The organism is Streptomyces sp. NPDC033221 (assembly GCF_055577005.1).
In genome coordinates this window covers 1-230,686 of the sequence record NZ_JBVIQN010000012.1, presented here as the reverse complement: position 1 = coordinate 230,686, position 230,686 = coordinate 1, and the positions used below count along the sequence as shown (strand labels likewise).

Below are 230,686 nucleotides of genomic sequence, written 5' to 3'. Positions count from 1 at the left end.
CGGTGTCAGGACCGGCCGGGCCTTCGTCGCCAAGGTGCGGGCCACGCCCGCCGCGGTGGGCGCGCTGAAGAACTGCCGCAGGTTCAAGGACGCGTCGAACTCCTCGCGGATCCGCCCGATCAGCCGCATCGCCAGACCCGACTCGCCGCCCAGCTCGAAGAAGTCGTCGTCGGCGCCGACCTGTTCCAGTTTGAGCACGTCGGCGAAGAGGCCGCAGAGGATCTCCTCGGTCTCGTTCTGCGGTGCCCGCTGAGAGACCCGCTCGGCGAAGTCGGGGGCGGGCAGGGCCTTGTGGTCGACCTTGCCGTTGGCGGTGACGGGCAGGGAGCCCAGCACGATGACCGCGGCGGGGACCATGTAGCCGGGCAGGATCTTGGCGGCGTGCTCGCGGACCTCGTCGGTGTCGACCTCCTGGCCGTCGGGGACGACATAGCCGACCAGCAGCCGTTCGCCGGGCCGGTCCTCGCGGGCCGCGACCACGGCCTGGCCGACTCCCGGGTGCGCGGCCAGGGCCGCCTCGACCTCGCCGAGCTCCACCCGGAAGCCGCGGATCTTGACCTGGTCGTCGGCCCGGCCGGCGAACAGCAGCTCGCCCTCCTCCGTCCAGCGCACCAGGTCGCCGGTGCGGTACATCCTCCCCCGGCCTTCGGCCGGGGAGACCCCCATGCCGGGGGCGAACGGGCAGGCCACGAAGCGTTCCGCGGTCAGTCCGGCGCGGCCGAGATAGCCGCGGGCCAGTCCGGTGCCCGCCACGTACAGTTCGCCCACCGTGCCGGCGGGCACCGGCTGGAGGAACGCGTCCAGGACGTAGACCTGCCGGTTGCCCAGCGGGCGGCCGATCGGCAGCACCGCGGCCGGTTCCGCGCCGGGCCGGGTCAGGTGCCAGGTCGCGCACAAGGTGGTCTCGGTCGGCCCGTACAGGTGGCGTACGGCGGTGTCCGGGGCCGCCGCGCGCACCCGGGCGACGGCCGCGGCGGGCACCACGTCACCGCCGGTCAGCACCTCGCGCAGGCCGTGCAGGCACTCCGGCGACTCCTCCGCCACGACGCGGAACGTGCCGGCCGTCAGATGCACCGCGCTCACCCCGGCGCCCACCGCGGCCCGGATGTCCTGCGCGTCCACCGCGCCCGGCGCGGCGACGACCACCCGGCCGCCGGAGGCCAGCGGCACCCAGGTCTCGAACAGCGAGGCGTCGAAGGCGTGCGGCGCGTGCATGAGCACCGCGTCGCGCGGGCCCGTCGACCAGCCGAGGTCGCCGACCAGCCCGGCCACGCTGCCGTGCGGTACCGCCACGCCCTTGGGGACACCGGCCGAGCCCGAGGTGTACATGACGTACGCGAGGTCCTCCGCTCCCACGCGTACCGGCACCGGGGCGTCGGCCGGGCACACCGCGACGGCGTCCCGGACCCGGTCGTCGTCCAGCACGACCAGTTCCGCCGCGGCGTCGACCGGCACCGCGTCGCGGGTGGCCAGCGTGCACACGACCGCCGACGGGCCGGAGTCCGCCAGCAGGAACGCGACCCGCTCCGCCGGGTATCCGGGGTCCACCGGCACGTAGGCCGCGCCGGTCTTCCACACCGCGAGGAGGGTGACGAGCAGGTCGGCGGAGCGTTCCATCAGCACCGCGACCCGGTCGCCGCGCGCCACGCCGCGGCCCGCGAGGTAGGCCGCGAGCCGGTCCGACTCCCGGTCCAGCTCCGCGTACGAGAGCGAGCGCCGCGTGTCGCTCACCGCGACCGCGCCCGGCACCTGGGCCGCCTGCCCGGCGATCAGCTCCGGCACCGAGGTGCCGGGCGCCTTGGCGGCGGTGGCATTCCAGCCGGCCAGCACCAGGTCGCGCTCCTGCTCCTCCAGAACACCGATCCGGCCCACCGGCACGGTGGGGTCGGCGGCCAGCTGCCCGAGCACCCGGACCACCCGCTGCCCGATCAGCCGGGTCGCCTCCGCGCCGAACAGGTCGGGGCGGGAAGACAGCCGCAGGCTGATGCGGTCGCCGGGGAACACGCCGAGGGTGATCGGGTAGTGCGCCGCGTTGCGGGAGAGACCGGCCGGCTCCAGCGTCAGGGCCTGCGGGTCGTCCGGCCCGGCGGGCGGGCGCGGGAAGCTCTCGTAGACCACGAGGGTGTCGAAGGACGCGCCGGGGCCGGCCAACTGCTGCACCTCGGACAGGCCCAGGTGCTGGTGCGGGAGGAGCGCCGACTGGCGTTCCTGGAGGGTGGTGAGCAGGTCGATGGCGGGCTGTTCACCGTCCAGGCGTACCCGTACCGGCAGGGTGTTGATGAACAGGCCGACCATGGACTCGACGTGCGGCAGGTCGTGCGGGCGGCCGGCGACGGTGGCGCCGAAGACCACGTCGGTCCGGCCGGCCAGCCGTGCCAGGACCAGTGCCCAGGCGCCCTGGAACAGGGTGTTGAGGGTCAGCCCGTGGCGGCGGGCCAGTTCGGTCAGGTCCCTGGATGGCCCTTCGGGTATGTCGATCAGGACGTCCTCGGGCACCACACTGGCCCGGGTCCGGTCCGCCGGGACCACCAGCGTCGGCTCGTCGGCACCGGACAGTTCGGAGCGCCACGCCTCGCGGGCGGCGTCCTTGTCCTGCCGGTTCAGCCAGGCGAGGTAGTCGCGGTAGGAGGCGGTGGGCGGGAGTGCGGTGCCGTCGCCGCCCGCCGCGTACGCCGCGGAGAGTTCCGCGAGGACGATCGGCATCGACCAGCCGTCCATGAGGATGTGGTGGCTGGTGACGACCATCCGGTGCCGGTCCGCTCCGAGGCGGATCAGCAGGACGCGCAGCAGGGGCGCCGTGGCCAGGTCGAAGCGGCGGGCGCGCTCGGCTTCGGCGAGCCGGTCGGCCTCGGCGTCGGCGTCCTGCGGCGCGCGGTCGGACAGGTCGGCCTCCTGCCAGGGCAGTTCCACCTCACGGGCGATGACCTGCACCATGCGGGCGCCGCTGACCCGGCGGAAGCAGGCGCGCAGTGCCGCGTGCCGGGCGACCAGGGTCTCCCACGCCGTGCGCAGCCGGCCCGTGTCCAAGGGGCCGTTGACGGCGTGTGCGGACTGCACCGTGTAGACGTCCGGCCCCTCCTCGTCAAAGGTGGCGTGGAAGAGCAGCCCCTCCTGCAGTGGTGACAGCGGCCACACGTCCTCGACCATGGATCGGGTCATCGCTTTCTCCTCACAACGCTTTGTCGTGTTCGGCTAGCGCTTGTCGTCGGTGAACCCGGCTTCCAGCTCGTCGATCTGCTGCTGGGCAAGATCGAGGAGGCCGAAGTCGGAGGGGCTGTGGCCGCCCGCCGCCGGGTCGGTGGTGTGCGCGGCCAGGCCGGACAGCAGGTCCAGCCATGCCCGGCCGATGCGTTCGGCCGCCGCGTCCGCGGGCCCGTCGAGCACGAGGGTCAGTTCCGGCTCGTCCGGTGTGCCCCGGAGGACCGTGCTCGCCTCCAGGCCGTACGGGACGGGCGGTACCAGCCGGGCCGTGCCGCCGGCGGGTCCGGCCGACTGCCAGGGCGTGTCCGCGGGCCCGGTGCGGGTCCGGTCCCGGTGGGTGAAGGAGAGGCGGGATTCCGGCGGGGCGTCCGGGACCGCGCCGGCCCCGGGACCGGCGCGCAGGTGTTCCTTGACGGCCTTCAACAACGTACCGGCCGCCGGTCCGCCTGCCCAAGCCCCGTCCAAATCGGTGCCGGACAGGTCCAGCCGCACGGTGCGGGTGACGGTGAACCTGCCGACGGTACGGGCCAGTTCACTGTCGTCCGCGTCCGCGTCGGGCCGCCTGCCGTCCGTCTCGACGTCCACCAGGACGGGCTCTCCCGTTCCTTGGCGTGCCATCGCGCCCGCCAGGGCCGCGAGCAGCACCTCGTGGGCCTCGCAGTGGTAGAGGGGCAGGGTCCGGTGCAGCAGGGTGGCCGCGGTGTCGTGCGGTACGGTCCACGACCGGTGGTGTGCGGTGGCGGGCGCTTCCGGACGCTGCCCGTCGGCGGTCCGGCTCTCCTCGGCGGGCGGCTCGTTGGCCCTGGTCTCCTCGGCTGTCCGCGCGTCCAGGTCCGCGGCCCAGCGCCGGAAGGACGTACCGACGGGTGCGAGTTCCGGTACGGCGTCGGCGGCCACGGCGGCGCAGGCCGCCGCGAGGTCGGTGACCAGGATGCGCCAGGACGGTTCGTCCACGACGAGGTGGTGCGCCGCGAGGGCCAGCCGGCCGGTACGCCCGGCTCCGGCGTCGAGCCATACGGCCCGGAACGCGGGGCCCGTCGCCGGGTCCAGCTGTTCCGCCGCCTCGCGGCCCGCCCGGTCCGCCACGGCGTCCAGGTCGCCGTCGGGGATGCGGGTGCCGTCGATACGGGTGACGGCCGATGCGGCGTCCACCGTGCCGCGTTCACCGGCCACCAGCACCGGCTGCCCGTCCTCGCCCGGCTCCACGCGGGCCCGCAGCATGTCGTGCGTGTCCAGTACGGCGGCCAGCCCGGCGGTCAGTGTGCGCGTCTCCAGGCCGGCCGGCACGGTCACGGCGGTCCACTCGGCGAGCCCCGGGGCGAAGGCGTGCCCGCCGAGCGCCCGCATGGCGGGGGTCGGCGCGATCTCGCCCGTGCCCACGTTCCCGGCCGCCCGTGCACGGTCCGCGGTCTGTGCCGATTCCACGGCCTCGGCGAGGCGTTCGGGGGTCGGCTGCTCGAAGACCTGGCGGGGCGTCAGGGTGAGTCCGGCGCGGCGGGCCCGGGAGGCCAGCTGCATCGACATGACGGAGTCACCGCCCACGTGGAAGAAGTTGTCGTCGATGCCCACCCGTTCGAGGCCGAGCACCTCGGCGAACAGGGTGCACAGGGTCTCCTCCACCGGCGTGCGCGGGGCGCGACCGGAGACCTGCCCGGCGAAGTCCGGGGCGGGCAGGGCCCGGCGGTCGATCTTGCCGTTCGGGGTGAGCGGCAGCCGGTCCAGCGGCACCAGGGCCGCGGGCACCATGTACTCGGGCAGCCGCTCGGCGACGTGTTCGCGCAGGGCGGCCAGCAGCGCCCCGGTGTCGCGGCCCGCGGCCGGCGCGTTGGTCCACGCCGTCAGCGGGGCCTCCGGGTCGGCGGCGCCCCCGGCCGGTACGTACGTGTCCACCGGCGCGTGGCCGTCGGCGAGTCCGGAGCGGATGAACGCGAGGTCCAGCGTCTCCGGCGTACCGGCGGACCAGGTGGCGCCCACCCAGTAGCCCAGGCTCTCCCCCAGCTCGTGGAACGCCTCGACGTCGGGGGTCCCGGCGTCGGGCAGGCGCGTGTGCCCGGCGCCGCCCGCCGTCAGCCGCGCCGGGTCCCCGCCGTCCTGGACGACCCGGGCGAGCGCCGCCTCGTACGCGACCCGGGTGTTGGGCACGCCGGTGACGCGCAGCCGGTCCGGCCGTTCGCCGTCCAGGTGGCGCCGCAGCGCGGCGAGACCGCCGTTGCCGTCCGCCCAGTCCCGCTCGGGTGCGCCGTCGAGGGAGAGCACGGCGGCTCCCCGCTTGTGCAGCGTCACGTCGTAGCGGTACCGGGTCAGCTCGTTGTGGTGGTGTCCGCGTTTGAGCCGGATGTCCACTCCGGCGGTGTCCGGCAGCCGGTCCCGGAGCGCGGTGAAGAACTCCGGGTCGACCAGGAGTTCCTTCTCCAGTACGACGCTGCGCTCCACGGCCCGCCGCAGCGTGGCCGGGTCGCCGTCGTCCCCGGCGCGTCCCGCCTGCACGGCGGTGGCCAGGGCCCGCAGGAGCCGGACGTTGCGTACGTCGCCGACGAACAGCGCGCCGCCCGGTGCCAGCAGCCGTACGGCCAGCTCCACGACCTCCTGGAGGTATCCGGCGTTGGGGAAGTACTGCGCGACCGAGTTGAGCACGATGGTGTCGAAGTACCCGGCGGGCAGGCCGTCGGCCTCGTGTGCGGCCTGGGTGCGCAGTTCGACCCGTCCGGCCAGCCCGGGGTCGCGGCTGACGTGCCGCCGCAGTTCCTCGATCGCGGACGCGGAGAAGTCGGTGCCCCAGTACGTCTCGCAGTCGGGGGCGAGCCGGGAGAGGAGCAGGCCGGTGCCGACGCCCAGCTCCAGCACCCGGCGGGGGTTCAGGGCCCGGATGCGGGCGACGGTCTGGGCCCGCCATTCGCGCATCTGCTCCAGCGGGATGGGCTGTCCGTCGTAACTGCTGTTCCAGCCCGCGAAGTTCTCGCCCAGGACGTCGGACTCGGGGTGGGCGTGCAGGGTGTCGTACAGGTCCTGCCACTCGCCGACCTGCTCCTGTTCGAGCCGCTCGTCGCGGTCGCCGGTGGCCGTGTCGGCGACCACGTAACCGACCAGGCGGCGTTCGCCGGGCCGGTCTTCGCGGGCCACCACGACGGCCTGGGCCACGGCCGGGTGGGTGGCCAGCGCGGCCTCGATCTCGCCCGGCTCGACGCGGTGGCCGCGGACCTTGACCTGGGCGTCGGCTCGGCCGACGAAGACCAGTTCGCCGTCCGGCGTCCAGCGTGCCACGTCTCCGGTGCGGTACATCCTCCCCCGGCCTTCGGCCGGGGGGACCCCCATGCCGGGCGCGAACGGGCAGGCCACGAAGCGTTCCGCGGTCAGGCCGGGCCGGTCGAGGTAGCCGCGGGCGAGGTTGACGCCGGTGACGTACAGCTCGCCTGCGACGTCCGGCGGGACGGGCTGGAGGAAGGCGTCGAGCACGTATGTACGGGAGTTGGCGATCGGCCGGCCGATCGGTACCGGTCCGGTGTCCGGTGCCAGCGGCGCGCTCATCGTGGCGCACACCGTCGTCTCGGTCGGCCCGTACGCGTTGACCATCCGCCGGGCCCCGGCCCAGCGGGCGGGCAGGCCCGGCGGGCACGCCTCGCCCGCCACGGTCAGCGTCTCCAGCGCCGCGGGCAGTTCCTCGGCCACCGCCAGCACGCTCGGAGGGACCGTCGCATGGGTGATGTCCCAGCGGCGCAGCGCCGCGCCGAGCGGCGCGCGGGGCGGCAGTTCCTCCGGTCCGGGGACGACGGACGCCGCGCCGGACAGCAGCGCCATGCACAGTTCGGAGACGGCGGCGTCGAAGCTCAGCGACGCCATCTGCAGGACGCGGGAGTCCGGGGTGACCGCGAACCGTTCGATCTGGGCGTGGGCCAGGTTGCCCACACCCGCGTGCGGGACGACGACGCCCTTGGGCCGCCCGGTGGAGCCGGACGTGTAGGTGACGTAGGCGGCGTGGGCCGGGCGCAGTGGCGCGGTCCGCTCGTCGTCGGTCAGGGGGCCGCCCGGCAGTGCGGCGATGCCGGCCGCGACCGCCGCGTCGTCCAGGACGACAACGTGTCCGGTGTACCCGTCCGGTACGACGCCGCGGGTCTGTGTGGTGCACAGCGCCACCGGCGGTCCGGCGTCGGCGAGTACGTATGCCACGCGCTCCGCCGGGTGTGCCGGGTCCACCGGTACGAAGGCGCCGCCCGCGATCGAGACGGCCAGTACGGCGGTCACCATGGCCGCCGACCGCTGCACGGCCACCGCGACCCGCTGTTCCGGCCCGACGCCGAGCCCGGTCAGGTAGCGGGCCAGGCGGCCTGACTCCTCGGCCAGTTCGCCGTAGGTCAGTGTGCGGTCGTCCGTGACCAGTGCCGTCGCGTCCGGGGACTGCGCGGCCCGGCGGGCGAACAGCTCCGGCAGGGTGGCGGCCGGGGCGGGCACCGCGGTCCGGTTCCACCGGGTCTCGACCAGTTCGCGTTCGTCCTCGCCCAGCAGCCGGACGCGGCCCACGGGCGTCGTCGGGTCCGCGACGACCTGTTCCAGGGCCCGGACCAGCGCGGCCTGCATCCGTTCGGCGCGGGCGCGGGAGAAGACGTCCGGCCGGTAGATGAAGTCGCCCTGTACGCGCTCCCCGGGCGCCACGATCCAGGTGAGGGGGTAGTGGCCGCGGTCCTCGGGGATCCCGGCCGGGCGTACGGCGAGGGAATCCGGGTCGGCGGGCGTCTCGGGCGGCTGCGGGTAGTTCTCGTAGACCACGAGCGTGTCGAAGGTCGCGCCGGGACCGGCGAGGTGCTGGATCTCCGGCAGTCCGACGTGCTGGTGGGCCAGCAGCGCGGTCCGGCGCCGCTGGAGGTCGGTGAGCAGGTCGACGACCGGCTGCGCGCCGTCCAGGTGCACTCGTACCGGCAGGGTGTTGATGAACAGGCCGATCATCGACTCGACGCCCGGCAGCTCCGGCGGCCGGCCGGCGACGGTGGTCCCGAAGACCACGTCGCCGCGGCCGGTCAGCCGGGCCAGCAGCAGTGCCCACATGCCCTGCATGACGGTGTTCGCGGTCAGCCCGAGGCCGCGGGTCAGCTCGGTCAGCCCCCGGGTGAGGTCGTCGGTCAGCTCGAAGCGGATGCGTTCGGGCACCGCGGGCGCCCGGACCAGTTCGGCGGGCACCACGCTGGTCGGCTCGTCCACCCCGGCCAGTTCGGCCCGCCAGGCGGCCCGTGCGGCCTCCTTGTCCTGGCGGTCCAGCCAGGTCAGGTACTCGCGGTAGGAGGTGGCCGGCGGCAGCGTGCGGTCGTGGCCGCCCGCCGCGTACACGGCCGCCATCTCGTTGATGAGCACCGGCAGGGACCAGCCGTCCTTGACGATGTGATGGCTGGTCAGCACCAGCATGTGCCGGCGTTCGGCGAGCCGGACCAGCAGCAGCCGCAGCAGCGGCGCCACGGTCAGGTCCAGCCGGTGCTCGCGGTCACCGTCGGCGAGCGCCTGGAGGGCGTCCGGCACGGCGTCGGCGGGCAGGTCCGACAGGTCCGCCTCGCGCCACGGCAGCGGTACGTCCCGGGCGATGACCTGCACGGTCTCGCCCGACGCGCGCGGGTGGAAGCTGGCCCGCAGGGACGGGTGGCGGATCAGCAGCGTCTCCCACGTGGCCCGCAGCCGGGCGATGTCGAGCGGGCCGGCCAGCTCCATCATCCGCTGGCCCTCGTAGATGTCGGGACCCTCCTCGTCGAAGGCCGCGTGGAACAGCAGCCCTGCCTGGAGGGGCGACAGCGGCCAGATGTCCGCCAGGGCCGGTACGGCGGCCTCCAGCTCCTCCACGGTGTCCTGCGTCAGCTCCAGGAGGGAGAAGTCGGAGGGCGTGTGCCCGCCCGCGCCGGGGTTCTCGGTGTGCGCGGCCAGGCCGCGAAGCGCCGCGAGCCAGTCCTGCCCGAGCCGCCGCACGGCGTCCTCGTCCAGAAGCCCGCCGGGCCAGCTGAGGGTCAGGGTCAGTGCGGGCCCGTCGGGGCCGTCCTGGACCACCGCGCCCGCTTCCAGGGCGTGCCGGGCGGGCATGTCCTCGTCCACGGAACCGCCGAGCGCCGCCTCGCCGGCCAGTTGCCAGGGCTCCACCGTCTCCGGTGCGGCACCGGCGGCGAACCGGCCGAGGTAATTGAACGCGATCTGCGGGGACGCGAGCGCGGCCAGCTCCGGGCCGGTCGCCGGGTTGAGGTGGCGCAGCAGCTCGTACCCGAGCCCGTCGCCCGGTACGGCGCGTGCCTGTTCCTTGACGGTCTTGAGCAGCGCGCCGGCCGCGGGCCCGCCCGCCAGGGCCTGGTCCAGGTCGAGGCCGGCCGGCCGCAGCCGCAGTGGGTGTGTGCTGGTGAACCAGCCGACCGTACGGGACAGGTCCGCGCCGGCGACCGGCTCGCGCCCGTGCCCTTCGATGTCCACCAGCACTCCGCCGCCGGTGTCCTGGCCCCGCTCGTCCTGCCGCCGGGTCACGGCGGCTGCCAGCGCGGCCAGCAGCACGTCGTGGACGCCGCAGTGGAAGGCGGCCGGGGTCCGAGCCGCGAGGACGGCGGCCGCGGTGGCGGGCACGGTCCAGGTGAGGCGGCGGACGGTTGCCGCGGTGTCCCGCACCGGGTCGAGGGCGCGTTCGCCCACCAGCGGGTCCGGGCCGCCCAGGACGGCGGTCCAGTGCTCCAGTTCGGCGGTGCGGGCGGGGTCCGTCGCCTGTTCGGCGAGCAGGGCCGACCACTGCCTGAAGGTCGTACCGACCGGGTCCAGGTCCGGCCGCCGCTCCGCCGCGACGGCTTCGCAGGCGGCTTGCAGGTCCGGTACGAGGATGCGCCAGGAGACGCCGTCGACGACCAGGTGGTGGACGGCGAGCACCAGACGGCCGGTCCGCGCGGGACCGGCGTCCAGCCACACCGCCTGCACCAGCACGCCGTCGGCGGGCGCCAGACGCCGCACCGCCTCCCGCGCGGCCCGGTCCGCCAGCCCGTCCAGGCCGTCGTCCGGTACGTGCGCGGCGTCGACGCGGCTGACCAGCGCGGCGGCGTCCAGCGCACCGCGGGCGGCCACGTGCAGCGCCGGTTCGGGCCCGTCCGTCACACGGGCCCGCAGCATGTCGTGCGTGTCCAGTACGGCGGCCAGCCCGGCAGTCAGCACGTCCTGGCCGAGCCCGGCGGGTGCGCCGAGGACCGCCCACTGCGCGAACTCGCCGCGCGTCGCGGCCGGTACGCCGAGGGCCCGTACGACCGGGGCCCAGGCGACCTCACCCGATCCGGCGCCGGCCGGTTCCGGCGCGGCCGCGGTGTCGTCCCCGGCCGTTTCAGCCACCTCGGCCAGCCGCTCCGGGGTCTTCTCCTCGAAGACCTGCCACGGCGTGACGACCACCCCGGCGCGCCGGGCCCGGGACACCAGTTGCAGCGACATGATCGAGTCGCCGCCCAGCTCGAAGAAGCTGTCCGCCACGCCGACCCGGTCCAGGCCCAGCACCTCGGCGAACAGTGCGCACAGAATCTCCTCGGTCCCGCTGCGCGGCGCCCGCTCCGAGGCGCGCGCGGCGAAGTCGGGCGCTGGCAGCGCGGCCCGGTCGACCTTGCCGTTCGCGGTCACCGGGAGCGCTCCGAGCACCACCACGGCGGCCGGGACGAGGTAGTCGGGCAGCAGTCCGGCGACGTGGTCGCGTACCGCCTCGGCGTCCGCGGCCGTCCCGTCCGGCACGACGTACCCGATCAGGCGCCGTTCGCCGGGGCGGTCCTCGCGGGCCACCACCACGGCCTGGGCGACCGCCGGGTGCCCGGCCAGCGCGGCTTCCACCTCGCCCGGCTCCACCCGGTAGCCGCGTACCTTGACCTGCGTGTCGGCGCGCCCGGCGAAGACCAGTTCGCCGTCGTGGGTCCAGTGCGCCAGGTCGCCCGTACGGTACATCCTCCCCCAGCCTTCGGCCGGGGGGACCCCCATGCCGGACGCGAAGGGCGAGGCGACGAACCGTTCGGCCGTCGCACCGGCGCGGTCGAGGTAGCCCCGCGCCAGGCCCGCGCCCGCCAGGTACAACTCGCCGTCCACTCCCGGCGGTACGGGCTGGAGGAACGCGTCCAGTACATACGCCTGCCGGCCGTCCAGCGGGCGCCCGATCGGCAGCACGTCGTCCGTCACGGGCTCGCCCGGCCGCAGGTGCCTCCAGGTGGCGCACAGGGTGGTCTCGGTCGGCCCGTACAGGTGGCGGATCACCACGTCGGGGCACGCTTCCCGTACGCGGGCGACGGACGCCGCCGGGACCACGTCACCGCCGGTCAGCACCTCGCGCAGGCCCGCGAAGCAGTCCGGCGACTCCTCCGCGACCACGCGGAACAGGCCGGCCGTGAGGTGCACGGATGTCACCCCCGCGGCCACCGCCTCGCGTACCCGCCGGGCGTCGACCGTGCCGGGGGCGGCCACCACCACACGGCCGCCCGCGGCCAGCGGCACCCAGATCTCGTACAGGGAGGCGTCGAAGACGTGCGGCGCGTGCATCAGCACCGCGTCGTCCGCGCCGAGCGACCAGCCGCGCTCCCCCACCAGCGCCGCCACACTGCCGTGCGGCACACCCACGCCCTTCGGCACGCCGGTGGACCCGGAGGTGTACATCACGTACGCCAAGTCGTCAGCGTGCAGCGAGAGTTGCGCTCCGCCCCTGGCTTCCGCCACCGCCGCCCGCACCCCCGGGTCGTCCAGCACGACCACCCGCCCGGCCGCATCCGCCGGGACCGCCGCCCGGGTGTCCTCGGTGCACAGCACGACCACCGGTCCCGAGTCCGCCAGCAGGAACGCGACCCGCTCCGCCGGATACCCGGCGTCCACCGGCACGTACGCCGCCCCGGCCTTCCACACCGCCAGCAGCACGGCCACCAGGTCGGCGGAGCGCTCCAGCACCACCGCGACGCGGTCACCGCGCCCCACGCCCAGACCGCTCAGGTACGCGGCGAGACGGTCCGACTCGGTGTCCAACTCGCCATATTGAACAGTTCGCCGCCCGTCCGCCACGGCCACCGCGGAGCGGGCCCGCGCCACCTGACCGGCGAACAGCTCCGGCACCGAGGCCGCGGACGGCTCCCCGGCCGCCGCCGGGTTCCACTCCGTCACGGCACGGCCGTACTCCGGTGCGCCCAGTACGCCGATCCGGCCGACGGGCGCCTGCGGGTCCGCCACGATCTGTTCCAGTACGCGGACGACGCGCTCCCCCAGCTGCCGGGCCTCGCGCCGGTCGAACAGGTCCGGGCGGTACGTCACGTAGATCCGCAGCCGGTCGCCGGGGACGACGCCCACGGCCAGCGGGTAGTGGGTGCCGGCCACCAGGTTCGCCTGGGAGATCGTCACCTCGCCGCCCGCCCGCATGGAGCCGGACAGGGTGGCGGTGGTCCGCGGATAGTTCTCGAACATCAGCATGGTGTCGAAGACCGCGCCGGGCCCGGCCAGGCCCTGCACCTCCGGCAGGCCGAGGTGCTGGTGGGCCAGGAGCGCGGACTGGCGCTCCTGGAGGCCGGTGAGCATCCGCAGGACCGGCTCCGCGCCGTCGAGCCGGACCCGTACCGGCTGGGTGTTGATGAACAGGCCGACCATCGACTCGACGTCGGGCAGCTCCGGCGGCCGGCCGGAGACGGTGCCGCCGAAGACGACATCGGTCCGCCCGGCGAGGCGCGCCAGCACCATCGCCCAGGCGCCCTGCACCACGGTGTTGACGGTCAGGCCGTGCCGCCGGGCCAGCCCGGTCAGGGCCCGGGTGCCGTCCTCGGACATCTCGGCGGCGCCGGTCTCGGGCTCTGCCGGGGCCCGGCCCTGGCCGGAGCGGGCCACCAGGGTGGATTCCTCGGCGCCGGCGAGTTCCGTCTGCCAGGCGGTCCGCGCGGCATCCTTGTCCTGTCCGGCCAGCCACGCCAGGTAGTCGCGGTACGAGGCGGTCCGCCGCAGGCCCGTGCCGTCGCCGTCCGCCGCGTAGGCCGTGCCGAGCTCGTCGAGGACGATCGGCATGGACCAGCCGTCCAGCAGGATGTGGTGGCTGGTCACGACCAGGAAGTGCCGGTCCTCTGCCAGGCGTACGAGCAGCAGCCGCAGCAGCGGGGCCGACGCGAGGTCGAAGCGCCGGGCCCGTTCGTTCCCGGCGAGGCGTTCCAGCGCGGTCTGCCGTTCGGCTTCCGGGAGGGACGACACGTCCGCCTCGCCCCAGGGCAGTTCGACGTGCCCGGCGACGACCTGCACGGTGTCGCCGGACTCCCGCTGGTGGAAGCCGGCCCGCAGCGCGTCGTGCCGGGCCAGCAGCGTCTGCCAGGACGCGCGCAGACGGGCGGCGTCCAGGGGTCCGGTCAGTTCCAGCAGCCGCTGGGTCTCGTAGACGTCCGGGCCTTCCTCGTCGAAGGCGGCGTGGAACAGCAGCCCTTCCTGGAGGGGTGACAGCGGCCAGATGTCCGTCAGGGACGGTACGGCGGCCTCCAGTGCCGTCACGCTCTCCTGGGTGATGTCCAGGAGCGGGAAGTCGCCGGGGGTGTGGCCGCCCGCGCCGGGGCCGTCGGCGTGGGCGGCCAGTCCGCCGAGGAGGCCCAGCCAGGCCTGGCCGAGTCCGGCGACCGCGGTCTCGTCGAGGAGGGCGGCGGGCCAGCTCAGCGCGAGGTCCAGGGCCGGCCCGTCCGGGGTGTCGCGGACGACGGCGCTCGCCTCCAGAGCGTGCTGGACGGGCAGGTCCGGTGCGGCCGTACCGCCGATCGCGGTGGCTCCGGCCGTCTGCCAGGGGCCGACCGGGCCGCCGTCCGCGACCGCCGCGAACCGGCCGAGGTAGTTGAAGCCGATCCGGGGGTCCGGGAGGGCGGCCAGCGTGCGGCCGGTGTCCGGGTTGAGGTGGCGCAGGAGCTCGTACCCGAGCCCGTCACCGGGGACGGCACGCGCCTGCTCCTTGACGGTCTTGAGCAGTGCCCCGGCGGCGGGCCCGCCGGCGAGCGCCTGCGGCAGGTCGATGCCGGAGAGGTCCAGGCGGACCGGGTGGACGCTGGTGAACCAGCCCACCGTGCGGGACAGGTCGGTGCCGTCGAGCGGTTCCCGGCCGTGTCCTTCGACGTCCACCAGGAGCCCGGAGCCCGCGCCTGTACCGGGCCGCCAGTGGGCGACCGCGCCCGCCAACGAGGCCAGCAGCACGTCGTGCGCTCCGCAGTGGAAGGCCGCCGGGGCGCGGTTCAGCAGCGCGGCCGCCGCCTCGCCGGTCACGGTCCAGGAGCGGCGGTGCAGGGTGGCCGCGGTGTCCGTGTCCGGGTCGGGCGTACGGATGCCGAGCAGAGGGTCCGCGGTGTCGAGCAGGGCGGTCCAGTCGGCGAGTTCGGCGGTGCGGGCCGCTTCGGACGCCTGGGCGGTGAGCAGATCGGCCCAGCGGCGGAAGGAGGTGCCGACGGGATCGAGTTCCGGGGCGTCCCCGGCGAGCGCGGCCTCGCAGGCGGCGCGCAGGTCGGGGGCGAGGATGCGCCACGACACGCCGTCCACGACCAGGTGGTGCGCGATCAGGGCCAGCCGCCCGGTCCGGTCCGGTCCGGCGTCCACCCACACCGCCTGGACCATGACACCGGCGGCCGGGTCCAGCCGGGTGGCGGCCTCACGTGCCGCGTCCTCGGCGATGCCGTCCAGGGCGTCGTCCGGCACGTCGGTGGCGTCGGTACGGGTGACCAGCGCGGCGGCGTCCACCGCGCCGCGGCCGGGCACGTGCAGCGTGGGGCGCTCGCCCGCATGGGCGCGAGCGCGCAGCATGGCGTGGGTGTCCAGGACGGCGGCCAGGCCCGCGGTCAGCGCGTCCGTCCCCAGTCCGGCCGGCGCGCCCATGATGATCCACTGGGCGAAGCCGGGGCGGGCGGCGCGCTCGCCCAGTGCCCGCATGACGGGTGTCCAGGGCAGATCACCCTCGCCCGCGTCGGAGGCGGGGCCGGCGGCGCCGGTACGGGCCGCCACCGCCGCCAGCCGCCCGGCCGTCTTGAGGTCGAATACCTGACGTGGCGTCAGCACCAGTCCGGCGCGGCGGGCCCGCGACACCAGCTGCATCGAGCCGATCGAGTCGCCGCCCAGCGCGAAGAAGCCGTCGTCGGCCCCCACCCGGTCCAGGCCGAGCACTTCGGCGAACAGACCGCACAGGATCTCCTCGGCCGCGGTGCCCGGGGCCCGCCCGGACACCCGGCCCGCGAAGTCGGGGGCGGGCAGCGCCACCCGGTCCACCTTGCCGTTGACCGTCACCGGCAGGGACGGCAGCACCAGCACGGCCGCCGGGACCATGTAGTCCGGCAGCACCTTGGCGACGTGCTCACGGATCTGGTCCGCGTCCGCCTCCTGCCCGTCGGGCACCACGTAACCCACCAGGCGCCGTTCGCCGGGGCCGTCCGCGCGGGCCACGACCACGGCCTGGCCGACGGCCGGGTGCGCGGCCAGCGCCGCCTCCACCTCGCCCAGTTCGACCCGGAAGCCGCGCACCTTGACCTGCGCGTCCGCCCGGCCGACGAAGACCAGCTCGCCCTCGGGCGTCCAGCGCACCAGGTCGCCGGTCCGGTACATCCTCCCCCAGCCTTCGGCCGGGGGGACCCCCATGCCGGCGGCGAACGGGCATGCCACGAAGCGTTCGGCGCTGAGGCCCGCACGCTGCCAGTAGCCCTGTGCCAGCCCGGTCCCGGCGACGTACAGCTCGCCGACGACGTCCGGCGGCACGGGCTGCAGGAACGCGTCCAGGACATACACCTGACGGTTGTCCAGCGGGCGGCCCACCGGCAGTTCCCCGCCCGCGTCGTCGCCGGGCCGCAGGACGTGCCAGGTGGCGCACAGGGTGACCTCGGTGGGCCCGTACAGATGCCGTACGGTCACCTCGGGGCACGCCGCGCGCACCCGCGCCACCGACGCGGCCGGGACCACGTCGCCGCCGGTCAGCACCTCGCGCAGCCCGGCGAAGCACTCCGGGGCGTCCTCCGCGACCACCCGGAACAGCCCGGCCGTGACATGGACCGCCGTCACCCCGCCCGCCACGGCCTCGCGGATGCGCTGCGCGTCCACCGCACCCGGCCGTGCCACCTCGACGCGGCCGCCGGCCACCAGCGGCGCCCAGATCTCGAACAGTGACACGTCGAAGGCGTGCGGGGCGTGCATCAGCACCGCGTCGTCCGGGCCGAGCGACCAGCCGCGCCCGCCCGTCAGCGCCGCGACGCTCCCGTGCGGTACGGCCACGCCCTTCGGCACGCCGGTGGAACCGGAGGTGTACATCACGTACGCCATGTCGTCTGCTGCGAGCGGCAGTTGGGAAGCCGGGTCGTTGCATTCCGCGACCTCCGGCGTGTCCAGCACCACCAGCCGGCCGTCCACGTCCACCGGGACCGCCGAGCGCGTCGCCTCCGTGCACACCACGGCCGCCGGCTGCGCGTCGGCCAGCATGAACGCGATGCGCTCCGCCGGGTACCCCGCGTCCACCGGCACGTACGCCGCCCCGGCCTTCCACACCCCCAGCAGCGCCACCACCAGATCGGCGGACCGCTCCAGCACGACGGCGACGCGGTCACCGCGCCGCACGCCCGCACGCGTCAGGTACGCGGCCACCCGCCCGGACTCCGCGTCCAGTTCGCCGTACGCCAGTGCCCGCCGCTCATCCCTGACGGCCACGGCGTCCGGCGCCGACGCCACCCGCCGCGCGAACAGTTCCGGCACCGACGGGCCCGCCGCCTCCGCCGCCGTCGCGTTCCAGCCGTCGACGACCAGCCGCCGTTCGTCCGCCCCCAGGACGCCGACCCGGCCCACCGGCGCCGACGGGTCCGCCACGATCTGCTCCAGCACCCGCACCAGCCGCGCGAACACGGCCTCGGCGGTGCGGTGATCGAACAGGTCCGGGCGGAAATCGAGTTTGCAGAGCATCCGCTCGCCGGGCACGACGACCAGCGTGAAGGGGTAGTGGGAAGTCTCCCGCCCTTCCAGGAAACGCAGGGTGAAGGCGTCGGGGCCGGTCGCCCCGGCGGGCGCCGCCGGGTAGTTCTCGAAGACCACCAGCGTGTCGAAGACCGCGCCGGGACCGGCCAGCTTCTGTATCTCCCCCAGCCCCAGGTGCTGGTGGGACATGAGGGCCGTCTGCCGCTCCTGGATGCCGGCGAAGAGCCGGTGGAGCGGCTGCCCGCCGTCGAGCTGGACACGGACCGGCAGGGTGTTGATGAACAGGCCCACCATCGACTCGACACCGGGCAGCGCGTCGGGGCGGCCGGCCACCGTGGCGCCGAACACCACGTCGTCCCGCCCGGCGAGCCGCGCCAGGAGCAGCGCCCAGGCGCCCTGCACCACGGTGTTGACCGTCAGCTTGTGGGCGCGGGCCAGCTCCACCAGACCGCGCGTCAGGTCCGCGGGGATCTCGCTGATCAGGCTCTCGGGCACCACCGGCAGCCGGGCCGGGTCGGCCGGCGCCACCAGCGTCGGCTCGTCGTTGCCGGCCAGCTCCGCCCGCCACGCCTGCCGGGCGGCGTCCTTGTCCTGCCGGTTCAGCCAGGCCAGGTAGTCCCGGTAGCGGGCCGCCCTGGGCAGCCCGCGTGCGTCGCCGCCCGCCGCGTACACCGTGGTCAGCTCGTTGAGCAGGACCGGCATCGACCAGCCGTCCATCAGGACGTGGTGGGAGGTGATGACCAGCCGGTGCCGTTCGGCGCCCAGGCGGATCAGCAGCAGGCGCAGCAGCGGCGGCACTGCCGGGTCGAACCGCTCGGCCCGCTCCCGCGCGGCCAGCCGCTCCGCCTCGGCGGCGGCGTCCGCCGCTTCGAGGCCCGATACGTCGGCCTCCCGCCACGGCAGTTCGACCTCGCGAGCCACGACCTGCACCGCGTCGCCCGACCTGCGCCGCCGGAAGCCCGCCCGCAGCACCGGGTGCCGGGCGACCAGCGCCTCCCACGAGGCGCGCAGCCGGTCCGCGTCCAGCGGGCCGTCCAGTGCCAGTGTCCGCTGGCCCTGGTAGACGTCCGGGCCCTCCTCGTCGAAGGCGGCGTGGAACAGCAGCCCTTCCTGCAACGGCGAGAGCGGCCACACGTCCTCGACAAGAGATCGGGTCATCGCTTACTCCTCAAAACGACATGCGTTCATCGGGCTACGAGGTGCGGCCGGCCGCGCGCGGACTACGGCGTGCCGTCCGCGAAACCGGCTTCGAACTCCTCGACCTCGTCCTGGCCGAGGTCCAGCAGGGGGAAGTCGGAGGCGGTGTGCCCGCCCGCCGCCGGGTCGTCGGTGTGGGCCGCCAGGCCGTCCAGCAGGTCCAGCCAGCGCCGGCCCAGCCGCTCGGCGGCCGCGTCCGGCCACAGTCCGGCGGGCCGGCCGAGCGTGAGGGTCAGTTCCGGCCCGTCCGGGGTGTCCTGGACGTACGCCCCTGCTTCCAGGGCGTGCGGGGCGGGTGTGCGCGGGTCGGCCGAACTGCCGACCACGGAGGTGCCGGCCGGCTGCCAGGCGTCCCCCGGCGCTCCGGCGCGGCCGGCGCCCGCGAACCTGCCCAGGTAATTGAACCCGATGTGGGCGTCCGGCAGGGTGTCCAACTCCGGTGCGGTGTGCGGGTTCAGGTGGCGCAGCAGGGCGTGGCCGAGGCCGTCGCCGGGCACCGCCCGCGCCTGTTCCTTGACCCGTTTGAGCAGTTCACCGGCTGCCGGGCCGCCCCGCTGCGCGTCGTCCAGGTCGATGCCCGACGCGTCCAGGCGTACCGGGTGGACGCTGGTGAACCAGCCCACCGTCCGGGACAGGTCGGCCCCGTCGACCGGTTCCCGCCCGTGTCCTTCGATGTCGACGACGAGGGCGCCGGCCGGCTGTTCGCCGGCGACCGCGCCCGCCAGCGTCGCGAGCAGCACTTCGTGGACGCCGCAGTGGAACACTCCGGGTGCCGTACCGACGAGCGTGGCCGCCGTCGCTCGCGGCAGCGTCCAGGTGCGCCACGCCATTGCGGCCAGAGTGTCTTCAGCCGGGTCGAGTGCCCGCTCTCCCAGCGGCGGCGCAGCACCCTCGAACAGAGCTGCCCAGTCCGGCAGTTCGGCGACTCGGCGCTCTTCGGTGGCCTGTACCGCGAGGGCGCCTGCCCACTGGCGGAAGGAGGTGCCGACGGGGTCGGGTTCCGGCGCGCACCCGTCCGCCACCGCTTCGCAGGCGGCCCGCAGGTCCGGGAGCAGGATGCGCCAGGACACGCCGTCCACCACCAAGTGGTGCACCACCAGCGCCAGCCGGCCGGGCTCCGCGGGCCCGGCGTCCAGCCAGACGGCCTGCACCAGCACGCCCGCCGCGGTGCCCAGCCGCTCGACCGCCTGCCGGGCCGCGTGCTCGGCCCGGTCGTCCAGGGCGTCGGCCGGTGCGTCCGTCGCGTCGATACGGGTGAGCAGCGCGGCGGCGTCGACCGTGCCGCGTCCCGCTACCACCAGATGCGGTCCGCCCTCCGCGTGCGTCACGCGGGCCCGCAGCATGTCGTGGGTGTCCAGTACGGCGGCCAGCCCGCCGGTGAGCACGTCCGGCCGCAGGCCCGCGGGCGTGGTGACGATCATCCACTGTGCGAAGGCGCCGCTCAGCGCGTACTCTCCGAGCGCCACCATGCCCGGTGTCCAGGCCACCTCGCCCACGCCCGCGTCCGGTGCCGCGCGTACCTCGTCGGCGAGCCGGGCCACGGCGGCCAGCGCGCCCGGCGTCTCCTGCTCGAACACGTCCTGGGCGCTGAACAGCACCCCTTCGCGGCGGGCCCGGGTGGCGAGCTGCATCGACATGATCGAGTCGCCGCCCAGCTGGAAGAAACTGTCCTCCGCGCCGACCCGTTCCAGGCCCAGCAGCTCGGCGTAGAGCGCGCAGAGGATGTCCTCCGCCGCCGTGCGCGGTGCGCGTCCGGCCGCCTTCCCGGCGAAGCCGGGGGCGGGCAGGGCCTTGCGGTCCAGCTTGCCGTTGACCGTGACCGGCAGGGCGTCCAGCACGAGGACGGCGGCGGGCACCATGTAGTCCGGCAGCGTGCGGGCGACATGCTCGCGCAGGGCCTGGCCGTCCGGTGCGGGAGCGTCCGCGTATTCCCGCGCGGCCACGACGTAGCCGACCAGCCGGCGTTCGCCCGGCCGGTCCTCACGGGCGACGACGGCGGCCTGCGCCACTCCCGGCGCGGCGGCGAGCGCGGCTTCGACCTCGCCCGGTTCGATGCGGTAGCCGCGTATCTTGACCTGCGTGTCGGCGCGCCCGGCGAAGACCAGTTCGCCGTCGTGGGTCCAGTGCGCCAGGTCACCCGTACGGTACATCCTCCCCCAGCCTTCGGCCGGGGGGACCCCCATGCCGGGCGGGAACGGGCAGGCCACGAAGCGTTCGGCCGTCGCACCGGCGCGGTCGAGGTAGCCGCGCGCCAGGCCCGCGCCCGCCAGGTACAACTCGCCGTCCACACCCGGCGGTACGGACTGGAGGAACGCGTCCAACACGTATACCTGCCGGTTGGTCAGCGGGCGCCCGATCGGCAGCACATCGGGAGCGGGGCCGCCCGGCCGGAGCCGGTGCCAGGTGGCGCTCAGCGTGGCCTCGGTCGGCCCGTACAGATGCCGTACGGCCACCTCGGGGCACGCTTCCCGTACACGGGCGACGGACGCCGCCGGGACCACGTCACCGCCGGTCAGCACCTCGCGCAGGCCCGCGAAGCACTCCGGGTCCTCCTGCACGGCCACCCGGAAGGAACCGGCCGTCAGGTGCACCGCCGTGACGCCCGCCGCCACCGCCTCCCGTACCGCCTGCGCATCCACCGCACCGGCCGCCGCCACGACCACCCTGGCACCGGAGACCAGCGGCACCCAGATCTCGAACAGGGAGGCGTCGAAGACGTGCGGCGCGTGCATCAGCACCGCGTCACCCGGACCGAGCGACCAGCCGCGCTCCCCCACCAGCGCCGCCACACTGCCGTGCGGCACACCCACGCCCTTCGGCACGCCGGTGGACCCGGAGGTGTACATCACGTACGCCAAGTCGTGAGCGCTTAGCGGGGGTTGCGCTCCGGTTCTGGCTTCCGCGACGGCCGCCCGCACCTTCGGGTCGTCCAGCGCGACCACCTGGCAGGCCGCATCCGCCGGGATCGCCGCCCGGGTGTCCTCGGCGCACAGCACGACCGCCGGTCCCGAGTCCGCGAGCATGAACGCGATCCGGTCCGCCGGGTATCCGGCGTCCACCGGTACGTACGCCGCCCCGGCCTTCCACACCGCCAGCAGTGCGGCGATCAGATCGGCCGACCGGCGCAGCACCACCGCGACCCGGTCACCCCGCCCGACGCCCAGACCGCTCAGGTACGCGGCGAGGCGGCCGGACCCGGTGTCCAACTCGCCGAATTGAACACTTTGACGCCCGTCCGTCACGGCCACGGCGTCCGGCGTGGCCGCCGCCCGTGCCGCGAACAGCTCCGGTACCGAGGCGCCCGCCGCCTCGGCAGCCGTGGCATTCCAGCCCTCGACGATCCGGCGCCGCTCCTCCGCGTCCAGGACGCCGACCCGCCCCACCGGTATCGACGGGTCGGCCACCACCTGCTCCAGCACCCGTACCAGGCGCCCGGTCAGCTCACGGGCCAGTTCGGCGGTCACCAGGTCGGGCCGGTAGGAGACCTCCACCTCCAGGCGGTCGCCGGGGAGGATGCCGAGGGTCAGCGGGTAGTGGGTGGCCTGGCGCAGGCCCAGCGTGGTGAAGGAGAGCGTGCCGGGCGCGGCCGATTCGACGGCCGGGCGCGGGTAGTTCTCGTACACCACCAGCGTGTCGAAGGTGGCTCCGGGCCCGGCGTGCTTCTGGATCTCGGCCAGGCCCAGGTGCTGGTGCGGCAGCAGCGCGGACTGCCGGGCCTGTACGTCCCTGAGCAGCTCCGCCACAGGCTGCCCCGCGTCGAGGCGCACGCGTACCGGCACCGTGTTGATGAAGAGGCCGACCATCGACTCGACGCCGGGGAGTTCCGGCGGGCGGCCGGCCACGGTCGTGCCGTAGACCACGTCGTCGCGTCCGGCCAGCCGGGCGAGGAGCAGCGCCCAGGCGCCCTGGACCACGGTGTTGACGGTCAGGCCGTGGCCGCGGGCCAGACCGGTGAGAGCGCGGGTGAGGTACGCGGGCAGGTCGGCCTTGGTCTGGTCGGGCAGCTCGGGGGTGCGGGCCGGGTCGCCGGGAGCGATGAGCGTCGGCTCGCCGTCCCCGGCCAGTTCGGCGCGCCAGGCGGCCCGCGCGGCGTCCTTGTCCTGCCGGCCCAGCCAGGCCAGGTAGTCGCGGTAGGAAGCGGTGCGGCGCAGCACCGTGGCATCGCCGCCCGCCGCGTAGACCGTGGTCGCCTCGTCGAAGAGAATGGGCATCGACCAGCCGTCGAGCAGGATGTGATGGGCCGTCAGCACCATGCAGTGCCGGTCGTCGCCGAGGCGGACGAGCAGCACCCGCAGCAGCGGTGCCCCCCCGAGGTCGAAGCGCTCCGCGCACTCACCGGCGGCCAGCCGGCCGACCTCGGTGAGCGCTTCGGCCTCCGGCAGGCCGGACAGGTCGGCTTCGCGCCAGGGCAGTGCGGCCTCCCGGGAGACGAGCTGGACCGCCTCGCCCGACTTGCGGCGGTGGAAACTGGCGCGCAGCGCCGCGTGCCGCGCCACCAGCGCCTGCCAGGACGCGCGCCAGCGGGCCGCGTCCAGCGGTCCTTCGATCGTCAGGGTGCGCTGGATGACGTAGACGTCGGGTCCCTCGTCGCCGAAGCCGGCGTGGAAGAGCATGCCTTCCTGCAGCGGTGACAGCGGCCACACCTCGGCGAGTGCGGAGCCCTTGCCCGATGCCGGTCCGGTGGCGGGTGGTGAGGTCTTCACAGCGACAGTCCCCCTTCGAGCCGTGCCGCGATCGCTTCGAACTCCTCGACCTCGTCCTGGCCGAGGTCCAGGAGCGGGAAGTCGGAGGGCGTGTGGCCGCCCGCCTCGGGAGCGGCCGTGTGGGCGGCCAGGCCGCCGAGCAGGTCCTGCCAGAGCTGCCCCAGGCGGGTGACGGCCGCGTCGTCGAGGACGCCGGCCGGTCCGCCGACCGTGATCGTCAGTTCGGGCCCTTCGGAGGTGTCGCGGATGACCGCGCCGGCCTCCAGGGCGTGCGGTGCGGGCATGTCCGGGTCGTCGGAGCCGCCCAGTGCGGTGCTGCCCGCCGCCTCCCACGGCCCGGCGGTGCCCTCGGGGGCGCCCGCGGGGAACCGGCCGAGGTAGTTGAAGCCGATCTGCGGGGCCGGGAGGGCGGCCAGTACGGGGGCGGTCTCCGGGTTGAGGTGGCGCAGCAGTCCGTGGCCGAGGCCGTCGCCGGGCACCGCCCGGATCTGTTCCTTGACCGCCTTGAGCAGCGCTCCTGCCGCGGGTCCGCCCGCCATGACCTGGTGCAGGTCCACGCCGGACAGGTCGAGCCGTACGGGGTGCACGCTGGTGAACCAGCCCACCGTGCGGGACAGGTCGGCCCCGGCCACCGGCTCCCGCCCGTGTCCCTCGACGTCGACGAGGACCCCGGCTGCCGCGTCCGCTTCCGGCCGCGCGCAGGCGACCGCGCCGGCCAGCGCCGCGAGCAGCACTTCGTGCACGCCGCAGTGGAAGACCGCGGGTGTCCGGCTCGCCAGGACCGCGGCCTGCTCCCGGGGGAGGTGCCATGTGCGGTGGCGTACGGTCGCCTGGGTGTCCGTGCCGGGGTCGAGGACGCGGGTGCCGAGCACCGGGTCGGGTCCGTCGAGTACGGCGGCCCAGTGCGGCAGTTCGGCGACGCGCCATGACTGTGTGGCCTGGCCGGCCAGCAGTCCGGCCCACTGCCGGAAGGTCGTACCGACGGGGTCGGTCTCCGGTGTGCGTCCGGCCGCCGCCGCTTCGCAGGCGGCCCGCAGGTCCGGCAGCAGGATGCGCCAGGACACGCCGTCGACCGCGAGGTGGTGCACGGCCAGGGCCAGCCGGCCGGTCCGGTGCGGTCCCGCGTCCAGCCAGACCGCCTGGATCAGGACGCCGGCGGCCGGGTCGAGCCGGGCCACCGCGTCTTGGGCGGCGCGTTCCGCGAGGCCGTCGAGGCCGGTGTCCGGTATCCGGTCCGCGGCCACCCTGGTGACCAGGGCGTCGGCGTCCACCGAGCCCCGGCCGCCGACGGCCAGCACCGGTCCGCCGGGCCGCGCCACCACCCGCGCGCGGAGCATGGCGTGGGTGTCCAGGACGGCGGCCAGTCCGGCGGCCAGCACGTTGCGGCCCAGTCCGGCCGGGGCGCCCACGGTCATCCACTGCGCGAACCGGCCGCCGGTGATCCGTTCGCCGAGCAGCCGCATCACCGGCGTCCACGGCACCTCGCCGGTCCCCGCCCCGGCGGTGTCCGCGCGGGGGCCGGCCGTCACCGGTTCCGCCACCTCGGCCAGCCGTTCCGGGGTCTGTTCGTCGAAGACCTGGCGGGAGGTCAGCAGCAGCCCGGCCCGGCGGGCCCGCGACACCAGCTGGAGCGAGGTGATGGAGTCGCCGCCCAGCTCGAAGAAGCTGTCCTCGGCGCCGGCCCGCTCCAGGTCCAGCAGTTCGGCGAAGAGCGCGCACAGCACCGTCTCGGCAGGCGTACGCGGCTCCCGCCCGGAGACCTGCCCGGCGAAGTCGGGCGCGGGCAGTGCCGCACGGTCCAGCTTCCCGTTCGGTGTCCTCGGCAGCTCGCCGAGTGCCAGCACGGCCGCGGGGACCATGTAGTCCGGCAGCGTCCCGGCGACGTGGGTGCGGACCGACCGCTCGTCCAGCCCCGGCCCCGCGGGGACGACGTAGCCGACCAGGCGGCGTTCGCCGGGGCGGTCCTCGCGGACCATCGCGACCGCGTCCGCGACCGCGGGGTGTGCGGCCAGCGCGGTCTCGACCTCGCCGAGTTCGACGCGGAAGCCGCGCACCTTGACCTGGGCGTCGGCCCGCCCGGCGAAGACCAGTTCGCCGTCGCCGGTCCACCGGACCAGGTCCCCGGTGCGGTACATCCTCCCTCCCGGCGCGTACGGGCAGGCCACGAAGCGCGCCGCGCTCAGCCCCGCGCGCCCCAGGTAGCCGCGTGCCAGGTTCACCCCGGCCACGTACAGCTCGCCGAGGACGCCCGGCGGCACCGGCTGGAGGAAGGCGTCCAGGACGTACGCCTGCGAGTTGGTGATCGGGCGGCCGATCGCGGGAGCGCTGTCGCCGGTCAGCGGCGCGGTGACGGTGGAGGTGACCGTCGCCTCGGTGACGCCGTACTCGTTGTACAGCTCCCGTCCGGCGGACCAGCGGCGGCGTACCTCGTCGGTCATCGGCTCGCCGCCGGTGACCAGCACCCGCAGCCGGGACAGGCCGTCGGACGGCAGCTGGGGCAGGAACGCGGCGGGCAGCACCACATGGGTGGCCTTCTCCTCGCGCAGCAGCTCGGCCAGGTCGTCGCCGAAGGACTGCTGTCCGGCCGGTGCCAGGACGAGCCGTCCGCCCGCGCACAGCACCGGCCAGATGTCCCCCATGGACACGTCGAAGCTGGGCGAGACGCGCTGCACGACGCGGCTGTCCGCGCCGATACGGTAGCGCTCGACGCGGTCGGCGACGAGGTTGCCCAGCCCCCGGTGCGGGACCAGGACGCCCTTGGGTACGCCGGTCGAGCCGGAGGTGTAGATCACGTACGCCGCGTGGTCCGCGTGCAGCGGCGCGGTCCGCTCGGCGCCGGACAGCGAGCCGCCCGTGTGGCGCGCCACCGCCCCGGCCACCGCGGGGTCGTCCAGGACGACGACCGTGCCGGTGTCCGCAGCGGCCCGCACCGCGGGCCGGGTGCGGGTCGTGCACAGCACGACCGCCGGTTCCGCGTCCCGCAGCACGAACGCGATCCGCTCGGCTGGGTATTCGGGGTCCACCGGTACGTACACCCCGCCCGCCATCGCCACCGCCAGCACCGCCACGACCATCGCCACGGACCGCTCGACGACGACCGCCACCCGGCACTCCGGCCCCACTCCGCGGCCGGTCAGGTAGCGGGCGAGCTGGCCCGCCTCGTACTCCAGCCCGGCGTAGGTCAGCTCCCTCTTGCCGTCCAGTACCGCGACGGCACCCGGTGTCCGTCCGGCCTGGGCGCGGAACAGCTCGGGCATGGTCGCGGCGGCCACCGGCGCGTCCGTACGGTTCCAGTCGGCCACCACCAGCGCGTGTTCGTCCGGGTCCAGGACGCCGACCCGTCCCACCGGCACCGAGCAGTCCGCCATGAGCTGCTCGAAGACCCGCACCAGCCGCCCGACCAGCTTCTCGGCAATGTCCGCCGGGACCTGGCCGCGGCGGTGCGCCACGTGCACGCGCAGCCGTTCGCCCGGGATGACGCCCAGGGTCAGCGGGTAGTGCGTGGCCTCGCGGGTGCCCAGTACGGCGAAGCCGAGCGCGTCCGGGGAGCCGGGCGCGGCGATCGCGCGGGGGTAGTTCTCGTGCACGACGAGGGTGTCGAAGACCGCGCCGGGGCCGGCCAGACGCTGGATCTCCGGCAACCCCAGGTGCTGGTGGGGCAGCAACGCCGACTGGCGCTCCTGGAGGTCGCGCAGCAGCCCGAGCACCGGCTGCGCCGCGTCGAGGCGTACCCGTACCGGCACGGTGTTGATGAGCAGGCCGACCATGGACTCCATGCCGGGCAGCTCCGGCGGCCGGCCCGCGACGGTGGCGCCGAACACCACGTCCGTACGGCCCGCCAGCCGGGCCAGCACCAGGGCCCAGGCCCCCTGCATGACCGTGTTCACCGTCAGGCCATGGCGGCGCGCCAGTGCGGCGAGGTCGCGGGTGGTCTCCTCGGGCAGGTCGGTGATGACGTGGCCGGCGTCCACCGGGCCCCGGTCGGCCGCGCCCGGGGCGACGAGCGTGGGTTCCTCGGTGCCGGTGAACTCGGCGGCCCAGGCGGTCCGGGCGGCGTCCTTGTCCTGGCGGGCGCGCCAGGCGAGGTAGTCGCCGTAGTACGCGGCCGGGGCCAGCGCCGAGCCGTCGCCGCCCGCCGCGTACACCTCGGCCAGTTCGGACAGCAGGACCGGCATGGACCAGCCGTCCATCAGGATGTGGTGGCTGATGACGATGAGCCGGTGCCGGCCCGCGCCGAGGCGGATCAGCAGCAGCCGCAGCAGTGGCGCGGTGGCCGTGTCGAAGCGGCGTTCCTGCTCGCGGGTGGCCAGTTCCTCGATGCCGGAGAGCGCGTCGGCCTCGGAGAGGCCGGACAGGTCGATCTCCCGCCAGGGCAGCCGCACGTCGCGGGCCACGACCTGGACGGCCTCGCCCGACGCGCGCCGGTGGAAGCTCGCGCGGAGCGCGGCGTGCCGGGCGAGCAGCGTCTCCCACGAGGTGCGCAGCCGGGCGGCGTCCAGCGGGCCGGTCAGCTCCAGCATCCACTGGGTCTCGTAGACGTCCGGGCCTTCCTCCTCGAAGGAGGACTGGAACAGCAGCCCTTCCTGGAGGGTCGACAGCGGCCAGATGTCCACCGGCCGTGGCACGGCGGCCTCCAGCTCCGCGACGCCGTCCTGGGTGAGGGCGAGCAGCGGGAAGTCGGAGGGGGTGTGGCCGCCCGCTCCCGGGCGGGCGGCGTGGGCGGCCAGGCCACCCAGCATCTCCACCCAGCGGCGGCCGAGCCGCTGTGCCGCGGCGTCGGTCCGCCCGTGCGCGTCCCGGTGCCGCCAGGTGAGCGTGAGCGTCAGTGCGGGTCCGTCGGCGGTCGCGCTGATCGCCGCCCCGGCCTCCAGGGCGTACGGGGACGGCTCGCCGCGGCCGGCGGTGGCCGCTCCGGCCGAGAGGTACGGGCCGCCCTGCTCCGGGCGTCCCGAGCAGCTGAACGCGATCCGGGGCGCCGGAAGGGCGGCGAGTGCGGAACCCGTCTCGGGGTTGAGGTGCCGCAGCAGGCCGTGGCCGAAGCCGTCCCCGGGGACGGACCGCACCTGCTCCTTCACCGACTTGAGCAGCGTCCCGGCGGCCGGGCCGCCCGCGAGGACCTCGCGCAGGGCGGTTCCGGGCAGGTCCAGCCGTACGGGGTGCACGCAGGTGAACCGGCCGACCGTACGGGACAGGTCGAGTCCGGCCGGGCCTCCGTGGCGGCCGTCCGTCTCGATGTCCAGCAGGACGCCGGTCCGGCCGTCCTCGCGCCCGTACGCGATCGCTGCGGCCAGCGCGGTCAGCAGCACGTCGGAGGCGGTGCAGTGGAACGCGGCGGGCGCCCGGTCCACCAGCGCCGCGGCTTGCTGCGGCGGCACCGTCCAGACCATGCGGCGTGCTGTCCCGGCGGGGTCCGGGTCCGTACGTGCTTCCGCGTCCGCCGCGGCGCTCTCGGGTTCGAAGCCGTCCGGGAGGACGCCAGGGCCGGTGCCGTCGTCCAGTACGGCGCGCCAGCCGTCCAGTTCCGCGGTCCGGTGCTCGTGTGTTGCCTGTGCGGTCAGCAGGTCCGCCCAGTGCCTGAAAGAGGTGCCCATCGGGCCGGGTTCCGGTGTCCGGCCGGCGGCCGCGGTCGCGCACGCGGTCACGAAGTCCGGGACCAGGATGTGCCAGGACGCGGCGTCCGCCACCGCGTGGTGGACCGCGAGCACCAGGCGGCCGGGCTGCGCGGCGCCCGCATCCAGCCACACCGCCTGGAGGTTCGTCCCGGCCGTCGGATCGAGCCGCGCCACCGCTTCGCGGGCCGCGCGCTCGGCGGCCCGGTCGAGGTCCGCGGCGGTGACGGTCTCCCTGGTGGCCAGTGCCGCCGCGTCCACCGTGCCGCGGCCGGGCACCACCAGGCGCGGTCCGGTGTCCCCGGAGGCCGTCCGTGCGCGCAGCACGGCATGGGTGTCCAGCATGGCGGCGACGGCGGCCCGCAGCGCGTCCGTACGCATGCCGTCCGGAGCGGCCAGCACCACCCAGCGCGCGAAGTTCCCGCCCTGCCCGGGGGGCAGCGGCGTCCACGGCACCTCGCCGGCCTCGGTGTCCGTACCCGGTCGTTCGCCCGTCGGGGAGGGCGCCACCCGTGCCAGCCGCTCCGGCGTCCGCTCGTCGAAGACCTGCGATGTGGTCAGCACCAGCCCGGCGCGGCGCGCCCGTGAGGCGAGCTGCACCGCCATGATCGAGTCGCCGCCCAGCTCGAAGAAACTGTCCTCGGGCCCCACCCGTTCCAGGCCCAGCACCTGCGCGAACAGCGCGCACAGCGTCTCCTCGGCGGCACCGCGCGGCTCCCGTACGGACGCGCGTCCGGTGAAGTCGGGGGCGGGCAGCGCCTTGTGGTCGACCTTGCCGTTCACGGTCAGCGGCAGCCCGTCCAGCGGGACGAACGCCGACGGCACCATGTACTCCGGCAGCCGCCCGCCGACGAACTCGCGCAGCGCGGCGAGCAGCGCGCCGGTGTCCCGGCCCGCCGCGGTACTGCCGCCGGACTCCCCGGTGAGCAGGGATTCCGGAGCGCTGCCCGCGCCCGCGGCCACCCGTTCGCCGCCCGGCTCGGCGCGGAACGGCTGTTCGTCGCGCGGCGGCCGGCCGTCCCGGGGTCCGCCGTCGGACGGCGGCTCGTCGCGGCCGCGCTCCGGCGGCTGCGCCACGACGTAGGCGACCAGGCGGCGTTCACCCGGCCGGTCCTCGCGGGCCACCACCACCGCCTCGCCGACCGCCGGGTGGGCCGCCAGCGCCGCCTCGATCTCCCCCGGCTCGATACGGAAGCCGCGCACCTTGACCTGGGCGTCCGCCCGCCCGACGAAGACCAGTTCGCCGTCGTCGGTCCAGCGGACCATGTCGCCGGTGCGGTACATCCGCTCGCCGGGGACGAAGGGGCTGGCGGTGAACCGCTCCGCGGTCAGCCCGGGGCGGGAAAGATAGCCGCGCGCCAGGCCGGTGCCGGCGATGCACAGTTCGCCCGTCACGCCCGGCGGTACGGGCTGGAGGAACGCGTCCAGTACGTACACCTGGCGGTTGTCCAGCGGCCGGCCGACCGGCAGCACGGACGGCACCGGGTCGCCGGGCCGCAGCCGGTGCCAGGTGGCGCACAGGGCGGCCTCGGTCGGCCCGTACAGATGCCGTACGGCCACCTCGGGGCAGGCTTCCCGCACCCGTGCCACGGCCGCGGGCGGCACCACGTCACCGCCGGTCAGCACCTCGCGCAGCCCGGCGAAGCACTCCGGCGACTCCTCGGCCACCACCCGGAACGACCCCGCGGTCAGATGTACCGCCGTGACCCCCGCCGCCACGGCCGCACGAATCCGCGGCCCGTCCACCACGCCCTGCCCGTCCACCACCACCCGTGCTCCGGACACCAGCGGCACCCACACCTCGAACAGCGAGGCGTCGAAGGCGTGCGGCGCGTGCATCAGCACCGCGTCGTCCGCGCCGACGGACCAGTCCCGCTGCCCGACGAGCCCGGCGACGCTGCCGTGCGGCATCGACACGCCCTTCGGCACGCCGGTCGAGCCGGAGGTGTACATCACGTACGCCAGGTCCTCGGGCCCCACCCGGGCCGGCGCCGGACCCGGTGCCGGGCTCGCGGCCACGGCCGCCCGTACCCGCGGATCGTCCAGCACGACGAGCGCGCCGGGAGCGCCCAGTGGCACCGCGGCCCTGGTGTTCCCGGTGCACAGCACGGCCGCCGGCGCCGAGTCGGCCAGCATGACCGCCACCCGCTCCGCCGGGTACGCCGCGTCCACGGGTACGTACGCCGCGCCCGCCTTCCAGACTCCGAGCAGCGCCACCAGCAGTCCGGCGGAGCGCTCCATCAGCACGGCGACACGGCTGCCGCGCGTCACTCCCTGACTCGTCAGATACGCGGCCAGGCGGCCCGCCTGGGCCTCCAGCTCCGCGTAGGTCAGGGACTGTCCGTCGTCCGACACGGCGACGGAGCCGGGCCGTCGCGCGGCCTGCCGGGCGACCAGTTCCGGCACCGAGGTGCCCGGCCGTTCGGCCTCGGTGGCGTTCCACCCCTCCACGACCAGGCCGTGCTCCGGCGCACCCAGCACGCCGAACCGGCCGACGGGCGCTTCCGGTTCGGCCGCCGCCTGCTCCAGGAGCCGGACGAAGGCCCGGTGGCCCGCCCCGGCCCACTCCTGGTCGTACAGTGCAGGGTCGGCTTCGAGGACGACACTCGTCCCGGCGTCGTCCGGCAGGTCGCGCACCACCACGGAGAACGCCTCGACGGGCCCGCCCGGCAGGTCGTGGAGGGTGCCCCGGGCCTCGCCGAACCGCAGGTCCATGCCGCTCGCCGGGACGGCGACCGAGGGCCCGAAGTTACGGCGTCCGCCTGGTCGGCCCAATTCGGCGTGCAGCCGCTCGCCGCGGTACCGCCGGTGTTCCAGCAGCCCGTCGATCTCGCGCTGCGCCGCGCGGGCCAGCCCGGACAGGGTGTCGCCCGGCGAGGCGGGCAGCCGCAGCGGCAGCACGTTGGCTGTCGCGCAGGGCGTCCGCCGGGCCGCGGGACCCGTACGGCCGTCGACCGGGAAGCTCAGCAGCGCCTCGTCCGCGCCCGTCGTGCGGCACACGAAGGTGGCGACCGCGGCGACGACGAGCGCGCCCCGGCTCACGCCCGTACGGTCCGCGGCCGTGCGCAGCGCCTCCCGGCCCGCGTCCGACAGGCGGCCGGCCGCGTGGGGGCGGGCGTCGCGGTCGGCCGACCGGTGGCCCGGCACGGTGGCCGGGTCCGGGCGGTCCGCGAAGTGCTCGTGCCAGTACCGGCGGTCGGCCTCGTGGTGCGGCGACTCCCGGTAGGCGGCTTCCTGTTCCCACAGCTCCCGCAGCGGGGCGTGTCCGGGGTGGCGGTACGGCTCACCGCGCAGGATCGCGCTGTGCAGAGCGGCGACGCGGCGGGCCAGCAGGGTGCTGCCGGAGTGGTCGACCAGCAGCTGGTGGTGGCGCTGGTACCAGACGTGCCGGTCGGGGGCCAGCTTGAAGAGGAGGTGCGCGCAGAGGTCCCCTCCGGTGGGGTCGGCCGGGTGCCGGCCGTCCGCGCGCATCAACGCCCGTGCCGCTTCCCAGGGTTCGGCCTCCGTGCTGAGGTCGACGCACCGCAGGACGGTCTCCTCACCGGCCGCCCCGACCGTCTGCACCGGGACGCCGCCGTCCTGGGTGAACCGCAGCCGGAGGGCCTCCGTCTCGGCGACGGCCTGCCGCAGCGCCCGCCGGAAGACATCCGTGTCGAGCCGGCCCGTGACCTCGGCGTACTGCCTGATGTCGTACTGCCGGGGCGGGTTCTCCGCGCGCTGGGCCAGCCACGTCCCCTCCTGGCAATCGGTCAGGGGCGCAGTGAACTGTGCCTGGCCTTCCATGTCTCCCCCTTTGACGGACAACCCGAATGCTCGCTTCTGCCTGCCGCGCCACCGCGGCGGTCGTCCGCCGCGGTGGCGCGTCTTGCCCCGTTCGCGCGGCCGCCTGACGGCCGTGCCGGTTCAGCGACCGCCCGGGCCCTGACCGGTGGTGTGCCACACGCCCCCGCCCGGAGCACCCCCGTCGTCGGGCCCCGACCCGTCGAAGAAGACCATGCCGCCGGGCGTCATCTGCGGCGCCGCGGCCTCCTGCGGGTGCCGCTCCTCCTCGGGTGCGTCCGGTCCGGGCCCGCTGCCGTTGGCGGCCTGCCGGGCGAACTGCGTGTGGTACAGCTCCGCGTAGAGCCCACCGGCCGCGAGGAGTTCCTCGTGCGTGCCCCGCTCGCGGATGCCGCCCTCGTCGAAGACGAGGATCTGGTCGGCCTCGCGGATGGTGGACAGCCGGTGTGCGATGACGACGGACGTACGGCCGCGCAGCGCCGTCCGCAGGGCCCGCTGGACGGCCGCCTCGGACTCCGAGTCCAGGTGCGCGGTCGCCTCGTCGAGGACGACGATGGAGGGCGCCTTCAGCAGCAGCCGGGCCAGCGCCAGACGCTGCTTCTCACCGCCCGAGAGCCGGTAGCCGCGGTCGCCCGCCACCGTGTCGAGCCCGCTGGGCAGGGAGCTGATCGTGTCCCAGATCTGCGCGGCCCGGCACGCCTCGATCAGCTCCTCCTCGGTGGCGTCGGGGCGGGCGTACGTCAGGTTGTTGCGGATGGTGTCGTGGAAGAGGTGGGCGTCCTGGGACACCACGCCGACGGTCCGGCGCAGCGAGTCCAGGGTGACGTCGCGGAGGTCCTGCCCGGCGATGCGGACACTGCCGGCCGACGGGTCGTACAGCCGCGACACCAGGTGCGTGGCGGTCGTCTTGCCCACACCGGACGGGCCCACCAGGGCGGTGAGCTTGCCGGACGGCGCCGTGAAGCTGATGTCGCGCAGCACCTCGGGCGACTCCTGGGACCGTTCGCCGGCCGGCAGCGCGTTGGACTCCAGGGACGCGAGGGAGACCTCGCTGGCCTTCGGGTAGCGGAAGGACACCCCGTCGAAGGTGATCTCGGGGGCCGCGCCGTCGTCCGGGGCGGGCAGTTCGGTGGCGTCCGGGCGCTCGGTGATCAGCGGCTTCAGGTCGAGCAGTTCGAAGATCCGGTCGAAGCTGACCATCGCGGTGTGCGCCTCGCCCTGGATGCTGGACAGCTGGGTGATCGGCCCGTACAGGCGGGCCAGCAGGGCGGCCAGCGCCACCAGCGTGCCGACCTGGAAGCTCCCGTTGATCACCATGGCGCCGCCGAGGCCGTAGACGAGGGCCGTGATGACGGCGGCGAGCAGCGTCATGATGATGACCGTCAGCCGGCTCAGCACCATCCAGGTGACGCCGACCCGGCGCACCTTCTCCGCGCGCTCGGCGAACAGCCCCGCCTCCTCGCGCGGACGGCCGAAGAGCTTGGAGAGCATCGCGCCCGCCACGTTGAAGCGCTCGCCGATGGTCGCGCCCATCTCGGCGTTCATCTGCATCTGTTCCCGGGAGTAGCGCGTCAGCCGCCGTCCGACCAGCGCGCCGGGAATCATGAACGCCGGCAGGATCACCAGGGCGATCAGGCTGACCAGCCACGACAGGTAGAACATGCTGCCGAGCACCAGGACCAGCGTGAACACGCTGGACAGCGAGCCCAGAAGGGTGCCCAGCGCGTGCTGCGCGCCCACCACGTCCGTGTTGAGCCGGCTGACCAGGGACCCGGTCTGGGTCCGGGTGAAGAAGGCCAGCGGCTGGCGCTGTACGTGGGTGAACGCCTGCACCCGCAGGTCGTAGCTGACGCCCTGGCTGATCCGGCCCGAGTAGTGACTGGCCGCGAGCTGCAGCCCCGCGTCGAGGACGGCGAGCCCCGCGACGATCAGCGAGATGACCGTCAGCACCGTGGTGTTCTTCTGCAGGATGCCGACGTCGATGATCTCCTTGAGGAGCAGCGGCGTGGAGACGATGATCAGCGAGTCCACCACGGTCAGCAGCAGCAACAGGGCCGACTGGCGGGAATGCGGTTTCGCATACGCGAGAATCCGGCGGAGCGTTCCCGGCCGGAGCCGCTGCGAAGCCGTGGAATTTCCCGGGTCGTCGTACGTCGCCAGCATGATGCCCGAGCCTTGTCCGGCAAACATATCAGCGGAAACCTCCTGGGTCGGGATTCCTGGCCATGCGTCGGCCGCATGGGAAAGGCGGCACCCCGAGGGCGCCCGTCGACGTCATATTCGGCGAACTTTCACGAAGACCGGCCGACCGCGACGCGGTGACCGGAAGTTGCCCTGATGCGATGCGCCGTTTCGACGATACCCATATCAACTCGCGCCAGCCAGGCCGCTGGGCCCGGGGCGGCATCAGGGATTTCTCGCCCGTGCCGGAAAAGGTGAAGGTGAATCACCGGCCCATGCTGCGCCGGTTCACCGGAAAACAATGCACGGCGTCAGGTGCCGGGCGGCCCGGCGGGCGGCGCTTTCGCGTGCGCCCGCCGGTACCGACCGTATCGCGCATTTCCATCGGGTGTGACCGGCCCGGACTCCGTCCAACCGGTCGTTTTCCTCACTTGGACACGGTCCGGCCGCCTGTCAGACGGCCTCGGCGACGTTCCGCTCCGCCCGCTGGGCGAAGTCCGCCCACATGTCCGCACATTCACGGGCCAGTTGGGCGATGATGCCGCTGCAGTGCGGAGGAATGTTTGCCATGATGTCGTCCCACTCCTCCGGACTGATCGTGTGAATGCTCAGCAGCCGCAGCAGGGTGCGCCCGGTCTCGCTGAACCGCAGGGCCGGGTCCACCTTGAGGCGGCGTACGACCCCCGTCCGGTCCTGTACGGGCATCCGGACGGGCGCCGGGGCGTCACCGCCGTCACCCGCGCCGGCCGGCCCGGCGGCCACCTGTTCCTGCTGCGCCCGCGCCGGCCGGCCCCGCCCCTTCAGGAGCGGCTCCTCGCCCCGGCGCAGCCGGTTGCGCACGTCGCGCGCCGTCTCGGGCGAGATCCCGGACGCCCGCGCGATCTGCCGCAGCGACAGGCCGGGGTTCTCGGCGATGAGGTTGCCGGCGAGCCGGCGGCCCTCGGCGCCGTTGAGCGGCCGGAAGCGGCCGTCCTGACCGATCCTGCCGCGGCCCGCCGCCGCGGCGCCGGACACCCGCCGGCGGATCTCCGCGACGGTGCCCGGTGCGATACCGGTGACCGAGGCGATCATCCGGTCCGACCACAACGGGTGGGAGCGGATGATGCGTTCGGCCGCGTTCTTGCGGTCCGCCATGGACAGCGGAAGGCCGTGCGTGATGTTCGACTCGACGGCGAGGACGAAGGCGTCCGCCTCGTCCCCGTCGAAGAACCGCACCGCGATCTTGTCGTCGCCGCGCCGTTCGGCGGCTCGCAGGCGGTGTACTCCGTCGATGACCCGCATCGTCGCGCGGTGCGCGATGATGGGCGGCAACGGCGCCTGTGCCACCGTCAGCATTTCCACATGTTCCGAATCTTCCCCGGATATACGCGGAGAACCGGCCACCGAGAGTGAATCGATCTCCACTTCGACGACCGTCTGCATATCCAGGTGCGCCTGCCCAGGTTCCACTCCAGGCTCCTCGCGTTGTGATTCCCCCGTGCGCAAGCTCGCGCTGACGCACCCTAACGACGTACGGCAGGCCCGTGCATCGGCGATGCCCGTAGGAGTCGGACATCGCCAGGCCGTTCAGGCGTGGCACCCACCCCCGCTTCTCGACCCGCTACAACTCCTGGCGGGGGAGGAAGGTTCCCGCACCGCAGAAATCGTCCGACGCGAAGCGGAACAGATATGCAAACAAACCATCTTCCCCCATTCAGATACATACTCTAACAGTGCCTTTATCTACGGGGCACCCCTACCTGACGCACCTGAACCCGCAATGTCGCATTCCGCATGACACCGGAATCGGGCCGCTCGCGGACGGTGTCCGCCACCGGAACATTCGCATACGCCATTTCCGATCATTCGGTCCGCCGCGGCCCCGGCGGGCGCCCGCCGCGCCCGTCCTCCACCCGCGCCCAGCCGCCGGCCTCCCGGCCTTCCCCGCCCACGGCCGGGGCCACATGGACCCACCCGTGACGGCGCATCAGTTTGCGTACGCCCTGAATCGTGTACGTGACGTGGAAACGCCGCGCGATCACGGTCTGGATGCGCTCCAGGGTCCAGCGCCGCCCCGGCCAGCCGTAGGCCGCCGGCCCCCTGGCCAGTTCCGCCTCCAGCTGGCGGAACTGGGCCGGGCTCAGCCGCGGCCTGGACGCCGGCCCCTTCGAGCCCAGCGCCCGCTCCCCCGCCCCCTGCCAGGATCTGCGCCACCGCTGCACCGACCGCACACTGACCCGCAGGTCCCTGGCGATCACCATGTTGGTCTCGCCCCGCGCGAACCGCTCGACCGCCTTCAGCCGCAGCCGTTCGCGGAACTCCCGCCGCTCGGCGGTCAGTCCGCCGCCCTGTGCGTATCGCATCTCTCCGGCATACCGCAGGACGGGCGATACGTCAGCCTCCGGCGACATCACGGGTTCAGCACCGGTACCCCTATCGCGGCGGGCGCCGTGCACCGGGGAACACCGGTTCCCGGACGCCTCACACGTCCGGCCGTACGCGCGACAATTGGCCTGTACCAAGCGGCCGGACGGTGGGTCGTGTGCGCTTCGTCCGGCCGCCCGTCGGGGTACCCCTACCGGCGGTGCGCACCCCCGCCGACGGGGGCCGGGCACCTCAGGACGCGGCCGCGGCGGCGGCTTGCGGCAACGGCTGCGTGAGCGTCCGGCCCATCAGCGGCGACAGGATCGCGGCCGTATCGGCGATCTCCCGCATGTCGGCCTCCAGCAGCGCCTGGTCACCGTCGCACCGCGCCGTCTCCGGCGCCGGATGCACGTCGATCATGACGCCGTCCGCACCGACCGCCAGCGCCGCCCGCATCAGCGGCAGGACCAGCTCCCGGCGGCCGCCGGAGTGCGACGGGTCCACGATCACCGGCAGGTGCGACAGCCGCTGGACCACCGGCACCGCACTGATGTCCAGCGTGTTGCGGGTCGCGGTCTCGAACGTACGGATACCGCGCTCGCACAGCACGATGTCCAGGTTGCCGCGCTGCGCGATGTACTCGGCGGCCATCAGCCACTCGTCGATGGTCGCGCCGAACCCGCGCTTGAGCAGCACGGGCTTGCCCGCCGAACCCACCGCCTGGAGCAGTGCGAAGTTCTGCATGTTGCGGGTGCCGATCTGGAGCATGTCCGCGTAGGAGGCGACGAGTTCGACGCTGCCGGGGTCAATGATCTCGGTGACCACCGGCAGCCCCGTCTCGGCCCGCACCTCGGCGAGGATGCGCAGCCCCTCTTCGCCCAGCCCCTGGTAGGCGTACGGCGAGGTGCGCGGCTTGAACGCGCCGCCGCGCAGCATCGACGCCCCGGCCGCCTGGGCCATCCGCGCCGCGGCGAGCGTCTGCTCGGCGGACTCCACCGCGCACGGGCCCGCGATGACGGACAGGGTGTCGGGCCCGATCGGCACGCCGCCGACCCGCACGACCGACCGCGCGGGGTGGTGCTCCCGGCTGACCAGCTTGTGCGGCACGGAGATCCGTACGACGTCGAGAACCCCCTTGCGGCTGCGCAGGTTGAGCGCCTCGAACTCGTCCACGTCCCCGACGAGACCGACGATCGTCCGGGTCACCCCCCTGCTGACGAAGGCATCACCACCCGCCGAGCGCACCAGGCCGACGACGGCGTCGACATCCTCCTGCGTGGCCCCTGGGGCCATCACCACCACCATGAGGGGTTCCTCCCGTTGATGACCGGCACCGGCCGGCCGGATGTGATTGACGAGCAACCGGCGCACGTCCGCACCGCCGTGCGCCGGACCGGCTGCCGGGGTTCGGGAAGGCCGCCCGGCCGCACTCCGCGGCACCCTTTACGCGGCCCCCGCGCGGTCCCGGAACCTCCCGGGACCGACCCTGGTACGCGCACATCCGCCAACCCCGGCCGAGCCGCCCTTCAGGAGCAACTAACGTTCATTCCAACGGAGTTCACGAGATGTGGTATCGGCGTCAATCATTCCACACGCGCTCGCCGGACTGTCCAACCGCGCAACATCCACCACGGCACCGCACGCCCGCTCACCGCCCGGCCTCGGGCCCGCCTACCCGGCACGCAGACAGTCCCGCGGCGAGCCGTCACCGCACCCCTCCAGTCCGGCCCCCTCCAGGGGGTCCTGCTCCAGCCGCGTCGCCAGATCGGTACGGCGCTGCACGCCCAGCTTCCGGTACGCCCTGGTCAGATGCTGCTCCACGGTGCTGATCGTGATGAACAGCGACCCCGCGATCTGCCGGTTGGTGTATCCACGGGCGGCAAGCGTCGCGACCCGCAGCTCCGCACCGCTCAGCTCGGCCGGCGAACGGCCCGTACCGCCCGCACCGGACCGCTCGGGCGGGCAGGCGCTCGCCGCGCCGACCGGCGAGGCCTTGAGGACGGGCGCCTTGATGCCGCACTCCCGCATCAGCTGCTGCGCCTTGCGCGCCGCGGCCCGCGCCCGGCCGTCGTCGTTCCCGTCCCAGTGGCTGTACGACAGTTCCGCCATCGCGTACGCCAGCTCCAGCCGGTGCCCGCTGCGCTGCAGGATGTCCATCGCCTCACCGAGGAGCCGCGGCCGGTCCGCGCGCTCGGCCAGCGTCGCCAGCACCCGCAGCGCGACGCCCCGCGTCCACAGCGGGCGGGGCCCGGTACGGGTCAGCTCCTCCTCCAGCAGCGCACGGGCGCGGCGGTCGTCCCCCAGCGAGACGTGCACTTGCGCGGCGTCGGTCCGCCACGGCACCAGGGCGGACAGATCGAGGCGCCACCTCGCCATCAGGTCCCCGCAGCGGTGGAAGTCCTCCAGCGCGACGTACGGCCGGCCGGCGGCGAGGTGGTAATGGCCGCGCGCCCAGAGATACAGCAGCCCGCCGGGCGTCCGGAACGCCGCGTCGGGCACGGGGACGTCGAGGTGCGCCGCCGCCTCGCCCAGCCGCCCCATGGCGGCCTTCGTGTACAGCAGCGCGGCGACCGGGGCGGCGACGGCCGCCCCCCACCCTTCGGGCGGGACCACGGTGAGCGCGGTGTGCGCCGACTCCTCCGCCGCGACCAGCTCACCGAGCCTGATCTCGATGAACGCCTTGGCCGAGGCGAACAGCGCCTGCCACATCGGCGTCCGGTGCTCGCGCGCCTCCGCGAGGAGGATGTCGCACCAGCGGGCGGCCTCCCGCAGCCCGTCGGCGACGATGAGCGCGACCAGCGCCGCCAGGCCCGCCGCCGGGGTGCGGTCCTCCGGGCGGGTCTCCTGGAGGATCCGTTCCGCGCGGCCGGTCACGTCCCCGGCCGCCCCCTGGTCCAGTACGGAAGCCATCAGGGCGAGCGCGCGCTGCTGGGTGTCCTGCTCGGGCGTCAGACCGGGCGCCCGCAGCCCGGTGGCCACACTCCGGTACGGGCCTGCGGCCGCCTCGGCGCGGTACGTCCCGGCCACCCCCGGATACCCGTAAGCGAACCAGAGCCGCGCCGGCTCCAGCACCAGACCGCCAAGCCCCCTTGCCTCCCCCTCAACGACACGGAGAACATCCAACGCATCATCCGCCCTGCCGAACCACAGCAACTGGCCGACCAGCGCTTTCATGTCACGAGCCGAGAGCATCCCGGTCAGCGCGGCGTCGGTGAGCGCCGGGAGATGCTGTACGACGGCGGACGGATCGACCCGCCACCCCGCCCGCACCAGCGCCGTCCTGACCTTGAGCATCTGCTGCTCGTCCGCGCAGCTGCCCCTGGCCACGCGCAGGCAGTCCAGCGCGGGCCCCACCTCGTCACGCGCCAGCGCCGCCTCGGCCGCCTCCAGCAGTACGGGCAGCGCCCACGGGGCGTCCACGGTCCCGGCGGCGACCAGGTGGCGGGCCAGTACGGCCGCCGGAGCGCCGTGCTCGAACAGCACCTGGGCCACGCGAGCCTCCAGGCGCGCGCTGTGCGGCGCCGCCCGGCGCAGCACCGCCGCCCGGCCCGCCTCGTGGCGGAACCGGCCGGAGGCGAGCAGCCCCATGTCGTGCAGGGCCCGCAGACCACGTTGACCGACCGGACGGGACACTCCGAGCAGCTCGGCGACGTCCACCCGCGCGGCCCGCTCCCCGAGCACCGCCAACAGCCACGCCGTACGGCGTGTAAGAACCTCACTGCGGCCCAGACACAGCGCCACGGCACGTTCGTACGCCTCCCCCGGCACCAGCTCGGCACTCCCGGCCCGGTCCGCGTCCGCGTCCGCGTAATCGTCCAGCAGCGCCCGCATCAGTAGCGGACTGCCGCCGCTCAGCTGCTGGAATTCCGCCACGGGCGGGGCGGATCGCCGCCCTTTTCGCCCGGCGGCCATCATGGCGACGACACCGTCCCGCGGCAATGGCCCGACATGCAGGAACCGGCACGCCGGACGCCGCAGCAATTCCCGCCGCGCCGGACCGTCCTCCCACTCCGTACCACTGCTTTCCCCGAGAACCACCAGAATCCGGCTGACATCCAGCCGCCGCACCATATACAACACGCATTCCAGCGAATAGGCATCGGCCTGGTGGACATCATCGATACACACCACGACCGGCCGTTTCCTGGCCTGGGCGAACAGAATGCCGCACACCCGCGGAAAGACGTTCACCGCCACTTCCGCCGGAATCGCCCCCTCGGCCGCCCGCACCGGCGCCCCTTCAACCGCCCGCACCGGCGCGCCGCCACCACCGGCCGGCGGCGGCAGCCACACCACCGGTTCCGCCCCCGCACCGGCCAGCTCCGCGGTACGCAACAGCTGCCCGGCCACCCGCAGCGGCACGCCCTTCTCCCCGGCGGCCGCGGTGGCCTGCAGCCACAGCGCGCCCGTGGGCGCGGCCCGCTCCCGAAAGGCGCGCAGCAGCGCCGTCTTCCCGGCGCCCACCGCGCCGCTGACCACGACCACTCCCCCGCGCCCGGCGGCGCAGGCGTCCAGCAGACCCTCCAGGACGGAGAGCTCCGCGTCCCGCTCCACCAACTTCATGAGCCGGTTCACCCCCGTATCCGGACTCCCGTTGTTCAGTTGGACAGATACCCAGTCGCGACCGACCCTTCGGCTCCAACAGTCACAGGAAATCCACACACACAGGCCGGTTATCCCCGACCTCCGGAACAGCCGCCACCCGTGTCCGCACCCCGGCGCCGACCGCCCCGCCGAACATGTTCCTTATTACCTCAACATTACCCCGGCCCGGCTCCCCGACCAGGCCACTCCGGGAGGCATTTCAGGAGTCCACCATTCCCTTCCGGCCCACCCCACGCGACCTTTCCCAAAACCCTTACTACGAGTAACGAAAAGCCCCGAAAAGCAACCCCCAGCCCCACCCCACAACAATCCACCAAGCCCCGTGCACCCCACTACCCCGCCCACCCCCCTGGCCCCGACGGCACCAGTCCGCGCACCCGTCACCCGGGCCCCGGAGTCGGCCAACGACAAAACCCCACGGTCCGCGGGGGACCGTGGGGTGGTGTTGTGTGTCCGAGGGGGGACTTGAACCCCCACGCCCGATAAAGGGCACTAGCACCTCAAGCTAGCGCGTCTGCCATTCCGCCACCCGGACCAGGTGTCGTGTTCGCGGGGCGTTCCCCGCGGCGACATGGACAACAATACCAAGGTTTCGGAGTGGGTTTCACCTGCGTATCCACCCGAGGCCATAAGCGCAGGTTATGAGGCGTGCCGGGCGCCCCGAACGAGTGACCCGAACCGGTCGGCGTTCACCACCCGCAGACGCCCTTCGGGGCGGCCGATGCCCCGTTGGTAGCCTCCGGTACCTGTCCGCGGTGGTCGCGGGCGGATGTCCGAGGAGGTGCGGGCTCGTGTGGGACGGATCGCCCAGTCGGCAGGCTGACGCCTCGGAGAGCCCCTTCCTCATGTCTGGTCGAAGACGTCTTCGACCGGAATCAGGGCAGGCAGGTCTGGGCCACGGGCCGGATCGAGCGCGGCCGGGTACGTATGGGGGACGAGGTGGAGCTCGTCGGCTCCGGCGGCGGTGCGACCGCCGTCGTCGTGGACATCGACGCCGCCCACCAGCACCTCGACGAGGCCGGTTCGGGCATGAACGTGGCTCTGCTGCTGCCCGGAGCGGCGGCGGAAACCCTGGAGCGGGGGCAGGTGCTCGCGGCCCCGGGCTCGATCGGCGCCCGTACCGGCTTCACGGCGGACGTCACGCTGCTGTCGGAAGCGGCGGGCGGCGCGGAGACACACGCTGGCCGGCGCCTGCAATTCCACCTCCGCAGTGCCGCCGTGTCGGGCGTGGTGACACCGGGGACGGGCCTCGGCAGCGCCGCCCACGGCACCGACGTACTGCGCCCGCTCCACCTGGGCACGCTGACCGCCGTACTCGAACAGCCCGTAGCCCTGGAGGTGGGCCAGCCCTTCTCCTTCCGCCACCACGGTCGTGCCGCCGGCACCGGCACGGTGACTCGGCTCCTGCACTGACCCGCACCGAGCCGCTGAACCGCCTCCCGGGTCTCGTTCACCCCTCGCGTGAACGGGGCCCCGCGGGTCGAGGTCGGCCGGGGCACCGACCAGTTCCTCGAACGGCATCCGGTAGGCCGTGGCCGGCGGCAGCAGCAGTTCGAGGCCCGGTTTACGGCGTCCGGACTCCAGCCGGCACAGAGCGCTGACCGGGATACCGGTGGCCTCCGACAAGGCGGTCAGGATGACTCCGCTGCGGCGTCGCAGCTCACGCAGCGAGGCCCGGCCGCGGCCAGCGCGGCGTCGAGCTCGTCACTCTCCCCTTCACCGCGCCCTCGTTTTGCGGTTTCCGCAAAGAACTTTGCCGGATTGCCGAGGGAGGGAGCACGTTGGGGACCGGAGGTGGTCACGATGACCCGAAACATCCGGCCCGACAGCGGCGGCCGGTACGACGTGGTGATCGTCGGTGGCGGTCCGGCAGGCTTGAGCGCGGCGCTCATGCTGGGACGCGCCCGACGGTCGGTACTGGTGATCGACGCGGGTGAGCCGCGCAACGCGCCCGCCGCGCACATGCACGGCTTCCTCTCCCGTGACGGCGCGCCGCCCGGTGACCTGCTGGAGGCGGGCCGGCGGGAGGTGGCCGCCTACGGGGTCGAGACGCAGGCCGGACGGGTGCTGTCAGCGGCACGGGACGGCGACGGGTTCACGGTCAGCACCGACTCCGGCCGCACCGTACGGGCGCGGCGGCTCCTGGTGACCACCGGGTTCACCGACGAACTGCCCGACGTCCCCGGCCTGGCCCCACGCTGGGGCCGCGACGTACTGCACTGCCCGTACTGCCACGGCTGGGAGGTCCGCGACCAGCCGATCGGTGTCCTGTCCACCGGTCCGATGGGCGTGCACCAGGCCTTGCTGTTCCGCCAGTGGACCGACCGGCTCACCCTGCTGCTGCACACCGGCCCCCGCCCCACCGACGAGGAGTCCGAGCAACTGGCCGCACGCGACATCGCAGTCGTACCCGGCGAGGTGACCGGCCTGGAGGTCTCCGAGGACCGCCTCACCGGTGCCCGCCTGCGCACCGGCGAGGTGATCCCGCTACGGGCACTGACCGTGGCCCCGCGCGCCGTGCCGCGCGCCGCGTTCCTGGACTCCCTCGGGCTGACCCCCACCCCGCACCCGAGCGGCCTCGGCTCGTACATCGCCGCCGAACCGAGCGGTCTGACGCCCGTGCCGGGCGTATGGGCCGCGGGCAACGCCGCCGACCTCACCGCGAATGTCCTCGCGGCGGCCGCCGCCGGCTCGGCCGCGGCGGGATCGATCAACGCCGACCTCGTCGCGGACGACACCCGCCGCGCGGTACGAGCCCGCAGGGACCCCTTCTCGGCCGAGTCCGAAGCCCGCGTCTGTGAACTGGTCACCGGCGACCGGCGCCACGGCCTGTGACCAAACATCCCGACCGCCCCAACGGCTGATCTCAGGAGAACTCATGGACGCCCAGTTCTGGAACGACAGATACCTCACCCGCGACCAGCTCTTCAGCGGCGCGCCCAACGGAGTGCTCGTCACCGAGGTCACCGGTCTGGCACCGGGCCAGGCACTCGACGTGGGGTGCGGTGAGGGCGGCGACGCACTGTGGCTCGCCCGGCAAGGCTGGCAGGTCACCGGGGTCGACATCTCCGACGTCGCCCTGCGGCGCGCCGCCGAAGCCGCCGCGGACGTCAGCGCCCGCGTCGCGTGGGCCCGGGCCGACCTGACCATCACGCCGCCCCCGGCCGGCGCGTTCGACCTGGTGTCCGTCCAGTACTTCCCGCTCCCGCACCAGCCGGACCACACCGCGCTGCGCGGCCTGCTGGCCGCCGTCGCCCCCGGCGGCACCCTGCTCTTCGTCGGCCACGATCTCGCCGATCTGCCCCCGCGGCAGGAGTCCGGCTTCGACCCCTACGCCTATTACCAGCCCGCCGACATCGCCCGGCTCCTCACCCCCGACTGGACCGTACAGATCAACGAAACCCGCCCCCGGACCGTTCCCGCACCGCCCGGAACGCCCCACACCCACGACACCGTCCTACGAGCCCAACGCTCGCGCTGACCCGGCACCCCAGAATCAGGGCTTCCCCCTAACACCCCTCTTCGAATTTCACCGCTTCCAGCGTCACCGGCTGTCCGTCCAACTTCGTACCCGCCGCCGGTTCCTGGCGGCATACCTTCCAGTTGGATTCCACGAGAACCATCCGGCCGCGCCCCGAAGCGTCTTTCACCGTAAGGCTGGTATTGGCGGCGAGAGCGCGCCGGGCGACCTTGACCGACTTGTCACGGAAATCAGGCATGGCAGACGCGGCCGCGGCGGACTCATCCGCCGCGGTCCCTGCCCCGGCATCGGTTTCGGGGCAGGACTCCGCCAGTTTCACCGCACCGAAGTCCACCGTCTTACGGGTATCGGCCTGGCCAGGGCCGGGAGTCTGCGTGCAGACCTTCCAATTCCGGTCGAACGCCTGGGCACGCCCACGCCCGAGGGCATCGTGACTGCGCAACACCCGGAATCCGGCCGCCTGCGCGGAGTCCTGCGCGCTCTGCAGCCCCTTCCCCACCAGGTCGGGCAGTACGGCTTTACGCTCCGGGGCGGGACCCGGCGTGGTCTCCGCCGCGACACTCGGCTCCGCCGCGGCCTTGGTGTGCGAGGCCCCGCTCCCGTCGGCGCTCCCGGAGGGCTGACAGGCGGCAAGCCCGAGACAGAGCGCCGCGAGGGCGGCGGCGGTGACGGTGGTGCGATGCATGGGTCCCCCAGTACGGGAAGGACGCCGGTACCGTTGCCGGTACGGTTATGGCGCCGTAACAGGCCGTGACGGAGGTGAGACCGCTGATCGCCGGCGAGGGTTGTACGGGAGTGCCGGGGGAATTCTTGTTCGTGCCGGAGCCCTCCTGGCGGGATTCCGCGCTCACACCGGACAGCGAGCCGTCCGCCTTACCGTCCTCGGTGGTCACCACGTAGTGGGGCGTGGTTCGCGAAGCGGCTTTGCGCCTCGAAGGGGTCAGCTGATGGGCACGTCGCGCCGGCCCGGGACGTCGTCGTCCGCGCCCAGCCCCTGATCCGCGATGGCCTTGTGGTGGCGAACGACCTCGCCGATGATGAAATTCAGGAATTTCTCGGCGAAAGCCGGATCCAACTTGGCGTCCTCGGCCAATGTGCGCAGACGGGCGATCTGGGTGGCCTCGCGGGCCGGGTCGGCGGGCGGGAGATTGTGGCGGGCCTTGAGTTCGCCGACCTGCTGGGTGCACTTGAAGCGCTCGGCGAGCAGATGCACCAGTGCGGCGTCCAGGTTGTCGATGCTTCCGCGCAGGTAGATCAGGCGCTCGCGCGCCTCCTCGTCGGCGACGGAGGTCGCGTCGCCCGCCTGTGATGCGGTCCCCTCGCTCATGTGCGTCTCGCCCATCTGGTCGTACCGGTCTGCCCCGGTCGGGTCATGCTGATCCTGTGCACACTACCCGGCCACGGGCGAACGGCTTAACCGCGCGGTGCGCGCAGGCCCCGTAGATGGCGGGCGGAGCGGCGGGCCGTCGAGAGGGAGCCGGCCGGGTTGGCGGCCGGGTCCACCGCGTCGTCCCGCTCGACGATCCAGTGGGCGGAGCGGCAGCCACGGCGGCGTTCCAACGCCGAGATGAAGCGGCGGTAATCGATGTCGCCGTCGCCGACGTCCACCATGCGGTAGCCATCCTGGGTGGCGGTGTCGTGCTCGCCGTCCTTGACGTGGAAGAGGGGGTAGCGGGCGGGTGCCCGCAGCACGTAGCCGAGGGGTTCGAAGGGGGCGGGGGTGCCGTCCGGGCGGCGGGAGAAACGATACTGCGCCACCTGGGCCCAGAAGATGTCCATCTCGAAAAAGACCAGCTGGGGGTCGGTCTCCGCGAGCAGGACGTCGTAAAGCCGGACGCGCGGGTCGTCGGTGGCGAAAGCGAATTCCTCGGCGTGGTTGTGGTGGTAGAAACGCATTCCGCGGTCCCGGGCGGCAGCACCGTACGCGTTGAATTCGGCGGCGGCCCGTTTCCAGGCGTCGACGGTGTCGCCGTACCGGTCGGGGCTCGACGGCGTGCCGATGTACGGGAGGCCCAGGGCCTCGGCGTCGTCGAGAACCTTGGTCAGGGCGGTGGCGAACGTGTACACGGTGGGGTCGGCCGACGCGTATCCGACATGACTGCCGATGCCGCGCAGACCGTTCTCCCTGAGGAGCCGCCTGAGCCGGGACAGGGTGATCGCGCCGGCGGAGCCCTGGGTGTAACCGGCGAACTCGACCTCGTCGTAGCCATGACAGGCGAGCTCCTCGAAGACACGGGCGAAGCCGAGGGACGAGGTCTGGTCGCGGAGTGTGTAGAGCTGAATGCCGAGGCGGCCGCGCGGGAGTACGGGGCCGTGGGGGTGCCGGGCGGGGTTCGCCGGTGCGGTGGGACGGGTGGTGTCCTGCTGGGCGGCGAGCGCCTGGCCGGTTCCGGAGCCGAGGAGGGCGGCTGCGGAGGCGCCGGCGGCCACGCCGAGGAAACCGCGACGGTGGAGGGCCTGTCTGAGGGCGGTTCGCTGGGGGGCGTCGTGGTGGGATGGGCGAGAGGGCATGGTGGGTGGGCTCCTTTGTTCTGGGGATTTTGTTCTAGAGGCTCTGTTCTGGGGATTGTTCTGGAAGCTCTGTTCTGGGTGGTTGGTGTGTCGGCAGCTTGGTGCTGAGTGGTTGTGGGGTGCGTTGTCAGTGGGTGCGGGCAAGATGAAGAAGCAGGGACTTCACGTCGGTGGCGGCGAAGGGGGTGGGCAGGGGTGCGTCGGGTGCGGAGCAGATGAGGACCGGGCCGTCGGCCGGATCGGCTCCGGGCGCGGGGAGCAGGCCATGGCTGCCGCGTACGGGCTCGGGGGCGAGCGGGACGACCGCCATGCGGTAGCGCAGGCCGGCCTTCTTGCGGGCCAGGGCGGTCGCCGCGCGCAGCCGTACGTACGGGTCGCGAGGATCCATGAAGAGTTCGGCCGGGTCGTAGCCGGGTTTGCGGTGGATGTCGACGAGGCGCGCGAAGTCGGGGGCGCGGGCATCGTCGAGCCAGTAGTAGTACGTGAACCAGGCGTCGGGCTCGGCGAGGGCGACGAGTTCGCCGGAGCGGGGGTGGTCGAGGCCGTGCGCCTTCTTGCCCTCGTCGTCGAGCAGCCGGTCCAGGCCGCGCAGGCCGGTCAGGGCCGCGCGGGTCGCGTCGAGGTCTTCGGGACGGCGTACGTATATGTGCGCGATCTGGTGGTCGGCGACGGCGAAGGCACGGGAAGCGGTGGGGTCCAGGTATTCCATCCCGTCCTGCGTGTGCACTTCCAGCAGGCCGGCGCGGCGCAGGGCGCGGTTGACGTCCACGGGGCGGCGGGCGGGCCGGATGCCGTATTCGGACAGGGCGACGACCGTGACGCCCGCGCTGCGGGCGTCGGCCAGGAGGGGGCCGATGACGGTGTCCAGTGCGGCGGCGGCCGCGGCGGCGCGGGGGTCGTCGGGGCCGTACCGCTGCAGGTCGTAGTCAAGGTGCGGGAGGTAGCAGAGGGTGAGGTCGGGACGGCGGGTGCGGAGCAGGTGACGGGTCGCGTCGGCGATCCACTGTGAGGAGGGGAGGGAGGCGGTGGGCCCCCAGTAGGTGAAGAGGGGGAAGGTGCCGAAGCAGCCGGTGAGTTCGTCGTGGAGGGACGGTGGCCGGGTGTAACAGTCGGGTTCCTTGCGGCCGTCGGCGTAATAGACGGGACGTGGGGTGACGGTCCAGTCGGTGCCGGCGCCCATGGCGTACCACCAGCAGACGTTGGCGACGGTGTAACCCGGGTGTTCGCGGCGGGCGGTGTCCCAGATCTTGTCGCCTTCGACGAGGGCGTTGTGCTGGCGCCACAGGTGCACTTCGCCGACGTCGCGGAAGTACCAGCCGTTGCCGACGACACCGTGCTGGGCGGGTGTCGTACCGGTGAGGAAGGTGGACTGGACCGTGCAGGTGACGGCGGGCAGGACCGTCTGCAAAGCGGTGTACGCACCGGCTTCGGCGAGCGCGTTGAGGTGCGGCATGTGGGCGAGGAGGCGGGGGGTGAGGCCGACGACGTCCAGGACGAGCAGGCGGTTCGGTGCTGCGCTCGTTTGGGATTCGCTCATGGGAGCACCGCTCGTGTCAGTTCTGCTCGTGGGAGTTTCGCTCATGGGAGTTCCTTGAGTCCGAGGTCGGCGAGCAGGTCGCGGGCGAGGGCGAGTTCGGCCGCGATGCCGTCGGCGAGGCGGCTCCGGCTGCGGGGCCGCAGACCCGGTGGGAGGTCCTGCCAGGTGTAGGTCTCCACTTCGAGGTGGTGGGTGCGCGGGACGGGCCCGCCCACGAGAAGGGCCAGCGCGTCCCGGAGGACGGGGAGGGTGGAGGTGAGCGGCGGCTCGGGCGGGGCGTGCAGCGGTACGTGGAAGTGGGCGCGCCACGGTGCTGTGGCCGGCAGGCCTCCGTCGGCCTCTCCAGCCAGGGCTTCGTCAAGATCGTCTGTGGCACGCAGCCGTCCGTCAGCGGTACGGGTGCGGGTCTGGTGGAGGAACCGCGGTTCGGCGAAGGCGCCCAGAGCGGTGCGAACGTCCGGCCGGTCGGGGTGTTCGGCGTGCAGCGCGGCGGACAGCTGGGCCTTGACGACGGGAACGCCTGCCCGGCTAAGGGCTTCGAGGGCCGTGTGTGGGTCCTCGAAGGAGGTGGCGAGGTGGCAGGTGTCGACGCAGGCACCGATCCGGTGGGCCGGGGGCGAGGCGGGCCCGGACGGCTCGCCGCGCCCGTGTCCCAGAGCATCGATGGCGTCGGCGGTGGTTTCGATGAGGCAGCCGGGTTCGGGTTCCAGGCCGACGCGCAGGGACCGGCCGGTGAGTTCTTCGAGGGCGTCGAGCCGGCCGGCGAGGGTGTGCAGGGCGGCGAGGGCGGCGGCCCGCCGGGGGGCGGCATCGCTTACCGCGTCGAAGTCGGTGCGCCAGGCGAGCGGCAGGGTGGAGATGGTGCCTTCGGTCACGTCGTCGGGTAGGAGGGCGGCCAGCAGCCGTGCGAGGTCGGCGGTGTGGTCGAGGCGCGCGGGCTCCGTCCAGTCGGGCCGGTAGACGCGGTACTTGACCCGGCTGTCGCCGAAGCCCCGGTACGGAAAGCCGTTGAGAGTGACGACTTCGAGGCCCCGGACGTCGAGTTCGCGGCGCAGTCCGCGTAGCGCGACGGGGTCGCGGGCCAGCACGCGGGCGGCGTCACGGGCCAGCCACAGGCCGATGCCGAGGCGGTCCCGGCCGAGCCGCCTGCGTACCGGCTCGCAGTGGTCGCGGAGTTGGGCGAGCACCCCGTCCAGGGTCTCGGCGGGGTGGACGTTGGTGCAGTACGCGAGGTGGACGGTCGAGCCGTCGGGGTGCCGGAAGCGCATGTCCCGTCGCCCTCCTCATTCTCCGCCGCGGAGGATGGAGTTGCCCTCGTGCAAAGTGCCCGGGGCTTGCGGGCTGAGGTCCAGCCGACCGCTGAGGCCGTAGAACGTGACGGGGTTGCGCCACAGGACCCGGTCCACGTCGTCTTCGGTGAATCCGGCGGCCAGCATCGCCTCGCCGACGCTCCGCGTCTTCAGCGGATCGCTGCGGCCCCAGTCGGCCGCGGAGTTGACCAGCACGCGGTCGGTGCCGTGCAGACGCAGGACGCGCACCATGCGGTCGGGGTCCATCTTGGTGTCCGGGTAGATGGAAAAGCCCAGCCAGCAGCCACTGTCAGTGGCCTCCCCTACCGTTGTCTCATTGAGATGGTCCAGGACGACGTGATCGGGGGGCAGGTCGGATTCACGAAGGACGTCGAGGGTGCGCCTGAGGCCCGCCGCCTTGTCGCGGTGGGGGGTGTGGACGAGGGCCGGCAGGCCGTGGTCCACGGCGAGCTGGAGCTGGGCGGCGAGGGCGATGTCCTCGGCGGGAGTCATCGAGTCGTAGCCGATCTCGCCGACGGCGACGACCGGATCTTTTACGAGGTAGCGGGGCAGGGCTTCGAGGACGGGGGTACAGCGGGGGTCGTTCGCCTCCTTGGGATTGAGGGCGAGCGTGCAGTGGTGGGCGATGCCGTACTGAGCGGCACGGAAGGGTTCCCAGCCCAGGAGGGAGTCGAAATAGTCGAAGAAACTGGCCGGTGAGGTGCGGGGCTGACCCAGCCAGAAGGAAGGCTCGACCACGGCGCGGACGCCCGCGGCGTACATGGCTTCGTAGTCATCCGTGGTACGGGAGGTCATGTGGATGTGCGGGTCGAAGATGCGCATCAGGTCTCCTCACGTGCCGGGACACGGTGCCGGGGGCGGTGCCGGGGGGCGGTGCCGGCAGCCCGGCTCGCGGTCCGGCGTCCGGGCTCGGCACCGGCGGGGATCAGGTACCGGCCGGGTCGGACACCTCGGGTACCGGGAAGCGGTCGGTGTCGATGGGTGACAGGAAGGGGGATGCGAATGGAGCGGTGGATACGGACTGTGCGGTGAGGTCCAGGACGCGCTGAACGTCGGCGGGTACGGGGCGGTACGCAGCGGTGCGCTCACGGGCGTATTCGGCGAGCATGTGGGCCAGCTCCGTATCACCGCGGGCGCGTTCGGCCAGACCGGCCACGGCGGTCACCGGGACACCGGTGAACAGGCACTTCAGTACGGCGTGCCGCCAAGCGTGCGCGTCGAGGTGACGGGCGGCGTACGGGCCCACGGCGGCGGCCACCAGCCGGGTGTCGTTGGTGCGCAGCGCGTCCTCGACGAGGGGCCGGGCGTCCGGGCCGAGGTCCAGGTGGGGCAGCGCCATGAGCACGGCGCGGCGCTCGGCGGCGGTGCCGTGCTCGTAGAGCCGGGTGACGGTCCGGATGTCGGCGCGGGCCGCGTGCAGGAGCAGGATGCGGGCGGCCTCGGCCGCTTCCTGGTCCCGCGCGTACGGCGGCTCACGGCGGGTGCAGTGCCGGCCCGCCGAGGCGAAGCGCATCTCCCATACGGGCAGGGCGTATGCGGTGTAGGAGAGGGCGCCGTCCCCGTCCGCCGTGCCCCGGGGGCCTGTGGCCGCGGCCGCGGCTTGTGCTTCGGCGTGCGCCTCGTCCAGTGCCTCGTCGAGCCAGGCACGCGCGGCGCCACCGAGCCGGTCGCGCAGGGCCGTGTGGAGCTGGGCCATCCAGTTCTCCGGCGTCAGCATCGCGGCCCTCCGGCGTGCGGGGCGGATGGGAGTGACGAGGGCGACGGGGCGTGAGCGCGTACCGGCTCGGTGGCCCGGGCAGGCTCGGTGGCCCGGGCGGGCTCGGTGGCCCGGGCGGGCTCGGTGGCCCGGGCGGGCTCGGTGATCAAGGCCGACGCGGTGATCCGGGCCGGTTCGGTGGTGCGCAGGAAGGAGAGGGAGGCGCGGGCCAGGTCCGGGCCTGCGTGGGAGTGGCGGGGCAGTTCGACGCTGACCAGGCCCTGGTAGCCGAGGTCCCGGAGGGCTGCCAGGACCGGCGGGAAGTCGATCTCTCCTGCTCCGAACGGGAGGTGTTCGTGCACGCCCCGTCGCATGTCCTCGATCTGGACGTGTCGCAGCCAGGGCGCGGCGGCTCGGACGCATGCGGCCGGCGGGTCGGGTTCCAGGCACTGGCAGTGGCCGATGTCCAGGGTCAGGCCGAGGACGTCAGCGGGCGGGGCGTCGAGTGTGGTGCGCAGATGGTGAAAACCGGTGAGGTCGGAGACGAGGTGGCCCGGTTCGGGTTCGATGGCCAGGGGGATGCGGGCGGTGGCGGCCGCGTCGAGTACGGGGGTGAGCGCGTCGGCGAGGCGTTGCCAGACGGCGGGCTCCGGCGTGCCGGGAGGGCGGGGTCCGCTGAAGCAGTGCACTGCCGTGGCGCCGAGGTCCGCGCCGACGCGCACTGCGATGCGGAGCAGGTCGGCGCGGGCCGTGCGGGCGTCCGGGTCGGGGTCGAGGAGAGTGGGGTGGTGCTTGCGCCGGGGGTCGAGGACGTATCGGGCACCGGTTTCAATGGCGATGGACAGGCTCAGCTCGTCGAGTCGGTGCGCGAGTTGGTTCGTCCGCGCTGCGAGGCCCGGAGCGATGGGGTCCAGGTGCATGTGGTCGAGGGTGAGAGCGACGCCGTCGTATCCGAGGTCGGCGAGGAGGGCCAGCGCGTCGGTCAGCCGGAGGTCGGTCAGGCCGTTGGTGCCGTAGGCGAGACGGAGCGGGTGCGTCGTGATCATGTCGGGCTGACCTTCCGGGACAGCCGCCGGGCGGCGGGCACCAGAGCCAGCAGCGCGGCGCCTGTTCCGGGCGCGCCGGCGCGTGCGATGAGGGCTGCCTGGAGCGGGATCATCGCGCGGATACCGTTGCCGACGGCGCGCTGGAGGAGGTAGGGCGAGGGGTTGAGGACCGCGTGGAAGAAGGGGCGCGCGACGGCCCCGGCGTAGAGGGCAGCGGCGGCCTTGGGGACGGCTTCCGCGAGTCGGGCCGAGGTCGGGGGCGGGGCTGTGGTCGGGGGTGGGGCCGGGGTTCTGTTCGGGGCCGTGGCTGCGGCTGCGGCTGCGGCTGCGGCTGCGGCTGCGGCTTTGGTGGCAGCCCTGGCCGACAGGAGCCGCAGGTGGCGTTTCCCCCCACTCCCGCCACTCCCATCGCTCCCGCAGTTGCCACCGTTGCTACCGTTGCCGCCGATTCGCCGGGCTCCGCCGGCCACCCCGCTCACCACGGCCATGACGCCCCATGCGGCCAGTGGCAAAACCGGGGAGCTGCCCTGGGCTTCACGGCGCGAGACGGTCGTGACCGCAAGGGTGTGGGTGCCGACCAGCGCCGCCGACGGCAACGCCTTCGCCAGCGCCCGGCCCACCGCCTGCCCCTGCCCCTGCTCCTGCCTCCACGTCTGTCCCGGCCTCCGCGCCGGGGTCACCGACGCGGCCCCCTGCAGTACGTCGAAGGCGCGGGCGCAAGCCATGGCAAGCGGGCCCGCCGGGGTGTTCTTGAGGTGGATGTCGTAGGCCCAGACGGTGGCGGCCAGTACGGTGGCGGTGATCAGGGGCGGGCGCCCGGCGGCTCCCGCCAGGGCGAGGCCCGCCGCCGTCAGCCCAGCGGCCGCGCCGAGGGCGGCGGCCGGGGCGATGCGGCCGGACGGGATGGGGCGGTCGGGGCGTTCGACGGCGTCGATGTGGCGGTCGGCCCAGTCGTTGAGTGCCATGCCCGCCTCGTAGAGGCAGAGGGACGAGCCGGTGGCGAGAACCGTGCGGCGGCCGGGCCGGAGCCCGGCCGCCGCAGCCCCCGCCAGCAGATCCCCCGGGACGCTGAGCAGCGCCGATAGCCGCAGAAGTTGCAGCCAGGGAGAGGAGAGAAGGGAGGAGATAGGGAGGGAGGAGATAGGGAGGGAGGGGGTAGGGAGGGAGGGGGTAGGGAGGGAGGAGGGCGCCGGGGGGTGCGGGCCGGACGAGGTATCGGCAAGGGCGGCGGCTGCGGTCGGTTCGAGGGTCATCGGCGGGTCCGGAGGTCGTGGGCGAACGTCAGGAGTTCGGTGTACTGGTCGGCCAGTGCGGCGGGTCCGCCGTCCGGGTCCTTGAAGTAGAAGCCGAGGGGCAGGGGCCCGGAGAGGCCGACCGCGTGCGCGGCGGCCACCAGACGGGCGAGGTCGAGGACGAGGGGTGCGGCGAGCGCCGAGTCGCAGCCCTGCCAGACGGTCTGGAGGGTCATACGGTTTCCGAGGAAGCCTTCGAAGGCGACGTGGTCCCAGGCGGTCTTCCAGTCGCCGAGGGCCGGGACGTTGTCGATGTGCACCTCGCCGGGCGGGGCCACGCCGAGGTTGTCCGCGAGGACGCGGGCCTTCCCCGCGTTCTTGGCGGCTGCGGCTCCCGGGTCGGTCAGGGTGGCGCCGTCGCCGCCGCCCAGCAGGTTGGTGCCGGACCAAGCGCGTACCGGGAGGGCGCGTTGGGCGAACATGGGGGCGAGTACGGAGCGCAGCAGTGTCTGGCCGGTCTTGCCGTCGCGTCCCGCGTACGGAAGCCCGCTGCACACGGCCATCTGCTGGAGCAGCGGGTGGTGCATACCGGTGGACGGTGTGAAGTTGACGTAAGGGCAGCCCGCGCGCAGTGCCGCGTGGGCGTAGAGGGAGCTGGGCGGGAGGCGGTCTTCTCCGCCTTCGCTCCGGGGCGCCGGTTCCGTGGAGGCGATGTTGACGACGACCGCGCGGTCCAGGCCGTGGGTCCGTGTGAACGCACGTAGGTCGGCGGTGAAGGCGGTGACCAGCTCACGGTCGTCGCGGGTGTCGCCGGGGAGCGGGCCGCCGGGCCGTACCGCCTCGTCCGCCGCTTCCAGTTCGGCGCGTACGGCGTGCGGCAGGCCGTACGGGAGTACGCCGCCCGCCGCGAGTTCCTCGGCCCGCTTGGGCAGTGGGTACGACGCGGTGTCGTGGCCGCCGAAGACGAGGGAGGCCAGTGGCGGCAGCGGGACCCCGTGGAACGGCGCGGTCTCGGTGACCATGCCGGTCGGCGGCTGCAGCCCGGCGGCGACGGCGGCGCAGCCGGCGATCACGGTCGTCCCGACCGACCCCCGCGCCCCGACCAGCCACACCCCCGTACGCCCGCCACCACCACGGCCCCCAATCCCAATCCCAATCCCAGCCCCAGCCCGAGTCCCAGCCCCGAACTCACCCTCCACCCCCGATATCCCCGGCACCCCCGGCACTCCCGTCATCCCCGGCACCCCCGTCATCCCCGACCACCCTTCCCCGCCGCCTCGAACTCCTTCACCCGGATGTTGCGGAAGGAGACCCGGTCCTCGTCACCGTGGTTCTGGATGCCGATGCGGCCCTGGCGCAGGCTGCGCGCCGGGTCCGTGTTCGTGAAGTCGTTGATCTTGCGTCCGTTGAGGTGGATGCGCAGCCGTTCGCCTTCGACGCGCAGTTCGTAGGTGTTCCACTCCCCCGGCGGGTTGAGCGCGGCGTCGCGCGCCGTGACGTCCGCGGCCTGGAATCCATACACGGATCCGGTGGTGCGGTCGGGGGCGTCGGTGGCGTCGATCTGGATCTCGTAGCCGTTGTTCACGGCCGACCACGGGTCGTCGGAGGGCGGGAAGCCGATGAAGACACCGGAGTTGTCGTCGCCGTCGGCGCCGGGCATCCGCCAGTCGATCTTGAGGGAGTACGAGCCGAACTCCCGGGCCGCGTACCAGAGCATGCCCATGCCACCGGCCGAGGTCAGAGTGGCGCCCTCCAGGGTGAAGGAGCCGGGGCCCGCCTGCTTCCAGCCGGCCGTCGAGGTGCCGTCGAACAGGGCCCGGTAGCCGGTCTCCGGGCGGCAGTCGGCCTGTGTGGCGCCGGTGGCCCAGCGAATGCCGCCCAGCAGGTGTGTACGGAAGGCGGGGTCCGCGAAGGACTGCTCGGTGTGTCCGCCGCCGGTGTAGAAGGCCCGGCCGCCGCGGTACTCCTGGCACCAGGCGATGGGGTGGTCGCCGCGCATCGTGCCGCCGCCGTACGTGGATTCGTCGAGGGCGGCCAGGACGTGGGCGCGGGTGCGCGGGTTGGTGCGGTAGTTGTACCACTCGTCGGTGCGGTCCCAGGCCGCCGCGAGGTGGGCGGTGGCCGGGTGGGCGCGGTCCTCGACGCCTACGGTGGCGGGCTGTACGGCGGGGTGGGACCGGAAGTACGCGCCGGCCAGGCCCCCGTAGAAGGGCCAGTCGTACTCGGTGTCGGCGGCGGCGTGTACGCCGACGTATCCGCCGCCGCGCGCGATGTAGCGTTCGAAGGCGCGTTGCTGGGCGGGCCGGAGCACGTCGCCGGTGGTGGAGAGGAAGACGACGGCGGCGTAGCGGGCGAGGCGCTTGTCGTCGAAGGCGGCGGCGTCCTCGGTGGCGTCCACGGTGAAGCCGTGCCGTCTGCCGAGGTCCTTGACGGCGGCGATGCCGTCGGGGATCGAGGCGTGCCGGAATCCGGCCGCCTTGGAGAAGACCAGGACGCGGTCCTTCAGTGGGCGTTCGGGGCTGCCGGGCAGGGCCATGGTGGCCAGCAGGGTGGCGGCGGCCGCGGTGGTGGCCAGCCGGGCACAGGGGTACATGTCGGTTCTCCTTCCGCCGGCCACGGGGCGGGCGGCCGGCGCTTGGGCGTCCGGTCGTCCCGGGCGCCGTCCGCCCGCCCCGGTGGCCACCTGGGGTCAGCCGGTGGTGAAGGTGAAGTCGTCCACGTCGTAGAGGGCGCCCGTGCCGCTGCCCTTGAAGACGAGGTAGAGGGTGGTGGTACCGGCCGGCGGTTTGCCGTTGAGGGGGGCCGAGACGTCCGTGAAGGTTTCCCAGCCGCCGGTCACCGGTACCTTGACGCTGCCGAGCAGCCGTCCGTCCGCCCGGCCCGTGCGGATCTCCAGCGTGCCGCCGGTGCCGGCGGAGGAGACCCGGGCGGTGAACTTCTGGGCGTTCTTGACGAGATACGGCTTGAATGCGATCCAGTCGCCGTGGTGGATGTCGCCCACGGTCCGGCCGCCGTGCGCCGGTGTGTGGGTGACGATCCGTACGCCCCGGGAGGTGCCGAAGTGCTCGGCCTGGCGGTGCCGGGGCTGGGTGACGGCCTGGTCGTGGGTGGTCAGCGGCGGCTGGCCGTTGGCGCCCTGGTCGGTGTACTCGGCGTCGAAGACCCCGAAGATGTTGGCGTTGGGGTCGTGCTCGTTGTCCGCCGACGTCTGGAGGGTGCCGGAGCAGCCGGTGGCGGAGGTGACGGGGTGGCCGTGGCTGTCGTGCCCGAGGATGTGGGTGATCTTGACCTTGGCGCAGTCGATGGTGCGGTCCTCGGGGTCGGTGACCTTGACCGTGAACGGGACCTTGTCGCCGAAGGTGAACAGCTGTCCGTCCCCGGGGAGTTGCAGGGTGACCTTGGGTGCGGTGTTGCCGACGGTCAGGTACACGCTGGCCGAGCCGGTCCGGCCGCCCGGGTCCTTGGCGGTGACGGTCGCGGTGTAGGTGCCGTTCTTGCGGTACGTGTGGGTGGGGTTCTGCTGGGTGGAGGTCGTGCCGTCACCGAAGTTCCACGTGTACGTCAGCGTGTCGCCGTCCGCGTCGGTGGCCGAGGCGGTGAACCTGGTGCGCAGCGGCGCCTGTCCGGAGGTGCGGTCGGCCTTGGCCTCGGCGACCGGTGAGTGGCCGCCGGTGGCGTTCTCGATGCGGTAGAGGGCGGAGTTCTCGTCGCCGTTGAAGTAACCGGTCCCGTAGTCCAGGACGTACAGCGCGCCGTCCGGTCCGAAGGCCATGTCCATGACCTGGGTGCCCTTCCAGGGGAAGGCGTTGATGGTCCGGCCCGTGCCGTCGCCGGTCTGTTCGATGCGTTTGATCCAGCGGCGCCCGAATTCGCCGGCGAAGAAGTTCCCGTCGTACGTCTGCGGGAACTTGACCTGCGAGGTGGAGGCGGCGTCGTAGCGGTAGACGGGCCCGGCCATCGGGGACTCGGAGCCGGTGCCGAACTCGGGTACCGATCCGCCGTCGTACGGGATCCACGCGGGCTGGGCGGCCGGCAGGTCGGTCAGGCCGGTGTTGCGCGGGGAGGTGTTCCTGGGTGCGGCACAGTCGAAGGCGGCGCCCGGGGTTTCGGTGGCGAAGTCGTAATCGACGTAGGCGTCGTTGTTGCCGGTGCAGTACGGCCAGCCGTGGTTGCCGGGTTTGGTGACGCGGGTGAACTCGACCTGCCCGGCGGGGCCCCGCTGTGGGTCGGCGGCGCCCGCGTCCGGGCCGTAGTCACCGACGTAGACGGTGCCGGTGGGCTTGTCGATGCTCATCCGAAAGGGGTTGCGGAAGCCCATCGCGTAGATCTCGGGCCGGGCCTTCGCGGTGCCCGCCGGGAAGAGGTTGCCGTCAGGAACGGTGTACGTACCGTCGGCGTTGACCTTGATGCGCAGGATCTTGCCGCGCAGGTCGTTGGTGTTGCCCGCGCTGCGCTGGGCGTCGTAGGCGGGATTGCGGATCGCGCGTTCGTCGACGGGGGTGTAGCCGTCGGAGGCGAACGGGTTGGAGTCGTCGCCGGTGGAGAGGTAGAGGTTGCCCTGGGCGTCGAAGTCGATGTCGCCGCCGACGTGGCAGCAGATGCCGCGGGAGGCGGGCACGTCCAGGATCTTCTTCTCGCTCGCCGTGTCCAGGGTGCCGTCGGCCTTGAGGACGAAGCGGGAGAGGCGGTTGACGCCGTCGAACTTCGCGAACTCCGCGGCGGTGCCCTCGTCGGGGGCGTCGCCTGGCGGGGTGCCGAGCGGCGGCGCGTAGTAGAGGTAGACGAAGCGGTTGGCGGCGAAGCCGGGTTCGACGCCGACGCCTTGGAGGCCCTCCTCGTCGTGGCTGTAGACGGGCAGCTTGCCGGCGACCTTCGTGGTGCCGCCCGCGTCGGTCAGGCGAACCGTTCCGTCACGCGAGGTGTGCAGCACGGACCGGTCCGGCAGCACGGCGAGCGTCATCGGCTCGCCCATCTCGGGCTCCCCCTTGGCGAGGGTGACCTGCTGGAAGTCCTCGGCGGCGGCCGGCCCGGCTTGCGCGGCGCCGGCGGCCGGTACGGCGGTAGCGGTCGGTACGGCGATCGCGGCCGGGACTCCGGCCAGGGACAGGGACGTGGCGGCCAGCAGCGCGCTCGCGAACAGGGCGAGTGCCGGACGCAGGCCGCTCCGGCGTGATCTTCGGTGCACGGTTGCCTCCCTTGCGGGTGGGTGGGCGAAGGGGAGTCGCGCGGCCCGGCGGCCGGGTGCTCGTCCTCAGACGCCGGACGGGCCCGTACCGAAGACCGCGTCGAACACGGCGGCGGGCGGCTCGAAGTCGTACGACTTGAGGTGGGCCAGCGCTTCGGGCGCGCCCTGGAGGCGGTCCATGCCCGGGTCCTCCCACTCGACCGACACCGGGCCCTCGTAGCCGATGGAGCGCAGCATCCGGAAGACGTCCTCCCAGGGCACCTCGCCGTGCCCGGCCGAGACGAAGTCCCAGCCGCGGCGAGGGTCGCCCCAGGGCAGGTGGGAGCCGAGGCGGCCGTTGCGGCCGTCCAGCCGGCGCCGCGCCTCCTTGCAGTCCACGTGGTAGATCCGGTCGCGGAAGTCGTACAGGAAGCCGACCGGGTCGAGGTCCTGCCAGACGAAATGGCTGGGGTCGAAGTTGAGACCGAAGGCGGGCCGGTCGCCGACCGCTTCCAGGGCGCGGCGGGTGGTCCAGTAGTCGTACGCGATCTCGCCGGGGTGCACCTCGTGGGCGAACCGCACGCCCTCCGCGTCGAAAACGTCCAGGACCGGCCCCCAGCGTTCGGCGAAATCCGCGTAGCCGACTTCGATCATCGACGGCGGTACGGGCGGGAACATCGCGACCAGATGCCAGATGGCGGAGCCGGTGAAGCCGACGACGGTCCGTACGCCGAAGGCCGCCGCGGCGCGCGCGGTGTCCGCCATCTCGGCGGCGGCCCGGCGCCGTACGCCTTCCGGCTCGCCGTCGCCCCAGACGCGTCCGGGCAGGATGGCACGGTGCCGCTCGTCGATGATCGCGTCGCAGACGGCCTGGCCCACCAGGTGGTTGGAGACGGCCCAGCACTTCAGGCCGTACTTGTCGAGCAGCTGACCACGGGTGGCGAGGTAGCCGGGCTCGGCGAGGGCCCGGTCCACCTCGAAGTGGTCGCCCCAGCAGGCGAGTTCGAGACCGTCGTATCCGAAGTCGCGGGCGAGCCGGCAGACCTCCTCCAGGGGCAGGTCCGCCCACTGTCCGGTGAAGAGCGTGAACGGTCTGGCCATACGGGCCTCCTCGGGCGGGCGGGGCGGAGGTGTGGCGGTGGGCGGCAGGGCGATGGGGCATTGGCATTGGGGGGAGAAGGGACACGATCGGGGGCCGAGCCGCGGCTGACAAGAGGGGCCGGGGCGTCAGGTGGGGAACTCGGCCACGGCCGGGGGCACCGGCGTGTACGCGCAGTTCTTCGCCGCGCTGTCCTCGACCGCCGCCAGCACCCGCTGCACCTGCAGCCCGTCGGCGAAGGACGGTTCGGGCTCGGTGCCGGCGGCGATGGCGTGGACGAGGTCGCTGGCCTGGTGGACGAAGGTGTGCTCGTAACCGAGGCCGTGGCCGGGCGGCCACCAGGCCTCCAGGTACGGATGGCCGGGTTCGGTGACCAGGATGCGGCGGAAGCCGGCCGCGACGGCCGGTTCGGTGTGGTCGTGGAAGGACAGTTCGTTGAGCCGTTCCAGGTCGAAGGCGAGCGAGCCGCGTTCCCCGTTCAGTTCGATGCACAGCGCGTTCTTGCGGCCCGCGGCGACGCGACTGGCCTCGAAGGAGGCGAGCGCGCCGGAGCCGAAGCGGCCGGTGAACAGCGCCGCGTCGTCGACGGTGACGGCGCCCCGGCCGCCCGTGGGCAGCGGCCGTTCCCGTACGAAGGTGCCGGTGACCGCGGAGACACCCGCGAGCCGCTCCCCCGCCAGGTGCTGGGCGAGGTCGACGATGTGCGCGCCGAGGTCGCCGAGCGCGCCTGAGCCCGCTTGCTCCCGGCGCAGCCGCCAGCTCAGCGGAGCTTCGGGGTCGACCAGCCAGTCCTGGAGGTAGCTGGCGCGTACGTGCCGGAGGGTGCCGAGCCGGCCGTCGCGGATCATCCGGCGGGCGAGTGCGACGGCCGGGGTGCGGCGGTAGTTGAAGCCGACCATGGCGAGAAGGCCGTGGGCACGGGCGGCCTCGGCCGCCGCCAGCATCGCCTCCGCCTCGGCCACGGAGTTGGCCAGGGGTTTCTCGCACAGTACGTGTTTGCCGGCGGCCAGCGCGGCGACGGCGATCTCGGCGTGGCTGTCGCCCGGCGTGCAGATGTCGACGAGCTGCACGTCGTCGCGCTCCAGCAACCGCCGCCAGTCGGTCTCGGCGGCGGCCCAGCCGTGCCGGGCGGCGGCCGCGGCGACGGCGTCGCGGCCCCGGCCGCACACCGCGTTCATCGCGGGGCGCAGCGGCAGGTCGAAGACGCGGCCCGCGGTGCGCCAGCCCTGGGAGTGGGCGGCGCCCATGAAGGCGTAGCCGACCATGCCGATGCCCAGTTCCGCTCGCGGGCCGCCGGGCGGTGGGGACTGCCGGTGCGGCGGGGTCACCTCCGCAACCGGTCGTGCGGCGGCCGGTGCCGGTTCCCGCACGCGGTCGGCGCGGTCATCGTGCTCGGCGTGCTTGGCGCGGTCATCGTGCTCGGCGTGCTCGGCATGGTCATCGTGCTCGGCGTGGTCATCGCGGTCCTCCATGCATCACCTCGTCGGTCGGCCGTGGTCGGCGGTCTTCCGGGGAACTTTCCGGTGGTGGCGGTCAGTTGAAGCCGGTGGGGAGGTAATCGTCGACGTTGTCCCGGGTGACGACGGCGGAGTAGAGGGTCACCGAAGCGGGGATCTCCAGCTCGGCGGTGCCGGAGATACCGCGGCCCTGGGCGAGGGCGCGGGCCAGGTCGATGGCGGAGGCGGACATGGTCGGCGGGTAGAGCACCGTCGCCCGCAGGACGGAGTCGCCGGCCTTGATGGTCTCCATGACGCGGCGGGAGCCGGCACCGCCGACCATCAGGAAGCCGTCGCGCCCGGCCTGCTCGATGGCGCGTTCGGCGCCCACGCCCTGGTCGTCGTCGTGGTTCCACAGGGCGTCGAAGGAGGGGTGGGCCTGGAGCAGCCCCGCCATCTTCGCCTGCCCCGACTCCACGGTGAACTCGGCGGCCTGCCGCCCCACTTTGCGGATGTGGGGGTAGTTCTTCAGGGCGTCGTCGAAGCCCTTGGTACGTTCCCGGGTCAGTTCGAGGGTGTCGATGCCGGCCAGTTCGACGACCGTCGCGTTCGGCTTGTCCTTGAGCTGTTCGCCGATGTAGCGGCCGGCGTTCAGGCCCATCCCGTAATTGTCGCCGCCGATCCAGCAGCGGTACGCCTGCGGGGAGGCGAAGACCCGGTCGAGGTTGACGACGGGGATGCCGGCCCGCATGGCCTTCAGGCCGACCTGGGTGAGGGCCTTGCCGTCGGCCGGGAGGATCACCAGGACGTCGACCTTCTTGTTGATGAGGGTCTCGATCTGCCCGATCTGCTGGGCGGTGTCGTTGGAGCCCTCGGTGATGTCGAGGGTGACGTCCTTGTAGCGTCTCGCGCGGCTCTTGGCGTTCTGGTTGATGGCGTTGAGCCAGCCGTGGTCGGCCTGCGGTCCGGCGAAGCCGATGGTGACCTTCTTGCCGGGCTTGTCGTCAGCGCCGCGCGCCTGCTGCTGCATGGCGCCGCCGGACGCGTCGCCGCGCTGGTTGCTCGTACAGGCGCTGAGCAGGGCGCCGGCCGAGACGGCCGCCGCGCCGAAGAGCATGCCCCGGCGGCTGCCGCCCCGGGCGGCCGATGTGCCCGCCTCCGTGCCGTACGGGCCCGGTGTGCTGTCAATCATGACGTGTGCCCCTTCTGGACCAGTACGGCGATGACGATGATGGCGCCCTTGGCGATCTGCTGGACGGCGGTCTCCAGGTTGTTCAGGGCGAACAGGTTGGTGATCGTGGTGAAGACGAGGACGCCGAGCACCGAGCCGGTGACGGTGCCCCGGCCGCCGCTGAGCAGGGTGCCGCCGATGATCGCGGCGGCGATGGCGTCGAGTTCGTAGAGGTTGCCGTTGGTGTTCTGGCCCGAACCGGTCAGCACGATCAGCAGGAAAGCGGCGATGCCGCAGCACAGCCCGGACAGCAGGTAGAGCAGCAGCCGCTGCCGCCGTACGTCGATGCCCGCCAGCCGCGCCGCCTCCGGGTTGCCGCCGACGGCCACGGTCCGCCGCCCGAAGGTCGTACGGTTCAGCAGCAGCCAGCCGGTGACGGTGACGGCCGCGAAGACCAGCACGATCGGCGGGACGCCGAGGACGTACGCGTCGCGCCGGCCCAGGTCCAGTACGGACGGGACGGACGCGATCTGCGTACCGCCCTGGCTGATCTGGAGGGCCAGGCCGCGGGCCGCGGCGAGCATGGCGAGCGTGGCGATGAACGGGACCATGCCGCCGAAGGAGACCAGCAGCCCGTTGACCAGCCCGCAGCCGAGGCCGACGAGCAGCGCGCAGAGCAGGATGCCGCCGAGGCCGTACTCCTGCGTGGCCACCGTCGTCGCCCAGACGGTCGCGAGGGCGACCATCGCGCCGACGGACAGGTCGATCCCGCCCCCGATGATCACGAAGGTGACGCCGACGGTCACCACGCCGATCACCGACGCCTGGGTGAGCACCAGTTGCAGGTTCTGCACGCTGAGGAACTGTTCGGGCCGGGTGAGGGCGCCGACGGACACGAGCGCGGCGAGCACCCCGAGCAGGGAGAGGTTGCGTACGTCGACACGGGCGCGCAGCAGCCGGTCGCGGACGCCGACGGTACAGGGCGGGGGCGGGCCGGGCGCTTCCGGTGCGGTGGCCGGCGCCGGGGTACGCGCGGCGGCGGCCGGCACCGGGCGGTGGGGCACTTTCTCTCCGGAGGTGTTCACGGTCGGTCTCCTCGCGATGTGTCGGCGCTTGCGTCCCGTCCGGCGTGCCCGCCCCGCTTGGCTCTCTCCCCATCTGCCGCTCCCGTCCCGCCCGGCGTTCCCGTCCCGCGCGGCGCTCGTGGCAACCCGGGTGCCTCCGGCGGCGCTGCCCGCCATCACCAGGTCGAGCACCCGGTGTTCGTCCAGCGCCGCCGCGCGGTCCTCCTGGACGACCCGGCCCTCGCGCAGCACGAGCACGCGGTCGGCCAGGCCCAGGACTTCGGGGATCTCGCTGGACACCAGCAGCACGGCCACGCCGTCGTCGGCGAGCCGCCGGACCAGCGCGTACAGCTCGGCACGGGCGCCGGCGTCCACCCCGCGGGTCGGCTCGTCGAGCAGCAGCACCCGGCAGCCGCGCAGCAGCCAGCGGGCCAGTACGGCCTTCTGCTGATTGCCGCCCGACAGGGTCCGTACCGGCCGGTCCGGGTCGTCGGGCCGCAGCGAAAGGTCCCGGGCCGCGGCGCGGGTGGCGGAACGTTCCGCCGCACGGTCCAGCCAGCCGGCGCGGGCGAAGCGCGGCAGCGAGGCGACCGAGACGTTGCGGTTGACGGACTCCAGGAGCAGCAGGGCCTGGGACTTGCGCTCCTCCGGGGCGAGACCGAGCCCCGCGCGTACGGCGGCGGTGACGCTGCCGGGACGCAGCGGGCGCCCGTCGACGAGGACGCGGCCCGCGGTGGGACGGCGGGCGCCGAAGACGGTCTCCAGGATCTCCGAGCGCCCCGACCCGACGAGCCCGGCGAGCCCGAGGATCTCCCCCGGGTACAGGTCGAGGTCCAGGGGCGCGAACTCGCCGCGGCGGGCGAGCCCCCGGACGGTGAGGACGGGGTCAGGGGCAGGGACGGGGGCGGAGGCCGGGACCGCGGCCGGGTTCGCGGCCGCGGCCGCGGCGCCGCCCCGCCGTACGGGAAAGGTGTGTTCGACGGTGCGGCCCGTCATCAGGGTGACGATGTCGCGGGTGGGCGTCGTCCGCGCGTCCAGCCCACGCGCCGCCGCACGGCCGTCCTTCAGGACGGTGACCCGGGCGCCGACCTGGCGGATCTCCTCCAGCCGGTGCGAGATGTAGACGACCGCGACACCCGCGCCGGTCAGGTCGGCGACGATACGGAAGAGGTTGCCGACCTCGTCCGGGTCGAGGGCGGCGGACGGTTCGTCCATGACGATCAGCCGTACGTCGTGGGAGAGGGCGCGCGCCATGGAGGCGATCTGCTGCCCGGCGGCGGAGAGCGCGCCGGCCGGCGTGCCCGGGTCGATCTCGGGGTGGCCGAGGCGGCCGAGGATTTCGGCGGTCGCGGTCCGCGCCTCCCGGGAGCGGACGAATCCGGCGGTGGCCCGCTCGTGTCCGAGGAAGACGTTCTCGGCCACCGACAGATGTTCCACCAGGTCGAGTTCCTGGTAGATGGTGGCGATGCCGAGCCGCATGGCGGCGGCCGGTGACTTCAGCCCGACCGGCACACCCTGCCAGCGGATCTGCCCCGCGTCGGGCTGGTGGACACCGGCCAGCACCTTGATCAGGGTGGACTTCCCGGCGCCGTTCCGGCCGAGGAGGCAGTGCGTCTCGCCGGCCGTCACGTCGAGGTCGACGCCGTCCAGTGCCCGTACGCCGGGGAAGGACTTACTGATGCCGTGCATGGTGAGCAGGGGGACGCCGGGCCCCGCGGGGCCGGAGGGGACATCTGGGCCGGCCGGGACCGGCGGGCCGGGGTGACGCTCTGGTGCCATGGCGTGCGGCCTCCTCGACGGGCGTCGGCGGGCGGGCGGCGTGGCGTACGGCGATGCGGGGCACTGGCGCACGAAGGCGCCGCGGCACGGGGTTCGGAAGCGCGGAGGTACGGAGGCGCTCGGTACGGACGTACGGGCTGCACTACGACGAGCTGCGGTACGGCGAGCTGCGCCGAGGACGTACGGCGCACTCGGTCCGCCCCCCGCGGTGTGCGGGAGCGGGCACGTGCAGTGGTGCGGCGGACCGTGGGTCAGGCGGGCGAGAACAGGTGATCGCTGATGAGGCGGGCGGCGCCGGTGACGCCGGCCACCTGGCCCAGCTCCCCCAGCACGATGGGCAGGTTGTTCGTCGCCAGCGGCAGCGACTGGCGGTAGACCTGGGTGCGGATCGCGGCGAGGAGGGTGTGGCCGAGGCCGGTCACACCGCCCCCGATCACCACCAGTCCCGGGTTGAAGAAGCTGACGAGACCGGCGATGACCTGGCCGGTGCGGGTGCCGCCGGACCGGATCAGCTCCAGCGCGACGGGGTCGCCGGAGGCGGCAGCGGCGGCCACCTCGGGCGCGCCGAGCGAGCCGGCCGTGGCCAGTCGTGCCGCCAGTTCCGGTGAGGTGCCCGCGCGTGCGGCGGCCTCCGCGTCGCGGGCGAGGGAGGCGCCGCCGAAGTACGCCTCCAGGCAGCCGTGGTTGCCGCAGGCGCAGGGGCGGCCGTCCGGTTCGACCTGGATGTGACCGATGTCGCCGGCGCTGCCCGTCGTACCGCGGTAGACCTCGCCGCCCACCACGATGCCGCAGCCGATGCCCGTACCGATCTTGACGAAGAGAAAGTCCCGGACGGTGCGGGCGACGCCCGCGTGCTGCTCCCCGACCGCCATCAGGTTGACGTCGTTGTCGACCATGACGGGGCAGCCCAGTTCCTTGCTGAGCGCCTCCCGTACCGGAAAGCCGTCCCAGCCGGGCATGATCGGCGGCGCCACCGGCACCCCCTCGGGGAAGCGGACCGGCCCCGGCACGCCGATGCCGGCGCCGTCGAATCCCTCGGCCACCCCGCTCGCCTTGAGCTTGCCCGCGAGCGCGAGGGCCTGTTCGAAGACGGCGACCGGCCCTTCGCGGACGTCCATGGGCTGGGTCAGGTGTCCCAGGACCTCCAGCTCGGCGTTGGTGACGGCGACGTCCACCGAGGTGGCGCCGATGTCGATGCCGAGGAAGCGCAGTGCGGGCGCGAGCCGGACGTTGTGCGAGCGGCGGCCGCCGCGGGAGGCCGCGAGGCCGTCGGCGACGACCAGCCCGGTCTCCAGCAGCCGGTCCACCTCCACGGCCAGCTTCGAGCGCGACAGGTCGACCTGGTCGCCCAGCTGGGCACGGGAGTTGGGGCCGTGGTCGCGGAGCAGGCGGAGGAGCCGCGCCTGGTGCGCGTTGGCCGGCCTCGCCGTCATGCGCCTCACGCCACCCCTCCAGCCGTCGTCGGCCGTACGCGGTCCGGCACCGAGCGATGCCGGAGCTTTCGAGGGGAACGTAGCAGCGCTTGTCCGGGTGGGGAAGAAGTACGGACAGGATCCGTACGGCTTTCCCCCGTCCGAGGACAAAGCCGTGCCGCAGCCCATGCCCGAGCCCGTGCCGGGAACCTGTGTCGGCCCCCGTACCGGAGTCTGTGGAGAATGGGCCGGTGAACTACCGCTACCACGTGCTCGGCACCGCTCAGGCGCGCCGCCCCGACGGCATCGAGGTGCCCCTGAAGGGGGCGCGGCTGCGTGCGCTGCTGGTGGCGCTCGCAGCGGGCGGCGGGCGGGCGGTGCCGGCGGCCCGGCTGATCGACCAGGTGTGGGGCGAGGACGAGGAGCCGCCGGCGGACTCCTCGGCGGCGCTCCAGGCCCTGGTCGGCCGCCTGCGCCGGACCCTCGGCGGACCGGCGGTCACCTCGTCCCCGGTTGGCTACGGACTGGCGGCCGTACCGGACGACATCGACCTCTTCCGCTTCGAACGGCTGGCGGCGGAGGGGACGGCCGCCCTGCGCGCAGGCGACCTCCTGAAGGCGACCGATCTGCTGGACGAGGCTCTGGCGCTGTGGCAAGGCCCCGCGCTGGCGGATCTGCCGGGCCGGGACGGCGACCCGCTCACCGTACGGGCCGAGCGGCGGCACGGCGAGGCCCGCCGCGCCCGGCTGGCGGCCGAGGTGGCGGTGGGCCGGGCGGCGGACGCGGTGGCCGAGCTGGCGTCGCTGGCCGCGGCGGAGCCCCTGGACGAGCCCCTGCAGGCGCTGCACATCCGGGCACTGTGGGCGGCGGGGCGGCAGGCCGAGGCGTTGCAGGCGTACGAGGAGGTACGCGCCGGGCTCGCCGATCGGCTGGGCACGGACCCGGGTGCCGAACTGCGCGGCCTGCACGCGGGGTTGCTGGCCGGAGCCGCGGCGCCAAAGCCGTTCACGGCACCGGGACCCCCTTCGGCACCGGAACCGTCCGCGACACCGGGGCCACTTCCGGCACCCGAACCGCCCACGACGCCGCCCCTCCCCCCTCCCCCGCCACCGGGAGCCCTCCGCGCCCGCCTCACCTCCTTCGTGGGCCGCGACGACGAACTGGCGTCCCTCACTCGCGAGTTGTCCGCACACCGGCTGGTGACGCTGCTGGGCGCGGGCGGCGTCGGAAAGACCCGTCTGGCCCTGGAGGCCGCGGACGCCTCCGGCGCGCACACCGGGCGATGGCCCGACGGCGTACGGGTCGCCGAGCTGGCCTCCGTACGGGACCCGGAGAGCGTGCCCGAAGCCGTGCTGACCGCACTCGGCGGGCGCCCGACGCAGGTGCGGGGCCCCGGGGCCGACGAACTGCGCGCGCCCGGCGGCCCTCCGTCGGCGCTCGCCCGGCTCGTGACGCACTGCGGGCAGCGGCGGCTGCTGATCGTGCTGGACAACTGCGAGCACGTGATCGGCGCGGCGGCCGGGCTGGCGCACGCCGTAATGGCCGGCTGTCCGGGCGTGACGGTGCTGGCCACCAGCCGCGAGCCGCTCCATGTTCCCGGCGAGACCGTCCACCCCGTCGAGCCGCTGCCGCCGCGGGCCGCGCTCCGGCTGCTGGCCGAGCGGGGCGCCGCCGCGCGCCCTGGGTTCCGTACGGAGGAGGATCCGGCCGCGTGCGCGGAGATCTGCCGCAGGCTCGACGGGCTGCCGCTCGCCATCGAGCTGGCGGCTGCCCGGTTGCGGGCGCTGACACCGCGGCAGCTCGCGGAGCGGCTGGACGACCGGTTCCGGCTGCTGACCGGCGGGAGCCGGACGTCCCTGCCCCGGCAGCAGACGCTGCGCGCGGTGGTGGACTGGTCGTGGAACCTGCTCACGGCGGACGAGCGAGCGGTGCTGCGCCGACTGTCCGTCTTCTCCGGGGGCTGTGAGGCGGCGGAGGCGGAGGAGGTGTGTGCCGTCCCCGCCCCGGCCGACGGCCCCCACCAGTCCGCCGATGTCCTGCCCGTCCTCACCTCTCTTGTCGACAAGTCACTGGTCGCCGCCGCGCCGGAGAGCCCGCGCGGGATGCGCTACCGGCTGCTCGAAACGGTAGCCGAGTACGCCGGGGAGCGGCTGGCGGAGTCCGGGGAACGGGCGGCCGTGGAGCTGCGGCACCTGACGGCGTACCGGGAACTGGCCCGTACCGGCGAGCCCGGGCTGCGCGGGCCGGGGCAGGCCCATTTGCTGGAGCGTCTGGAAACCGAGCACGACAACGTGCGGGCCGCGCTGCGCACGGCGGTCGACCGGGCGGAGGAACAGGAAGCGCTGTGCCTGGCGCTGTCCATGAGCTGGTTCTGGCAGCTGCGCAACCACCAGGCGGACGCCAGGCACTGGGCCGCCGCCGTCGCGGAACTCGGCCCCGACCCGTTCGCCGACCCCGTACGGCCGGCCGAGCCGCTGGCGGACCGGTGTACGGCGGTTCCGCCGCCGTGGTCCGGGGAGCGGCTGCGGGAGGCCCGGCGCGGGGTGCGGCTGCTGGTGCTGGCGAGCGGCGGCGACCAGGACGGGTCGTCAGGCCTGGTGCGTCCGGAAGCGGTCGTGGCCGCGTACCGTCCGGGGCTGCCGCAGACCGCACGGCAGCCGGGCGTCATGTGGTTCTTCGCCCGGCTGATGACCGGCGGGTTCGCGGGGCTCGACGAGGCCGTCGACGCGGTCGTACGGAACTGCCGGGACGTGGGCGATGGCTGGGACCTGGGCCTGGCGCTGCTGCTGCGCACCAAACTGCTCGGCGCCCGGCCCGCCGGGCTGGACCGGTCGGCGCGCGACGCGGAGGAAGCGCTGGCGCTGTTCGAGACGGCCGGGGACTTGTGGGGTATTGCCGAGTCCCTGTCCGCGCGCGGCGATACGTACGAGCGTCGCGGGCAGTACGCACTGGCGGACGCGGACTTCAAGCGCGCCATGGAGTCGTCCGCCCGGATCGGGGCGCATGCGCAGGTACCGGAGTTCAATGCGAGGCTGGCAGCCGTACGGCTGGAAGGTACGTACGGGACGGACGAGGGCGGCGGCGAATCCGCAGCGGCCGGCTCTTCCCTCTCTCTTCGGGTACGGGAGGCCGAGCAGCTGCTGCTGGAAGCGGTGGCCGAATCCCGGTCGTCCTCCGGCGAGACCCTGAGCACAGCACGGCTGCTGCTGGCCCGGCACTACGGACGGACCGGGCGGACCGGCCCCGCACGGGAGCAGCTGTACGAGGCCCAGCAGGCGTTCACCAGCGGTACGCCGGCTCTCTTCCCCGGCGTGGTGACGGGCCTCCACGGCTGGCTGGACTGTCTGGACGGCGACTTCGCAGGCGCCCTGGAGCACATCCGGCGGGCCGTACGGCAGCTCCACGGCCTCGCTCCGCTGGTGGCCCCGCACCTGATCACCCACCAGTTCCTCGCGGCGTCCTGGGCCATGGCCCATCTGGAGGCAGCGGAGAACGGGGCACGCCTGCTGGGCGCATACGACCGGCACGCGCCCGCGTCCGAAGGCTTCGGCCTCCAGCCGCTGCCACCCACCGCCGAGGACCGGGTACGGCAGCAGGCCGAGGCGGCGCTGCGGGCGGTGCTGACGGCCGACGCGTATGAGAGCGCGCACGCCGAAGGCGGCGGCCTCTCCCTGCAGGAGACCGCCGCCCTGATCTGACGCCCCGCCCCGAATCGACCGGCGTCCCTCATCCGACCGGCGCCCCTCATCCGGTCGGCGCCCCTCATCCGATCGCCGCGCCCGTTTCACCGGGCGTCGGCCAGCCGTTCCCTCGCCTCCGCCAGGTCCTCCTCCGTGGGCGCGTCGTCCTGCGTCAGCGCGCGCCGCCAGTACCCGGTGAAGTCGATGTCCCGCTTGTCCAGGCCGCGGTCCTCCACGAGGTGCCTGCGCAGCGCGCGGACCGCGCCCGCCTCCCCGGCGAGCCAGGCGAACACCGAACCCGCCGGGAACCGGGCCGCCCGTACCGCCTCGACCAGCAGCTCACCGGGCCCGGCCGGACCCGTACCCCGGTGCGTACCCCGGTGCAGCCAGTGCACGGTCAGGTCCCCGCGGGTGTCGAAGGTCTGCTCGTCCGCCGCATCCGCGACCTCGATGTACGCCACCGCGCGGGCCCCCTCGGGCAGCCACTCGGCGAGGGTGCCGATGGCCGGCAGCGCGGTCTCGTCCCCGGCCAGCAGCGTCCACTCGGCCGTGCCGAGGGGAATCGGCCGGGCGAAGTACGCCGAGGGGCCGAACATACCGAGGGTGTCCCCTGGCGCGGCGGTGCGCGCCCAGCGGGTCGCCGGACCGCTCACCGATTCGCCTGCCGTGTCCGTACCGTGCAGGACGAAGTCGATGTCGATCGTGTCGTCCTCGGGGTGGTGCGCGCGGATGGTGTAGCTGCGCATCCACGGCCGCTCGTCCTCGGGGATCGCCTGGAACGCCTGGTACCACCGCATCATGTCACCGTCGGCGGGCGGCTCCGGCAGCCGCGGGGCACCCTGCCCGCGCCGGGGGAAGTAGAGCTTCACCTGCTGGTCCGGCGCGTCGAGACGGAAGCCGGCGAGGCCGGGACCGCCGAAGGCGACCCGGACCAGGTGCGGCGAGAGCCGCCGTACCGCGGTGACCTGGAGGTATCGGACGGGCAGGGGGACGGCGCTCGGAGTCTGCTGCTGCATCGTTTCTCCTTGGGGCGGGCCACCGACCGGCTCCGGACGACGGTGGCGCGGGGGACGCACAGCGCGGGCCGGGCCGGGCCGGGGCCGTGAGCCGTGAGCCGTGGCGCGCTGGGCGGAACAGTGACCCGACCGTCGCAGCCGCTGCCTACACGCCGCCTACAGCTCACCTGCACGGGTACGGACGGGCAGCCGGCTCCCGCGTGCCACGCCTGCCACGTGCGTGGCCCAGCTATCCGGGTGATTCGCCCGCACGGCCGTCACTACGGACCCTCCACCGTCAATACGTCTGCTGACAGGAAGAGCCCGTGCCGGCCACGTCCAGTGCCACCGGCGCGGGCCGTCCCGCACGAGAACGGATCGCCACACCATGCCCCTGCCCACCGACCGCCGCCGCCTGCTCCCCATCGCCTCGGCGAGCGCGTTGACCCTCGCCGCCACCCTCGGCGCCGGAGCCGCCCTCGTCGCCTCCCCCGCCACCGCCTCCGGGCCCACGCACGCCACCGCACCGCAGGACCCCCGGGAAGCGATGATGCGGGTGGGGACCGGCACCGCCGACTTCTGTCTCACCCCCGACGCCACCCGCGCGCTCACCAAGGCCGGGATCCGCCTCACCGCGGTCGCTCCGGCGAAGCTCACCGGCCCGGCCCGGCGCCGGTGCGTGTCCGCGCCGATCTCGGGCGGCGAGTTCAACACCCGCTTCACCGCCGGGCACCTCGCCTTCGGGGGCGGCTTCGACTTCGTACGCAAGGACAAGCGCCACCTGAAGATCGACTCCTTGCGGGGCGATATCGCCACCTCGCGCGTCACCGCGAACGTGGGCGGCTCCAAGGCCCGCCGGACCGACTTCCTGGCGTTCCGCATGGACCCGAAGGGGGTCAAGATGGGCAGCGGGCAGGTACGGGCCCAGTTGGCCTTCACCCTCACCGAGCGCGGCGCCGGCGCCTTCCGCGGGGCCTTCCAGCACTCGCCGCTCACCGCGGGCCAGCGGGTGTTCGACGGGGACGGTACGGCCCGGCTCGGCACGCAGCCGACCGGCAGCGCGTCACCCGGTACCGGCACCACACAAAAGCAGACACCGGGCACCGCCCAGAAGCAGGCACCGGGCACCGCCCAGAAGCAGACGCCCGGCACCGCCCGGAAGCAGACCCCCGGCACCGCGAAGAAGCAGACCGCCGAGGCGCCGCGGAAGCAGACGTCCACCGCCCCGGCCGATCCGGTCAACTCGGCCAACCCGTCCCACCCGTCCGCCCCGTCCAGGCAGACACCCGGCACCGAGGCCCGTCCGGCACACGACGTGATGGCCGACCCGGTGAACGCGGTGGCCGCCGACTGAGCACGGGGCCCGGGGGGGGGGGGGGGGGGGGGGGGGAGGGGGGGGGGGGGGGGTGGTGGGGGGGGGGGGGGGGGTGGGTGGGGGGGGCCCCCCCCCCCCCCCCCCCCCCCCCCGCCCAGCCCCCATGACCGGCCACACCGGTCGCACCGGTCACTCGTACAACCACCACGACCGGCCACCCGCCACCGCCCCGGTCGTCGCCAACTCCTGCGAGACCACGACCGCTTGCACAGCGTCGAACCACCGCGGCTCCGCACCGGGCCGCCGAGAGAAGCGGGTTGCCGATGCGCGGAGGAACGGTCGCCGTCGTGGGCGGAAGCATCGCCGGATGCGCCGCCGCACTCGCCGCACACCGGGGCGGCGCGGCAGAGATCACGGTGTACGAACGGGCCGCCGGCCGCCTGGCGGACCGCGGAGCCGGGCTGGGCGTGCACAACGCCCGCTACGCGGAACTGGCGTCGGCGGGCTACATGGACGCCGACATGCCCTGGATCCAGCTCACCCGCCGCCGCTGGTACACCCGCGACGGCTCCCTGCCACTCGGCCGGCCGGTGGGGGAACTGCCCTTCCCCTTCCGTACGTACAACTGGGGGCCGCTCTGGCGCGAGCTGCGCGACCGGATGCCCGCGACCACCGAGTTCCGCGGGGGCAGCCCGGTCCGTACGGTCGAGACCTCGGCCGGCGGCGCGGCGGTGTGCCTCGAAGACGGCACCACTCACCACGCCGACCTGGTCATCGGCACGGACGGTTACCGTTCCGTGGTCCGCGCCGCTGCCTTCCCCGACGTACGGCCCGAGTACGCCGGGTACCTCGCCTGGCGCGGCGCGTTCCCCGCCGAACGGCTGGCCGCGCTCGGCCCGGACCCGGACGGCGCGTGGCCGGTCGAGGACTGCGTCTTCGCCGTCTTCCCCGGCGGTCACGCCGTCATCTACCGCATCCCGGACGGCACCGGCGGCCACCGCGCCAACTGGGTGCTGTACACCGCCCCTCCACCGGGGCCGGCCCTCGGGCTGGACTCGCCCACCAGCCTGCCGCCCGGCACCCTCGACGCGGCGCTGCACGCCTGCTTCGCACAGGTCACCGGCGAACTCCTGCCGCCCTACTGGGGCGGCCTGCTCCAGCTGACGCGGCCCGAGGAACGGTTCATCCAGCCGCTGTACGACTTCACGGCACCCCACTACGCCACCGGCCGCCTGCTGCTGGCCGGGGACGCGGCCACCGTCGCCCGCCCGCACACCGGCAGCGGCGCAGTGAAGGCCCTCCAGGACGCCACGGCCCTGGAGGCGGCGTGCGCCGCCGCGAGTACCTGCTCCGAGGTTCCCGCCGCGTACGACGCCGCACGCGGCGATGCCGGCGCGGCGATGATGGAACTGGGCCGCCGTCTGGGCGATGCCCTCGTGCTGCGGAGTCCGGACTGGCGGATGGTGGACCAGTCACAGCTGGACGCCCTGTGGGCCGGTGCGGGCGCCGCCGCCTTCGGCGGGCGCGAGCTGCCGGGAACACGCGGGTCCGCTTCCCCCGTCCCGTAGACGGACCCGTAGACGGTCCCGCAAACGAACCGGTAGAGGGTTCCGTAGGCAGGCGCCCCCTCCCCCAAGACGGGCGCCGCGCGAGCAGCCGGACGCGTACCGGACAATGGGACCGCCGAGACCGGCCCGCCGCCACGGGCCGGCGCACCAGGACGGACGGGACTGATCAGACATGGGACGGGTCACCGAGCGACGCCGCGTCATCCGCATCCGCGACGGAGCCGTGAGCACGCGCCCGGACACCCTCGTCGGCGAGGAGCCGCTGGAGATCCGCCTCGGCGGCAAGCCGCTCGCCATCACGATGCGCACACCGGGTGACGACTTCGCGCTGGCCGCCGGGTTCCTCGTCAGCGAGGGGGTGCTGGGGAGCGCCGGGGAGCTGGCGAACATCGTGTACTGCGCGGGCGCCACCGAGGACGGCTCGAACACGTACAACGTGGTGGACGTACAGCTCGCGCCCGGCGTCCCGGTCCCGGACATCTCGCTGGAGCGCAACGTCTACACGACGTCGTCCTGTGGTCTGTGCGGCAAGGCGAGCCTGGACGCGGTGCGCACCTCGGCCCGCTGGCCACTGGATCCGCCCGCCGACGCCGAGGGCCGCATCACGCCCGCGGCCCTGGCCGCCCTCCCCGGCCGGCTGCGCGCCGCGCAGCGCGTGTTCGACCGGACCGGCGGGCTGCACGCCGCCGCGCTCTTCGGCTCCGGCGGTGAACTCCTCGACGTACGCGAGGACGTGGGCCGCCACAACGCCGTCGACAAGGTCGTCGGCCGTGCCCTCCAGGACGGCCGGCTGCCGCTGCGCGACACCATCCTGATGGTCTCGGGCCGGGCGTCGTTCGAGCTGGTCCAGAAGGCGGTCATGGCGGGCATCCCGGCCCTCGCCGCCGTCTCCGCGCCGTCCTCCCTCGCCGTCGACCTGGCCGTCGAGAGCGGTCTGACGCTGGTGGGGTTCCTGCGCGGCACATCGATGAACGTGTACGCGGGCGAGGAGCGGCTCGCGCTGGGCGCGGCGGCGGACCGGGGCTGAGGGCGGGCCGGGGAGGGCCGTCAGCCCGCCCCCGGCTCCACGATCCGCGCGAGCAGCGCCGTCAGCTGTTCCCGTTCGGCGGGGGTGAGGCCCGCGGTCAGCTCGTCGTTGGCCCGGTCGCCCAGTTCCTCCGTACGCCGGAGCCGGCGCTCCCCCGCCGCGGAGATCTCGATGGCGTTCTTGCGCCGGTCCCGCGGGTCGGGGGTACGGGTCACCAGGCCGTCGGCCTGCAGGTCGTTGACGACCGCGACCATGTCCTTGGGGTCGATGCCCACGCTGCGGCCCAGTTCGGCCTGGGAGACGGGGCCCAGTTCGCCGACGGCCGAGAGCACGGCGTGGTGCATCATCCGCATCCCTTCCTCGGCCAGCGCTTCCGCGACGAGGCGGTGGCCGCGCGCTGCCGCCCGGCCGAGCAGCCAGCTGGGGAGGGCGCGGATGCGGGAGGGGGCGTAGGGGGTCTCTGCCATGGGACCAGCCTATCCGAAACTCATTGGGCACCCCAATGATTACTGCTACCGTTGGGCCACCCAACGGTTCCCGGGCTGCCCCGGGGCCGTCCCTGCGTGGCGTCCGCTGCGCCCACTTCCCGGAGGTGCCCGTGCGGCGAGTCCGTTTCCATTCCTACGGCGGCCCCGAAGTCCTGCGCGTCGAGGAGGCCGAGGTCCCCGAGCCGGGCCCCGGCGAGCTGCTCGTCCGCACGGAGGCCATCGGCGTGAGCCTGCCGTCCGTGCGCCGGACGCGCGGCGACGGCCACGGCGGTGGCGTACCGCTGCCCGCCGTACTCGGCGGCGAGGTGGCCGGCGAGGTCGTCGGCCTGGGCCCGGACGTCACCGGATTCGCGGTCGGCGACCGCGTCACCTCGCTCTCCTTCACCGGCTCGTACGCCGAGGCGGCCACCGTGCCCGCCGCACTGGCCGCCCGCATACCGGACACCGCGTCCAGCGTGGACGCCGTCGCGCTGGTCCGCGGCGGGCAGGTCGCGCTCGCCGCGCTGGCCACCGCCGCCCCGACCGGCGGGGAGTCCGTGCTGATCACGGGCGCGGCCAGCGCCACCGGGCACCTGGCGGTGCAGCTGGCCAAGCTGCGGGGCGTGCCGCGGGTGGTGGCGGCCGTCGGCTCCGCCGCGAAAGCGGACTTCCTGTACGGGCTCGGCGCGGACGAGGTGGTGACGTACGAGGACGAGTCCTGGGGCGAGCCCGTCGACATCGTCCTCGACGGGGTCGGCGGTGACCTGCTGCCGCGCGCGGTGGCGGCCCTCGCGCCGGGCGGGCGGCTGGTGTTCTTCAACTCGGGCGGCGGTACGGTCCCGGCCTACGACCTCCTCGCGGGCTCGAAGACGATCACCGGGCTCACCATGGCGCGGTTCGCCGCCACCCGCCCGGAGCAGTACGAGCGGCACGGCGCCGAACTGTGGGACCACTTCTCCGCCGGCCGCCTGCGGACCGCCGTATACGCGCGCGTTCCGCTGGTGGAGGCCGCACGCGCGCACGAGATCATCGAGGCCCGCGCCAACCTCGGCAAGGTCGTACTGATTCCCTGACCGGTGGCCGACCGGCTTCGCGGGGCGCGGCCCGTACGGATGTGCCCGGCGTGCGCCGGACGAGGGAAATCCGGCCGGGTACGAAGAAGCGCCGCGCGTGGCTTGTGGCGGTGCCGGGGGCCCAGTAACTTCCTGCGCACCGGAGCGTGGACATGGGACGTCCTACGTAGGACGTGGGACGTTGCATGTCCTGCTTCCTCCTCCGACGCCTCGCCGATGCCTCGAAGGGCAGGTCGGATCATGACGTCACCATTCCGCGCACACGACACCCACCGCGGCAGACCCGCCACCGGGACCGGCGGTCCCGCCCACGGCGGCCACCGGTCGCGGGGCCGCACCCTGGCCGCACTCGCCACGGCGGCCGCCGTCCTGGTCCCGGTGGCCACCGCCCAGGCCCGCCCTGCGGCGCCCGCCGGCTCTCCTGCCCCCAACGGCTTCGAACAGCAAGTGCTGTTCAAGGCGTCCCAGGAGCACGGTTACGCGTGCTTCCGCATCCCGGCCGTCGTACGGTCCGCCAACGGCACCCTGCTCGCCTTCGCCGAGGGCCGGGTCGCCAACTGCGGCGACGCCGGCGACATAGACCTCGTACTCAAACGCTCCACCGACGGCGGCCGCACCTGGGGCCCCCTCCAGGTCGTCAACGAGGGCGGCGGGGACACCCACGGCAACCCCGCCCCCGTCGTCGACCGCGAGACCGGCCGCATCCTGCTCGCGGAGACCTACAACAAGGGCCGTCCCGACGCCGGGAACTGCGATGTGCCCTGTGACCGCACCCCGCACCTCCAGTACAGCGACGACGACGGCGCCACCTGGTCGGCGCCGCGCGACCTGACCGCCGAACTGCGGCCCGCCGGATGGAACTCCTGGTACGCGACCGGTCCCGTGCACGGAGTCCAGCTCGCCCGCGGCCGGCACGCCGGGCGCCTGGTGTTCACCGTCAACGCCGAGAGTTACGCGGGCGGCCGGATAACCGCCAACCACGCCGCGCTGATGCTCAGCGACGACGGCGGTGACAGCTGGCGGGTCGGCGCCGTGGACAGTTATCCGACCGCCGCCGACGGCACGTTCCGCCAGAAGCCGTCCGAGATGAGCCTGCTGGAACGCTCCGACGGCTCGGTGTACGTCAACGGGCGCGAGCAGGACGGTACCGACCTCGGCCACCGCACGGCGGCCGTCAGCCACGACGGCGGGGAGTCCTTCGCCCGGCCCTTCCGCACCCTGCCCGACCTGTACGCGCCGATGGTGCAGGGCTCGGTGCTGCGGCCGCCCCGGCGGGACCCCGGCCACCCCGTCCGTACGCTGTTCGCCGCGCCCGCCGACCCCGACCGCCGCCGCACCATGACCATCCGCTCCTCCTACGACGAGGGCCGTACCTGGGAAGGCGTGGACCGGGGCGCCCGGGTCACCACCGACTGGTCCGGCTATTCGGACCTGGTGTCCGTCGCGCCCGGTCTGACCGGTCTGCTGTACGAGGGCGGCGCGGCCGACGCCCGCGACGAAATCCGCTTCGCGCGCTTCACCGACGGCTGGCTCGGCCCGCGCCGCGGTCCCGACCCGACGACGCCCGACCACGGGCGGCACGCCCGGCCCGCCCTCGTCCTGGGCGGCGCCGGGACGGTTCCGGGCCGCTTCGGCGACGGGCTCTCCTTCGACGGCCGGGACGACGCCGTACGGCTGCCCTTCCGCCGTTCACTGCCTCTCGGCAGCGGCGACTTCACGTGCAGCCTCTGGTTCCGCTACCGCGCGGCCTCCGGCGAACAGCCCTTCCTGTGGATGGGCGGGGTGGGCAGCCGCAGTCCGCAGGTGGCACTGCGCGGCGACCCCGCCCGCAACCGGGTCAGCGCCTCCATCACCACACTCGACGGCGCCCGGCCGGCCGCCACCGCCGAGGTCGCCGCCACCGCCGCGTACAACGACGGCGCGTGGCACCACCTGGCGCTGCGGCGTACCGGAGGCCGGCTGACGCTCACCGTCGACGGCGTCGAGACCCGCACGGTCCCCGACGTGCCCGGCTCCGTCAGCCGGAACTCGGTCTTCGGTGTCCACGCGGGCCAGAAACCGGACAGCCGCTCCCAGTTGTCCGGCAGCCTGGACGAGGTACGGGTCTACGGGCGCGCGCTGAGCGACGGTGAACTGACGCGCGTACGCCGGGACAACGCGCGCGTACCCGGCCCCGTCGTGCTGCGCCTGCCGCTGAACCGTGTGGACGACGGGGAGGACTGACGGCCTGACCGACCGATATCGCACCGCACGACGCCACACCGGTCCGCGCCGCGCGCCCCGGCTCCCGGCTCCCGGCTCCCGGCTCCCGGAGCCGAACCTTCAGACGACCGGATCGGTGTGCCGCAACCTGCGCGGGAACTGCTCCACCAGCGTGCCCCACCGTCCCAGGGGAAAGAACACCGTCACCCACGACCCGTCGGCGAAGCCGATCTCGTGCGTACCGTGCCGGTCCCACGCCGCCACCGCCGCGTTCACGGGGTTGAGCCGTCCCAGCGTCTGTTCGACGCGCCACACCCCGGCGACCAGCCGGTCACCGGCGCTCGGCCGCTTCCCGAAAGCGTTCGCCCGGTATGCCGCCGGCGGCGGCACCCGTTCGCCCGGCTCGACGGTATGGCCGTCCACCAGCGTCTCGCCGGGCGGCAGCAGGGCCGCCGCCCGTGCCTTGGCGGCACGGATGAGCGCGTGCCGGTCGGGCGGCAGCAGCCACTCCTTGATGCCGGTCCAGGCCGCGCGTAGTGCGTCGATCTTCCTCAGCCCCCTTTTCGGACCAAGGTAATGCCCTCGCCGTCCCGCGACGGTCCGCCCGCCGCCCGCACACCGGCCCCGGTCTGCGCGTCATCTTCCGGCTCGTCGGGGGCCTGCGCCGCGTACCGCTTCGCGAGGACCGCGCAGACCATCAGCTGCATCTGGTGGAACAGCATCAGCGGCAGTACGGCCAGCCCGGCCTGGGCGCCGAACAGGACGCTGGCCATGGGCAGTCCGGCGGCCAGGCTCTTCTTCGAGCCCGCGAAGGTGATGGCGACACGGTCGCCGCGGGCGAACCCGGCCTTCCTGGAGCCGTACGAGGTGATCGTCAGCATCAGCGCCAGCAGGACGGCCTCGACGGCCAGCAGGCTCAGCAGGCGCCACGGGGAGACCTGGTGCCAGATGCCCTCGACCATGCCCGTGCTGAAGGCGGTGTAGACGACGAGGAGTATCGAGCCGCGGTCGACGAGTCCGAGGATCTTCTTGTGGCGGGTGAGGAAACCGACGATCCAGCGGCGCAGCAGCTGACCGGCGAGGAACGGCACCAGCAGCTGGACGACGATCGAGACCAGGGAGTGGGCCGAGAAGCCGCCGCCGTCGCCGCCCAGAAGGAGCGCCGCCAGCAGCGGCGTCACGACGATGCCGACGAGGCTGGAGAAGGAGCCCGCGCAGATCGCCGCCGCGACGTTGCCGCGCGCTATCGAGGTGAAGGCGATCGAGGACTGGACGGTGGAGGGCACCAGGCACAGGAAGAGCAGGCCGGTGTAGAGGGGCTGCGTCAGGATGTACGGGACGAGACCGCGGGCCGCCAGACCCAGCACCGGGAAGATCACGAACGTGCAGGCCAGCACCGTCAGATGCAGCCGCCACTGGCGCATCCCGTCGACCGCCTCGCGGGTGGAGAGCCGGGCGCCGTAGAGGAAGAAGAGCAGGGCGACGGCGCCGGTGGACGCGTTGTCGGCGACTCCGCCGGCCGTGCCACGGGCGGGGAGCAGCGCCGCGAGGGCGACGGTGCCGACGAGGGCCAGGATGAACCCGTCCACGGGGAGCCAGGAGGGGATCTTGAGCTGGGGGCGGCGCATGTTCTCTCTTCGGGTTCGGTGCGGGTGGGGGGCGGGTGGCCGGTGCCTGATCCAGCCTGCCTGGCGTCGCAGCCATCGGGAACCCCGCTTACCGCACTGACTGCCATCACGGTTCGTGATAGGAGGCTAGGCTGGGACGATGTTCGATCCCGTGCAGTTGCGCACGTTCCTCGCGGTGGCGCAGACGCTGAGCTTCACGCAGGCCGCGCACCGGCTCGGCCTGCGGCAGTCCACCGTGAGCCAGCATGTGCGCAAGCTGGAGGAAGCGGCCGGGCGGCGGCTCTTCGCCAGGGACACCCATGCCGTGGACCTCACCGAGGACGGCGAGGCGATGCTCGGCTTCGCCCGGACGATCCTGGAGGCCAACGAGCGGGCCGCGGGCTTCTTCACCGGCACCCGGCTGCGCGGCCGGCTGCGGTTCGGGGCCTCCGAGGACTTCGTCCTGACCCGGATGCCGGAGGTGCTGGAGGAGTTCCGGCGCGACCACCCCGAGGTGGACCTGGAGCTGACCGTCGAGCTGTCCGGGACCCTGCACGAACTGCTGGCGGCCGGCCGCCTCGACCTGGTCCTGGCCAAGCGCCGTCCCGGACCGGCGCGCGGCCGGGCCGAGGCGCCCACCGGCCGGCTCGTCTGGCGGGACCGGCTGGTGTGGGTCGGCACCGACCGGCTGCGGCTGGATGCGCGGCGGCCGGTCCCGCTGGTGGTGTTCCCGCCGCCCGCGGTGACCCGGGCCCGTGCCCTGGAGGCGCTGGAGCGGCAGGGCCGCGACTGGCGCATCGCCTGTACGAGCGGCAGCCTGAACGGTCTGATCGCGGCCACCCGCGCGGGCCTCGGGGTGATGGCGCACAGTCTCGGCATGATCCCGCCCGGCCTGGTCCGGATGCCGTCCCGCGCCGGGCTGCCGGACCTCGGCGGGGTGGACTTCGTGCTGCTGTACGGGGAGCGGGACAGCGCGGCCAGGGGCCCGGCGGACGCACTGGCCGACGCGATACTGGCGGGTGGCGACCGGCTGCAGCTGCCGTAGGCGCGGTCGGCGCCGGAGCCGGGCGCCACAGGCTCTAAGGGGTCGGAGCGTCTCCCGCGCCCCGTCACCGCCCGTCCAACGACGCGGACACCGCGTCCCACAGGGCCTGCCGGGCCCGCAGCGCCTCGATCACGGTCTCCGCGCTCTGCGCCCACTTCTCCCGGTCGTCACCGCAGATCTCGACGAGCATCCGCAGGGCCATCGGCGTGTGCGCGTCGCCGTCGAGTTCGATGTGCCGCACCAGGTAGTCCTTGAACGCCGCCAGCCGCTCCTGGGCGCCCGCGATGCCGGTGACCTGCTGGAACATGCCGGGGATCAGGTCCTCGCGGCCGAAGGCGAACGCGGCGGCGCGGCAGTGCAGCGGCGCGTGGGCGATGACGTCCCAGGTGGCGGCGGTGAAGGCGGCCGCGCCCGCGGGCGCGTTCGCGTACTGCAGCGCCTTGGCGACCGTGTTGCCGTCCCGCAGCAGGGCCACGAAGGACTCGACGGGCCCGGTGTCGGCGCCCGTGTGGCGCATGGCGTCCACGTACAGCTCGAAGTGGCTCGTGTACCCGTCCCCGCAGGTGTCGCTCTCCTCGGCGAGGGTGATCTCGTTGATCAGCCGGCGGCTGACGGACGGGCCGCGCGGCACCCACGGCAGGCCGGTGCACGTGAGGTCGCGCTGCAGGCTCTTGAGCAGCGACATGAAGTCCCACACGGCGAAGACGTGGTGCTCCTGGAAGGCCGCGACCCTGCCGAGGCTGGTCAGTTCGCCGTAGACGCGGTGGCTCAGGACGTGGTCGCGGGCCGGGCCGATACGGCGTTGCAGGGCGCGCAGGCCGGGGTGGTGGCTGTTGCCGGTCATCGTCAGCTCCATGGGTGGTCGGGCCGTCGGCGGTCAGGTGGCGGCCGGTGCGGCGGCGCGCAGGGTGAACAGCAGCGGGCACTCCCCCTCGATCCGGGCGGGCAGCCAGTACCTGCCGTCGGTACGCCGCTCCAGGTAGGGCAGCATCGGGAACCAGGCGGAGGGGAACTCGTGGAGGAACTCCGGCCGCAGCCCCGCCCGGATCACGCTGGTCACGATCTCGCCGAGCGAGTGCGCCCAGGTGTACCCGGCGACCGCGGTGTCCGTACCGGGCTCGGCGTACGCGCCTTCGAGGTCATGGGTGACGGGCTCGTCGCGGTGGAAGTACGGATAGCGAAGCCGGGGCCCGTCCGCCAGAAAGCCCTTGACGTCGTAGTGGTCGCTGCGCACATGGACGTCGGTCCAGGCGTCCCAGAGGGCACGGTTGCTCTCCGTCCAGCGGGCTTGGTCGGTGGCGGCCGCCTCGTACCGGGACGGCTGCCGGGACTGCCGGGTGGACTGCCCCGATGGCTGTGTCATCGCTCCTTCTCCCCCTCGTACTGTTCCGCTCGGGTCCGTACCGCCGGTACGTACGGCGGCCGGGCGGCGCGGGCGGTGCCACGCCGGGTGCCGGCCGCTCCGACGCCTGGGATACGGAGCCGAGGGCGGACCCGTTCACCCCCGCTTACGACCGGATGTGCCGCGGATGTGCGGTCGTGTCCTTCCGGCCGGTCCGCCGGTCCTTCCCCGGCCGGCCGCGTTCGGAGAGATTTGGTGCAGATCCGGTCCCGGCGCCGTGATCGTCGGCGCCGGGCCGCCCCCGCCGATGTCCGGGCTTCTCCGGAGTAGCCCGTTTTCGCCGTATGACCAGCGGCTATGCCGGCGGTCCGGCGGGCAGGACGCCCCTCCCGCGGGCCGCGCTGTTGGGGTACGGTCTCGGCCCTGTGAGAAGCACGTCGAGGAGCTGGGTCATTGCGCGAGTTCACCGTCCCACCTTTGGCGACGGCGCCCCGCGTCGGCGGGTTGGCGGACGCCGTGTTCGACCATGCCGGGTCGGCCCCCGACCGGGCCGCGCTGGCGCGTAAGGACGCCACCGGCCAGTGGCGGGACGTGACCTCGGCCCGGTTCCGCGACGAGGTACTGGCCCTGGCCAAAGGGCTGCTCGCGCAGGGCGTCCGCTTCGGCGACCGGGTCGGGATCATGTCCCGTACCCGCTACGAGTGGACGCTGTTCGACTTCGCCCTGTGGTCCGTGGGCGCCCAGTCCGTACCGCTGTACCCCACCTCCTCCGCCGAGCAGGTCTTCTGGATGCTGCACGACGCGGGCGTGACGGCCTGCATGGTCGAGCACGAGGACCACGCGATGACCGTCGGCTCGGTCATCGACCGGCTGCCGCAGCTGCGCCGCCTGTGGCAGCTGGACGCCGACCCGGTCGCCGAACTGGCCGCGGCGGGCGCGCACCTGGAGGACGACGTGGTGCACCGCCACCGGATGGCGGTCACCCCGGACGCGACCGCGACGGTCATCTACACCTCCGGCACCACCGGCCGCCCCAAGGGCTGCGTGATCAGTCACGCCAACTTCATGGCGGAGGCCGACAACGTCGTCCAGCGCTACGAGACGGTCTTCCACTCCAAGCCCGGCGACGAGGCGTCCACCCTGCTGTTCCTGCCGCTCGCCCATGTCTTCGGCCGGATGGTGCAGGTCGCGGCCGTACGCGGGCGGGTCAAGCTCGGCCACCAGCCCGAGCTGTCCGCCGCCGCCCTGCTGCCGGACCTCCAGTCGTTCCGGCCCAGCTTCATCCTCGCCGTGCCGTACATCTTCGAGAAGGTCTTCGCGGCGGCCCGGCGCAAGGCCGAGGCGGAGGGCAGGCTCGGCCCGTTCGAGAAGGCCGTCGACGTGGCGGTCCGCTACGCCGAGGCGCTGGAGCACAAGGCGTTCGGCACCGCGTCCGGGCCCGGCGCCCCGCTGCGCATGCAGCACCAGCTCTTCGACAAGCTGGTCTACGGCAAGGTGCGGGAGGCGATGGGCGGCCGGGTGCGGCACGCCATGTCGGGCGGTTCGGCGATGGAGCGCCGGCTCGGGCTGTTCTTCGCCGGTGCCGGGGTGACCATCTACGAGGGGTACGGCCTGACGGAGTCCACCGCCGCCGCCACCGCCAACCCGCCCGAGCGCACCCGCTTCGGCACGGTCGGCTCCCCCGTCCCCGGCACCACCGTGCACATCGCCGAGGACGGTGAGATCTGGCTGCACGGCGGCCAGGTCTTCCAGGGCTACCTGAACAACGCCCGGGCCACCGACGCCGTCCTGCGCGACGGCTGGCTGGCCACCGGCGACCTCGGCGCGCTCGACGAGGACGGCTATCTGACGATCACCGGCCGGAAGAAGGAAATCCTCGTCACCTCGGGCGGCAAGACCCTGTCGCCGGTCGTCCTGGAGGAGCGGGTGCGGGCCCATCCCCTGGTCGCCCAGTGCATCGTCGTCGGCAACGACCGCCCGTACGTGGCAGCTCTGGTGACGCTGGACCCGGAGGCGGTCGCGCACTGGCTCGCCATGCGCGGCAAGCCGGAGCTGCCGCCGACCGATCTCGTGCACGACCCCGACCTGGAGACCGAGATCCGGCGGGCCGTCGTCGCCGCCAACACGCTGGTCTCCCAGGCCGAGTCGATCCGCACGTTCCGGATACTGGCCCACCAGTTCAGCGAGGAGCACGGCCTGCTGACGCCGTCGCTCAAACTGAAGCGCAAGGCGATCGAGGCGGCCTACGCCACGGAGGTGGACGCGCTGTACCGGTCGTGAGGTGCGCCGGCGGCCGCCGGCCCCTCCCCCGTGCGGCGGAGGCGGTTCATCCCCCGGCCCGAGGTGCCGTCCGCGAGCCGCCGGAAGGCTGAGGTCCATGAACTCCGACCAGCTCACGGGCCGCCAGGTCCTCCTGGGGCGCGTGGCCCTCGCGGCCTGCGCCCCGTACCTCCTCCTCAAACTGCTGTGGGTCCTGGGTTACGGGATCGGCATCGTGGACCTGGGCAGGGCCGGCCGGGGCACCTGGATCGCGGCCAACGCCGTCACCTTCCTCATGGACGCCGTCGCCGCCGTCATCGCGTACACGCTCACCCGCCCGTCCGGCCTGCGCGCCCCCGCCTGGCTGCTCGCGCTGCCGCTGTGGATGGCGTCCGGGCTGCTCACGCCCCTGATGATCACCGTGCCCACCGGCTCCGCCATCGCCGTCCTCACCGGCGCGGCCAACCCCATGGCGTCCGGCGACTTCCTCCAGCCCTGGGTCTACGTCCTCGTCTACGGCGCCTTCATCGTCGAGGGCATCACCCTGCTGGGCGCCTTCTGGGGCTACGCGCACCGGCGCTGGGGCACGCTGCTGCGCCGGCGGCTGGCAGCCGTACCCGCTCCGGCCCCCGGTGTCCGGGCGGCGCGGCGGCTGCTCGGCGTGCCCGCGGCGGTGCTCCTCGCCGTACTCGGTGTCGTCGACGTGCTGTGGGGCCTCGGTGTCCCGGCGGGCGCCGGAGCGGCGGCCCTGCCCGCGCGGAGCGTCGTCACGGCCGCCTCCGGCGTCGTCCAGGGCCTGCTGGCGCTGGCCGGCGCGGCCGGGCTGGCCGCTCTCCTCTTCCCCGACCGGGCGCCGTGGCGGCGGCTGCGTACGCGGGTGCCGCTCGCGCTGGCCTGGCTGGGCTCCGCGACGGTGTTCGCGTGGGGCGGAACGATGTGGCTCACGTGGACCGCGGCCGATGCCCTGACCGGCAGCGGGGGCCCAGCCCGCGGCCTGCCCGGCCTGGCGGGCGCCCTGGAGCTGGCCGTGGGGCTGGTCGTGCTCTGCCTGGGCGCCCTCACCCTCGCCGCCGAGACGGCCCGCCCGGCCACCGGGCCCGCACCCGCGCCCGCACCGACGCTCGCCGGAATCCGCTGAAGGTGCGCGGGAATGCTCCGTACCGGATGATCGTTGACGTTGGAGAACATGTACGCCGACCTGAAGGATCGATTCGCTCGTGAGCAAGGTCCCCCACATCACCCTCAACAACGGCGTCACCATGCCGCAGCTCGGCTACGGCGTCTGGCAGGTGCCGGACGACGAGGCCGCCTCGGCCATCGGGACCGCCCTGGACGCCGGGTACCGCAGCATCGACACCGCTGCGATCTACGGCAACGAAGAGGGCACGGGGAAGGCGCTCGCCGCCTCCGGCATCGCTCGTGACGAGCTCTTCGTGACGACGAAGCTGTGGAACGACGAGCAGGGCTACGACTCGACCCTGCGCGCCTTCGACACGTCCCTCGCCAAGCTGGGCCTGGAGTACGTGGACCTGTACCTGATCCACTGGCCGATGCCCGCCAAGGACACGTACGTCGACACGTACCGGGCCTTCGAGAAGATCTACGCAGAGGGCCGCGCCAAGGCCATCGGCGTCTCCAACTTCCAGCCCGCCCACCTGGAGCGGCTGCTGGGCGAGACGTCGGTCGTCCCGGCGGTCAACCAGATCGAGCTGCACCCGCAGCTCCAGCAGTCCGAGGCCCGCGCCTTCCACACCCGGCACCACATCGCGACCGAGGCCTGGTCGCCGCTGGGCCAGGGCAAGGACCTCCTGAAGGACGCCACGATCGCCGGGCTCGCCGAGAAGTACGAGCGCACCCCCGCGCAGATCGTGCTCCGCTGGCACCTCCAGCTCGGCAACGTCGTCATCCCGAAGTCCGTGACCCCGTCCCGGATCAAGGAGAACATCGACGTCTTCGGCTTCGAGCTGGACGACGCCGACATGGCGGCGATCGCGGCCCTGGACTCCGGCACACGCCTGGGTCCGGACCCGGACACCATGAACGGCTGAGGTACGCGCCCGGACCCCGGTCCGGGCGCAGCACCTTCCGGCGCCGCCGCCCCGCCCGGGACGGCGGCGCCGCCGTCTTCCCACCCCGCCGATCTCCTCCTCTTCCTCTCTCCCCTCCCAGCTCACGCCCGGTTTCCCGGTTTCCCGCCGCCCGCGGGGGACGGGAAACCCCTTGGCCCGCCGCACCGCACAGGACGAGTGTCATGGGTGCCGGGTCCGGACAGTCGACGGCCCCGGTGCACCGAGAGAACCGCAACGGAGGAGACCCAGATGATCCGCAAGCCTCGCGCCGCCGCCGCTCTCGCGGCCACCGCGGCCGTGTTCGCCCTCGCCGGCGGCACCGCGGCCACCGCCGCCACCGGCTCGGCCCCCGCCCGGCACACCGCCTCGCCCGCGGTCCAGGCCGTCGTCTGCACCGTCAACGACAACGGCGTCAACTACCGCGGGGGCCCCGGCACCGGCTACCCGGTCCTCGGCCAGGTGAACAGGGGCCAGAAGATGAACGCGCGGGGCACCGAGGGCTCCTGGGTGATGGGCGACCTCTGGGGCGGCCGTACCGGCGTCTGGATCCACCGCGCCTACCTGAACTGCTGAGACTCAGCGCGCCGACCCGGCCACGCCCGCGCCACGGGCCGGCGAGCTGATCACACGGCGGGGTGGTGGAGGGTCTTCCCGGCCCGGGAGGGCCACCACCCCGCCCGGCACCGGCCGACCGCCGCACGGCCACGGCACCACCGACCGCACGCGAGCACGCCAACGGGGGCGCGCAGCGGTACGGGGACGTGGCCTTACGGGGGCGGCGGTCGGCCGGTGCCGCGTCGTCCCGGGCCGTCAGGCGGGCTCAGGCCGCCCGTGCCGTGTGGAAGGACTGGGCGGAGAGCCAGAAGAGGTCCGGGCGGTGGGCGACGCCGGCCGGGTCGTCCGGGTCGATGAGGCGGGCGAGGGTGGCACGGTCCTCCTCGTCCAGGCTCTCGCCGATCACCTCGGCGAACCGGGAGAGCTGCCGGACGACCTGGGCGCGCGGGACCGGGCCCAGCGGGGCGGGCAGGTCCAGCAGGAAGCTGCGGCTGCGCGGGGACCGCAGGCCCGCGGCGGTCAGGATGGCGGGCCAGTCCTCGACGAGGTCCCGGGCGCCGGGCAGCGCGGCTCGCATCTGGACGAACCAGTCGTCGTGCACCGCGTCGAGGCGGGTCTGGAAGCCTGGGCGGCCGATACCGAAGTCGCGGGGCAGCATCCGGGGCGCCAGGCCGCCTTCGGACACGACGAGCAGCCCGTTCGGCCGCAGCAGGCGGGCCAGGGCGGCCACCGCCGCCGCCTGGTCGCCGACGTGGTGCAGGGCCTTGCTGGACCAGATGAGGTCGGCCTCCCCGATGCCGTCGACGCCGTCGGGCAGTTCGGCGACCCGGGTGCGGAACCGGTCGCCGAGGCCGAGGCGGCCGGCGCGGTCCCGGGCGCGTTCGAGGAGCGCCTCGGTGGGGTCCACCGCCACGATCTCGGCCTGGGGGAAGGCGTGGGCGAGCAGGCAGCTGGTGACGCCGGGGCCGCTGCCGACGTCGAGCACCCGGCGGACCCCGTCGGCGCCGGGGCCGGACGGTTCCGTCAGCAGGTCCCGCAGCCAGGCCGTGGCCTGTTCGAGGAGCGGTGTCTGGAACTCGGCCTCGCCTTCGAGGTGGGCGGCGAGCGCGTCCCAGTCCATGTGCGCGCTCTCGTGGTGGTGGCTGTGGCCGCGACCGTGGTCGTGCTCGTGGTCGCGTACCGGGGCGGGCGTGCCGTGGTGGTGGTCGGTCATGTCGCGAGCGTCCGGCAGCGGGCGCCATAAGGCAAACATCCTTGCCGGTCCGGCAAAGCACCCCGCCTCCCGGTCCGCCGGGCGGCCCACCGTAAGGTTCTGGTCCGTGGGAACTCCAGGATGGATGCCGCCGACCGACACGGAACGGCGGTTGTGTGAGGCCGGCGCACGAGGCGACGGGGAAGGCCAGGTCGCCGCGGTGGCCGGCGAGGACCTGTATTTGGTGGTGCCCCAGCAGGGCCAGGACCCGCTGCCGGTCTACGAGGACCCGGCCGGCGGCGGTACGTGCATCCCCGTGATGACCCGCGGCATGCTGCCGCCGTGGCACCCCCAGCAGCTCTTCGACCGGGTCTCCGTCGATGAGCTGGCGCAGGACTGGCCCAACGACAAGTGGAAGCTGGCGGTCAACCCGGGTACGCCGTGTGCCGCGTACCTGCCGGCCTCCGCCGCGCACCGCGGCATCTGGACGCGCCTCCGTGCCCAGTACGGGGTGCGGCCGGGCGGGCTGCTCACCACGCACCTCGGCGGTCCGCTGCACGGTCCGCTCGCCCAGGGACTCGCCTGCGGCGCGCCGATCGCCGTGCACCACAGCGTGCCGTGGAACGAGCTGGGCACCGCCTTCCTCGATTACGCGGCCGACGCCCAGCTGCTGCGCGACCAGTGGTCGGTCACCGACCCGGCGTCCTGGCGGCAGCGTCTCGACCAGTTGCTCGACGCCGGATTCGTACCGGCCGAGACGGAGGCCGCGCTACGCGCCCGGAGCGAGCGGAGCGACGGCTCGGGCGAGGCCTCGGGCAAGGGCTCGGGCGAGGTGCCGGAGCTGGTGGAGAAGTACGAGGAACGTTTCCGTACGGACGGACTGCTGCCCGCGGACGGGCAGGTGAAGTCGCTCGTCGCCCTGGACCACGCGCACGCCGTCGGCCTCGTCCGCTGGGGTCTGGGGGCCCGCTACTGCGCGCCGCCGGAAGCCGAGCAAGCCGTACTGCGCGCCGGTGAGCTGGCGCGCGCGGCGTACGGCTCGTGGCAGGAGTTCTCGGCGGGGTATGCCCTGGGCCGGGTACTGGCCTTCGACAACGGCTGGTTCGGCACGGCGTACCAGGAGGCGGTGCACATCCACCGTGCGCTCAGCCAGGACCCGGCCTCGCCCTGGGCGAATCTGCCCTTCTCCTGAGGGTCTGCGGTCGTCTGCGGTGGTCTTCAGGTGATGTCCGTGACGGTCACCGTCACGGTGACGGCGGGCGCGGCTTCGCCGGCCGTCCGCAGCGCTTCCTGCACCTCCGCCGTGACGCGGGCCCGGACCGCGCGGGCCACGTCCAGCGCCCGGTGGCCGCGCCGTACCGCCAGGTGGACGCGGATCCGCCACTGCCCGGGGCCGGGTCCGCGGTCGGCCCGTACGCCGGCCACGCGGCCGTTCCGCCCGGCCGGGGTTCCGGTGCCGGCCGCGGTGCTCCGGAGCAGTTCGCCGAGGCCGGGCCGGAGGAAGGCGACGCCGGGCGTGTCCTTGGCGGCCGCGGCCGCGGCCCGCAGGACCGCGGTGCGCGGCTGCGAGTCGCCGCTCATGAGCTGGCTCATGCCCTGCTCCCCTCTCCGGCACCCGCGCCGCCGGAGCCATCGCCACCGGAGCCGGGGCCGTTGGAGCCGCCGGGACCGCCCGTGTCCCCCTCGACGAGGTCGACGACGGTGACGTCGATCTCTTCGACCTCCAGGCCGACGCCGTCCCGCGCCGCCGCGCGGACCCGTTCGCGTACCCGGTCCGCCAGGGCGGGCAGCGGCCACGCGTAGCCGGCCGCCAGTTCCAGTGCCACCTTCATGGGGCCCTGCGGCGCGAGCAGGGTGACCCGGCAGCTGCCCGCCTGCACGTCCGGCAGGGTCTCGGCTGCGGCGCGGAAGGACTTGGCCGCCGCGGCCTCGGTGATCCACGCGTCGTCCTCGGGGTCGCCGAGCGGTAGGGTCCTGCCCGGGCGGAGTTCGGTTCTGACCAGGTCCATCACCCGGGCCGTGAAGCGTTCGGTGCTCCGGTCGTCCTCCTCGCTGGCGGCGGCCTCGGCGGCCTGCCGGGCTTCGCGTACGTACGTGTCGAGTACGCCGAGGCCCGTCAGCGCCTCCTGGCAGTACGGGCACTGCGCGGCGTGCGGGTCGGCCGGGGGCCCGGCGTGCGGTCCGGTGTCCCCGTCCGGGCGGCCGGCGGCGTCCGGGCCCGCGGGGGCCGGTTCGTGCTCCTCCCACACGGACGACAGCGCGCGACCGCAGGGCAGGATCGGGTCGTCGTGCTCACCTAGCGCCATGCGCCCATCGCCTCCGTCAGATAGCGGCGTGCTCGGAAGACCCTGCCACGGACCGCCTGGTGGCTGATGCCCACCGCCGCGGCGATCTCCTCGTACGGCAGGGCGTGCAGCTCGCGCAGCACCCAGCAGGCGCGCTGTTCCGGGGTGAGTCCGTCCATCGCCCGCGTCAGCGCCTCGACGGCGGCGGTCGACTCGGCCGCCCGGACCGGTGACGACGCGTGCTCGGGCGCGCTCGGTTCGGGTACCGAGCCGAGGTCCTGGGTGGGTCTGCGGGCCCGCAGCAGGTTGAGGCAGCGGTTGGTGACGATGCGGTACATCCAGGTCGCGAACGCGGCGTCGCCGCGGAACTCCGGGATGCGGCGCCAGGCGCTCACGAAGGCGTCCTGTACGGCGTCCTCCGCGTCGGTGCGGCTGCCGAGCAGCCGGGTCGCGAGGCGCAGGAGCTGACCGCTGTGGCGGCGTACGAGCACTTCGAAAGCCCCCTCGTCCCCTTCCCCGGCACGTACGGCCAGCAGGGCGTCGCTGGGCTCGGGCACTCACCGGCTCCTTCCTTTCCTGTCCCATCTTTACCGGTCACATCGGAATTGTCGGCTTTTGCGTTGGACACGCGGGGGCGCGCGGTGTCACGCGGCCACCGGTTCCGGCCGCAGAAAGACGCCTACCACGGCGCACCTCCGAAAGGAGCGCTCCGCGCACGCTTGTACGCTGCGCAAACGGGCAGACGGAACGCGCGCCCGGCGCGCACGGCACGAGGAGAGGACGGTCACACATGGGCGGGGACGGTACGGACCACGGGCTGCGGCCACCGCTGCTCACGGCCGGCGCAGGCAGGCCGCGCGCCCGCGGCACCGCGCTGCCCGGCTGGCCCCGGATCCGGGCCGCGGCCCGCCGTACCCCGGTGTCGATCTGGAACGACGATGTGTCCGACTGGGCGGCCAGCCTGACGTACTACTCGGTGCTGGCCCTGCTGCCCTCGGTGATCGTCACCATCTCGCTGGTCGGCCTGGCCAACCCGGCGTCCACCGAGGAGCTGATCAACCACATCAGCGCCCTCGCCCCGGCCGGGTCGGGCGGGGCCGTCCGCCGGGCCCTGGTCACCATGGCGCAGCAGCGGACCGCGGTGTGGATGCTGGTCGGGGGCGCGCTGGTCAGCGCCCTGTGGTCGTCGTGCAGTTACCTGGCGGTGTTCCGGCGGGCGCTGCACGCCATGTACCGCGTCAAGGACGACCGGCCGCCGTGGCGCAAGGCGCCGCGCATCCTGGCGACGGCGCTGCTGCTGTTGGCGCTGCTGATCAGCAGCGCGGTCGTCCTGCTGGTCAGCGGGCCGATAGCGAGTGCGGCCGGGCGGGGCCTAGGGCTCGGCGAGGCGGGCGCGGCGACGTGGAACCTGTTGCAGTGGCCGCTGCTGTTGCTGCTGGCCGTCGTCCTGGTGATGGTGCTCTTCCGCACGGGACCGTCGCGGACCCGCGGCCGGCGCGCGGTGCCCGGCGGGGTGGTCGCGGTGCTGCTGTGGCTGGTGTCGTCGGCGGGCTTCACGTTCTACGCCTCGTACGTGGGCACGTTCAACCGGCTCTACGGGTCGCTCGCCGGGCCCGTCGTCTTCCTGATATGGCTGTGGTTCTCCCACCTGTCGCTGCTGAGCGGCGCCCAGTTCAACGCCGAACTGGCCCGGATGGAGAACGCGGACGCGCCTGCCTCCGAGGACGAGGGCACGGACGCTGACACGGACACGGACACGGGCTCCGGCAAGTCCGGCGGCGGCACCCCGGGGGCGAAGAGCTGAGCGTTCCCGCCCGGCTCCCGCTCAGCGCCCCCCGTGGCCGGTGGCGATCTCCTCGATCCGCTGTCCCAGGGCGAAGTCGAGGGCGGTGACCGCGTTGCCGGCGCTGTGGGTGTGCACGGCGACGGCGAGCGTGTTGTAGCCGAGGGTCAGCTCCGCGTGGTGGTTCAGCTCCTCCTGGATCTGGGCGACGTGGATCACCATCGCGGCGGCCGGCAGATGTTTGCCGAAGGTGTAGGTGCGGGTCAGCCTGCCGTCCGTCACCGACCAGCCGGGCAACTCCGCGAGACGGTCCTCGATCTCCTTGTCCGTCAGCGGGTCCACCTGAGCGTTCATCTCGCTCCGCCTCTCCTTCACAGCGCATGGCCGCACGTACCGCCCGTACCGCCGGGCCGTCCGCGCCCTGTTGATTGCAGCAGTTCCAGCGTGGCACGCCGAGGACGCTTTCCCGCCAATGTGCGGACGGGCACGCCATCGGCTTCCGGGGAACGCGGGCCGCTTCTATGCTCCAGCGGCTGACGAGGCGTCCGTTACGTGGCGTAGTGGGGAGTAACCGTGGGCAACCTGAACCGTATGGAGCAGGAGCGTGCAGACGGTGGCGGGAGCCCGCGGCGGGCCTTCCTGGGCCGGGCCGCCGCGGTGGGCGGCGCGCTCACCCTCGGGGCCGGCGGTACGGCGGCCGCCGCGCCCGCGCCGGCCGTCGCCCGGCGCCGTGCCGCGGGCCGGACCGTGGCGGTCCTGGGCGGCGGTGTGGCCGGGCTGACCGCCGCACACGAGCTGGCCGAACGCGGCTTCCAGGTCACCGTGTACGAGCGCAAGCCCGGCGGGCTGGGCGGCAAGGCCCGCAGCATGGACGTGCCGGGCAGCGCGCGCGGAGGGCGCAGGCCGCTGCCCGGCGAGCACGGCTTCCGCTTCATCCCGGGCATTTACCACAATCTCCCGGACACCCTGCGCCGCATCCCGTTCCCCGGCAACGCCAACGGCTGTCACGACAACCTGGTGGCCTCCACCGAGGTGATGTTCGCCCGTACCGGCGGCCGGGAGGACATCCGGATCCCGTTCTCCTCCGTCGGCACTCCCCCGCCGGTCCTGACGCCCGACGCGTTCCTGCGCATGGTGACGGGGCTGCTGGACACCGCGACCCGCCTGCCCGTCCACGAGATCGCGTACTTCGCCAACCGGCTGCTGGTCTTCCTCACCAGCTGCGACCGGCGCCGCCTGGACGTCTGGGAGCACACTCCGTGGTGGCGCTTCCTGCGCGCCGCCTCGATGTCCCCCGACTACCAGCGCCTGCTGGCCATCGGCCTGACCCGCAACATCGTCGCCACCAAGGCGGAGATCGCCTCCACCCGGACCGTCGCGACGTGCGCGGAGGCGTTCGTCTTCAACCTGCTGGGGCGGGGCGCGGACGGGCAGCCCGACCGGGTGCTGAACCTGCCCACCAACGAGGCGTGGATCAACCCGTGGGTGGCGCATCTGCGGTCGCTGGGGGTGCAGTTCAAGGTCGGGTGGGCCGTACAGGAACTGCGGCTCGCGGGCGGCCGGATCGCGGAGGCGGTCATCACCGACCCGCAGGGCATCCGGCAGTCGGTCGTCGCCGACCACTTCGTGCAGGCGATGCCGGTCGAGCACGCCCGTACCACCTGGAACGCCGCCGTACGCGCCGCCGACCCGCAGCTGGCGCGCTGCGACAAGCTGGCGACGGACTGGATGACGGGCATCCAGTTCTATCTGACCGAGCCGACGCCCGTCATCCACGGGCACGTCAACCACATCGACTCACCGTGGTCACTGACCGCGGTCGGCCAGGCGCAGTACTGGAAGGACCGCGACTTCCCGGCCGATTACGGGGACGGGACGGCCGCCGACTGCCTGTCGGTGGACATCTCGGAGTGGGACCGGCCGGGCATCCTGTACGGGAAGACGGCCAAGCAGTGCACGCGCGAGGAGGTCGCGCGGGAGGTGTGGTCACAGCTGAAGGCCGGTCTCAACGACACCGGCAAGGCCGTGCTGCGTGACGCGACGCTGCACTCCTGGTTCCTGGACCCGGCCGTGTCCGGGCTCGGCACACCGCATCCCGTCAACGACGAACAGCTGCTGATCCACCCCACCGGCTCCTGGCTGAACCGCCCCACGTCCCGTACGGCGATCCCGAATCTCTTCCTCGCCGGGGACTATGTGGCCGTCGACATCGACCTGGCGACGATGGAGGGCGCCAACGCGTCCGCGCGGCAGGCCGTGAACGCGCTGCTGGACGCGTCCGGTTCCGCCGCCGAGCGGTGCACGGTCACTCCGCTGTACCGCGCTCCGGAGTTCGCAGCGTTCAGAAGGCACGACGAGACGCGGCACCGGCTCGGGCTGCGCAACGCTTTCGACCTGGGCTGAGAGCGGAGAAAGCCGCAAATTCCGCCGCCCGGTTCGCGCCGCTTCAGCGTGGCCCGGGGACCGTGCGGGCCGCCCTGGCCAGCAGCAGTTCCCTCTCCCGCGCGTTGCGGGCCAGGGCCGCCGCCCGTTCGAACTCCCCGCGCGCCTCGGCCGCCCGCCCCAGACGCTCCAGCAGGTCGCCCCGGACGCTCGGCAGCAGGTGGTAGCCCTTCAGGGCGGGGTCGGCGGCCAGCGCGTCCACCAGTTTCAGCGCGGCGGCGGGGCCTTCGGCCATCGACACGGCGACCGCCCGGTTCAACTCGACCACCGGGGACGGGGTCTGTGCGAGGAGCCGGTCGTAGAGGGTGGCGATGGCGGCCCAGTCCGTGTCCTCGTACCGGGTGGCCACCGCGTGGTGCGCGGCGATCGCGGCCTGCAGCGAGTAGGGGCCGTGCCCGGCGCGGTGCAAGGCATCGACGCCGCGGCGGACGAGCATACGGTTCCACTTCGCGCGGTTCTGGTCGGCGAGCAGCACCGGCTCGCCGCCGGGTCCCGTACGGGCGGGGATGCGCGACGCCTGGAACTCCAGCAGCGCCGCCAGCCCGTGCACTTCGGGTTCGCCCGGCATCAGGTTTTCGAGGACGCGGGCGAGGCGGAGCGCGTCCTCGCACAGGGCCGGGCGCACCAGGTCGTCGCCGGCCGTCGCGGCGTACCCCTCGTTGAAGACGAGGTAGATGACCTCCAGGACGGAGGAGAGGCGGGCCGACCGTTCGGTGCCGTACGGGACTTCGAAGGGCACCCGGGCTTCGGCGAGCGCGCGCTTGGCGCGCACTATGCGCTGCGCCACCGTGGGCTCCGCGACGAGGAAGGCCCGGGCGATTTCCGGTGTGGTCAGCCCGCCCAGCAGCCGCAGGGTGAGCGCGATACGGGCCGGTGCCGCCAGCACGGGATGACAGGCGGTGAAGATCAGCCGCAGCAGGTCGTCGTCGATGTCCTCGGCATCCGCCGGTTCGGGCGGCGGTACGTCCTCCAGTGCCCGCCCGACCTCGGCCAGTTTGCGCGCGTACGTCTCCTTGCGGCGGACGAGGTCGATGGCGCGGTGCTTGGCGGTGGCCATGAGCCAGGCGCCCGGCCTGTCCGGGACGCCCGACTCCGGCCACTGTTCCAGCGCGGCGACCAGGGCGTCCTGCGCGAGTTCCTCGGCGATGCCCACGTCCCGCACGATGCGGGTGACACCGGCGATGATCCGCGCGGACTCGATCCTGAACACCGTCTCGACCGCGTCGGTCGTGCTTGCTGCCGTCACGGCCACATCAGATCAGCCGTGCGCGGGGGCGACAAGCACGGCCGGGGTCAGCAGCCCTCGGCGATCTCCCGGACCTCGGCGGTGACGGTCCAGTAGTCCTCGTGGGTGCGCAGGAACCGCTTGGTCCACTCCAGGGCCTCCGCCTTGTCCTTGGCCTGGATGATGGAGTAGCCGCCGACGACCTCCTTCGTCTCGGTGAACGGGCCGTCGGTCGAACTGAGCTGCCCGCCGGACCAGGTGACCCGGGTGCCCTCGGAGGTGGGGGTGAGCCCGGCGGTGTCCAGCATGATCCCGGCCTTGGTGATCTCCTCCAGCAGCGCGCCCATCCGCTCCTGGAGTTCCGGGCTCGGGCCCTCCGCCGGGGCGTTCTTCTCGTCGATGCGGATCAGCGTCAGGAAGCGCGGCACGGTGACTCCTCGGTCGTACGGACGGGGTCTCTCCCCGCCTCTCACCCTTGCGTCGAACGGGAGACCGCCGGATCGACACGACCATCGAATTTTCTTCGGAGAATGCGTCCGGCGCTGCCACGCCCTGCCCCCGGGGGCTCGCGCCCACCCCGTACCGCCACAACCCGTACAGGCGTACGGAATCGGTTACGGTTCGGCCATGACGACTGCTGCGGTCTCCTCGAAGACGGCGTCCGACACGACGGGGGTGGGCGCGCTGCTGCGCGAGTGGCGGGTACGGCGCCGCGTCAGCCAGCTCGACCTGGCCCTGCGCGCCGACTCCTCCGCCCGGCACATCAGCTTCATCGAGACCGGCCGCGCCCGGCCCAGCCAGGAGATGGTGCTGCGGCTGGCCGAGCACCTCGACGTACCCGTACGGGAACGCAACGCACTGCTCATCGCGGCGGGTTTCGCGCCCGAATTCCCGGAGACCCCCTTGGACGACCCGTCGATGGACGCGCTGCGCACCGGTTTGGAGCGGCTGCTGACGGGCTACGAGCCGTTCCCGGCCCTGGTCGTCGACGCCACGTACCACGTCGTCGCCGCGAACCGGGGCATCCAGGCGCTGATGGCGGGCATCGGCGGCAAGCTGCTGGAGCCGCCGCTCAACGCCATGCGCATCACCCTGCACCCGGACGGGCTCGCCCCGCGCATCCGCAACTTCCTGGAGTGGCGGGAGCACCTGCTGACGCAGATGCAGCGGCAGTTGGCGGTCATGCGGTCCGCACCGCTTCGTGCGGTCTACGAAGAAGTCAGCAACTACCCGCTGCCCGAAGGCGGGCGGGAGACGGCCGCAGACGGCGGCCATGCACCGTACGCCCTGCCGATGGTCATCGAACACGACGGGCGGGTGCTGTCCTTCATCTCCACCATCGCCACCTTCAACACCCCGACGGACGTGACCGTCTCCGAACTCGCCCTGGAGACCTTCCTCCCGGCGGACCCGGAGACGGCCGGACATCTGCGGACCTGGCTGCCGTAAAGCCCGCTCCCCCGCGGCGGGCGGCTCCGGCACCAGCACCGGCTCCGGCTTGGCTTCGGCTCACATGGCGGGTACGCGGTCCAGGAAGCCGGAGACGGAGCGGATCCGGCCGTCCGCCGCGAGGGTGGCGACGTCGAAACCGGCGACCGGGGCCGAACCGTCCGGCGCCACCAGCTCCCAGCCGAACCGGACGAGGTCGTGGTGCCCGTCCGGGGTGCCCAGCCGCCGGAACACGAACCCGGGGAACTGCGCGTGCACCCCGGCGATCACGGCGGCGAGCAGGTCGTGCCCCACGGTGTCGGCGAGCGGGTCGGTGTACGTGGCGTCCTCGGTGAACGCCGCGGCAACCGCCCCGGTGACACCGTCACCGTCCTGACCGGCCGAGTTCCACGCCGCCAAGTACCGCTCGACCGCGTCCTCGTACCGCTCCGCACCGGCCTGCCGGGTGGTTTCCGTCTGCGTCATGGCCGAACTCCTCATATCTCGTCACGTGTACGGTTCCGCGGTGCGCCACGGCCCCTTGTGGGCCGGTTCTCGGGCCGGAGTGCGCCGGCCCGAGAACCGGTGACTCCACGATGCCGTGACGCGGCGAACGGGTCGATTACGTGCCAGGTAATGGGCCGGGCCTGCCGGTGTGTTGCCGTGGCCAGGCGTCCGTCAGACGGCGTGGCGGTCCGGTTCGCCTCCCCGGCCGAGCGGGGCGGCCAGCGTCCGCTTGACGGCGGTGCCCGGATCGGCGGCGAGACGGTCCGCGCGCCAGGCCACGAAGTGGTGGGGGCGGACGAGTACGGCTCCGTCGGGGGCGAGTCCGGGGAAGACGCCGTCGGGGACGCGGTGCTCGGTCAGGGGGATGCCGAGGGCGGCGGCCGCTTCCGTGGCGGCGGGCAGCCAGGGCGCGCCTTGCGGCCCGGCGAGCAGTGCCCAGTCGGTGCCGGTGAGGTCGAGGGTGGAGATCCGGTCGCCTTCGGGGGCGTTCTCCGAGGGGGTGTTCCCGATGGGGAGGTCCCCAGCGGAGGCGTCCCCGACGGAGGTGTCCAGGAAGCGGTGCGGCAGACGGTGGCCTGGGGGGACATGGCCGGGGAGGAGGTCGGGGGTGACGGCGCCGTCGCCGTCCGGGGCGTCCGGCGCGGGCGCACCATCCGGCGGGAGATGGCGCCCGACGGATACGCGTAGCGCATCATCGCCCGGATGTAGTCACGCACGGCCGGCTCGTACAGCTCGTTCGGGTCGGCGCCGCCGAGGGAGCGGTAGCCCTCGTGCATGGTGCGGGACAGCGCGAGGGAGGCCCGTACCGCGGCGCGGCGCTCCGGCTCGTAGGTGTCCAGCAGCTGCTCGGCGGCCTGTCCGCGCAGGACGACGGCGAGTTTCCAGGCGAGGTTGTGGCCGTCCTGGACACCGGTGTTCATGCCGAGCACGCCGGCCGAGCTCTGTACGTGCGCGGAGTCCCCGGCGAGGAAGACCCGGTCGCACCGGAAGGCCGACGCCGCGCCCACGGCCGCTTCCCGGGCGTTCACCGCGATCAGGTCGGCGGAGAGGGCGGGGTCGCCGATGGCGGACCGCAGCAGGGCCAGGGCGCGGTCCGCCGGGAGCGGCGCGATGCCGTCCTTGTCATCCGGCCGGCCCGGGTAGTCCATGAGGTGGGAGACCCACTGGTCACGGCCGTTCGCGGAGGAGACCGTCGCGTAGACGTCCGCGTTCCGCACGAAGCACAGGGAGGAGCGCAGACCGGCCGCCTCGGTCGGGAGGGCGGCCCGGTAGAAGGCGGTGTGCAGCCGGGCGACCACCTCGCGGTCGGGCACGGTGATGCCCAGGAGGCGCCGTACGGTGCTGTGCGCGCCGTCGGCGCCGATCACGTAGTCCGCGGCGATCCCGTGCTCCGCGCCGGTCGCGGCGTCGGCGAGCCGTACCCGTACGCCGTCCGCGTCCTGTTCGATTCCGGTCAGGGCGATGCCGGGCCGCACGTCACCGCCGCACCGCAGCAGCTCGCCGTACGCCAGCCGCTGTATCTGGAGGTGGTTGAGCATCAGCCTGCTGTCGACCGGGCTGCAGTGCCGCAGCCATTGTACGTACGGCTCGGGAGGCGCCACGTGCTGCCGTTCGTCGCCCAGCGCGGCGTCCTTGAACACGGCCTGGAACGGCTCGGACCCGTACCAGCCCGTCCGTTCGACGACGTCCTCAAGGCCCGCCGCGCGGAGCAGTTCGAGCGTGCGGATGCTGCTCATCGCCCGCGGCGGGCCCGTGAACGGGTCCCGCTTGTCCGCCACGAGGGCGGGCACGCCCCGCTGGGCCAGGAACATCGCGGTGGTCAGGCCGACCGGCCCGCCGCCGGCCACGAGCACCGGGACGGTCGCGGTAAGCGGCCGGTCCGCCGCCGCCCGCTCCCCCGCTTTCTTCTCGCCGCCCGGTCCCGCCCCTGCTCCCGCCGCCGCATTCCGTACACGCATCGCTCACCGTCCTTCGTCCCCCCGGCCCGGTCCGTCGCCGGGCCCGATCCGCTCAGCCTGGACGCTCAAGCCGACTTGAGCGCAAGGTGGGGGCCGTGCCCCACGACGGTGACGACGAGCTGCGTTCGATCAGCGAGGTGGCCCGCTGCTTCGGCCTGCCGGTGTCCACGCTGCGCTACTACGACGAGGTGGGACTGCTGCCGCCCGCCGGACGCCGCGCGAACGTCCGGCACTACGGCAGTCCGGAACTGCGCCGGCTCGCGCTGATCCGGCATCTGCACCAGGGCGGCATGATGAGCCTCGCGGACACCGCCGCCGCGCTCGGCGAACGCGGACCGGACGGCCGGCGGCGGCCACCGGGGCGCGCCGTGCTGCGCGACGCCATCCGGCTCGTCGAGGAACGCGTGGCGGACCTCCAGGCCGCGCAGCACCGCCTCGCCCACCTGCTGACGTGCCCGACCGAGGATCCGGTACGGGAATGCTCGCAGCTGCGCGAGGAACTGGACGCGTGCGTGGCGGAGGCACTGGACCGCTGATCCGCACGTCTCGCCGGCCCGCTCATTATTGACCGGTCGGTCTCGAAAGCCTAGGGTTCTTCCCATGGCACGGACCAAGGCATTCGATCCGGATGCCGCACTCCAGTCGGCCCTTGAGCTGTTCTGGCGGCGCGGCTACGAGGCAACGTCGATGGCCGACCTCGTCGACCACCTCGGCATCGCCCGGGCCAGCCTCTACGCGACCTTCGGCAGCAAGCACGACCTGTACCTCAAGGCCCTGGAGCGGTACAGCCGGCTCTCGGATCCGGGGCTCATCGAAGAGCTGTCGCAACCGGGGCCCGCGCTGCCCGCCGTGCGGGCACTGGTGACCCGGTTCGCGGAGGAGGCTGCCTGCGACGACCTGGGGCGTGGCTGCTTCGTGACGAACACGGCCGCGGAGCTGGCGGCGCACGACCGGCACGCCGCCCGGCAGGTCGAGGCGAGCTGGACCGTACTGGAAACCGCGCTGACCTCGGCGCTGACCCGGGCGCGGGCCCAGGACGAACTACCTGCCGACCGGGACCCGCGGGCGCTGGCCCGGATGCTGCTCGTGCTGATGCAGGGGCTGCGCCTGATGGGCAAGTCCGGTCAGGAACCGGGGCGACTCCGGGACGCGGCGGAACAGGCGCTGGCACTGCTGGACTGAGGGCGCGACAGCCAGGGGGGGGCGGGGTCGGGATTCCGCTTGTCCGCCGACGCACGTCCCGGCTCACGCCCTTATTCGAGACCGATCATTCTTGAAAAGACTGCACTGACACGCCTGGAGGGCTCACCACCATGAACACCACCGCACGTTTCACCGGGAAGACCGTGCTCGTCACCGGCGGCGGCACCGGTATCGGCCGGGCCGTCGCCCTCGCGTTCGCGGGTGAGGGCGCGAGCGTCGTGGTCGCCGGGCGCTCGGAAGGGCCGCTGAAGGAGACGGTCGCGCTCGTGGCGGCCGCGGGCGGTCAGGCGGCGGCCGTCACCGCCGACGTGACCCGTGGCGCGGACGTGGCCGCGCTGGTCGCGGAGACCGTACGCCGGTACGGCGGGCTGGACGTGGCCGTCAACAACGTCGGGGTGTTCGTGCCTCCGGCGCCGACCGCCGACATCCCCGAGGAGGACTGGCGGCGCGCCCTGGACACCAACCTCACCGGTACGTTCCTGTCGATGAAGCACGAGATCGGCCATATGCGGGCCCACGGCGGCGGCGCCATCGTCAACATCGCGTCCAACCTGGGTGCTTCCCTGCGCCGCCCCGGGGTCAGCGCGTACGTCGCGGCCAAGGCCGCGGTGAGTGCCCTGACCCGTAACGCCGCGCTCGACCACATCGAGGACGGCATCCGTATCAACGCGGTCTCGCCCGGCAAGGTCGACACTCCCATGTCGACGCTGCCGGGCGAGACCGCGGATCAGAAGGCCGAGCGGATGCGGCGCGAGGTACCCGCGGGCCGCTCGGCCGCCACCGCCGAGATCGCGGCGGCGGTCCTCCACCTGGCGTCCGACGCGGCGGCGTTCACCGTGGGCGCCGAACTGGTGGTGGACGGCGGGGTCACCGCCTGAGCTGTCCCGCCTAGGGCGCTTCTGACGGATCTCCGCGGCATCGCGACGCCCGGCACGCACCCTCGCCGCACGGCGCAAAGGGACAGGTGGCTCCGCCACATGACCCTTCACACCGCACGCCGAGCGCACGCACCGAACGCCGCTCCGTCCCCCACGGAGATCCATCAGAAACGCCCTAGGCCGCGGGCCGTGCGCCGGACGTGTCGCCGCCGGTGACGTCCGCCGCGGCCTCCGCATCGGCTGTCCGGCCGGCCGCTGCCTCCTCTTCCGCGCGTCGGCGGCGGCCGGTGCGGCGGGCCGCCATGCAGGCGTAGACGAGGATGCCGGCGAACAGGAACAGCACGCCCTGGTAGATCGCCGCGTATCCGGCGCCGGCCACCAGCCAGAAGGTGAAGCCGAAGGCGACCAGCGCGAGCGTCAGGTCCCGGGCGAAGCGGGCCGGGCGGACCTTGTCGCGCTCGCCGGTCAGCAGGAAGTAGATCTGGGCGCCGGCGGCGAGCAGGTAGGGCACCGTCGCCGAGAACGTCGTGATCAGTACGAGGATCTCGAAGACGCCGCCCGTGCCGATCAGGTAGTTGATCACGGTCAGGGCGGTGGCCAGCACCGAGGCGGCCAGTACGCCGAAGGTCGGCACACCGCGCTGCTTCTTCAGGAAGGCGGCGGGGAACAGTCCGTCCTTGGCGGCGGCGTACGGCGACTGGGCGCTCATCAGCGTCCAGCCGTTCAGCGCGCCGACGATGGAGACGACCGCCGCGATCGCGATGACCGTGCCGCCCCACTGGCCGCCGAACATCGCGTTGACCGCGTCGGAGAACGGTGCCTTGGAGTCCACCAGCTTGTCGTGCGCGACCGTACCGAAGACCGCGACCGTACCGAGGAGATAGACGACGGCGGCGCCGATCGTGCCGAGGACGGTGGCGCGGCCCACGTTGCGCTCGGGGTCACGCACCTCGCCGGCGCTCATCGCCGCGGACTCCACGCCCACGTAGCTGTAGAGCAGGATGGCCGCGGCGGCCGACATGCCGCCGATCGCGCTGCCGCCGCCCTCGTTGAAGGGGCCCAGCTTGTCCGGGTCGAAGAAGAACAGCCCGACGACCGCGATGAACAGCAGCGGGACGAACTTCAGGACCGTGGAGACCAGCTGCACCGCGCCGACGTAGCGGGTGCCGGCGAAGTTGGAGAGCGCCGGGAGCCAGAGCGCGACCAGCGCCACCAGCAGGTCCATGCCCTTGGAGTCGTGGCCGGGGAAGAGTACGTGGACGTATCCGACGGCGGCGACCGCGAGGGCCGCGTTGCTCACCCAGGTCATGGTCCAGTAGGACCAGGCCGACAGGAAGCCGGCGAAGTCGCCGAACGCCTCACGGGCGTAGACATAGGGGCCGCCGGTGTCCGGGTGGCGTTCGGCCAGCCGTCCGAAGACCAGGGCCAGCGCGATGGCGCCGACGGTCAGGACGCCGAAGGCCACCAGGCTCACGGTGCCGAAGGGCGCCACCGAGGCCGGCAGCAGGAAGATGCCGCCGCCGATGATGTTGCCCATCACTAGGCAGGTTGCGGTTCCCAGACCGAAGCGGCGGGTGTGCCGGTCGTGCATGGCTGTGGTGAGCCTCTCGTCGTGCTGTGCGGGCCCGGAGGTGCCGGGCGACTGCTCATGGTCTTCGACCTGCAACGTTGCACAAAATCAGCGGGTTTTGTCCCGCACGGCACCGTCGGCCGGTGAAAATACTTCGGGCGCGGGCCCTCCTGGCCGCAGTTCGTCCACCGGCCCCCCCAGGGGTATCTGCGGGCCGTCCACCTCGCGCAGCCAGCGCCGCAGGATGTCGTGGACCTGCTCCGCACCGGCCGGTTCCGCGCCGTCGGCGGTGGGCGGGGACAGTTCGGCGGGCCACAGCAGGAAGGGTCTGCTCTGCTCGCCGCCCAGCCCGCCGTGCGAGCCGATCTGCTCCTCGAAGGCGTGCACCGCGCCGGTGGCCGGGTCGCAGGAGGAGTTGACCATGATGTCCGCGGTGTGCGGGAAGCCGTCCGTGCGCCGTACGGCGTCCGCCGCGGCCGGGCCGAAGCCGGCCAGGGGGTCGGAGCCGACGACGCGGCCGGTGTCGAGGTGGTGCTCGGCGCCGCCGGGGCCGAGCACCACGGCCCCGTCCGCGGCGGAGCGGACGAGCAGGAAGCCGATGCCGGGATGGTTGGCGAGGGTGGCGAGCAGCGCCGGGTGGCGGCGTTCGATCTCCTCGCGGGTGACCCGCCCTGCCAGGTCGGGGAAGGACACCAGGCCCAGATTTCCCGAGGCCAGGACGACGGGGTCGGACGGGCCGCAGCCATCCGCGCCCTCCGGGCGGTGCAGTGCGGCGCGGGCCGCCTCGCGCGCCTCGGCCCCGCTCGCGGTCCGCCCGGCGCGCCGGGACACCGGCAGTCCGCAGCCGGCCCGCACCAGGTCCTCCAGGCCGAGCCCGTAACGCTCCAGGAAGGTCGCGCCGGGGCTCTGGCCGTGGTCGGAGAGCAGCACGACGCGGTAGCGGCGGGGGGCGTACTGCGCGGCGTCGGCGATCAGCCCGACGGCGCGGTCCAGGCAGCGCAGCACCTGGTGGGTGTCGCGGTGCCGGGGGCCGGAGTGGTGCGCCACCTCGTCGTACGCGACCAGGTCGGCGTAGACGGCCGTGCGGCCGGCGAGCAGGTCGCCGATCACGGCGGCGACCACCACGTCCCGCTCGACGACGGTCGCGAAGGCCCGGATGAACGGGTAGAGGCCGCCGCGCTTGACGCGCGGGGTCTCCCGGCGACACCGGGACCGCAGGGACTGGCCGATCTCGCGGAAGACCTCGGCGACGAAGGAGACGGCCGTGCGGGTCGCGTTGGCCGGGTCGGAGAAGTACGCGAAATAGCCGGCGCGGGAGCGGTTGTGCCGGCCGCGGCGGGCGGCCACCGACATCACCAGGGCGAGCTGGTCGGCGCCGCCGCTGAACAGATTGCCGCGGCTCGCGCCGTCGAAGCTGAGCAGCCCGGCGTCGCCGGTGCGGGCCACGGCGCGCCGCTGGAGCTCTACCGCGCCGCTCGGCCGGTTGCTGACGATCAGCCGGCCGGTCTCCTTTTCGTACCACCGGAAGGCGGGCAGGTCGTGGTTGCTGCCGTGCAGGATGCCGAGCTGGCTGGCGCCGGTCTGGCTGGACCAGTCCGTACGCCACGGGGTCAGCCGGTGGGTGCTGCCGAGCCGGTCCGCGGCCGTCGGCATCAGGGGCCGCTCGCCACTCGTCGCCTCCCGCAGCAGGTCGTGGCCGAGGCCGTCGAGCTGGAGGAAGACCGTGCCGGGGGCTATGGGGCCCGGGTCGCCGGGGGCGCCGCGGCGGCGGCCGTGCCGTCGGCCGGCCAGCCGCACCAGGCGGCGGCGGTACGCCTCGTCGTCCCGCACCGCGAGGAAGGTGGAGGTGGCGGACGAGGTCGCGGACATCACGGCGGCGACGATCACGGCCGTCTCGGGCGCGGCCTGGCCGCGCCCTTCGGGGATCAGCCCCAGGGCGACCAGCAGCAGTGAGCCGTTCAGGAAGAAGACCAGCAGTCCGAGGACGAGGGCGGGCACCAGCAGCAGGGCCCGTACGAGCAGGGGCCAGACCAGGGCGCTGAGCAGGCCGAAGGCTCCGGCGCCGAGCGCGGCGGTGAGGAACGTACGGGTGAGGCTGTCACCGTTCGCGGACTGGAGGCGGAAGTCGGGCAGCAGGGCGGCGAGCACGAGCAGTGTCAGCGAGGACACCACCCAGACCGCCGACACCCGCAGCAGGGCGCCGCCCGCCGTCCGCCACCGGTGCCGCCGCATCGCGCTTCACCTCGCTCCCGCCGCTCGTCACGCTCGGACACCGCGCCGGGCATCACGCGTACAGCGTGTCACAGGCCACTGACAGCGCGGCCGGGCTGCGAGCCCGGGCGGGCGACGAGTCCTGCCGGGCGACGGCGCCGGGAGGGCCCCGGCCCAGGCGGTAGCGTCACGCCCTCCCGGCGAACGGAACCTGCACGTCCGGCACACCCGCCCGCGGAGCCGCCGCGGCCCCCACCTCCGTCCCGTTCGCCCCTTCCGCTCCTTCCGCCCCCGGACGGCTCCACAGCCCCGCCTCCGCCAGACGCGGCAGCACCCCCTCCCCGAACCAGTACGCCTCCTCGACGTGCGGATGCCCGGACAGCACGAATTCCTCGATGCCGAGCCGGTGGTATTCGGCGATCCGCTCCGCCACCTCGGCATGGCTGCCCACCAGGGCGGTGCCCGCACCCCCGCGTACCAGCCCGATGCCTGCCCAGAGGTTGGGCGCGACCTCCAGCCCGTCCGTACTGCCGCCGTGCAGCGCCAGCATCCGCCGCTGCCCTTCGGACTCGCTGCGGGCCAGCCCCTCCTGTACGGCACGGATCGCCTCCGGCGAAAAGCCCTCCAGCAGGCGGCGCGCCTCGGCCCACGCCTGGTCGGAGGTGTCCCGGGTGATCACGTGCAGCCGGATACCGAAGCGCACCGTGCGTCCGGCGTCGGCGGCCAGCTTCCGTATCCACTCGATCTTCCCGGCCACCTGCTCGGGCGGTTCGCCCCAGGTCAGGTACACGTCGCTGAACCGGGCGGCCACTTCCCCCGCCGCTGCCGAGGACCCGCCGAAGTAGACGGGCGGTACGGGGTCGGGGACGCGGGCCAGCCGCGCCTGCTCGACCCGCAGATGCGTACCGGCGAAGTCGACGGTCTTCCCCTGCCACAGGTCCCGCACGATGCCGAGGAACTCGCCGGTGCGGGCGTAGCGCGCTTCCTTGTCGAGGAAGTCGCCGTACGCGCGCTGTTCGTGGCTCTCGCCGCCGGTGACGACGTTGAGCAGCAGCCGGCCCGGCGCGTGCCGCTGGAAGGTGGCCGCCATCTGGGCGGCCAGGGTGGGCGAGACGACGCCGGGCCGGAAGGCCACCAGGAACTTCAGGCGCTCGGTCTCCCGGGCGAGCATCGCCGTGGTGAGCCAGGCGTCCTCGCACCAGGCCCCGGTGGGGGTGAGGGCGGCCTCGAAGCCGAGCTGTTCGGCGGCGCGGGCGATCTGGGTGAGGTAGCCGAGGGTAGCGGGGCGCTGGCCCCCCGCCGCACCGGCGGGCAGGCCGTGTCCGCCGCCGACGACATGCCGGCTGTCGCCGTAGGTCGGCAGGAACCAGTGGAAGGTGAGGCTCACGAGATCTCCGGAGGGAAGAGGGGAGGGAGAGGGGGAGGGGTCAGAGGAGGCCGTGCCGGGGCGGCCGGGTCCCGTTGAGTACGTACCGGCCGAGGTGCTGCACCTTCCAGCGCGCCGGGTCGTGCAGCGTGTGGGTGCGCGCGTCACGCCAGTGCCGGTGCAGGTTGAGCCCGTCCAGCGCGGCCCGGGTGCCGGCCACTTCGAAGAGCGCGCTGCCGGTCTCCACAGCCGTCTCCCCCGCGTACGCCTTCGCCGCGGCGACCGCGACGGACGCTTCGGCGGCGGTGTCGTCGGTGAGCCCCGCGGTGGCGGTGTCCACGGCGTGGGCGGCGGCCTCCAGGAGGGCGTGCGCGGCGCGGACCCGGAGTTCGAGTTCGCCGAAGCGCTGGACGAGCAGCGGGTCCTCGGCGGCCGTGCCGAAGCCGCTCTCGAACCACGGCCGGCTCTTCGTCCGGACGAATCCGGCCGCTTCGGTGAGCGCTCCCCTGGCGATCCCGGTGTCGATGGCGGCGTGCAGCAACTGGGCTACGGCACCGTGCAGTTGCGGGCCTTCGAAGGTGAGGTGGTGCGGTACGACACGGTCGGCCGGCACGGAGACGGCGTCCAGGCGCACCGTGCCGCTGGCGGTGGTGCGCTGCCCCATGCCGTCCCAGTCGTCGTCGACCGTGACGCCGGGTGCGACCCGCGGTACGTACGCGACGTGCAGCTTGTCCTCGGGACCGCGGGCCAGTACCGGGATCCAGTGGGCGAACAGGGCGCCGGTGGAGTAGTGCTTGGTTCCGGTCAGCACGTAACCGTCGTTGCCGTCCGGCTCCAGGCGGGTGCGGATGTCCTGGACGTGCCGGGTGCCCGCCTCCGACTGCGCGTTGCCGAAGCGGCGCCCGGCCAGCACCTCGCGGAAGAAGAAGTCCTGCTGGCGGGAACTCCCCTGGGCACGCAGCACGTTCACGTACACGAAGTGACTCTGCGGGATCTGGGCGAGGCTGGGGTCGGCGGCGGCCAGCAGCCGGAAGACCTCGGCCAGCGTCCCGGCCGTGACGTCGGCGCCACCGTGTGCGCGCGGCACGGTGATGCCGAGGAGACCGCTCGCCGAGAGCCGGTCGAGTTCCTCGCGCGGCAGCCGTCGCCGCGCGTCCCGTTCCGCCGCGCCGGGGCGGAAGGCGTCGGCCAGGGCGGCCGCCACGGCGAGCGCTTCGGCGTCGTCGGCGATGACGTGCGCCGCGTCGGCCGGTGGCGCGGCGGGGTCGGCGGGTGCGGTGGGGGCGGTGGTGGTCACGGGCTTCCTCCCGGTGGTGGTTCAGCTCGCGGCGGCGAGCAGCGGGGCGCGGTCGAGGGCGCCGGAGAACTGGTCGAGGACCTGGTGGAGGGCTTCGGCAGTGCCCGCCTCGATGCCGAGCGTGCCGTCCTCCCGTACGTCGAGGTGGCGGTCCAGGACGAACCAGCCCTGCACGATGTGCGCGGCGCCCATGGAGGAGAGCACCGGACGCAGCGCGTAGTCGATGGCCAGCACGTGGGCGGTGCTGCCGCCGGTGGCCAGCGGCAGCACGGTCTTGCCCGCCAGCGCGTACTGGGGCAGCAGGTCGAGCAGCGACTTGAGGAGCCCCGAATAGGCGGCCTTGTAGACGGGCGTGCCGATGACCACGCCGTCGGCCTGCGCGAACAGTCGGGCGGCCCGGACGATGTCGGGGTGCTGGAAGTCGGCGCCGAGCAGGGCTTCGGCGGACAGCGTACGGACGTCCAGCTCGATGACGCGGTGGCCTTCGGCGGAGAGCCTGGCGTCCAGGTGGCGCAGCAGGCGGGCGGTGCGGGAGGTGGCGGAGGGGCTTCCGGAGACGGAGAGGATGGTGGACATGGCGGGTCACCTCGGATGGGACGGTCGGCGGTACCGGATGGGAGGGACGGTCAGGAGTACCAAGTGGGCGTGGCCGTCTGCCGATGGGAACGTAACGGCCGGCTTCGCGGCCGTCAGGCCAGGGCTGCGGCGGAGTGCCCGGCCGCGTCGGGCAGTTGGGATTCCAGCTCGCGTACGAGCGGCAGCACGCGCTTGCCGAAGTACTCGACCTCCTCCTGGTAGTGCAGGAAGCCGAGCAGGAAGAGGTCCACGCCGAGGCGCTTGTACGCGACGACGCGTTCGGCGATCTGCTCCGGGGTGCCGATCAGGCCCGTACGGAAGCCGTCGTTGTACTGGACGAGGTCCTCGAACGACGAGTCCTGCCACATGCCCTTGCCGTCGGCGGCGGACCTTCCCGCCTGTTTCACGGCCTCCCCGAAGCCGCGTACGGCCTCGGTGTCCGCCTTGGCGACGATCTCCCGCAGCACCTCCCGGGCCTCCGCCTCGGTGTCGCGGGCGATGAGGAAGCCGTTCAGCCCGAAGCGGGGCGCGGACCGCCCGGCCGCCGCGGCCGAGGCCCGCACGTCGGTGAGCTGTTCGGTGACACCGGCGAAGTCCTTGCCGTTGCTGAAGTACCAGTCGGAGACCCGGCCGGCCATGGCGCGGGCGGCGGTGGAGTTGCCGCCCTGGAAGATCTCCGGGTGCGGGCGCTCCGGGGTGTTCAGCGGCTTGGGCTTGAGCGAGAAGTCGCGGATGCGGTAGAAGTCGCCCGCCAGCCGGGCGTGGTCCTCGGTCCAGATGCTCCGCAGCGCGGTGATGAACTCCTCGGCCCGCCGGTAGCGTTCGTCGTGCTCCAGCCAGGGCTCGCCGAGCGCGGTGAACTCGCCCTTGAACCAGCCGCTGACGACGTTGACCGCGAACCGCCCGCCGGAGAGCTGGTCCGCGGTGGCGCCGAGCTTGGCCAGCACGCCGGGGTGCCAGAGGCCGGGGTGGACGGCGGCGATGACCTTCAGGCGCTCGGTGGCGAGCAGCAGGGCGAGGCTGAAGGAGGTGGACTCGTGCTGGTTCTCGGCGCCGTAACTGGCCATGTAGCGGACCTGGGTGAGCGCGTAGTCGAAGCCGTTGCGCTCGGCCAGCACGGCGAGTTCGCGGTTGTAGTCGTAGCCCCAGTCGGTGCGCTGTTCGACGGTGCTGGTGACCAGGCCGCCGCTGACGTTGGGCACCCAGTAGGCGAAGCGGAGCGGCTCGGAGGGGGGCGGTACGGACATGGGGGACTCCCGGCGGGTCTGGAAGAGCGTGCTGGGGCGGTGTGCGGTCACGGGTACGCGTACGCAACCGCCCCGGAAGAACGGAAGGGAGAGAAGGGAAAGGGAGGAGGAAGAAGGGGGAAGAAGGGGGGATACGACATCGGTCCGCGCGTGTTTCTTCTGGCCCCGGCGCCCCGCAAAGGCGGGCTCACACGGCGGCACTCAACCGGCCATTTCCACAAATGCCGGAAGGAGAAAAGCGGCGTACCTGAGCAGTGCCCGGAGTGCGGATCAACCGGCCCGACGAGCAACTGCCGAAGAATGCCGGTCCGGTGGCGCTGCTACCGGCCGGAGCGCCGACACAGGGCGCTGGAGACGCGTACGAGGTCCACATGACGCCGTTGAGTGAGCCGCCCGGGGTTTTTCATCAACACGTCACCTCCTCGCAACAATTCGGCGGTACGGCCACTTCCGGCCGTGCTTTCCCGCCTCGTCAGGGAGTTTACCCAGGTGGCCGCCGCAGGTCGACAAGGCATCCGCGAGGTGGTGATAGGGTCCCCCTTCCACCACCCCAGAAACCGGTGAATTCGCCGGTCCCCGGAATCGGTCGGAGGCAGGTCGCCGTGCGCATGGAGCAGTTGGAATACCTCGCGGCGGTCACCCGGCTCGGCTCGCTGCGCCGGGCGGCGGAGGAACTGCACCTGTCGCAGCCCGCGCTGAGCGAGACCGTCCGCAATCTGGAACGGGAGCTGGGGGTGGAGCTGCTGGACCGCAAGCGGTCCGGCGCGAAGATCAGCGACGAGGGGCGGGAGCTGCTGCCGCACATCGCCGGGGTGCTGGACGCGGTGGACCGGCTGCGCCGGGCGGCCGACGACCAGCACCACGTCAGCCGGATGGTGCGGCTGGGCACGGTCAACGCCGCGACGGTCCCGCTGCTGGTGCCGGCCGTCCGCGAGTTCCGCGCCGCGCATCCGCTGACGCAGGTGGAGGTGGTCGCGGCCCAGCAGGACGGCATCCAGCAGGGCCTGGCGGAGGGCGGGTTCGACCTGGGGCTGGTCAACTATCTCCGGGGCGACGATCTGCCGCCCGACCTGCACACCACCGAGCTGCTGCGGGGCCGTCCGGTCGTCTGTGTGCGCCCGGACAGCCCGCTGGCGGCACTGACGGCGGTCACCGTCGCCGAGCTGCTGGCCGAGCCGCTGATCGTGATGCGGTCCGGGTACGTCATGCACCGCTACGTACACCGGCTGCTCCGGGGCCGTACGCCGTCCTTCTCGTACTCGACCGACGGCGCCGAGATGGGCAAACTGATGGTGGCGGAGGGGCTCGGCGCCACCGTGCTGCCCGATTACAGCGTGCTCGGCGATCCGCTGGAGCGCAGCGGCGCGATCACCTGCCGTCCGCTGGCGGACGACGCCACCGAGGTCCGGATGGTGATCCAGCGCCGCCGCGCGGGCTCGGTGCCCCGGGCGGCGCGCGACCTGTATGCCATGTTCGTCCGGCGCGCCGCGGAGCACACCGGAAGCCGGACCGCCCGCGGCCCCGGCCCCAGCCCCGGTCCCGGCCCGTCCTGACCTGTCCCGAGGCGCGATGAGGCAGGATCGGAGGGTGGGGCGTACGGCGGAAGGACACCGTGCCGCCTTCGCGTGGCGCGTCGTTTCCGGTCGGGAGGTCATCGTGGCGGTGGAGGTCACCTGGTGGGGACATGCCACCGTTACGGTCGCCGACTCCGGCGTACGGATACTGACGGACCCCCTGTTCACCCGGCGGCTGGCCCACCTGCGGCGCCGCCGGGGCGAGCTCCCGCCGCCCGCCGCGGCCCGTGCCGACGCGGTGCTCGTCTCCCATCTGCACGCCGACCACCTGCACCCCGCCTCGCTGTCCCGCCTCGCTCCGGGCACCCGCGTCGTCGTGCCGTGCGGCGCCGTCGCCGCGGTGCCGGGACTGCGTCGGGTGTCGGCGGCGCGCGGGCTGCCGGTCACCGAGCTGCGGCCCGGCGAGTCGGTCACGGTCCGCGCCGCGCACCCGGACGGAGACGGGGACGGGCCCGGTGAGCTGACCGTCCGCGCGGTGCACGCGGCCCACGACGGGCGCCGGCTGCCGTACGGCCCGCACCGGGTCCCGGCGCTCGGCTATGTGGTGCACGGCGCGGCGGTGACGTACTTCGCGGGTGACACCGGGCTCTTCGACACCATGGCCGAGGAGGTCGGCGCCTGTGACGTGGCGCTGCTGCCGGTGGGCGGCTGGGGGCCGTTCCTCGGGCACGGGCATCTGGACGCGCGGCGCGCGGCCGAGGCAGCGGCCCGGCTGGCGCCAGTCAGCGCGGTGCCGGTGCACTACGGCACGTACTGGCCGATCGGACTGGACGCGGTGCGCCCGCACGAGTTTCACTCCCCCGGTGACGAGTTCGCGCGGCAGACCGGGCGGCTGGCGCCCCAGGTGGCGGTGCACCGGCTCGCGCACGGCGAGTCCGTACGGCTGGCGGCCGTGCGGTGATCGGCGGGCTGGCGGGCGGCGCGCCCGCCGAGGCGACCCAGCAGGTGGTGGGCTACCCGTCGCTGTTCCTGCTGGTGGTCCTGGGGTCGTTGGTGCCGGTGGTGCCGACGGGCGCGGTGGTCAGCTCCGTCGCTGTGGTGGCCTTCCACCAAGGGTCGCCGTGGGCCCTGCTGATCGTCTTCGGACTGGCCGCCCTCGCCGCCTTCCTCGGGGACCTGGGGCTGTACTGGCTCGGGCAGCGCGGCGTACGGTCCCGCAACGGATCGCGCTGGCTGGAACAGCTGCGGGACCGCGCCGCACCGGAGCGGCTGGCGCAGGCGCAGACGAAGCTCCGCGAGCACGGGGTGCTGGTACTGGTGCTGTCGCGGCTGGTGCCGGCCGGGCGGATCCCGGTGATGCTGGCATGCCTGCTGTCCCGGATGCCGCTGCGGCGCTTCGCCCACGGCGATCTGCCGGCCTGTCTGGCCTGGGCGGTGACGTACCAGCTCATCGGCCTGCTGGGCGGTTCGCTGTTCAGCGAGCCGTGGCAGGGTGTGGCGGCGGCGGTCGGTCTGACGCTGGCGGTCAGCGGGGCGCCCACGGTGTGGCGGCGGCTGCGCCACGGCAAGGCCGTCTGAACGCCCCTACGCGTCACCGGACCTCCCCCGACGCTTCCCCCGACCCCACCTCCGACGGTTCTTTCGCCCCCTCCCCCGGACCGCCCTCCAGAACCCGCGACGCGCCCACCGCCAGGTCCCAGAGGTCGGCGCGCGGACGCCCGGCGGCCTCCCAGGCGGCGCGTACGCGGTGCAGCGGCTCCAGGGGCGCTTCGGCGGACAGCAGGAACGTCGACCAGTGCATCGGGGCCATCGCGCGGGCGCCCAGGTCCTGGCAGGCGCGGACCGCTTCCTCGGGGTCGGTGTGCACCGGGCGCAGCATCCAGCGCGGGTCGTACGCGCCGATCGGCAGCAGCGCCAGGTCGATGCCGGGGTACCGGCCGCCGATCTCCTCGAACCAGTGGCCGTACCCGGTGTCGCCGGCGAAGTACACCCGCCGCCCGTCCGGCGCCGTCAGCACCCAGCCGCCCCACAGGGAGCGGCAGGTGTCGGTCAGGGTGCGCTTGCTCCAGTGGTGGGCCGGGACGAAGTCGAAGCGGACCGGACCGGTGGGTCCCGGCAGTTCCACGGCCTCCCACCAGTCCAGGTCGGTGACGTGGGTGAAGCGGCGCCGGCGGGCCCAGCGGGCGAGGCCGGCGGGCACCAGGAGCGGGGTGTCGGACGGCAGCCGCTTGAGGGTGGGGGCGTCGAGGTGGTCGTAGTGGTTGTGGCTGATGACGACGGCGTCGACCGGCGGCAGGTCCTGCCAGCGGACGCCGACCGGTGTGACGCGGGGCGGGGTGCCGAGGATCTTGCGGGACCACACGGGGTCGGTCAGTACGGTCAGCCCGCCGATGCGCAGCACCCAGCTCGCGTGGCCCGCCCAGGTCACGGCGAGGTCGTGGGGGCCGGGCCGCGGCATCGGGCCCGGCTCGAAGGGCAGCTCGGGGATGTCGAGGAGGGCCTGTGCGGACGGCCGCAGCTGGCCTTCGCGGGCGATGCGGGCCAGGGCGCGTACGCCGGGCAGCGGCGCGGTGAGCCGGTTGGTGAAGTCGCGGGGCCAGCTGCGGATCTCGCGCAGCGGACGGACCGGCGGGGGTGCGGAGGCAGCCGGGTGCGGGCCGGTGGCCGGTGGCAGCGGCTCGGTGAGGGAACGTTCGGTCTGTTCGGTCATCGAGGGGCTCCATTCGGTGGGCGTGACCGGCCGTGGCGCCGGGCGGGACGGCCACCGGGGTACGGGCGGAGGCCGGGGACGAAGGCCGGAAGGGACGGAAGCCGGGACGGGAGGGAGAGGGAGGGACGGACAGGCGCGGACGGCGGCGGAGCCGGGCGGCTACGGGGAACCGGTGTCCGTGAGCGCGGCGAGGGTCGCGGACAGGGCGCTCAATGCCTCGGTCACGTGGGGCGGTCGCAGAGGGTCGGGAGCGTCGAGGACCTGCTGCCGGTGCCCGGCGTCGGGACCGAGCAGCACTTCGGTGCTCAGGCGTACGCGCAGCGCGCGCGGATCGTCGCCGAACCGGTGCCCGCCGCGCGCCGCCCAATGCGCGAGTGCGCCTTCCAGGTGGGCCGGTCCGGTGATGCCCCGGGCGGCCAGTTCCGGGCGCAGCGGGTCGAAGTCGGCGTAGAGGTGGCTGCCCGCGTGCGGCGGGCGGCAGACGGCGCCCGCGGTGGTGAGGGTGTGGTGCAGCGCTCTGGCGAGCGTGCCGTGCACCCGGGCAGCGGCGGCGGTACGGGCGCGTACGGGCTCCGGTTCGGTGAGCGCGTGGGTGACGGCGGCGGCGACCGGCCCGGCCACCGGGGTGCGCAGCGCCGCCAGCCGCTCCAGCGTCGCGGCGCGCAACGCGGCGCCGCGCGCGGTGTCCGGGAACCGGGCCAGGGCGACGGGCCAGGAGGCCGGCACCAGGGTGGCCCGCAGGTCGGCCAGGACGACGACATCGTCCGGCAGCATCTCGGCCGGGCTCAGCACCACCGTGTCGTGCGGATCGTGCAGCAGGTCGCGGCCGGTCTCGTCGCTGACGACCCACAGTCCGCCGGCGGCGGCCGCCTCGCACACCTCGTGCACCAGCTCGGGCGGCGGGCAGGTGCCGCTGGGGTCGTCGGCGACGGAGACCACCAGGGCCCGCGGCCCCTCGCCGGTCCGCCGGGCCCGGCGGACGGCCTCCAGCAGCGCGAACGCGTCCGGTACGCCACCGGACTCGGCCGGTACGGGAACGCGGTGCACCTCCCGGCCGAGCAGCCCGGCCCCCGGCGCGTACCACTGGGCGCAGGGGCGCGGCAGCAGGACGTCGCCGCCGGCCGCGGCGAGCAGCGCCAGGAGCATGGCGGGCGCGCCCGGCGCGGCGAGCACCCGTTCCGGTGCGGTCGCCAGGCCGCGGCGCGCCCAGTAGTCGCAGGCGGCGGCGCGCAGCGGGCGGGAGCCGCCGGGCGGCTCGGGTTCCGTGCGGCCCGCGGCGGCGGAGAGGTGCGCGGCGAGCTCGGGGAGGACCGGCAGGCCCGCCGGGGGATCCGGCTCCGGGACCGGATCCGGATCCAGGGCCGTCCGCTGCATCCGTACCTCCACACTCCGCGGCAGGTCGATCGTGGGCCCATCACATGAGTGCGGGCCCCGACCACCTTTGCAGATCGCGGGGGCCGGGAGGCGGGGCGACACGTCACCGGTCGGCCGAGTGCCGGTGTCCGGGCGCGGCGGGGGCCGGGCGCGGGGCCCGGGGAGACAGCGGTTCCGGCCCGCCCTACGGCGTGCCGCCGGCGTCGGGCGCGCCGGGGTCCGCGGGGTCCGGCGGCCTGCCCTGGGCGGCCGTGCGGGGGGCGCGCCGGACCTTGTGGTCCAGGCAGCGCAGCTCCGCCTCCAGTCCGTGCCCGCGGGTACGGACCAGGGCGCCGGCAAGGTCGGACAGTTTGCGGTTGGTGCGCTGGGACAGCCGGCGCAGCGTGTCGAAGGCGGTGTCCGCGTCGCACCCCAGCACGTACATCAGGATGCCGCATGCCTGGTCGACCACCGGCCGGGTGCGCAGGGCGGTGTCGAGCTGGTCCACCTCGACGAGCACCTCGCGGTAGCGGCGTTCGCGTGCCAGCCCGGTCGCGGCCAGCTCGCCCAGCACGTCCGTCGCCGTGCAGCCCTTCTCGACCTTCAGGCCCGGCCGGAAGCCGTAGACGGTGATGGTGAGGGTGATGCCGTCGCGGCGGTACGGGAGGGTGGCGCTGGAGCGTACCCCGGCCTCCAGGGCCTTGGCGCGGTACTCGGGCCAGCGGCTCTCGTGCAGCAGGTCGTCGGCGCCGGTGGCCCGGCCGGTGTCCAGGGCCGCGGGAATGGGGCCCTCACCGGACTCCCATTGCACGCTGACCAGGGCGGAGAGGTCGGGGTGGGTGACCGCGGTCGGTGCTTCGGCGGTGGCCTCGCCGGTGCTCACCGTCGCGGCGGCGCCGCAGCTGTCCGGGGTGCACCAGGCGGCCTGTTCGGCAAGGTGGGCGAGGCTGCGGGCGGGTGACCCCTCGGCGAGGTCGGCCGCGCCGGACTCGAAGAGGGTGCGGGTCGACGTGGTTGCGTCCACTGTGTGGTCAGTCCTTTCGGGCCCGTAGACGGGAAGTCATGGACCCCGCACTGAGTCGGCTGCCCGGTGCGGGCGGGCAAAAACGCCTGTTTCACGTCGAGTTCGGGCTGTTGCGCCCGGCCTCCGGTCGGCTTGCCGCCACCGGGGTACGGTCCGGTGGCGCAACGGTTAGCGTGAGGGCATGGCCGAGGTCGAGCGCGTTGCCGCGGAACTCGCGGATTTCCGCAGACGAGTCGATGAGCTGCGCGCCGCCCGCGCACTGCCCGGCACCGAGCGGCTGTCCGTCCTGGACGCCGCTCTCTTCGAACTCCAGCACGTCGTCGACGTGCTCCTGCCCCGCCTGGAACGGGGGCTGCCCGCGGAGCGGGACAACGGCGCCCGGCGCGCCACCGACGAACAGCAGCTGCTGCGGGCGCTGTTCCAGCGGATGCCGTTCGCGGTGGTGCTGCTGGATCCGGAAGCGGTGATACGACGGCTGAACTTCGCCGGTACCTGGCTGTTCGGGATGCGCGCCGGATACGCGGCGGGCCGCCCGCTGACCGCCTCGCTCGCCCCCGAGGAGCGGGCCGCCTTCCGCTCCCAGGTGGCCGCGGTGTCCCGCAACGAGGGCGACCGCAGCCTGGTGGTCCGGCTGCTGCCGCCGCCGGACGGGGCCCGGCGCGCGGGCGAGTCGCTGCGGGCCACGATGACGGCGCTGCGGCCCCAGGGCGAGCCGGGCACGTCCGTGCTCACGGTCTTCCTCACCGGCCCGGAGACGATGGCGGCGGACCGGCCCGGCGCCACGGAGCGTACGGACGACCCGGGCCGTGCGGGCACGCCGCGGCCCGGCCTGTCCGAGGTGACCCGCAACGCCGAACTGATGGACCTCCTCGACGACATGACCATGGCGCTCCTGGAGTCGCCGCGGGAGCCCACCGCCGTACTGGACCGGGCCTGCCGGGTGCTGCGCGGACGCTTCGCCGACTGGGTGACGGCCGATCTGGTGACCCGCGGCGGGGGCCCGCTGGTCCGGGTGGCGGTCCACGGGGCCGGGCGGACCGGGCCGGGGGCGCCGTACGCCGGGGACGAGGCGTACGGCGCCGGGACGGAAGGCCCGGCGGACCCGCCCCCCGCCGGCGACCCGTGCCCCCCGGACACCCTGGAGGCCACCCTGGCCGCCCAGTTCCCCGGGGACTGCCCGGTCGTGGTCGAGGCGGCCCGCGCGGGCAATGCCAGCCTCCAGGTGCGTCCGGAGGATCTCGGCGCGTTCGGCCACGACGCCGCGGGAGCGCCGATCCTGGCGCGCGCCGAGGTGACCTCGCTGCTGTGCGTGCCGCTGCGGGCGAAGTCCGGGCCCGTGCGGGGTGTTCTGACGCTGTTGCGCACCGGCGGGCGGCGGGCCTTCAGCATGGCGGAGGCGGGCACCGTCGACCGGGTGGCCCGCCACCTGGGGCGCGCGCTGCACCCTTGAGAACCTGTCTCAGGCCGCTTCGCGTTCGCCCACCTGGTCGCACAGGCGGGTGCAGGTGCGGTTGATGAGCCGGGAGACGTGCATCTGGGAGATGCCGAGCCGGTCGGCGATCCGGCTCTGCGTCATGTCGCAGAAGAACCGCAGGTAGAGGATCTGCCGTTCGCGTTCGGGGAGCATCTGGAGCTTGGGCCTGACCGCCTCGCGGTCGACGACGAGGTCGAAGCCGGGCTCCGGGCCGCCGAGCGTGTCGACGAGGGCGTACCCGTCGTCGGCGCCGGGCAGTTCGGCATCCAGGGAGAGCGTCGAATAGCTCTCCAGGGCCTCCATGCCGAGCAGCACCTCTTCCAGCGTCATGCCGGTGTGGTGGGCGATGTCCCGGGCGGCGGGGCGGTGGTCGTCCGGCGCGTGGGTGAGTTCCAGCGTGGCCGTACGGACGCGGTTGCGCAGTTCCTGGACGCGCCGGGGCACGTGCAGGCCCCACATGTGGTCGCGGAAGTGCCGTTTGACCTCGCCCACGATGGTCGGCACGGCGAAGCTCTCGAAGGCGCAGCCGCGGTCCGGGTCGTACCGGTCGACGGCCTTGACCAGGCCGAGCGAGGCGACCTGGGTCAGGTCCTCGGTGGTCTCGCCGCGGTTGCGGAACTGCCGTGCCAGGCGTTCGGCCATCGGCAGCCAGGCGCAGACGATGCTCTGGCGCAGCGCGTCCCGCTCCGGCCCGTCGGGCAGCGCCATCAGCTTGCGGAAGTCCGCGCCGGTGTCCGGCGCGTCGTCGTGCGGGTGCCTCTTCTGGGTGCGGCGGGCGCCCAGCGGGCGTTCGGCGTACCGGCCGCGCTGGGTGCTCTGGGTGCTGTGGGTGCTGTGGGTGCTGTGGAGATGAGGTGTGCGTACAGAGGGCATGGTCTCGGCTCCCTGATCGGTGGACTGGGGTCCTTCCGCGGGAGCGCAGCCGGAGTGCACGCTCGCAGAGCGGTTCGCTCCCACGGGCGTGCCTCCGGTCCGAAGCACACCGATCGCGTGCCCGGAGCCGGTACCGGTAAACGCCCCGCGGACCGAATCGGCCGCCGCGGACATGGCGGGCACGGCGGGCACGGCACGGGAGGTTTCCGGCCCGCGGGTCAGGTAACCCGTCCGGGACGGTTCGCTGACCACCAGTCATGAACCGGTCGGGACCGCCGGGCCGGCTGCCACGGCGCCTCCGCGCTTCGCCCCCGGACACAGACGCGGCCGCACGGCTCACCCGCACGGCGGACAACCCCTTGCAGGCGGCGGGAGAAGCGCGGCATGAGCAACAGACCCGGGTCCGTACCGAGACCGAAGAGGAGCCCTCCACCACCATGAGAGTCGAGCGGCTGGACGTCACCGCCTACACCGTCCCCACCGACGCGCCCGAAGCCGACGGCACACTCGCCTGGGACACCACCACCATCATCGTCGTCGAGGCCCGCTCCGGCACGACCACCGGTCTGGGCTGGACCTACGCCGCCGCCGACACCGGGTCGGTCGTCCGCGACCTGCTCACCCGTCCGGTCCTCGGCCGCTCCGTACTGGACGTCCAGGGCGCCTACGAGGCGATGAGCCGGGCGGTGCGCAACGCCGGCCGCCCGGGGCTGGTCGCCTGCGCGCTGTCCGCGGTGGACATCGCCCTGTGGGACCTCAAGGCGCGGCTGCTGGAACTGCCGCTGCTGCATCTGATCGGCGCCGTACGCAGCACGGTGCCGGTCTACGGTTCGGGCGGCTTCACCACGTACCACGACACCCATCTGGCGACGCAGTTGAACGGGTGGGTGCACGGCCAGGGCATCGACCGCGTCAAAATCAAGATCGGTGAGGAGTGGGGCCGCGCCGTCGAGCGCGATCTGTCCCGCGTACGCAACGCCCGTACGGCCATCGGGCCGCGCGCCGAACTGTACGTGGACGCCAACGGCGCCTACACCCGCAAGCAGGCCGTACGGGTCGGCCAGGCGCTCGCCGACCAGGGCGTGGGCTGGTTCGAGGAACCGGTCTCCTCCGACGACCTGGACGGCCTGCGGGTCGTCCGCGACCTGGTGGTCTGCGATGTGACGGCCGGTGAGTACGGTTACGACCTGCCGTACTTCGCCCGGCTGGCCCCGGTCGTGGACTGCCTCCAGATCGACGCCACCCGGTGCGGCGGCCTGACGGTCTGGCTGCGCGCCGCGGCCCTCGCCGAGGCACACGGCCTGGAGGTCTCCGCCCACTGCGCGCCGCATGTCCACGCCCATCCGGCTGCGTGCGTACCGAACCTGCGGCACATCGAATGGTTCCACGACCATGTGCGCATCGAGTCGATGTTCTTCGACGGCGGCCTCGACCCGTCCGGCGGCACGGTGCGCCCCGGCGCGAAACAGCTCCCGGGCCACGGCCTCCAGTTCCGCCACGAGGAGGCGACGCCTTACCGGGTGCTGTGAAACGCGGACACCGGTTCCCGCCGCGCCGGCCGGGACACCGGCCGGATGAACACGACGCAGGCCCCGGCGGCGCGCCCACAGAAAATCCACAGAAATACCCACAGAAAAAAAGGGGCCCGGACGCAGGACCCCACATCCCGCGCCCGGGCGCTCCTCCCCACTGCCCCGATCTCTGCCGTTCCGGGGCCTTCTCCGCGGCCGCTCGGCCGGTCACCGGGTACCAGGAGAGCGCGCGGTCAAACATGCCGATCTCCCCGGCCGGCGTCGCGGGCATGCCGCGACGCCGTGTCCGGGGTGTTCAGCCGGTGCGGGCGCGGGCTCCGGAGCGGGTACGGCCGGAGGCGACCCAGCGGCGCGGATGGCGGCGCAGATACTCGCCCTCCAGCTCCGCCATGCGCGCGTTGTGTGTGGCGAGCGCGTCGGTGGAGCCGTGCAGGAGGGTGTCGTGGCGGGTGCGGTGGATGGTTTCCAGCTCGCGCAACAGCTGCTGTTCGTCCAGCCGGGCAGGCGGGACTCCCAGTGTGGCGGAGCCCGGTGCGGCGGACTCCGCCTGGACGGGCTGCGGGGAGTCCGTGGGCGTGTCGTGGGACGGCATCGGGGTTTCTCCCTCCGTGTCGGGTGCGTCCCTTCGGGTACCCGCTGGCACAACCACCCGGACACGTCCGGCGGCAGGCCCGGAGCGAGCCCCGGAGGCAGGCATGGAACTCGGATTCCTCACCCCACTCACTACCAGGCCGGGCCCCGGCTCCGCGGGCCGTTCCGGTACCTCGGACCACCCGGTCCGCCCGGTCGCCTCCTTCGATCGTACGAGGCCCGCTCCCGCTCGGCGCGGCGACCGGCGCCGCCGCGGCATGCCCGGTGCCGCCGGCGCGCCCCTGGACGACGCCCCGGGGTGACGGCCCCCGGAACGCCCCGTGCCCCGGTCCGCCCGGCCGCCCCCGCCGGGCCCCCGCCGCCGCAGGCCCGACCGAGAGAAGGCGAACAGCAATGGCTCAGTTCGTAAGGGACGTCATGACCCCGGACGTCGCGGCGGTCCTGCCGGACGCCTCGCTCGTCGAGGCGGCGCAGCTGATGCGCGCGCAGGACATCGGGGATGTCCTGGTGGCGCAGGACGGCGTACTGCTGGGGGTGGTGACCGACCGCGACATCACGCTGCGCGCGGTGGCCGACGGGGTCGACCCGCTCGCCGTGTCCTGCCGCTCGGTGTGCACCCCCGAACCGGTCTGTGTCGGCCCCGACGACCACATCAGCGAGGCGGTGACGCTGATGCGCACCAACGCGGTGCGGCGGCTGCCGGTGGTCGAGAACGGCACGCCGGTGGGAGTGATCAGCATCGGTGACCTGGCCCGCGCGCAGGACCCGGACTCGGCGCTCGCGCACATCAGCCGGGCCGCGCCGGACAGCTGGCCGGACGGCGGGAACGCGGGCCCGGCCCCGACCTGAGGCCCGGCCCTGCCCCTGGCCGACGGCCGCCGTCCGCCGGCCCGGCCCACCGACGCGACCGACGGGAGCGGCTGCGGATGAAACGGACGACGCGGGGAACCGTGGGGCTGCTGTATGTGCCCTCTTCTTCGGGGTACAGGTGGGCCATGCGAAAGCTGCTGAGCACCTGGGACCGCGAAATCTTCGACAGCGTCGCGTCACGGCACTGGCCGGGCGCGCAGCGCGTGCTGCCACGGCTGACGCGCACCGCCGACCACGGGCTGCTGTGGATGGGGATCGCGGCGGGCGCGGCCGCCCTCGGCGGGCGGCCGATGCGGCGGGCCGCGCTGCGCGGGGTGGCCTCGCTGGCGGCAGCGTCGGCGACGGTCAACACCCTGGGCAAACGCTCGGTCCGGCGCAACCGGCCGATACTGGACGCGGTGCCGGTCATACGGCAGCTCAACCGGCAGCCCTTCACCACCTCCTTCCCCTCCGGCCACGCGGCCTCGGCGGCGGCCTTCGCCACGGGCGTCGCCTTCGAGAACAAGTGGTGGGGCCTGGCGCTGGCGCCGGTCGCCGCCTCGGTCGCGTTCTCCCGCGTCTACACGGGCGTCCACTACCCGGGCGACGTCCTGGCGGGGGCCGCGCTCGGTGTGGGCGCGGCGCTCGCGGTGCGTGGGCTCGCGCCGACCCGGGCGCAGCTGGCGCCCCCGGCCCGCCCGGCGGCCGACGCGCCCTCGCTGCCGGCCGGGCGCGGGCTGTTCGTGGTGGCCAACCACGCGTCCGGGCAGCGCACCGGCCCGCGCCCCGACCGGGTGCAGGAGGTGCGCGGCGTCCTGCCGGAGGCCGAGGTGGTGCTGTGCGGCGATCCGGAGTCCCCGCCGATGGACAAGGCGCTGGAGGAGGCCGCCGAGCAGGCCAAGCAGGCGGGCGGCGCGCTGGGCGTACTGGGCGGCGACGGCACGGTCTGCGCCGCGGCGGCGGTCGCCGTACGGCACGGCCTGCCGCTGGCGGTGCTGCCCGGCGGCACCCGCAACCACTTCGCGTACGACCTCGGCATCGAGACGCTCGGGGACGCCGCCCGGGCGGTGGAGAGCGGCGAGGCGGTGGCGGTGGACCTGGCCGGGTTCCGTACCGCGCCGGGGCAGGACCCCACGTACTTCCTCAACACCTTCTCCATCGGCGCCTACCCGGAACTGGTGCGCGTGCGGGAGGAGTGGGCGGGCCGGATCGGCGCCTGGCCCGCCGGGATTCTGGCCGCCTGGAAGGTGCTGCGCACGGCCGACCCGGTGACGGTGGAGGTCAACGGCAAGCGGCGGGAGGTGTGGCTGCTGTTCGCGGGCAACTGCGCGTACCGCGGGCTGGGGCTGGCGCCGGTGCGCCGGCACGACCTGGCGGACGGCGTGCTGGACGTCCGCGTGGTGCACGGTGGCCGGCTGGCCCGTACGCGGCTGCTGACCGCGGCCCTGACGGGCGCGCTGCGGCACTCCCCCGTGCTGAGCGAATCCCGGATGCGTTCGGTGCGCCTGGGCGGCCTGGCGGAGGACAGTGTGCTCGCGTACGACGGTGAAGTGACGCCCGCGCCGGGCGAGTTGCAGATCTGCAAGGAGAACGAGGCGCTGACGGTCTACCGCCTGCTGCCCGAATAATGAGACGGCATTCTCATGATGCGGTCACCCGGCGTACGGTGGGCACGCCTGCCGACCGGAGCACGAGGGAGCCGTCCGCCATGCCGCACGAGTCCGCCGTCCACGCCCAGGGCCGCCACGGATCCGCCGCCCACCGCGAGTCCGCCGTGTACACCCACGGGCACCACGAGTCCGTCCTGCGCTCGCACACCTGGCGCACCGCCGCCAACTCGGCGGCGTACCTGCTGGATGCACTCAAGCCGCACATGGAGATCCTGGACATCGGCTGCGGCCCCGGCACCATCACGGCCGACCTGGCCGCACTGGTGCCGGACGGGCGGGTGACCGGGCTGGAACACGCGCCGGACATACTGGACCAGGCACGGGCCACCGCGCAGGCGCGCGGCCTGCGCAACGTCCGCTTCGTGACCGGCGACGTCCACGCACTGGACTTCCCGGACGACTCCTTCTGCGTCACCCACGCGCACCAGGTCCTCCAGCACGTGGGCGACCCGGTGCAGGCCCTGCGCGAGATGCGGCGCGTCACCAAGCCGGGCGGCATCGTGGCCGTACGGGACGCGGACTACGCGGCCATGACCTGGTACCCGGCGGTCGAGGGCATGGACGACTGGCTGGACCTCTACCGCAGGGTCGCCCGCGCCAACGGCGGCGAGCCGGACGCGGGGCGGCGCTTGCGCGCCTGGGCCCGGGACGCCGGCTTCGCCGACACCGCGATCACCTCCACCGCCACCGCGTGGTGCTACGCGACACCGGAGGAACGTTCCTGGTGGAGCGGCCTGTGGGCGGACCGGACGGTGGCCTCCGCGTACGCCCGGCTGGCGGTGGACGGCCGCCACGCCACCGAGGCCGAACTGGACCGTATCGCCGGTGCGTGGCGGGAGTGGGGAGCGCGAAAGGACGCCTGGTTCGGCGTCCTGCACGGCGAAATACTCTGCCGGGTCTGAGCGCGGGCGTCCCCCGGCCGGGCGCGGGACACACCGGCGCCGACCCCCGACCGCCACAGCCAGCACGAACTATCCCACCCCACCCGGTATGAAGAATCCGTGACAAGAACGCACACACCGGCCGCCCTGGCGCTGCTGGCACTCCTGGCGGCGGGCTGCGGTCCCCAGCAGCCCGCCGCGGGACGCCACGGCGCCACCTCGGGGCAGCCCGCGAGGGCCGCCGCGTCCGGCGGCTTCACCCTCCTGGCCACCGGTGACGTGCTCCCGCACACCGAGATCATCGAGCAGGCCCGCAAGGACGCACACGGCCGCGGCCACGACTTCGGCCCCATGCTCGCCCCTGTCCGGCCCCTGGTGTCCGGCGCCGACCTGGCGATCTGCCACATGGAGACGGTGTACGGCGAGGACGGCAGCCCGTTCACCGGCTACCCCGCGTTCACCTCACCGCCCCAAGTGGCCGCCGCCCTCAAAGCCACCGGTTACGACTCCTGCTCCACCGCCTCCAACCACACCCTGGACGACGGCGCCGCCGGAGTCCGCCGCACCCTCGGCGCCCTGGACGCGGCGGGCGTACGGCACGCCGGCTCGGCCCGCACCGCCGACGAGGCCACCCGCCCCGCCCTCCTCAAAGCGGGCACGGCACAGGTCGCGCAGCTCGCCTACACGTACGGCACCAACGGCATCCCAGTCCCCCAAGGACAGCCCTGGTCGGTCAACCTCATCGACCGGGACAGAATCCTCACCGACGCACGGGCCGCCCGCCGCGCGGGCGCCGACGTGATCGTGGTCAGCCTCCACTGGGGAACCGAATGGCAGCAGGAACCCGACGAGCAGCAGCGCACCCTCGCCCGGGCCCTCACCGCCGCCCGCACCGGCGGCCGCCCCGACATCGACCTGATCCTCGGCACCCACGCCCACGTACCGCAGGCGTACGAGAAGGTCAACGGCACCTGGGTCGTCTACGGCATGGGCGACCAGCTCGCCGGCTACATGTACAACCCGCAGGGCGCGGTCGACTCCCGCGGCAACCAGAGCTCGATGGCCCGCTTCACCTTCACACCGCCGGACGCGGCGGGCCGGCGGTGGACCGTCAGCAAGGCGGAGTTCACCCCGCAACTCACCGACGTGAACGACGCGTTCCGCGTCCTCCCGCTGTCCGCCGACGCCGCACGCGGCTCCGCACACGCGCGGGCCCGCGACGCCGTGCGCGAGGTGGTCCTCTCCCGCGGCGCCGCGGAGGACGGCCTGACGATGACCGGTTGAGGGGTTGAGGGGCCGGCCTGCCGAGCGGCCCGCGCAACCGTAACCGAGCCCCTCCCCTTCCTGCTCCCGTACGGAATCCCCCAACTGATCGCGTACGGCCCGGCACCCCAACTACGCTCGTCCCATGGACATTCTGGGGACCTCACTGCGAGTGTGCGTGACCGACCTCGACGCCGCGATCGGTGTCTACGAACGACTGACCGGCGCCGAGGCGATGCGCTTCGAGCACGGCGGCGTCTCGGTCGCGGCCGTCGGCTGCTTCTTCCTGATGAGCGGCCCGGAGGCACAGCTGTCGGTCCTCAGAAAGATCACCGCCACGCTCGCCGTCAAGGACGTGGACGACGCGGTGGCCGACCTGACGGCGGTCGGCGCGCAGATCATCGCGGGCCCGCTGCCGACCCCGATCGGCCGCAACCTCGTCGCCCGCCACCCGGACGGCTCGGTCTTCGAGTACGTCGACCGGAAGGCGGCCTGATGACCGGCGGTACGGCCCCGGCGGCCGACTTACGCCCGCAGCACCAGGCGGTCATGGACACCGTGACCGCCATCGTGCGGCAGGCCGGACCCGGGCAGCTCGCACGGCCCACCCCGTGCGCCGCGTGGGACCTCGGGCAGTTGATCGCCCACATGACGGGCCAGAACCACGGTTTCGCCGCCGTCGCGCGGTGCCCGGCGGCGCGGCGCGGGAGGAGGCGGGCGCCGCCTTCGGCCCCGTACGGGACGCACCCGGCACGGCTCCCGCCCTGGACCGGGTCGTGTCCCTGCTCGGCCGCTCCCCCGACTGGCCGGACAGCGCCTGACGGCCGACCGTCACCGCCCACGCATCACGACCGTCACGGCCGTCACCGCCCGCCCGTCAGGAGACCTCCAGCACGATCTTCCCGCGCGTACGGCCCTCCTGGCTGCGGCGGAACGCCTCGGCCGCCTGCGACAGCGGCAGCACCGTATCGACGTGCACGGTGAGCTTCCCGGCGTCGGCGAGGTCGCCGAGCGCGGCCAGCCCGGCACGGTCCGGACGCACCCACACCAGATGCCCGCCCTTCTCCTTCACGTCGTTGTCCGCGACGGAGGCGACCCGGGAGGAATCCCGCAGCAGTTCCTGCGAGACGTCGATGACGCCGTTGCCGACGAAGTCCAGGGCCGCGTCCACCCCGTCGGGAGCCAGCTCGCGCACCCGGCCGGCCAGACCGTCGCCGTACGTCACGGGCTCGGCGCCCAGGGAGCGCAGGAAGTTGTGGTTGCGCTCGCTGGCCGTACCGATGACGCGGGCACCGCGGGCCACCGCGATCTGCACCCCGAGCGACCCGACGCCACCCGCCGCGGCGTGCACCAGAACCGTCTCGCCCTTGGTCACGCCGAGCCGGTCCAGGACCTGCAGGGCGGTGAGCCCGGCGAGCGGCAGCCCGGCGGCCTGCTGCCAGCTCAGCGCGGCGGGCTTGCGTGCCAGGGTCCGCACGGGGGCGGCCACCAGCTCGGCGAAGGTGCCGTGCTGCACCTCGTCCTTGCGCACGTACCCGACGACCTCGTCCCCGACCGCGTACTCGGTCGCGTCCACCCCGGTCGCCTCGACCACTCCGGCCACGTCCCAGCCGGGAATCATCGGGAAGTGCACATGCAGGATCGGGTCCAGATACCCGGCCAGCACCTTCCAGTCGACAGGATTGACCCCGACGGCCTTCACCCGCACCAGCACCGAATCCGGTGCCACCTTGGGGTCGGGCTGGTCGGCGTAGGTGAGCTGGTCGGGGTCGCCGTAGCGGTGGGCGATGATTGCCTTCATGATCGATGCAACGTGGCGCACCCGTGGATCATTCCGCCCACACCACCGGACAACACCCGATCAGGGCACCTGACGCTGCCACCCGGGCGTATCCCGGGCCGGAACCGCAGTGCGCCGAAAGCCCCTCATACCTCCCGCATCCGGAACTCATAACGCTCCGGCAGGGGATGTTCCGCACGGGCCTTCGTGCGGACCTCTGCTGTTACGGGGCCCGAGCCCGCGATGAGGGCCTCCGCGACGGCGTACCAGGTGTCGCTGAGGATTTCGTCGCCTTCCCGCAGGTCGGGCACCTCGAAGCCGCGGTCGAAGACGGCGCGGGCCGCGGCGGCGTCGCCCTGGGCGAGGGCCACCTGGGCGGTCAGCAGGGCGAGGCGGCCGTCCGTACGGGTGTCCTCGGGGAGCCGGGCCAGGGCGGCCGCGGCCTCTTCGGGGCGGTCGGCGGCGAGCAGGGCGGGGACCGCGGCGCGTACCAGGGCCGGAAGGAGGGGGGCGACGTCCTCGGTGGTGTCCGTGGAGGCGTCCGTGGGCGCGTCGTCGGGGACGCAAGCCAGCGCTTCCGCGTAGCGCTGTGCCGCGCGTGCCGTCTCGCCTGCGGATTCCTCGGCGACGGCGAGGCAGTAGAGGGGCCGGCAGTCCGTGCCGTGGGCCAGGGCCCGTTCCCAGCTGCGAACGGCCTGGGCGCGGTCGCCCGCATGCCATTGGGCGATGCCCAGGTGGTAGTCGGTGCCCGGTCCGGGCGGTGCCGACTCCAGCAGGTCGCGCCAGGGTGCGGCGACCAGGGGCGCGGCGGGCACGCTTCCGTCGCGCGGGAAGTCGCCGGTGTGCAGCAGCGTCAGCCATGGGCGCTGGTCGGGGCCGATGGTGGACTCGGCGAAGGGGGTGCCGGGCAGGTCGTGGCCGGCGCGGGCCCGTTCCAGGGCGCCCCAGCCGGAGCCGGTGGCCAGTGTCTCCTTCGGTTCGGCGTCGGCGTACGGACGCCAGGCGGCGAAGGCCGCGTCGGCTCTTTCGCGCGGCAGTGCCGCTTCGAGCCGGTCGCCGGCCTCGCGGCGGGCCGCGGCCCAGTCCGTGCCGTGCACCGCTGCGGGGTCGGCGGCGAGCGGCCCGTACGCCTCCAGCCAGGCGAACTCCGCGCCGCCTTCGAGGCGTACGTGTTCCAGCTGTGTACGTGCCAGCCCCGCCTGGATCTCGGCGTAGCCGCCGGTGCCGGGCTCGGTGAGCCACTCCTGCCAGCGGCGCCCGGCGCGTCCCGCGCCCCACAGGAACAGTTTTCGGCCGCGGAGGGTGTCGGTGGAGGTGTGCACCAGGCCGTGGCCGGTGGCGTCGAGGGAGGCGATCCAGCGGCGCTCGCCGTCCGGGATCTCGTAGAAGTGGTCGGCGGGGTGCTCGCTGCGCAGGGGGTAGGTGCGGTCGGCGCCGTCGGACACGGGGACGGGGATGCGGCGCAGCCGGTGTTCGTACCCGAAGTGCCAGGCCTGGTCCGCCGGGGCGAGGACGCGGGTGTGCTCGTCCTCGGGTACGGCGATGTTGGACCACCAGTAGGCGGGGGCCGCGTGCAGGTGCGGGTTGCGGATGCGGACGCCGACGAGGAGGAAGTCGGAGCCTTCCGGGAGCCAGAGGTCCACCTGGTAGGGGAGGTCGCGCAGCCGTTCCCACTCCCACAGGCGCAGCATCTCGCCGCCGTCGGGCGCCGGTACGGTCGCGGCGTGCACCGGGGCGCAGGACAGGGTGGTGTGTCCGGTGGCGCCGGTGTTCCATTCGATGCCGCCGGAGAGCCAGGCGCCGTTGAGGGCGAAGTTCGCGGGCTGCAGTACGGGGTTGCGGTAGAGCAGTTCGCGGCCGGTGGGCTTGTGGTGGAGGGAGTGCACGCGGCCGCCGAGGCCGGGCAGGACGGTGGCGCGCAGCCGGTCGTTCTCGATGACGAGCGCGTCGAGGGTGGTGTCGGCGCGGGTACGGCCGTAACCGTCGCGGATGCCGACGGGCAGCAGTGAGCCGAGTGGGGCGTAGCGGAGCTGGCGGGCCATGTCGGGCGGCAGGTCCGGGTCCGCGGGCGGTTCGGCGCGGTGGACGTCGGCCGGTGCGCGGACGGCGGGCAGCGGGTTGACCGGGCCGACGGGCGCCGCGGGGAGGGTCAGGGTCGTGCGTCGTACGCCAGTGGCCACGGCTGCCTCGCAGGGGTGTACCGGGCCACCTTCGGTGCGGTGGCCGCCTGTTGACCATGGAACCCTGTCCGCGCCCGCCTGAAAAGGGCCTGTTGAGGCCATGTGTGGGGGCGGTCGCGGGCAGATTGCGATCAGACGGTGGCCTTGTGCGGCCAGGATCAGCCAAGGGCGGTCAAGGTTGCGCCAGGGCGATTTCCAGCAGATCGGCGAGCAGCGCCGCGCCGTGCCCCTCGGGGTCGAGGTCCGGGTCGTAGATGGTGAGGTCGAGCCCCACGCAGCGCGGGGAGGCCGCCAACGGAGCCAGCAGCTCGCGCAGTTCCCCGGTGTACAGACCACCGGGGTCGGGGCTGTCGACGGCCGGCATCACGGACGGATCGAGCACGTCCGCGTCCAGGTGGATCCAGAAGCCGTCCGGCGCCGTGTTCTGGAGGTCGCGCAGGACTTTGCGGGCGACGGCGTCCGGGCCCTGCTGCCGGATCTCGCCTGCCGAGCGGTGGGCGATGCCCAGGGAGGTGAGTTCGGCACGGTCCTCGTCGGCGTCGCGGACGCCGAGGATGTGCAGGTCGGCGTCGTGTACGTACGGTCCGAGGCCGTCGATGCCGGTGAGGTCGGCCTGGCCGCGGCCGGTGATCTGGGCGGTACCCTCGCCGGCCGCGGCGCCTACGGGGCCGTTGCGGTCGGTGTTGCCGGGGTGCCGGAAGTCACCGTGCCCGTCGAGGTAGACGACGCCGTACCGGCCGGTGCGCCGCAGGCCCAGTGTGGCGCCGAGCAGGATGGAACAGTCGCCGCCCAGCAGGACCGGGAACTCGCCCGCGCGTACGTGCTTCTCGACGCGGGCGGCGAGCCGGCGGGTGTAGCCCGCGATGGCGGCGGCGTTGAAGTCGCCGTCGCCTTCCTGCCAGCCGCTCAGGTCGTAGCGGGGTGGCGTCACGACGCCGCCTTCCAGGGCGCCGAGCCGCCGCAGCAGGCCCTGTTCGCGCAGGGCGCCCGCCAGTTTGCAGCAGCCGGGGACGGCGCCCGGCGCGGGCGGGCGCAGCCCGAGGTTGGAGGGGGCGTCGATGAGCACGATGCGGCGCATCCGGCCATCCCACCGCACCGGGTGGCGATCTTCAACAGGATTTCGGGGGCGGCGGGCGCGTGATGCGGGACGGGGGTGGCATCACGTACCGTTGCAAGCGCATCGGTACGGCGAAGGCCGGCGTACCGGCGACGGAAACGAGGGACACCGCGATGGCGACGGACCACACCTACCGGGTGATCGTGCGGGGCCGGTGGGACGGACTGACCGACGAGGCCAGGGCCCGGCTGCTGGCCGAGGCGGACGACCACGGCCTGGCGCAGCTCCGGTTCACCCCCGAGGGCTCGCTCGCGTACGACGCCGCGCTGCGGTCGTTCACCTACCGGTACGTGATCGTCTCGGACGCGGCGGACGGCGAGGAACTGGCGGCCGCCCTCGCCGAGGAGAAGGCGGAGGCGGCGCTGGCGGCCGCCGGGTACGGCCACCGGGAGCTGCGCTCGTCCGCCACCGACATGGACACCATGAAGGTCAACCGCAAGGGCCGCTGACGGCGGGCGGCCGGGCCGCTCACCCCGCCGGCGGCTCGGTGCACCGCAGCTGGTTGCCGAAGGGGTCGGTGAGGGTCAGCGTCAGCCCGATCTCGCCGTCTTCCTCCAGTCCGGGCTTGAGGAACGGATACTTCTTGGCGGCCAGTTCGGCGTGCAGCGCCCGTACGCCGTTCAGCTCGGCGTACACCACCGTGCCCGGCGTCCCGTCCCCGTGGTGCTCGGAGAGGTGCAGGACGAGGCCGCCGCGGGACACCTGCGTGTAGAGCGGCAGGCCGGGCGCGAAGCGGTGCTCCCAGTCGACGGCGCAGCCCAGGTACCCCAGGTAGAAATCGTGTGCCTTGGCCACGTCGAAGACGCGCAGCACCGGAACGGGGTGCCGGAAGGTGATCTCGGACATCAGGCCCTTTCGAACATGTCACTGGTGATGGCCCAGCGTTCGTGGTCCCGCCAGGCGCCGTCGATGAAGAGGAAGTCGGGCGAGTAGCCCTCCAGCCGGCAGCCCGCGCGCTTGACCAGGGCGATCGAGCGTTCGTTGGCCGGCTGGATGTTGATCTCCAGGCGGTGCAGGCCCAGCTCGTCGAAGGCGTACCCCATGGCGAGCCGCAGCCCCTCGCTCATCAGCCCCCGCCCGGCGGCGTGCGCGAAGGCGCCGTAGCCCACCGCGCCGCAGCGGAACGCGGCGTGCACGATGTTGTTGACGGTCAGGAAGCCGGCGATCCGGCCGGTCTCCAGCTCGCAGATCAGCAATCCCTCGCGCGACGGCTCCTGGAGCTCAGCGAAGTAGCCGTCGTAGGCCGCGTCGGTGGTCGGCGGGGAGAGCCACGGCCGCTGCTGCCGTACGCTCTCCCGCGCCCGCGCCGTGAACTCCGCCCGGTCTTCCGCCGTGAAGTGCCGGAGCCCGACCCGGGGGCCGGTGGCGAGATAATGATCGTCAGCCATCGTCCGATCGTATGAAGCGGCGGGCCGGGGCGCCAGGCATTTCGACCGTACGAGCGGTTCGCCGACCGGTGAACGGGCGGAAACAGCGCGGCACACCGCCCGTCGAGGCCGGTCAGGCGGTCACGGCCGTCGCACGGACCGCGCAGGCCGCCGCGTACCCCGCCGGCACCGCCACGTCCGCCATCCGCCACCCCGGCACCGCGACCGGCACCGGCTCGGCGCCGACCAGTGTCGTGGTCATCAGGTCGCCCGCCAGACCGCTGCCGGTGCCCTTCAGGTACGCCTCCTTGCGGGTCCAGCAGCGGGCGAAGGCGGTCGGCCGGTCCTCCTCCGGGAGGGCGTCCAGCGTCGCGCGCTCCCGCGGGTGCAGCATGCCCGACACCTCGGCCACGGTCCGGGGCGAGGCCGGCTTCTCGATGTCCACGCCGACGGGCGTACGGGCGAAGCCGATCAGCGCCATGTCACCGGTGTGGGAGAGCGAGAAGTGCAGCGGCACCCCGGCCCCGGCCAGCGCGGGCCGGCCGTGCGGCTCGTCGCAGCACGGGCAGGCTTCGCGTACGAAGCGGAGTCCGGCCGGATCGCGGTCCAGGTACGCGCCGAGCAGGCGGCGCAGCGCGCCGTGCGAGGTGGCGTAGGTGTCGCGGTCGCCGGGCCGGACGAACGCGGCGGTCCGCTTGCGCTCGGCCGCGTCCAGCACCGCCGTGTCGTGCAGTCCGGCCTCGGGCACGGTGCGGACCAGCCACAGCGACACCTCCCGGGGGCCGTCCGCCGGCAGCGGGCCGGGCAGCGCGGACGCGTCGTACACCTCGGGTATCAGGGCGGGCCGCGCGGCGCCGCTCTGCTCGCTCGGGGCCCAGGTATCGCCCGTGGTCATCGGTCGCACTCCCTCGTCGTCTTCCTGCGCGTCCGCCCGGGGTCACCCGGACCGTCCGTTCCTCGGCGGCGCGTGCGGGCGGTCCGGCGCGGTGCGGATGCCGGGAGCCGTTACGGCCGTGTCCGGTGACCGTACCCGGCTCGCGGGGCGCGCGCCGCCAACTCGCGCTCCCCCGCGCTCGGTGCGGCCAGCGCCAGGCGCCGGTGCGTACGGCGGAGCATCGCCCGGGCAAGCACGGGGTGAACACGCCGGACGACCGCGAAGTAGAGCCGTCCGCCGGTGTGGTGGATGCGTACGACCGTGCTGAGCGTCACCCGGCCGCCGTGGCCCGCGGTCCGCCCGTCCGGTCCCACGGCCGGGCTCTCGACCAGGATCGACGCGCGGAAGTCCAGGTGCCGGGCGTCCTGGCCGAGGAGGATCTCCCCGCCGTCCGCGGACTCGGTACGGCCCAGTTCGGGGAACGCGCCGCGCAGCATGCCCTTCCAGGCCGCCGGGTCGCGCGGCATGCCGGGCGGCAGCGGCAGCTGCCAGGCGTCCTGGAAGTCCGTACGCGGGAAGGCGGTACGGGCCAGCCGGGCACCGGACGGGAGGCCGACGGCGGTGGGGCGCTCCCACAGGAGCCGGTGCAGCAGCCGTACCCACCGCGAACGGCGGGCCGGGGCGCGGACCGTGCCGGTGGCGGCGCGTTCGACGTTGTCGAGGAGTTCCTCGATGACGGTGATGTGCATCCACCGGATCGCGAGCGGCCAGGTCACCCGTTGTGCGCCGGTGAGCCGGTCCTTCAGGACGTGGGTGACCCGGCAGCTTCCGGCGTCGAGCGGGGTGATCTCGATGGCGTGGTGGCCGCCCCCGGGGAAGTCGAAGCGGATGTGGCGGCCCGGCTCGTAGGCGGTGACGCGGTAGCGGACGAAGCTGTGGCCGCCGGTCGCGCCGATGCCCAGTGGGCGGTCGAAGCGCATGGCGGGCCAGACGGGAACCGGGAACAGCGGATCGTCGTCGCCGGCCAGCCGGTCGAGCAGGGCTCCGACCGTCCCGGCCGGCGCTCGGACGGTGCGTGCGTGGACGTCGTGGACCGTGCGCATGGGACACCTCCATACGGTGGCGTATGTTTGACCGTACGGTAGCGTATGGTCATGGCGCAACGGCGAACGGACGACCTCCGGGGCACCTCCTCGGACAACCCCCCGAACCTCCCCTCGGACTCCCCCTCCGAGAGCCCGCCAGGCGCTCCCTCGGACGACAGCCCCCCGGCCCGCGCGGGCCGCGACCGGAAGCGCGGCGCCACCCGTCGCCGCCTGACCGCCGGGGACTGGGCCGACGCCGCCCTCGCGGCCATCGGCGAAGGCGGCCTGGCCGCGGTGGCCGTGGAGCCGATCGCCGCCCGTCTCGGCACCACGAAGGGCAGCTTCTACTGGCACTTCGCCAACCGGGACGCACTGGTCGACGCCGCGCTGGAGCGCTGGGAGCAGCTGCACACCGAAGCCGTCATCACGACGGTGGAGGCGGAACCCGACCCGGAGCGGCGGCTGCGCGGCCTGTTCGCGCTCGCGAGCGCCGCGTCGGCCGCCGACCCGCTGGAGGTCTCCCTGCTGGCGACGGCGGCGGAGCCGCGCGTCGCCGCCGTCCTGCGCCGGGTGACGGACCGTCGGGTCGGCTATGTCGCCGCACTCTTCGCCGAGCTGGGCTTCCCGGCGGCCGAGGCGCGCCGGCGGGGCCTGCTCGCGTACACGGCGTATCTCGGCCACACGCAGCTGGGGCACGCCGTCCCGGAGAGCCTGCCGGGCGGGGCGGACCGCGACCGGTACCTGGACTCGGTGATCGACACACTGCTCTGCCGGGAGTGACGGGCCCGCGGGCCCATGCAGCTCGCCCTCAGGCTGTCCACCCCCGTGCAGCACACCGCGCGGCGGCCGGAATTGGCCGGTCCGCGCATGGACGTATTACGTGCATAGGGCATGGAGTGGAACGTGATCCGGACCGGGCCGCCCGCACTCCCTCCATCCGACTCCCCTCCGCCCTTATCTCCTCCCGACCCGCCGTCCGCCAGCCTTGCCGCAGGAGCCCATCGACCCCACCGCCCACGCAGCCTTCCTCCAGGAGGTCCCATGACCGAGGCTCTGCCCTTCCCGCAGGACCGCACCTGTCCCTACGACCCGCCCATCGGCTACCAGCCCTTACGCGACACCCGCCCGCTGTCCCGCGTAACGCTCTACAACGGCCGCACCTCCTGGGTGGTGACCGGCCACGCCGAGGCCCGGGCGCTGCTCACCGACCCGCGGCTGTCCGCCGACCGGCAGAACCCGGCGTTCCCCTCCCCCGCCCCGCGCTTCGAGACGCTGCGCCATGTGCGGATCCCGCTGCTGGGGGTCGACGACCCCGAACACAACACCCAGCGCCGGATGCTGATACCGAGCTTCGGCCTCAAGCGCATCGCCGCGCTGCGCCCCCGTATCCAGGAGACCGTGGACCGGCTGCTGGACGCCATGGAACGGCAGGGCCCGCCCGCCGAGCTGGTGTCCGCCTTCGCGCTGCCCGTGCCGTCCATGGTGATCTGCTCCCTCCTCGGCGTCCCGTACGCGGACCACGAGCTCTTCGAAGACCTGTCCCGCACCGTCCTGCAGAGCACCGACCCGCAGGAAGTCACCGTGGCCCGCGACCGGCTGGAGGACTACTTCAGCGAGCTGGTGGCCCGTAAGCAGGAGAAGCCGGGCGACGGCCTGCTGGACGAGCTGATCGCCGAGCGGCTGGACACCGGCGAGATGGACCGCCGGGAGCTGGTGCGGATGGCCATGCTCCTGCTGGTGGCCGGCCACGAGACCACCTCCAACATGCTGTCGCTGGGCACCTTCACGCTGCTGGAACACCCGGAGCAGTGCGCCGCGCTGCGCGCCGACGCGTCGCTGATCCCGGACGCGGTGGAGGAACTGCTGCGGTTCCTGTCGATCGCCGACGGCATGGTGCGGGTGGCGACCGAGGACATCGAGGTCGGCGGCGAGACGATCCGGGCGGACGACGGGGTCATCTTCTCCACCTCGGTCGTCAACCGGGACGGCGCGGCCTACGCCTCACCGGACACCCTGGACTGGGAGCGCTCCGCCCGGCACCACGTCGCCTTCGGTTTCGGCGTCCACCAGTGCCTCGGCCAGAACCTGGCCCGCGCGGAGATGGAGATCGCCTTTGGTGCGCTCCTCGGCCGCTTCCCCGGCCTGCGGCTGGCGGTGCCCGCCGCCGAGGTCCCCGTCAAACCCGGCCACACTCTCCAGGGTCTGGTCGAACTGCCCGTCACCTGGTGAGCGGGCGGCCCGCCGTGTCCCGCGCATCCGCCGACGAACGGAAGAGATCCACCATGAAGATCAACATCGATACGTCCGTGTGCATCGGCTCCGGTCAGTGCGCGCTGACCGCACCGGGAGTGTTCACCCAGGACGACGACGGGTTGAGCGCCCTGCTGCCGGGCCGCGCGGACGGCGGGGGCGACCCGCTGGTACGGGAAGCCGCCCGCGCCTGCCCGGTCCAGGCCATCACGGTCCACGAGGACTGACCGGCCGGGCCCGGCGGCGCTCCGGTTCCGCCGGGCCCGGGGTACCGTGCCCCTCCGCTAACCGTCCGGCTCGGCCGCTCCGTCCGGTTCGCCCGCCCTGTCCGGCTCGGCCGTCCCGGACGGCCCGGCCGGCTGCTCGGACACCACCGGCAGTTCGAGCGTGCCGGTGTGCTCGCGGGAGCTGTCCACCGTCACCGGCTTGACCCCGCGGTTGCCGAAGTACGCGGTGTCACTGGCGGCCATCACGAACCGCAGCCGGTGCCCCCGTTCGAAGCGGTGCACGATGGCGGGCAGGTCGACGGTGAACTCCCTGGTCACGTCGGGTACCCGGACCGGCGCCACCTGGCGGTGGACGAGGGTGCGGCCGCCGTTCGGCGCGATGTCGTAGAGCTTGACGAACAGCACGAGCCGGTCGGCCGCGTCACCGGAGCGCTGCACCCGCTCGGCCTCCGGGGAACGGACCCGGAGGGTGGCCCGGGGCGCCCCGACCACGTCCACGGGCTCTCCCCGTACCGGGTCGGAGGTCCAGTCCAGGTAGGTGCCCGGGGTGTCGTACGGCGTGCGGTCCGGCAGCTTCAGCAGTTCGGCAAGCGAGCTCTCCGAATGACTGGAGGAGAGCCGCCGGTTGCGGTACGAGCGGCTGCCGGGGACGACGGCGGATCGGCCGGCCACGAGTCGGCCGTCACCGGACAGGTACAGCCGGTGCGGGAGGCCGCCGGGGAAGAATTCCGAGGTGCCGTACGCGGGTCCGGTGTGTACCCAGTCCCGGTAGTACGCGAAGGCCGGGCCGGTGTCGGTGTCCCACGCGTGGCGGAGGTAGCGGCCGAACCACGCGAGGACGCGCCGTCCGACGTAACTGCTCTCGAAGTTCCCTTTCGCCAGGTCGAGTTCGCCGTCCGCCGGGTCGGTCATACCGCCGCTGTGACCCCAGGACTGCCAGATCATCGCGGTGTCGGTGCCCTGGGCCCGCAGGGTCTCGAACGTCGCGGCGGCCTCGTTGAGGTTGAACAGGGTGTCCGCCTGCCCCTGGACGAGCAGGGTCGGCGTGCGGACGGTGGCGAGGTAGGAGGCCGGGGAAACGCTGCGCGCGTAGCCGAGGACGGCGTCCGTGGGGGCGGCCGGGTAGCGGCCGGAGTTCAGGCGTTTCTTGGTCGCGCACGCCCGCGCGACGAAGTGCACACAGCCCTCGCCACCGGCCCGCGACCGGTCCAGGCGCGGCCGGAGCAGGCCCTGGGCCTCCCCGATGAGGTAGAAGCCGTTGGTCCACTGGTACTTGTACGCGCCCGGCCCCGGGCCCGCCACTCCGGAGGTGCGGTCGGCGTTGTTGGGGGCAAGGGAATACCCGAGGTCGTGCCAGGTGATGAGCGGGACCAGCGCGTCCAGCCGCTCGTCGACGGAGGCGGTGGCCAGCTGGATCGCGCCACCGTACGAGCCGCCGAACATGCCCACCCGCGGGTCCTGCGGGGCGTCCCTGGTGACGAAGTCGACCCGCGTCCCGTCCCGTGCCGCCCGCGTGCCGGCGAGGAAGTCCAGGATCTGGCTCGCCGCCCGTCCGTCGATGTTCGGGTCGTCGAGGGAGATCGGACAGCCGGTGCGGCCGAAGCCGAGGCCGGAGTAGGCCAGGGCGACGTAGCCGCGGGCGGCGAAGGCGCGGGCGATGGCGTCGGTGGAGCCGTCCGACTTGCTGCCGCCGAAGCCGTTGGTGGTCAGCACGGCGGGCGCGGGGTGCGCGGCGTCCACGCCCTTGGGGCGGTACAGGTCGGCGTCCAGCGTGCAGTCCCGGCCGCCGGCCCGTACCGGGAGCTTCAGTGCGGTGACGGCGTACCCGGGATGCCGGGGCCCCGCCGCCCCGGCCGCCCCGGCGGCGGTCACCGGCCCGATGAGCGCCGCGCACGCCGCCAGGCACACCGACGCAGAGACCGGCAGCCGGACGTGGCGCGTACGCGCCACGCGCCGGACGGGCCGGGCCGCGGCACCGGGCAGGGCTTGGGACACGCTGGGCACGCAGACCTCCACAAAGGCATGCCGCACCAAGCGGTCGGTAACGGCCGGCTCATGTCGTGACACAGGCTCTAACAGAGGTGTCAACGCTCACACCGGGATTGTCTCCCGGCCACGCCGGGTCCATCCGAAAGGCTCCGCCCGCACCACCCGATGGGCTGCACGAACACCTGGGCGGGGCTCCGGCGGACCACCCGTACGAGACCGGCACCTGAGCCGCCTCACGGGGCCGGGTCGCTCGTCCGGGTGGTTACCGCCGTGCCGCGAAGAGCTCCTCAGCGGCCGTGGCGGGCGTGACCGGCCGTCACTTCGTCAGTTCGAGAACGGGAACATCCGTACGGTCTATACCGAACACCTGGACATACAGTGACAGTTCCGCCTCCACGGCACGGACGATGGTGTCCGCGCGGCGGAAGCCGTGCCCCTCGCCCTCGAAGGCCAGATACGCATGGGCGATGCCGTGCCGGCCGGCCTCCGCGAGGAAGGGCTCGCACTGATCGGGCGGGCAGACGGCGTCGTCGAGGCCCTGGAGGAGCAGGAAGGGTGCGGTGATCCGGTCGGCGTGCCGCAGCGGGGAGCGGTCGCGGTAGCGGTCCGGCACCTCGGCGTACGGGCCGATCAGGCTCTCCAGGTACCGCGACTCGAAGTCGTGGGTACCGTCCTCGACCCAGCCCAGCAGGTCGAGGACCGGGTAGCTGATCGACGCGCAGGCGTACACACCGGTCGTCACGAGCGAGGCCGCGGCGGTCCAGCCGCCCGCGCTGCCGCCGCGGACCGCCAGCCGGTGCCGGTCGGCGGTGCCCTCGTCGGCCAGCGCCTGGGCGACGGCGGCACAGTCCTCGACGTCCACCACGCCCCACTGCTCGCGCAGCCGCTCGCGGTAGGCGCGTCCGTAGCCCGTGGAGCCGCCGTAGTTGACCTCGGCGACACCGATGCCGCGGGAGGTGAAGTAGGCGATCTCCAGGTCCAGTACGAGCGGGGTGCGGCCGGTGGGGCCGCCGTGTGCCCAGACGACGTAGGGCGGCAGTTCACCGTCGGGGGCGCGGTGGCCGGGGCTGTGCGGCGGGTAGATGTGGGCGTGGATGTCGCGGCCGTCGGGGCCGGTGAAGGTACGGATCTGCGGCTCGGGGTAGTACACAGGGTCCACCGCGTCGGTGTGCCGGGCCGCGATCACCCGGGCCCGGCCCGTACAGGTGTCCAGTTCCACGATCTCGTGCGCGCTGCGCGGGCTGGCGGCAACGCCGACCACCCGGCTGCCGTGCACGGCCAGCGTGGATCTCCATTCCGTCCACGGCCCCGCGGCGTCCACCAGTTCGCCGCTGACCGGGTCGAGGATGCCGAGCGTCATGGCGCCGCGGCCGTGCACCACCGCGATCATCCCGCCGTCCAGCGGCAGGAACCAGCGCACCCCGAGCTGCCACAGCGGGCCGCCGAACTCCTCCTGCCGGGGCCGGCACAGGCGGCTGCCCGGGGCCCCGGCCGCGTCCGGGTCGGCGCGGCGCAGTTCCCACCAGCCGTCGGCGTCGGAGACGTAGAGCAGCGTGCCGTCCGCGTCCCACTCGATCTGCGGTACGGACTCCTCGGTGCCGCCGGCGAACGTCCGTACGCCGGTGAACGCTCCGTCGTCGGTGATGTCGGCGAGCAGCACGACCGTGCCGTCCCACGGCATCCGCGGGTGGTCCCAGGCGATCCACGCGGCCCGCCGCCCGTCCGGGGAGATCCGCGGGCCGGTGACGAAGCGGTGCCGGTCGTCGGTCAGTTCGCGTACGGCCGTGCGGTCGTCGGCGGCCGAGCCGTCCAGCGGCACCGCGGCGATCACCCGGCGCACGTCGGTCGGCCGGGGACCGGTGAACTCTTCCAGGACGCACCACACCTCGCCGCGGTCGAGGCGCAGGACGGGGTCGGCCCAGCGCAGCCCGCCGCCGACGGCCGAGACCGGGGTGAGCGGGCGGGGGTCGGCATCGCCGTCCGGTGCGTACGCGTACAGCCGCTGGTCGGCGAAGTCGCAGAACACCGCGGTGGAGTGGCCGTCCGCGTCCACCGCGCCGGCCCAGGGCTGGCCGCCGTATTCCATGACGCGGCTGCGGACGTTCCAGGGCGCCGGCAGCAGGGTCCGTTCCGTGCCGTCGGGCCCCCTGCGTACGAGTGCGCGCCGCCCGCCCTCCGCCGGGCGGGCTTCCGTCCACCACACCTCGTCCCCCACCACGCCGACGAATTCGGGGCGGCCGTCGTGCTCGGCGACCAGCCGGGCGTCGATCGGGGACGGCCAGGCTCCGTAGGGGGCCGTGGTCACCATGGCGGCGTTCCTCCTCAGACGTTGGAGCCGCCAAGCCTCTCGTACGCCGGTCCGGGCATCAACCCGTACGTTTTTCCACGAGGGTCCGGTCCTGGCCGATAACGACCGGTCAGGGCGGGATCGGACGGGCAGCGCGGCGGCCCTGTCCCGGGGCCGGGTCCGGCGGCTCCAACGTTCCTTCAGGCGCTCATCCGGACCGCGGCGGCCCCGTCGTCGCCCGCAGGAAGTGGTCCAGGACCCGCACGCCGAAGTGCAGCGCCTCCACCGGGACACGCTCGTCGACCCCGTGGAACAGCGCCTGGTAATCGAAACCTTCGGGCAGTTTGAGCGGCGAGAAGCCGTACCCGGCGATGCCCAGCCGGGAGAACTGCTTGGCGTCCGTACCGCCCGACATGCAGTACGGCACGACGTGCCCGGCCGGGTCGAAGCGCTCGATGGCGGCCCGCATCGCGGCGTACGTCGGCGAGTCCACCGGTGCCTGGAGGGCCACCTCGCCGTGGTCGTACGCCCAGGACACCTCGGGCCCGGTGAGCCGGTCCATGGTGGTGCGGAACTCCGCCTCGCCGCCGGGCACCACCCGGCCGTCCACGTACCCGACGGCGTTGCCCGGGATGACGTTGACCTTGTAGCCGGCCTCCAGCATCGTCGGGTTGGCGCTGTTGCGGACCGTCGGCTCGACCAGCGCGGCCGACGGGCCGAGCTTGCTGAGCAGCGTGTCCACGTCGAAGTCGGGGGCGTCCAGGCGGGCCTCGATGCCGTGCAGGGCGGCCAGTTCGGTGAGCGCCGCGCGCACGGTGTCGGTCAGGCGTACCGGCCAGCGGTGCTCGCCGATGCGGGCCACGGCCGCCGCGAGCCGGCTGACCGCATTGGCGCGGTTGACCTTGGAGCCGTGCCCGGCCTTGCCCTCGGCGGTCAGTTTCAGCCAGGCCGTACCCCGCTCCCCCGCCGCGACCGGATACAGCCGCATCCCGCCGCCCGCGTGGAAGGTGAAGGCCCCGGACTCGCTGACGCCCTCCGTACAGCCCTCGAACAGGCCGGGGTGGTGGTCGGCGAGGAAGCCCGAGCCGTCGATGGCGCTGGCCTCCTCGTCGGCGGTGAACGCCAGCACCAGGTCGCGCCGCGGCCGGACGCCGGTGCGCGCCCACTGCCGGACGACCGCGAGCACCATCGCGTCCATGTTCTTCATGTCCACGGCGCCCCGGCCCCACACGACGCCGTCCTCGACCTCGCCGGAGAACGGGTGCCGGCTCCAGTCGACAGGCTCGGCGGGCACCACGTCCAGGTGGCCGTGCACCAGCAGGGCCGCCGCGCCGGGGTCGGTGCCCTCGACCCGCGCGACCACGTTCGTACGGCCCGGTGTGCGCTCCAGCAGCACCGGCTCCAGCCCGGCCTCGGCGAGCCGTTCCGCCACGTACTCGGCGGCGGGGCGCTCCCGGCAGTCGCCGCCGCCGCGGTTGGTGGTGTCGATACGGATCAGGTCGGAGGTGAACCGCACGACCTCGTCGAGGGCCTGTCCGTCCACCATGTCGCCGGGGCGGTCCGCCGTGTCGTCGGCGCTGTCAGCCATATTGCTCCTCCACCGCCGACGACACGACGGCGGTGACCGTCTTGAAGCAGCGGATCGCTTCGTACATGGTCTCGCTGGTGTACGCGGTGCGCCGCTCCCCGGTGCGCTCGACCCCGGGTACGCAGGTCGCCGTGCCCACCAGGTGCTCGGCGTCGTACTCGATCTCGACGGTGAACGGGCCGCCGCGGACCGGCTCGGTGCGCACCGCGAGGGCCGCCGCCTCGCGGGCGGCGGCCCTGATGTCCGCCGCCGTACGGGCCGGCGGCCGGCACACGGCCGCGTACCGCGAGACATAGTCCTTGACGGCCACGGCGCGCGCGCCGGGCGCATACCCGACGGCGTCCTCGCAGGTCCGGTCGTCGCCGGTCACCAGCACCACGGGCACACCGTATTCGGCCACCACCAGGGAGTTGAGATACCCCTCGCTGGCCCGCGTGCCGTTCACCCACACGCCGGTCAGGGAGTTGGCGAGATAGGTGTGGGCCAGCACGCCTTCCGTGCCGGCGCCCGCGTGATAGCCGACGAAGGCGACGCCGTCCACGTCGCCGTACTGGACGCCCTCGACCATGCTCAGCGCCTTGTGCTTGCCGGTGAGCAGCTGCGCGCGCTCGTCGAGCTGCTCCAGCAGCAGATTGCGCATGGACCAGTGGGCCTCGTTGACCAGCACCTCGTCCGCGCCGCCGTCGAAGAACCCGGCGATCGCCGCGTTGACGTCGCCGGTGAACACCGGCCGGAACCGCTGCCACTGGGCGTGGCCCGGCAGGACGTCGTCCGGCCACGTCACTCCGGTGACGCCTTCCATGTCGGCGGAAATGAGGATTTTCACCATGCACCCGTCCCGTCACACCTAGGAAGCGGACCGCTCCGGCACCGGCCCGGCGGACCGCGCCGCCGCGCGCGCCACCGGGCAGGATTCCCACCATAACCAGCAGCGGCCGCCGGCCCCCCGGCCTCGGCACAAGTGCGTCCGTACGGCCGGGCCGGGTGCGGGCCGGACCCCCGTACCGGCCCGGCACCCGGCCCGGGGCTCATCCGCGGGCGCCCTGGACCGGCGGCAGCCAGTGCCGGACCTGGAAATCGCCCTTCGCCAGGGTTTCGAAGGGGGCGCTGCTCTGGCACTTGCCGACGCTGTTCCGCGGTATGCCGTCCATGGCCCAGCTGTAGCCGATGCGGTCCTTCTTGCCGTCGTCCAGCACGGTGAAGCCGAAGCGCTTGCCCTTGAGATCGCCCACATGGGGGCGGCCGGGCGCGTCGGTGAAGTGCGACTCGGTGACGACGCCGGTGGCCACCGCGACCGGGCCGCCGGTCAGCAGGCAGTCGATACGGCCCTTGAAGTATCCGCCCCACTGCTTGTCGTCGTGGTGGCTGACGAAGAACATGCCGCTCGCCTTGTCGGCGAAGCCGTGCGCGTCGAATCTGAGGTAGGCGTTGTCACCCGGCTGCCGCCGGAGCTTGCCCGCACCGGTGAGGGACGGCCCATCGGCGGTGTGGCGGGCGGTGTGGGAGGCGGCCGTGGCTGCCCCGGTCCCGGCCGGAGCCGCTGCGGCCCTGTGCGACACCGCGGCGGCCTCGTCGGGCGCCACCGCGCCGAGCGCCGGCGCAGGACCGGCGCAGACGGCGAGGGCCGCGACGGCGGCGATGAAGGGGCGGCGGACACGCGGCATGGTTCCTCCCGGGAACGTCACCCGGTGGAAGGAGCCCCACCGGTGGCCGGATCTCCCGGCCGGACACCACCGTGCCCCCCGCCGCTCAGGTCCCGCATCGCACTTCAGGCCGGGCCGCCTCCGCCGTACGGGGGAAGCGCCGCGGTACCGGAAGCCGATGCTCGGGTGCCAGCCGGCCCTCCGGGCACGGGCTCACCGGCGCACCGGGCTCACCGAGCGCCGCGAATCGTTTCCGCGCGGTCAGTCCGCCGCCCCGGCCACCAGCCAGTTCGTGGGGATCTCGATCCGGGAGCCGTCCGCGCGGTACTCGGTCGTCATCAGCGGCAGCCGGCCGGTGGCCAGCACCCGCAGACCGTAGGCGGCCAGCAGTTCGGGGACGACCGAGTCGGCCATCTCACCGGGTGCGATGCCGTGCGCGAGGACGGCCCGCAGCTTGCCGGGCGGGCCTTCGGGGCTCTGCGCCAGCGAGACGAAGACGTCCCTGGACGCCTCGGCCGGTTCGACGGCGAAGATCCGGCCGCGCCGGCCCAGCAGCGCCGCGGCGTTCTCCACGATCCGGGGCCGGTCATCGGAGACGCACTGGTGCAGGACGCCGCGCAGATACACGTTGGCGTCGCCCAGTTCGCCGTGCAGGGCGCGTACCGCCACCGGGTCGGCGGCGTCCAGGCACCGGTATTCGGCCACCCCGGACGGGTCCTGCGCGCAGGCGTGGGCGACGGCCGCCGCCGAGAGGTCCACGCCGACCGCGCGCGGATAGCGTCCCGCCAGGAAACGGGTCTGGGTGCCGTTGCCGCAGCCCAGGTCGACGACCGGCAGCGCCGCGTCGAAGTGGTCCGCGAAGAGCGGCAGATGCAGCTCGGCGGTCAGGGACGGATCAGAGTCCCAGAAGACCTCGCCCGCACCGGCCGGCGCGTCCTGCCAGAAGCCTTCCCATGCCCGCAGATAGTGGCTCGAAGCGCTCATGGCCAATTGCTACTGCCGCACGCGGGCACCACGCAAGACTGTTGACCGTTCTTTCATGCGCTGTTCGAGCCCGGCGTACGCCCGTTGTGCGGCCAGGTGCTTCCGGTACGGGGCAGGGTCTGCTCGAACCACACCGTTTTGCCGGTCGCCGTCCGGCTCGTACCCCATTCCCGCGCGAGTCTGCTGACCACCCGCAGCCCGCGCCCGAACTCGTCGTCGTCCGCCGCGCCCAGCATCTGCGGCAGGGCGTGGTCGTCGTCCGACACCTCGCACAGCAGGGCGTCCGTGCGCACCAGCCGCAGCACCACATGCTGGGTGTGCGCATGGCGTACGGCGTTGGTGACGACCTCGCTGACCAGCAGCTCGGCGGTCTCCGAAGCTGCCTGCAGACCCCAGCTCGCGAGCTGCGCGCGGACCAGCCGGCGGGCCCGGGCCGCCTCGCGCGCGTCGATGGCCAGCCGCCATTCGGCGACATCCTCCAGGGCGATGCCGTTGAGCCGTGCCATCAGCAGCGCCACGTCGTCCTTGCGGCCGCCGCGCACGTTCAGCGCGCGGATGATGGCGTCACAGGCGTCGTCCATGGACGCAGCCGGGTGGGCGGCGGACTCGGCGAGCGCCGCCAGGCCCACCCCGATGTCCTCGCCCCGCACCTCGACCAGGCCGTCCGTGCACAGCACCAGCCGGTCGCCCGCCGCGACGGGCACCATGACCGCCTCGAACGGCACACCGCCGACGCCGATGGGCGCGCCGGTCGGCAGGTCCAGCAGCTCGCTACGGCCGTCCACGGCCCGCACCACGACCGGCGGGATGTGCCCGGCGTTGGCGATCGCCAGCTGCTGGCCGATCGGGTCGTAGACCGCGTACAGGCAGGTGGCGAGGTAGTTGTCACCGAGCCGCTGCGCCAGGTCGTCCAGGCTGCGCAGCAGCTGGGCCGGGTGCATGTCGATGGCGGCCATGGTCTGCACCGCCGTACGCAGCTGGCCCATCATCGCGGCGGAGTTCAGGCCGTGGCCCATCACGTCGCCCACGACGAAGGCGGTGCGCGACCCGGGCAGTTTGATGGTGTCGAACCAGTCGCCGCCGACCCGGCCGAGGCGGGTGCCCGGCAGGTAGCGGGTGGCCGTGTCACAGCCGGCCATCCGCGGCGCGATGTGCGGCAGCATGCTGTCCTGGAGCGTCTCGGCGACGTTCTCCTGGTACGTGTACATGCGGGCGTTGTCCAGCACGAGACCGGCGCGGGCGGCCAGTTCGGCGCCGGTCACCCGGTCCATGTCGTTGAACTCCATCCGTTCCGGATGGCGCAGCAGGATCATGAAGCCCAGCACCACGTTGCGCGCCTTGAGCGGCACCACCAGCAGCGACCGCCGGTTGATCAGCGGGCTGATGTCACGCTTCTCGAACTGGGCGGCGATCGCGTTGCCCAGCTCCTCGCTGATGCGCGGGATCAGCACCGGCTCACCGGTGGTCATGCACTGGAAGAACGGCGTGTGCACCGGGAAGGGCATCGACTCGCCGACCGGCACGACATCGTCCCACCGGCCGGGCTCGTCGTTGTGCTCCACCGCGACGCGGTGCCACATGGTCGTGGCGTCCGGCGGGCCGTCGGGGAAGCCCTCGCCCGCGATGACCTGCTCGCGCAGGTACGTGCCGGCGACATCGGTGAAGCGCGGTACGACGGCCTCGCTGACCTCCTGGATCGTGTGGGCGAGGTCCAGGGACGACCCGATCCGGCCACTGACCTCGTTCAGGAACTCCAACCGCTCGCGCACCGCGGCGTATTCGAGGTCGGACTCCAGCTCCGCCGCGGCCTCGGCGGCGGCCTGCGCGTCCGGTGCGCCGCTCGTGTCCCGCAGCAGCCGGGCCCGGCGCTCCACCCGGCGCGGCACGCCCCAGTCCGGGGTGACCGGGAAGCGCTCCTGCTGGCTGATCTCCAGGACCGGATAGCCCAGCTCCAGCACCTGGGAGACGATCCGGGCGCTCTCCTGGGGGCTCATGCTCGGCAGGATCTGGGGCAGTTGGGCGGCCAGCACCTCGGACCCCTCGAAGTCCGTGTGCAGCGCGAAACCCGGGGCGAAACGCTCGCGCTCCGCGGCGTCCCCGCCGTCCACGCCGTCGCGGCCGTGCAGTCGGCCGGCGTCCGCCGCCAGGACGAGCAGCCGCTCCGCGCCGGGGCCCACCAGCGGATACGCCCACCAGAGGAGGTCGACCGGGCCGCGCTCCACGTCCGCCATCCGAGCGCGCCCCGCGGTGGGGTACGCGGCCCGGCCGGCCAACGACGCCTCCAGGCCGGGCCCGTCGCACCGGCCGCCCGCCGGCTCCTCGTCCCAGTCCCGCTCCGGCCACTCGTCCGGGCCGAGCGCGCCGGAGACCGGCATCAGATCGACGGCGGGCGTCCCCACCGCTTCCTCGCGGGAGGGGCCGAAGAGTTTGCGGGCGCCCGTACTCCAGTGGGAGACCAGTCCGCTGCCGTCCACCACCACTACGGCGAGCGGGATCCGCCCGGGCACGGTGTTCCGCGCCGCCGGCACCCGGGGCGCCGCGCCCACCCTGTCGTCGCCGTGCGACGGGCCACGCTCCATGGGCGGTTGCTCCTTCGTACACCGATCTTGCACCACCGCTACCACGGTACGACCCTGCGGTGACAGCGCGGGCCGCATTCACCGAATAGGTGGTGCGCCCCGCGCGAACGACCATGGCGCAACCCGATCGGTCGTCCCGGGCGCCGCTGCCGCCCCTTCCCGCACCGCACCGCGCGCCCCGGCCGCGCGCGGCCGGCCGCCGCGGACCGGAACCGGCCGTACCGGTCGTGCCCTTGCGGCCGCCCGTATGGTGAGGAGGTGCCCAGACGGACCGAACAGGTGAGCGCGCGAGCCCGCCGGACCACCGCCCCCCGGGCCGGGCGGCAGGCGGGTCCCGCACCGGACGTCTTCGCCCCGCGCGGCGCCAACACCCAGGCCGAAGGGCCCGTACCGCTGCACCGCCTCGACGTGCCCGCGCCCCATCTGCTGCCCTTCGCCATCGGCTCGTTCGACACCATCGGGCCCCTCTCCCGTGCCGGGTTCCCGCACCGGCACTCCTTCCACGAGATCGTGTACGTGACGGGCGGCACCGGCACCCACGTCCTCGACGAGGACCGCCGGCCGCTGTGCCCGCCCCACCTGTGCTTCATCACGCCGGGCCAGGTGCACTACTGGGACCGCGTCCACGGACTGCGCGGCTGGGTGATCCTGTTCACCGACGACTTCCTGCTGGCCCACCCCGGCGACCGGGACGCGCTGACGGAGCTGGGCGAGCGTCCGTGGCTGCGGCCGGGTGCCGAGGACGCGGCACGGCTGGCCGGTCTGGTCGGCGAGATGCTGCGGGAGTACGGCGAGCGGGCCCCGTCGTTCACCTCGGTGCTCCAGGCGCAGCTGCACATCCTGATCGCCCGCGCGCTGCGGATGTCCGCCCCTCGGGGCGCCCCGGGGGCGGACGGCGCGCACGGTGCCGGCGACGACGCGTCCCGGCGCGCGGACTTCGCGTCGGGGCGGTCCGCCCTGGTGGCCCGGGAGTTCACCCGGCTGCTGGCGCAACCGGGCTCGGCGGGCCGGCCCGTGCGGTCGTACGCCGATGAACTGGGCGTCTCCGTAGGGCATCTGACCGAACTGGTCAAGCGCGGCACCGGCCGGACCCCGGGCCGGCTGATCCGGCACGCGCAGACCGTGGAGGCCAAGCGGCTGCTGTCCGGTTCCGGCCTGACGGTGGCCCAGGTGGCCCGCCGGTTGGGGTTCGGCGACCCGGCGTACTTCTGCCGCTTCTTCCGCCGGGAGACGGGGCTGAGCCCCGGCGACTTCCGCCGTGCCGCGGGCGGCACCGGAGGAATTCACCATGACCCCGGTGCCGAGTCCATCGCAGCGCCGCGGCGGCCCGAATAGCGTCTGTCGCCGTCAGGGCGCTTCTGACGGATCTCCGTGGCATCGCGACGCCCTGACCGCCCCCGAGGCGAGGACGGCCCCGGCTCCCGCCACCCCCGTGCCCGGGCCTGCCCGCCCTTCCCCCTGCCCACAGGAGCACGCGATGGAAGACGAACCCACAGCCGGCACGGAGCCCGTGCAGGACAGTGGCCAGCGCAGACGGATCAGCCGTAAGAACGTGCTCAAGGCCGCCGTCGCGGCCGTGCCGTTACCGCTGCTGCTCGGCGGTGCCGCCCTGGCCCGGGACGCCAAGCCGTCCGAAGGGCCGCTCATCCCCACCCCGTACTGCGACGACGGCGACGACCCCACCCCGCCGCAGATCGAAGGCCCGTACTTCAAGCCGAACTCGCCGCTGCGCGACTCGCTGATCCAGCCCGGCACGCAGGGCACCCGGCTCACCGTGAGCGGCTTCGTCTTCGGGCTGACCTGCCAGCCGCTGTCCCACGTGCTGCTGGACTGGTGGCAGGCGGACGCCAACGGCGCGTACGACAACGTGGGCTTCCGTTTCCGCGGGCACCAGTTCACCGACCAGCGCGGCGCGTTCAAGCTCACCACGATCGTGCCGGGCCTCTACCCGGGCCGTACCCGGCACCTGCACGTGAAGCTGCAGGCCCCGAACCAGCCGATCCTCACCACGCAGCTCTACTTCCCCGGCGAGCCGCGCAACAACACCGACCCGCTCTTCAACCCCGCGCTGCTGATGAACGTACGGCAGAACGGGCCGGCCAAGGAGGCGTCGTTCGACTTCGTCCTGCGGGTGCGCGGCGGGTCCACCCCGACGCCGACCGGCAAGCCGACCGACCCGCCCAGCGGCACGTGGGCCGCCGGGACCGACTACCGCGCGGGTGACCAGGTGACCTATGACGGCGCCACGTACGCGTGCCTGCAGCCGCACACGGCGCGCGCCGGATGGGAGCCGCCGGCCGTCCCGGCGCTGTGGCGCCGCGCCTGATCCGGGGCGTCCGGTGTTCCGGCCCGCGTACCCGGGCCGGGCAGGCCGGTGCCGGTCGCGACGGACCGGCACCGGCCGGGCGGGCGGGCGAGTGGACGGGCGGACGGTCAGTCCCCGTACCCGAGCTGCAGATCACGCTCGGTACGGCCGCCGCCCGTGACCTGGAGGACCGTCGCCACCGGCGGATAGCCCGCCGCGACGACGGTGTACTCGCCCGCCGACAGGTCGACGAAACGGAACAGCCCGTCCGGGCCGGTGGTCGCGGAGTCCACCACGTTGCCGGCCGCGTCCAGCAGCGTGACCCGGGCGTCCTCGACGGGGCGCCCGCCACCGGACCGTACGGTGCCGCGCAGCACCGCGCCGCCCGCCAGCTCGATGTCCTGCCGGGTCTCCCGGGCCGACCCGACGGTGACCGGCAGGGCGGTGGGACGATGTGCGGGGGAACTCACGGCGAGCGTGTACTCGCCGGCCACCAGCTCCGTCAGGACGTATCCGCCCTCGCGCCCGCTGCGGCCGGTGGCGACGACCTCGCCGCGCACGTCCGTGAGGGTGACCGCCGCGTCGCGCACCGGCGTGCCGTCGGCGGTGGTGACCGCGCCCGCCAGCCGTCCGGCGCCGCCGAGCAGCAGGTCGAGGCCGACCTGCCGCTCGCCGACCGTGACCGCGACCGCCTGCGGCCGGTGCCCGCCGGCCGCGGCGATCAGTACGTACGCGCCGGCGCCCGGCGCGCTCAGCGCGTACCGGCCGTCCTCGCCGGTCGCGCCGCGCGCCACCTGCCGGCCGTCGGTGCCGATGAGTGTGAGCGCGGCGCGCGGCACCGCGCTGCCGTCGCGGTGCCGGACCGTGCCGCCCATCGGGACACCGGCCACGAACGGGTCGGGGTCGGTGGCCTGCGCGGGCGGCGTACGGTCCGGTTCCGGCCGCTCCGGCGGGCCGGGCACGGCCGCCTCGGTACGGGCCTGCGGGACGGGCACCGCGTTCCACTGCCCGGTGGGCGGCGGGACCGGGACGGGTGAGAAGTGCGAGGCGTGGGACACCAGGGGTTTCTCTTTCAGGAAGACGGCGAGCAGCAGGCCCAGGAGGAGCACCGGCAGGAGGTAGAGGAGGACGCGCGGCACGGTCTGCGCGTAGGCCGCGGCCTGACTGTCACGCAGTACGGCGGGCATGACGCCCACGAGCCCCGGGACGAGGGCTTCCGGCGCGGCGGCGTGCCGGGCGGACCCGGGCCCGCCGCGGACGAGGTGTCCCGCGAGCCGGTCGGCGAGGAAGGTGACGAAGAGGGCGGCGGCGACACAGCCGCCGAGCCGCCGGAGCGTGGTGTGGGTGCCGGTGACTCCGGCGGGCCCGGCGCGGCGCACGGAGTCGCGTACGGCCAGGACGAGCACCGGCAGCACACAGCCGACGCCCAGGCCCAGCGCCCCCGTCCCGAGGCTGTGCACGGGCTGCCCGGCGTCCTGCGGCGCCCGGCACAGCAGCCACCCCGCCCCGCCCGCGAGCGCGCAGCCCAGGACCGGGAACACGCGGTGCCGGCCGGTGCGGTGGACGAGGTGGCCGCAGAGGACCGCGCCGAGCGCGAGGCCGGCCGTCGCCGGCAGCATCAGCAGGCCGGACCGGGCCGGTGACGCGCCGTCGGCCACCGGCAGGAAGGTCGGCAGATACCCGGCGGCGCCGAAGAGGGCGACGCCCAGGGCCACGCCGACCGGCCCCGGGACGGCGAACACCGTGTCCCGGAACCGGCGGAGCGGCAGCAGTGGGACGGTGACGAAGTACTCGACGGCGAGGAACATCAGGGCGGTGCCGAGCGCGCCCAGCCCGAGCCCGATGACGACCCGTGAGGTCCAGGCGTACTCCGTACCGCCCCAACTGACGAGCAGCACGCAGCAGGTGGCGCAGACGGCGAGCAACAGGGCGCCCGCCGGGTCCGGTCGGGTCCGTACGGCGGGCCTGGGCAGCCTCGGCAGGAAAGCGGTCACGAGCAGCGCCAGGACGCCGAACGGCACACCGGAGAAGAAGCACCAGCGCCAGGAGGCGTGGCCGGTGAGGTAGCCGCCGAACAACGGCCCGGCCGCGCAGGCGAGTCCGCAGATGGCACCCGCCGCCATCATGACCCGGCTGCGCAACCCCGGCGGCACGAGGCCCGCGACGACCGCCTGGACACCGATCAGCAGCCCTCCGGCGCCGGCGCCCTGGAGGGCGCGGAAGGCGGTCAGCTCGCCCAGGGAGTGCGACCGGCCGGCCAGCACCGAGCCCGCGGTGAACAGGAGAGCGCCGAGGACCAGGGCGGCCTTGCGGCCGAAGGCGTCACCGAGTTTGCCGTGCAGGGGCAGCGCGGCCGCGGCGGCGAACAGGTACGCGGTCACCACCCAGGACACCGTGTCCGGGCCGCGCAGGTCGTCGGCGATCCGCGGCAGCGCGGTGACGGCGGCCGTCGCGCCGAGGGCCCCGGCCGGCAGGGCCGTCAGCAGGCCGAGGAGGAGGGCCGGAGCCGCACGGGGGCCCGGGGGCCCGCCATCGTCCGCCCGGACCGGACGGACGTCCGGTGCCGCCGTCCACCGCCCCTGTTCGGTCAGGGTGGTACCGCCCACGTAATGCTCCCCTCGTCACGCCTGCGCCGCCGCCCCTTTCTCGCATCGGGCGACGACGGCGTTCAAGCGCGGCGGGAGGCGGTGGAGGGGCGGCGCGAGGGGCCAACTGCGGTGCCGCGGGCGCCCGTCGGGCGCCCATCAGGCGTTTCCCGGAGGTGGCGGTACGTTCCGGCACGGGCGGCGGGCCGACGGAAACCACCCGAACCGGTGAGCGTGCCGCGCCCCTCCCCGGGGCCGCGGCACCGCCGTTCCACCGGGTTACTTCTGCTCCGTCTCCTTGGCGAGGTTGGCGAGCAGCTCGTCGTAGATGCGGCCCAGCCCCTTGGGCGCGAAGGTCCGCTCGAAGAACCCGCCGATGCCGCCCGCGCCCTGCCAGGTCGTGGTGACGACGACGTTGGCGCGGCCCTCGCCCGCCGGGGTGACCACCCAGGTCGTCACCATGGAGGAGTTGCGGTCCTTCTCCACCAGCTGCCCGTCGGTCGGCTCGTCGACCTCCAGCAGGCAGTCGCGCACCCGCTTGCTGGTGGCCTGGAGCTTCCAGTGGACGAGGGTGCCCTTGCCGTCGCCGCCCTCGCGCACCTCGTACTCGCTGAAGTGCTCGGGCAGCAGCTTCCGACGCGTACCGCTGTAGTCCGCGAGCGCGTCGAACACGTCCTCCGGGTCCGCCGCGATCTCGCGCTGCGTGGTGGCCTCGACCTGGCCCATGTGTCTCTTCCTCCGGTGCTCGTCTGCTGTTCCCGCGGCCCCGCGGGCCGTACCGGCGCCGCGCCGTGCCGCAGGAGCACCACCTTAGGCGCGGCCCGGCTCCGTGGCTGCCCCGGCCTGGACCACGGCCGCCGGCCCGGCGGCGCGCCGGAAGGCGGTTTGACAGACACGGTGGGAACAGTTGTTCTATTATCCGAACAGGCAGCCACAGAAACACCACCCGGGGGGACCGAGGGACTCAGGAGGAAGCGCGATGCGCTGGGAGAATCTGGGCGAGCGGTCCGCCGCGCTCTTCGGCACGGACGTCGTCAGCCGTACGGTCGACACCCCCGAATTCCGCGGGATCACCTTCCACGAGGTACGCGCCCGGTCGATCATCAACCAGGTGCCCGGCGCGTCCCGGATGCCGTTCGACCGGACGGTGAACCCGTACCGCGGCTGCTCGCACGCCTGCGTGTACTGCTTCGCCCGCAAGACCCACAGCTACCTCGACCTCGACACCGGACTGGGCTTCGACTCCCAGATCGTGGTCAAGGTCAACGCCCCCGACCTCCTGCGGCGCGAACTGGCCGCGCCGCGCTGGCGCGGCGAGCACATAGCCATGGGCACGAACGTCGACTGCTACCAGCGCGCCGAAGGCCGCTACCGGCTCATGCCCGGCATCATCGCGGCCCTGCGCGACCACGCCAACCCGTTCTCCCTCCTCACCAAGGGCACCCTGATCCTGCGCGACCTGGACCTGCTGCGACAGGCCGCCGCGGTCACGGACGTCGGCGTCTCCGTCTCGGTCGGCTTCGTCGACCGCGAACTGTGGCGCACCGTCGAACCCGGCACCCCCGCACCGGAACGCCGCCTGGACGTGGTCCGCACCCTGGCGCGGCACGGCATCCCGGCCGGAGTGCTGATGGCCCCGGTGGTCCCCTTCCTCGGCGACTCCCCCGAACAACTGCGCGCGACCGTCCGCGCCGTCGCGGCCGCCGGCGCCACCTCCGTGACCCCGCTCGTCCTGCATCTGCGGCCCGGCGCCCGCGAGTGGTTCATGGCGTGGCTGGCGCGGCACCACCCGCAGCTGGTCCGCCGCTACGAGCGGATGTACGCCGACGGCGCGTACGCCCCCAAGTGGTACCAGCGCCGGATCACGCGCCAGGTGCACGAGCTGGCCACCGAACACGGCATCGGCCCGGCCCGGGCCGGGGAGTCCCGCCGCATCACCGCACCGGCGGCCGGCCCCGCCCCGGGAACCGCGGCCCCACCCGGGCACACCCAGCTGGCACTGCTGTGAAGACCGGGCGGGCCGCCCCGGGAGCAGCTTCGGCCGGCGGCCCGGGACAGCGCCCGACGGCTGCCACCCGCGCACCTTCCGCCCTCATACGCAGCGGTCCGACACGCTGTCGCCAGTGGCAGCGTCAAGCGCTTGGCGCCGCGCTCATGGTGGAGCGCTTACAAATACGGGACATGACGCAGGACGACATCGACGCGGTGGCGGCCATCCGGGTGCGCGGCTGGCAGGCCGCCTACGCGGGGCTGATGCCGCAGGCGCACCTGGACGGACTGAGAGCCTGTGGGTGCTCAAGGGCAACACGCGCGCCCGGCGCTTCTACGAGCGGGCCGGTTTCCGGGCCGACGGTGCCGAGGAGACGTACGAGGTCGCGGGTGTTGCCGTACCCGAGGTGCGCTACCGGCGCCGTCTCCTGACGACCGGGGGCGGGCCCGGACGGCGCGGACGGCCCTTCCGGACCCCCGCGCCCCTGAAGCGCAGGTTTCCGACCACCCGGCCCACGGGCCGCCCCTCCGTCATGGCCGGTTCCGCCGACACGGCGGCCGCGGCGGCCTCGCCCTTCGGGCAAGCAGTCCCGGCCCGCCCGTCCCCGGGCCATACGGGACACCGAACATACCCGAGTCGCAGCGCTATACCCACGACATCACCGTCGGCTGATCCCGGCCCCGGGCTCCCCGTCCCCTCTCATGCCCCCGCCCCCTCCCCCGGCCCCTCCTGGACGCCCAGGCGGGCCAGGGAGGCGGCCGCGGCGGCGGCCAGGCGGGGGTGGTCGCGGGCCTTGGTGAGGGCGGGGACGGCGCGGCGGTCGCCGAGGGCGCCCAGGCCCTCCACGCAGGCGAGTGCGACCCGCCAGTACGGGGTGTGCGGGGTGAGCAGGCGTTCCAGGGTGGCGATCAGGGCGGGTACGGATTCGGGGGCGCGCAGTTCGGCGAGCAGGCGGACCGGGTGCAGGGCGTAGGCCGTGCGCAGCGGGTTGGTGGCGAGTGCGGCGGCGGCGCGAGCGGTGCGTGGGTCGCCGAGGCGGCCGAGGGCGTGGGCGGCGGTGGCGCAGCGCACCGGGTCGCGGTAGTTCAGGAGCAGGACGAGGGTTTCGAAGGCGCGGCGGTCGCCCGCGGTTCCCAGGATGAATGCCGCGATCTCGCGTGCCCACAGGGGGCGTTCGACGGCGGTGAGCACCTGGGCCAGTTCCTCGCGCCCTGCCGGGGTGTTCTTGCGTGCCAGCCCGAGGAGCCGCTCGTAGGCGACGAGATCCTGCGGGGAACGGAGTTCGGCACGCACCCGGTCCGTCAACTCGTGGAATGCGTCTTCCATTTGCCACTCCCCTCCGGCGGATTTCTCACGATACGTCCGACGTGGCCCGGGCCACAGCCTAAATCCCCGCGCCACCCCTGGCGCTCCTGGTTACCGGCGAGTTAATCTGCTGAGTACGGGCAGCACCCCTGCCCGGGCGGCCTGGTGACGCAGCCGCCACAGCATGCAGTCGGTTCGGCGTTTCAGCACGACGCTCACGGCGCGGCCCCGGGACAGGGCCTTTCGCCGGAACACCCGCCCCGTACATGATTGTTTTCGCATGTGCCCGGCCCCTCCTCAGTCGTCACTTCCCGCCTGCGCACACGGGCCCCCGGCCGCACGGGGACTCCGCCGCACGGGATCCACTCTCTGGAGTCTCGCGATGGACCGTAAGTCCACCCCTGACCTCTCAACCGATGTCTCCACTGTCCCCAAGGTCTCCACCTCCTCCACCGGCTCTTCGCCTGCCGGTGCGCCCCAGGCCCTCGCCACCGTGGCCGTCGTCGGCCTCGGCACGATGGGCACCGGCATAGCCGAGATACTCACCCGCGCGGGCCGCGAGGTGATCGGCATCGACATCGACGCCGCCGCCGCCCGCCGCGCCGCCGCCACGCTGGACGCGTCCACCGCACGGGCCGTGCGCCGGGAGCGCGTCACCGAGCGCGAGCGGCAGGACGTGCTGGCCCGCTTCCGTACGTTCGCCGACCTGCAGGCCGCCGCCGAGGCGGATCTCGTCATCGAGGTCGTGCCGGAGGAGTACGAGCTCAAGCGGCAGGTGCTCACCGCGCTGGACGGCATCGTCCGGCCCGACACCATCCTCGCCACCGGCACCAACGCGCTGTCCGTGACCCGGCTGGCCGCCGACTCCGCACGCCCCGAACGCGTCCTGGGCCTGCACTTCTTCAACCCGGCGCCGGCCATGAAGCTGGTCGAGGTGGTCTCCTCGGTGCTGACCGCGCCGGCCGCCGTCACGGCCGTCACCGAGCTGGCCCGCGAGCTGGGCAAGGTCCCGATCGCGGTCGGCGACCGGCCCGGCTTCGTCGCCGACGGGCTGCTGTTCGGCTACCTGAACCAGGCCGCCGCGATGTACGAGTCCCGGTACGCGACCCGCGAGGACATCGACGCCGCCATGAAGCTGGGCTGCGGCCTGCCCATGGGCCCGCTGGCGCTGCTCGACCTGATCGGCGTGGACACCGCCCGTACGGTCCTGGAGGCCATGTACGCCGCGTCCCGCGACCGGCTGCACGCCCCCGCCCCGATCCTGGGCCAGCTCGCCGAGGCGGGGCTGACCGGCCGCAAGGCGGGCCGCGGCTTCTACACGTACGAGGCGCCGGGCAGCGCGGTGGCCGTGCCGGACGGGCAGACGCCCGCCGAGACCCATGACCTGGCCTCCGGACGCACGGTGCGCAGCGTCGGGGTGGCCGGTTCCGGGACGATGGCGAGCGGGATCGCCGAGGTCTTCGCGAAGGCCGGTTTCCGGGTGGTGCTGGCGGCCCGCAGCCTGGAGAAGGCCGAGGCGGCCAAGGCGCGTATCGCCAAGTCCCTGGACCGCTCCGTCACCAAGGGGCGGCTGACCGCCGAGGCGCGCGACACCGCCCTCGCCGCGGTCACCACGGCCGGGTCGCTGGACGCCTTCGCCGACGTGGACCTGGCGGTGGAGGCGGTCGCCGAGGATCTGGAGATCAAGCAGCAGCTGTTCGCCACGCTGGACAAGGTGTGCAAGCCGGGCGCCGTGCTGGCCACGACGACCTCCTCGCTGCCCGTGGTGGCCTGCGCGCGTGCCACCACGCGCCCGCAGGACGTCGTCGGGATGCACTTCTTCAACCCGGCGCCGGCCATGAAGCTCGTGGAGGTCGTGCGGACGGTCCTGACCGCGGACGATGTGCACGCGACCGTGCGCGCGGTGTGCGCCCGGGTCCGCAAGCACCCGGTGGACTGCGGGGACCGGGCCGGGTTCATCGTCAACGCGCTCCTGTTCCCGTACTTGAACAACGCGGTCAAGATGGTCCAGGAGCACTACGCGACCCCGGACGACATCGACGCCGCGATGAAGCTGGGCGGCGGCTACCCGATGGGCCCGTTCGAACTGCTGGACGTGGTGGGCCTGGACGTATCCCTGGCCATCGAGAAGGTGCTGCACGCCGAGTTCCGCGACCCGGGCCTGGCGCCGGCGCCGCTGCTGGAACACCTCGTCGCCGCGGGCTGCCTGGGCCGCAAGACCGGCCGCGGCTTCCGTGAGTACGCCCGGCGCTGACGCGTGGCGGACGGCCCGGCCGACGGGCGGCGGATGGGGCGGGCTGCTGGAACCCTCCGGCGGCCCGCGCCCGCGGGACGGGGGCCGTGCGGCGGCTGATGCCGCAGGCCGCGGGAATATGCAGTACCGTCCCCACATGTCCCAGCCCGCCCGTACGCAGCCGTCCGACGGACCCGAAGCCACCACTCCCGGCACCCGAAGGGCCGCCGCCCAACGCCTGAAGATGCGCCGCGAACTGGCGGCCGCCGCGATGGAACTGTTCGCTGCCAAGGGGTACGAGGCGACGACGGTCGATGAGATCGCGGCCGCGGCCGGCGTCGCCCGGCGCACGTTCTTCCGCCACTTCCGCTCCAAGGAAGAAGCGATCTTCCCGGACCACGACGACACCCTCGTACGGGCCGAGGCCGTCCTGGACGCCGCGCCACCGCACGAGAACCCGCTCGACACGGTCTGCCGGGGCATCAAGGAAGTCATGCGGATGTACGCGGCGTCCCCCGCCGTCTCCGTGGCGCGCTACCGGCTGACCCGCGAGGTCCCCACCCTGCGCGAGGCCGAGATCGCCTCGGTGGCCCGCTACGAACGGCTCTTCACCCGCTACCTCCTCGGCCACTTCGACGAGGGCGCCCACCACGAGGGCGACGACGACCCGCTGCTGGCCGAGGTGGCCGCCTCCGCGGTGGTCACCGCGCACAACCACGTGCTGCGGCGCTGGCTGCGGGCGGGCGCCGAGGGGGACGTGGAGGCGCAGCTGGACCACGCCTTCGGGATCGTCCGCGCCACCTTCGGCACGGGCATCGGCGCGGGCCGCGGCCAGGCCGGGAACCAGCAGGAGCCCCCGGCGCGGGCGGCGAAGCAGGGCGAGGTGCTGGTGACGGTGGCCCGTACGGACGCACCGCTGGACGAGGTCATGCGCACGATCGAGAAGGCGCTCAAGCAGCGGTCCTGAGGAAGATGCGTAGAACCCATCTCTGAACCCTTGATCATGCTGCCCTGCTGGTTTGGCCCTTCGCTGGCAGCGTCGCCTATACCGGGCTGCGAACGTAGCGGCCAGCGATGTCCACGAAAGCATCATGAGCGGCCACCGCGGCCAAGCGTGCCGAAGTCAGTCCGTCCCTGCTGGACCACGCACCGTGCATCTCGTACGTCAGCGCGATCATGCGGTCTGCGGCGGCGCGCACGCCCTGATCCTCGATGAGGACACGCAGCGCGGTCAGCGGGTGGGCGACCAGGGCGCGAGTGTCATGTCCCCTGGTGCGCAGTTCATCGATCCGCTCGTCGCCGGCACGCTGGAGGACGGCGTCCCCCCGCTTCCAGATCGCCGTGCGGTGGGTGCTGACCGTACAAGCCAGATCCGTGACCGCCCTGAGCTGTTCGCGGCGGAGGGTCGCATCGTGGGTGGCGCGCACCGCGCGTTCCGCAGCGCGCTCCTGGAACCGGCCGCTGACGACTGAACCCAGCAGGGTGGCGACGATCGCTACGGCGGCAGTAATGAGTGTCTGCGCACGAAGAGCCCTGTGAGTACGAGACCCTCCCTCGTGGCGCGCGCGAGAGATCAACAGAGGTTCGAAGACGGGTTCTTACGCCCTGGCACCGGGGTGGCGAGTACCACCCACCCCAGTGCCGGGGCTGTGTTGTCGTGACGCCCCATATGCGTACGTCGTGTGCCCGTCGCGCGTCCTTTAAGAGATGAAATTTCACCCTTTACCGGTTAATACCAGACCGCTCATGCGTGCCCCTCAGGTGACATCTGAGAGAAATTGTTGGCACTCAGTGTCTTGTCGACTGGCACGCGGTGTCATACCTTGATGTTGTCCGGGCGGCCGGCAGGCGGGAAACCATCGCACGCCGGCTGTCCCAGCAAGCCACTCGTGCCTGCCCGCCCGGACGCCTGCGTCACAGGCACTCTCACCGCGCTCACCAGCGCTGCCGGAACACCCCTCAGCCGAACCGACGGCGCCTCTGCACCACCCCCGACGTTCCCTCAAGCCGTTTCCCTCGACAGGCTTCGCCGGAGGCACACCGTGAACCAGATACTTGACGCGATCCTCGCGCCAGAGAGCACCCGCGAAGACTTCGCCGCTCTGCCCCTGCCCGACTCCTACCGCGCGGTGACCGTGCACAAGGACGAGGCCGACATGTTCGACGGCCTCACCACCAAGGAGAAGGACCCCCGCAAGTCGCTGCACATCGAGGAGGTGCCGGTGCCCGAACTGGGCCCCGGTGAGGCCCTGGTGGCCGTGATGGCCTCCTCGGTCAACTACAACAGCGTCTGGACCTCGATCTTCGAGCCGGTGTCCACGTTCTCCTTCCTGGAGCGGTACGGCAAGCTGTCGCCGCTCACCAAGCGCCACGACCTCCCGTACCACGTCATCGGCTCCGACCTGGCGGGCGTCGTGCTGCGCACCGGCCCCGGAGTGAACTCCTGGAAGCCCGGCGACGAGGTCGTCGCGCACTGCCTGTCCGTCGAGCTGGAGTCCGCCGACGGGCACAACGACACGATGCTCGACCCCGAGCAGCGCATCTGGGGCTTCGAGACCAACTTCGGCGGTCTCGCCGAGATCGCGCTGGTCAAGTCCAACCAGCTGATGCCCAAGCCGGACCACCTGAGCTGGGAGGAGGCGGCGGCGCCCGGACTGGTCAACTCCACCGCGTACCGCCAGCTGGTCTCCCGCAACGGCGCCGGGATGAAGCAGGGCGACAACGTCCTGATCTGGGGCGCCAGCGGCGGACTCGGCTCCTACGCCACGCAGTTCGCGCTGGCCGGCGGCGCCAACCCGATCTGTGTGGTCTCCAGCGACCAGAAGGCGGAGATCTGCCGGAAGATGGGCGCCGAGGCGATCATCGACCGCAACGCCGAGGGGTACAAGTTCTGGAAGGACGAACACCACCAGGACCAGCGTGAGTGGAAGCGGTTCGGCAAGCGCATCCGTGAGCTGACCGGCGGGGAAGATGTGGACATCGTCTTCGAGCACCCGGGGCGCGAGACGTTCGGCGCGAGCGTCTACGTCACGCGCAAGGGCGGCACGATCGTCACCTGCGCCTCCACCTCCGGCTACACCCACGAGTACGACAACCGCTATCTGTGGATGTCGCTGAAGCGCATCGTCGGCTCGCACTTCGCGAACTACCGCGAGGCGTGGGAGGCCAACCGCCTGATCGCCAAGGGCAAGATCCACCCGACGCTGTCCAAGACGTACCCGCTGGAGGAGACCGGGCAGGCGGCGTACGACGTGCACCGCAACCTCCACCAGGGCAAGGTCGGCGTGCTCGCGCTGGCGCCCGAGGAGGGCATGGGTGTGCGCGACCACGAGAAGCGCGCCCGGCACATCGACGCCATCAACCGGTTCCGGAACGTCTGATCCGGACGGACGGACCCCGAGAGTACGGACCAACATGACCGAACGTCACAAGGATCGTCCGTGGCTGATGCGGACCTACGCAGGGCACTCCACCGCCGAGGCGTCCAACGCGCTCTACCGGCGCAACCTCGCCAAGGGCCAGACGGGCCTGTCGGTCGCCTTCGACCTGCCGACGCAGACCGGTTACGACCCGGACCACGTCCTCGCCCGCGGCGAGGTCGGCCGGGTCGGGGTCCCCGTCTCGCACCTCGGCGACATGCGCCGGCTGTTCCAGGACATCCCGCTGGAGCAGATGAACACCTCGATGACGATCAACGCCACGGCCATGTGGCTGCTGGCGCTGTACGAGGTGGTCGCCGAGGAGCAGGGCGCCGACATCGCCAAGCTGTCGGGTACGACGCAGAACGACATCGTCAAGGAGTACCTCTCGCGCGGGACGCACGTCTTCCCGCCGGGCCCGAGCCTGCGGCTGACCACCGACATGATCACGTACACGGTGGCGCACATCCCGAAGTGGAACCCGATCAACATCTGCAGCTACCACCTGCAGGAGGCGGGCGCCACGCCGGTACAGGAGATCGCGTACGCGATGAGCACCGCGATCGCCGTGCTGGACGCCGTACGGGACTCGGGGCAGGTGCCGCCGGAGAAGTTCGGTGACGTGGTCGCGCGGATCTCGTTCTTCGTCAACGCCGGGGTCCGGTTCATCGAGGAGATGTGCAAGATGCGCGCCTTCGGCCGCATCTGGGAGCAGGTCACCCGCGAGCGATACGGCGTGGAGAACCCCAAGCAGCGCCGCTTCCGCTACGGCGTGCAGGTCAACTCCCTCGGCCTGACCGAGGCGCAGCCGGAGAACAACGTCCAGCGGATCGTCCTGGAGATGCTGGCCGTCACCCTCTCCAAGGACGCCCGCGCCCGCGCGGTCCAGCTCCCGGCCTGGAACGAGGCGCTGGGCCTGCCCCGGCCGTGGGACCAGCAGTGGTCGCTGCGCATCCAGCAGGTGCTGGCCCACGAGTCGGACCTGCTGGAGTACGAGGACATCTTCGCCGGGTCGCACGTCATCGAGGCCAAGGTCGCGGCCCTGGTCGAGGAGTGCCTGGCGGAGATGGCCCGGATCGAGGAGATGGGCGGCGCGATGGCCGCCGTCGAGTCCGGCTACCTGAAGTCGCAGCTGGTCTCCTCGCACGCGGAGCGGCGGGCCCGGATCGAGGCGGGCGAGGAGAAGATCGTCGGCGTCAACTGCTACGAGTCGACCGAGCCGAACCCGCTCACCGCCGACCTGGACACGGCCATCATGACCGTGGACCCGGACAACGAGGCGGGTGTCGTGCGCGCGCTGCACCGGTGGCGGGACGACCGCGACGAGGCGCGTGCGCAGGATTCCCTGTCGGCGCTGAAGAAGGCCGCGGCGGGCGACACGAACCTGTTCGCCGCGACCCTCGAATGCGCCCGCGCGGGCGTGACCACCGGCGAGTGGGCCTGGGCCCTGCGGGACGTGTTCGGCGAGTTCCGGGCGCCGACCGGCGTCTCGGGCGCGCCGCTCGCCGTGACGGCGGAGGCCGGCACCCCGCTCGCCGCGGTCCGCGCGAAGGCCGAGCGGACCGCCGCCGACCTGGGTACCGGGCGGCTGCGGCTGCTGGTCGGCAAGCCGGGGCTGGACGGCCACAGCAACGGTGCGGAACAGATCGCCGTACGGGCCAGGGACGCCGGCTTCGAGGTCGTCTACCAGGGCATCCGGCTGACGCCCGAGCAGATCGTCACGGCGGCCGTCGCCGAGGACGTGCACTGCGTGGGCCTGTCGATCCTGTCCGGGTCGCACGCCGAACTGGTGCCGGACGTACTGGAGCGGCTGCGCGCCAGCGGCGTCACCGACATCCCCGTCATCGTCGGCGGCATCATCCCCAACGCCGACGCGGCGGCCCTCCGGGAAGCCGGAGTGGCGGCCGTGTTCACTCCGAAAGACTTCGGTATCACGGAGATCATCGGCCGTATCGTCGACGAGATCCGTACCGCGAACAAGCTCGACCCCCTGGAGGTCCCCGCATGAGTGGCATCAACCGCCTTCGCCCCCGCCGTTCCTGCCTCGCCGTCCCCGGCAGCAACCCGCGCTTCCTGGAGAAGGCCCAGGGCCTCCCCGCCGATCAGGTCTTCCTGGACCTGGAGGACGCCTGCGCGCCGCTGGCCAAGGAAGGCGCCCGGCACACCATCGTGGACGCGCTCAACAACGGCGACTGGTCCGGCAAGACCCGCGTCGTGCGGGTCAACGACTGGACCACGCACTGGACGTACCGGGACGTCATCACCGTCGTCGAGGGCGCCGGGCAGAACCTGGACTGCATCATGCTGCCCAAGGTGCAGGACGCCCAGCAGATCGTGGCGCTGGACCTGCTGCTCACCCAGATCGAGACGACGATGGGCTTCGAGGCGGGCCGGATCGGCATCGAGGCGCAGATCGAGAACGCCAAGGGCCTGGTGAACGTGGACGCCATCGCCACCGCGTCGCCGCGCCTGGAGACCATCATCTTCGGCCCGGCCGACTTCATGGCCTCCATCAACATGAAGACGCTGGTCGTGGGCGAGCAGCCGCCCGGGTACGGCGCGGACGCGTACCACTACATCCTGATGCGCATCCTGATGGCGGCCCGCGCCAACGATCTCCAGGCGATCGACGGCCCCTACCTTCAGATCAAGAACGTGGACGGCTACAAGGAGGTCGCCGGGCGCGCCGCGGCACTGGGCTTCGACGGCAAGTGGGTGCTGCACCCCGGTCAGGTCGAGGCGGCCAACGAGGTGTTCTCGCCGTCGCAGGAGGACTACGACCGTGCCGAGCTGATCCTCGACGCGTACGAGTGGCACACCTCCGAGGCGGGCGGCAAGAAGGGCTCCGCGATGCTCGGTGACGAGATGATCGACGAGGCCAGCCGCAAGATGGCGCTCGTGGTCAGCGGAAAGGGCCGCGCCGCCGGCATGACCCGTACCTCGAAGTTCGAAGCCCCGGAGGCGTGAGCGCGATGCAGTTCGGCCGTACCTATGAGGAATTCACCGTCGGGGACGTCTACAAGCACTGGCCGGGAAAGACGGTCACGGAATACGACGACCACCTCTTCTGTCTGCTCACGATGAATCACCATCCGCTGCACATGGACAGCAACTATGCCGAGCGGACCACCGACTTCGGCAGGAATGTCGTGGTCGGCAACTACATCTACTCGCTGTTGCTGGGCATGTCGGTGCCGGATGTGTCGGGCAAGGCCATCGCGAATCTGGAAATCGAGTCGCTGAAGCACGTGGCGCCCACTTTTCACGGGGACACGCTGTACGGCGAGACGACGGTGCTCGACAAGACACCGTCGAAGTCCAAGAGCGACCGCGGGATCGTGTACGTGGAGACCAAGGGCTACAAGCAGGACGGCACCCTGGTGTGCGTCTTCCGGCGCAAGGTGATGGTGCCCACCGCCACGTACGTCAAGGAGCGCGGCGGCGAGCAGCCGGGCCGCCCCGACCTGCGGGAACCGGCCCGTGAGGAGAAGTGAGATGAGCGGACGCCTCGCACAGACCGAGGGCCTGACGGACATCCAGCGGGAAATACTCTCGACCGTCCGCGACTTCGTCGACAAAGAGATTCTGCCGGTCGCCACCGAGCTGGAGCACCGCGACGAGTACCCGACGCAGATAGTCGAGGGCCTGAAGGAACTCGGCGTCTTCGGGCTGATGATTCCCGAGGAGTACGGGGGCCTCGGCGAGTCGCTGCTGACGTACGCGTTGACGGTGGAGGAGATCGCCCGCGGCTGGATGAGCGTGTCGGGCATCATCAACACGCACTTCATCGTGGCGTACATGCTCAAGCAGCACGGCACGCAGGAGCAGAAGGAGTATTTCCTGCCGAAGATGGCGGCCGGCGACATCCGGGGCGCCTTCTCGATGTCGGAGCCGGCGCTCGGCTCGGACGTCTCGGCCATCACGTCCAAGGGGGTGGCGGACGGCGGAGATTATGTACTGACCGGTCAGAAGATGTGGCTGACCAACGGCGGTTCGTCAACTCTCGTCGCGGTGCTGTGCCGCACGGACGAGGGCCATCCGGAGGGCACCGCGCCGCACAAGTCGATGACCACCTTCCTCGTGGAGAAGGAGGCGGGCTTCGGTGAGGTCCGGCCGGGGCTGACCATCCCCGGCAAGATCGACAAGATGGGCTACAAGGGTGTCGACACCACCGAGCTGATCATGGACGGGCTGCGCATCCCCGCCGGCCGGGTCCTCGGCGGCGAGACCGGGCGTGGCTTCTATCACATGATGGACGGGGTCGAGGTCGGCCGGGTGAACGTGGCCGCGCGGGGCTGCGGCGTCGCGCAGCGCGCCTTCGAGCTGGGCGTTTCGTACGCACAGCAGCGGCACACCTTCGGCAAGCCGATTGCCCAGCACCAGGCGATCCAGTTCAAACTTGCCGAAATGGCTACAAAGGTGGAAGCGGCCCATGCGATGATGGTCAACGCCGCACGCAAAAAGGACTCGGGGCAGCGAAACGACCTTGAGGCGGGCATGGCCAAGTACCTGGCCTCCGAGTACTGCAAGGAGGTGGTGGAGGACGCGTTCCGCATCCACGGTGGCTACGGCTTCTCCAAGGAGTACGAGATCGAGCGCCTCTACCGGGAGGCACCGATGCTCCTCATCGGTGAAGGTACCGCCGAGATCCAGAAAATGATCATCGGTCGGCGGCTACTGGAGGAGTACCGAATCCAGGGGTGAACGCCCGATTTGAGGTGTTTTCTTCAGGACGAAGATCACACCCCGTCATCGTGCTTCGGCCACGGATTGGCTCTGGCTCTTGGCCAGTTGCCGCTCGCAACCGATACCATCCCGGGAAAGCCGCCGTCCCCCATTGCATATGCGGCATCCTCCGCTACGAAGGTCATCCATGCCCCACAGCCAATCCTCTGCACAACGCGGTCGTGTCCGCCTCGCGCGCGGAGCGTCGCCGTGGCTTCTGCCGACCGTCGCGACGGCAGCGGTCAGCCTGGCCCGTTCCCGTCGCTCGGGACGCTGGGCCGCCGCCGCCGTGCCCGCCACCGCACTGGCGGCGGGCATGCTGTGGTTCTTCCGCGACCCTGAGCGGGAGATCGCTCAGGGCCGGGTCATCTCCCCGGCCGACGGCGTGGTGCAGAGCATCATGCCGTGGAAGGACGGACGCACCCGCGTCGCGATCTTCATGAGCCCGCTGAACGTCCACGTCAACCGCGCGCCGCTGGCCGGCACGGTGACGTCCGTGGAGCACATCCCCGGCGGGTACGTCCCGGCGTTCAACAAGGAGAGCGAGAACAACGAGCGGGTGGTCTGGCACTTCGACACCGAGCTCGGTGACATCGAGATGGTGCAGATCGCCGGCGCGGTGGCCCGCCGCATCGTCCCCTACGTGCCCCAGGGCTCGAAGGTGGAGCAGGGCGAGCGCATCGGCCTGATCCGCTTCGGGTCGCGCGTCGACGTCTACCTCCCGGCGGGTGTCGAGGCCGCGGTCGAGGTCGGCCAGGCCACCACCGCGGGGGTGACACGCCTTGACCGTGATTGATCCCGACACACAGCCCGGCTGGGTCGCGGAGGTCGACGAGGAGGACGCGGCCGACGACATGCCGCTGTCGACGCGGTTGTCAATAGCGGACACGCTCACCCTCGGCAACGCGATCTGCGGCTTCATGGCCGTGTACTTCACCACCACCGGCGTCCTGATCCCGCACCTGACGGGCACCGAGGACGGCGGGATGGCGCGGCACAGCGCCGCCATGGCGGTGATCCTGATGCTGCTGGCCTCCATCTTCGACCTGTTCGACGGGCTCGTCGCACGCAAGCTGCGGGCCTCGGCCATGGGGGCCGAGCTCGACAACCTCTCCGACCTGATCAGCTTCGGGCTGGCGCCGGCGTACTTCGTCGTCACCTGGGGCATGGTCGCCCCGGACTCGCACCAGCGGGTCTCGGTGGTCGCGGCGGTGGTGGTACTGCTGGCGGTGATCCTGCGCCTGGCCCGGTTCTCCTGTGTGACGCTGCGTGACGGCATCTTCCAGGGGATGCCGAGCCCGTTCGGCGCGCTGACCGTCGTCGCGATCGTCCTGCTGGAGCTGCCCTTCGTGCCGACGCTGCTGGCGATCGTCGGGGTGGCCTGGCTGATGGTGAGCCGGGTCGAGTACCCGAAGCCGCGGGGACGGCTCGCGGTGGCGATGCTCAGCTGGATCGTGCTGAGCATGGGCATGCTGGCGGCCTGGGCGCTGGACGCTCCCGGCGGCCAGATGCTCCTGCAGACCGGCTGCGCCCTCCAGATCGTCCTGGGCGCGATGATCCCCGTCTTCGCGACGGCCCGCCGGGTCAACACCTTCCGCGACAACCGCCGTGAGGCGCGCAGCGCGCAGATCCAGTAGCGGTTTCCGGTCCACGCACCGGAAAGGCCCCCGCCGAGCGCATCAGCTCGGTGGGGGCCTTCTGTCGTATCCGGGGGCACGCAGGCGCAGGGGGCGCGCCGGAAGGCCGCCGGGCCCCGCGGCACGCCCCTTGGGCCTGTGGTCAGCGCCTCACAGCAGGAAGTCCCGCCCCAGGGCTTCCGCGGCCCGCTCCAGGAGCGGGCCCGCCTCGGCCATGCAGCGGGCCGGGTCCGGCTCCAGGTCGGTCAGCGGGTAGGCGCGGCGGATGCCGGCCCGGCCCAGGGACTCCGGGGGCAGGGCCAGGCGGCCGCAGACCGCCGCCACCTCCAGGCCCGCGGCGCGGGCCGCCGCCGCGACGCCGGCCGGGGCCTTGCCGTGCAGGGTCTGCTCGTCGAGCGAGCCCTCACCGGTGACGACGAAGGTGGCGCGGGCCAGCGCCGGACCGAAGCCCAGCACCTCCAGCATGACGTCGATGCCCGGCCGGAAGACGGCTCCCAGGCCGACGAGGGCGCCGTAGCCGATGCCGCCCGCCGCGCCCGCACCGGGTGCGGCGGCGTACTCGGCGGCGCGCGGCCCCACCGTGGTCTCCAGGACCTTGGCGTAGTGGGCCAGGGCCGCGTCCAGCGCCTCGACGTCCCGCGCGCTCGCGCCCTTCTGCGGCCCGTAGACGGCGGGGGCGCCCTTGGGCCCGGTCAGCGGGTTGTCGACGTCGCTGGCGAGGACCACCTCCGTACCGGCGAGCCGCGGGTCCAGACCCGAGAGGTCGGCGGTGGCCAGGTCGCGCAGCGGCCCGCCGCCCGGTGCGAGCGGCGCGCCCGCGGCGTCCAGGAAGCGGGCGCCGAGAGCGGCGAGCATCCCCGCGCCGCCATCGGTCGTGGCGCTGCCGCCGACACCGAAGACGATGGTGGTGGCGCCCGCGTCCAGCACCGCGCGCAGCAGCTCGCCGGTGCCGTACGTGGTGGCCGTGAGCGGCGCGAAGCGGCCCTTCGGGAGGTGCTGGAGGCCGGACGCCTCGGCCATCTCGACCACGGCCGTACCGTCCTCGCGGAGTGCGAAGGTGGCCGTGACCGGGTCGCCGGTGGGGCCCGTGACGCGTGCCTCGTGCCGTGCGAAGCCCGCCGCCAGGGCGGCCGCGACCGTGCCGTCGCCGCCGTCCGCGACCGGGACGGACTCCACCGCCAGGCCGGGGACGGCCCGGCGCAGCCCGGCCGTGACATGCCGGGCGACCTCGGTGGCCGTGAGCGAGCCCTTGAATTTGTCCGCGGCGACCAGCACCCGCGGTGTCCGGTCCCGGTCTGCCGCCGGTGTCCTTGCTGCGTCCGCCACTGTTTCCCCTTGCTTTCGAACTGGCAGTCGCGCCGCTGCGACCTTATCCGGCACGGGCCCCGGCGAACAGGGACCGGAGGCGCCGGACGGCGCGCCAACCCGGCGAAGCGTTGTTTTTCCGGTCATAATGGGGCGCCATGAGTGCGCAGACGTCCGAGGAACCGACACCGGATTCCGTGCCCGGCAGCGCGGAGCACGACCCGCCGCCCGATCCGGCCCTGGTCGGTGTCGGAGCGGCCGCGGTGCTCGCGGTGGTGGCCTGGGCGGCCCTGGGCAAAAAGAATTTCGAATCGGTGACCGATACCGCCCTGAATTGGGTGCTGGGCAATTTCGGCTGGCTGTTCGTGGTGGCCGCCGATGTCTTTCTCGTCCTGTGCGTTCTCATCGCCTTCAGCCGTTTCGGCCGCATCCGGCTCGGCAAGGACGACGCGGAGCCGGAATTCGGGAATCTCGCGTGGGTCGCGATGATGTTCAGCGCCGGCATGGGAATCGGCCTGATGTTCTACGGCGTGGGCGAACCGCTGCAGCACTACGTCACCCCGCCGCCCTCCAGCGGTGTCGCGCCGCACACCGGCGCCGCGGCCCGTACCGCGCTGGAGTACTCGTTCTTCCACTGGACCCTGACGCCCTGGGCCATCTACGGCATCGTGGGCCTGGCCCTGGCGTACGCGGGCTTCCGCAAGGGCCGCAGCAACCGGCTCAGCTCCGCCTTCGTCCCGCTGATCGGCGAGCGGCGGGCCGGCGGCCGGCTGGGGCACCTGATCGACCTGCTGGCCGTCTTCGCGACCGTCTTCGGCACGGCCACCAGCCTGGGCCTCGGCTCCCTCCAGGTCAGCAAGGGACTGCACCTCACCACGGGCACGGCGGACAGCACCACCGTGCAGCTGGTCATCATCATCGCGCTCTCCGCCGCCTTCGTGGCGTCCGCCTTCTCCGGCCTCCACAAGGGCGTCAAGTGGCTGTCCACGCTGAACATCGTGCTGGCCGCGCTGCTGATGCTGTTCGTCTTCGTGCTCGGTCCGACGGTGTACGTGCTGGACAGCATCCCGGCGAGCCTCGGCGGCTACCTCAGCGATCTGCTGCCGATGGCCTCACGGACCGGCGCCTTCACCGACGCGAGCTGGCTCGGCACCTGGACGATCTTCTACTGGGCGTGGTGGCTGTCCTGGGCCCCGTTCGTCGGCACGTTCATCGCCCGCATCTCGCACGGGCGCACCGTCCGCGAGTTCCTGATCGGTGTTCTGCTGGTGCCCAGCGGCGCGACGATGGTCTGGTTCTGCGTGATGGGCGGCAGCGCGATCCGGCTGGACGCCAGCGGCCTGGCCGACCTCGCGAGCAACGCCGAGGACGCCGAGGCGTCGCTGTTCGGGATGCTGGACGCGCTGCCCGCCGGGACCGTGTCCTCCTGGGTGGCGATGATCCTGGTGATGACGTACTTCATCACCAGCGCCGACTCCGCCTCCCTGGTGATGGGCTCGCTGACCAGCCGGGGCGCGCTGCACCCGCGAACGTGGCTGGTGGTCACCTGGGGCATCCTGATGGCCGCGGTCGCCGCGGTGCTGCTGGTGGCCGGCGGGCTCGGCTCGCTCCAGACGGCGACGATCCTGGTCGCGCTGCCGTTCGTGTTCGTGATGCTGGCGCTGTGCTGGGCGCTGCTGAAGGAGCTGCGCGAGGACCCGGGCGCCGGTCCGGCGCGGCACCACGCGATGCACGGGCTGCGCCACGCGGTCCGCGCCATCGTCGGCGAAACGATCACCGAGCAGGGGCCGACCCGGCATCCGCGGCTGCGGCGGGCGGCGGACGCCAAGCGGACGGGCGACGACACGGGTCCGCCGGGGCAGGGGCCGACGGGGGCGTAGGGGAGGCACGGCGCACGGCCGGAAGCGGCAGGGAGTCTCCGCGTCATCTGTTCGAGTGCATTCGGCCTGGGTGAGGCGTCCGGGTCCCCGGCCGGGGTGAGGCTCCGGAAAGAGGCAGGGGAGAGCCGGTGCGAGGGAGGTCCGGTGCGACGACGCGACATGGTCGTGGGCGCTACGGCGGCCGGTACCGCGGCGCTGCTGCCCGCGGCGACCGACTCGCGTGGCCCGCGGCCGTACACCGAGCGGTATCAGGGCCGGACGATCCGCGTCGATGCCGAGCACGGCCGCGCCCGGGTGACGATCGACGGGCGCGAGCTCCAGCTGATGCGGATGGGAGAGGGCGCCTACCTGTCCCCGCTGTGCCACTACGGGTTCGACCGGACCCCGCTGGCGGCCGCGCGGCGCGCCGTACGGCGGTTGCGCGGCGCGCAGTTGCTGCCGGCCCCGCCGCTCCGGTCGTGGCCGGAGCCCGTGGTGCCGTCCGGTCCGGTGCCCCCGGGCCGCCCGTATGTCCGCAAGAACCACCTGGCGCTGACCGCGCGGGAGAAGCGCCGCTTCGTGCGGGCCGTCCTGGAGGCCAAGCGGAGCGGCGTGTACGACGCGCTGGTCGCCGTCCACATCCGGGTGAACTCCCATGACTACATCCACCGGGACCACGGGCGCCGCACCGCGCACCTGACCCCTTCGCTGCTCCCCTGGCACCGGCAGTTCCTGCTGTACTTCGAGCAGGCGCTGCGGGCGATCGACCCCGGTGTCACCCTGCCGTACTGGGACTGGACGAGCGACCGCGGCCGGGAATCGCCGCTGTGGGCCGAGGACTTCATGGGCGGTGACGGGCGGTCCGGCGACCGGCAGGTGGTCTCGGGTCCGTTCGCACGGCGCAACGGCTGGCGGCTGCGGGTCAACGTGCGGCCCATCGGCAACGACGTGGAGTGGGTCAACGGCTACTACACCCAGGACGACCGGGACTTCCTCACCCGCGCGCTGCGCCGACCCGGCGTCCTCTCGACGGCGCGGCAGTTGGAGGCGGCCCTCGCACTGCCCGTCTACGACTGCCCGCCGTGGAACCACCTCAGCGGTCAAGTCCCTCCGCATCGCAGCTTCCGCAACCACTTGGAGGGCTATGCGAAGTTCCCCTGGGAGCGGGACTGGGGCAAACTGCACGGCTCCGCCCACGTTTTCGTCGGCGGCCACATGGACTTCATCGGCTCCCCCAACGACCCGGTGTTCTTCCTCCACCACTGCTTCATCGACAAGATCTGGGCCGACTGGCAGCGCCGCCACCCCCACGTCCCCCACTACCTCCCGCTGGAACCCGCCCGTGACGTACCCGGCCTGCACACCCCGCTGGCCCCCTGGCACACGATGGCGCCCGCCGACCTCCTCGACCAGACCCGGTACTACCGCTACGACGGATGAGCGGACGATCCGGCCTGCTGGAACCGGCTCCCTTCCGGCCCCACTACGCTCGCCGCATGACCACGGACTACGCCACCTACATCGCCGGCCTTCCGCGTGTGCTCGCGGGCGCCGGTGTCATCTTCCGCGACGCCGACGACCGGGTGCTGTACGTCGAGCCGAACTACCGCGACACCTGGAACCTGCCCGGCGGCACCGTCGAGTCCGACGCGGGCGAATCGCCCCGCCAGGCCGCGCGGCGGGAGACCGCCGAGGAGATCGGCCTGGACATCGAGCCGGGCCCGCTGCTGGCCGTCGACTGGGTGCGCGGCACCGGCCGGCCGCCGCTGGTGTCGTATCTGTACGACGGAGGCGTGCTGGGCGCGGAGCAGCTCGCGGCCATCCGCCTCCAGGAGACCGAACTGCTGTCCTGGTCCCTGCTGTCGTGGGAGGAGGCCGTGCCGCGGCTGTCCCCGTCGATGGCGCTGCGGATGCGGGCCGCGCTGGACGCGCTGGCGCGGGGCCGCGGTCCGGTGGAGCTGGAGGACGGGGTCGCGCCGGCCGCCCCTTGACCTCAAGCCTGCTTGACGTTGCATCGTCACCGTATGACGTTTCTCCCGGATTCCGCGGTCCGGCCCGGCCGCCTGGCCGTGGGCGTGGTGCTGCCGTCGCTCGCCGTGCAGCGGGAGCAGAAGCTCCCCCTCACCGAGGCGGCCCGGCACGCGGAACTGGCCGGCCTCGACCTCGTCGCGTACGGGGACCGGCCCGCGGCCGGCACGCCGGCGCTGGACACCGCGGTGGCCTTGGCGGCGGTGGCCGCCGCGACCGAGCGGATCACCGTCGTCGGCGAGGCGTACGCGCCGGCGCTCCGGCCGCCGGTCCAGGCCGCCGAGCAGATAGCGAGCCTGCAGTACGTCGCGGACGGGCGGTTGGTGCTGGGCATCGGGACGGGCGGCGGGCGCGAGCGATGGGCGGCCGCCGGTGTGCCGTACGAGGAGCGGGAGCACCGGACCGACGCGGTACTGCGGCTGCTGCCCCGTCTGCTCGCGGGCGAGCGGGTGGCACTGCCGTACGCACCGGGCCACGTGGCGGTGGACCCGGCGCCCGGCGTGCCGATGCCGCCGGTCTGGATCGGCGGCACCTCGCGCAGCGCGGTACGGCGCGCGGCACACCTGGGTGACGGCTGGTTCCCTTCTCTGCTGCCGGCCGCCGAAGTGGCCGCGGGCACCGTGCACCTGGCCGAACTCGCCGCCGCGCTCGGCCGCCCGGCTCCGGCCGTCGCCGTCGGCACCGTCGGCGCGCTCGGTACGGAACCGGGCCTGCCCACCAGCACCGAAATCGCCGCACACCTCGCCACGGCGCACGGCTCCCCGCCCGGACGCTTCGCGGACGTGCCCGTGACCGGCGGTCCCCGGGAGGCGGCGGAGCGCTTGCACCGTTACTGCGGCGCGGGAGTCACCCGCGTCCTGGTCGACATCGCGGGCGGCGACTGGCGCCGCCAAGTGGAGCTGCTGGCGGACGTACGCACCCTGTTGCGCTGACGGCCCCGCCGGGCCACACCGCGTCGGACACCCATAGGCTGCCCGTATGCAGGAGAAAGCGACAGCAGTTGGCGCCGGAGCGCAAGAGGACTACTGGGCGGGGAGTGGGGCGGCGGCCCTCGCCGAGGTGCCCGGGGTCGTCGGTGTGACGCTCGGCGGCAGCCGGGCCCGGGGTACCCACCGCCCAGACTCTGACTGGGACTTGGGCGTCTACTACCGCGGCGAGGTCGGTCTCGCCGCCCTCGCGGAGCTGGCCGCCGAGGTCACCGGGGCGCCCGTGGAGATCCACCCGCCGGGCGCGTGGGGTGCGTGGGTCAACGGCGGGGCGTGGCTGGTGATGCCGGACGGCAGCCATGTGGACTGGCTCCTGCGGGATGCCGACCGGGTGGAGCAGGTGTGGCGGGAGTGCCGGGCAGGCCGGTTCGAGATCGGCGCGCAAGTGGGCCATCCGCTGGGCTTCTGGTCTCCGGCGTACGCGGGTGAACTCGCGCTGTCGCGTGTGCTCGCCGACCCCACCGGCGGTCTGGGCCGTCTCAAGGAGGAGATGCGGGAGTACCCGGAGCCGCTGCGTGCCGCGCTGACCGGAACGGCGATCTGGGACGCCGGGTTCTCGGTGGCCATGGCGGGCAAGTCCCACGCGTCCGCGGACACCTTGCACGCGGCGCTGTGCCTGGCCCGGGCGGTGGGCGACCTGACCCAGGCGCTGCACGCCCACCACCGCACCTGGTGCGTCAACGAGAAGGGCGCGCTGGCCGCCGCGGCGGCCCTGCCCGGGACGCCGCCCGGCTTCGCGGAGCGGGCGAGCGCCCTGCTGGGCGAACTGGGCCGCACGGCGCCCGAGTTGGCGCGGACGATCGAAGCTGCGGAGCAGCTGGTGGCGGACGTGCGGGCGGTGGTGGAGAGCGGCGCCTGACCGCGCGGCGGCAGGCCCGCTTCACCGGTCCGCCCGTCCGCTTCACCCGAACAGCAGCTGCTGCCCGCCCGGGTCCACGGTCTCCGGCCCCTGCCCGGCCCCGCCCCGCTCGAAGTCCAGCAGCCGGCGCTTGCGGTCCAGCCCGCCGCCGTAGCCCGTGAGGCTGCCGCTCGCCCCGATGACGCGGTGGCAGGGGATGATGATGCCGATCGGGTTCTTGCCGTTGGCGAGGCCCACCGCGCGGGCGGCGGAGGGCTTGCCGAGGTGTTCGGCGAGCTGCCCGTACGAGAGCGTCCCGCCGTACGGGATCTCGCACAGGGCGGCCCAGACGCGGCGCTGGAAGGGTGTCCCCTGCGGGGCCAGGGGCAGGTCGAAGGCGGTGAGCGTGCCGTCGAAGTAGGCGCGCAGCTGCTGTACGGCCGCCGCGAACGGCGGGGCTTCCGGGTCCTCCGGCAAGCCGAAGGACTCCTGCGGCGGGCGGTGGCGCTGGTCGGTCATGTAGAGGCCGGCGAGGGCGTCGCCCTCGGCGACGAGGGTCAGCGGGCCGTACGGGGTGTCGGGCAGGACGGCGTGGCGGCGCCCGCCGCCCACGCCTCCGGTTTCGGGAACGGTCATGATCGCCTCAGTCGGTGGGGAGGTGGTTGATGGGGTGGTCGTCGGTGGCCCACAGGTACTGGACGGCGTACGCGCGCCAGGGCCGCCAGCGCGCCGAGTGCCGTATGAGCGCGGCCGGGGTGGCCGGCAGTCCGAGGCCGGCCGCGGCGCGGCGCAGGCCCAGGTCGGTCGGTGTGAAGGCGTCGGGGTCGCCGAGGGCCCGCATGGCGATGCACTCGACGGTCCACGGGCCCACGCCGGGCAGCGCCGCGAGCTGGGCGCGGGCCCGGTCGCGGTCGCTGCCGACCCCCAGCTGTACGGCGCCGTCGGCGAGGGCGGTGACCATGCCGGTGAGGGTGGCGCGCCGGGTCCGCGGCATGGCGAGCGTCTCGGGGTCCAGTCCGGCCAGCTCGGCGGCGGAAGGGAAGAGGTGGGTCAGGCCGCCCGCCGGGTCGTCGACCGGCCGGCCGTGCGCGGTGACCAGGCGGCCCGCGTGCGTACGGGCCGCGGCGGTGGAGACCTGCTGGCCCAGTACGGCCCGTACCGCGAACTCGTCCGCGTCCGCGGTGCGCGGCACCCGCCGCCCCGGCGCCTTGCGGACGAGCGGTGCCAGCACGGGATCCTCGGCCAGCAGCCCGTCGACCGCCTCCGGGTCGGCGTCCAGGTCGAGCATGCGGCGGCAGCGGGCGATGGCTCCCGCGAGGTCGCGCAGGTCGGTGAGGGACAGCCGGCATTCGATGTGGTCGGGGCGCGGGGACAGGGCGACGATGCCGTGCCCGTACGGCAGGGCGAGCGTGCGCCGGTACGCGCCGTCCCGCCACTCCTCCACGCCCGGTACGGCGGTCGCGGCCAGGTGGCCGAAGAGGTTGTCCGGGCACAGCGGCTGCCGGAAGGGCAGCCGCAGGGCGAGCGCGCCGGGCAGCGCGGCAGCGGCGCCCGGGCGGGCGCGGCGCCGCAGCTCGGTGGGGGCGAGCGCGAACACCTCGCGTACCGTGTCGTTGAAGGTCCGGATGCTGGCGAACCCGGCGGCGAACGCCACGTCCGCCATGGGCAGTTCCGTGGTCTCGATGAGCAGCCGCGCGGTCTGGGCGCGCTGCGCGCGGGCCAGGGCGAGCGGTCCGGCCCCCAGCTCGGCCAGCAGCTGCCGCTCGACCTGGCGGGTGCTGTAGCCGAGCCGGGCGGCCAGGCCCGGGACGCCCTCGCGGTCCACGATGCCGTCGGCGATCAGCCGCATGGCGCGCGCCACGAGGTCGGCGCGCTCGTCCCACTGGGGCGAGCCGGGGCTGGCGTCCGGGCGGCACCGTTTGCAGGCGCGGTAGCCGGCCTGCTGGGCGGCGGCGGCGCTCGGGTAGAAGGTCATGTTCTCGGGCTTGGGCGGCACCACCGGGCAACTGGGACGGCAGTAGATGCGTGTGGTGCGCACCGCCGTGTAGAACCACCCGTCGAACCTGGCGTCCTTGGACTGCACGGCGCGCAGACAGCGCTCGAAGTCGGTGTGCATGACTCCAGGATCCGGTAGCGGCCGGCGTTCGGCTGGCGGTTTTCCGACATCAGCCTTCGGTGACCAGCGGCGGCCCGGCAGCCTTCGTGCGTCGCGACCGGCTGCCGGTTCCCGTACCGCGCCGGGTGGCATACGGCACGTACCGAGGATTTGCGCCGGGCCGGGGGCGGTGTGCGAGAGTTGACCACCCGGTCGGCCGGGCGCGCACGGGTGCGCAGCCGCTGCCGGGACCCCCTACATCAGACGAACGGTTCCGGCCGCGCCTCCAGCGTGTCCGGAGTCGTTCCCCTCCCTACGTCCTTCTCAGAGAGTGATGCAGGCAACGACTCTTCTCCCCCGGACCGAGGACCTGTTCACCCAGGGCCTGGAGCTCCAGGAGGGCGCCGCCCTCCTGCGTTTCGGCGCCGCCCGGCAGCGGCCCGCCGACCGGAGCAGTTGGTGCAACACCGGTGCTGTCGCCTGGCTCGACGCCGCCCGCGGGCATGTGTGGAGCGTCGGCGAGGCGGATGCCGCAGCCGGTCTCGTGCTGCGTTCCGCGCAGGGATTCCCGGACCGCGTACGGGAGTTCACCGGGCCGCGCGGCACCGAGGCGCTGGTCGGCCGCCATCTGGCGGTGACCGACGTGGTCGAGTGGATCTTCCGCTGGACGCTGGAGGAACCGTCCGTCCACCCGGCGGAGGAACGGGTGGTCGCGCTCGACGAGAGCCACCACGCGGAGCTGCTCGACTTCCTCAACGAGCACAGCCCGGCGCACTCGACCGGCCCCGGCTCCGCGGACGTCAGCCTCTGGGCCGGCATCCGCGGCGCGGACGGGCGGCTGGTGGCCTGCGGCGCGATGAGCAGCCTGCGGGACAGCGGCGCGCCGCTGATGGCGTCCGTCGCGACCGACGCCGCCCAGCGCGGCCAGGGCCTCGGCGCCGCGCTGACCTCCTGGCTGACCCGGCACACCGTACGGCGGCACGGTTTCTGCACGCTGTGGCAGCTGGCCGGGAACACGCCCGCCGAACGGCTCTACACCCGGCTCGGTTACCGCAACGAGGACCCGTGCGTGTCGGCGCGGTTCGCCTGGCACTGAACCGGCACCGAGCAGGCACCGAGCCCGCCCGGCGGTTCCGCGCCGGGCGGGTGGGGGTACGGGCACGGCGTACGGGCGGTCAGCGCACCTGCGCGGCGAACGCCTCGTACGCCTGCTCGTCGAACAGCACGAAGCGCACCTCCAGAACGGCCGTCGACGCGGTCCGTACCGTCTCGACCGCGACCCGGGCCGCGTCGTCCAGCGGCCAGCGGTAGACACCGGTGGAGATCGCCGGGAAGGCGACGGTGCGGGCGCCCAGCTCGTCGGCGACCCGCAGGGACTCGCGGTGGCAGGAGGCGAGCAGTTCCGAGCGGTCCTCGGACTCCGCCCAGACGGGGCCGACGGTGTGGATCACCCAGCGGGCCACCAGCCGGCCCGCGGTGGTCGCCACGGCCTGGCCGGTGGGCAGGCCCTTCCCGTGGTGCGCGGCCCGCAGCGCGCGGCACTCGGCCAGGATCTCGGGACCGCCGCGCCGGTGGATCGCGCCGTCCACTCCCCCGCCGCCCAGCAGTGAGGAGTTGGCGGCGTTCACGATGGCGTCCACCGGCTGCTCGGTGATGTCGCCTTTGACGAGGGTGAGGGCGGGGGTGTGTGCGGCCATACGGCCATCATGTCCGGTGTGCCCGGTGCCCGCCGGTTCCGGTGGCACGGGGTGGCCGGGGCACGGCGCGTTCAGCCGGGGCGGTGGCCGTCCGCGTCCCCGGTGAAGGTGATCTCGAAGTACTTCACCCGCTCGTCCTCCCCCACCTGCCGCATCCCGGCGGCGGCCATGACGTGCTGGGACGCGGTGTTGTCGTGGTCGGCGTCGCCTTTCACGCACGTGAGGCCGCGTTCCCCGGCGAGGCGCAGCAGCCCGCGCAGGGCCTCGGCCGCGTATCCATGGCCGCGCGCCTCGGGGACCAGGCCGTAGCCGATCGTCACGGTGCCGTCCGCGTCGGGCGGCCGGTTGAAGCCGAGGCTGCCGATGACCAGTCCGTCCGCCCGGCGGCGTATCTCGTAGTCACCGAACGGCCGCGGGTCGCCGGTGGCCGCGCAGTGGCCCAGGAAGTCGGTCGCGGACTCCACGTCCCCGTCCGCCGGATATCCGGGCGCCCACCGGTCCCCGTCCGCCGGGGTACGGGACACCAGCCGTTCGGCCTCGGCGGGGCTCAAAGGGTGGAGCACCAGCCGCGCTGTCTGAAGATCGCTCATGACAGGGGGTTACCACGCGCCGTGAGCGCGTCGCACGGGGTTTTCGGGCCGCGGCGACAGGGACCGGGCGGCCCGTACCGTCAGCGGGCCGTCGTGAGGTAGCCGGTGAGCATGGCGACGAGTTCGTTCTCGAACCGGGCGGTGTCGACGGGGTCCGGTGCGGCGCGCAGCTGGTGGACGACGAGGTCGATCGTGGCCACGACGAGCCGCGTGGCGACGTGGGTGTCCTCGACCCGGACCTCCGGATGTCCGGCGAACAGGTCGTGGAGGTGCGCGATCCGCTCCCGCTCGTGGCGGGAGATCCTGGCGAGTATCTCGGGGGACCGGGGTCCCTGCTCCATCATGACGCGCAGCAGTTGGGGATCGTCGAGGTGGTTGTCGATCGCGGCGCGCACGAAGAGGCGGATGATCCCTTCGAGGGAGTCGGGCAGCCGCCCCTTCCGGTGGCCGCCGGCGGCGGCGATTCCGGCGTCCAGGTGCCGGGTCATCAGCTCCACCAGGATGGCGTCCTTGTTCGGGTAGTACTGGTACAGCGAGCCGATGGACACTCGTGCCTGCTCGGCGATGCGGTTGGTGGTCCCCGCGGCGTAGCCGTACTCGGCGAAAACGTGAGCAGCGGCGGTGAGGATGCGCTGCCGGGTGGCTTCGGCGCGGGCCTGGCGTGGCTGTTTACGTGGCTGGAGTCCGCGGCGGTCCGCTGCCATGGCACCTCCTGGACGGGCCCTCGAATGCGAGTGGCGGAGACCTGAGCAATTGCTCACAATAGTGCCATGAGCTGCGGCGGAGCGGTCCTTTGCCGTCGCCTGCACCGGCGGCGCGCGGGCGGGCCGGGGCGCCGTCGCCCGTCCCCTCGCCCGCCCGCCGTTCCGCCCCTCCCGGAAGGAGTCTCATGACGCACCTGCGCACCCGCCCCCGGCGGCTGTCCCCGGACGAGGTCCGTGCCCGGCTCGGTGAGCCGCACGCCATGGTCAAGGACAAGATCCACGACCATGTCGACGAGCTCTCCCGCCGCTTCATCGCGCACTCCCCCTTCGTGTCGCTGGCCACGGCGGACGCGGCGGGACGCACGGACTGCTCACCGCGCGGCGACTATCCGGGCTTCGTGAAGGTCCTCGACCCGTACACCCTCGCGATACCCGACCGGCCGGGCAACAAGATCGCCGACTCCTTCCGCAACATCGCGGAGAACGACGGGGTCGGGATGCTCTTCCTCGTCCCCGGGGTGCGGGAGACCCTGCGGGTCAACGGCAGCGCCTACCCCTCCGACGAGCCCGACGTGCTCGCCCGGATGCGCACCGAGGCCAAGGCGCCGGTGCTGGCGATCATCGTCGAGGTGGCCGAGGCGTACTTCCACTGCGGCCGGGCGCTCATCCGGTCCCGGCTGTGGGACCCGGCCAGCCAGGCGCTCGCCGACGAGATGCCGTCGGCCGGCGAGATCGCGGCCACCCAGCTCGGGAACGGTGTCGACCCGAAGCAGTTCGAAGCAGTCCTCGAAGAGTCCTACCGAAAGCTCTACTGACCGTGCCGGAAAGGGAAGCACTGATGCAGCAGACCCTCCTCGACCGCATCGAACCGGTCGCCGAGGACGTCGTCTCCCTCGCCCTGCGCGGCGCCGACGGCCCCCTGGCGCCCTGGGAGCCGGGCGCCCATGTCGACGTGGCCCTGCCGAACTGGCTGACCCGCCAGTACTCCCTGTGCGGGGACCCCGCGGACCGCGAGACCTACCGCGTGGCCGTACGGTACGACCCGCTCAGCCGGGGCGGCTCCGAGTACATCCACCGTTTCCTGCGCCCGGGCCGTACGCTCGCCGTGTCGCGGCCGCGCAACCACTTCCCCCTGCTCCCCGCGCCGCGCTACCTCTTCCTCGCCGGCGGGATCGGCATCACCCCCGTCCTGCCGATGCTGCGCGCGGCCACCACGGCCGGAGTACCCGCCTCGCTCGTGTACGCGGGGCAGTCGGCCGCCACCATGCCCTTCGCGGGGGAACTGCGCGCCGCCTACGGGGACGCCGTACGCATCATCGCCACCCGGCAGGACGGCAGGCCGGACTTCGAAGCCCTGGCGGCGGAGCTGGAACCCGGCACCCTGGTCTACTGCTGCGGCCCGGCGTCCATGCTCGACGCGGCGGAGGCCGCCTTCCCGGCGGATCAGCTGCACACGGAACGGTTCCAGCCGACGCCCAAGGTGTTCGCCCCCGACACGGCGTTCGAGGTCGCGTGCGCCCGGTCGGGGCGGACGGTCCAGGTGGATGCCGACGAGTCGCTGCTGAACGCCCTGGACCACGCCGGGGTCCCCGTGTCGTCCGGGTGCCACGAAGGCGTCTGCGGGAGTTGCGAGATCACCGTCCTCGACGGGGAGGTCGAGCACCGGGACGACGTGGGCGCCCCCAAGGGCCGGATGTACGCCTGCGTCTCCCGGGCGCTGGGCCCGCGACTGGTGCTGGACCTCTGAGGCCGGGCCGCCCGGCCCTGGAAGCGGCCGGCCCGCGGCCCGGTCAGCGGGTCGGCCGGAGCCGGGACCACACGGCCCGCGCGGCATGGTGGCCGGACATGCCGTGCACACCGGGCCCGGGCGGGGCGGACTGCGAGCACAGGAACACCGCGGGGTGGGCGGTGGTGTACGGGTTGCGGGCCAGCTTGGGGCGGACGACCAGGCCGAGGCCCGCGGCGGAGCCCGCGCCGATGTCCCCGCCGACGTAGTTCGCGTTACGGGCGGCCAGCCGGGGCGGGCCGGCGACGGCGCGGGCCAGCACCAGGTCGCGGAACCCGGGCGCGAACCGCTCCAGCTGACGCTCGATCGCTTCCGTGGCGTCCCCCTCCCAGCCGTGCGGGACGTGTCCGTAGACCCAGAAGGTGTGCTTGCCCTCGGGGGCGCGGGTGGCGTCGATCAGGCTCGGCTGCGAGGTGATCAGGAAGGGGACGGACGGGGCGCGGCCGTCGACGGCGGCGCGCAGCGCGGTGCCGATCTCGCCGCCGGTGGGGCCGAGGTGCACGGTACCGGCCCGCCGGGCGGCGTCCGACGTCCACGGCACCGGGCCCGACAGCGCATAGTCGATCTTGAAGACGCCGGGGCCGTACCGCACCCCGCGGTAGGCGTTGCCGAGCCCCGCGATCCGGGCGAGGGCGGTCGGTGAGGTGTCGAAGACGTACGCGCGGGCCGGAGGCAGGTCGTCCAGCCGCTTGACCTCGTACCCCGTGTGCACCACACCGCCGTGCAGACGCAGCAGCGCGGCCAGGGCGTCGGGGATGGCCTGCGAGCCGCCGCGCGGGATCGGCCAGCCGCCCGCGTGCGCGGCGAGGGCGAACATGATGGCGGCGCCGCCGGTGCCGGGGCTGCTGAGCGGGGCGATGACATGCGCGGCCAGCCCGGCGAACAGACCGCGCGCCTTCTGGTCCCGGAACCGCCGGTTGAGCAGGGCGGCCGGCTGGGCCGCGGCCAGGCCGAAGCGGGCGTACGTCACCGGGTCGCGCGGCAGGCCGAGCCACTGCGTGCGCAGGAAGTCCGCGGCGAGGGTGTCCCACTTGCCGCGGAAGGGCGCGAGCAGTCTGCGGTACGCGCCGGCGTCGTGCGCGCCCAGGGACATCGCCGTCTCGCCGACGGAGCGGGCCAGCACCGCGGCCGTACCGTCGGGGAAGGGGTGCGCCAGCGGCAGCTCCGGGTGCAGCCACCGCAAGCCGTACCGCTCCAGCCCCATGGCGGCGAAGGCGGGCGAGCCCGCGGCGAGCGGGTGCACCGCCGAACAGGGGTCGTGCCGGAAGCCGGGAAGGGTCAGCTCCTCGGTGCGGGCACCGCCCCCGATGGTGTCGTGGGTCTCGAAGACCTCGACGGCCATGCCGCGGCGGGCCAGTTCGACGGCCGCGGTCAGCCCGTTGGGGCCCGCCCCGATCACCACGGCATCGAGCATCGTCGGCACCTGCGCCACTCCCCTCACGTACGACCCTCGCCGTTGAGGATCAGTTGGCGGCCGCCAGCAGTCCGAGGATACGCCGGGCCGTCTCCTCGTCCCGTGCCGCGGTGAACGGCAGCGCGTTGCCGCCGGCGATGCGGAACGGCTCGCCGGCGACCGTACCGCTCGCCCCGCCCGTTTCCCGGACCAGCAGCAGCCCCGCCGCGTGGTCCCAGGCGTTCTCCCAGCTGAAGGCCACCGCGTCGAGCTGACCCCGGGCGATGTGCAGATACTCCAGGCCCGCCGAGCCGCAGGGGCGCGGGGCGATGCCGTCGGTCTCCAGGGCGGCCAGCACCCGCTTCTGGTCGTCGGTGGTGAAGTCGTAGTGCGATATCGCCACCCCCAGCACCGCGCCGGCCGCCCGGGCCGCCGGGCGCAGCGGCTCGCCGTTCAGCTCGGCGCCGGCGCCGCGGCGGGCGGTGGCCATCAGGTCCAGGGCCGGTGCGTACGTCCAGGAGGCGAGCAGCTCGCCGCGCAGCGCCAGGGTGACGAGCGTGGCGAAGCCGGGGTCGCCGTGCACGAACTGCCGGGTGCCGTCGACCGGGTCGACGATCCACACCGGCGCGTCGCCGTCGAGCGCCGCCAGCACGGCGGGGTCGGCGTGCACCGCCTCCTCGCCGACCACCAGGGAGCCGGGCAGGAGGCTCGTCAGGGCGGCGGTCAGGTGCTCCTCGGCCAGCCGGTCGGCGACCGTGACCAGGTCGTGCGGACCGTTCTTCTCCAGCACCTCGTGGGCGGCGAGCTGCCGGAACCGCGGCATGATCTCGGCCGCCGCGGCCTTGCGTATGGCGTCCTCGACCGCGGCCGGGTCCAGCGCCCGCAGCACCTCGTCCGCCGAGTGCGCCGGGGAGCCGGTGGCCGCGCCCGTCTCTTCCGTCCTGTCCGTCGTGTCTCCCGAATCCATCCGAATTGCTTCGATCATGGGTCCATCGAACCACGAGCCACTGACACGGGGACTGGACAGGAGGTGAACTCCGGATGCCGGGGCCGGGCCCGGCAGGCGGCCGCCCCTGCTCCTGCCGTCCCTACCGGCCCACCGCGTACCCCTGCATCCCCCGCGGATTCGCCGCCGCCGACAGCACACCGGTCTCCGGGTCCCGCGCCACCGCGGACAGCCGCCCCTCCGACCACGGGTCGCCGACGGTCACCGCGTGTCCGCGCCGCCGCAGCTCCCCGATCACGTCCGCGCCGATACGGGACTCGACGGTGACGCTGCCCGGCCGCATGGCGCGCGGGAAGAAGGAGCCGGGGAAGGAGTCGTTGTGCCAGTTCGGGGCGTCGATGGCGCCCTGGAGGTCGAGGCCGCCGCGCACGGGAGCGCGCAGGGCCGCCGCCAGAAGGAAGTGCAACTGCCACTGGTCCTGCTGGTCGCCGCCGGGAGTGCCGAAGGCCAGCACGGGTACGCCGTCGCGCAGCGCCAGAGAGGGCGTGAGGGTGGTACGCGGACGGCGCCCGGGCGTCAGGGAGTTGGGCAGCCCCTCCTCCAGCCAGGCCATCTGCAGGCGCGTACCGAGCGGGAAGCCGAGCGCGGGCACCACCGGGTTGGACTGGAGCCAGCCGCCGGAGGGCGTCGCGGAGACCATGTTGCCCCAGCGGTCCACGATGTCGATGTGGCAAGTGTCGCCGCGGGTGGCGCCGCTCCGGTCGACCTCCGGCACGATGACGGGTGCGGCGCCTGGGGTGGCGGGCGTGGCCACGGTGGGCTCCCCCGCTCCCCGGCCCGCGGCACCCGGCACCTCGGCCGCCGCCTCCCCCGCCGCGACGGCCAGCGCGTGCTTGCTCAGCCGGGGCGTACGGCCGTCCGGGCTGCCGGGCCGCAGCTCGTACGAGGCGTGTTCGCCGATCAGCGCCCGCCGCGCCGCGTTGTACTCCTCGCTGAGCAGCGTCCCGAGCGGCACCTCGGCCGCGTCGCCGTACCAGGCCTCCCGGTCGGCCATGGCCAGCTTGCAGCCCTCGATCAGCAGATGGACGTACTCGGCGCTCCCGTACCCGGGCAACTCCGGCGGCAACAGGGCGAGCTGCTGAAGCAGCGCGGGCCCCTGTGACCAGCCGCCCGCCTTGGCCACGGTCCAGCCGTTCCAGTCGTACGTGACCGGGTCCTCGTACGTCGCGGAGAAAGCCGCGAGGTCCGCGCCCGTCAGCGTGCCGGCGTGCCGCTCGCCGGAGGTGTCCATGGCGGGGCGGGCGGCGAACGCGGCCAGCGCCTCGCCGATGAAGCCCTCGCGCCAGATCCGCCGGGCGGCGTCGATCTGCGCCTCCCGGTCCGCCGACGCGGCCTCGGACTCACTGATCAGACGGCGCCAGGTGGCCGCCAGCGGCCGGTTGCGCAGCAGCTCGCCGGGCGCGACCGGCCGCCCCTCCGGCAGGTAGATCTCGGCGGACGATATCCACTCCGTCTCGAACAGCTCCCGGACCGTCCCGACCGTCTCGCCGACCCGCTCCACGGCCGGGTGGCCGTGCTCCGCGTACCCGACGGCGTACCTCAGCACCTCGCCCGGCGTCTTGGTGCCGTGGTCACGGAGCAGCAGCATCCAGGCGTCGAACGCGCCGGGCACGGCGGCGGCGAGCGGACCGGTGCCGGGCACCAGCCCGAGCCCCAGGGAGGTGTAGTGCGCCACGCTCGCCCCGGCGGGGGCCGGTCCCTGACCGCACAGCACCCGCACCGGCCCGCCCGCGGGCGCGAGAACGATCGGCACCTCCCCCGCCGGGCCGTTCAGATGCGGCTCGACCACATGCAGCACAAAACCCGCGGCCACCGCCGCGTCGAAGGCGTTGCCACCGTCCTCCAGCACGGCCATCGCGGACTGGGACGCCAGCCAGTGCGTGGTCGCGGCCATGCCGAAGGTTCCCTGAAGGGTCGGACGGGTGGTGAACACGGTTCTCCTCGCATCGTGCGGACGGTCGCGCGGTCTCATGTCCGCCCCTCCCCCGTACGGGCCCCGGGAATGCCCCGCAGAGGGCCCTTCCTGATCACATCGGCAGCACATCGGCCCGGGGCCGCGGGCACCCCGAAACCCGCTCGCCGCCCCGTCCGCTCCTCCGTAGGCTCGCGGCATGACCGGTACCGACCCCGCCCGCCCCGCCACCCACGACTCCTCCCGGCGCCCCTTGGTGGCGATCCTCAGCGGCGCCGGCATCTCCACCGACTCGGGCATCCCCGACTACCGCGGGCCCAACGGGCTGTGGCGGCAGGACCCCGAGGCGGAGAAGCTCGTGACGTACGCGTACTACATGAACGACCCGGACATCCGGCGCCGTTCCTGGCGGATGCGGCAGGACAGCCCGGCCCTGCGCGCCCGGCCGAACGCGGCCCACGAGGCGGTCGCCCGGCTGGAGCGGTCCGGCGTACCGGTCCGGGTCATCACGCAGAACGTCGACGGGCTGCACCAGCTCGCGGGCGTACCGGACCGCAAGGTCCTGGAACTGCACGGTACGGCCCGCACCGCCGCCTGCACCCGCTGCCACGCCCGGTCGCCGATGTCCGAGGCGCTCGCCCGGGTGGCGGCGGGCGACCCGGACCCGGCGTGCGCCGTCTGCGGCGGCATCCTGAAGTCGGCGACGGTGATGTTCGGTGAGCGGCTCGACCCGCAGGTGCTCGGTACGGCGATGGGCGTGGCCAAGGCGGCCGACGTCTTCATCGCGGTGGGTACGAGCCTCCAGGTCCAGCCCGCCGCCTCGCTCGCCGGGGTGGCCGCCGAGCACGGTGCCCGGCTGGTCATCGTGAACGCCGAGCCCACCCCATACGACGAACTGGCCGCGGAAACGATTCGCACCCCCATCGGAACCGCCCTCCCGGAACTGCTCGCCAGCTTCGCCCCCGAGGGCACCGACTTCTGAACCGACCCCGCAATGGCAAAAGGCGGGCGGAATACCCTGTGCCCTGCTGCGATATCGTTGCGTCGATTACGGCGATGGAGGGCGAAGTCACATGCACGGCGAGTACAAAATCCCCGGCGGGAAGCTCGTGGTCGTGGACCTGGAAAACCAGGACGGCGTACTGCGCGACGTCCGGGTGGCAGGTGACTTCTTCCTCGAACCCGACGAGGCTCTCGCGGCCATCGACCACGCCCTGGAAGGCGCCCCCGCCGACACCGACGCGGCGGGGCTCACCGCACGCATCGAGGCGGCGCTCCCGCCCGGCACGGTGCTGTACGGCATCACGGCGGAGGGAGTCGCGGTCGCCGTGCGCCGGGCCCTGGCCCAGGCCACGGACTGGACGGACTACGACTGGCAGCTCATCCACGAGCCGCCGCAGTCCCCCGCCCTGCACATGGCCCTCGACCAGGTCATCACCGAGGAGGTCGCGGCCGGCCGCCGCGCTCCCACGCTCCGTGTCTGGGAATGGGGCGCCCCGGCCGTCATCATCGGCAGTTTCCAGTCTCTCCGCAATGAAGTGGACCCCGAGGGCGCGGCGCGCCACGGAGTCACCGTGGTGCGGCGGATTTCCGGTGGCGGAGCGATGTTCGTGGAAGCCGAGAACACCATCACCTACTCCCTTTCGGTGCCGGCCTCCCTCGTCTCCGGGCTGTCGTTCGCCGACTCCTACGCCTATCTCGACGACTGGGTTCTCAACGCGCTCGGCGACATGGGAATCAAGGCCTGGTACCAGCCTTTGAACGACATCGCCTCCAAGGAAGGCAAGATCGGCGGTGCCGCGCAGAAGCGACTCGCCGGCGGCGACGGCGCGGTGCTGCATCACGTGACGATGTCGTACGACATCGACGCCGACAAGATGCTCGACGTGTTGCGCATCGGCAAGGAAAAGATGTCCGACAAGGGCACCAAGAGCGCCAAGAAGCGCGTCGACCCCCTGCGCCGCCAGACCGGCCTGCCACGGGCCGAGGTCATCGACCGCATGCTCACCTCCTTCCGCACCCGCTACGGCCTCACGCAGGGGCATGTCACGGACGAGGAGATGGCACGCGCCGAAGAACTCGCGCTCGGCAAGTACAGCAACGAGGAATGGACCGCGCGGGTGCCGTAGGAAGCGGCGCCCGACGGGTACGGCGGTCCCCGCGCGGCAGCGCTCACGAACTGCGGCAGGCGACGTAGTCGCACAGGGAGTTCAGCACCCGCCGCGCCGGCAACGCAGGCAGACAGGCCAGCGCCTTCTTGGCCGCGGTGAGCCGTTCCTGCATGTACGCATCCGCCTGTTCGAGCGCCGGGGAGTCCTGGAACAGCTCCAGCGCTCTGCGGTGTGCCGCACGGCTGTTGAGCGGCCCGGACAGCAGCAGCTCCCGCAACTCGGCCCCCGCGGCGCTGGTGTCGGCGCGGGCCAGCAGCACGGGCAGACTGCCCACGGCGCCCAACAGGTCCTTGCCCTGCTGCTTGCCGGTGGCGTCGTCCGTCACGGTCACGTCCAGTATGTCGTCGGATATCTGGAACGCGAGCCCGAGCTGCTCACCGTACTCACGCAGCGCCTCGACATGGGGCAGCGGGGCTGCCGCCTGAAGCGCGCCGATGGTGACGGACATCGATATCAGCGCCCCTGTCTTGCCCCCGGCGACCTTGAAGTAGTGGTCCACCGGGGGCTCGTCCGGTGACGGGCCGAGCAGCTCGTACAACTGGCCGTCCACCAGACGGCTCGTCGCCTTCAGCGCGCAGCTCACGGCCTTCTCGCCCAGGTCGGCGGAGAGCCGTACGGATTTGGCCAGCAGCCAGTTGCCACCGCGCACCGCGGTCTTCTCGCCCCAGAGGGCGTTGGCGCTGGGCATACCGTGCCGGGTGGGCGCGTGGTCGAGGACGTCATCGTGGTAGAGCGAGGCGAGATGGACCAGTTCGGCGACGACCGCGGCCCGGGTCACCCCCTCCCGCCTCGGCTCCCCGAATTCGGCGCCCAGCAGCACCATCAGGGGCCGCAGCCGCTTGCCTCCGGTGGCCGCCAGATGACTGGTGAGCGCGGAGATCCTCGGGGCGAGGGCACTGTGGACACAGTCCCGCAGCTGCAACTCGGTCTGCGCGAGGCGGGCGGCCAGCGACGTTCTCAGTTCGGGCTCGATGGACAGGAACCGGCCGAGCGTCCCGGCGTCCGGGTGCTCCGGTGCCTTCGGCAACGTCTCGGCATCTCCACGCACGTTCACCAACGCCTCCTCCGTATGTCAGGTCACAGGTGAGCGGCCGGCGCTCTCACCCTGAAGCCGGCCGCAGGCCACGGCCCTGCGACGCCATGCCCAATGCGGCCGCGGCATCGGTCAGGCCAGCCCGCAGCAGCCGGTCGGGCACCCCGGGCAGCCGGGCCGGCGGCGCCGAGAGCAGCAGCGCCGCGACCACTCGGCCGCTCCCGTTGCGAACGGGCACCACGAACACCGCATGGCCCGGTACGGCGTCGTCGGTGCCGTAGGCCCAGCCCGCCCTGCGCACCAGTGCCAGTTGCTGTGCCGTGAAGCGCGCCCCGCGCAGTCCCTCACAGAGCTCCTCGGGGCTCTCCCAGGCGAGGAGCACCTGGCCGATCGGGCCGGACTTGGCGGGGCGGGCGGTACCGACCGGCAGGGTTTCGATGCCGGTGACCGGGTCCGTCGAAGAGGCCACGCACAGGTGGACACCCTTGCGGAGGTGGTGCAGTCGGGCGCTGAACGAGGAGCGTTGCTGAAGGTCCGCGAGGATGCCGTCGGCGGCGTGCAGCATCTGGTCGTGCTGGGCCTCGGCCGCGAAGCGCTCCAGGCGTGGGCCGGGGGCGTACCATCCGCGCACATCGCGGGTGAGCAGGCCCAGGCGCTCCAGGGCGACGGCCAACCGGTAGACGGTCGGCCGGGGAAGTCCGCTGTTCTTCACCAGCTCCGGGAGCCCGGCGGGCCGCTGCTCGATCAGGCCGAGGATGACGGAGACCTTGTCCAGGACACCGACGCCGCTGGCCGGGAACGGCCCGGCGGCGATGCTCACCGCCGCACACCCGGCAGATCGCCCGGGGCGGTGGCGCCCACGCCGTGCCCGCAGCGGGCGACGGTCACGGGGCACGCCAGGGCGTCTCGCCGGGACACGGCCGTCCCTGGCTGCTGTCTGCCCTGCCCGGGGAGCGGAAGTCCGACCGGTACGTGGTCCATGGAAAAATCGCTTTCTGAACTGCCTGAGTGAGGGGTGCGCGGACTGGTCTCCATCGAACTGGGCGGCACCGGCGTATGACAACGCCTGGTGCAGGAACGTGCCAACGTCCTGTTGATGCCGTTATGCCCGCGGGTCCTTTCTCGGCCCGGCAGCCGGCGGAAGCAGCCCCAGCGCGGCGGCCCGGACACCCGCCTGGAACCTCGACGAGGCGCCGAGCAGCGACATGATCTCCGCGACGTAGCGGCGGTACGTCCGCACCGAGATCTTCAGCTCCCGCGCCGCCACTTCGTCGGTGGTGCCGGCCCGCAGGGCGCCCAGTATCCGCGGCGCCAGTTCGGCCCCGGCCCAGCCTGCGAGGACGACGCGGCCCCAGGCGGGGGACGCGTTGTCCCACAGGCTCTCGTAGAGGCGGCTCAGGGTGTGCAGCACCTCCGGCACCCGGATCAGCGATGACGTCCTCCGGCCGGCCGCCGAGTCCGCGAGCACCAGGGCGACGCTGCCGTCGGCCACGTAGGTCTGCATCGGAGGCAACCGGGTCACCCTGATCGCCACCTGCGCCGAACGCTGCGCCTGTTCCCGTACCAACTCCTGGTCGAGGAAGTCGGGGACGGTCAGCAGCCGCACCGCAACGCCCTCGCCCGCGCGGTAGAGCAGCCGGCGATCCGCGTAGCCGGGCAGCGCCCGGCCCCGCTCCTGGGGGCCGGGCGGCAGGGCGTGCAGGATGTCCACGCTCGTGGTGGCCTGCGCGATCAGACTCGAAGCGGCCTCCAGGACCGTGTCGTGGCCGGCCTCCACCTCGGTGACCAGACGTTCCAGGACACCGCGGTCGCTGTGCAGGGCGACCGTCGAATCGAGAAGGGTCTTCACTTCCTGCAACATCTGTCCGATGTCGTCCTCACTCATGTCGTGCACCGGCTACTCCTCAGAGCTGTCCCATGAGCGTTGATCACGGGGGGGCGGGTGTCAGCACGCTCGGGCCCGGGTGCGGGTTCACCGATGCACCGGAAGCCGCGACGACCACAGGCTCCATCCGGTCGGCAGCTTCCAGGGGGCACCGGCCCGGTCGTCCACACCGGCGCGAGCGCGGGAAAAGAGCAAACTCCTGTTTGCTGAAGAGGCACTGCTGAGCGGGGGCGTCAGGTCGGCTGACACCCCCGCGACCGCTTCGCGAGCGGTCCTCAGCCCATCGACACAGCGGGGTGCCGCTCCTCGGGGTCGACCCGATTCTCCACGCCCTCGGTCAACCCCGGCGCGAGGATGCCGAGTTCGACCGCGCGTGCACCGGCCTCGAAGCGGGAACCGGCACCGAGTTCCCGCATGATCTCCGCGACATGGCGGCGATACGTACGCAGGGAGACGTTCATCTTCCGGGCCGCCGTCTCATCGGTGTACCCGTCCCGCAGCAGTTCGAGAATGCTGCGGGTGGTGTCCGTGCGCATGCGCGGCCCGAAGCGGAGGTGATCGGCGACACGGCGGCCGCGGGACCAGGCCGCCGCGAAGTGGAGTTCCAGCACCCGCACCGCGGCGGCGTCGTTGACGACGGTCAATTGCCCGTCAGGGGCGTCGGCGGGCGCCTGGACGAGCGCCACCGCCCCGTCCACCACGAGCAGCCGGCGCAGCTCCCCGTCGTTGACCCGCGCGTCCACCCGCTTCTGGGGCAGCTGGAGCCATGACCTCCACACCTTGTCGGTCTGTGCTCCGCGAAGTACCCGGACGGCCGGCTGGGCGGCGTTACGGGAAAGCGTCCGCAGTACGTTCTTCTCGAAGTTTCCGGGTTCCGGCAGGGCCACCGCGACAGAATGCCGGGCACCCCCGACGAGCCGCTCCAAGGCCCCCGGAAGATACGTACTGTTCTTACGTATCACCGACGGCGGACGAATCAGGCACTTCTGCTGCAGCGAGAGGGTCGACTCGATCAGCCCTCGGGCTTCGAGCAGCAGCTGCCCCAGGTATTCAGAGTCGGTTCTCTGCTGATCGGACAGGAATTTCTTCAGACATATCTTTTCCGGCGTCGGATGCACGTTTCCCCCGTATCCCCCGTTGATTTGCCGGTCTTCACTGCGCGGTTTCCGCAGTTCGGGGAGAATTGCGCCCTTCTCGGCTTCGCATTTCTTCCCGCGGCCGACTGCCGACCGCCGGGTGTACGCCCGCTGCGGCGTACACCCGGGCCGGAAGGCGCCCTGCCGGCTGCTTCCCGTCCGGGGTGTGAAGGTGCGGTTCCGCATGCGAAATGCCATGCTCCGACAGCGACTCGGACCGGCCTCGGCCGGCACTGGCGCAGGTTCCGTCCACACCTCCCCCTCCCCCGACCAGGACGTCCGGCGCAGCGCGGTGAAACGGCGCGTGCCCGAATGGATGTCATGTCCACTCATGCAGTACGCCACCGTCACGACCGGCGGCCAGACCGGCGCAACGTTCAAATTTCAACACACGCATATGTGCCAGAGTTAAAGAAACTTGCAACAGTTGAAGACCATCTCCTGCGTCAGCCTAATCCAGGGTTTGACCGGCTTCAACTGTTCTCAGGAGAATCCTGTTGCACAGTTTCACACCGTGCGGATTCCCGTCGCGGTCCGGTTCAGCGCGAGGCCACCGGCAGGGCGAAAGCGCCGAGGCAGTCCCGGACGGCCTCGGCGACCGGGCCCCACTGATCGCTGAGATAGAAGTGGCCGCCGGGGAAGAGCCGCAGCTCGAACGCGGCATGGGTGTGGTTCTTCCAGGCGCGCACCTGCTCCTCGGTGGCGTCCGGGTCCTGGTGGCCGGTCATCGCCGTGATGGGGCAGGTGAGCTCGGGACCTTCCTGGTGACGGTAGGTCTCGATCGCCCGGTAGTCGCCGCGCAGCGAGGGGAGGATCATCCGCACGATCTCCTTGTCCTCCAGGAGACTGGCCGCGGTTCCGCTCTGCCGCCGCAGTTCGTCGATCAGAGCGGCGTCGCCGTGCTGGTGCACGTTCCGCGTCCGGAAGGGCAGGCACGGCGCACGGCGGCCGGAGACGATCAGTCCCCGCGGTTCCGGTCCGCCCTGCTGCCGCATACGGCGGCCGACCTCGTAGCCGATGACCGCGCCCATGCTGTGCCCGAAGAACACCAAGGGCCGGTCCGTCCACGCCTGGATCTCCTCGTGGACGCGGTCGGCGAGTTCGCCGATGGTCGCGCACGTCGGTTCACCGCGGCGGTCCTGGCGTCCCGGGTACTGCACGGCCAGCACTTCGGCGGCGTCGCCCAGCTCGGCCGCCAGGGGGTGGTAGAACGACGCCGCACCGCCCGCGTGCGGGAAGCACACCAGGCGAACGTGCGCTTCCTCGTGCGCCGCGGGCCCAACTCCCCGTATCCACAGGCCGTCTCGGTCACCTGTCTGTACCATGAATCTGGTTCCTCTCGTTCGGGTGGCCCCGGCGGGCCCACCCCGTCTCGGTCGTTTCGGGCCGCGCCGGGTCGGCACGGGCGAGAACCGGCGCACGGTCTTCCGGCCGTCCGTCCCGCCGGACCGGCCCGCCGGTTCAGTCGGACAGGGTCCGCTGGATGAGGTCTTCGATATCCAGGCCGTCGATCTCCTCGTCCAGTGCGTCCATGACCGCCGTATCCGCGTCCGGCTTCTCGGGGGCCGGCTCGTGCCCGCCGAACAACCGGTTCATCAGGTGGCCCGCCAGCGCCGCCGGCGTCGGGTAGTTGAAAATGACCGTTGCCGGAATGTCCACGCCGGTGTCCTTCTTGACGTGGTTGCGGAATTCCACGCCGCTCAGGGAATCGAATCCGATGTCCTGAAAGGACATCCCGGCATCGAGATGGTCAGCGGACGGATATCCGAGCACCAGGGCCGCGGTGGACAGCAGCTGCTCCCGCAAGGTGTCCGTACGCTCCTCCGGCGACAGGCCGGCGAGCTGCCGCAGGAGCGTCGCCTCGCCGCTCTCCCCGGCTTTCCGGCGCCGCGGCGCGATCATGCCGCGGTACAGCGCGTGCACGGTTTCCTGCTCCCGCAGTCCCGCCCGGTCGAGCACGGCCGGCACCGCCAGTGACGTGTCCAGGCCCAACGCGGTGTCGAACAGCGCGGTTCCGGTCGCGGCGGGCACGGGCACGAACCCGGCCCGTCGGAACCGCGAGAGGTCGGCCTCGCCGAGCCCGCCCGCCATGCCCAGCTCCCACGGGCCCCAGGCCAGCGAGACCGCGCGCAGGCCCGACGCGCGGCGGTGGGCGGCCAGCGCGTCCAGGAAGGTGTTGGCGGCCGCGTAGTTCGCCTGGCCGGCCGTACCGAACGTACCGGCGACCGAGGAGTACAGGACGAACGCCGCCAGGTCCCGGTCCTTCGTCAGCTCGTGCAGGTGCCACGCGGCGTCGGCCTTCGGTTCGAAGACCCGGTCGAGCTGTGCTGCCGTCATGGTCTCCACGCTGCTGTCGTCCAGCACGCCCGCCAGGTGCACGACCGCGGTCAGCGGCGCCTGTGCCGGGATCCGCGCGAGTTCCGCGGCCAGCGCGTCACGGTCGGACACGTCACAGGCGGCCTGTACGACCTCGGCGCCTAGCCCGGTCAGCTCCTCGGCCAGTTCGTCCGCACCGGGCGCGGCCGGCCCTCGTCGGCTGAGCATCAGCAGGCGTCGCGCCCCGTGTCCGGCCACCAGGTGCCGGGCGAGCAGCGCGCCCAGTTCGCCGGTGGCGCCGGTGAGCAGCACCGTGCCTTCGCCCCAGTCCGGACACGCGGCGGTGGCTGCCGGAGCGGCGGCCAGGCGCGGCACATACGCCACCCCGCGGCGGACGGCCACCTGCGGTTCGGACAGGTCCAGCGTGTCCAGTACGGCCGACGAGGCCTCGTCGCCGTCGATGTCCACCAGGACGAACCGGTCCGGGTGCTCGGCCTGTACGGACCGCATGAGGCCCCACACCGGTGCGAGCGCCAGGTCGGGCGTCTCGTCCTCGCCGACCGCGACCGCGCCGCGGGTGACGATCACCCGCCGGGTGCCGTCCCCGAGCCATGTCCGCGCCCGGCCGAGCAGCTCGTGCGCGGTGGCCCGGGCCGACGCGGGCAGGTCCGCGCCCGCGCTCGCCGTCACCCGGGTGACCTCGGCGTCAGCCGGACGGGTGCCGGTCGCGTCCGCCAGTGGCGTCCAGTCCAGGGTGAACAGGGAGTCCGCCGCCACGGCCGCGGCCATCTGATCCGCCGAAGCGGGCATCAGGGTCAGTGACTCGACGGACAGGACCGGCTCGCCGTCGGGCCCGGAGAGGTGCAGCGACACCTCGTTCGCGCCGATCCGGGCGGCCCTGACCCGGAGGTCCGGGCCGCCCGGTGCGTGGAACGACACTCCGGACCAGGCGTAGGGCAGCAGCGTCTGCTGTCGGTCCGGACCGGTGAGGAGCGCGAGGGCCGGGTGCAGCGCCGCGTCGAACAGGGCGGGATGCACGGCGAATCCGGACCGGGCGTGCGGTACGTCGTCGGGGAGCCGGATCTCGCCATACGCCTCGTCATCGGAACGCCACAGACCTCGCACCCCCTGGAAGGCGGCTCCGTACCCGTACCCGAGGTCCGCGAGGCCCGCGTAGAGGTCCTCCGGCCCGACCGGTTCGGTCGCCGGCGGCGGCCAGGCGTCCGTCGCGGCCTTCGGTGCGGGAACCGGATCGGCCGCGAGGACACCGATGGCGTGCCGGGTCCATGACCGGGTCCCGGCCGCCCGCGAGTGGATCCCGATCTCCCGCCGGCCCGTGTCGTCCGCGGCGCCGACGGTGATCTGCAGCTCAACGGCGTTGCCGGTCAGCGTCAGCGGTGCCTGCAGGGTGAGTTCCTCGATCCGGCGGCACCCGGCCGCGTCCCTGGCCTGCTCGGCCATTTCGACATAGGCCGTCCCGGGGAACACCGCGCCGCCGAAGATGCGGTGGTCGGCCAGCCATGTGCCGGTGGCCGGTGCGAGATGTCCGCTCAGGACGATCTGGTCGCCGACGGCGACATCGGTGCCTGCCGCGAGGAACGGGTGGTCGATCGCGATGAGTCCGGCACCGGCGATGTCGCCTCGCGGCGGCTTCGGCCGCACCCAGTACCGCTGCCGTTCGAAGGCGTAGGTGGGCAGGTCGGTCTGCCGCCCGGTGGCGCCGACTGCCGCGAGGTAGGCGGGCCAGTCCACCTCGACGCCCGCGACGTGCAGACGGCCGAGCGCCTCGGCCAGCGAGCGGGGCTCCGGACGCGACGTACGGACCATCGGCACCGCGGCCACCTCCGGCGCGACCTCCGCCAGGGTCTCCTGCGCCATGGCGGACAGCACGCCGCCCGGTCCGGCTTCGACGAACACCCCGGCTCCGGCCGCCACCGCGGCGCGCACGCCGTCGGCGAAGCGCACCGCCGCACGCACGTGGCGCACCCAGTATTCCGGCTGCGTCAGCTCACCGTCCGACAGGGCTCCCGTCACGTTCGAGACGACGGGCATACGGGGTGCGGCGTACGACACCGACCGCGCCACCTTCTCGAACTCCGCCAGCATCGGCTCCATGAGCGGTGAGTGGAAGGCGTGCGAGACCCGAAGGCGCCGGGTCTTGTGCCCGGCGTCGGCGAACTTCGCCCCGATGTCCAGGACCGTGGCCTCGGCACCCGAGATCACCGTGGCGAGCGGGCCGTTCACCGCGGCGATGCAGGCGGACTCCCCGTGGCCTTCGAGCGCCTCGCGGACCTCGTCCTCGTGCGCCTGGACGGCCACCATGGCCCCGCCCCGGGGCAGCGCCTGCATCAGCCGGCCGCGGGCGGCCACCAGCCGCGCCGCGTCGGCGAGGTCGAACACACCCGCCACGTGGGCCGCCGCCAGCTCGCCGATCGAATGTCCGATCAGGACGGCCGGGGTGATCCCGAACGCCTCCAGCAACCGGAACGCCGCCACCTCGAAGACGAACAGCGCCGGCTGGGTGAACGCGGTCTCGTCGAGCAGTGCGGCCAGGTCCGAGCCGGGCTCGGCACCCACCACCTCGTCGATCGGATGATCCAGCAGCGGCGTGAAAGCGGCGCACGCCTCGTTCCATGCCGCGGCGAACACCGGGAACCGCCGCACCAACTCCCGGCTCATGCCGAGACGCTGGCTCCCCTGCCCGGAGAACAGGACGCCGACCTCCGGCACCCCATTGGCGGCACCGGTGATCAGGCCTGCCGCGCGCTGCCCGGCCGCCAGCGCGTCCAGTCCGGACAGCAGCTCCGCCCGGTCGGTGCCGAGCACGACCGCGCGGCGATCCAGGGCCGCGCGGCCGGTGACCAGGGTCGTGGCGATGTCGGCGACGGGGGGCGCCTGATCGTGGGAGACCGCGTCCCGCAGTCGTTCCGCCTGCGCTGTCAGGGCCGGGGCCGTACGTGCCGAGACGAGCCAGGGCACGGTGTGGGCAGGCGTGATGACGGCATCGGTCGTCTCACCGGCGTCCGCCTGCTCTCCGGCGTTCCCCTGCTCTCCGGCGTTCCCCTGCTCGATGATCACGTGCGCGTTGGTGCCACTGATCCCGAAGGAGGAGACGCCCGCCCGCCGGGGCCGGTCCGCCTCCGGCCAGGCGCGCTGCTCACGCAGCAGTTGCACCGCGCCGGCGGACCAGTCGACGTGCGGCGTCGGTGAGCCGGCGTGCAGTGTCCGGGGCAGCTCGCCGTGCCGCATCGCCATGACCATCTTGATGACGCCGGCCACCCCCGCGGCGGCCTGGGTGTGCCCGATGTTCGTCTTGAGCGACCCCAGCCACAGCGGCTCCGGCCGTTCCTTCCCGTAGGTCGCCAGCAGCGCCTGCGCCTCGATCGGATCGCCGAGCCGGGTGCCGGTGCCGTGTGCCTCGACCGCGTCGACATCGGTGGCGGACAGACCGGCGTTCGCCAGCGCCTGCCGGATCACCCGCTCCTGCGCGGGGCCGTTGGGCGCGGTGAGGCCGTTGCTCTCGCCGTCCTGGTTGACCGCGCTGCCCCGCAGCACGGCCAGCACCCGGTGGCCGTTGCGCCGTGCGTCGGACAGCCGTTCCAGCACCAGGACACCGACGCCCTCGGACCAGCCGGTGCCGTCGGCGGAATCGGCGAACGCCTTGCACCGGCCGTCTCCGGCGAGCCCGCCCTGCCGGGAGAACTCGACGAACATGCCGGGTGTCGACATGACCGTCACGCCGCCGGCCAGCGCGAGAGAGCTCTCGCCCGACCGCAGGGACTGCTCCGCCATGTGCAGGGCGACCAGGGACGACGAACACGCGGTGTCCACGGTCACGGCCGGGCCCTCCAGGCCGAGGGTGTAGGCGAGGCGGCCGGAGAGCACACTGGCCGCGCCTCCGGTCAGGGCATGTCCGGCCAGGTCCTCGGGCACCTCGGACAGGCGTGGCAGGTAGTCCTGGCTCATGGCGCCCAGGAACACACCGGTCCGGCTCCGGCGCAGCGCGGCTGGGTCCTGCCCGGCGCGTTCCAGCGCCTCCCAGGCCACCTCCAGCACCAGCCGCTGCTGCGGGTCCATGGACAGCGCCTCGCGCGGGCTGATGCGGAAGAAAGCCGCGTCGAAGTCGCCGGCGTCGTGCAGGAATCCGCCGGCGCGGGCGTAGTCCGCGTCGGACGTGGGCCATCCCCGGTCGTCCGGGAAGGGCGTGATCGCGTCGACGCCGTCGGCCACCAGTCGCCAGAGGTCCTCCGGGGACGCCACGCCCCCGGGGTACCGGCAGCCCATGCCGATGATCGCGATCGGATCGCCGGAGGCCGCGGGTCCGGCGGCCTCGGTCTCGCGGTCCTGCGGGGCTGCGTCGGACAGCTGGTCGCGCAGGTGACGTACCACCGCGCCCGGGGTCGGGTGGTCGAATATCAGCGAGGCCGGCAGCCGCGTCCCGGCCGCTCTGCTCAGCCGGTTGCTCAGCTCCGCCGCCGTCACCGAGTCGAAGCCGATGTCCTTGAACGTACTGTCGAGATGGACGGAGGCGGCGTCGGCCAGTCCGAGCACGGCCGCCGTGTGGGAGCGGACCAACGTTCGCAGGCTCTGGTCGGTGAGCCGGTCGGGGGCCACCGCCACCGGCTCCGCCGACGCGAGCGCCTTCGGCGTCTCCGACGGCAGGGGTACGGAGGACTCGACGGGCTGTCCGGTGACCCAGAAGGTCTCCCGCTGGAACGCGTAGGTGGGGAGCGGAACGCGTCCGGCGCCTTCGAACAGCGGCCGCCAGTCCACCGCGACACCCTGGGTGTACAGCTCGGCCATCGACCGCAGCAGGCGTCGCGGCTGGTCCTCGTGCCGGCGCAGAGTGCCCTGTGCCAGCACGCCGGGCACGGTCTTCTCGATGGACGTGGTCAGCACCGGCTGCGGACTGACCTCCAGGAACACGCTGTGTCCCGCGTCGGCCAGTGCCGCGATGGTGTCGGCGAACCGCACCGGCTCACGGAGGTTGCGGTACCAGTACTCGGCATCCAGACCGGCGACGTCCATCCGGCCGGCCGTCACCGTGGAGAAGAACGCCACCCCGCTGTCGGTCGTCGCGATGTCCCGAGCGCTTTCGAGTATCTCGTCCCGGATCGACTCCACCTGCGCGGAGTGCGACGCGTAGTCGATCGGGATCACCTTGGAACGGATGCCGCGGGACTCGCAGTCGGCCTTGACCTCACGTACCGCCGCTATCTCACCCGAGATCACCACGGCGTCGGGACCGTTGACCGCGCCGATCGAGACCCCGTCCCGTCCCGCGATCTCCTGTGCCATCTCCGCGGCGGGCATGGCCAGCGACACCATCATCCCGCGGCCGGAGATCCCCGCGTTGATGGCCTGGCTGCGGCGGGTCGCCAGCCGCAGCCCGTCGGCAAGGGAGATGATGCCCGCGGCGCACGCGGCGGCGGCCTCGCCCTGGGAGTGGCCCACGACGGCGTCGGGCACCAGGCCGGCCGACCGCCAGACCTCGGCCAGCGACATCATCACTGCGAACAGCGCGGGCTGCACCACGTCCATCCGCTCCAGCGCGGCCTCGTCGCCCAGTACGTCCCGCAGCGACCAGTCGACCATGCCGTCGAGCAGCCGCTCGCACTCGGTCATCCGGGCCGCGAATACGGGCGAGGAGTCCCACAGTTCCAGGGCCATGCCCACCCAGTGGGCGCCCTGTCCGGGAAAGACCCACACGACACCGGTTCTGGGGGTGACCGAGCCCTCCACCACGGTCCCCGCCGGATCGCCGGCCGCCAACGCAGCCAGGCCGTCCAGCAGTTCGGTGCGGTCCGCGGCCACGACGACACCCCGGTCGGAGTGCGCCGACCGCGTGGTGACGGTGGAGTGGCCGACATCCGCCGGGTGCAGGTCCGCGTCGGCAGCCACCCGGTCCCGCAGCCGTCGGGCCTGGTCCCGCAATGCTTGCGGGGTCTTGCCGGAGAGCACGACCGGGACCGGGCGGGAACGGTGTGCCACGGGTGCCGTTCCGGGTGCGGCGGGTACGGGTGCGGGTGCGACGACGAAATGGCAGTTGGTGCCGCCCACCCCGAAGGAGCTGACGCCCGCGATTCCCGGGTTGCCGTCCGGGCCGTCCGGCCAGGGCCCGGCGCCGGTGTTGACTTCGAGGTTCCACTCCTCCAGGGGGATCGCCGGGTTCGGCTCCGCGAAGTTCAGGCTCGCCGGAAGTACGCCGTGTTTGAGCGACAACGCGACCTTGATCAGCCCGACGACTCCTGCCGCGGCGTCGAGATGGCCGATGTTCGTCTTCACGGACCCGACGAGCAGCGGCTGCCCGGGGCCCCGGACCCGGCCGAGCACCGCCCCCAGCGCACTCGCCTCGACCGGGTCGCCCACCCGCGTCCCGGTGCCGTGCAGTTCGACGTACCGCACCTGCCCGGGATCGACGCCGGCCCTGGCGTACGCCTGCCGCAGCAGCGCCTGCTGCGCCTGACTGCTCGGCACGGTGAGGGCCTGATCGTCGCCGTCGTGGTTCACCGCGCCGCCGAGCAGCACACAGCTGACCGGGTCGCCGTCGGCGACCGCGTCCGCGAGCCGTTTGAGGACCACCACGCCCGCACCCTCGCCACGGACGAAGCCGTTGGCGCGGGCGTCGAACGTGTGGCTGCGGCCGTCGGGGGAGAGCGCGCCCGCCCGGGCGAAGGCCAGGGTGCTCTCCGGCACCAGGTTCAGGTGCGCGCCGCCGGCCAGTGCCAGCCGGGTCGCGCCCGACAGCAGGCTCTCGCACGCCAGGTGCACGGCGACCAGTGAGGACGACTGGCCGGTGTCCACGGCGAGGCTGGGGCCGTGGAAACCGAACGTGTGGGAGACCCGGTTGGCGATCAGCCCTCGGCTCAGCCCGGCCAGGGAGTGGTGGGACACCGCTTCGGCTCCGTACCGCTGCACCAGCGCCGCGTAATCGTCGCCCGCGGCACCGAAGAAGACCGCGGTGTCGCTGCCGCGCAGGTCCTCCGGCACCAGGCCGGCGTCTTCCAGCGCCTCCCAGCCGAGCTCCAGGGCCAGCCGCTGGCGCGGGTCCGTGGCCACGGCCTCGCGCGGGGAGATTCCGAAGAACGCGGCATCGAAGTCGGCCACCCGGTCGAGGAAGCCGCCCTTGCGGTACGGCGCCAGGTCGGGGACGTCGTACCACCGGTGGGCGGGAGCGTCGGTGATGGCGTCCCTCCCGTCGCGCAGCAGCCGCCAGAAGTCCTGGACGTCGGCGGCCCCCGGGACCCGGCACGCCATACCGACCACGGCGATGGCGTGTTCCCCCTCGCCACCGGGCCTTCGCTTGCCCTGATTCACGTTTCCTCAGTCTCCTATCCCGTACAACGGGCAATCGCCACGAATGGAACTCTTACGGTCCGGGTACTTCGCGCGTGGGTGCGTATCCGGCGGGCCGGTCACGCTGTACCTTCCGGACCGTGCGGTCGACGAACCAGTCGAGCGCGCCGGGGAATATCACGGAGAAGGCCGCGCCCATCCGGTTCACCGCGCCGGGCACCATCCGTGTCTTGCGTCGTTCGATGAGGCGGATGATTCCGGCCGCCACCTGCTCGGCCGGCATCAGCTTCATGGCTTTGGAGAATTCCTTGGTCTCGATCGGCAGCCGCGGCCGTTCGTAGGCGTAGTGCGGTGTGTCCACATCGGGCGGGCACATGTATCCGATGTGCAGGCCGTACGGTTTCAGTTCGCCGCGCATGGCCTCCAGCAGGCCGCGCACGGCGAACTTCGCCGGGCTGACGGCCGTGTAGCCGAAGGTGCCGGCCATGCCGACGACCGCGGATACGCCGATGATGGTGCCGCGCCGGCGTTCGATCATCGACGGCGCGACGGCCCGGATGGGCCACAGCGTGCCGAAGTAATCGGTCTCCATGACGTCGCGGAAAGCTCCGTCCGGCAGTTCCCGGAAATAGCCGGCTTCGGTGATGCCCGCCGAGGTGATCAGGATGTCGCAGGGCCCCTGCTCGGCGGTCAGCTCCGCGATCGCCTTCTCCACCGCGTCCTGGTCGGTCACGTCCGCCACGGCCGTGGCCACCCGGGCGCCGCCCTTCCTGAGCTGCGCCGCGGCCTCGTCCAGCCGGGTGGCGGTGCGCGCCAGCAGCGAGACGCGCACCCCCTTGCCGGCCAGCAACCTGGCCGTGGCCAGGCCGATCCCGCTGGAACCGCCGGTCACGATGGCGTGCGTCCCTGGACCGATCGGTCCGGCGGCCGCTCCCCCAGCCTTGTTCCCATTCATACGTTCAGACCTCTTTCAGCCCAGTGAGCACGCGCGTTGGTCGGTGTGTCGGACCCGGCGGCGGTTAGAACAGGTTCTTTTCCCGCAGCTTCTTCGACACCTCGATGAAGTGGTCGAGCTGCTCGTCGGTGTGTGAGGCGTTGAGGATGATGCGCAGTACGGCCTGACCACGCCGGGCGGCGGGGTACACGTACGGAGGGACCCGGATGTCGTTCTCCAGGAACGCGCCGAAAAGCCTGAGGCACTTGTGCTCGTCACCGACGACGAGCGAGGTGAAGCAGGTCTCGGTGTCCGTGATCGGCAGCTCCTCGTCGATCAGCCGCTTGCGGAAGTCGGCGACCTTCGCGAGGTAGTTGTCGACGATCTCGGGCTCCTTTTCGGTGAGGAGCCTGGTGATGTAGGCCGTGCCTGCCGCGGCCGGGGCCAGCACTCCGGCGGTGAACGCGCTGGCTCCCGAGAGCAGTTCGAAGGCCACGATGGCGTCCCGGGGCCCCGCGATCAGGCCGCCTTCGAGGCCGACGGCCTTCTTCAGGGAGACCATGATGAAGGTGGACCGGAGCAGCCCCTGGTACTCCTGGTGGAATTTGCGGTGCGAAGGGCCGTAGACCAGGAAGCCGTTCGCGTCGTCGGCGTAGGACAGGGCTCCGTACTTCTCGCAGACGTCGACGATCTCGTGCATCGGCGCGACCACTCCGTCGATCGAGTACACCGACTCGAACACGACGACCACGCGCTTGCCCTGGAGCTTCTTGAGGATGGCTTCGAGGCTCTCGACCGAGTTGTGCTCGAACGAGAACAGCCGCTCGCCGAACTTCAGGCTCTCCGCGGACTTCCACAGCGACCAGTGCGCGTCCCGGTCGAATACGAAGACCACGTCCCGATTCACCATCGAGAGGCCCTTCATGAGCGACTGCGTGCCCGCCATCGCGCTCATGAATCCGATGTTCGCGAGCGTTCCGGTCGCGAAGCTGATCGCGGCTTCCTTCTGGAGGTAGCCCGCGATGGTCCGCTCCATGTCCACGTGCGCGGGCGTGACGCCCTGAAGAATGCGGCTGCCGCCGGTGGCGAGGCCGTACTGCTTCGTGGCGTCCAGGAGGATCTGCATCACGTCCTCGCGGCGCTGGAGGTCCAGGAAGTTCACCGACGCGAGATTGGTGATCATACGGTCGGTGCCGTGCACCGGCCCGGGAATCACGCCGGACACCGGCGGTTCGGCCATGCCGGCCGCCCGGATGCCGTCGGCGAACTTCTCGAAATTCCAGCCTGGCGTGGAGGTCGTCACTGGTGAATCCCCGTTTCTTCTCGTTGCGTTACGGATGTGTCGTGGCGGCGGTTTCACGTGCCGGCCGGTCAGGTGTATTGCGGCCAGTTCCCGCCGATCGCCCGGATCAGCTGGGGGTAGACGAGTACGCGCCGAACGGGCTTTCCGGTGATCCGGTAGGCCTCGCCCAGCAGCCCGTTGGGCTTCCACAGCGATGCCATCTGGGCGTGGTACGTGCCCGTTCCGTCCGGTACCCAGCCGATGTGCATCAGGGTGTGCACGGTCCGGTTGGCCAGCTCGGCCACGTACTCGGTGTCCGTCTGGTAGACCGCGGTGAACGGGACCGAGGCGAAGTCCGGGCCGCGCGGCCCGGCGCGGAGATCATCGGGGAGCCGGTCCCTGATGGTCCCCACGCGGTTCCCCAGGCCCTCGCTCTCCCGGTCCCAGCCGAAGATCCGGCCGAGCGCCCAGCGGGCCCTGAACAGGTTCCGGATGACGAATCCCGAGTTCTCCTCGTCATCGCCCGCCGTGAACCCTCTTACAAATCTTTCGAGTTCGTGTGGCCCGCCGGGTGTCGGCAGTGCCCACACGTCCTCCACCTTGAAGTCCTGGGCGAACTCGTGGATACGCCAGGGCCTCTCGGTGTACTCGGCGTTCGGAATCCTCATCCGGTGTGTTTCACTCTTCCGAAATCGCTGAATGGACTCATGGATACGAGACGGCAGCCGAGGCGGCAGGCCCCCGCGCCGCGCCGGCCTTTCTAGCCACCGGCCTCCGCCACCTGCCGGACCCGGTGCGTCCGGGGCCGCAGCTCCAGGCGGGCACCGCGCTTCGGCGTCATGGTGACGGAACGGCCGGTCGGCGCCTCCGGTGTCATGTCCGACCGGTGCAGGTCGCAGGTGGTCAGCAGTTCGCGGAGCACCTCCTTCATCTCCACGATCGCGATCCGGTCGCCGAGGCAGCGGACGCGGCCGCCGCCGAACGGAATCCAGGTGGAGGTGCTGGGCTTGACGCCGAGGAACCGCTCGGGGCGGAACTCGTAGGGGGCCGGGTAGACCTTCGGGTCGTGGTGCACCAGGTAGGCGCTCGCCCAGACCATGCTGCCCGGCTCGTAGCGCACCCCGCCGATCTCGATCGGCTTGACGACCTCACGGGGGATGATGTGCGGGTTCGGCGGGCAGCGGCGCAGCGCCTCGTAGACCGTGGCCGTGAGGTACTCGTCGCCGGCCCCCTCGTCGATCTCGGCGAGCAGCCGCTCGAACACGGCCGGTTCGCGGGTCAGATGCTCCAGCGACCAGCAGATGGCCGCGGCGGTCGTCTCGGTGCCCGCCACGAACATGGTCATGATCTCGTCCCGCAGCTCGACGGCGCTGAGCGACGAGCCGTCCTCATTGGTCATCCCGAGCATCATGGCGAGCATGTCGTCACCGGGCTCGCCCGATTCCACCCGCTCGGCGATCGCCTGGGCCAGCAGCTCGTCGCAGCGGTCCCGCTGCTTGAAGAAGCGGTCCAGGCCCAGCGGCCGGAACGCCCTGAGCAGCTTGACGCCGAACGGCGACATCTCGTGCGTCTCGATCATCGTCGCGACGCTCGAATTCAGCTTCAGCATGTCCCAGATGACCTTGAACAGCTCGTTCCAGCAGGTCGGGACGTGCTTGCCGAAGACGACCTCCCTGATCACCTGGATCGTGAACATGTGCACGTACGGGCGCAGGGCCACGGCCCGGTTGCGCGGCCAGCGCGCCACGGCCTCCCTGGCCATCTCCCGGACCGCTTCCTCGGTCCGCTGGTGGGCGCTGCCCCGTACCGACGGCATGATCTGCTTGCGCCGGGTGAGGTGCTCCTTCTCGTCCAGCCACGCCAGTCCCGTCTGGCCGAAGAACTTCTCCAGCGAGGCGCTGCCCCGCCCGGTGTGCAGGACATCGCTCGGCGCGAGGAACATCTGCTTGACGTCCTCGGGGTCCGACAGCACGTAGAGCTTGTAGCCGGGGAAGACCTTCAGCTCGAACTGCTTTCCGTACTTGCGGCGGCAGTCCATCATGTACTCGCCGGGCCGGCGGAACAGCTGCACGTACTGCATCATCGTGGTCGTCCTGGGGCCCCGGATGCTTGATGCGGGGACGGCAGGCCGCTGCGGACCGGTCTCGGCTGTGCTGGTGTCGCGGGTTTCCATTTTGCGTTCTGGCCCCTCTGAGAAGTGGTATGTGGTCCGGTCGGTGTCCGTTACGGCACGTCAGCCGCCGGCCGGGACCTGGACGACGGCCGCCAGGTCTCGCAAGGTCTCCAACAGTCCGGTCTCGCGCAGGTCCTCGACCGGGATCGAGGCGAGCATCGCCCTGATCTCGTCCTCTTCCGACAGCTGCGCGCCTGCCGCCGGGCCGCTCGCGCCGGCCGCCGGCGCCACCAGGCCGAGCAGGTGTTCCGCGATCGCCTGCGGCGTCGGGTGATCGAACGCGAGGGTGCCGTCGAGCTGCAGACCGGTCAGCTTCCCGAGCTGCGTACTCAGCTCCACCGCACTCAACGAATCAAACCCGAGCTCCAACAACTCACGCCCAGGATCAATCACCTCACCCGAACCATGCCCCAACACCACCGCAACCTGAGCACACACCAGCTCCAGCACAACCGAAAGCCGATCCGCCTCCACAGCACCCGCAAGACGCCGCGCAAACGACCCGCCCCCCTGCGCACCGGCGGAAGACCGCACCACCCCGATCGCCTCAACCTCCGAAACAACCAGACCAAGCAGATGCTCCGCGATCGCCTGCGGCGTCGGGTGATCGAACGCGAGGGTGCCGTCGAGCTGCAGCCCAGTCAGCTTCCCGAGCTGCGTACTCAGCTCCACCGCACTCAACGAATCAAACCCGAGCTCCAACAACTCACGCCCAGGATCAATCACCTCACCCGAACCATGCCCCAACACCACCGCAACCTGAGCACACACCAGCTCCAGCACAACCGAAAGCCGATCCGCCTCCACAGCACCCGCAAGACGCCGCGCAAACGACCCGCCCCCCTGCGCACCGGCGGAAGACCGCACCAGGTCGCGCAGTACAGCGGGCAGTGCCCCGGCCGACGCGTGGCACCGCAGTGCGGCCTGGTCCAGTCGCACCGGGACGAGCACCGGAGCGTCCAGCCCGAGTGCCTGGTCGAACAGCGCCAGGCCGTGCTCGACGGACAGCGGGCGCAGGCCCATTCCTTCCAGGCGGGCGAGGTCGGCCTCGGCCATCCTGCCGGCCATCCCGGTGGCGCTCGTCCAGAGGCCCCACGCCAGCGAGCTGGCCGGGAGCCCCGCGGCGTGCCGGCGCGCGGCGAGTGCGTCGAGTGCGGCGTTGGCCGCCGCGTAGTTCGCCTGGCCGGGGCTGCCGAGGACCGCCGTGGCCGAGGAGAACAGGACGAACGCGGACAGGTTCATCCCGGCGGTCAGTTCGTGCAGGTGCCAGGCCGCGTCGACCTTCGGCCGCAGCACCCGCTCGACCTGTTCCGCGGTGAGTGACCCGATCAGACCGTCGTCCAGCACACCGGCCGCGTGCACGACCGCGGTCAGCGGTTCGTCCAACGCTGCCAGCAGTCGGGCGACCTGCTCCCGGTCCGCGACATCGCAGGCCGCGACCCGCACGCGGGCGCCGAGCTGCTCCAACTCGGCCACCAGCTCGTCCACCCCCTTCGCGCTCGCGCCGCTCCTGCTGACCAGCAGCAGGTCGCCGGCGCCGTGCCGCTCCACCAAGTGCCGGGCGAATACGGCGCCCAGGCCGCTCGTTCCACCGGTGATCAGGACCGTGCCGTCGAACGCGGGCACCGCGTCCGGTTCGTGCGCGGTCCGGGCCAGCCGGGGTGCGAAAGCGCGACCGTCCCGCACCGCGATCCGCGGCTCGTCGAGACCTGCCACCGCGGCCCAGTTCGGGAATTCGGTGTCGGGCACGTCCACGTGGACGAACTGCCCGGGGTACTCGGCCTGCGCGCTGTGCACCAGGCCGCCCACCGCGGCCTGGACGGGGTCCGGCGTCTCGTCGCCGACCGCAAGGGCCCCGTGGGTCTCCACGATCAGCCGTACGCCGGTCAGCGATTCGACGGCCAGCCACCGCTGCACCAGACCGAGCGCCTCGGCCACGGCATCCCGCACCGCCTCAGGGCCGTCGCCTGGCTGTGTGGTGACGGTGGCGACGACCGCGTCCGGCGCCTCGGCACCGAAGGCCAGCTCCTGCTCCAGCGCGTCCAGGTCGGCGAACTCCTGGCCGAGGACCACCACCCGCGCCGCCGCCGACGCGCCGGGCACCTCGCACCAGTCGACCTGGTACAGCGAGTTGCGCTGAGCCCGGTCTCCCTGGGCGAGTTGGGCCGCCTCCAGCGGGCGCATGTACAGCCGGTCCATGCTCAGTACCGGCTCGCCCTGCTCGCTCGCGATGTCGACCCGGAGCCCGCTGCCGTCCTCCGTCCTCACGCGCGACCTGACCCGGGACAGGCCGGTCGTGCCAAGGCGTACGTGCGACCAGGAGAACGGCAGCAGGGCGGTCTGGTCGTCGCCCCGCTGCAGCAGGCTGCCGTGCATGGCGGCGTCGAACAGGGCCGGGTGGATCCCGAACCCCTCGGCGCTGGTGTCGTCCGGCAGCGCCACTTCGGCGAACACCTCGTCGCCGGCGCGCCACACCGTCCTGACGCTCTGGAAGGCGGGCCCGTAGTCGTAGCCGAGATCGGACATGCCTGCGTACAGCTCGTCGACGGACGCCTCCTCGGCACCCGCGGGCGGCCATTGGAGGGCCCAGTCCGCCGCGATGGGCTCGGCCTCCGGTGCGAGGAGGCCCCGGGCGTGACAGGTGGTCTCCGCCGGCTTGTCGTCCTGGCCGTTCTCCTGGCGGGTGTAGATGGCGACCTGGCGGCGGCCTTCCTCATCCGCCGGCCCGACGGTGACCTGGAGCTGCCGGGCAATCCCGTCCTCCAGCAGCAGCGGAGCCTCCACGATCAGCTCGGAGAGCGCCTGGCAGCCGGTGCGCGCACCCGCCGCCAGAGCCAGCTCGACCAGTGCGGTGCCCGGCACGATCGTCACTTCCTGAACGACGTGGTCCCGGGTCCACCGCTGGGTGTCGGTGGACACCCGGCCGCTGAACAGCCACTCGTCGCGGTCTCCCAGCTGTGTGGCCGCCACAAGGACCGGGTGCTTGACCGAGCCGAGACCGGTCGCGGTGACGTCGCCGGCGCCTGCGCCGGTGGTGAGCCAGTACCGCTCTCTTTGGAAGGCGTATGTGGGCAGTTGTACGCGCTGCGCGCCGGTACCGGCGTAGTACGCGGCCCAGTCCACCCGCACACCCGACTGATACGCCCGGCCCATGAACCACGCGAAGCTCTCCGCCTCAGCCCGCCTGGCCCGCAGCGCCGGCAAGTACATCCCTCCGGACTCCCCCTCCAGGCATTGCCGTGCCATTGCGGTCAGTACCGCGTCGGGCCCCAGCTCCAGGAAGCGGCGTACACCCAGGCCCCACAGAGTCTGCACACCGTCGGCGAACCGCACCGCCTGCCGCACATGCCTGACCCAGTACTGCGGATCGGTCATCTCCTGACCAACGGGCTTGCCCGTCTCATTCGACACCACGGGAATACGCGGCTCACCAAGCCGCATCTCACGCACCACCGCCTCGAACTCAGCCAGCATCGGATCCATACGCGGAGAATGGAAAGCATGCGAGACCCGCAACCGCGTCGTCTTACGGCCCTGCCACTGCGGCAGCCACTCTTCGGCGGCGTCCGCGTCGCCGGAGACCACCACCGCGCGCGGCCCGTTCACCGCCGCAACCTCCAGTCGCCCCTCAAACCCGGCCAGAGACGCGACGACCTCGGCCTCACCGGCCTGAACAGCCACCATCGCACCGCCCTCCGGCAGCGCACCCATCAGCCGGCCGCGCGCCACCACCAGCGCACACGCATCCGCAAGCGACAGCACGCCGGCCACGTGGGCTGCCGTCAGCTCGCCGACCGAGTGCCCGATCAGGTAGTCGGGGCGTACGCCCAACGACTCCACCAACCGGAACAACGCCACCTCAACCGCGAACAGCACCACCTGCGTGTACTGCGTCGAATCCAGCAGAACAGCCTCGTCGGACCCCTCCTCGGCGTTCAGCAGCTCCCGCACCGGCCGCCCCACCCGCGGATCCAGCTCGGCACACACCTCATCCAAAGCCTCGGCAAACCGCGGGAACCGCTCCGCCAGCTCCGCACCCATCCGCGCCCGCTGAGCACCCTGACCAGTGAACAAGAACGCGGTCTTACCCGTAACCGTCTGACTCTCGGCGTCCGTTGCAGTGGGCTGGCCACCGGCGAGCGCGGCCAATGCGGTCAGCAGCTCCTCGCGGTCGGCGGCCACCAGGGCCGCCCGGTGGTCCAGCGATGCCCGTGTCGTCACGGACGAGAAGGCGATGTCCGCGACGGACGTCCCGGGCCGGGCGGCCGCATACATGCGCAGCCGCTCGGCCTGCGCCCGCAGCGCCGCATCGTTGCGCGCCGACAGCAGAACGGGGACCGCGCCCGCCGGCCGCTCCACCGGGAACTCCACCGCTTCTTCGGCGGGAGCTTCCTCAAGGATCACGTGCGTGTTGGTTCCGCTGACGCCGAACGACGAGACACCCGTACGACGCGGCCGGTCCGCCGCGGGCCAGTCCCGCGCCTCGGTCAGCAGCTCGACCGCGCCCGACTCCCAGTCCACGTGCGGCGACGGCTCATCGGCGTGCAGCGTCGGCGGCAGCGTCCCGTGCCGCATCGCCATCACCATCTTGATCACGCCGGCCACACCGGCAGCCGCGGAGCAGTGCCCGATGTTCGACTTGACCGATCCCAGCCACAGCGGGCCGTCCGCCCGCTCCCGGCCGTAGGTCGCCAGCAGCGCCTGTGCCTCGATCGGGTCGCCCAGCGTCGTTCCCGTGCCATGGCCCTCGACCGCGTCGACGTCCGCGGCCGACAGCCCGGCGCTGGCCAGCGCCGCCCTGATCACCCGCTCCTGCGACGGACCATTCGGCGCCGTCAGCCCATTACTGGCACCGTCCTGATTGACCGCGCTGCCTCGCACCACCGCCAACACCTGGTGGCCGTTACGCCGCGCGTCCGACAACCGCTCCACCACGAGCAGGCCGAGACCGTCGGCGAACCCCGTACCGTCCGCCGCCGCCGAGTACGCCTTGCACCGGCCGTCGGGGGCCAGGCCCCGTTGGCGGCTGAAGTCGACCAGCAGGTGCGGCGCGGTCATCACCGACACACCGCCCACCAGCGCCATCGAGCACTCGCCCGAGCGCAGCGCCTGCGACGCCAGGTGCAGGGCGACCATCGAGGACGAGCACGCCGTGTCGACGGATACGGCGGGGCCCTCCAGGCCGAGGCTGTAGGCGACGCGCCCGGACACCACGCTGGTGGTGGTGCCGGTCAGGTAGTAGCCGCCCATCTCCCGCAGTTCCGCCGCGCCGTAGTCCGAGGTGACCGCGCCGGTGAACACGCCGGTGTCGCTGCCGCGCAGTGACGTCGGGTCGATGCCGGCGTTCTCGATCGCCTCCCATGCCGCTTCCAGCAGCAGCCGCTGCTGCGGGTCCATGGCCAGCGCCTCACGCGGGCTGATCCCGAAGAATTCCGCGTCGAAGTCGCCGACCCCGTCGATGAAGCCGCCGCCGCGGGTGTAGAGGGTCCCCGGCTGGTTCGGGTCCGGGTCGTAGAGCCGCTCCAGATCCCAGCCGCGGTCACCCGGCAGCTCGGAGATCGCGTCCTTCCCGGACACGACCATCTCCCACAGCTCGTCCGGGGAGGTCACGCCACCGGGGAAGCGGCAGCTCATGCCCACGATCGCGAGGGGTTCGCCGTCGTTCGCCGCCTGCGGCCCGGGCCGTACCGCCGGGCGGGGTGCCTCGGTGGTGCCGAGTCCGGCGAGCAGCATCCGGGCGACCGCCGTCGGGGTCGGGTGGTCGAAGACCAGGGTCGCGGGCAGCCGGAGGCCCGTGACCTGGGCGAGCCGGTTGCGCAGTTCGACACCGCTCAGCGAGTCGAAGCCGAGTTCCTTGAACGCCCGGCCGTCCTCGACCGCGTCCGCCGACGCGTGTCCCAGCACGGACGCGACCTGCGTGCGCACCAGGTCGAGTACGACCTGCTCCCGGTCCGCCCCGGTGACGCCGGCGAGCCGCTGCGCGAGCGATCCGCCCGCCGCCGGGCGGCGGGCAGGCGCACGTACCAGTCCGCTCAGCAGGGATGGCAGCAGACCGTCGCGCGCCCGGGCCCGCAGGGCGGCCGGATCGAGTTTCACCGGTGCGAGCAGCGCCGCATCGGAGGTGAGGGCCTGATCGAACAGAGCCAGGCCCAGCTCCGCCGACAGCGCGCCGACGCCCAGTTGTTCCAGTCGTGCCAGCTCGCCCGCGTCGAGGTGGCCGGTCATGCCGGTGGCGTCGGCCCACAGGCCCCAGGCGAGGGAGACCGCCGGCAGCCCGGCCGCACGCCGCTGGTGCGCGAGCGCGTCCAACGCCGCGTTCGCGGCGGCGTAGTTCGCCTGCCCCGGGCTGCCGATCAGCGCGGCAACCGAGGAGAACAGGACGAAGGCGGTCAGGCCCATCCCCGCGGTCAGCTCGTGCAGGTGCCGGGCCGCGTCGACCTTCGGCCGCATCACCCGCTCGACCTGCTCGGCGGTCAGCGACTCCACCACGCCGTCGTCCAGCACACCCGCGGCATGCACCACAGCCGTCAACGGCTGTTCCAGCGACGCCAGCAGACCCGCCACCTGGCCACGGTCCGCCACATCACACGCGGCCACCCGGACCTCGCAGCCCAATTCCACCAGCTCGGCGACCAGCTCCTCCGCGCCCGGCGCCGCGAGACCACGCCGGCTCACCAACTGCAGCCGTCGCACACCCCGCCCCACGAGATGCCGCGCGACGACCGCACCCAGCCCACCGGTACCACCGGTGATCAGAACCGTGCCCTCCGGGTCCAGCGGCGCCGGCACCGTGAGGACGACCTTGCCGGTGTTGTGGCCCTCCCGCAGGAACCGGAAGGCCGCACCGGCATCGCGGACGTCCCAGGACCGGATCGGCGAGTGGGTGAGCGCGCCCCGCTCGAACAGCGCGGTGATCTCGGTCAGCATGGCCTGCAACCGGTCCAGGCCGGCATCGAACAGGTCGAACGACTGGTAGCGCACCCCGGCGTGGGTGGCGGCCACGGCCTCCGGGTCGTACACGTCCGCCTTGCCCATCTCGACGAACCGGCCGCCGTTCGGCAGCAGGTCGAGCGACGCCCCGACGAACTCACCCGTGAGCGCGTTGAGCACCACGTCCAGGCCACCGGTCGCGCCCAGGAAGGCGTCCCGGAAGCCGAGGTCGCGCGACGAGGCGATCCGCTCCCGCGGTACGCCGAGCGCGTGCACCGCGTCCCACTTGTGCGGGCTCGCGGTGGCGTAGACCTCCGCGCCGAGGTGGGTGGCCAGCCGCACCGCGGCCATGCCGACCCCGCCCGCCGCGGCGTGCACCAGCACCCGCTCGCCCGCGCGCACACCGGCCAGGTCGACCAGGCCGTGGTACGCGGCGAGGTGGGCCACCGGTACCGAGGCCGCCTCGGCGAACGACCAGCCGGCGGGCATCGGCACGACCGTCCTGCGGTCGGCGACGGCCAGCGGGCCGAAGCCCTCCGGTATGAATCCGAACACCCGGTCGCCGGGCGCCAGGTCGGTCACCTCGGCGCCGACTTCGAGCACCACGCCCGCGGCCTCGCTGCCCAGCGGCGCCTCGTCCGGGTATTGGCCGAGCGCGATCAGTACGTCCCGGAAGTTCAGTCCGGCGGCGCGCACGCCGACGCGGATCTCGCCCGTACCGAGCGGCCTGCCGCCCTCCGACGGGGTGATCGCCAGACCGTCCAGCGAGCCCGTCCGCCCGATGGACAGGCGCCAGTCTTCGCCGGACGGGCCCGCGGGCGCCCGGCCGAGCCTCGGGGCGAGCACCCGGCCGTCGCGCAGTGCGAGCTGCGGCTCGTCCGTGGCCACGAGCGCCGCCCAGTCCGGCGCGTCGCCGGTTCCGGTACCGCTCCCGGTGTCGATCATGACGAACCGTCCGGGGTGCTCGGACTGGGCGCTGCGCACCAGGCCCCACACCGGGGCCTGCGCCCCGTCCGGCGCCTCGTCGCCCACCGCGATTCCGCCGTGCGTCGTCACCACCAGCCGCGCGTCGCCCAGCCGGTCGCTGTCCAGCCACCGCTGCACCAGGGCCAGTGCCCGTACGGCGGATTCCCGCGCGGCGTCCGCCCCGGTGTTCCCGGGTGCCGCCACCTGGGCGACGACCACGTCCGGTGCGCTGGCGCCGTCGGCGAGGGCCTGCTCCAGCGCGTCCAGGTCCGCGAACTCCGCACCGAGTACGGTGACCCGCCCGGCCGCCTTCGGCACGGTGATCTCGGCCCAGTCGATCCGGTACAGCGGGTCGCCGGTCCCGGTGGCGCTTGCCAGCTGCGCGGGGTCGACCGCGCGGAAGACGAGCTTGTCCATGTGCAGTACCGGCTCGCCGTACGTGTCGACGACGTCGACACGCAGCGTCGACTCACCGGCCGGGGAAAGCCGCACCCGGGCGCTGGTGGCGGTGCCCGCACCGAGCCGGACGCCGGACCAGGAGAACGGAAGGACGACCGCGTTGCCCGGCTCCTTCTCCAGCAGCCCGCCGTGCATGGCGGCGTCGAGCAGTCCCGGGTGGACGCCGAATCCCGCGTCGTCGGCGCCGTCCGGCAGCGCGATCTCCGCGTAGATCTCGTGGCCCAGGCGCCATGCGGCGCGCACACACTGGAACGTCGGACCGTAGTCGTAGCCGAGGTCGGTCATGCCCGCGTAGAGCACCTCCGCCGACGCGGCCTCGGCGCCCGTGGGAGGCCAAACCGCCGCCCAGTCGGCGGCCGGCGCGGGCGCGGTCTCGGGGGCGAGCCAGCCGCGCCCGTGGCAGACCGCCTGCTGCCGCTCGTCCTCGTCGGTCATCCGGCGCGAGTAGATCGCCACCTCGCGGCGGCCGTCGGCATCGGCCTGGCCGAGGGTGATCTGGACCTGCCGCGCCGCGTCGCCGTCGAGTACCAGCGGCGCCTCCAGCACCATCTCGTCCGCCACGGCACAGCCCACCTCGCGACCGGCGGTCAGCGCCATGTCGAGCAGCGCGATGCCCGGAACGATCACCGAGCCGAGCACGACGTGGTCGCGGGTCCAGGGCTGGCCGTCCGCGGAGATACGGCCGGTGAACACCCACTCGTCGCGGTCGCCGACCGGCACGGCCGCGGCCAGGACCGGATGCCCGATGTGGCCCAGTCCCGCCACGGACGCGTCGCCCGCGCCGCTGCCCGGCGTCAGCCAGAACCGCTCGCGCTGGAACGCGTAGGTGGGCAGGCCGGTCTGCCGCGCGCCGGTCCCCGCGAACAGCGCGGACCAGTCGACGGGGGCGCCGGCGGTGTGCGCCTCGGACAGCGACAGCAGGAACCGTCGCAGGTTCCCCTCGTCGCGGCGCAGCGAGCCGACCACCGCGACCTGGCCGTCGGCGTCGTGGGCGGCGATCGTCGCTTCCACGGCCATCGACAGCACCGGGTGCGGCGACACCTCCACGAAGCAGCCGGCGCCGTTGTCGATCAGTGCCCGGACGGCGGGCTCGAAGCCGACCCGGCCGCGCAGGTTGGCATACCAGTACGCGGCGTCCAGTGCCTCGCCGTCGAGGAATCCGCCCCGTGCCGCCGAGTAGAAGGGAATGCGCGCCGCTGCCGGGCGCAGCGGTGCCAGCACGTCCAGCAGCTCGGCCTCGATCGCCTCGACCTGCGCCGAGTGCGAGGCGTAGTCCACGTTCACCCGGCGGGCCCGGATCCCGTCCCGCTCGTATGCCGCGACGATCTCGTCCAGCGCGGCGGGCTCGCCGGCGATCACCACGGCGGCCGGGCCGTTGACCGCGGCGACCGACACCCGGCCCTCGTAGGGGGCGAGGCGCTCTTCGACGTGCTCGGCCGGCAGCGCCACCGACACCATGCCGCCGTGTCCGGCGAGGTGCCGCAGCACCAGCTTGCTGCGCAGCGCCACCACGCGTGCACCGTCCTCCAGGGACAGCGCCTCGGCCACGACGGCGGCGGCGATCTCACCCTGGGAGTGCCCGACCACCGCGGACGGCTCGACACCGTAGGACCGCCAGAGCGCGGCGAGCGAGACCATCACCGCCCACAGCGCAGGCTGGACCACGTCCACGCGCTCCAGCGCGGGCTCGTCCTCGGCGCCGCGCAGCACGTCCTCCAGCGACCAGTCCACGAAGGGCGACAGGGCGACGGCGCACTGTGCCATGCGCGCGGCGAACACCGGGGAGGAGTCGAGCAGTTCGACGGCCATGCCCGTCCACTGCGCACCCTGCCCGGGGAAGACGAAGACCGGCTTGCCTTCGGCCACGCGGCCCTCGACCACCCCGTCCGAGGGTTCGCCTGCGGCGAGCGCGGTCAGCGAGGAGAGCAGTTCGTCGCGGTCGGCCGCGACCACCACGGCGCGCCGGTCGAGCTGTGCGCGGGTGGTGGCCGCGGAGAAGGCGGTGTCCAGCAGGGAGACCTCGGGCTGGGCGGCCAGGTGGGCGCGGAGCCGTTCGGCCTGCGCGCGCAGGGCGGTCTCGCTGCGCGCGGAGAGCGGCACCGGTACCGCCGGCAGTGCGGCGCCGGTCTGCGCCGCGGGGGTCTCGTCTTCGGCCGGGGACTTCTCTTCGGCCGGGGCCTCTTCGAGGATCACATGGGCGTTGGTGCCGCTGACGCCGAACGAGGACACGCCGACCCGGCGCGGACGGTCCGACGCGGGCCACTCGCGTGCTTCGGTGAGCAGTTCGACCGCGCCCGGCGCCCAGTCGACGTGCGGCGTCGGCGTGTCCACATGCAGCGTGGCGGGCAGCACCCCGTGCCGCATCGCCTGCACCATCTTGATGATGCCCGCCACTCCGGCCGCGGTCGACGAGTGCCCGATGTTCGACTTGATGGATCCCAGGAGCAGGGGGCCGTTGGTCCGCTCGCGGCCGTAGGTCGCCAGCAGGGCCTGCGCCTCGATGGGGTCGCCCAGCTTTGTGCCGGTGCCGTGACCCTCCACGGCGTCCACGTCGGCGGGGCTGAGACCGGCACTGGCGAGAGCCTGCCGGATCACCCGCTCCTGCGAGGGGCCGTTGGGCGCGGTCAGGCCGTTGGACGCGCCGTCCTGGTTGACCGCCGAGCCGCGCACCACCGCGAGAACGGTGTGGCCGTTACGGCGTGCGTCCGACAGCCGCTCCACGACGATCAGGCCGAGTCCGTCGGAGAAGCCGGTGCCGTCGGCGGATGCCGCGTACGCCTTGCACCGGCCGTCGGGGGCCAGGCCCCGCTGGCGGCTGAAGTCGACGAACAGGGTGGGTCCGGCGAGTACGGTCACACCGCCGACCAGCGCCAGGGAGCACTCGCCGGAGCGCAGCGACTGCGCGGCCAGATGCAGGGCCACCAGCGAGGACGAGCACGCCGTGTCCACCGACTCCGAAGGGCCTTCGAGGCCCAGGGCGTAGGAGACCCGTCCCGACACCACGCTCGTCGTCGACCCGGTCAGCCGGAATCCCTCGATCTGCGGCAGGCTGCCGGCCGGTGCGGCCGCGTAGTCCGAGGGGCCGACGCCGCAGAAGACGGCCGTGTCGCTGCCGCGCAGCGAGGACGGGTCGATGCCCGCGTTCTCGAACGCCTCCCAGGCACCTTCCAGCATCAGCCGCTGCTGCGGGTCCATCGACAGGGCCTCACGCGGGCTGATCCCGAAGAAGCCCGCGTCGAACCCGGTGGCGGTGTCCACGAATCCGCCGATGCGCGAGTAGGACGTACCGAGCTGGTCCGGGTCGGGGTCGTAGAGCCGCTCCAGGTCCCAGCCGCGGTCGGTGGGCAGCCCGGACATTCCGTCGCGGCCCGCGGCGACCAGGTCCCAGAGTTCGTCCGGCGAGGTGATGCCGCCCGGGTACCGGCAGCTCATGCCGACGATGGCCAGCGGCTCGTTCGCGCGGTCCTCGAACTCCCGCAGCCGGGTCCGGGTCTCGTTGAGTTCGACGGCCGTCCGCTTCAGGTACTGGACGAGCTTTTCCTGCTGCGGGTCGGTGCTTTCAGCGCTCATGTTCACTTTCCTCTTCAGCCCTCGCCGATCTCGGCGTCGATCAACTGGAAGACCTCGTCAGCGGTGGTCGCCGCCTCGATCAGTGCACTCGTGCTCCGGCCGCCTTCGGTGAGGTCGGCGAGCAGCGTGCGCAGTCGGCCTGCCACGCGTTGTTTCTCGCCGGCCGCGCTCTCGGCGAGCATGCTTTCGAGCTTCTTCAACTCCTGGTCGATGAGCGGTTCTTCGGTACCGCCGCCGATCTCGGCAAGGATCAGTCGTGCGACCGCCGCCGGTGTCGGGTGGTCGAAGACCAGGGTCACGGGCAGCCTCAGCCCGGTGGTCCGGGTCAGCCGGTTGCGCAGCCCGACCGCGGCCAGCGAGTCGAATCCCAGCTCTTGGAAGGCCCGCTCCGGGCCGATCGTGGCGGCGGAGGCATGGCCGAGGACGGCCGCGACCTGCTCCCGTACCAGTTCGAGTACGAGCTTCTCGCGGTCGGCTTCCGCCACGCCGGCCAGCCGCTGTGCCAGGGACCCGCCCGCCGGTTCGGCGCGCCGTGCCGGTACGCGTACGAGTCCGCGCAGCAGCGGGGGCAGCAGCCCGGCACGGGCCTGACCACGCAACGCGGCCGGGTCCAGCCGGACCGGTGCCAGCAGCGCCTCCTCGGACGCGAGGGTCTGATCGAACAGGGCCAGACCCAGCTCCGCAGACAGCGCGCCGACGCCCATCTGCTCCAGGCGCGCCAGCTCACCCGGATCCAGGTGGCCGGTCATGCCGGTGGCCTCGGCCCACAGGCCCCAGGCCAGGGAGACCGCCGGCAGCCCGGCCGCACGCCGCTGGTGCGCCAGCGCATCGAGGGCCGCGTTCGCGGCGGCGTAGTTCGCCTGCCCCGGGCTGCCGATCAGCGCGGCAACCGAAGAGAACAGGACGAACGCGCTCAGGTCCCTCCCCGCCGTCAGCTCGTGCAGATGCCACGCCGCATCTATCTTCGGCCGCATCACCCGCTCCAGCTGCTCCGCGGTCAGCGACTCCACCACACCGTCATCCAGCACACCCGCCGCATGCACCACAGCTGTCAACGGCTGTTCCAGCGAGCCCAGCAGACCCGCCACCTGGCCACGGTCCGCCACATCGCACGCGGCCACCCGCGCCCGGCAGCCGGACCTCTCCAGCTCGGCCACCAGCTCATCGACACCCTCGGCCGCCGGGCCACGCCGGCTCACCAGCAGCAGATCCCGCACTCCGTGCTCGGCAGCCAGGTGCCGGGCGAACACCGCGCCCAGGCCGCCGGTGCCACCGGTGATCAGAACCGTGCCCTCCGGATCGAACGACCGCGCCCGGCCCGGAACTGCGCCCGCACGCCCCAGGCGCGGCGCCCACAGTCCCCCCGTACGCACGGCCAGCTGCGGCTCATCCAGCTCCCACAGCGCACCCCACTCCGGCTCGTCACCCTCCTCCAGATCGACCACCCGCAAACGCCCCGGGTGCTCGGACTGCGCACTGCGCACCAGGCCCCACAGCGCGGCCTGCGCGACGTCCGGCGCCTCACCGGACACCGCAACCGCCCCACGCGTCACCAGCACCAACCGCGACTCGGTCAGCCACTCGCTCGCCAACCACCGCTGGATCAGTTCGAGCGTCTGCCCGGCGACCGCCCGCGCGCTTGCGCCCGCATCGCGCGCGTCGGCCGGTGCCTCGAAACCGGCCAGGACCGCTTCCGGTGCCGGCGCTCCCTCCGTGAGGGCCTGCTCCAAGGCGTCCAGGTCGGCGAACCGCTCTCCGGAGACGGCGAGTTCACCGAGTACGGCGAGTCGCGACGGCTTGGGCGCCCCGGCCCGCACCGGTATCCAGTCGACCTTGTACAGCGGGGTGTCGGAGCGGCTCCGTGCCGCCTCGATCTGCGCCTGCTCGATCGGCCGGATGTCGAGCCGCTCCACGCTCGCGACCGGCCGGCCCTCCTCGTCCGCGATGTCGATGCGCAGGGTGGTGTCGCTCGTCGGTCCGCTGCGCACCCGCAGCCGGGTGGGCCCGCTCCCGTGCAGACGCACCTTGCTCCAGGAGAACGGCAGCCCGCCCTGGGTGCTGTCCGTCTGGCCGAGCAGGCTGAGTCCGCCGTGCAGGGTGGAGTCGAACAGTGCGGGGTGGATGGCGAATCCCCGGGCCGGTCCGGCGTCGTCGGGCAGCTCCAGTTCGGTGTAGATCATGTCGCCGGAGCGCCATGCCGCCTGTACGCCGCGGAAGGCGGGACCGTAGTCGAAGTCGTCGTCGGTCCGGTGCGCGTAGGCGTTGACGCGGGTGTAGAGCGTGTCGACGGTGAGCGGTTCGGCACCGGCCGGCGGCCACTGCGCGGACAACGGCTCCGCCGGGTCCGGGTCCTGGGCCAGCCAGCCGCGACCGTGGCACGTTGTCTCGGGCTGCTCCTCCTCGGTGCCGGACTGCGGCTGGGAGAAGATCGCGACCTCGCGGCGACCGTCGTCCGCGGGCTGGCCGACGGTGACCTGGAGGTGCCGTACGGCGTCCTCCTCCAGGATCAGCGGCGACTCGATGACGAGTTCGTCCAGCATCCGGCAGCCCACCGTGTCCCCCGCCGTCAGGGCGAGTTCGACCAGTGCGGCGCCGGGCACCACGACCGTTCCGAAGACCAGGTGATCCCGGGTCCAGGGGTGCGCGTCGAGGGACATACGGCCGGTGAACACCCACTCGTCCCGGTCACCCAGCCGCACCGAGGCGGCGAGGACCGGGTGCTCGACACGGCCCTGTCCGGCGGCGCTCGCGTCCGTGGTCCCGGCGCTCGGGGTGAGCCAGAACCGCTCGCGCTGGAAGGCGTACGTGGGCAGCGGTACGCGCCGGGCACCGCTGCCGGCGTACAGCGTCGGCCAGTTCACCTCCACGCCGGCCGCGTGCGCCTCGGCCAGGGACGTCATGAACCGTCCGGGCCCGCCCTCGTCCCGGCGCAGCGACCCGACGGTCGCGGTCCGGTCGGCGGCGCCGTGCGCCTGAGCGGTGTCCTCCACCGCCATCGCGAGCACCGGGTGCGGGGACACCTCGATGAAGCAGCCGGCGCCGTTGTCGATCAGTGCCCGGACGGCGGGCTCGAAGCCGACCCGGCCGCGCAGGTTGGCGTACCAGTAACGGGCGTCCAGGGTCGAGGTGTCGATGAACCCGCCGGTCGCGGCGGAGTAGAACGGCACCTGTCCGGACACCGGCTCGATCGGTGCCAGCACCTCCAGCAGCGCGTCCTCGATCGTCTCGACATGCGCCGAGTGCGAGGCGTAGTCCACGTTCACCCGACGGGCCCGGACGCCGTCCCGCTCGCACGCGGCGATCAGTTCGTCGAGCGCGTCGGCGTCACCGGCGACCACCACCGACGTGGGGCCGTTCACCGCGGCGACCGATATCCTGCCCGGGTAGGGGGCGAGAAGTTCCTCGACCCGCTCGACCGGCTGCGCCAGCGACACCATGCCGCCCAGCCGGGCCAGCCGCTCGCGGATGAGCCGGCTGCGCAGGGCCACGACACGGGCGCCGTCGACGAGCGACAGCCCGCCCGCCACGCATGCGGCGGCGATCTCCCCCTGGGAGTGCCCCACCACCGCCGACGGCTCCACACCGTACGAGCGCCACAGCGCCGCCAGCGACACCATCACGGCCCACAGTGCGGGCTGCACCACATCGACCCGCTCCAGCGACGGTGCGTCCTGCGTCTGCCGCAGCACGTCTTCCAGCTGCCAGGTGACGAACGGGGACAAGGCCTCTGCGCAGGCGGTGATCTGCTCGGCGAACACCGGTGACGCGTCGAGCAGTTCGACGGCCATGCCCGCCCACTGCGCGCCCTGCCCGGGGAAGACGAACACCGGGTTGCCGCCGACCGGCTGCCCTTCGACGACGTTGGCCGCGGGAGAGCCCGCCGCCACCGCGTGCAGGCCCGCGAGCAGTTCGTCGCGGTCCGATGCGATCACGGCCGCGCGCCGGTCCAGCTGCGCACGCGTCGTCACCGACGAGAAGCCGATGTCCGCGAGCTCCAGCCCGGGGTGTGCCACGAGGTGTGCGTGCATCCGGCCGGCCTGCGCCCGCAGTGCCGTCTCGTTGCGTGCGGACACCAGCACCGGTACCACGGCGGGCCGGGCGGGCCCGTCCCCGGCCGGTGCGGCCGGCTGCTGCTCGTCGGCCGGCGCCTCTTCGAGGATGACGTGGGCGTTGGTGCCGCTGACACCGAACGAGGACACGCCCGCGCGCCGTGTCCGCCCGGCAGCGGACCACTCCTGTGCCCTGGTCAGCAGTTCGACCTCGCCTGCGTCCCAGTCCACGTGCGGTGACGGCTCGGTCGCGTGCAGTGTGGCGGGCAGCACCTCGTGCCGCATCGCCTGCACCATCTTGATCACACCGGCGACCCCCGCGGCCGCCGAGGTGTGCCCGATGTTCGACTTGATCGACCCCAGTCGCAGGGGGCCGTTGGTCCGCTCGCGGCCATAGGTCGCCAGCAGGGCCTGCGCCTCGATGGGGTCGCCCAGCTTCGTGCCGGTGCCATGCCCCTCGACCGCGTCCACGTCGGCGGGGCTGAGACCGGCACTGGCGAGAGCCTGCCGGATCACCCGCTCCTGCGAGGGACCGTTGGGCGCGGTCAGACCATTGGATGCACCGTCCTGGTTGACCGCCGAACCACGCACCACCGCGAGAACGGTGTGCCCGTTACGGCGCGCGTCCGACAGACGCTCCACGACGACCAGGCCGACCCCGTCGGCGAAGCCGGTGCCGTCCGCGTCCGCCGCGTACGCCCGGCACCGGCCGTCCGGCGACAGGGCCCGCTGCCGGCTGAACTCCGTCAGCAGGTACGGACCCGCCATCAGCGTCACGCCACCGGCCAGCGCCAGTGAGCACTCGCCCGAACGCAGCGCCTGCGCGGCCAGATGCAGGGCCACCAGCGAGGACGAGCACGCCGTGTCCACCGACATCGACGGCCCTTCGAGGCCCAGGGTGTAGGAGATCCGCCCCGACAGGACACTGGTCGTCGTGCCGGTCAGCCGGTAGCCCTCCAGTTCCTGGACGAGCGCGCCGCCGTAATCCGAGGTGACCGCGCCGGTGAACACACCGGTGTCGGTGCCGCGCAGCGACGTCGGGTCGATGCCCGCGTCCTCGAACGCCTCCCAGGCCGCCTCCAGGATGAGCCGCTGCTGCGGGTCCATGGCGAGGGCCTCGCGCGGGCTGATCCCGAAGAACTCGGCGTCGAACTCGCCCGGCCGCTCCAGGAATCCGCCACCGCGCGTGGAGATCTTGCCCGGCTGGTCCGGGTCCGGGTCGTAGAGCCGTTCCAGGTCCCATCCGCGGTCGGTGGGCAGCCCGGACACCGCGTCGCGTCCGGAGGCGACGAGCTGCCACAGCTCGTCCGGGGAGGTCACGCCGCCGGGGTAGCGGCAGCTCATCCCCACGATCGCGAGCGGCTCGTCGGCCTCCGCGCGCCGTGGCCGCGCCACGGTACGCGGTATCTCCGCGATCCCGCCGATCTCGGTGAGGACCAGTCGTGCGACCGCCACCGGGGTGGGGTGGTCGAAGACCAGGGTCGCGGGCAGCCGCACGCCGGTGGCCTGGTTGAGGCGGTTGCGCAGCTCGACGGCGCTCAGCGAGTCGAAGCCGAGGTCCTTGAAGCTGCGTCCGGTGCCGAGCGTGGCCGCCGAGTCGTGTCCGAGGACGGCCGCGGCCTGTGCCTGTACGAGGTCGAGTACGAGCTTCTCGCGGTCGGCTTCCGCCACGCCGGCCAGCCGCTGTGCCAGGGATCCGCTCGCCGACTCGGCGCGCCGTGCCGGTACGCGCACCAGCCCGCGCAGCAGCGGTGGCAGCAGACCCGCACGGGCCTGATCGCGCAACGCAGCCGCGTCCAGCCGGACCGGCGCCAGCAGCGCCTCATCCGACGTGAGGGCCTGATCGAACAGTTCCAGACCCAGCTCCGCCGACAGCGCGCCGACGCCGGTGCGCTCCAGCCGCGCCAGCTCGGCCTCCCCGAGACGCCCGGTCATCCCGGTGGCGTCGGCCCACAGGCCCCAGGCGAGGGAGACCGCCGGCAGCCCGGCCGCACGCCGCTGACACGCCAGCGCGTCGAGGGCCGCGTTGGCCGCCGCGTAATTGCCCTGTCCCGCACTGCCGATCAGCGCGGCAACCGAGGAGAACAGGACGAAGGCGGTCAGGCCCATCCCCGCGGTCAGCTCGTGCAGGTGCCGGGCCGCGTCGACCTTCGGCCGCATCACCCGCTCCAGCTGCTCGGCAGTCAGCGACTCCACCACACCGTCATCCAGCACACCCGCCGCATGCACCACAGCCGTCAACGGCTGTTCCAGCGACGCCAGCAGACCCGCCACCTGGCCACGGTCCGCCACATCACAGGCAGCCACCCGGACCTCGCAGCCCGACTCCACCAGCTCGGCGACCAGCTCCTCCGCGCCCGGCGCCGCGAGACCACGCCGGCTCACCAGCTGCAGCCGTCCCACACCCCGCCCCACGAGATGCCGCGCCACGACCGCACCCAGCCCACCGGTACCACCGGTGATCAGCACACTATCGTCAGCGGACCACAACCGCGGCGAACCGACCGGAGCACGGCCCAGACGCGGCGCCAGCAACCTGCCACCCCGCACCGCCACCTGCGGCTCACCACAACCGACCACGGCACCCCAGTCGGCCCCGCCGCCCTCCACATCGACCAGCACAAACCGGCCGGGATGCTCGGACTGCGCACTGCGCACCAAACCCCACACCGCGGCCTGGACCACATCCGGCGCCTCACCGGACACCGCAACCGCCCCACGCGTCACCAGCACCAACCGCGATCCGGTCACCCGCTCACTCGCCAGCCAGCGCTGCAGCAGGTCGAGTGTGTTCGCGGTGGCTTCCGGCGTCGCCTCGGCCGTGCCGGCTGCCGGGTGCCGTGCCGCGACGTTGGCGACGATCACTTCGGGCACCGCGGCGCCGTCGGTGAGCGCCTGTTCCAGCGCGGGCAGGTCGGCGTAGTGGTTGTCGGTGCTCGGGTGGCCCGCGCCCAGGAGCGCGATCCGGGGCGGTTCGGCGGTGTTCCCGGCCGTGACGGTGGCCCATTCGAGCCGGTAGAGGCTGTTGGTCCTGCTCTGCCGGGCGCTGGTGAGCTGTTCCTGCGCAACCGGGCGTACGTCGATGGAGTCGACCGACACGGCCGGGGCCCCGGTGTGGTCGACGGCGTCCAGGCGCAGCGAGGAGTCGCTGGTGACGACCGTGCGGACGCGCAGCGCCGAGGTGCCCCGCTGCTCGATGCGGGCGCCGGTCCAGCTGAACGGCATCTTGTGCCGACCGCTGTCCCGGCCGGCCAGCAGGGCGGCGCCGCTCTGCAGCGCGGCGTCGAACAGCGCCGGGTGGATGCCGAACCGTCCGCCGTCGACGTCGTCGGGCAGCGTCACTTCGGCGTAGATCTCCTCGCCGCTGCGCCAGGCGGCACGTACGCCCTGGAAGACCGGGCCGTAGTCATAGCCGAGGTCGGCCAGATCGCCGTACAGCCCGTCCACGGAGAGCGGCTCGGCGTCCGCGGGCGGCCAGGCGGCGGGCCACGGTGCGGTGGTCCCCGGCTCCGAGGAGAGGAATCCCCGCGCGTGGCAGGTCACGTCCGGCTCGGTGTCCTCGGCCGCGGATTCGGGGCGCGAGTAGATCGCCACCTCGCGCCGGCTGTCATCGCCGGGCTCGCCGACGGTGACCTGCAGTTGCCGTGTGACGCCGGGTTCCAGCAGGAGCGGCGCCTCCAGCACCAGTTCGCCGAGGGCCGGGCTGCCGGCTCGCCGCCCGGCGGCGAGCGCCAGCTCGACCAGTCCGGTGCCCGGCACCACGATGGCGCCGAGCAGCAGGTGTTCGGCGGCCCAGGGCTGGGTGTCGGTGGACAGCCGGCCGGTGAACAGCCACTCGTCGCGGTCGCCGACGGAGACCGCCGCCGCGAGCAGCGGGTGGTCGAGCCGCCCGAGTCCGGCCGCGGTGGCGTCCTGACGGCCGGTGTCGGGGGCCAGCCAGTACCGCTCGCGCTGGAACGCGTACGTGGGCAGCTGCGTCCGCCGGGCCGCGGTGCCCGCGTAGTACGCCGCCCAGTCCACCCCGACACCCGCGGTGTGGGCCTGTCCGAGGAATCCGGCGAAGGCCTCGGCCTCGGCGTGGCGGGCGCGCAACGCCGCCACCAGCACGACGTCGTCCTCGTTTTCGAGGCACTGCCGTGCCATCGCGGTCAGGACCGCGTCGGGCCCCAGCTCCAGGAAGCGGCGTACGCCCAGGCCCCAGAGGGTCTGCACACCGTCGGCGAACCGCACGGCCTGCCGCACGTGCCTGACCCAGTACTGCGGGTCGGCCATCTCCTGGCCGACGGGCTTGCCGGTCTCGTTCGACACGATGGGAATGCGCGGCTCGTCGAGCCGTACCTCACGTGCCACCGCTTCGAAGGCGGCCAGCATCGGGTCCATGTGCGGGGAGTGGAAGGCGTGCGAGACCCGTAGCCGCGTGGTCTTGCGGCCCTGCCACTGCGGCAGCCACTCTTCGGCGGCGTCCGCGTCGCCGGAGACCACGACCGCGCGCGGCCCGTTCACCGCCGCGATCTCCAGTCGTCCCTCGTACCCGGCCAGGGACGCGACGACCTCGGCCTCGCCGGCCTGAACAGCCACCATCGCACCGCCCTCCGGCAGCGCACCCATCAGCCGGCCGCGCGCCACCACCAGCGCACACGCATCCGCAAGCGACAGCACGCCGGCCACGTGGGCTGCCGTCAGCTCGCCGACCGAGTGCCCGATCAGGTAGTCGGGGCGTACGCCCAACGACTCCACCAGCCGGAACAGGGCCACCTCGACGGCGAACAGGGCCACCTGCGTGTACTGCGTCGAATCCAGCAGGGCGGCTTCCTCGGAGCCCTCCTCGGCGTTCAGCAGTTCCCGCACCGGCCGTCCCACGCGCGGGTCCAGCTCGGCACACACCTCGTCCAGCACCTCGGAGAACAGCGGGAACTGCTCCGCCAGCTCCGCACCCATCCGTGCGCGTTGGGCGCCCTGGCCGGTGAACAGCAGCGCCGTCTTGCCGCCGGCCACGCGGCCCTCGGTCAGGCCTGGCGCGGGCGCACCGCCGGCGAGGGCCGCCAGCCCGGCCAGCAGCCGCTCGCGGTCGGACGCCACCACCGCCGCGCGGTGCTCCAGCTGTGCCCGCGACGTGGCCTGGGTGAAGCCGACGTCGAGCACGGAGACCTCGGGGCGCGCGGCGAGGTGCGTGTGCAGCCGGTCGGCCTGCGCCCGCAGCGCGGTTTCGTTCCGGCCCGAGATCAGCACCGGCAACGGGCCCGCGGACCGCTGCGCCGGGCCGTCGGCCGATACCTCGGCCTCCGCCGGAGCGCCGTCCTCGTTCCCGTCCTCGACCGGGATCTCGGCCGGTGCCTCCTCCAGGATCACGTGCGCGTTGGTGCCGCTGATCCCGAACGACGAGACGCCGGCGCGCCGCGGCCGTCCGGAGGCCGGCCACTCCCGGGCCTCCGTCAGCAGTTCGATCTGGCCGTCTTCCCAGTCGATGTGCGGTGACGGCTCGTCCACGTGCAGCGTGGCGGGCAGCATCCCGTGCCGCATCGCCTGCACCATCTTGATCACACCGGCGACCCCCGCGGCCGCCGAGGTGTGCCCGATGTTCGACTTGACCGAGCCCAGTCGCAGCGGTCCGTTGCGCTCCTGGCCGTAGGTCGCCAGCAGTGCGCGTGCCTCGATCGGGTCGCCCAGCTGGGTGCCGGTGCCGTGGCCCTCCACGACGTCGACTTCGGCGGGGCTCAGCCCGGCGCTCGCCAGGGCCTCCCTGATCACTCGCTCCTGCGAGGGGCCGTTGGGCGCGGTCAGGCCGTTGGACGCGCCGTCCTGGTTGACCGCCGAGCCGCGCACCACCGCGAGGACCGTGTGGCCGTTACGGCGTGCGTCCGACAGCCGCTCCACGACGATCAGGCCGAGTCCGTCGGAGAAGCCGGTGCCGTCGGCGGATGCCGCGTACGCCTTGCACCGGCCGTCGGGGGCCAGCCCCCGCTGGCGGCTGAACTCGACGAACAGGAACGGCCCGGCGAGTACGGTCACGCCGCCGACCAGCGCCAGGGAGCACTCGCCGGAGCGCAGCGCCTGCGCGGCCAGATGCAGGGCCACCAGCGAGGACGAGCACGCCGTGTCGATCGTGACGGCGGGGCCTTCCAGCCCCAGGCTGTAGGCGACGCGGCCCGACACGACGCTTGCCTGGGTGCCCGCCAGGCGGAACCCTTCGAGCTCCGGCAGCATCGTGCCGCCGTAGTCGGAGGTGACCGCGCCGGTGAACACCCCGGTGTCGGTGCCGCGCAGCGACGTCGGGTCGATCCCCGCGTCCTCGAACGCCTCCCAGGCCGCCTCCAGCATGAGCCGCTGGGCGGGGTCCATGGCGAGGGCCTCGCGGGGGCTGATCCCGAAGAAGTCCGCGTCGAAGTCGCCGGCACCGGCGACGAATCCGCCCTTGTCGGTCGTCACCGTCCCGGGCTCATCGGGGTCCGTGCCGTCGAGCCGCTCCAGGTTCCAGCCGCGGTCGGTGGGCAGGCCCGTGGTGGCGGGGGGGGGGGGGGGGGGGGGGGGGGGGAAGGGGGGGGGGGGGGGGGGGGGGGAGGGGGGGGGGGGGGGTGGGGGGGAGGA

At 73.2% G+C, this 230,686-nt stretch carries 147 protein-coding genes, 1 tRNA gene and 8 pseudogenes (1 of these 156 cut by a window edge); 60 read left to right on the top strand and 96 right to left on the bottom strand.

Annotated features, from left to right (window positions below):
* The 10 genes and pseudogenes from ACZ53K_RS18595 to ACZ53K_RS18550 all read right to left on the bottom strand — a co-directional run.
* Nucleotides 1–3,159: the start of an amino acid adenylation domain-containing protein gene (locus ACZ53K_RS18595; RefSeq protein ID WP_468837403.1), read on the bottom strand. The gene continues 3,441 nt to the left of window position 1, outside the view; 3,159 of the gene's 6,600 nt are visible here — the first part of the coding sequence; its start codon is at nucleotides 3,157–3,159; its stop codon lies beyond the left edge, outside the window.
* Between the two features lie 33 nt (nucleotides 3,160–3,192).
* Entirely contained in the window at nucleotides 3,193–18,249 is a 15,057-nt protein-coding gene (locus tag ACZ53K_RS18590; protein WP_468837401.1) for a non-ribosomal peptide synthetase, read from the bottom strand.
* A 62-nt stretch (nucleotides 18,250–18,311) separates the two neighbouring features.
* Nucleotides 18,312–22,991 (bottom strand): amino acid adenylation domain-containing protein, encoded by a 4,680-nt coding sequence (locus ACZ53K_RS18585; RefSeq protein ID WP_468837398.1) that lies wholly within the window; start codon nucleotides 22,989–22,991, stop codon nucleotides 18,312–18,314.
* The gene (locus ACZ53K_RS18580; protein WP_468837395.1) at nucleotides 22,988–32,383 is read right to left on the bottom strand and encodes an amino acid adenylation domain-containing protein; all 9,396 of its coding nucleotides are present in this window, start codon (nucleotides 32,381–32,383) and stop codon (nucleotides 22,988–22,990) included. The genes ACZ53K_RS18585 and ACZ53K_RS18580 overlap by 4 nt, the downstream gene beginning before the upstream one ends.
* 120 nt (nucleotides 32,384–32,503) lie before the next feature.
* On the bottom strand, nucleotides 32,504–34,570 hold the full coding sequence (locus ACZ53K_RS18575; protein WP_468837393.1) for an ABC transporter ATP-binding protein: 2,067 nt from the start codon (nucleotides 34,568–34,570) through the stop codon (nucleotides 32,504–32,506).
* Nucleotides 34,571–35,014: 444 nt separating this feature from the next.
* Nucleotides 35,015–35,896, bottom strand: a complete 882-nt coding sequence (locus ACZ53K_RS18570) for a ParB/RepB/Spo0J family partition protein (protein ID WP_468837391.1) — start codon at nucleotides 35,894–35,896, stop codon at nucleotides 35,015–35,017.
* A gap of 596 nt (nucleotides 35,897–36,492) precedes the next feature.
* Nucleotides 36,493–36,903, bottom strand: a pseudogene (locus ACZ53K_RS18565) (winged helix-turn-helix domain-containing protein); the annotation flags it as partial.
* 253 nt (nucleotides 36,904–37,156) lie between these two features.
* Nucleotides 37,157–38,209, bottom strand: coding sequence for a 3-deoxy-7-phosphoheptulonate synthase (aroF, locus tag ACZ53K_RS18560; RefSeq protein WP_468837389.1), 1,053 nt, complete (start codon nucleotides 38,207–38,209; stop codon nucleotides 37,157–37,159).
* Between the two features lie 366 nt (nucleotides 38,210–38,575).
* Nucleotides 38,576–41,467, bottom strand: coding sequence for a helix-turn-helix transcriptional regulator (locus tag ACZ53K_RS18555; RefSeq protein ID WP_468837386.1), 2,892 nt, complete (start codon nucleotides 41,465–41,467; stop codon nucleotides 38,576–38,578).
* A 492-nt stretch (nucleotides 41,468–41,959) separates the two neighbouring features.
* A tRNA-Leu gene (locus ACZ53K_RS18550) sits at nucleotides 41,960–42,044 on the bottom strand.
* Nucleotides 42,045–42,328: 284 nt separating this feature from the next.
* Between ACZ53K_RS18550 and ACZ53K_RS18545 the strand changes: the two genes are divergently transcribed.
* On the top strand, nucleotides 42,329–42,922 hold the full coding sequence (locus ACZ53K_RS18545; RefSeq protein WP_468837521.1) for an EF-Tu/IF-2/RF-3 family GTPase: 594 nt from the start codon (nucleotides 42,329–42,331) through the stop codon (nucleotides 42,920–42,922).
* Nucleotides 42,923–43,030: 108 nt separating this feature from the next.
* Here ACZ53K_RS18545 and ACZ53K_RS18540 read toward each other — a convergent pair.
* A pseudogene (locus tag ACZ53K_RS18540) lies at nucleotides 43,031–43,168 on the bottom strand (XRE family transcriptional regulator); the annotation flags it as partial.
* A 144-nt stretch (nucleotides 43,169–43,312) separates the two neighbouring features.
* Here ACZ53K_RS18540 and ACZ53K_RS18535 point away from each other — a divergent pair.
* Complete coding sequence (locus tag ACZ53K_RS18535) at nucleotides 43,313–44,344, top strand: NAD(P)/FAD-dependent oxidoreductase (protein WP_468837383.1); 1,032 nt, start codon at nucleotides 43,313–43,315, stop codon at nucleotides 44,342–44,344.
* A gap of 43 nt (nucleotides 44,345–44,387) precedes the next feature.
* Entirely contained in the window at nucleotides 44,388–44,990 is a 603-nt protein-coding gene (locus tag ACZ53K_RS18530) for a class I SAM-dependent methyltransferase (protein ID WP_468837380.1), read from the top strand.
* A 28-nt stretch (nucleotides 44,991–45,018) separates the two neighbouring features.
* Here the strand turns inward: ACZ53K_RS18530 and ACZ53K_RS18525 are convergent, their stop codons facing one another.
* The 18 genes and pseudogenes from ACZ53K_RS18525 to ACZ53K_RS18440 form a co-directional block, all read right to left on the bottom strand.
* Nucleotides 45,019–45,675 (bottom strand): hypothetical protein, encoded by a 657-nt coding sequence (locus tag ACZ53K_RS18525; protein WP_468837377.1) that lies wholly within the window; start codon nucleotides 45,673–45,675, stop codon nucleotides 45,019–45,021.
* A 255-nt stretch (nucleotides 45,676–45,930) separates the two neighbouring features.
* A complete protein-coding gene (locus ACZ53K_RS18520; protein ID WP_468837518.1) occupies nucleotides 45,931–46,317 on the bottom strand; it encodes a chorismate mutase in 387 nt (128 codons plus the stop codon).
* 86 nt (nucleotides 46,318–46,403) lie between these two features.
* Entirely contained in the window at nucleotides 46,404–47,501 is a 1,098-nt protein-coding gene (locus tag ACZ53K_RS18515; protein WP_468837375.1) for a sugar phosphate isomerase/epimerase family protein, read from the bottom strand.
* Between the two features lie 127 nt (nucleotides 47,502–47,628).
* Nucleotides 47,629–49,038, bottom strand: coding sequence for an alkaline phosphatase family protein (locus ACZ53K_RS18510; RefSeq protein ID WP_468837372.1), 1,410 nt, complete (start codon nucleotides 49,036–49,038; stop codon nucleotides 47,629–47,631).
* 41 nt (nucleotides 49,039–49,079) lie between these two features.
* Nucleotides 49,080–50,306 carry a metabolite traffic protein EboE gene (eboE, locus tag ACZ53K_RS18505; protein ID WP_468837369.1) on the bottom strand — a complete coding sequence of 409 codons (1,227 nt, stop codon included), beginning with the start codon at nucleotides 50,304–50,306 and terminating at the stop codon, nucleotides 49,080–49,082.
* Between the two features lie 15 nt (nucleotides 50,307–50,321).
* Nucleotides 50,322–51,170, bottom strand: coding sequence for a TatD family hydrolase (locus ACZ53K_RS18500; protein ID WP_468837366.1), 849 nt, complete (start codon nucleotides 51,168–51,170; stop codon nucleotides 50,322–50,324).
* Nucleotides 51,171–51,273: 103 nt separating this feature from the next.
* Nucleotides 51,274–52,065 (bottom strand): EboA domain-containing protein, encoded by a 792-nt coding sequence (locus ACZ53K_RS18495; protein ID WP_468837363.1) that lies wholly within the window; start codon nucleotides 52,063–52,065, stop codon nucleotides 51,274–51,276.
* Entirely contained in the window at nucleotides 52,059–53,090 is a 1,032-nt protein-coding gene (locus ACZ53K_RS18490) for a sugar phosphate isomerase/epimerase family protein (protein WP_468837360.1), read from the bottom strand. The genes ACZ53K_RS18495 and ACZ53K_RS18490 overlap by 7 nt, the downstream gene beginning before the upstream one ends.
* Nucleotides 53,087–54,343, bottom strand: coding sequence for an SCO3242 family prenyltransferase (locus ACZ53K_RS18485; protein WP_468837357.1), 1,257 nt, complete (start codon nucleotides 54,341–54,343; stop codon nucleotides 53,087–53,089). The genes ACZ53K_RS18490 and ACZ53K_RS18485 overlap by 4 nt, the downstream gene beginning before the upstream one ends.
* Nucleotides 54,340–55,575, bottom strand: a complete 1,236-nt coding sequence (locus ACZ53K_RS18480) for an inositol-3-phosphate synthase (protein WP_468837355.1) — start codon at nucleotides 55,573–55,575, stop codon at nucleotides 54,340–54,342. The genes ACZ53K_RS18485 and ACZ53K_RS18480 overlap by 4 nt, the downstream gene beginning before the upstream one ends.
* Nucleotides 55,572–56,915, bottom strand: a complete 1,344-nt coding sequence (locus tag ACZ53K_RS18475) for a ThuA domain-containing protein (protein ID WP_468837352.1) — start codon at nucleotides 56,913–56,915, stop codon at nucleotides 55,572–55,574. Before ACZ53K_RS18475 ends, ACZ53K_RS18480 begins: the two co-directional genes overlap by 4 nt.
* Nucleotides 56,916–57,011: 96 nt before the next feature.
* Nucleotides 57,012–59,507, bottom strand: coding sequence for a PQQ-dependent sugar dehydrogenase (locus ACZ53K_RS18470; protein WP_468837349.1), 2,496 nt, complete (start codon nucleotides 59,505–59,507; stop codon nucleotides 57,012–57,014).
* A 66-nt stretch (nucleotides 59,508–59,573) separates the two neighbouring features.
* On the bottom strand, nucleotides 59,574–60,587 hold the full coding sequence (locus tag ACZ53K_RS18465) for a sugar phosphate isomerase/epimerase family protein (RefSeq protein WP_468837346.1): 1,014 nt from the start codon (nucleotides 60,585–60,587) through the stop codon (nucleotides 59,574–59,576).
* Between the two features lie 126 nt (nucleotides 60,588–60,713).
* Complete coding sequence (locus tag ACZ53K_RS18460; RefSeq protein ID WP_468837515.1) at nucleotides 60,714–61,850, bottom strand: Gfo/Idh/MocA family protein; 1,137 nt, start codon at nucleotides 61,848–61,850, stop codon at nucleotides 60,714–60,716.
* A 268-nt stretch (nucleotides 61,851–62,118) separates the two neighbouring features.
* Nucleotides 62,119–63,138, bottom strand: coding sequence for a substrate-binding domain-containing protein (locus tag ACZ53K_RS18455; RefSeq protein ID WP_468837512.1), 1,020 nt, complete (start codon nucleotides 63,136–63,138; stop codon nucleotides 62,119–62,121).
* Between the two features lie 71 nt (nucleotides 63,139–63,209).
* Nucleotides 63,210–64,019: pseudogene (locus ACZ53K_RS18450) on the bottom strand (ABC transporter permease); the annotation flags it as partial.
* 396 nt (nucleotides 64,020–64,415) lie between these two features.
* Nucleotides 64,416–65,945, bottom strand: a pseudogene (locus ACZ53K_RS18445) (sugar ABC transporter ATP-binding protein); the annotation flags it as partial.
* Nucleotides 65,946–66,286: 341 nt separating this feature from the next.
* Nucleotides 66,287–67,468, bottom strand: coding sequence for an ROK family transcriptional regulator (locus ACZ53K_RS18440; RefSeq protein ID WP_468837343.1), 1,182 nt, complete (start codon nucleotides 67,466–67,468; stop codon nucleotides 66,287–66,289).
* A gap of 230 nt (nucleotides 67,469–67,698) precedes the next feature.
* On the opposite strand from ACZ53K_RS18440, the gene ACZ53K_RS18435 reads away from it, so the two are divergent.
* Nucleotides 67,699–71,145: an AfsR/SARP family transcriptional regulator gene (locus ACZ53K_RS18435; protein WP_468837340.1), complete on the top strand. Its 3,447-nt coding sequence runs from the start codon at nucleotides 67,699–67,701 to the stop codon at nucleotides 71,143–71,145.
* A gap of 86 nt (nucleotides 71,146–71,231) precedes the next feature.
* Here ACZ53K_RS18435 and ACZ53K_RS18430 read toward each other — a convergent pair whose 3' ends face one another.
* A complete protein-coding gene (locus ACZ53K_RS18430; protein WP_468837336.1) occupies nucleotides 71,232–72,143 on the bottom strand; it encodes a siderophore-interacting protein in 912 nt (303 codons plus the stop codon).
* A 367-nt stretch (nucleotides 72,144–72,510) separates the two neighbouring features.
* Between ACZ53K_RS18430 and ACZ53K_RS18425 the strand changes: the two genes are divergently transcribed.
* From ACZ53K_RS18425 to fdhD, 3 genes are all read left to right on the top strand, one after another.
* Nucleotides 72,511–73,476 (top strand): hypothetical protein, encoded by a 966-nt coding sequence (locus tag ACZ53K_RS18425; RefSeq protein WP_468837334.1) that lies wholly within the window; start codon nucleotides 72,511–72,513, stop codon nucleotides 73,474–73,476.
* Between the two features lie 284 nt (nucleotides 73,477–73,760).
* The gene (locus tag ACZ53K_RS18420) at nucleotides 73,761–75,005 is read left to right on the top strand and encodes an FAD-dependent monooxygenase (protein WP_468837332.1); all 1,245 of its coding nucleotides are present in this window, start codon (nucleotides 73,761–73,763) and stop codon (nucleotides 75,003–75,005) included.
* A 172-nt stretch (nucleotides 75,006–75,177) separates the two neighbouring features.
* Nucleotides 75,178–76,032, top strand: coding sequence for a formate dehydrogenase accessory sulfurtransferase FdhD (fdhD, locus tag ACZ53K_RS18415; RefSeq protein ID WP_468837329.1), 855 nt, complete (start codon nucleotides 75,178–75,180; stop codon nucleotides 76,030–76,032).
* A 20-nt stretch (nucleotides 76,033–76,052) separates the two neighbouring features.
* Here the strand turns inward: fdhD and ACZ53K_RS18410 are convergent, their stop codons facing one another.
* Nucleotides 76,053–76,499: a MarR family winged helix-turn-helix transcriptional regulator gene (locus ACZ53K_RS18410; RefSeq protein WP_468837326.1), complete on the bottom strand. Its 447-nt coding sequence runs from the start codon at nucleotides 76,497–76,499 to the stop codon at nucleotides 76,053–76,055.
* A gap of 131 nt (nucleotides 76,500–76,630) precedes the next feature.
* Here ACZ53K_RS18410 and ACZ53K_RS18405 point away from each other — a divergent pair, with 131 nt between their 5' ends.
* Nucleotides 76,631–77,572: a quinone oxidoreductase family protein gene (locus ACZ53K_RS18405; RefSeq protein WP_468837323.1), complete on the top strand. Its 942-nt coding sequence runs from the start codon at nucleotides 76,631–76,633 to the stop codon at nucleotides 77,570–77,572.
* A gap of 240 nt (nucleotides 77,573–77,812) precedes the next feature.
* A complete protein-coding gene (locus ACZ53K_RS18400) occupies nucleotides 77,813–79,795 on the top strand; it encodes an exo-alpha-sialidase (protein ID WP_468837320.1) in 1,983 nt (660 codons plus the stop codon).
* 99 nt (nucleotides 79,796–79,894) lie between these two features.
* Here the strand turns inward: ACZ53K_RS18400 and ACZ53K_RS18395 are convergent, their stop codons facing one another.
* Nucleotides 79,895–80,197: a hypothetical protein gene (locus ACZ53K_RS18395; RefSeq protein ID WP_468837318.1), complete on the bottom strand. Its 303-nt coding sequence runs from the start codon at nucleotides 80,195–80,197 to the stop codon at nucleotides 79,895–79,897.
* A 128-nt stretch (nucleotides 80,198–80,325) separates the two neighbouring features.
* On the bottom strand, nucleotides 80,326–81,402 hold the full coding sequence (locus ACZ53K_RS18390) for a bile acid:sodium symporter family protein (protein ID WP_468837315.1): 1,077 nt from the start codon (nucleotides 81,400–81,402) through the stop codon (nucleotides 80,326–80,328).
* A gap of 139 nt (nucleotides 81,403–81,541) precedes the next feature.
* Between ACZ53K_RS18390 and ACZ53K_RS18385 the strand changes: the two genes are divergently transcribed.
* Nucleotides 81,542–82,426, top strand: coding sequence for a LysR family transcriptional regulator (locus ACZ53K_RS18385; protein ID WP_468837312.1), 885 nt, complete (start codon nucleotides 81,542–81,544; stop codon nucleotides 82,424–82,426).
* A gap of 64 nt (nucleotides 82,427–82,490) precedes the next feature.
* On the opposite strand, the gene ACZ53K_RS18380 is transcribed toward ACZ53K_RS18385, so the two are convergent.
* Complete coding sequence (locus ACZ53K_RS18380) at nucleotides 82,491–83,270, bottom strand: DUF3050 domain-containing protein (protein WP_468837309.1); 780 nt, start codon at nucleotides 83,268–83,270, stop codon at nucleotides 82,491–82,493.
* Between the two features lie 33 nt (nucleotides 83,271–83,303).
* Complete coding sequence (locus ACZ53K_RS18375) at nucleotides 83,304–83,789, bottom strand: hypothetical protein (protein WP_468837306.1); 486 nt, start codon at nucleotides 83,787–83,789, stop codon at nucleotides 83,304–83,306.
* Between the two features lie 456 nt (nucleotides 83,790–84,245).
* Between ACZ53K_RS18375 and ACZ53K_RS18370 the strand changes: the two genes are divergently transcribed.
* From ACZ53K_RS18370 to ACZ53K_RS18355, 4 genes are all read left to right on the top strand, one after another.
* Nucleotides 84,246–86,048 carry an AMP-dependent synthetase/ligase gene (locus tag ACZ53K_RS18370; protein ID WP_468837302.1) on the top strand — a complete coding sequence of 601 codons (1,803 nt, stop codon included), beginning with the start codon at nucleotides 84,246–84,248 and terminating at the stop codon, nucleotides 86,046–86,048.
* Nucleotides 86,049–86,145: 97 nt separating this feature from the next.
* Entirely contained in the window at nucleotides 86,146–87,165 is a 1,020-nt protein-coding gene (locus tag ACZ53K_RS18365) for a hypothetical protein (RefSeq protein ID WP_468837299.1), read from the top strand.
* Between the two features lie 79 nt (nucleotides 87,166–87,244).
* Nucleotides 87,245–88,075, top strand: coding sequence for an aldo/keto reductase (locus ACZ53K_RS18360; protein ID WP_468837296.1), 831 nt, complete (start codon nucleotides 87,245–87,247; stop codon nucleotides 88,073–88,075).
* Between the two features lie 270 nt (nucleotides 88,076–88,345).
* Entirely contained in the window at nucleotides 88,346–88,669 is a 324-nt protein-coding gene (locus ACZ53K_RS18355) for an SH3 domain-containing protein (protein ID WP_468837294.1), read from the top strand.
* 247 nt (nucleotides 88,670–88,916) lie between these two features.
* Here the strand turns inward: ACZ53K_RS18355 and ACZ53K_RS18350 are convergent, their stop codons facing one another.
* On the bottom strand, nucleotides 88,917–89,864 hold the full coding sequence (locus ACZ53K_RS18350) for a class I SAM-dependent methyltransferase (protein WP_468837291.1): 948 nt from the start codon (nucleotides 89,862–89,864) through the stop codon (nucleotides 88,917–88,919).
* Between the two features lie 124 nt (nucleotides 89,865–89,988).
* On the opposite strand from ACZ53K_RS18350, the gene ACZ53K_RS18345 reads away from it, so the two are divergent.
* Nucleotides 89,989–91,035 (top strand): DUF1266 domain-containing protein, encoded by a 1,047-nt coding sequence (locus ACZ53K_RS18345; RefSeq protein WP_468837509.1) that lies wholly within the window; start codon nucleotides 89,989–89,991, stop codon nucleotides 91,033–91,035.
* Nucleotides 91,036–91,061: 26 nt separating this feature from the next.
* On the opposite strand, the gene ACZ53K_RS18340 is transcribed toward ACZ53K_RS18345, so the two are convergent.
* Genes ACZ53K_RS18340 through ACZ53K_RS18330 form a run of 3 tightly spaced genes read right to left on the bottom strand, consistent with a single transcriptional unit; the run spans nucleotide 91,062 to nucleotide 92,685 of the window.
* Complete coding sequence (locus ACZ53K_RS18340) at nucleotides 91,062–91,436, bottom strand: hypothetical protein (RefSeq protein WP_468837289.1); 375 nt, start codon at nucleotides 91,434–91,436, stop codon at nucleotides 91,062–91,064.
* A complete protein-coding gene (locus ACZ53K_RS18335; RefSeq protein ID WP_468837286.1) occupies nucleotides 91,433–92,149 on the bottom strand; it encodes an Asp23/Gls24 family envelope stress response protein in 717 nt (238 codons plus the stop codon). The genes ACZ53K_RS18340 and ACZ53K_RS18335 overlap by 4 nt, the downstream gene beginning before the upstream one ends.
* Nucleotides 92,140–92,685, bottom strand: a complete 546-nt coding sequence (locus tag ACZ53K_RS18330) for an RNA polymerase sigma factor (protein WP_468837283.1) — start codon at nucleotides 92,683–92,685, stop codon at nucleotides 92,140–92,142. Before ACZ53K_RS18330 ends, ACZ53K_RS18335 begins: the two co-directional genes overlap by 10 nt.
* A 233-nt stretch (nucleotides 92,686–92,918) precedes the next feature.
* Here ACZ53K_RS18330 and ACZ53K_RS18325 point away from each other — a divergent pair, with 233 nt between their 5' ends.
* The gene (locus ACZ53K_RS18325; protein WP_468837281.1) at nucleotides 92,919–93,932 is read left to right on the top strand and encodes a YihY/virulence factor BrkB family protein; all 1,014 of its coding nucleotides are present in this window, start codon (nucleotides 92,919–92,921) and stop codon (nucleotides 93,930–93,932) included.
* A gap of 21 nt (nucleotides 93,933–93,953) precedes the next feature.
* Here ACZ53K_RS18325 and ACZ53K_RS18320 read toward each other — a convergent pair whose 3' ends face one another.
* The gene (locus tag ACZ53K_RS18320; protein WP_468837279.1) at nucleotides 93,954–94,265 is read right to left on the bottom strand and encodes a 4a-hydroxytetrahydrobiopterin dehydratase; all 312 of its coding nucleotides are present in this window, start codon (nucleotides 94,263–94,265) and stop codon (nucleotides 93,954–93,956) included.
* A 237-nt stretch (nucleotides 94,266–94,502) separates the two neighbouring features.
* Here ACZ53K_RS18320 and ACZ53K_RS18315 point away from each other — a divergent pair, with 237 nt between their 5' ends.
* Nucleotides 94,503–96,314, top strand: coding sequence for a hydroxysqualene dehydroxylase (locus tag ACZ53K_RS18315; protein WP_468837507.1), 1,812 nt, complete (start codon nucleotides 94,503–94,505; stop codon nucleotides 96,312–96,314).
* Nucleotides 96,315–96,357: 43 nt separating this feature from the next.
* Here the strand turns inward: ACZ53K_RS18315 and ACZ53K_RS18310 are convergent, their stop codons facing one another.
* Both ACZ53K_RS18310 and ACZ53K_RS18305 read right to left on the bottom strand, forming a co-directional pair.
* Nucleotides 96,358–97,599 (bottom strand): RNA polymerase sigma factor, encoded by a 1,242-nt coding sequence (locus ACZ53K_RS18310; RefSeq protein ID WP_468837277.1) that lies wholly within the window; start codon nucleotides 97,597–97,599, stop codon nucleotides 96,358–96,360.
* A gap of 47 nt (nucleotides 97,600–97,646) precedes the next feature.
* Nucleotides 97,647–98,006 carry a YciI family protein gene (locus tag ACZ53K_RS18305; RefSeq protein ID WP_468837274.1) on the bottom strand — a complete coding sequence of 120 codons (360 nt, stop codon included), beginning with the start codon at nucleotides 98,004–98,006 and terminating at the stop codon, nucleotides 97,647–97,649.
* Between the two features lie 199 nt (nucleotides 98,007–98,205).
* Here ACZ53K_RS18305 and ACZ53K_RS18300 point away from each other — a divergent pair, with 199 nt between their 5' ends.
* A complete protein-coding gene (locus tag ACZ53K_RS18300; protein ID WP_468837271.1) occupies nucleotides 98,206–99,027 on the top strand; it encodes a helix-turn-helix domain-containing protein in 822 nt (273 codons plus the stop codon).
* Nucleotides 99,028–99,087: 60 nt separating this feature from the next.
* Here the strand turns inward: ACZ53K_RS18300 and ACZ53K_RS18295 are convergent, their stop codons facing one another.
* The 3 genes from ACZ53K_RS18295 to ACZ53K_RS18285 form a co-directional block, all read right to left on the bottom strand.
* Complete coding sequence (locus ACZ53K_RS18295; protein WP_468837269.1) at nucleotides 99,088–99,492, bottom strand: nuclear transport factor 2 family protein; 405 nt, start codon at nucleotides 99,490–99,492, stop codon at nucleotides 99,088–99,090.
* 192 nt (nucleotides 99,493–99,684) lie between these two features.
* A complete protein-coding gene (locus ACZ53K_RS18290; protein ID WP_468837504.1) occupies nucleotides 99,685–99,945 on the bottom strand; it encodes an aromatic-ring hydroxylase C-terminal domain-containing protein in 261 nt (86 codons plus the stop codon).
* Nucleotides 99,870–101,471: an FAD-dependent monooxygenase gene (locus ACZ53K_RS18285; RefSeq protein ID WP_468837266.1), complete on the bottom strand. Its 1,602-nt coding sequence runs from the start codon at nucleotides 101,469–101,471 to the stop codon at nucleotides 99,870–99,872. Before ACZ53K_RS18285 ends, ACZ53K_RS18290 begins: the two co-directional genes overlap by 76 nt.
* A gap of 95 nt (nucleotides 101,472–101,566) precedes the next feature.
* On the opposite strand from ACZ53K_RS18285, the gene ACZ53K_RS18280 reads away from it, so the two are divergent.
* The 3 genes from ACZ53K_RS18280 to ACZ53K_RS18270 all read left to right on the top strand — a co-directional run bounded on the left by ACZ53K_RS18280 (nucleotide 101,567) and on the right by ACZ53K_RS18270 (nucleotide 103,552).
* Nucleotides 101,567–102,007 (top strand): MerR family transcriptional regulator, encoded by a 441-nt coding sequence (locus ACZ53K_RS18280; RefSeq protein WP_468837263.1) that lies wholly within the window; start codon nucleotides 101,567–101,569, stop codon nucleotides 102,005–102,007.
* A gap of 64 nt (nucleotides 102,008–102,071) precedes the next feature.
* Entirely contained in the window at nucleotides 102,072–102,653 is a 582-nt protein-coding gene (locus ACZ53K_RS18275; RefSeq protein ID WP_468837260.1) for a TetR/AcrR family transcriptional regulator, read from the top strand.
* 131 nt (nucleotides 102,654–102,784) lie between these two features.
* On the top strand, nucleotides 102,785–103,552 hold the full coding sequence (locus tag ACZ53K_RS18270) for an SDR family NAD(P)-dependent oxidoreductase (RefSeq protein WP_468837258.1): 768 nt from the start codon (nucleotides 102,785–102,787) through the stop codon (nucleotides 103,550–103,552).
* Between the two features lie 175 nt (nucleotides 103,553–103,727).
* Here ACZ53K_RS18270 and ACZ53K_RS18265 read toward each other — a convergent pair whose 3' ends face one another.
* The 7 genes from ACZ53K_RS18265 to ACZ53K_RS18235 form a co-directional block, all read right to left on the bottom strand.
* On the bottom strand, nucleotides 103,728–105,143 hold the full coding sequence (locus tag ACZ53K_RS18265) for an amino acid permease (RefSeq protein ID WP_468837502.1): 1,416 nt from the start codon (nucleotides 105,141–105,143) through the stop codon (nucleotides 103,728–103,730).
* Nucleotides 105,144–105,230: 87 nt separating this feature from the next.
* Nucleotides 105,231–107,354 carry a phage holin family protein gene (locus ACZ53K_RS18260; RefSeq protein WP_468837255.1) on the bottom strand — a complete coding sequence of 708 codons (2,124 nt, stop codon included), beginning with the start codon at nucleotides 107,352–107,354 and terminating at the stop codon, nucleotides 105,231–105,233.
* Between the two features lie 166 nt (nucleotides 107,355–107,520).
* Nucleotides 107,521–108,720 (bottom strand): LLM class flavin-dependent oxidoreductase, encoded by a 1,200-nt coding sequence (locus ACZ53K_RS18255; RefSeq protein WP_468837252.1) that lies wholly within the window; start codon nucleotides 108,718–108,720, stop codon nucleotides 107,521–107,523.
* 40 nt (nucleotides 108,721–108,760) lie between these two features.
* Nucleotides 108,761–109,996, bottom strand: a complete 1,236-nt coding sequence (locus ACZ53K_RS18250) for an SfnB family sulfur acquisition oxidoreductase (RefSeq protein WP_468837250.1) — start codon at nucleotides 109,994–109,996, stop codon at nucleotides 108,761–108,763.
* 21 nt (nucleotides 109,997–110,017) lie between these two features.
* On the bottom strand, nucleotides 110,018–110,572 hold the full coding sequence (gene ssuE / locus ACZ53K_RS18245; protein ID WP_468837247.1) for an NADPH-dependent FMN reductase: 555 nt from the start codon (nucleotides 110,570–110,572) through the stop codon (nucleotides 110,018–110,020).
* A gap of 113 nt (nucleotides 110,573–110,685) precedes the next feature.
* A complete protein-coding gene (sfnG, locus tag ACZ53K_RS18240) occupies nucleotides 110,686–111,819 on the bottom strand; it encodes a dimethylsulfone monooxygenase SfnG (RefSeq protein WP_468837244.1) in 1,134 nt (377 codons plus the stop codon).
* A gap of 320 nt (nucleotides 111,820–112,139) precedes the next feature.
* Complete coding sequence (locus tag ACZ53K_RS18235) at nucleotides 112,140–112,226, bottom strand: putative leader peptide (protein ID WP_468837501.1); 87 nt, start codon at nucleotides 112,224–112,226, stop codon at nucleotides 112,140–112,142.
* Nucleotides 112,227–112,421: 195 nt separating this feature from the next.
* Between ACZ53K_RS18235 and ACZ53K_RS18230 the strand changes: the two genes are divergently transcribed.
* The 3 genes from ACZ53K_RS18230 (at nucleotide 112,422) to ACZ53K_RS18220 (ending at nucleotide 114,911) form a co-directional block, all read left to right on the top strand.
* Nucleotides 112,422–113,372, top strand: a complete 951-nt coding sequence (locus ACZ53K_RS18230) for a LysR family transcriptional regulator (protein WP_468837242.1) — start codon at nucleotides 112,422–112,424, stop codon at nucleotides 113,370–113,372.
* A gap of 103 nt (nucleotides 113,373–113,475) precedes the next feature.
* Nucleotides 113,476–114,294, top strand: coding sequence for an MBL fold metallo-hydrolase (locus tag ACZ53K_RS18225; RefSeq protein WP_468837239.1), 819 nt, complete (start codon nucleotides 113,476–113,478; stop codon nucleotides 114,292–114,294).
* On the top strand, nucleotides 114,291–114,911 hold the full coding sequence (locus ACZ53K_RS18220) for a DedA family protein (RefSeq protein WP_468837236.1): 621 nt from the start codon (nucleotides 114,291–114,293) through the stop codon (nucleotides 114,909–114,911). The genes ACZ53K_RS18225 and ACZ53K_RS18220 overlap by 4 nt, the downstream gene beginning before the upstream one ends.
* A gap of 13 nt (nucleotides 114,912–114,924) precedes the next feature.
* Here the strand turns inward: ACZ53K_RS18220 and ACZ53K_RS18215 are convergent, their stop codons facing one another.
* The 3 genes from ACZ53K_RS18215 to ACZ53K_RS18205 form a co-directional block, all read right to left on the bottom strand.
* Nucleotides 114,925–116,043 (bottom strand): MBL fold metallo-hydrolase, encoded by a 1,119-nt coding sequence (locus ACZ53K_RS18215; RefSeq protein WP_468837233.1) that lies wholly within the window; start codon nucleotides 116,041–116,043, stop codon nucleotides 114,925–114,927.
* A gap of 159 nt (nucleotides 116,044–116,202) precedes the next feature.
* Nucleotides 116,203–117,417, bottom strand: coding sequence for an aminotransferase class I/II-fold pyridoxal phosphate-dependent enzyme (locus tag ACZ53K_RS18210; RefSeq protein WP_468837230.1), 1,215 nt, complete (start codon nucleotides 117,415–117,417; stop codon nucleotides 116,203–116,205).
* A 184-nt stretch (nucleotides 117,418–117,601) separates the two neighbouring features.
* Entirely contained in the window at nucleotides 117,602–118,420 is an 819-nt protein-coding gene (locus ACZ53K_RS18205) for an ANTAR domain-containing response regulator (RefSeq protein WP_468837228.1), read from the bottom strand.
* 181 nt (nucleotides 118,421–118,601) lie between these two features.
* Here ACZ53K_RS18205 and ACZ53K_RS18200 point away from each other — a divergent pair, with 181 nt between their 5' ends.
* The gene (locus ACZ53K_RS18200) at nucleotides 118,602–119,870 is read left to right on the top strand and encodes a PAS domain-containing protein (RefSeq protein ID WP_468837225.1); all 1,269 of its coding nucleotides are present in this window, start codon (nucleotides 118,602–118,604) and stop codon (nucleotides 119,868–119,870) included.
* A 9-nt stretch (nucleotides 119,871–119,879) separates the two neighbouring features.
* Here the strand turns inward: ACZ53K_RS18200 and ACZ53K_RS18195 are convergent, their stop codons facing one another.
* Nucleotides 119,880–120,767 (bottom strand): SigB/SigF/SigG family RNA polymerase sigma factor, encoded by an 888-nt coding sequence (locus ACZ53K_RS18195; protein WP_468837223.1) that lies wholly within the window; start codon nucleotides 120,765–120,767, stop codon nucleotides 119,880–119,882.
* 437 nt (nucleotides 120,768–121,204) lie between these two features.
* Between ACZ53K_RS18195 and ACZ53K_RS18190 the strand changes: the two genes are divergently transcribed.
* Complete coding sequence (locus ACZ53K_RS18190) at nucleotides 121,205–122,296, top strand: enolase C-terminal domain-like protein (RefSeq protein WP_468837221.1); 1,092 nt, start codon at nucleotides 121,205–121,207, stop codon at nucleotides 122,294–122,296.
* A gap of 298 nt (nucleotides 122,297–122,594) precedes the next feature.
* On the opposite strand, the gene ACZ53K_RS18185 is transcribed toward ACZ53K_RS18190, so the two are convergent.
* On the bottom strand, nucleotides 122,595–122,891 hold the full coding sequence (locus tag ACZ53K_RS18185) for a DUF6158 family protein (RefSeq protein WP_468837218.1): 297 nt from the start codon (nucleotides 122,889–122,891) through the stop codon (nucleotides 122,595–122,597).
* A 392-nt stretch (nucleotides 122,892–123,283) separates the two neighbouring features.
* On the opposite strand from ACZ53K_RS18185, the gene ACZ53K_RS18180 reads away from it, so the two are divergent.
* From ACZ53K_RS18180 to ACZ53K_RS18150, 7 genes and pseudogenes are all read left to right on the top strand, one after another.
* On the top strand, nucleotides 123,284–123,739 hold the full coding sequence (locus ACZ53K_RS18180; RefSeq protein ID WP_468837215.1) for a CBS domain-containing protein: 456 nt from the start codon (nucleotides 123,284–123,286) through the stop codon (nucleotides 123,737–123,739).
* 146 nt (nucleotides 123,740–123,885) lie between these two features.
* Nucleotides 123,886–125,367, top strand: a complete 1,482-nt coding sequence (locus ACZ53K_RS18175) for a phosphatase PAP2 family protein (protein WP_468837213.1) — start codon at nucleotides 123,886–123,888, stop codon at nucleotides 125,365–125,367.
* 80 nt (nucleotides 125,368–125,447) lie between these two features.
* Nucleotides 125,448–126,311 (top strand): methyltransferase domain-containing protein, encoded by an 864-nt coding sequence (locus ACZ53K_RS18170; RefSeq protein WP_468837210.1) that lies wholly within the window; start codon nucleotides 125,448–125,450, stop codon nucleotides 126,309–126,311.
* A gap of 99 nt (nucleotides 126,312–126,410) precedes the next feature.
* Nucleotides 126,411–127,574: a CapA family protein gene (locus tag ACZ53K_RS18165; protein WP_468837207.1), complete on the top strand. Its 1,164-nt coding sequence runs from the start codon at nucleotides 126,411–126,413 to the stop codon at nucleotides 127,572–127,574.
* A gap of 124 nt (nucleotides 127,575–127,698) precedes the next feature.
* Nucleotides 127,699–128,049, top strand: a complete 351-nt coding sequence (locus ACZ53K_RS18160) for a VOC family protein (RefSeq protein ID WP_073763570.1) — start codon at nucleotides 127,699–127,701, stop codon at nucleotides 128,047–128,049.
* A pseudogene (locus tag ACZ53K_RS18155) lies at nucleotides 128,049–128,213 on the top strand (maleylpyruvate isomerase N-terminal domain-containing protein); the annotation flags it as partial. The gene ACZ53K_RS18160 and the pseudogene ACZ53K_RS18155, both read left to right, overlap by 1 nt.
* A 26-nt stretch (nucleotides 128,214–128,239) precedes the next feature.
* Complete coding sequence (locus ACZ53K_RS18150; protein ID WP_468837530.1) at nucleotides 128,240–128,374, top strand: hypothetical protein; 135 nt, start codon at nucleotides 128,240–128,242, stop codon at nucleotides 128,372–128,374.
* Nucleotides 128,375–128,430: 56 nt separating this feature from the next.
* Here the strand turns inward: ACZ53K_RS18150 and ACZ53K_RS18145 are convergent, their stop codons facing one another.
* The 3 genes from ACZ53K_RS18145 to ACZ53K_RS18135 form a co-directional block, all read right to left on the bottom strand.
* Nucleotides 128,431–129,354: an NADP-dependent oxidoreductase gene (locus ACZ53K_RS18145; RefSeq protein ID WP_468837205.1), complete on the bottom strand. Its 924-nt coding sequence runs from the start codon at nucleotides 129,352–129,354 to the stop codon at nucleotides 128,431–128,433.
* A gap of 125 nt (nucleotides 129,355–129,479) precedes the next feature.
* Nucleotides 129,480–131,513, bottom strand: a complete 2,034-nt coding sequence (locus tag ACZ53K_RS18140) for a DUF5107 domain-containing protein (protein WP_468837202.1) — start codon at nucleotides 131,511–131,513, stop codon at nucleotides 129,480–129,482.
* Nucleotides 131,514–131,685: 172 nt separating this feature from the next.
* A complete protein-coding gene (locus ACZ53K_RS18135) occupies nucleotides 131,686–132,591 on the bottom strand; it encodes an arginase family protein (RefSeq protein WP_468837200.1) in 906 nt (301 codons plus the stop codon).
* Nucleotides 132,592–132,743: 152 nt separating this feature from the next.
* On the opposite strand from ACZ53K_RS18135, the gene ACZ53K_RS18130 reads away from it, so the two are divergent.
* Nucleotides 132,744–133,079 (top strand): DUF6204 family protein, encoded by a 336-nt coding sequence (locus tag ACZ53K_RS18130; RefSeq protein WP_468837197.1) that lies wholly within the window; start codon nucleotides 132,744–132,746, stop codon nucleotides 133,077–133,079.
* A gap of 19 nt (nucleotides 133,080–133,098) precedes the next feature.
* Here ACZ53K_RS18130 and ACZ53K_RS18125 read toward each other — a convergent pair whose 3' ends face one another.
* The 4 genes from ACZ53K_RS18125 to ACZ53K_RS18110 all read right to left on the bottom strand — a co-directional run bounded on the left by ACZ53K_RS18125 (nucleotide 133,099) and on the right by ACZ53K_RS18110 (nucleotide 135,974).
* On the bottom strand, nucleotides 133,099–133,476 hold the full coding sequence (locus tag ACZ53K_RS18125) for a glyoxalase superfamily protein (RefSeq protein ID WP_468837194.1): 378 nt from the start codon (nucleotides 133,474–133,476) through the stop codon (nucleotides 133,099–133,101).
* Nucleotides 133,476–134,018 (bottom strand): GNAT family N-acetyltransferase, encoded by a 543-nt coding sequence (locus tag ACZ53K_RS18120; protein WP_468837191.1) that lies wholly within the window; start codon nucleotides 134,016–134,018, stop codon nucleotides 133,476–133,478. The genes ACZ53K_RS18125 and ACZ53K_RS18120 overlap by 1 nt, the downstream gene beginning before the upstream one ends.
* A 112-nt stretch (nucleotides 134,019–134,130) precedes the next feature.
* Nucleotides 134,131–134,892 carry a 4'-phosphopantetheinyl transferase family protein gene (locus ACZ53K_RS18115; protein ID WP_468837188.1) on the bottom strand — a complete coding sequence of 254 codons (762 nt, stop codon included), beginning with the start codon at nucleotides 134,890–134,892 and terminating at the stop codon, nucleotides 134,131–134,133.
* A 110-nt stretch (nucleotides 134,893–135,002) separates the two neighbouring features.
* Nucleotides 135,003–135,974 (bottom strand): DUF2867 domain-containing protein, encoded by a 972-nt coding sequence (locus ACZ53K_RS18110; RefSeq protein WP_468837186.1) that lies wholly within the window; start codon nucleotides 135,972–135,974, stop codon nucleotides 135,003–135,005.
* A gap of 51 nt (nucleotides 135,975–136,025) precedes the next feature.
* Between ACZ53K_RS18110 and ACZ53K_RS18105 the strand changes: the two genes are divergently transcribed.
* The 3 genes from ACZ53K_RS18105 to ACZ53K_RS18095 all read left to right on the top strand — a co-directional run bounded on the left by ACZ53K_RS18105 (nucleotide 136,026) and on the right by ACZ53K_RS18095 (nucleotide 138,433).
* Entirely contained in the window at nucleotides 136,026–136,736 is a 711-nt protein-coding gene (locus ACZ53K_RS18105) for a TetR/AcrR family transcriptional regulator (RefSeq protein ID WP_468837183.1), read from the top strand.
* 261 nt (nucleotides 136,737–136,997) lie between these two features.
* Nucleotides 136,998–138,185: a cytochrome P450 gene (locus ACZ53K_RS18100; protein WP_468837181.1), complete on the top strand. Its 1,188-nt coding sequence runs from the start codon at nucleotides 136,998–137,000 to the stop codon at nucleotides 138,183–138,185.
* A 53-nt stretch (nucleotides 138,186–138,238) separates the two neighbouring features.
* Nucleotides 138,239–138,433, top strand: coding sequence for a ferredoxin (locus tag ACZ53K_RS18095; RefSeq protein WP_468837179.1), 195 nt, complete (start codon nucleotides 138,239–138,241; stop codon nucleotides 138,431–138,433).
* 57 nt (nucleotides 138,434–138,490) lie between these two features.
* On the opposite strand, the gene ACZ53K_RS18090 is transcribed toward ACZ53K_RS18095, so the two are convergent.
* The 7 genes from ACZ53K_RS18090 to ACZ53K_RS18060 all read right to left on the bottom strand — a co-directional run bounded on the left by ACZ53K_RS18090 (nucleotide 138,491) and on the right by ACZ53K_RS18060 (nucleotide 149,503).
* Entirely contained in the window at nucleotides 138,491–140,437 is a 1,947-nt protein-coding gene (locus ACZ53K_RS18090; RefSeq protein ID WP_468837176.1) for a CocE/NonD family hydrolase, read from the bottom strand.
* A 301-nt stretch (nucleotides 140,438–140,738) separates the two neighbouring features.
* The gene (locus ACZ53K_RS18085; protein WP_468837174.1) at nucleotides 140,739–142,730 is read right to left on the bottom strand and encodes a S9 family peptidase; all 1,992 of its coding nucleotides are present in this window, start codon (nucleotides 142,728–142,730) and stop codon (nucleotides 140,739–140,741) included.
* A 187-nt stretch (nucleotides 142,731–142,917) separates the two neighbouring features.
* Entirely contained in the window at nucleotides 142,918–144,297 is a 1,380-nt protein-coding gene (locus ACZ53K_RS18080) for a M20/M25/M40 family metallo-hydrolase (RefSeq protein WP_468837172.1), read from the bottom strand.
* Nucleotides 144,290–145,123 carry a M55 family metallopeptidase gene (locus tag ACZ53K_RS18075; RefSeq protein ID WP_468837499.1) on the bottom strand — a complete coding sequence of 278 codons (834 nt, stop codon included), beginning with the start codon at nucleotides 145,121–145,123 and terminating at the stop codon, nucleotides 144,290–144,292. Before ACZ53K_RS18075 ends, ACZ53K_RS18080 begins: the two co-directional genes overlap by 8 nt.
* A 202-nt stretch (nucleotides 145,124–145,325) precedes the next feature.
* Entirely contained in the window at nucleotides 145,326–145,961 is a 636-nt protein-coding gene (locus ACZ53K_RS18070; RefSeq protein ID WP_468837169.1) for a hypothetical protein, read from the bottom strand.
* Nucleotides 145,962–146,201: 240 nt separating this feature from the next.
* Nucleotides 146,202–146,924, bottom strand: a complete 723-nt coding sequence (locus ACZ53K_RS18065) for a methyltransferase domain-containing protein (RefSeq protein WP_468837166.1) — start codon at nucleotides 146,922–146,924, stop codon at nucleotides 146,202–146,204.
* 53 nt (nucleotides 146,925–146,977) lie between these two features.
* Entirely contained in the window at nucleotides 146,978–149,503 is a 2,526-nt protein-coding gene (locus ACZ53K_RS18060; RefSeq protein WP_468837164.1) for a SpoIIE family protein phosphatase, read from the bottom strand.
* 393 nt (nucleotides 149,504–149,896) lie between these two features.
* Between ACZ53K_RS18060 and ACZ53K_RS18055 the strand changes: the two genes are divergently transcribed.
* Together ACZ53K_RS18055 and ACZ53K_RS18050 are read left to right on the top strand one after the other, a co-directional pair.
* Nucleotides 149,897–150,838, top strand: a complete 942-nt coding sequence (locus ACZ53K_RS18055; protein WP_468837497.1) for a helix-turn-helix domain-containing protein — start codon at nucleotides 149,897–149,899, stop codon at nucleotides 150,836–150,838.
* Nucleotides 150,839–150,980: 142 nt separating this feature from the next.
* Complete coding sequence (locus ACZ53K_RS18050) at nucleotides 150,981–151,829, top strand: dioxygenase family protein (RefSeq protein WP_468837161.1); 849 nt, start codon at nucleotides 150,981–150,983, stop codon at nucleotides 151,827–151,829.
* A 107-nt stretch (nucleotides 151,830–151,936) separates the two neighbouring features.
* Here ACZ53K_RS18050 and ACZ53K_RS18045 read toward each other — a convergent pair whose 3' ends face one another.
* Both ACZ53K_RS18045 and ACZ53K_RS18040 read right to left on the bottom strand, forming a co-directional pair.
* On the bottom strand, nucleotides 151,937–154,414 hold the full coding sequence (locus tag ACZ53K_RS18045) for an MFS transporter (protein ID WP_468837158.1): 2,478 nt from the start codon (nucleotides 154,412–154,414) through the stop codon (nucleotides 151,937–151,939).
* 258 nt (nucleotides 154,415–154,672) lie between these two features.
* Entirely contained in the window at nucleotides 154,673–155,119 is a 447-nt protein-coding gene (locus tag ACZ53K_RS18040; protein WP_468837156.1) for an SRPBCC family protein, read from the bottom strand.
* Between the two features lie 253 nt (nucleotides 155,120–155,372).
* On the opposite strand from ACZ53K_RS18040, the gene ACZ53K_RS18035 reads away from it, so the two are divergent.
* Nucleotides 155,373–156,401, top strand: coding sequence for an Rv2578c family radical SAM protein (locus ACZ53K_RS18035; protein ID WP_468837154.1), 1,029 nt, complete (start codon nucleotides 155,373–155,375; stop codon nucleotides 156,399–156,401).
* Nucleotides 156,402–156,574: 173 nt separating this feature from the next.
* A pseudogene (locus ACZ53K_RS18030) lies at nucleotides 156,575–156,810 on the top strand (N-acetyltransferase); the annotation flags it as partial.
* 272 nt (nucleotides 156,811–157,082) lie between these two features.
* Here the strand turns inward: ACZ53K_RS18030 and ACZ53K_RS18025 are convergent.
* Nucleotides 157,083–157,709, bottom strand: a complete 627-nt coding sequence (locus ACZ53K_RS18025) for a HEAT repeat domain-containing protein (protein ID WP_468837151.1) — start codon at nucleotides 157,707–157,709, stop codon at nucleotides 157,083–157,085.
* Nucleotides 157,710–158,070: 361 nt separating this feature from the next.
* On the opposite strand from ACZ53K_RS18025, the gene ACZ53K_RS18020 reads away from it, so the two are divergent.
* Complete coding sequence (locus ACZ53K_RS18020) at nucleotides 158,071–159,942, top strand: 3-hydroxyacyl-CoA dehydrogenase family protein (protein WP_468837148.1); 1,872 nt, start codon at nucleotides 158,071–158,073, stop codon at nucleotides 159,940–159,942.
* 136 nt (nucleotides 159,943–160,078) lie between these two features.
* A complete protein-coding gene (locus ACZ53K_RS18015; protein WP_468837145.1) occupies nucleotides 160,079–160,888 on the top strand; it encodes a TetR family transcriptional regulator in 810 nt (269 codons plus the stop codon).
* Nucleotides 160,889–160,964: 76 nt separating this feature from the next.
* Here ACZ53K_RS18015 and ACZ53K_RS18010 read toward each other — a convergent pair whose 3' ends face one another.
* Nucleotides 160,965–161,348, bottom strand: coding sequence for a hypothetical protein (locus tag ACZ53K_RS18010; protein WP_468837143.1), 384 nt, complete (start codon nucleotides 161,346–161,348; stop codon nucleotides 160,965–160,967).
* A 615-nt stretch (nucleotides 161,349–161,963) separates the two neighbouring features.
* On the opposite strand from ACZ53K_RS18010, the gene ccrA reads away from it, so the two are divergent.
* The 7 genes from ccrA to pssA all read left to right on the top strand — a co-directional run bounded on the left by ccrA (nucleotide 161,964) and on the right by pssA (nucleotide 169,702).
* Nucleotides 161,964–163,301 (top strand): crotonyl-CoA carboxylase/reductase, encoded by a 1,338-nt coding sequence (gene ccrA / locus ACZ53K_RS18005; protein WP_468837140.1) that lies wholly within the window; start codon nucleotides 161,964–161,966, stop codon nucleotides 163,299–163,301.
* Nucleotides 163,237–165,348 (top strand): protein meaA, encoded by a 2,112-nt coding sequence (locus ACZ53K_RS18000; protein WP_468837138.1) that lies wholly within the window; start codon nucleotides 163,237–163,239, stop codon nucleotides 165,346–165,348. The genes ccrA and ACZ53K_RS18000 overlap by 65 nt, the downstream gene beginning before the upstream one ends.
* On the top strand, nucleotides 165,345–166,307 hold the full coding sequence (locus ACZ53K_RS17995; RefSeq protein WP_406525452.1) for an HpcH/HpaI aldolase/citrate lyase family protein: 963 nt from the start codon (nucleotides 165,345–165,347) through the stop codon (nucleotides 166,305–166,307). Before ACZ53K_RS18000 ends, ACZ53K_RS17995 begins: the two co-directional genes overlap by 4 nt.
* Nucleotides 166,308–166,312: 5 nt before the next feature.
* On the top strand, nucleotides 166,313–166,834 hold the full coding sequence (locus tag ACZ53K_RS17990) for a MaoC family dehydratase (protein WP_468837495.1): 522 nt from the start codon (nucleotides 166,313–166,315) through the stop codon (nucleotides 166,832–166,834).
* Between the two features lies 1 nt (nucleotide 166,835).
* The gene (locus ACZ53K_RS17985) at nucleotides 166,836–168,044 is read left to right on the top strand and encodes an acyl-CoA dehydrogenase family protein (RefSeq protein ID WP_468837135.1); all 1,209 of its coding nucleotides are present in this window, start codon (nucleotides 166,836–166,838) and stop codon (nucleotides 168,042–168,044) included.
* Nucleotides 168,045–168,213: 169 nt separating this feature from the next.
* Complete coding sequence (locus tag ACZ53K_RS17980; protein ID WP_030020415.1) at nucleotides 168,214–168,861, top strand: phosphatidylserine decarboxylase; 648 nt, start codon at nucleotides 168,214–168,216, stop codon at nucleotides 168,859–168,861.
* Nucleotides 168,848–169,702, top strand: a complete 855-nt coding sequence (gene pssA / locus ACZ53K_RS17975; RefSeq protein ID WP_468837132.1) for a CDP-diacylglycerol--serine O-phosphatidyltransferase — start codon at nucleotides 168,848–168,850, stop codon at nucleotides 169,700–169,702. Before ACZ53K_RS17980 ends, pssA begins: the two co-directional genes overlap by 14 nt.
* Before the next feature lie 150 nt (nucleotides 169,703–169,852).
* Here the strand turns inward: pssA and ACZ53K_RS17970 are convergent, their stop codons facing one another.
* Nucleotides 169,853–170,977, bottom strand: a complete 1,125-nt coding sequence (locus ACZ53K_RS17970; protein ID WP_468837493.1) for a glycerate kinase — start codon at nucleotides 170,975–170,977, stop codon at nucleotides 169,853–169,855.
* 188 nt (nucleotides 170,978–171,165) lie between these two features.
* Between ACZ53K_RS17970 and ACZ53K_RS17965 the strand changes: the two genes are divergently transcribed.
* The 5 genes from ACZ53K_RS17965 (at nucleotide 171,166) to ACZ53K_RS17945 (ending at nucleotide 176,739) form a co-directional block, all read left to right on the top strand.
* Nucleotides 171,166–172,887 (top strand): BCCT family transporter, encoded by a 1,722-nt coding sequence (locus tag ACZ53K_RS17965; RefSeq protein ID WP_468837130.1) that lies wholly within the window; start codon nucleotides 171,166–171,168, stop codon nucleotides 172,885–172,887.
* A gap of 144 nt (nucleotides 172,888–173,031) precedes the next feature.
* Nucleotides 173,032–174,306 (top strand): tyrosinase family oxidase copper chaperone, encoded by a 1,275-nt coding sequence (locus ACZ53K_RS17960; protein ID WP_468837127.1) that lies wholly within the window; start codon nucleotides 173,032–173,034, stop codon nucleotides 174,304–174,306.
* 56 nt (nucleotides 174,307–174,362) lie between these two features.
* The gene (locus ACZ53K_RS17955) at nucleotides 174,363–174,857 is read left to right on the top strand and encodes an NUDIX domain-containing protein (RefSeq protein ID WP_468837124.1); all 495 of its coding nucleotides are present in this window, start codon (nucleotides 174,363–174,365) and stop codon (nucleotides 174,855–174,857) included.
* 33 nt (nucleotides 174,858–174,890) lie between these two features.
* Entirely contained in the window at nucleotides 174,891–175,826 is a 936-nt protein-coding gene (locus ACZ53K_RS17950) for an LLM class flavin-dependent oxidoreductase (RefSeq protein ID WP_468837122.1), read from the top strand.
* A 46-nt stretch (nucleotides 175,827–175,872) separates the two neighbouring features.
* Nucleotides 175,873–176,739 carry a nucleotidyltransferase domain-containing protein gene (locus ACZ53K_RS17945; protein ID WP_468837119.1) on the top strand — a complete coding sequence of 289 codons (867 nt, stop codon included), beginning with the start codon at nucleotides 175,873–175,875 and terminating at the stop codon, nucleotides 176,737–176,739.
* Between the two features lie 42 nt (nucleotides 176,740–176,781).
* Here ACZ53K_RS17945 and ACZ53K_RS17940 read toward each other — a convergent pair whose 3' ends face one another.
* Entirely contained in the window at nucleotides 176,782–177,354 is a 573-nt protein-coding gene (locus ACZ53K_RS17940; protein WP_468837117.1) for a methylated-DNA--[protein]-cysteine S-methyltransferase, read from the bottom strand.
* A gap of 7 nt (nucleotides 177,355–177,361) precedes the next feature.
* Nucleotides 177,362–178,834 (bottom strand): AlkA N-terminal domain-containing protein, encoded by a 1,473-nt coding sequence (locus tag ACZ53K_RS17935; RefSeq protein WP_468837115.1) that lies wholly within the window; start codon nucleotides 178,832–178,834, stop codon nucleotides 177,362–177,364.
* Nucleotides 178,835–179,147: 313 nt separating this feature from the next.
* Between ACZ53K_RS17935 and ACZ53K_RS17930 the strand changes: the two genes are divergently transcribed.
* The gene (locus ACZ53K_RS17930) at nucleotides 179,148–179,909 is read left to right on the top strand and encodes a GNAT family N-acetyltransferase (protein WP_468837112.1); all 762 of its coding nucleotides are present in this window, start codon (nucleotides 179,148–179,150) and stop codon (nucleotides 179,907–179,909) included.
* Nucleotides 179,910–179,988: 79 nt separating this feature from the next.
* On the opposite strand, the gene ACZ53K_RS17925 is transcribed toward ACZ53K_RS17930, so the two are convergent.
* From ACZ53K_RS17925 to ACZ53K_RS17915, 3 genes are all read right to left on the bottom strand, one after another.
* Nucleotides 179,989–180,510 (bottom strand): O-acetyl-ADP-ribose deacetylase, encoded by a 522-nt coding sequence (locus ACZ53K_RS17925; protein WP_468837110.1) that lies wholly within the window; start codon nucleotides 180,508–180,510, stop codon nucleotides 179,989–179,991.
* Nucleotides 180,511–180,581: 71 nt separating this feature from the next.
* Nucleotides 180,582–181,100 (bottom strand): GNAT family N-acetyltransferase, encoded by a 519-nt coding sequence (locus ACZ53K_RS17920; RefSeq protein WP_468837108.1) that lies wholly within the window; start codon nucleotides 181,098–181,100, stop codon nucleotides 180,582–180,584.
* A gap of 80 nt (nucleotides 181,101–181,180) precedes the next feature.
* Nucleotides 181,181–181,804 carry a TetR/AcrR family transcriptional regulator gene (locus tag ACZ53K_RS17915; protein ID WP_468837105.1) on the bottom strand — a complete coding sequence of 208 codons (624 nt, stop codon included), beginning with the start codon at nucleotides 181,802–181,804 and terminating at the stop codon, nucleotides 181,181–181,183.
* A 185-nt stretch (nucleotides 181,805–181,989) separates the two neighbouring features.
* Here ACZ53K_RS17915 and ACZ53K_RS17910 point away from each other — a divergent pair, with 185 nt between their 5' ends.
* On the top strand, nucleotides 181,990–182,619 hold the full coding sequence (locus tag ACZ53K_RS17910) for an MSMEG_1061 family FMN-dependent PPOX-type flavoprotein (RefSeq protein WP_468837102.1): 630 nt from the start codon (nucleotides 181,990–181,992) through the stop codon (nucleotides 182,617–182,619).
* Between the two features lie 23 nt (nucleotides 182,620–182,642).
* Nucleotides 182,643–183,551, top strand: coding sequence for a PDR/VanB family oxidoreductase (locus tag ACZ53K_RS17905; protein ID WP_468837100.1), 909 nt, complete (start codon nucleotides 182,643–182,645; stop codon nucleotides 183,549–183,551).
* A 43-nt stretch (nucleotides 183,552–183,594) separates the two neighbouring features.
* Here ACZ53K_RS17905 and ACZ53K_RS17900 read toward each other — a convergent pair whose 3' ends face one another.
* The 3 genes from ACZ53K_RS17900 to ACZ53K_RS17890 all read right to left on the bottom strand — a co-directional run bounded on the left by ACZ53K_RS17900 (nucleotide 183,595) and on the right by ACZ53K_RS17890 (nucleotide 187,922).
* Nucleotides 183,595–185,004 carry a phytoene desaturase family protein gene (locus ACZ53K_RS17900; protein WP_468837492.1) on the bottom strand — a complete coding sequence of 470 codons (1,410 nt, stop codon included), beginning with the start codon at nucleotides 185,002–185,004 and terminating at the stop codon, nucleotides 183,595–183,597.
* 49 nt (nucleotides 185,005–185,053) lie between these two features.
* Nucleotides 185,054–185,968: an inositol monophosphatase family protein gene (locus tag ACZ53K_RS17895; protein WP_468837097.1), complete on the bottom strand. Its 915-nt coding sequence runs from the start codon at nucleotides 185,966–185,968 to the stop codon at nucleotides 185,054–185,056.
* A gap of 103 nt (nucleotides 185,969–186,071) precedes the next feature.
* Complete coding sequence (locus ACZ53K_RS17890) at nucleotides 186,072–187,922, bottom strand: gamma-glutamyltransferase family protein (protein WP_468837094.1); 1,851 nt, start codon at nucleotides 187,920–187,922, stop codon at nucleotides 186,072–186,074.
* A 178-nt stretch (nucleotides 187,923–188,100) separates the two neighbouring features.
* Here ACZ53K_RS17890 and ACZ53K_RS17885 point away from each other — a divergent pair, with 178 nt between their 5' ends.
* Nucleotides 188,101–188,883: an SIR2 family NAD-dependent protein deacylase gene (locus tag ACZ53K_RS17885; RefSeq protein WP_468837092.1), complete on the top strand. Its 783-nt coding sequence runs from the start codon at nucleotides 188,101–188,103 to the stop codon at nucleotides 188,881–188,883.
* Between the two features lie 91 nt (nucleotides 188,884–188,974).
* A complete protein-coding gene (locus ACZ53K_RS17880) occupies nucleotides 188,975–190,030 on the top strand; it encodes a lipoate--protein ligase family protein (RefSeq protein ID WP_468837089.1) in 1,056 nt (351 codons plus the stop codon).
* A 43-nt stretch (nucleotides 190,031–190,073) separates the two neighbouring features.
* Here ACZ53K_RS17880 and ACZ53K_RS17875 read toward each other — a convergent pair whose 3' ends face one another.
* The 12 genes and pseudogenes from ACZ53K_RS17875 to ACZ53K_RS17820 form a co-directional block, all read right to left on the bottom strand.
* On the bottom strand, nucleotides 190,074–191,126 hold the full coding sequence (locus tag ACZ53K_RS17875; RefSeq protein WP_468837086.1) for a polyprenyl synthetase family protein: 1,053 nt from the start codon (nucleotides 191,124–191,126) through the stop codon (nucleotides 190,074–190,076).
* 46 nt (nucleotides 191,127–191,172) lie between these two features.
* Nucleotides 191,173–191,925, bottom strand: a complete 753-nt coding sequence (locus tag ACZ53K_RS17870; protein ID WP_468837084.1) for an IclR family transcriptional regulator — start codon at nucleotides 191,923–191,925, stop codon at nucleotides 191,173–191,175.
* A 282-nt stretch (nucleotides 191,926–192,207) separates the two neighbouring features.
* The gene (locus ACZ53K_RS17865) at nucleotides 192,208–192,990 is read right to left on the bottom strand and encodes a LuxR family transcriptional regulator (protein ID WP_468837490.1); all 783 of its coding nucleotides are present in this window, start codon (nucleotides 192,988–192,990) and stop codon (nucleotides 192,208–192,210) included.
* 275 nt (nucleotides 192,991–193,265) lie between these two features.
* Nucleotides 193,266–193,877 carry a helix-turn-helix transcriptional regulator gene (locus ACZ53K_RS17860; RefSeq protein WP_468837081.1) on the bottom strand — a complete coding sequence of 204 codons (612 nt, stop codon included), beginning with the start codon at nucleotides 193,875–193,877 and terminating at the stop codon, nucleotides 193,266–193,268.
* Nucleotides 193,878–194,665: 788 nt separating this feature from the next.
* Nucleotides 194,666–195,451: a thioesterase II family protein gene (locus ACZ53K_RS17855; RefSeq protein WP_468837078.1), complete on the bottom strand. Its 786-nt coding sequence runs from the start codon at nucleotides 195,449–195,451 to the stop codon at nucleotides 194,666–194,668.
* 283 nt (nucleotides 195,452–195,734) lie between these two features.
* Nucleotides 195,735–203,759: pseudogene (locus ACZ53K_RS17850) on the bottom strand (type I polyketide synthase); the annotation flags it as partial.
* Between the two features lie 52 nt (nucleotides 203,760–203,811).
* Complete coding sequence (locus ACZ53K_RS17845) at nucleotides 203,812–204,693, bottom strand: SDR family oxidoreductase (RefSeq protein WP_468837075.1); 882 nt, start codon at nucleotides 204,691–204,693, stop codon at nucleotides 203,812–203,814.
* Between the two features lie 64 nt (nucleotides 204,694–204,757).
* Nucleotides 204,758–205,975: an aminotransferase class I/II-fold pyridoxal phosphate-dependent enzyme gene (locus ACZ53K_RS17840; protein WP_468837073.1), complete on the bottom strand. Its 1,218-nt coding sequence runs from the start codon at nucleotides 205,973–205,975 to the stop codon at nucleotides 204,758–204,760.
* Between the two features lie 68 nt (nucleotides 205,976–206,043).
* Nucleotides 206,044–206,622 (bottom strand): DUF2867 domain-containing protein, encoded by a 579-nt coding sequence (locus ACZ53K_RS17835; protein ID WP_468837070.1) that lies wholly within the window; start codon nucleotides 206,620–206,622, stop codon nucleotides 206,044–206,046.
* A 92-nt stretch (nucleotides 206,623–206,714) separates the two neighbouring features.
* The gene (locus ACZ53K_RS17830; protein ID WP_468837068.1) at nucleotides 206,715–208,037 is read right to left on the bottom strand and encodes a cytochrome P450; all 1,323 of its coding nucleotides are present in this window, start codon (nucleotides 208,035–208,037) and stop codon (nucleotides 206,715–206,717) included.
* A 150-nt stretch (nucleotides 208,038–208,187) separates the two neighbouring features.
* Entirely contained in the window at nucleotides 208,188–220,052 is an 11,865-nt protein-coding gene (locus ACZ53K_RS17825) for an SDR family NAD(P)-dependent oxidoreductase (protein WP_468837065.1), read from the bottom strand.
* Nucleotides 220,053–220,066: 14 nt separating this feature from the next.
* Nucleotides 220,067–230,605, bottom strand: a pseudogene (locus ACZ53K_RS17820) (SDR family NAD(P)-dependent oxidoreductase); the annotation flags it as partial.
* Between the last annotated feature and the right edge of the window lie 81 nt (nucleotides 230,606–230,686).

What these genes read in the sequence shown, in the direction of transcription:
- ACZ53K_RS18590 (WP_468837401.1), bottom strand. Translation starts at nt 18,249, where the DNA reads ATGACCCGATCTCTTGTCGAGGACGTGTGGCCGCTCTCGCCGTTGCAG.
- ACZ53K_RS18580 (WP_468837395.1), bottom strand. Translation starts at nt 32,383, where the DNA reads ATGGAAGGCCAGGCACAGTTCACTGCGCCCCTGACCGATTGCCAGGAG.
- ACZ53K_RS18575 (WP_468837393.1), bottom strand. Translation starts at nt 34,570, where the DNA reads ATGTTTGCCGGACAAGGCTCGGGCATCATGCTGGCGACGTACGACGAC.
- ACZ53K_RS18570 (WP_468837391.1), bottom strand. Translation starts at nt 35,896, where the DNA reads ATGCTGACGGTGGCACAGGCGCCGTTGCCGCCCATCATCGCGCACCGC.
- aroF (WP_468837389.1), bottom strand. Translation starts at nt 38,209, where the DNA reads ATGGTGGTGGTGATGGCCCCAGGGGCCACGCAGGAGGATGTCGACGCC.
- ACZ53K_RS18555 (WP_468837386.1), bottom strand. Translation starts at nt 41,467, where the DNA reads ATGAAGTTGGTGGAGCGGGACGCGGAGCTCTCCGTCCTGGAGGGTCTG.
- ACZ53K_RS18535 (WP_468837383.1), top strand. Translation starts at nt 43,313, where the DNA reads ATGACCCGAAACATCCGGCCCGACAGCGGCGGCCGGTACGACGTGGTG.
- ACZ53K_RS18530 (WP_468837380.1), top strand. Translation starts at nt 44,388, where the DNA reads ATGGACGCCCAGTTCTGGAACGACAGATACCTCACCCGCGACCAGCTC.
- ACZ53K_RS18525 (WP_468837377.1), bottom strand. Translation starts at nt 45,675, where the DNA reads ATGCATCGCACCACCGTCACCGCCGCCGCCCTCGCGGCGCTCTGTCTC.
- ACZ53K_RS18520 (WP_468837518.1), bottom strand. Translation starts at nt 46,317, where the DNA reads ATGAGCGAGGGGACCGCATCACAGGCGGGCGACGCGACCTCCGTCGCC.
- ACZ53K_RS18515 (WP_468837375.1), bottom strand. Translation starts at nt 47,501, where the DNA reads ATGCCCTCTCGCCCATCCCACCACGACGCCCCCCAGCGAACCGCCCTC.
- ACZ53K_RS18510 (WP_468837372.1), bottom strand. Translation starts at nt 49,038, where the DNA reads ATGAGCGAATCCCAAACGAGCGCAGCACCGAACCGCCTGCTCGTCCTG.
- eboE (WP_468837369.1), bottom strand. Translation starts at nt 50,306, where the DNA reads ATGCGCTTCCGGCACCCCGACGGCTCGACCGTCCACCTCGCGTACTGC.
- ACZ53K_RS18500 (WP_468837366.1), bottom strand. Translation starts at nt 51,170, where the DNA reads ATGCGCATCTTCGACCCGCACATCCACATGACCTCCCGTACCACGGAT.
- ACZ53K_RS18495 (WP_468837363.1), bottom strand. Translation starts at nt 52,065, where the DNA reads ATGCTGACGCCGGAGAACTGGATGGCCCAGCTCCACACGGCCCTGCGC.
- ACZ53K_RS18490 (WP_468837360.1), bottom strand. Translation starts at nt 53,090, where the DNA reads ATGATCACGACGCACCCGCTCCGTCTCGCCTACGGCACCAACGGCCTG.
- ACZ53K_RS18485 (WP_468837357.1), bottom strand. Translation starts at nt 54,343, where the DNA reads ATGACCCTCGAACCGACCGCAGCCGCCGCCCTTGCCGATACCTCGTCC.
- ACZ53K_RS18480 (WP_468837355.1), bottom strand. Translation starts at nt 55,575, where the DNA reads ATGACGGGGGTGCCGGGGATGACGGGAGTGCCGGGGGTGCCGGGGATA.
- ACZ53K_RS18475 (WP_468837352.1), bottom strand. Translation starts at nt 56,915, where the DNA reads ATGTACCCCTGTGCCCGGCTGGCCACCACCGCGGCCGCCGCCACCCTG.
- ACZ53K_RS18465 (WP_468837346.1), bottom strand. Translation starts at nt 60,587, where the DNA reads ATGGCCAGACCGTTCACGCTCTTCACCGGACAGTGGGCGGACCTGCCC.
- ACZ53K_RS18460 (WP_468837515.1), bottom strand. Translation starts at nt 61,850, where the DNA reads ATGGTCGGCTACGCCTTCATGGGCGCCGCCCACTCCCAGGGCTGGCGC.
- ACZ53K_RS18455 (WP_468837512.1), bottom strand. Translation starts at nt 63,138, where the DNA reads ATGCTCTTCGGCGCGGCGGCCGTCTCGGCCGGCGCCCTGCTCAGCGCC.
- ACZ53K_RS18440 (WP_468837343.1), bottom strand. Translation starts at nt 67,468, where the DNA reads ATGACGGCGAGGCCGGCCAACGCGCACCAGGCGCGGCTCCTCCGCCTG.
- ACZ53K_RS18430 (WP_468837336.1), bottom strand. Translation starts at nt 72,143, where the DNA reads ATGCAGCAGCAGACTCCGAGCGCCGTCCCCCTGCCCGTCCGATACCTC.
- ACZ53K_RS18425 (WP_468837334.1), top strand. Translation starts at nt 72,511, where the DNA reads ATGCCCCTGCCCACCGACCGCCGCCGCCTGCTCCCCATCGCCTCGGCG.
- ACZ53K_RS18420 (WP_468837332.1), top strand. Translation starts at nt 73,761, where the DNA reads ATGCGCGGAGGAACGGTCGCCGTCGTGGGCGGAAGCATCGCCGGATGC.
- fdhD (WP_468837329.1), top strand. Translation starts at nt 75,178, where the DNA reads ATGGGACGGGTCACCGAGCGACGCCGCGTCATCCGCATCCGCGACGGA.
- ACZ53K_RS18410 (WP_468837326.1), bottom strand. Translation starts at nt 76,499, where the DNA reads ATGGCAGAGACCCCCTACGCCCCCTCCCGCATCCGCGCCCTCCCCAGC.
- ACZ53K_RS18400 (WP_468837320.1), top strand. Translation starts at nt 77,813, where the DNA reads ATGACGTCACCATTCCGCGCACACGACACCCACCGCGGCAGACCCGCC.
- ACZ53K_RS18390 (WP_468837315.1), bottom strand. Translation starts at nt 81,402, where the DNA reads ATGCGCCGCCCCCAGCTCAAGATCCCCTCCTGGCTCCCCGTGGACGGG.
- ACZ53K_RS18385 (WP_468837312.1), top strand. Translation starts at nt 81,542, where the DNA reads ATGTTCGATCCCGTGCAGTTGCGCACGTTCCTCGCGGTGGCGCAGACG.
- ACZ53K_RS18380 (WP_468837309.1), bottom strand. Translation starts at nt 83,270, where the DNA reads ATGACCGGCAACAGCCACCACCCCGGCCTGCGCGCCCTGCAACGCCGT.
- ACZ53K_RS18375 (WP_468837306.1), bottom strand. Translation starts at nt 83,789, where the DNA reads ATGACACAGCCATCGGGGCAGTCCACCCGGCAGTCCCGGCAGCCGTCC.
- ACZ53K_RS18365 (WP_468837299.1), top strand. Translation starts at nt 86,146, where the DNA reads ATGAACTCCGACCAGCTCACGGGCCGCCAGGTCCTCCTGGGGCGCGTG.
- ACZ53K_RS18355 (WP_468837294.1), top strand. Translation starts at nt 88,346, where the DNA reads ATGATCCGCAAGCCTCGCGCCGCCGCCGCTCTCGCGGCCACCGCGGCC.
- ACZ53K_RS18350 (WP_468837291.1), bottom strand. Translation starts at nt 89,864, where the DNA reads ATGACCGACCACCACCACGGCACGCCCGCCCCGGTACGCGACCACGAG.
- ACZ53K_RS18345 (WP_468837509.1), top strand. Translation starts at nt 89,989, where the DNA reads ATGCCGCCGACCGACACGGAACGGCGGTTGTGTGAGGCCGGCGCACGA.
- ACZ53K_RS18340 (WP_468837289.1), bottom strand. Translation starts at nt 91,436, where the DNA reads ATGAGCCAGCTCATGAGCGGCGACTCGCAGCCGCGCACCGCGGTCCTG.
- ACZ53K_RS18335 (WP_468837286.1), bottom strand. Translation starts at nt 92,149, where the DNA reads ATGGCGCTAGGTGAGCACGACGACCCGATCCTGCCCTGCGGTCGCGCG.
- ACZ53K_RS18325 (WP_468837281.1), top strand. Translation starts at nt 92,919, where the DNA reads ATGGGCGGGGACGGTACGGACCACGGGCTGCGGCCACCGCTGCTCACG.
- ACZ53K_RS18320 (WP_468837279.1), bottom strand. Translation starts at nt 94,265, where the DNA reads ATGAACGCTCAGGTGGACCCGCTGACGGACAAGGAGATCGAGGACCGT.
- ACZ53K_RS18315 (WP_468837507.1), top strand. Translation starts at nt 94,503, where the DNA reads ATGGAGCAGGAGCGTGCAGACGGTGGCGGGAGCCCGCGGCGGGCCTTC.
- ACZ53K_RS18300 (WP_468837271.1), top strand. Translation starts at nt 98,206, where the DNA reads ATGACGACTGCTGCGGTCTCCTCGAAGACGGCGTCCGACACGACGGGG.
- ACZ53K_RS18295 (WP_468837269.1), bottom strand. Translation starts at nt 99,492, where the DNA reads ATGACGCAGACGGAAACCACCCGGCAGGCCGGTGCGGAGCGGTACGAG.
- ACZ53K_RS18285 (WP_468837266.1), bottom strand. Translation starts at nt 101,471, where the DNA reads ATGCGTGTACGGAATGCGGCGGCGGGAGCAGGGGCGGGACCGGGCGGC.
- ACZ53K_RS18275 (WP_468837260.1), top strand. Translation starts at nt 102,072, where the DNA reads ATGGCACGGACCAAGGCATTCGATCCGGATGCCGCACTCCAGTCGGCC.
- ACZ53K_RS18270 (WP_468837258.1), top strand. Translation starts at nt 102,785, where the DNA reads ATGAACACCACCGCACGTTTCACCGGGAAGACCGTGCTCGTCACCGGC.
- ACZ53K_RS18265 (WP_468837502.1), bottom strand. Translation starts at nt 105,143, where the DNA reads ATGCACGACCGGCACACCCGCCGCTTCGGTCTGGGAACCGCAACCTGC.
- ACZ53K_RS18260 (WP_468837255.1), bottom strand. Translation starts at nt 107,354, where the DNA reads ATGCGGCGGCACCGGTGGCGGACGGCGGGCGGCGCCCTGCTGCGGGTG.
- ssuE (WP_468837247.1), bottom strand. Translation starts at nt 110,572, where the DNA reads ATGTCCACCATCCTCTCCGTCTCCGGAAGCCCCTCCGCCACCTCCCGC.
- sfnG (WP_468837244.1), bottom strand. Translation starts at nt 111,819, where the DNA reads ATGTCCGTACCGCCCCCCTCCGAGCCGCTCCGCTTCGCCTACTGGGTG.
- ACZ53K_RS18235 (WP_468837501.1), bottom strand. Translation starts at nt 112,226, where the DNA reads ATGAAAAACCCCGGGCGGCTCACTCAACGGCGTCATGTGGACCTCGTA.
- ACZ53K_RS18215 (WP_468837233.1), bottom strand. Translation starts at nt 116,043, where the DNA reads ATGACCGAACAGACCGAACGTTCCCTCACCGAGCCGCTGCCACCGGCC.
- ACZ53K_RS18210 (WP_468837230.1), bottom strand. Translation starts at nt 117,417, where the DNA reads ATGCAGCGGACGGCCCTGGATCCGGATCCGGTCCCGGAGCCGGATCCC.
- ACZ53K_RS18200 (WP_468837225.1), top strand. Translation starts at nt 118,602, where the DNA reads ATGGCCGAGGTCGAGCGCGTTGCCGCGGAACTCGCGGATTTCCGCAGA.
- ACZ53K_RS18195 (WP_468837223.1), bottom strand. Translation starts at nt 120,767, where the DNA reads ATGCCCTCTGTACGCACACCTCATCTCCACAGCACCCACAGCACCCAC.
- ACZ53K_RS18190 (WP_468837221.1), top strand. Translation starts at nt 121,205, where the DNA reads ATGAGAGTCGAGCGGCTGGACGTCACCGCCTACACCGTCCCCACCGAC.
- ACZ53K_RS18185 (WP_468837218.1), bottom strand. Translation starts at nt 122,891, where the DNA reads ATGCCGTCCCACGACACGCCCACGGACTCCCCGCAGCCCGTCCAGGCG.
- ACZ53K_RS18180 (WP_468837215.1), top strand. Translation starts at nt 123,284, where the DNA reads ATGGCTCAGTTCGTAAGGGACGTCATGACCCCGGACGTCGCGGCGGTC.
- ACZ53K_RS18175 (WP_468837213.1), top strand. Translation starts at nt 123,886, where the DNA reads ATGCGAAAGCTGCTGAGCACCTGGGACCGCGAAATCTTCGACAGCGTC.
- ACZ53K_RS18170 (WP_468837210.1), top strand. Translation starts at nt 125,448, where the DNA reads ATGCCGCACGAGTCCGCCGTCCACGCCCAGGGCCGCCACGGATCCGCC.
- ACZ53K_RS18160 (WP_073763570.1), top strand. Translation starts at nt 127,699, where the DNA reads ATGGACATTCTGGGGACCTCACTGCGAGTGTGCGTGACCGACCTCGAC.
- ACZ53K_RS18145 (WP_468837205.1), bottom strand. Translation starts at nt 129,354, where the DNA reads ATGAAGGCAATCATCGCCCACCGCTACGGCGACCCCGACCAGCTCACC.
- ACZ53K_RS18135 (WP_468837200.1), bottom strand. Translation starts at nt 132,591, where the DNA reads ATGCGCCGCATCGTGCTCATCGACGCCCCCTCCAACCTCGGGCTGCGC.
- ACZ53K_RS18130 (WP_468837197.1), top strand. Translation starts at nt 132,744, where the DNA reads ATGGCGACGGACCACACCTACCGGGTGATCGTGCGGGGCCGGTGGGAC.
- ACZ53K_RS18125 (WP_468837194.1), bottom strand. Translation starts at nt 133,476, where the DNA reads ATGTCCGAGATCACCTTCCGGCACCCCGTTCCGGTGCTGCGCGTCTTC.
- ACZ53K_RS18120 (WP_468837191.1), bottom strand. Translation starts at nt 134,018, where the DNA reads ATGGCTGACGATCATTATCTCGCCACCGGCCCCCGGGTCGGGCTCCGG.
- ACZ53K_RS18115 (WP_468837188.1), bottom strand. Translation starts at nt 134,892, where the DNA reads ATGACCACGGGCGATACCTGGGCCCCGAGCGAGCAGAGCGGCGCCGCG.
- ACZ53K_RS18110 (WP_468837186.1), bottom strand. Translation starts at nt 135,974, where the DNA reads ATGCGCACGGTCCACGACGTCCACGCACGCACCGTCCGAGCGCCGGCC.
- ACZ53K_RS18105 (WP_468837183.1), top strand. Translation starts at nt 136,026, where the DNA reads ATGGCGCAACGGCGAACGGACGACCTCCGGGGCACCTCCTCGGACAAC.
- ACZ53K_RS18100 (WP_468837181.1), top strand. Translation starts at nt 136,998, where the DNA reads ATGACCGAGGCTCTGCCCTTCCCGCAGGACCGCACCTGTCCCTACGAC.
- ACZ53K_RS18095 (WP_468837179.1), top strand. Translation starts at nt 138,239, where the DNA reads ATGAAGATCAACATCGATACGTCCGTGTGCATCGGCTCCGGTCAGTGC.
- ACZ53K_RS18085 (WP_468837174.1), bottom strand. Translation starts at nt 142,730, where the DNA reads ATGGTGACCACGGCCCCCTACGGAGCCTGGCCGTCCCCGATCGACGCC.
- ACZ53K_RS18080 (WP_468837172.1), bottom strand. Translation starts at nt 144,297, where the DNA reads ATGGCTGACAGCGCCGACGACACGGCGGACCGCCCCGGCGACATGGTG.
- ACZ53K_RS18070 (WP_468837169.1), bottom strand. Translation starts at nt 145,961, where the DNA reads ATGCCGCGTGTCCGCCGCCCCTTCATCGCCGCCGTCGCGGCCCTCGCC.
- ACZ53K_RS18065 (WP_468837166.1), bottom strand. Translation starts at nt 146,924, where the DNA reads ATGAGCGCTTCGAGCCACTATCTGCGGGCATGGGAAGGCTTCTGGCAG.
- ACZ53K_RS18060 (WP_468837164.1), bottom strand. Translation starts at nt 149,503, where the DNA reads ATGGAGCGTGGCCCGTCGCACGGCGACGACAGGGTGGGCGCGGCGCCC.
- ACZ53K_RS18050 (WP_468837161.1), top strand. Translation starts at nt 150,981, where the DNA reads ATGGAAGACGAACCCACAGCCGGCACGGAGCCCGTGCAGGACAGTGGC.
- ACZ53K_RS18040 (WP_468837156.1), bottom strand. Translation starts at nt 155,119, where the DNA reads ATGGGCCAGGTCGAGGCCACCACGCAGCGCGAGATCGCGGCGGACCCG.
- ACZ53K_RS18035 (WP_468837154.1), top strand. Translation starts at nt 155,373, where the DNA reads ATGCGCTGGGAGAATCTGGGCGAGCGGTCCGCCGCGCTCTTCGGCACG.
- ACZ53K_RS18025 (WP_468837151.1), bottom strand. Translation starts at nt 157,709, where the DNA reads ATGGAAGACGCATTCCACGAGTTGACGGACCGGGTGCGTGCCGAACTC.
- ACZ53K_RS18020 (WP_468837148.1), top strand. Translation starts at nt 158,071, where the DNA reads ATGGACCGTAAGTCCACCCCTGACCTCTCAACCGATGTCTCCACTGTC.
- ACZ53K_RS18015 (WP_468837145.1), top strand. Translation starts at nt 160,079, where the DNA reads ATGTCCCAGCCCGCCCGTACGCAGCCGTCCGACGGACCCGAAGCCACC.
- ACZ53K_RS17995 (WP_406525452.1), top strand. Translation starts at nt 165,345, where the DNA reads ATGAGTGGCATCAACCGCCTTCGCCCCCGCCGTTCCTGCCTCGCCGTC.
- ACZ53K_RS17990 (WP_468837495.1), top strand. Translation starts at nt 166,313, where the DNA reads ATGCAGTTCGGCCGTACCTATGAGGAATTCACCGTCGGGGACGTCTAC.
- ACZ53K_RS17985 (WP_468837135.1), top strand. Translation starts at nt 166,836, where the DNA reads ATGAGCGGACGCCTCGCACAGACCGAGGGCCTGACGGACATCCAGCGG.
- ACZ53K_RS17980 (WP_030020415.1), top strand. Translation starts at nt 168,214, where the DNA reads ATGCCCCACAGCCAATCCTCTGCACAACGCGGTCGTGTCCGCCTCGCG.
- ACZ53K_RS17965 (WP_468837130.1), top strand. Translation starts at nt 171,166, where the DNA reads ATGAGTGCGCAGACGTCCGAGGAACCGACACCGGATTCCGTGCCCGGC.
- ACZ53K_RS17955 (WP_468837124.1), top strand. Translation starts at nt 174,363, where the DNA reads ATGACCACGGACTACGCCACCTACATCGCCGGCCTTCCGCGTGTGCTC.
- ACZ53K_RS17950 (WP_468837122.1), top strand. Translation starts at nt 174,891, where the DNA reads ATGACGTTTCTCCCGGATTCCGCGGTCCGGCCCGGCCGCCTGGCCGTG.
- ACZ53K_RS17945 (WP_468837119.1), top strand. Translation starts at nt 175,873, where the DNA reads ATGCAGGAGAAAGCGACAGCAGTTGGCGCCGGAGCGCAAGAGGACTAC.
- ACZ53K_RS17940 (WP_468837117.1), bottom strand. Translation starts at nt 177,354, where the DNA reads ATGACCGTTCCCGAAACCGGAGGCGTGGGCGGCGGGCGCCGCCACGCC.
- ACZ53K_RS17935 (WP_468837115.1), bottom strand. Translation starts at nt 178,834, where the DNA reads ATGCACACCGACTTCGAGCGCTGTCTGCGCGCCGTGCAGTCCAAGGAC.
- ACZ53K_RS17930 (WP_468837112.1), top strand. Translation starts at nt 179,148, where the DNA reads ATGCAGGCAACGACTCTTCTCCCCCGGACCGAGGACCTGTTCACCCAG.
- ACZ53K_RS17925 (WP_468837110.1), bottom strand. Translation starts at nt 180,510, where the DNA reads ATGGCCGCACACACCCCCGCCCTCACCCTCGTCAAAGGCGACATCACC.
- ACZ53K_RS17920 (WP_468837108.1), bottom strand. Translation starts at nt 181,100, where the DNA reads ATGAGCGATCTTCAGACAGCGCGGCTGGTGCTCCACCCTTTGAGCCCC.
- ACZ53K_RS17915 (WP_468837105.1), bottom strand. Translation starts at nt 181,804, where the DNA reads ATGGCAGCGGACCGCCGCGGACTCCAGCCACGTAAACAGCCACGCCAG.
- ACZ53K_RS17910 (WP_468837102.1), top strand. Translation starts at nt 181,990, where the DNA reads ATGACGCACCTGCGCACCCGCCCCCGGCGGCTGTCCCCGGACGAGGTC.
- ACZ53K_RS17905 (WP_468837100.1), top strand. Translation starts at nt 182,643, where the DNA reads ATGCAGCAGACCCTCCTCGACCGCATCGAACCGGTCGCCGAGGACGTC.
- ACZ53K_RS17900 (WP_468837492.1), bottom strand. Translation starts at nt 185,004, where the DNA reads ATGCTCGATGCCGTGGTGATCGGGGCGGGCCCCAACGGGCTGACCGCG.
- ACZ53K_RS17895 (WP_468837097.1), bottom strand. Translation starts at nt 185,968, where the DNA reads ATGATCGAAGCAATTCGGATGGATTCGGGAGACACGACGGACAGGACG.
- ACZ53K_RS17885 (WP_468837092.1), top strand. Translation starts at nt 188,101, where the DNA reads ATGACCGGTACCGACCCCGCCCGCCCCGCCACCCACGACTCCTCCCGG.
- ACZ53K_RS17880 (WP_468837089.1), top strand. Translation starts at nt 188,975, where the DNA reads ATGCACGGCGAGTACAAAATCCCCGGCGGGAAGCTCGTGGTCGTGGAC.
- ACZ53K_RS17865 (WP_468837490.1), bottom strand. Translation starts at nt 192,990, where the DNA reads ATGAGTGAGGACGACATCGGACAGATGTTGCAGGAAGTGAAGACCCTT.
- ACZ53K_RS17855 (WP_468837078.1), bottom strand. Translation starts at nt 195,451, where the DNA reads ATGGTACAGACAGGTGACCGAGACGGCCTGTGGATACGGGGAGTTGGG.
- ACZ53K_RS17845 (WP_468837075.1), bottom strand. Translation starts at nt 204,693, where the DNA reads ATGAATGGGAACAAGGCTGGGGGAGCGGCCGCCGGACCGATCGGTCCA.
- ACZ53K_RS17835 (WP_468837070.1), bottom strand. Translation starts at nt 206,622, where the DNA reads ATGAGGATTCCGAACGCCGAGTACACCGAGAGGCCCTGGCGTATCCAC.
- ACZ53K_RS17830 (WP_468837068.1), bottom strand. Translation starts at nt 208,037, where the DNA reads ATGATGCAGTACGTGCAGCTGTTCCGCCGGCCCGGCGAGTACATGATG.
- ACZ53K_RS17825 (WP_468837065.1), bottom strand. Translation starts at nt 220,052, where the DNA reads ATGAGCGCTGAAAGCACCGACCCGCAGCAGGAAAAGCTCGTCCAGTAC.